Source organism: Thioclava sediminum, assembly GCF_002020355.1.
In the GTDB taxonomy this organism is placed as follows: Bacteria; Pseudomonadota; Alphaproteobacteria; order Rhodobacterales; family Rhodobacteraceae; genus Thioclava; species Thioclava sediminum.
In genome coordinates, this window is sequence record NZ_MPZV01000003.1 from 168,198 (window position 1) to 395,573 (window position 227,376).

The 227,376-nt window shown below is 64.1% G+C and carries 210 protein-coding genes and 1 tRNA gene (1 of these 211 cut by a window edge); 113 read left to right on the plus strand and 98 right to left on the minus strand.

Annotated elements, in window-relative coordinates; translation table 11 throughout:
• Positions 1 to 83 precede the first annotated feature (83 nt).
• The 6 genes from BMI91_RS13125 to BMI91_RS13150 form a co-directional block, all read right to left on the minus strand.
• On the minus strand, positions 84 to 329 hold the full coding sequence (locus BMI91_RS13125; RefSeq protein WP_078523353.1) for a hypothetical protein: 246 nt from the start codon (positions 327 to 329) through the stop codon (positions 84 to 86).
• Positions 326 to 562 (minus strand): hypothetical protein, encoded by a 237-nt coding sequence (locus BMI91_RS13130; protein ID WP_078605297.1) that lies wholly within the window; start codon positions 560 to 562, stop codon positions 326 to 328. Before BMI91_RS13130 ends, BMI91_RS13125 begins: the two co-directional genes overlap by 4 nt.
• Positions 562 to 1,023, minus strand: a complete 462-nt coding sequence (locus tag BMI91_RS13135; protein WP_078605299.1) for a hypothetical protein — start codon at positions 1,021 to 1,023, stop codon at positions 562 to 564. Before BMI91_RS13135 ends, BMI91_RS13130 begins: the two co-directional genes overlap by 1 nt.
• Before the next feature lie 8 nt (positions 1,024 to 1,031).
• Complete coding sequence (locus BMI91_RS13140; protein ID WP_078605301.1) at positions 1,032 to 1,277, minus strand: hypothetical protein; 246 nt, start codon at positions 1,275 to 1,277, stop codon at positions 1,032 to 1,034.
• On the minus strand, positions 1,274 to 1,747 hold the full coding sequence (locus BMI91_RS13145; RefSeq protein ID WP_146684096.1) for a hypothetical protein: 474 nt from the start codon (positions 1,745 to 1,747) through the stop codon (positions 1,274 to 1,276). The genes BMI91_RS13140 and BMI91_RS13145 overlap by 4 nt, the downstream gene beginning before the upstream one ends.
• Before the next feature lie 353 nt (positions 1,748 to 2,100).
• Positions 2,101 to 3,189, minus strand: coding sequence for a tyrosine-type recombinase/integrase (locus tag BMI91_RS13150; protein WP_078605305.1), 1,089 nt, complete (start codon positions 3,187 to 3,189; stop codon positions 2,101 to 2,103).
• Between the two features lie 108 nt (positions 3,190 to 3,297).
• On the opposite strand from BMI91_RS13150, the gene dusA reads away from it, so the two are divergent.
• Together dusA and BMI91_RS13160 are read left to right on the plus strand one after the other, a co-directional pair.
• On the plus strand, positions 3,298 to 4,305 hold the full coding sequence (gene dusA, locus BMI91_RS13155) for a tRNA dihydrouridine(20/20a) synthase DusA (RefSeq protein WP_093477126.1): 1,008 nt from the start codon (positions 3,298 to 3,300) through the stop codon (positions 4,303 to 4,305).
• A gap of 25 nt (positions 4,306 to 4,330) precedes the next feature.
• On the plus strand, positions 4,331 to 5,146 hold the full coding sequence (locus tag BMI91_RS13160) for a sulfite exporter TauE/SafE family protein (protein ID WP_078605307.1): 816 nt from the start codon (positions 4,331 to 4,333) through the stop codon (positions 5,144 to 5,146).
• A gap of 106 nt (positions 5,147 to 5,252) precedes the next feature.
• On the opposite strand, the gene mazG is transcribed toward BMI91_RS13160, so the two are convergent.
• Positions 5,253 to 6,095, minus strand: coding sequence for a nucleoside triphosphate pyrophosphohydrolase (mazG, locus tag BMI91_RS13165; RefSeq protein ID WP_078605310.1), 843 nt, complete (start codon positions 6,093 to 6,095; stop codon positions 5,253 to 5,255).
• A 63-nt stretch (positions 6,096 to 6,158) separates the two neighbouring features.
• Between mazG and BMI91_RS13170 the strand changes: the two genes are divergently transcribed.
• The 10 genes from BMI91_RS13170 (at position 6,159) to BMI91_RS13215 (ending at position 13,984) form a co-directional block, all read left to right on the plus strand.
• Positions 6,159 to 7,322, plus strand: a complete 1,164-nt coding sequence (locus BMI91_RS13170) for a M20 aminoacylase family protein (RefSeq protein ID WP_078605312.1) — start codon at positions 6,159 to 6,161, stop codon at positions 7,320 to 7,322.
• A 256-nt stretch (positions 7,323 to 7,578) separates the two neighbouring features.
• Entirely contained in the window at positions 7,579 to 7,917 is a 339-nt protein-coding gene (gene yajC, locus BMI91_RS13175; RefSeq protein WP_078520633.1) for a preprotein translocase subunit YajC, read from the plus strand.
• Between the two features lie 21 nt (positions 7,918 to 7,938).
• A complete protein-coding gene (secD, locus tag BMI91_RS13180) occupies positions 7,939 to 9,609 on the plus strand; it encodes a protein translocase subunit SecD (protein ID WP_078605315.1) in 1,671 nt (556 codons plus the stop codon).
• A 13-nt stretch (positions 9,610 to 9,622) separates the two neighbouring features.
• Positions 9,623 to 10,609, plus strand: a complete 987-nt coding sequence (secF, locus tag BMI91_RS13185; RefSeq protein WP_078541011.1) for a protein translocase subunit SecF — start codon at positions 9,623 to 9,625, stop codon at positions 10,607 to 10,609.
• Positions 10,593 to 10,982, plus strand: a complete 390-nt coding sequence (locus BMI91_RS13190) for an Mth938-like domain-containing protein (RefSeq protein ID WP_078605317.1) — start codon at positions 10,593 to 10,595, stop codon at positions 10,980 to 10,982. The genes secF and BMI91_RS13190 overlap by 17 nt, the downstream gene beginning before the upstream one ends.
• Positions 10,979 to 11,611, plus strand: coding sequence for a heme ABC exporter ATP-binding protein CcmA (gene ccmA / locus BMI91_RS13195; RefSeq protein WP_078605318.1), 633 nt, complete (start codon positions 10,979 to 10,981; stop codon positions 11,609 to 11,611). The genes BMI91_RS13190 and ccmA overlap by 4 nt, the downstream gene beginning before the upstream one ends.
• 163 nt (positions 11,612 to 11,774) lie before the next feature.
• Complete coding sequence (gene ccmB / locus BMI91_RS13200; RefSeq protein ID WP_078550436.1) at positions 11,775 to 12,431, plus strand: heme exporter protein CcmB; 657 nt, start codon at positions 11,775 to 11,777, stop codon at positions 12,429 to 12,431.
• An 80-nt stretch (positions 12,432 to 12,511) separates the two neighbouring features.
• Positions 12,512 to 13,240, plus strand: coding sequence for a heme ABC transporter permease (locus tag BMI91_RS13205; RefSeq protein WP_078605320.1), 729 nt, complete (start codon positions 12,512 to 12,514; stop codon positions 13,238 to 13,240).
• Positions 13,237 to 13,455 (plus strand): heme exporter protein CcmD, encoded by a 219-nt coding sequence (gene ccmD / locus BMI91_RS13210; protein WP_078520640.1) that lies wholly within the window; start codon positions 13,237 to 13,239, stop codon positions 13,453 to 13,455. The genes BMI91_RS13205 and ccmD overlap by 4 nt, the downstream gene beginning before the upstream one ends.
• The gene (locus BMI91_RS13215; RefSeq protein WP_093477128.1) at positions 13,448 to 13,984 is read left to right on the plus strand and encodes a DsbE family thiol:disulfide interchange protein; all 537 of its coding nucleotides are present in this window, start codon (positions 13,448 to 13,450) and stop codon (positions 13,982 to 13,984) included. The genes ccmD and BMI91_RS13215 overlap by 8 nt, the downstream gene beginning before the upstream one ends.
• An 88-nt stretch (positions 13,985 to 14,072) precedes the next feature.
• Here the strand turns inward: BMI91_RS13215 and ssb are convergent, their stop codons facing one another.
• The gene (gene ssb / locus BMI91_RS13220) at positions 14,073 to 14,576 is read right to left on the minus strand and encodes a single-stranded DNA-binding protein (protein ID WP_078605322.1); all 504 of its coding nucleotides are present in this window, start codon (positions 14,574 to 14,576) and stop codon (positions 14,073 to 14,075) included.
• 275 nt (positions 14,577 to 14,851) lie between these two features.
• Between ssb and BMI91_RS13225 the strand changes: the two genes are divergently transcribed.
• The 4 genes from BMI91_RS13225 (at position 14,852) to BMI91_RS13240 (ending at position 17,086) form a co-directional block, all read left to right on the plus strand.
• The gene (locus tag BMI91_RS13225; RefSeq protein ID WP_158522159.1) at positions 14,852 to 15,115 is read left to right on the plus strand and encodes a PepSY domain-containing protein; all 264 of its coding nucleotides are present in this window, start codon (positions 14,852 to 14,854) and stop codon (positions 15,113 to 15,115) included.
• 85 nt (positions 15,116 to 15,200) lie between these two features.
• Positions 15,201 to 15,800: a cytochrome b/b6 domain-containing protein gene (locus BMI91_RS13230; RefSeq protein ID WP_078605325.1), complete on the plus strand. Its 600-nt coding sequence runs from the start codon at positions 15,201 to 15,203 to the stop codon at positions 15,798 to 15,800.
• Positions 15,801 to 15,854: 54 nt separating this feature from the next.
• A complete protein-coding gene (locus BMI91_RS13235; protein ID WP_244176634.1) occupies positions 15,855 to 16,346 on the plus strand; it encodes a helix-turn-helix transcriptional regulator in 492 nt (163 codons plus the stop codon).
• Positions 16,347 to 16,462: 116 nt separating this feature from the next.
• Positions 16,463 to 17,086, plus strand: coding sequence for a lytic transglycosylase domain-containing protein (locus BMI91_RS13240; RefSeq protein ID WP_078540994.1), 624 nt, complete (start codon positions 16,463 to 16,465; stop codon positions 17,084 to 17,086).
• Between the two features lie 99 nt (positions 17,087 to 17,185).
• On the opposite strand, the gene BMI91_RS13245 is transcribed toward BMI91_RS13240, so the two are convergent.
• Together BMI91_RS13245 and hemB are read right to left on the minus strand one after the other, a co-directional pair.
• Positions 17,186 to 17,743 carry a lipid-binding SYLF domain-containing protein gene (locus tag BMI91_RS13245; protein WP_078520647.1) on the minus strand — a complete coding sequence of 186 codons (558 nt, stop codon included), beginning with the start codon at positions 17,741 to 17,743 and terminating at the stop codon, positions 17,186 to 17,188.
• Positions 17,744 to 17,884: 141 nt separating this feature from the next.
• Positions 17,885 to 18,886, minus strand: a complete 1,002-nt coding sequence (gene hemB, locus BMI91_RS13250; protein ID WP_078540992.1) for a porphobilinogen synthase — start codon at positions 18,884 to 18,886, stop codon at positions 17,885 to 17,887.
• Positions 18,887 to 19,042: 156 nt separating this feature from the next.
• Between hemB and BMI91_RS13255 the strand changes: the two genes are divergently transcribed.
• Together BMI91_RS13255 and mfd are read left to right on the plus strand one after the other, a co-directional pair.
• Positions 19,043 to 19,576, plus strand: a complete 534-nt coding sequence (locus BMI91_RS13255) for a hypothetical protein (RefSeq protein WP_078605329.1) — start codon at positions 19,043 to 19,045, stop codon at positions 19,574 to 19,576.
• A 49-nt stretch (positions 19,577 to 19,625) separates the two neighbouring features.
• Positions 19,626 to 23,069: a transcription-repair coupling factor gene (gene mfd, locus BMI91_RS13260; RefSeq protein ID WP_078605330.1), complete on the plus strand. Its 3,444-nt coding sequence runs from the start codon at positions 19,626 to 19,628 to the stop codon at positions 23,067 to 23,069.
• Here the strand turns inward: mfd and BMI91_RS13265 are convergent.
• The 7 genes from BMI91_RS13265 to BMI91_RS13290 form a co-directional block, all read right to left on the minus strand.
• Positions 23,041 to 23,715, minus strand: a complete 675-nt coding sequence (locus tag BMI91_RS13265; RefSeq protein WP_078605332.1) for a class I SAM-dependent methyltransferase — start codon at positions 23,713 to 23,715, stop codon at positions 23,041 to 23,043. The two genes, mfd and BMI91_RS13265, sit on opposite strands and share 29 nt — an antisense overlap.
• 68 nt (positions 23,716 to 23,783) lie before the next feature.
• Positions 23,784 to 25,004: a multidrug effflux MFS transporter gene (locus BMI91_RS13270; protein WP_232621594.1), complete on the minus strand. Its 1,221-nt coding sequence runs from the start codon at positions 25,002 to 25,004 to the stop codon at positions 23,784 to 23,786.
• 138 nt (positions 25,005 to 25,142) lie between these two features.
• Positions 25,143 to 25,790: a DsbA family oxidoreductase gene (locus tag BMI91_RS13275; RefSeq protein ID WP_078605337.1), complete on the minus strand. Its 648-nt coding sequence runs from the start codon at positions 25,788 to 25,790 to the stop codon at positions 25,143 to 25,145.
• A complete protein-coding gene (locus BMI91_RS13280) occupies positions 25,787 to 27,307 on the minus strand; it encodes a class I adenylate-forming enzyme family protein (RefSeq protein ID WP_078605339.1) in 1,521 nt (506 codons plus the stop codon). The genes BMI91_RS13275 and BMI91_RS13280 overlap by 4 nt, the downstream gene beginning before the upstream one ends.
• A gap of 144 nt (positions 27,308 to 27,451) precedes the next feature.
• Positions 27,452 to 27,775, minus strand: a complete 324-nt coding sequence (locus BMI91_RS13285; protein WP_078520654.1) for a hypothetical protein — start codon at positions 27,773 to 27,775, stop codon at positions 27,452 to 27,454.
• Between the two features lie 133 nt (positions 27,776 to 27,908).
• Complete coding sequence (locus BMI91_RS20315; protein WP_338113616.1) at positions 27,909 to 28,028, minus strand: lipoprotein; 120 nt, start codon at positions 28,026 to 28,028, stop codon at positions 27,909 to 27,911.
• On the minus strand, positions 28,025 to 29,851 hold the full coding sequence (locus BMI91_RS13290; protein ID WP_078605341.1) for an extracellular solute-binding protein: 1,827 nt from the start codon (positions 29,849 to 29,851) through the stop codon (positions 28,025 to 28,027). The genes BMI91_RS20315 and BMI91_RS13290 overlap by 4 nt, the downstream gene beginning before the upstream one ends.
• 318 nt (positions 29,852 to 30,169) lie before the next feature.
• Here BMI91_RS13290 and BMI91_RS13295 point away from each other — a divergent pair, with 318 nt between their 5' ends.
• Positions 30,170 to 30,943 carry a 3-hydroxybutyrate dehydrogenase gene (locus BMI91_RS13295; RefSeq protein ID WP_078520656.1) on the plus strand — a complete coding sequence of 258 codons (774 nt, stop codon included), beginning with the start codon at positions 30,170 to 30,172 and terminating at the stop codon, positions 30,941 to 30,943.
• A gap of 39 nt (positions 30,944 to 30,982) precedes the next feature.
• On the opposite strand, the gene BMI91_RS13300 is transcribed toward BMI91_RS13295, so the two are convergent.
• Positions 30,983 to 31,645: a response regulator transcription factor gene (locus tag BMI91_RS13300; protein WP_158522160.1), complete on the minus strand. Its 663-nt coding sequence runs from the start codon at positions 31,643 to 31,645 to the stop codon at positions 30,983 to 30,985.
• A 197-nt stretch (positions 31,646 to 31,842) separates the two neighbouring features.
• Positions 31,843 to 33,246 (minus strand): sensor histidine kinase, encoded by a 1,404-nt coding sequence (locus tag BMI91_RS13305; RefSeq protein WP_158522161.1) that lies wholly within the window; start codon positions 33,244 to 33,246, stop codon positions 31,843 to 31,845.
• A 335-nt stretch (positions 33,247 to 33,581) separates the two neighbouring features.
• Between BMI91_RS13305 and BMI91_RS13310 the strand changes: the two genes are divergently transcribed.
• The 4 genes from BMI91_RS13310 to BMI91_RS13325 all read left to right on the plus strand — a co-directional run bounded on the left by BMI91_RS13310 (position 33,582) and on the right by BMI91_RS13325 (position 45,435).
• On the plus strand, positions 33,582 to 40,358 hold the full coding sequence (locus BMI91_RS13310) for a peroxidase family protein (RefSeq protein ID WP_078605345.1): 6,777 nt from the start codon (positions 33,582 to 33,584) through the stop codon (positions 40,356 to 40,358).
• Positions 40,359 to 40,430: 72 nt separating this feature from the next.
• The gene (locus tag BMI91_RS13315) at positions 40,431 to 42,203 is read left to right on the plus strand and encodes a type I secretion system permease/ATPase (protein WP_078572321.1); all 1,773 of its coding nucleotides are present in this window, start codon (positions 40,431 to 40,433) and stop codon (positions 42,201 to 42,203) included.
• Between the two features lie 3 nt (positions 42,204 to 42,206).
• Positions 42,207 to 44,105 (plus strand): cadherin-like domain-containing protein, encoded by a 1,899-nt coding sequence (locus tag BMI91_RS13320; RefSeq protein ID WP_078605347.1) that lies wholly within the window; start codon positions 42,207 to 42,209, stop codon positions 44,103 to 44,105.
• 37 nt (positions 44,106 to 44,142) lie between these two features.
• On the plus strand, positions 44,143 to 45,435 hold the full coding sequence (locus BMI91_RS13325; RefSeq protein WP_078605349.1) for an HlyD family type I secretion periplasmic adaptor subunit: 1,293 nt from the start codon (positions 44,143 to 44,145) through the stop codon (positions 45,433 to 45,435).
• Positions 45,436 to 45,481: 46 nt separating this feature from the next.
• Here BMI91_RS13325 and BMI91_RS13330 read toward each other — a convergent pair whose 3' ends face one another.
• Complete coding sequence (locus tag BMI91_RS13330; RefSeq protein WP_078605355.1) at positions 45,482 to 47,965, minus strand: penicillin acylase family protein; 2,484 nt, start codon at positions 47,963 to 47,965, stop codon at positions 45,482 to 45,484.
• A 48-nt stretch (positions 47,966 to 48,013) separates the two neighbouring features.
• Between BMI91_RS13330 and BMI91_RS13335 the strand changes: the two genes are divergently transcribed.
• Together BMI91_RS13335 and BMI91_RS13340 are read left to right on the plus strand one after the other, a co-directional pair.
• Positions 48,014 to 48,988, plus strand: a complete 975-nt coding sequence (locus BMI91_RS13335; protein ID WP_279627337.1) for an NAD(P)-dependent oxidoreductase — start codon at positions 48,014 to 48,016, stop codon at positions 48,986 to 48,988.
• A 74-nt stretch (positions 48,989 to 49,062) separates the two neighbouring features.
• Entirely contained in the window at positions 49,063 to 49,419 is a 357-nt protein-coding gene (locus tag BMI91_RS13340; protein ID WP_078605364.1) for a YigZ family protein, read from the plus strand.
• Positions 49,420 to 49,428: 9 nt separating this feature from the next.
• On the opposite strand, the gene BMI91_RS13345 is transcribed toward BMI91_RS13340, so the two are convergent.
• The 3 genes from BMI91_RS13345 to BMI91_RS13355 all read right to left on the minus strand — a co-directional run bounded on the left by BMI91_RS13345 (position 49,429) and on the right by BMI91_RS13355 (position 55,899).
• Positions 49,429 to 51,465 (minus strand): bifunctional DedA family/phosphatase PAP2 family protein, encoded by a 2,037-nt coding sequence (locus BMI91_RS13345; RefSeq protein WP_078605367.1) that lies wholly within the window; start codon positions 51,463 to 51,465, stop codon positions 49,429 to 49,431.
• 1 nt (position 51,466) lies between these two features.
• Positions 51,467 to 54,028, minus strand: a complete 2,562-nt coding sequence (gene mprF / locus BMI91_RS13350; RefSeq protein ID WP_244176635.1) for a bifunctional lysylphosphatidylglycerol flippase/synthetase MprF — start codon at positions 54,026 to 54,028, stop codon at positions 51,467 to 51,469.
• Between the two features lie 284 nt (positions 54,029 to 54,312).
• Positions 54,313 to 55,899: an alpha-amylase family glycosyl hydrolase gene (locus tag BMI91_RS13355; protein WP_078605373.1), complete on the minus strand. Its 1,587-nt coding sequence runs from the start codon at positions 55,897 to 55,899 to the stop codon at positions 54,313 to 54,315.
• Positions 55,900 to 56,065: 166 nt separating this feature from the next.
• Here BMI91_RS13355 and BMI91_RS13360 point away from each other — a divergent pair, with 166 nt between their 5' ends.
• From BMI91_RS13360 to BMI91_RS13385, 6 genes are read left to right on the plus strand one after another with little or no spacing between them, the layout of a single operon-like run.
• Entirely contained in the window at positions 56,066 to 58,462 is a 2,397-nt protein-coding gene (locus tag BMI91_RS13360; RefSeq protein ID WP_078605376.1) for a glycogen/starch/alpha-glucan phosphorylase, read from the plus strand.
• Between the two features lie 13 nt (positions 58,463 to 58,475).
• The gene (gene glgB, locus BMI91_RS13365; protein ID WP_078605379.1) at positions 58,476 to 60,620 is read left to right on the plus strand and encodes a 1,4-alpha-glucan branching protein GlgB; all 2,145 of its coding nucleotides are present in this window, start codon (positions 58,476 to 58,478) and stop codon (positions 60,618 to 60,620) included.
• A gap of 26 nt (positions 60,621 to 60,646) precedes the next feature.
• Positions 60,647 to 61,918 carry a glucose-1-phosphate adenylyltransferase gene (gene glgC, locus BMI91_RS13370; RefSeq protein ID WP_078572331.1) on the plus strand — a complete coding sequence of 424 codons (1,272 nt, stop codon included), beginning with the start codon at positions 60,647 to 60,649 and terminating at the stop codon, positions 61,916 to 61,918.
• A gap of 58 nt (positions 61,919 to 61,976) precedes the next feature.
• Positions 61,977 to 63,398, plus strand: a complete 1,422-nt coding sequence (glgA, locus tag BMI91_RS13375; RefSeq protein ID WP_078605382.1) for a glycogen synthase GlgA — start codon at positions 61,977 to 61,979, stop codon at positions 63,396 to 63,398.
• Complete coding sequence (gene glgX, locus BMI91_RS13380) at positions 63,395 to 65,413, plus strand: glycogen debranching protein GlgX (RefSeq protein ID WP_078605385.1); 2,019 nt, start codon at positions 63,395 to 63,397, stop codon at positions 65,411 to 65,413. Before glgA ends, glgX begins: the two co-directional genes overlap by 4 nt.
• On the plus strand, positions 65,410 to 67,035 hold the full coding sequence (locus tag BMI91_RS13385) for an alpha-D-glucose phosphate-specific phosphoglucomutase (RefSeq protein WP_078605388.1): 1,626 nt from the start codon (positions 65,410 to 65,412) through the stop codon (positions 67,033 to 67,035). The genes glgX and BMI91_RS13385 overlap by 4 nt, the downstream gene beginning before the upstream one ends.
• Before the next feature lie 123 nt (positions 67,036 to 67,158).
• Here the strand turns inward: BMI91_RS13385 and BMI91_RS13390 are convergent, their stop codons facing one another.
• Together BMI91_RS13390 and cbbR are read right to left on the minus strand one after the other, a co-directional pair.
• Positions 67,159 to 68,130 (minus strand): quinone oxidoreductase family protein, encoded by a 972-nt coding sequence (locus BMI91_RS13390; RefSeq protein WP_078601429.1) that lies wholly within the window; start codon positions 68,128 to 68,130, stop codon positions 67,159 to 67,161.
• A 47-nt stretch (positions 68,131 to 68,177) separates the two neighbouring features.
• Positions 68,178 to 69,107, minus strand: coding sequence for a LysR family regulator CbbR (cbbR, locus tag BMI91_RS13395; RefSeq protein WP_078605390.1), 930 nt, complete (start codon positions 69,105 to 69,107; stop codon positions 68,178 to 68,180).
• Between the two features lie 107 nt (positions 69,108 to 69,214).
• Here cbbR and BMI91_RS13400 point away from each other — a divergent pair, with 107 nt between their 5' ends.
• The 19 genes from BMI91_RS13400 to BMI91_RS13490 all read left to right on the plus strand — a co-directional run bounded on the left by BMI91_RS13400 (position 69,215) and on the right by BMI91_RS13490 (position 89,117).
• Entirely contained in the window at positions 69,215 to 70,210 is a 996-nt protein-coding gene (locus tag BMI91_RS13400) for a class 1 fructose-bisphosphatase (RefSeq protein WP_078605393.1), read from the plus strand.
• Positions 70,211 to 70,213: 3 nt separating this feature from the next.
• Complete coding sequence (locus tag BMI91_RS13405; RefSeq protein ID WP_078520678.1) at positions 70,214 to 71,086, plus strand: phosphoribulokinase; 873 nt, start codon at positions 70,214 to 70,216, stop codon at positions 71,084 to 71,086.
• 17 nt (positions 71,087 to 71,103) lie between these two features.
• Positions 71,104 to 73,077, plus strand: coding sequence for a transketolase (gene tkt / locus BMI91_RS13410; RefSeq protein WP_078605769.1), 1,974 nt, complete (start codon positions 71,104 to 71,106; stop codon positions 73,075 to 73,077).
• A 13-nt stretch (positions 73,078 to 73,090) separates the two neighbouring features.
• On the plus strand, positions 73,091 to 74,092 hold the full coding sequence (gap, locus tag BMI91_RS13415; RefSeq protein WP_078605396.1) for a type I glyceraldehyde-3-phosphate dehydrogenase: 1,002 nt from the start codon (positions 73,091 to 73,093) through the stop codon (positions 74,090 to 74,092).
• Positions 74,093 to 74,136: 44 nt separating this feature from the next.
• The gene (gene fba, locus BMI91_RS13420) at positions 74,137 to 75,216 is read left to right on the plus strand and encodes a class II fructose-bisphosphate aldolase (protein WP_078540936.1); all 1,080 of its coding nucleotides are present in this window, start codon (positions 74,137 to 74,139) and stop codon (positions 75,214 to 75,216) included.
• A 71-nt stretch (positions 75,217 to 75,287) separates the two neighbouring features.
• Positions 75,288 to 76,721 carry a form I ribulose bisphosphate carboxylase large subunit gene (locus BMI91_RS13425; RefSeq protein ID WP_078540934.1) on the plus strand — a complete coding sequence of 478 codons (1,434 nt, stop codon included), beginning with the start codon at positions 75,288 to 75,290 and terminating at the stop codon, positions 76,719 to 76,721.
• Positions 76,722 to 76,762: 41 nt separating this feature from the next.
• Complete coding sequence (locus BMI91_RS13430; protein WP_078520682.1) at positions 76,763 to 77,128, plus strand: ribulose bisphosphate carboxylase small subunit; 366 nt, start codon at positions 76,763 to 76,765, stop codon at positions 77,126 to 77,128.
• An 84-nt stretch (positions 77,129 to 77,212) separates the two neighbouring features.
• Positions 77,213 to 78,049, plus strand: a complete 837-nt coding sequence (locus BMI91_RS13435) for a CbbQ/NirQ/NorQ/GpvN family protein (RefSeq protein ID WP_078605399.1) — start codon at positions 77,213 to 77,215, stop codon at positions 78,047 to 78,049.
• A gap of 12 nt (positions 78,050 to 78,061) precedes the next feature.
• The gene (locus BMI91_RS13440) at positions 78,062 to 80,389 is read left to right on the plus strand and encodes a nitric oxide reductase activation protein NorD (RefSeq protein ID WP_078605402.1); all 2,328 of its coding nucleotides are present in this window, start codon (positions 78,062 to 78,064) and stop codon (positions 80,387 to 80,389) included.
• Between the two features lie 15 nt (positions 80,390 to 80,404).
• Positions 80,405 to 81,106 (plus strand): ribulose-phosphate 3-epimerase, encoded by a 702-nt coding sequence (gene rpe, locus BMI91_RS13445; RefSeq protein WP_078540930.1) that lies wholly within the window; start codon positions 80,405 to 80,407, stop codon positions 81,104 to 81,106.
• A 112-nt stretch (positions 81,107 to 81,218) separates the two neighbouring features.
• Positions 81,219 to 82,127, plus strand: a complete 909-nt coding sequence (locus BMI91_RS13450) for an MBL fold metallo-hydrolase (RefSeq protein ID WP_078605405.1) — start codon at positions 81,219 to 81,221, stop codon at positions 82,125 to 82,127.
• Between the two features lie 2 nt (positions 82,128 to 82,129).
• Positions 82,130 to 83,086: an MBL fold metallo-hydrolase gene (locus BMI91_RS13455; protein WP_244176637.1), complete on the plus strand. Its 957-nt coding sequence runs from the start codon at positions 82,130 to 82,132 to the stop codon at positions 83,084 to 83,086.
• 8 nt (positions 83,087 to 83,094) lie between these two features.
• The gene (locus tag BMI91_RS13460) at positions 83,095 to 83,649 is read left to right on the plus strand and encodes a thioredoxin family protein (RefSeq protein ID WP_078605407.1); all 555 of its coding nucleotides are present in this window, start codon (positions 83,095 to 83,097) and stop codon (positions 83,647 to 83,649) included.
• A complete protein-coding gene (locus tag BMI91_RS13465) occupies positions 83,646 to 84,308 on the plus strand; it encodes a phosphoglycolate phosphatase (protein ID WP_078605410.1) in 663 nt (220 codons plus the stop codon). The genes BMI91_RS13460 and BMI91_RS13465 overlap by 4 nt, the downstream gene beginning before the upstream one ends.
• A complete protein-coding gene (locus BMI91_RS13470) occupies positions 84,302 to 85,003 on the plus strand; it encodes an HAD family hydrolase (RefSeq protein ID WP_078605413.1) in 702 nt (233 codons plus the stop codon). The genes BMI91_RS13465 and BMI91_RS13470 overlap by 7 nt, the downstream gene beginning before the upstream one ends.
• Positions 85,004 to 85,051: 48 nt before the next feature.
• Entirely contained in the window at positions 85,052 to 85,915 is an 864-nt protein-coding gene (locus tag BMI91_RS13475) for an MBL fold metallo-hydrolase (protein ID WP_167376022.1), read from the plus strand.
• 67 nt (positions 85,916 to 85,982) lie between these two features.
• On the plus strand, positions 85,983 to 86,423 hold the full coding sequence (locus BMI91_RS13480; protein ID WP_083076851.1) for a protein tyrosine phosphatase family protein: 441 nt from the start codon (positions 85,983 to 85,985) through the stop codon (positions 86,421 to 86,423).
• Positions 86,424 to 86,447: 24 nt separating this feature from the next.
• Entirely contained in the window at positions 86,448 to 88,199 is a 1,752-nt protein-coding gene (locus BMI91_RS13485) for a SulP family inorganic anion transporter (RefSeq protein WP_078550334.1), read from the plus strand.
• Between the two features lie 150 nt (positions 88,200 to 88,349).
• A complete protein-coding gene (locus tag BMI91_RS13490) occupies positions 88,350 to 89,117 on the plus strand; it encodes a helix-turn-helix transcriptional regulator (protein ID WP_078605417.1) in 768 nt (255 codons plus the stop codon).
• 86 nt (positions 89,118 to 89,203) lie between these two features.
• Here the strand turns inward: BMI91_RS13490 and tsf are convergent, their stop codons facing one another.
• The 10 genes from tsf to BMI91_RS13540 form a co-directional block, all read right to left on the minus strand.
• The gene (tsf, locus tag BMI91_RS13495; protein ID WP_078520695.1) at positions 89,204 to 90,085 is read right to left on the minus strand and encodes a translation elongation factor Ts; all 882 of its coding nucleotides are present in this window, start codon (positions 90,083 to 90,085) and stop codon (positions 89,204 to 89,206) included.
• A gap of 73 nt (positions 90,086 to 90,158) precedes the next feature.
• Entirely contained in the window at positions 90,159 to 90,926 is a 768-nt protein-coding gene (rpsB, locus tag BMI91_RS13500) for a 30S ribosomal protein S2 (protein ID WP_078540912.1), read from the minus strand.
• 335 nt (positions 90,927 to 91,261) lie between these two features.
• The gene (gene hflX / locus BMI91_RS13505) at positions 91,262 to 92,548 is read right to left on the minus strand and encodes a GTPase HflX (RefSeq protein ID WP_078605419.1); all 1,287 of its coding nucleotides are present in this window, start codon (positions 92,546 to 92,548) and stop codon (positions 91,262 to 91,264) included.
• Between the two features lie 33 nt (positions 92,549 to 92,581).
• Positions 92,582 to 92,815, minus strand: a complete 234-nt coding sequence (gene hfq, locus BMI91_RS13510; RefSeq protein ID WP_078521029.1) for an RNA chaperone Hfq — start codon at positions 92,813 to 92,815, stop codon at positions 92,582 to 92,584.
• A 149-nt stretch (positions 92,816 to 92,964) separates the two neighbouring features.
• Positions 92,965 to 94,488: a TrkH family potassium uptake protein gene (locus BMI91_RS13515; protein ID WP_078605420.1), complete on the minus strand. Its 1,524-nt coding sequence runs from the start codon at positions 94,486 to 94,488 to the stop codon at positions 92,965 to 92,967.
• Between the two features lie 13 nt (positions 94,489 to 94,501).
• Positions 94,502 to 95,878, minus strand: coding sequence for a Trk system potassium transporter TrkA (gene trkA / locus BMI91_RS13520; RefSeq protein WP_078520699.1), 1,377 nt, complete (start codon positions 95,876 to 95,878; stop codon positions 94,502 to 94,504).
• A gap of 217 nt (positions 95,879 to 96,095) precedes the next feature.
• Complete coding sequence (locus BMI91_RS13525; protein ID WP_078550711.1) at positions 96,096 to 97,172, minus strand: ABC transporter ATP-binding protein; 1,077 nt, start codon at positions 97,170 to 97,172, stop codon at positions 96,096 to 96,098.
• Between the two features lie 11 nt (positions 97,173 to 97,183).
• Complete coding sequence (locus tag BMI91_RS13530) at positions 97,184 to 97,993, minus strand: ABC transporter permease (protein ID WP_078540909.1); 810 nt, start codon at positions 97,991 to 97,993, stop codon at positions 97,184 to 97,186.
• A 7-nt stretch (positions 97,994 to 98,000) separates the two neighbouring features.
• Complete coding sequence (locus tag BMI91_RS13535) at positions 98,001 to 98,897, minus strand: ABC transporter permease (protein ID WP_078520701.1); 897 nt, start codon at positions 98,895 to 98,897, stop codon at positions 98,001 to 98,003.
• A gap of 163 nt (positions 98,898 to 99,060) precedes the next feature.
• Positions 99,061 to 100,479, minus strand: coding sequence for an aminotransferase-like domain-containing protein (locus tag BMI91_RS13540; protein ID WP_078605421.1), 1,419 nt, complete (start codon positions 100,477 to 100,479; stop codon positions 99,061 to 99,063).
• A 30-nt stretch (positions 100,480 to 100,509) separates the two neighbouring features.
• Between BMI91_RS13540 and BMI91_RS13545 the strand changes: the two genes are divergently transcribed.
• Positions 100,510 to 100,755 carry a DUF1127 domain-containing protein gene (locus BMI91_RS13545; RefSeq protein WP_244176639.1) on the plus strand — a complete coding sequence of 82 codons (246 nt, stop codon included), beginning with the start codon at positions 100,510 to 100,512 and terminating at the stop codon, positions 100,753 to 100,755.
• 87 nt (positions 100,756 to 100,842) lie between these two features.
• On the opposite strand, the gene BMI91_RS13550 is transcribed toward BMI91_RS13545, so the two are convergent.
• The 4 genes from BMI91_RS13550 to ypfJ all read right to left on the minus strand — a co-directional run bounded on the left by BMI91_RS13550 (position 100,843) and on the right by ypfJ (position 105,933).
• Entirely contained in the window at positions 100,843 to 101,580 is a 738-nt protein-coding gene (locus BMI91_RS13550) for a Hint domain-containing protein (protein WP_078605422.1), read from the minus strand.
• Between the two features lie 210 nt (positions 101,581 to 101,790).
• Positions 101,791 to 104,067 (minus strand): Hint domain-containing protein, encoded by a 2,277-nt coding sequence (locus tag BMI91_RS13555; protein WP_158522162.1) that lies wholly within the window; start codon positions 104,065 to 104,067, stop codon positions 101,791 to 101,793.
• A gap of 869 nt (positions 104,068 to 104,936) precedes the next feature.
• Positions 104,937 to 105,020 (minus strand) — tRNA-Leu (locus tag BMI91_RS13560).
• A gap of 46 nt (positions 105,021 to 105,066) precedes the next feature.
• The gene (gene ypfJ, locus BMI91_RS13565; RefSeq protein WP_078605423.1) at positions 105,067 to 105,933 is read right to left on the minus strand and encodes a KPN_02809 family neutral zinc metallopeptidase; all 867 of its coding nucleotides are present in this window, start codon (positions 105,931 to 105,933) and stop codon (positions 105,067 to 105,069) included.
• A 135-nt stretch (positions 105,934 to 106,068) separates the two neighbouring features.
• Here ypfJ and BMI91_RS13570 point away from each other — a divergent pair, with 135 nt between their 5' ends.
• The 5 genes from BMI91_RS13570 (at position 106,069) to BMI91_RS13590 (ending at position 109,801) form a co-directional block, all read left to right on the plus strand.
• Entirely contained in the window at positions 106,069 to 106,647 is a 579-nt protein-coding gene (locus tag BMI91_RS13570) for a YqaA family protein (RefSeq protein ID WP_078605424.1), read from the plus strand.
• Positions 106,648 to 106,655: 8 nt separating this feature from the next.
• Positions 106,656 to 107,150, plus strand: coding sequence for a disulfide bond formation protein B (locus BMI91_RS13575; protein WP_244176640.1), 495 nt, complete (start codon positions 106,656 to 106,658; stop codon positions 107,148 to 107,150).
• A gap of 51 nt (positions 107,151 to 107,201) precedes the next feature.
• Positions 107,202 to 108,104: a PfkB family carbohydrate kinase gene (locus tag BMI91_RS13580; protein WP_078605425.1), complete on the plus strand. Its 903-nt coding sequence runs from the start codon at positions 107,202 to 107,204 to the stop codon at positions 108,102 to 108,104.
• The gene (locus tag BMI91_RS13585; protein ID WP_078605426.1) at positions 108,101 to 109,021 is read left to right on the plus strand and encodes a pseudouridine-5'-phosphate glycosidase; all 921 of its coding nucleotides are present in this window, start codon (positions 108,101 to 108,103) and stop codon (positions 109,019 to 109,021) included. Before BMI91_RS13580 ends, BMI91_RS13585 begins: the two co-directional genes overlap by 4 nt.
• Before the next feature lie 78 nt (positions 109,022 to 109,099).
• Entirely contained in the window at positions 109,100 to 109,801 is a 702-nt protein-coding gene (locus tag BMI91_RS13590; protein ID WP_078540889.1) for a DUF502 domain-containing protein, read from the plus strand.
• Here BMI91_RS13590 and BMI91_RS13595 read toward each other — a convergent pair.
• The 11 genes from BMI91_RS13595 to iscR all read right to left on the minus strand — a co-directional run bounded on the left by BMI91_RS13595 (position 109,783) and on the right by iscR (position 119,486).
• Positions 109,783 to 110,820 (minus strand): patatin-like phospholipase family protein, encoded by a 1,038-nt coding sequence (locus BMI91_RS13595; protein ID WP_078605427.1) that lies wholly within the window; start codon positions 110,818 to 110,820, stop codon positions 109,783 to 109,785. The genes BMI91_RS13590 and BMI91_RS13595 overlap by 19 nt on opposite strands.
• 86 nt (positions 110,821 to 110,906) lie before the next feature.
• Complete coding sequence (locus tag BMI91_RS13600; protein ID WP_078605429.1) at positions 110,907 to 112,127, minus strand: cysteine desulfurase; 1,221 nt, start codon at positions 112,125 to 112,127, stop codon at positions 110,907 to 110,909.
• Positions 112,128 to 112,135: 8 nt separating this feature from the next.
• Positions 112,136 to 112,729, minus strand: a complete 594-nt coding sequence (locus tag BMI91_RS13605) for a YIP1 family protein (protein ID WP_158522163.1) — start codon at positions 112,727 to 112,729, stop codon at positions 112,136 to 112,138.
• On the minus strand, positions 112,729 to 113,220 hold the full coding sequence (locus BMI91_RS13610; protein ID WP_078571056.1) for a Yip1 family protein: 492 nt from the start codon (positions 113,218 to 113,220) through the stop codon (positions 112,729 to 112,731). The genes BMI91_RS13605 and BMI91_RS13610 overlap by 1 nt, the downstream gene beginning before the upstream one ends.
• 9 nt (positions 113,221 to 113,229) lie before the next feature.
• Positions 113,230 to 114,507: a Fe-S cluster assembly protein SufD gene (gene sufD / locus BMI91_RS13615; protein WP_078605431.1), complete on the minus strand. Its 1,278-nt coding sequence runs from the start codon at positions 114,505 to 114,507 to the stop codon at positions 113,230 to 113,232.
• Positions 114,507 to 115,280 (minus strand): Fe-S cluster assembly ATPase SufC, encoded by a 774-nt coding sequence (gene sufC, locus BMI91_RS13620; RefSeq protein ID WP_075774850.1) that lies wholly within the window; start codon positions 115,278 to 115,280, stop codon positions 114,507 to 114,509. The genes sufD and sufC overlap by 1 nt, the downstream gene beginning before the upstream one ends.
• Positions 115,281 to 115,289: 9 nt before the next feature.
• Positions 115,290 to 115,604: a heavy metal-binding domain-containing protein gene (locus BMI91_RS13625; RefSeq protein ID WP_078520716.1), complete on the minus strand. Its 315-nt coding sequence runs from the start codon at positions 115,602 to 115,604 to the stop codon at positions 115,290 to 115,292.
• A gap of 64 nt (positions 115,605 to 115,668) precedes the next feature.
• The gene (locus BMI91_RS13630) at positions 115,669 to 116,202 is read right to left on the minus strand and encodes a hypothetical protein (RefSeq protein ID WP_078540878.1); all 534 of its coding nucleotides are present in this window, start codon (positions 116,200 to 116,202) and stop codon (positions 115,669 to 115,671) included.
• 99 nt (positions 116,203 to 116,301) lie between these two features.
• Positions 116,302 to 117,822, minus strand: a complete 1,521-nt coding sequence (gene sufB / locus BMI91_RS13635; protein WP_078605433.1) for a Fe-S cluster assembly protein SufB — start codon at positions 117,820 to 117,822, stop codon at positions 116,302 to 116,304.
• A gap of 18 nt (positions 117,823 to 117,840) precedes the next feature.
• Positions 117,841 to 118,884, minus strand: a complete 1,044-nt coding sequence (locus BMI91_RS13640; protein WP_078605435.1) for a cysteine desulfurase family protein — start codon at positions 118,882 to 118,884, stop codon at positions 117,841 to 117,843.
• 143 nt (positions 118,885 to 119,027) lie between these two features.
• Positions 119,028 to 119,486: a Fe-S cluster assembly transcriptional regulator IscR gene (gene iscR / locus BMI91_RS13645; protein WP_078520720.1), complete on the minus strand. Its 459-nt coding sequence runs from the start codon at positions 119,484 to 119,486 to the stop codon at positions 119,028 to 119,030.
• 255 nt (positions 119,487 to 119,741) lie between these two features.
• Here iscR and BMI91_RS13650 point away from each other — a divergent pair, with 255 nt between their 5' ends.
• The 6 genes from BMI91_RS13650 to BMI91_RS13675 all read left to right on the plus strand — a co-directional run bounded on the left by BMI91_RS13650 (position 119,742) and on the right by BMI91_RS13675 (position 125,360).
• Positions 119,742 to 120,419, plus strand: a complete 678-nt coding sequence (locus tag BMI91_RS13650) for an alpha/beta hydrolase (RefSeq protein WP_078540872.1) — start codon at positions 119,742 to 119,744, stop codon at positions 120,417 to 120,419.
• Positions 120,419 to 120,682: a hypothetical protein gene (locus BMI91_RS13655; protein ID WP_198453180.1), complete on the plus strand. Its 264-nt coding sequence runs from the start codon at positions 120,419 to 120,421 to the stop codon at positions 120,680 to 120,682. Before BMI91_RS13650 ends, BMI91_RS13655 begins: the two co-directional genes overlap by 1 nt.
• Positions 120,679 to 121,116: a hypothetical protein gene (locus BMI91_RS13660; protein WP_078605437.1), complete on the plus strand. Its 438-nt coding sequence runs from the start codon at positions 120,679 to 120,681 to the stop codon at positions 121,114 to 121,116. The genes BMI91_RS13655 and BMI91_RS13660 overlap by 4 nt, the downstream gene beginning before the upstream one ends.
• Positions 121,113 to 121,703 (plus strand): HD domain-containing protein, encoded by a 591-nt coding sequence (locus BMI91_RS13665; protein WP_078550295.1) that lies wholly within the window; start codon positions 121,113 to 121,115, stop codon positions 121,701 to 121,703. The genes BMI91_RS13660 and BMI91_RS13665 overlap by 4 nt, the downstream gene beginning before the upstream one ends.
• A 146-nt stretch (positions 121,704 to 121,849) precedes the next feature.
• Positions 121,850 to 124,054: an NADP-dependent isocitrate dehydrogenase gene (locus BMI91_RS13670; protein WP_078605439.1), complete on the plus strand. Its 2,205-nt coding sequence runs from the start codon at positions 121,850 to 121,852 to the stop codon at positions 124,052 to 124,054.
• Between the two features lie 91 nt (positions 124,055 to 124,145).
• Positions 124,146 to 125,360: an NADP-dependent isocitrate dehydrogenase gene (locus tag BMI91_RS13675; protein WP_078605441.1), complete on the plus strand. Its 1,215-nt coding sequence runs from the start codon at positions 124,146 to 124,148 to the stop codon at positions 125,358 to 125,360.
• 275 nt (positions 125,361 to 125,635) lie between these two features.
• On the opposite strand, the gene BMI91_RS13680 is transcribed toward BMI91_RS13675, so the two are convergent.
• Complete coding sequence (locus BMI91_RS13680; RefSeq protein ID WP_078540864.1) at positions 125,636 to 125,857, minus strand: hypothetical protein; 222 nt, start codon at positions 125,855 to 125,857, stop codon at positions 125,636 to 125,638.
• Between the two features lie 425 nt (positions 125,858 to 126,282).
• Here BMI91_RS13680 and BMI91_RS13685 point away from each other — a divergent pair, with 425 nt between their 5' ends.
• The 5 genes from BMI91_RS13685 (at position 126,283) to gyrA (ending at position 132,902) form a co-directional block, all read left to right on the plus strand.
• A complete protein-coding gene (locus BMI91_RS13685; RefSeq protein ID WP_078601380.1) occupies positions 126,283 to 126,900 on the plus strand; it encodes a YitT family protein in 618 nt (205 codons plus the stop codon).
• Between the two features lie 119 nt (positions 126,901 to 127,019).
• Positions 127,020 to 127,667, plus strand: a complete 648-nt coding sequence (locus tag BMI91_RS13690) for a YitT family protein (RefSeq protein WP_078521032.1) — start codon at positions 127,020 to 127,022, stop codon at positions 127,665 to 127,667.
• Between the two features lie 18 nt (positions 127,668 to 127,685).
• On the plus strand, positions 127,686 to 128,021 hold the full coding sequence (locus tag BMI91_RS13695) for a DMT family transporter (RefSeq protein WP_078520728.1): 336 nt from the start codon (positions 127,686 to 127,688) through the stop codon (positions 128,019 to 128,021).
• 98 nt (positions 128,022 to 128,119) lie between these two features.
• Entirely contained in the window at positions 128,120 to 129,937 is a 1,818-nt protein-coding gene (typA, locus tag BMI91_RS13700; RefSeq protein WP_078605442.1) for a translational GTPase TypA, read from the plus strand.
• Between the two features lie 148 nt (positions 129,938 to 130,085).
• Entirely contained in the window at positions 130,086 to 132,902 is a 2,817-nt protein-coding gene (gene gyrA, locus BMI91_RS13705; protein ID WP_078605443.1) for a DNA gyrase subunit A, read from the plus strand.
• Between the two features lie 89 nt (positions 132,903 to 132,991).
• Here gyrA and BMI91_RS19865 read toward each other — a convergent pair whose 3' ends face one another.
• Positions 132,992 to 133,228, minus strand: a complete 237-nt coding sequence (locus tag BMI91_RS19865; protein WP_146684098.1) for a hypothetical protein — start codon at positions 133,226 to 133,228, stop codon at positions 132,992 to 132,994.
• Between BMI91_RS19865 and BMI91_RS13715 the strand changes: the two genes are divergently transcribed.
• From BMI91_RS13715 to gluQRS, 5 genes are all read left to right on the plus strand, one after another.
• The gene (locus BMI91_RS13715; protein WP_078601376.1) at positions 133,227 to 134,837 is read left to right on the plus strand and encodes a BCCT family transporter; all 1,611 of its coding nucleotides are present in this window, start codon (positions 133,227 to 133,229) and stop codon (positions 134,835 to 134,837) included. The genes BMI91_RS19865 and BMI91_RS13715 overlap by 2 nt on opposite strands.
• 197 nt (positions 134,838 to 135,034) lie before the next feature.
• On the plus strand, positions 135,035 to 135,811 hold the full coding sequence (locus tag BMI91_RS13720) for a hypothetical protein (protein ID WP_078605445.1): 777 nt from the start codon (positions 135,035 to 135,037) through the stop codon (positions 135,809 to 135,811).
• 52 nt (positions 135,812 to 135,863) lie between these two features.
• Positions 135,864 to 137,213, plus strand: coding sequence for a methylenetetrahydrofolate--tRNA-(uracil(54)-C(5))-methyltransferase (FADH(2)-oxidizing) TrmFO (gene trmFO, locus BMI91_RS13725; RefSeq protein WP_078550279.1), 1,350 nt, complete (start codon positions 135,864 to 135,866; stop codon positions 137,211 to 137,213).
• Positions 137,210 to 137,404: a hypothetical protein gene (locus BMI91_RS13730; RefSeq protein WP_078520734.1), complete on the plus strand. Its 195-nt coding sequence runs from the start codon at positions 137,210 to 137,212 to the stop codon at positions 137,402 to 137,404. The genes trmFO and BMI91_RS13730 overlap by 4 nt, the downstream gene beginning before the upstream one ends.
• Before the next feature lie 21 nt (positions 137,405 to 137,425).
• Positions 137,426 to 138,274 carry a tRNA glutamyl-Q(34) synthetase GluQRS gene (gluQRS, locus tag BMI91_RS13735; RefSeq protein ID WP_078605446.1) on the plus strand — a complete coding sequence of 283 codons (849 nt, stop codon included), beginning with the start codon at positions 137,426 to 137,428 and terminating at the stop codon, positions 138,272 to 138,274.
• Between the two features lie 28 nt (positions 138,275 to 138,302).
• Here gluQRS and hisI read toward each other — a convergent pair whose 3' ends face one another.
• Complete coding sequence (gene hisI / locus BMI91_RS13740; protein WP_078540842.1) at positions 138,303 to 138,665, minus strand: phosphoribosyl-AMP cyclohydrolase; 363 nt, start codon at positions 138,663 to 138,665, stop codon at positions 138,303 to 138,305.
• Positions 138,666 to 138,726: 61 nt separating this feature from the next.
• On the opposite strand from hisI, the gene BMI91_RS13745 reads away from it, so the two are divergent.
• A complete protein-coding gene (locus tag BMI91_RS13745; RefSeq protein ID WP_078605447.1) occupies positions 138,727 to 139,155 on the plus strand; it encodes an iron-sulfur cluster assembly scaffold protein in 429 nt (142 codons plus the stop codon).
• A 168-nt stretch (positions 139,156 to 139,323) separates the two neighbouring features.
• Here BMI91_RS13745 and BMI91_RS20295 read toward each other — a convergent pair whose 3' ends face one another.
• The 5 genes from BMI91_RS20295 to sciP form a co-directional block, all read right to left on the minus strand.
• Positions 139,324 to 139,446, minus strand: coding sequence for a hypothetical protein (locus BMI91_RS20295; RefSeq protein ID WP_255266459.1), 123 nt, complete (start codon positions 139,444 to 139,446; stop codon positions 139,324 to 139,326).
• A 112-nt stretch (positions 139,447 to 139,558) separates the two neighbouring features.
• Complete coding sequence (gene recG / locus BMI91_RS13750) at positions 139,559 to 141,649, minus strand: ATP-dependent DNA helicase RecG (RefSeq protein WP_078605773.1); 2,091 nt, start codon at positions 141,647 to 141,649, stop codon at positions 139,559 to 139,561.
• Positions 141,646 to 143,772 (minus strand): NAD-dependent DNA ligase LigA, encoded by a 2,127-nt coding sequence (ligA, locus tag BMI91_RS13755; protein ID WP_078605449.1) that lies wholly within the window; start codon positions 143,770 to 143,772, stop codon positions 141,646 to 141,648. The genes recG and ligA overlap by 4 nt, the downstream gene beginning before the upstream one ends.
• Positions 143,773 to 143,862: 90 nt before the next feature.
• On the minus strand, positions 143,863 to 144,576 hold the full coding sequence (ctrA, locus tag BMI91_RS13760; protein ID WP_078520739.1) for a response regulator transcription factor CtrA: 714 nt from the start codon (positions 144,574 to 144,576) through the stop codon (positions 143,863 to 143,865).
• 95 nt (positions 144,577 to 144,671) lie between these two features.
• Positions 144,672 to 144,950 (minus strand): CtrA inhibitor SciP, encoded by a 279-nt coding sequence (sciP, locus tag BMI91_RS13765; protein ID WP_078520740.1) that lies wholly within the window; start codon positions 144,948 to 144,950, stop codon positions 144,672 to 144,674.
• A gap of 131 nt (positions 144,951 to 145,081) precedes the next feature.
• Here sciP and mnmA point away from each other — a divergent pair, with 131 nt between their 5' ends.
• Positions 145,082 to 146,218, plus strand: a complete 1,137-nt coding sequence (mnmA, locus tag BMI91_RS13770; RefSeq protein WP_078550271.1) for a tRNA 2-thiouridine(34) synthase MnmA — start codon at positions 145,082 to 145,084, stop codon at positions 146,216 to 146,218.
• A 128-nt stretch (positions 146,219 to 146,346) separates the two neighbouring features.
• On the opposite strand, the gene BMI91_RS13775 is transcribed toward mnmA, so the two are convergent.
• Positions 146,347 to 146,718, minus strand: coding sequence for a phasin family protein (locus BMI91_RS13775; protein ID WP_078605452.1), 372 nt, complete (start codon positions 146,716 to 146,718; stop codon positions 146,347 to 146,349).
• A 171-nt stretch (positions 146,719 to 146,889) separates the two neighbouring features.
• On the opposite strand from BMI91_RS13775, the gene BMI91_RS13780 reads away from it, so the two are divergent.
• Both BMI91_RS13780 and BMI91_RS13785 read left to right on the plus strand, forming a co-directional pair.
• Positions 146,890 to 147,891 (plus strand): ligase-associated DNA damage response exonuclease, encoded by a 1,002-nt coding sequence (locus BMI91_RS13780; RefSeq protein ID WP_078605454.1) that lies wholly within the window; start codon positions 146,890 to 146,892, stop codon positions 147,889 to 147,891.
• Complete coding sequence (locus BMI91_RS13785) at positions 147,888 to 149,456, plus strand: cisplatin damage response ATP-dependent DNA ligase (protein WP_078605456.1); 1,569 nt, start codon at positions 147,888 to 147,890, stop codon at positions 149,454 to 149,456. Before BMI91_RS13780 ends, BMI91_RS13785 begins: the two co-directional genes overlap by 4 nt.
• Before the next feature lie 2 nt (positions 149,457 to 149,458).
• Here BMI91_RS13785 and BMI91_RS13790 read toward each other — a convergent pair whose 3' ends face one another.
• Positions 149,459 to 151,297 carry a PHA/PHB synthase family protein gene (locus BMI91_RS13790; RefSeq protein WP_078605774.1) on the minus strand — a complete coding sequence of 613 codons (1,839 nt, stop codon included), beginning with the start codon at positions 151,295 to 151,297 and terminating at the stop codon, positions 149,459 to 149,461.
• Between the two features lie 524 nt (positions 151,298 to 151,821).
• Between BMI91_RS13790 and BMI91_RS13795 the strand changes: the two genes are divergently transcribed.
• The 4 genes from BMI91_RS13795 (at position 151,822) to BMI91_RS13810 (ending at position 156,845) form a co-directional block, all read left to right on the plus strand.
• Positions 151,822 to 153,297 (plus strand): MFS transporter, encoded by a 1,476-nt coding sequence (locus BMI91_RS13795; protein ID WP_078605458.1) that lies wholly within the window; start codon positions 151,822 to 151,824, stop codon positions 153,295 to 153,297.
• Positions 153,298 to 153,363: 66 nt separating this feature from the next.
• A complete protein-coding gene (locus BMI91_RS13800) occupies positions 153,364 to 153,849 on the plus strand; it encodes an Lrp/AsnC family transcriptional regulator (RefSeq protein WP_152844310.1) in 486 nt (161 codons plus the stop codon).
• Positions 153,850 to 153,951: 102 nt separating this feature from the next.
• Positions 153,952 to 155,427, plus strand: a complete 1,476-nt coding sequence (locus BMI91_RS13805) for an NAD-dependent succinate-semialdehyde dehydrogenase (protein ID WP_078605460.1) — start codon at positions 153,952 to 153,954, stop codon at positions 155,425 to 155,427.
• Positions 155,428 to 155,474: 47 nt separating this feature from the next.
• The gene (locus tag BMI91_RS13810) at positions 155,475 to 156,845 is read left to right on the plus strand and encodes an aspartate aminotransferase family protein (protein WP_078605462.1); all 1,371 of its coding nucleotides are present in this window, start codon (positions 155,475 to 155,477) and stop codon (positions 156,843 to 156,845) included.
• Between the two features lie 21 nt (positions 156,846 to 156,866).
• On the opposite strand, the gene BMI91_RS13815 is transcribed toward BMI91_RS13810, so the two are convergent.
• From BMI91_RS13815 to pyrH, 14 genes are all read right to left on the minus strand, one after another.
• A complete protein-coding gene (locus tag BMI91_RS13815; RefSeq protein WP_078605463.1) occupies positions 156,867 to 157,130 on the minus strand; it encodes a hypothetical protein in 264 nt (87 codons plus the stop codon).
• Positions 157,130 to 158,281 (minus strand): lipid-A-disaccharide synthase, encoded by a 1,152-nt coding sequence (lpxB, locus tag BMI91_RS13820; RefSeq protein ID WP_078605464.1) that lies wholly within the window; start codon positions 158,279 to 158,281, stop codon positions 157,130 to 157,132. Before lpxB ends, BMI91_RS13815 begins: the two co-directional genes overlap by 1 nt.
• Positions 158,278 to 159,093, minus strand: a complete 816-nt coding sequence (locus BMI91_RS13825) for an LpxI family protein (RefSeq protein WP_078605465.1) — start codon at positions 159,091 to 159,093, stop codon at positions 158,278 to 158,280. Before BMI91_RS13825 ends, lpxB begins: the two co-directional genes overlap by 4 nt.
• Positions 159,090 to 159,887 (minus strand): acyl-ACP--UDP-N-acetylglucosamine O-acyltransferase, encoded by a 798-nt coding sequence (gene lpxA / locus BMI91_RS13830; protein WP_078605466.1) that lies wholly within the window; start codon positions 159,885 to 159,887, stop codon positions 159,090 to 159,092. The genes BMI91_RS13825 and lpxA overlap by 4 nt, the downstream gene beginning before the upstream one ends.
• 4 nt (positions 159,888 to 159,891) lie before the next feature.
• Entirely contained in the window at positions 159,892 to 160,353 is a 462-nt protein-coding gene (gene fabZ, locus BMI91_RS13835) for a 3-hydroxyacyl-ACP dehydratase FabZ (protein ID WP_078520753.1), read from the minus strand.
• 122 nt (positions 160,354 to 160,475) lie between these two features.
• Positions 160,476 to 161,363 carry an OmpH/Skp family outer membrane protein gene (locus tag BMI91_RS13840; RefSeq protein WP_078605467.1) on the minus strand — a complete coding sequence of 296 codons (888 nt, stop codon included), beginning with the start codon at positions 161,361 to 161,363 and terminating at the stop codon, positions 160,476 to 160,478.
• Positions 161,364 to 161,372: 9 nt separating this feature from the next.
• The gene (bamA, locus tag BMI91_RS13845) at positions 161,373 to 163,625 is read right to left on the minus strand and encodes an outer membrane protein assembly factor BamA (RefSeq protein WP_093477134.1); all 2,253 of its coding nucleotides are present in this window, start codon (positions 163,623 to 163,625) and stop codon (positions 161,373 to 161,375) included.
• A 289-nt stretch (positions 163,626 to 163,914) separates the two neighbouring features.
• Positions 163,915 to 164,088: a hypothetical protein gene (locus BMI91_RS20060; protein ID WP_158522164.1), complete on the minus strand. Its 174-nt coding sequence runs from the start codon at positions 164,086 to 164,088 to the stop codon at positions 163,915 to 163,917.
• Between the two features lie 102 nt (positions 164,089 to 164,190).
• Complete coding sequence (gene rseP, locus BMI91_RS13850) at positions 164,191 to 165,531, minus strand: RIP metalloprotease RseP (protein WP_244176641.1); 1,341 nt, start codon at positions 165,529 to 165,531, stop codon at positions 164,191 to 164,193.
• A gap of 3 nt (positions 165,532 to 165,534) precedes the next feature.
• On the minus strand, positions 165,535 to 166,713 hold the full coding sequence (gene dxr, locus BMI91_RS13855) for a 1-deoxy-D-xylulose-5-phosphate reductoisomerase (protein WP_244176642.1): 1,179 nt from the start codon (positions 166,711 to 166,713) through the stop codon (positions 165,535 to 165,537).
• 3 nt (positions 166,714 to 166,716) lie between these two features.
• Positions 166,717 to 167,514: a phosphatidate cytidylyltransferase gene (locus BMI91_RS13860; RefSeq protein ID WP_279627338.1), complete on the minus strand. Its 798-nt coding sequence runs from the start codon at positions 167,512 to 167,514 to the stop codon at positions 166,717 to 166,719.
• The gene (gene uppS / locus BMI91_RS13865; protein WP_093477136.1) at positions 167,511 to 168,269 is read right to left on the minus strand and encodes a polyprenyl diphosphate synthase; all 759 of its coding nucleotides are present in this window, start codon (positions 168,267 to 168,269) and stop codon (positions 167,511 to 167,513) included. Before uppS ends, BMI91_RS13860 begins: the two co-directional genes overlap by 4 nt.
• A 50-nt stretch (positions 168,270 to 168,319) precedes the next feature.
• Positions 168,320 to 168,883, minus strand: coding sequence for a ribosome recycling factor (gene frr, locus BMI91_RS13870; protein ID WP_078550245.1), 564 nt, complete (start codon positions 168,881 to 168,883; stop codon positions 168,320 to 168,322).
• Between the two features lie 89 nt (positions 168,884 to 168,972).
• Positions 168,973 to 169,704, minus strand: a complete 732-nt coding sequence (gene pyrH, locus BMI91_RS13875; RefSeq protein WP_078550242.1) for a UMP kinase — start codon at positions 169,702 to 169,704, stop codon at positions 168,973 to 168,975.
• A 118-nt stretch (positions 169,705 to 169,822) separates the two neighbouring features.
• Between pyrH and miaA the strand changes: the two genes are divergently transcribed.
• Positions 169,823 to 170,707, plus strand: a complete 885-nt coding sequence (gene miaA / locus BMI91_RS13880) for a tRNA (adenosine(37)-N6)-dimethylallyltransferase MiaA (protein ID WP_244176643.1) — start codon at positions 169,823 to 169,825, stop codon at positions 170,705 to 170,707.
• 108 nt (positions 170,708 to 170,815) lie between these two features.
• On the plus strand, positions 170,816 to 171,709 hold the full coding sequence (locus tag BMI91_RS13885; RefSeq protein ID WP_078571025.1) for an AraC family transcriptional regulator: 894 nt from the start codon (positions 170,816 to 170,818) through the stop codon (positions 171,707 to 171,709).
• A gap of 104 nt (positions 171,710 to 171,813) precedes the next feature.
• On the opposite strand, the gene adh is transcribed toward BMI91_RS13885, so the two are convergent.
• From adh to BMI91_RS13905, 4 genes are all read right to left on the minus strand, one after another.
• Positions 171,814 to 173,340 carry an aldehyde dehydrogenase gene (gene adh / locus BMI91_RS13890; protein ID WP_078605471.1) on the minus strand — a complete coding sequence of 509 codons (1,527 nt, stop codon included), beginning with the start codon at positions 173,338 to 173,340 and terminating at the stop codon, positions 171,814 to 171,816.
• A 268-nt stretch (positions 173,341 to 173,608) separates the two neighbouring features.
• On the minus strand, positions 173,609 to 175,987 hold the full coding sequence (locus BMI91_RS13895) for a S8 family peptidase (protein ID WP_158522165.1): 2,379 nt from the start codon (positions 175,985 to 175,987) through the stop codon (positions 173,609 to 173,611).
• A 482-nt stretch (positions 175,988 to 176,469) separates the two neighbouring features.
• A complete protein-coding gene (locus BMI91_RS13900; protein ID WP_078605475.1) occupies positions 176,470 to 177,288 on the minus strand; it encodes a GNAT family N-acetyltransferase in 819 nt (272 codons plus the stop codon).
• Positions 177,285 to 177,971: a GntR family transcriptional regulator gene (locus BMI91_RS13905; RefSeq protein ID WP_078605477.1), complete on the minus strand. Its 687-nt coding sequence runs from the start codon at positions 177,969 to 177,971 to the stop codon at positions 177,285 to 177,287. The genes BMI91_RS13900 and BMI91_RS13905 overlap by 4 nt, the downstream gene beginning before the upstream one ends.
• A 228-nt stretch (positions 177,972 to 178,199) precedes the next feature.
• Between BMI91_RS13905 and BMI91_RS13910 the strand changes: the two genes are divergently transcribed.
• The 5 genes from BMI91_RS13910 to BMI91_RS13930 all read left to right on the plus strand — a co-directional run bounded on the left by BMI91_RS13910 (position 178,200) and on the right by BMI91_RS13930 (position 182,901).
• Positions 178,200 to 179,174, plus strand: a complete 975-nt coding sequence (locus BMI91_RS13910; protein WP_078571021.1) for an ABC transporter ATP-binding protein — start codon at positions 178,200 to 178,202, stop codon at positions 179,172 to 179,174.
• A gap of 31 nt (positions 179,175 to 179,205) precedes the next feature.
• A complete protein-coding gene (locus tag BMI91_RS13915; RefSeq protein ID WP_078605479.1) occupies positions 179,206 to 180,471 on the plus strand; it encodes an ABC transporter substrate-binding protein in 1,266 nt (421 codons plus the stop codon).
• A gap of 75 nt (positions 180,472 to 180,546) precedes the next feature.
• Positions 180,547 to 181,404, plus strand: coding sequence for an ABC transporter permease (locus BMI91_RS13920; protein WP_078601352.1), 858 nt, complete (start codon positions 180,547 to 180,549; stop codon positions 181,402 to 181,404).
• A gap of 3 nt (positions 181,405 to 181,407) precedes the next feature.
• Positions 181,408 to 182,244 carry an ABC transporter permease gene (locus BMI91_RS13925; RefSeq protein WP_078520767.1) on the plus strand — a complete coding sequence of 279 codons (837 nt, stop codon included), beginning with the start codon at positions 181,408 to 181,410 and terminating at the stop codon, positions 182,242 to 182,244.
• A gap of 6 nt (positions 182,245 to 182,250) precedes the next feature.
• A complete protein-coding gene (locus BMI91_RS13930) occupies positions 182,251 to 182,901 on the plus strand; it encodes an aspartate/glutamate racemase family protein (RefSeq protein ID WP_078605481.1) in 651 nt (216 codons plus the stop codon).
• A gap of 49 nt (positions 182,902 to 182,950) precedes the next feature.
• On the opposite strand, the gene BMI91_RS13935 is transcribed toward BMI91_RS13930, so the two are convergent.
• The 4 genes from BMI91_RS13935 to BMI91_RS13950 all read right to left on the minus strand — a co-directional run bounded on the left by BMI91_RS13935 (position 182,951) and on the right by BMI91_RS13950 (position 187,117).
• Positions 182,951 to 183,922 (minus strand): GAF domain-containing protein, encoded by a 972-nt coding sequence (locus tag BMI91_RS13935; protein ID WP_078520769.1) that lies wholly within the window; start codon positions 183,920 to 183,922, stop codon positions 182,951 to 182,953.
• A gap of 125 nt (positions 183,923 to 184,047) precedes the next feature.
• A complete protein-coding gene (locus BMI91_RS13940) occupies positions 184,048 to 184,782 on the minus strand; it encodes an RlmE family RNA methyltransferase (RefSeq protein ID WP_078520770.1) in 735 nt (244 codons plus the stop codon).
• The gene (locus tag BMI91_RS13945; RefSeq protein ID WP_078520771.1) at positions 184,782 to 185,927 is read right to left on the minus strand and encodes a Ppx/GppA phosphatase family protein; all 1,146 of its coding nucleotides are present in this window, start codon (positions 185,925 to 185,927) and stop codon (positions 184,782 to 184,784) included. Before BMI91_RS13945 ends, BMI91_RS13940 begins: the two co-directional genes overlap by 1 nt.
• 131 nt (positions 185,928 to 186,058) lie before the next feature.
• Positions 186,059 to 187,117, minus strand: a complete 1,059-nt coding sequence (locus BMI91_RS13950; RefSeq protein ID WP_078605483.1) for a sensor histidine kinase — start codon at positions 187,115 to 187,117, stop codon at positions 186,059 to 186,061.
• 297 nt (positions 187,118 to 187,414) lie between these two features.
• Between BMI91_RS13950 and BMI91_RS13955 the strand changes: the two genes are divergently transcribed.
• Entirely contained in the window at positions 187,415 to 187,768 is a 354-nt protein-coding gene (locus BMI91_RS13955) for a hypothetical protein (RefSeq protein ID WP_078520773.1), read from the plus strand.
• Here BMI91_RS13955 and BMI91_RS13960 read toward each other — a convergent pair.
• From BMI91_RS13960 to BMI91_RS13970, 3 genes are read right to left on the minus strand one after another with little or no spacing between them, the layout of a single operon-like run.
• Positions 187,765 to 188,286: a gamma carbonic anhydrase family protein gene (locus BMI91_RS13960; RefSeq protein ID WP_078605485.1), complete on the minus strand. Its 522-nt coding sequence runs from the start codon at positions 188,284 to 188,286 to the stop codon at positions 187,765 to 187,767. The genes BMI91_RS13955 and BMI91_RS13960 overlap by 4 nt on opposite strands.
• Positions 188,283 to 188,927 carry a guanylate kinase gene (gmk, locus tag BMI91_RS13965; RefSeq protein ID WP_078605487.1) on the minus strand — a complete coding sequence of 215 codons (645 nt, stop codon included), beginning with the start codon at positions 188,925 to 188,927 and terminating at the stop codon, positions 188,283 to 188,285. Before gmk ends, BMI91_RS13960 begins: the two co-directional genes overlap by 4 nt.
• Before the next feature lie 5 nt (positions 188,928 to 188,932).
• The gene (locus tag BMI91_RS13970) at positions 188,933 to 189,868 is read right to left on the minus strand and encodes a YicC/YloC family endoribonuclease (protein ID WP_244176644.1); all 936 of its coding nucleotides are present in this window, start codon (positions 189,866 to 189,868) and stop codon (positions 188,933 to 188,935) included.
• Between the two features lie 174 nt (positions 189,869 to 190,042).
• Here BMI91_RS13970 and BMI91_RS13975 point away from each other — a divergent pair, with 174 nt between their 5' ends.
• Positions 190,043 to 190,807, plus strand: coding sequence for a PAS domain-containing protein (locus tag BMI91_RS13975; RefSeq protein ID WP_078605488.1), 765 nt, complete (start codon positions 190,043 to 190,045; stop codon positions 190,805 to 190,807).
• Positions 190,808 to 190,953: 146 nt separating this feature from the next.
• On the opposite strand, the gene BMI91_RS13980 is transcribed toward BMI91_RS13975, so the two are convergent.
• The gene (locus BMI91_RS13980) at positions 190,954 to 192,324 is read right to left on the minus strand and encodes a class II 3-deoxy-7-phosphoheptulonate synthase (protein ID WP_078540799.1); all 1,371 of its coding nucleotides are present in this window, start codon (positions 192,322 to 192,324) and stop codon (positions 190,954 to 190,956) included.
• 222 nt (positions 192,325 to 192,546) lie between these two features.
• Between BMI91_RS13980 and BMI91_RS13985 the strand changes: the two genes are divergently transcribed.
• The 6 genes from BMI91_RS13985 to BMI91_RS14010 all read left to right on the plus strand — a co-directional run bounded on the left by BMI91_RS13985 (position 192,547) and on the right by BMI91_RS14010 (position 198,953).
• On the plus strand, positions 192,547 to 193,575 hold the full coding sequence (locus BMI91_RS13985; RefSeq protein ID WP_093477140.1) for a GlxA family transcriptional regulator: 1,029 nt from the start codon (positions 192,547 to 192,549) through the stop codon (positions 193,573 to 193,575).
• 191 nt (positions 193,576 to 193,766) lie between these two features.
• Entirely contained in the window at positions 193,767 to 194,951 is a 1,185-nt protein-coding gene (locus BMI91_RS13990; protein ID WP_078550210.1) for an ABC transporter substrate-binding protein, read from the plus strand.
• A gap of 104 nt (positions 194,952 to 195,055) precedes the next feature.
• Complete coding sequence (locus tag BMI91_RS13995) at positions 195,056 to 195,916, plus strand: ABC transporter ATP-binding protein (protein WP_078605489.1); 861 nt, start codon at positions 195,056 to 195,058, stop codon at positions 195,914 to 195,916.
• The gene (locus BMI91_RS14000) at positions 195,913 to 196,617 is read left to right on the plus strand and encodes an ABC transporter ATP-binding protein (protein ID WP_078540796.1); all 705 of its coding nucleotides are present in this window, start codon (positions 195,913 to 195,915) and stop codon (positions 196,615 to 196,617) included. The genes BMI91_RS13995 and BMI91_RS14000 overlap by 4 nt, the downstream gene beginning before the upstream one ends.
• 3 nt (positions 196,618 to 196,620) lie before the next feature.
• Entirely contained in the window at positions 196,621 to 197,628 is a 1,008-nt protein-coding gene (locus BMI91_RS14005) for a branched-chain amino acid ABC transporter permease (RefSeq protein ID WP_078550208.1), read from the plus strand.
• Positions 197,625 to 198,953, plus strand: coding sequence for a branched-chain amino acid ABC transporter permease (locus BMI91_RS14010; RefSeq protein WP_078605491.1), 1,329 nt, complete (start codon positions 197,625 to 197,627; stop codon positions 198,951 to 198,953). Before BMI91_RS14005 ends, BMI91_RS14010 begins: the two co-directional genes overlap by 4 nt.
• 101 nt (positions 198,954 to 199,054) lie before the next feature.
• Here BMI91_RS14010 and ntrX read toward each other — a convergent pair whose 3' ends face one another.
• From ntrX to dusB, 5 genes are all read right to left on the minus strand, one after another.
• The gene (gene ntrX / locus BMI91_RS14015) at positions 199,055 to 200,455 is read right to left on the minus strand and encodes a nitrogen assimilation response regulator NtrX (RefSeq protein ID WP_078520784.1); all 1,401 of its coding nucleotides are present in this window, start codon (positions 200,453 to 200,455) and stop codon (positions 199,055 to 199,057) included.
• Positions 200,452 to 202,668 carry a sensor histidine kinase NtrY-like gene (locus BMI91_RS14020; protein ID WP_244176645.1) on the minus strand — a complete coding sequence of 739 codons (2,217 nt, stop codon included), beginning with the start codon at positions 202,666 to 202,668 and terminating at the stop codon, positions 200,452 to 200,454. The genes ntrX and BMI91_RS14020 overlap by 4 nt, the downstream gene beginning before the upstream one ends.
• Positions 202,669 to 202,807: 139 nt before the next feature.
• Positions 202,808 to 204,178, minus strand: a complete 1,371-nt coding sequence (locus tag BMI91_RS14025; protein WP_078605493.1) for a response regulator — start codon at positions 204,176 to 204,178, stop codon at positions 202,808 to 202,810.
• Between the two features lie 3 nt (positions 204,179 to 204,181).
• The gene (locus tag BMI91_RS14030) at positions 204,182 to 205,249 is read right to left on the minus strand and encodes a two-component system sensor histidine kinase NtrB (RefSeq protein ID WP_078605495.1); all 1,068 of its coding nucleotides are present in this window, start codon (positions 205,247 to 205,249) and stop codon (positions 204,182 to 204,184) included.
• Positions 205,246 to 206,226: a tRNA dihydrouridine synthase DusB gene (dusB, locus tag BMI91_RS14035; RefSeq protein ID WP_279627339.1), complete on the minus strand. Its 981-nt coding sequence runs from the start codon at positions 206,224 to 206,226 to the stop codon at positions 205,246 to 205,248. Before dusB ends, BMI91_RS14030 begins: the two co-directional genes overlap by 4 nt.
• A gap of 216 nt (positions 206,227 to 206,442) precedes the next feature.
• Here dusB and BMI91_RS14040 point away from each other — a divergent pair, with 216 nt between their 5' ends.
• The 4 genes from BMI91_RS14040 to BMI91_RS14055 all read left to right on the plus strand — a co-directional run bounded on the left by BMI91_RS14040 (position 206,443) and on the right by BMI91_RS14055 (position 209,912).
• Positions 206,443 to 207,570, plus strand: coding sequence for a bifunctional 2-C-methyl-D-erythritol 4-phosphate cytidylyltransferase/2-C-methyl-D-erythritol 2,4-cyclodiphosphate synthase (locus tag BMI91_RS14040; protein WP_078605496.1), 1,128 nt, complete (start codon positions 206,443 to 206,445; stop codon positions 207,568 to 207,570).
• A 4-nt stretch (positions 207,571 to 207,574) separates the two neighbouring features.
• Positions 207,575 to 208,084, plus strand: a complete 510-nt coding sequence (locus BMI91_RS14045) for a phosphatidylglycerophosphatase A family protein (protein WP_078605498.1) — start codon at positions 207,575 to 207,577, stop codon at positions 208,082 to 208,084.
• Positions 208,081 to 208,554, plus strand: coding sequence for a CinA family protein (locus BMI91_RS14050; RefSeq protein ID WP_078605499.1), 474 nt, complete (start codon positions 208,081 to 208,083; stop codon positions 208,552 to 208,554). Before BMI91_RS14045 ends, BMI91_RS14050 begins: the two co-directional genes overlap by 4 nt.
• Positions 208,555 to 208,733: 179 nt before the next feature.
• On the plus strand, positions 208,734 to 209,912 hold the full coding sequence (locus BMI91_RS14055; RefSeq protein ID WP_078605777.1) for an ammonium transporter: 1,179 nt from the start codon (positions 208,734 to 208,736) through the stop codon (positions 209,910 to 209,912).
• A 77-nt stretch (positions 209,913 to 209,989) separates the two neighbouring features.
• On the opposite strand, the gene BMI91_RS14060 is transcribed toward BMI91_RS14055, so the two are convergent.
• Complete coding sequence (locus BMI91_RS14060) at positions 209,990 to 210,448, minus strand: type II toxin-antitoxin system RatA family toxin (protein WP_078550191.1); 459 nt, start codon at positions 210,446 to 210,448, stop codon at positions 209,990 to 209,992.
• An 84-nt stretch (positions 210,449 to 210,532) separates the two neighbouring features.
• On the opposite strand from BMI91_RS14060, the gene hpt reads away from it, so the two are divergent.
• Together hpt and BMI91_RS14070 are read left to right on the plus strand one after the other, a co-directional pair.
• Entirely contained in the window at positions 210,533 to 211,081 is a 549-nt protein-coding gene (hpt, locus tag BMI91_RS14065; protein WP_078520791.1) for a hypoxanthine phosphoribosyltransferase, read from the plus strand.
• On the plus strand, positions 211,078 to 211,260 hold the full coding sequence (locus BMI91_RS14070; protein ID WP_078605501.1) for a hypothetical protein: 183 nt from the start codon (positions 211,078 to 211,080) through the stop codon (positions 211,258 to 211,260). Before hpt ends, BMI91_RS14070 begins: the two co-directional genes overlap by 4 nt.
• A 141-nt stretch (positions 211,261 to 211,401) precedes the next feature.
• Here BMI91_RS14070 and BMI91_RS14075 read toward each other — a convergent pair whose 3' ends face one another.
• The 5 genes from BMI91_RS14075 to BMI91_RS14095 all read right to left on the minus strand — a co-directional run bounded on the left by BMI91_RS14075 (position 211,402) and on the right by BMI91_RS14095 (position 216,159).
• On the minus strand, positions 211,402 to 212,322 hold the full coding sequence (locus tag BMI91_RS14075; protein ID WP_078521040.1) for a branched-chain amino acid ABC transporter permease: 921 nt from the start codon (positions 212,320 to 212,322) through the stop codon (positions 211,402 to 211,404).
• 94 nt (positions 212,323 to 212,416) lie between these two features.
• Complete coding sequence (locus BMI91_RS14080; protein ID WP_078520793.1) at positions 212,417 to 213,322, minus strand: branched-chain amino acid ABC transporter permease; 906 nt, start codon at positions 213,320 to 213,322, stop codon at positions 212,417 to 212,419.
• Positions 213,323 to 213,376: 54 nt separating this feature from the next.
• Entirely contained in the window at positions 213,377 to 214,084 is a 708-nt protein-coding gene (locus BMI91_RS14085) for an ABC transporter ATP-binding protein (RefSeq protein WP_198453301.1), read from the minus strand.
• 11 nt (positions 214,085 to 214,095) lie between these two features.
• The gene (locus tag BMI91_RS14090; RefSeq protein ID WP_078540781.1) at positions 214,096 to 214,869 is read right to left on the minus strand and encodes an ABC transporter ATP-binding protein; all 774 of its coding nucleotides are present in this window, start codon (positions 214,867 to 214,869) and stop codon (positions 214,096 to 214,098) included.
• 72 nt (positions 214,870 to 214,941) lie between these two features.
• Positions 214,942 to 216,159 carry an ABC transporter substrate-binding protein gene (locus tag BMI91_RS14095; RefSeq protein WP_078605503.1) on the minus strand — a complete coding sequence of 406 codons (1,218 nt, stop codon included), beginning with the start codon at positions 216,157 to 216,159 and terminating at the stop codon, positions 214,942 to 214,944.
• A 373-nt stretch (positions 216,160 to 216,532) separates the two neighbouring features.
• Between BMI91_RS14095 and BMI91_RS14100 the strand changes: the two genes are divergently transcribed.
• Entirely contained in the window at positions 216,533 to 217,447 is a 915-nt protein-coding gene (locus BMI91_RS14100) for a LysR family transcriptional regulator (protein ID WP_078520797.1), read from the plus strand.
• A gap of 54 nt (positions 217,448 to 217,501) precedes the next feature.
• Here the strand turns inward: BMI91_RS14100 and BMI91_RS14105 are convergent, their stop codons facing one another.
• Positions 217,502 to 217,942 carry an EF-hand domain-containing protein gene (locus tag BMI91_RS14105; protein WP_078605505.1) on the minus strand — a complete coding sequence of 147 codons (441 nt, stop codon included), beginning with the start codon at positions 217,940 to 217,942 and terminating at the stop codon, positions 217,502 to 217,504.
• A gap of 315 nt (positions 217,943 to 218,257) precedes the next feature.
• Between BMI91_RS14105 and BMI91_RS14110 the strand changes: the two genes are divergently transcribed.
• From BMI91_RS14110 to BMI91_RS14150, 11 genes are all read left to right on the plus strand, one after another.
• Complete coding sequence (locus BMI91_RS14110; protein ID WP_078520799.1) at positions 218,258 to 218,569, plus strand: virulence factor; 312 nt, start codon at positions 218,258 to 218,260, stop codon at positions 218,567 to 218,569.
• Between the two features lie 14 nt (positions 218,570 to 218,583).
• Positions 218,584 to 219,477: a methylenetetrahydrofolate reductase gene (locus BMI91_RS14115; protein WP_078605507.1), complete on the plus strand. Its 894-nt coding sequence runs from the start codon at positions 218,584 to 218,586 to the stop codon at positions 219,475 to 219,477.
• Positions 219,474 to 220,460: a methyltetrahydrofolate cobalamin methyltransferase gene (locus tag BMI91_RS14120; protein WP_078520801.1), complete on the plus strand. Its 987-nt coding sequence runs from the start codon at positions 219,474 to 219,476 to the stop codon at positions 220,458 to 220,460. Before BMI91_RS14115 ends, BMI91_RS14120 begins: the two co-directional genes overlap by 4 nt.
• 374 nt (positions 220,461 to 220,834) lie before the next feature.
• Positions 220,835 to 222,325, plus strand: coding sequence for a DUF2927 domain-containing protein (locus BMI91_RS14125; RefSeq protein WP_078605509.1), 1,491 nt, complete (start codon positions 220,835 to 220,837; stop codon positions 222,323 to 222,325).
• Positions 222,326 to 222,377: 52 nt separating this feature from the next.
• Positions 222,378 to 222,545, plus strand: coding sequence for a hypothetical protein (locus tag BMI91_RS20150; protein WP_165756950.1), 168 nt, complete (start codon positions 222,378 to 222,380; stop codon positions 222,543 to 222,545).
• Positions 222,546 to 222,558: 13 nt separating this feature from the next.
• The gene (locus BMI91_RS14130; protein ID WP_078605511.1) at positions 222,559 to 223,740 is read left to right on the plus strand and encodes a vWA domain-containing protein; all 1,182 of its coding nucleotides are present in this window, start codon (positions 222,559 to 222,561) and stop codon (positions 223,738 to 223,740) included.
• Positions 223,737 to 224,111 carry a hypothetical protein gene (locus BMI91_RS20065; protein ID WP_078601337.1) on the plus strand — a complete coding sequence of 125 codons (375 nt, stop codon included), beginning with the start codon at positions 223,737 to 223,739 and terminating at the stop codon, positions 224,109 to 224,111. Before BMI91_RS14130 ends, BMI91_RS20065 begins: the two co-directional genes overlap by 4 nt.
• Positions 224,108 to 224,740, plus strand: a complete 633-nt coding sequence (locus BMI91_RS14135; RefSeq protein ID WP_158522166.1) for a DedA family protein — start codon at positions 224,108 to 224,110, stop codon at positions 224,738 to 224,740. Before BMI91_RS20065 ends, BMI91_RS14135 begins: the two co-directional genes overlap by 4 nt.
• A gap of 34 nt (positions 224,741 to 224,774) precedes the next feature.
• Entirely contained in the window at positions 224,775 to 225,467 is a 693-nt protein-coding gene (locus BMI91_RS14140; protein WP_078605778.1) for a M48 family metallopeptidase, read from the plus strand.
• A gap of 56 nt (positions 225,468 to 225,523) precedes the next feature.
• A complete protein-coding gene (locus BMI91_RS14145; RefSeq protein ID WP_078605515.1) occupies positions 225,524 to 226,798 on the plus strand; it encodes a hypothetical protein in 1,275 nt (424 codons plus the stop codon).
• Positions 226,795 to 227,376 carry the 5' end (the start) of a cytochrome P450 gene (locus BMI91_RS14150; RefSeq protein ID WP_078605516.1) on the plus strand. 792 nt of this gene lie beyond the right edge of the window, so 582 of the gene's 1,374 nt are visible here — the first part of the coding sequence; its start codon is at positions 226,795 to 226,797; its stop codon lies off the right edge, out of view. Before BMI91_RS14145 ends, BMI91_RS14150 begins: the two co-directional genes overlap by 4 nt.

Genomic DNA, 227,376 nt, shown 5'->3' on the forward strand with positions numbered 1-227,376 from the left:
AGTCGCCCCGCCGCGACCCGGCGAGGAATGGCAAAACTCACCGGGAGTGCCGCGCGCGCAAGCACTGGCGCGCGGTTGTTCTGTCAGGTCCGAAGCGCGCGAGCCCGGACGCTATTCTTGCGGCGCGTCTCGCCGTCGAGGGTGTCGACGATGCCGCCCATCTCGCGGATGCGCCGCGACAGGAGAGAAAAGTGATACCCATTGACCATCGCGCCGGTGGGCAAATATTCGCGCGCTCCATCGCCGCGCACTGGGCCAAACAGCGCTTCCAGAGGAACCTGATCTTTCAGCACCCGCTGGGCGATTTTCTCGATCTCGGAGTCGGTCATGGCAGGGCCACCTCGTGGAGCCGAGCCACGCCGTTCTGATCGGCCCCGGCGGGGCTCTCGCGCCATCCGAGCGCGCGTCCGAGTGCGCGGACCTGCTCGCCCTTGAGGTGAATCCCCTTGCCGTTGCCCTCAGGCGCGAAGAAGGCCCCGCTCAACCCCGCGAAACGGATATGGCGGAGCCAATCCCCGCCTGCGCGGCGACAGTATGTGATAAGTTCTTCGACGGTGACCATTACGCAAGCCCGACTTTGCGCGCGTAGCTGAGACGTGCGCCTGCGGGAAGCGCTTGAATCGCGCGCATTGCGGCAGCCGTCTCTTCTGGACTGAGAGTGGCGCGCTCTTCGCGGGGGCGTGCGGCTTCGATCTCGCGTCCAAGAGACATCTTCTGCGACGGATTCAAGCGCGAGATTTCAGCGTGAGCGGCGCTCTCGGAGTCGCTGAGTTGTCGCGCCAGCTCGGCTTTTTGGGCCGCAAGCGCCACCTGCGGCAGGCGCTTCGCCTCTTCCAGCGCGGAGTCGGTCAGTCCCATATCTGTAAGACACGCGAGCCGCACACTTGCCACCTGTTTGCAGTCATCGGGTGTCAGCTCGATCCCGATTTGGGCGGCGTCGGCGATCAGCTTCGCGCTGGCGGCTTCAAACCGCGCCTGCGCAAGTTGGTCGCTCGCGAGGATGTTATCGAATGTTTCCGTCATGGTGATCCTTAAAAGTTTGCCTGCATGAGGACCGTTTGAACGGCCCCGGCGAGGTCTATTTCTTGAGGCGGCGTCTGGCTCGCCAACGTGTCAATCTCGACGTTTGAGAGACGACAGGTGGAGCGGAGCGCTCCCCGAAGGGCGTCTTCCATTTCCAGCGCCTGCGCGATGCCATCTTCGTCGCCGCCGATCCGGGCAATGAGGCGGCATGCTTTCGGCGAGGCCAGCAGGTGGGGGAGGAGCGGCGACGTCATGCCGCAAGCTCCAGATCGGTCGGGCTCGGCGCAGTCGAATGCACCAGCGCGAGCGAGCGGCTGTATTCATGCCAGTTGGGCAGCCCGCTGCGGTCACCAGTGATGATGTATGGAAGCGTGGTGGGCGCGGCGATTGCGATATGCCATAGCCGGGGGACGTCGCCGAGATAGGCCGTCACGCCCCGAGCGGAGCCCGCGAGGGAAGCGAAGAAATTTCGGCGAACCGCCGAAGCTCGCGCCGCCATCTCCGGGTCGCAGTCGATCCAGTCGCTGAGAGCTTCGAGAAACGGCATCTGATCGAGCGTGGCGACAAAGATGGAGCCGTCATCGCGCGCGCCGCGAACAAGCTCGGAGGCAGCTCCGCGATACTTCTTTTTTAGGCGGCTCAGGGCGAACGGCAGCGGATGCCGCCGGGGGTGGCCTTCGAACGGCAGCCCGGCAAGGTGCACCGAGGCGGTATCGCGCCCCACGCCGCAGCATGCGGCCCAGTCTTCAAGTGTAGTTGTCAGCATTTTGTCGAATGATTTCCTTAGCTTACAATCGAACTATACATTTTACTTGACTTTTTGTCAATGCGTTCGCCAAAACGGGTCAAAATGGGGCTCGGAAGAGCTGAATGATTCGGAAAATGCCGATTTTGTTGCGTAAAAACAGGTGTTTGGCGGATGGAATCACTGATTCGCTTTTGTGCCGCTAACGCGGCCCATCCCCAAATCCCCGAGTCCGGCCCCAGCGGCTCGCCGTCTGTCCCTCGTCGGCGCGGCAAAGAAAAACCCGCGCCGAGGTGGCGCGGGTGTGTTCCGGTGTTGGGTGGCGGTCGGCGTCAGCCGACGAAGCGGTCAATCCAGCTCCAGCCGTTGAACTTGTCGCCAATCTTCCGAACGTGCGTGTAGCGCTCCAAGCTCTTCCAGCTCCTGTGGCCTGTGACCGCCGAGAGCTGCGGGACCGTTAGCCCCTTCTCCGCCAAGCGAGATGCGCCCTCGTGGCGGAGGTCGTGGAAGTGCAGGTCGTCGATTTCGCAGACCTTGCAGGCATCCGTAAAGCGTCGTGAAATGGTGTCGCTGTTATAGGGAAAAATGCGATCTTTGGTGCGCGGCATCGTCGCGATGATTGCAGGGCAGGGCTCCGGTAGGTCGACCCAGACGTCATTGCCCCTCTTTTGGCCGGGGTGCTTCATGTCACGCACCATCACGCGGCGCTCGTCTTCTTCATAGTCCGCCCACGTGATGCGGCAGATTTCATCCTGCCTCCGCGTCGAGAAGATCGCAAAGAGCACCACCTTCGCCATCGGGATGCAGCGCGGGTCTGCCGCTGACGCGGCCTCAAAGTGCGTCAGGAGCTTGTCCAGCTCGTCGAGCGTCGGGCGTCTCGTGCGCTCGGCAGATCGTGCGGTGAGGCCGAGCCGTTTGCAGACACGCGCGGCTTTCTTCATCTCTACATCATCCAGCCGGAGTCCCCACGTCGAGTCGGCAATATCGAAGACTGCGCCGAGGTGAGAGAGGTAGTTCCCAGCGGTGCCGGGTGAATTCAGGTCGGGGCGCTCGTGCAGCTCCTTAACGAAAGCCACGATATCAGGGGAGGTGATCGAGCCGCAGGGCATGTCCGAGATTTTGTATTCGGTGCGGATGGTCCGCAGAACTTGCGCCTTTGTCTTCCCGATCTCCACCATGCTGTCGGCAAGGTAGCGGTCAATAGCATCGCCTAAGGTGATCTTCTTGGCCTTGCTCTTGATGGGCTTCTTGCCGTTCGCGATCTCGTTGTCGATCTCCTTCTCGCGCCGCTCCGCCCACGTCTTGGCGGTCTTCTCTTTGTCAAATGTCCGGGATTCCTGCACGCCATGGGCGCGGCGGGTAATTTGCGCTACATAGGCGGTCGAACCGTCCTTTCTGGTGCGCTCTACAATAGTGGCCATCGTATGATTCCGTCTGACTTCGTATGACTCGGAATCATACTATGGGCTAGAACGGGCGTAAATGAGGCGAAATGAGCACAAAATCTGCTAAGTGCGTATGACTCGAAAATGACGAAAAACGACAATATATCAACGCTTTCCGTGGCTTCTAGGCTATCAGTCGCCCCGATGATGGACTGGACCGACCGCCATTGCCGCTATTTCCACCGTCAGATCAGCCGCAACGCGTTGCTGTATACCGAGATGGTTACCGCGCCTGCGGTGATTCATGGCGATCGCGAGCGGCTTCTCGGGTTTGACGCCGCCGAACATCCGGTGGCGCTGCAGCTCGGCGGTTCGGACGCGAAGGAACTGGCCGAGGCGGCGAAGGTCGGCGCGGATTTCGGCTATGACGAGATCAACCTCAACTGCGGCTGCCCGTCCGATCGCGTGCAATCCGGGGCCTTCGGCGCGGTTTTGATGAAAACGCCCGATCTGGTGGCCGAGTGCTGTGCCGCGATGATCGCCGCGCAACCGGTAGAGGTTACTGTGAAATGCCGCATCGGTGTCGACGATCAGGACCCGCAAGAGGTGCTGCCCGAGTTCATCGAGAAGGTCGCCGCCGCCGGCGTGACTCGCATCACGATCCATGCCCGCAAAGCTTGGCTGCAAGGCCTCTCGCCCAAGGATAACCGCGAAATCCCGCCGCTCGATTACCCGCTCGTCCACGCGATGAAGGCGGCCTATCCGCAGCTCCATCTGTCGATCAATGGCGGTATCAAAGATCTCGCCGCGGCCGAGGTGGAACTCGCCCAAGGGCTCGACGGGGTGATGGTGGGCCGCGCCGCCTATCATCAGCCGATGGAGGTGCTGGGCGCCGCCGATCAGCGCATCTGGGGGCAGGGCGAGGCCCGCGATCCCTTCGACGTGGCGCAGGCGATGATCCCCTATATCGCGCGCCATCTCGAGCGCGGCGGTAGGCTGCACCAGATCACCCGCCACATGCTCGGCCTGTTCCACGGCAAGCCCGGCGCGCGCCGCTTCCGGCAGATCCTGTCGGAAGGCGCGACCCGCGACGGTGCCGGGGTTGAACTTTTCGAGAGTGCGTTGTCAGCCGTGCGTGAACGGGTTAACTGAGCGGAACCCAAGGAGACTTCCCGACATGCCCGATTTCGCCACGCTCGCGCCGCTCGTCTTGATCCTGATGGCAGTGGGGGCGTTCGCAGGCGTTCTGGCGGGGCTTCTGGGGGTCGGCGGCGGGATCGTCCTCGTACCCGCCTTCTTCTATCTTTTCAACGGCTTGGGATACGGATCAAACGATCTGATGCAGGTCTGTGTCGCGACCTCGCTGGCCACGATCATCGTGACCTCGATCCGCTCGGTCATGGCGCATAACCGCAAGGGCGCGGTCGATTGGGACATCCTCAAGCAATGGATCGCCCCCATCGCCATCGGCGCGATCATCGGGGTGCTGGTGGTGCATCAGCTGCGCTCTTCGACCATGCAGATCATCTTCGCGGTGATGGTGCTGGTGATCGCCTGCTACATGATGTTCGGCAAATCGAGCTGGCGGATTTCGGATGGGCTGCCGGGCGGGATCTTCCGCGCGTGGTTCGGCCCGCTGATGGGGTTCCTGTCGGTGCTTCTGGGGATCGGCGGCGGCTCGATCGGCACGCCGATGCAGACGATCCACGGTATCCCGATCCACCGTGCGGTTGCGACCTCGGCAGGCTTCGGCGTGACCATCGCGCTGCCCTCGGCGATCGGCTTCCTGCTGACGCCGGTGGCCGACGCGCCGCCTTACTCTATCGGCGCGGTCAACATCCCCGCCTTCCTGATCGTCATCGCGATGACGACTATCACCGCCCCCTTAGGCGCGGCACTGGCCCACAAGCTCGACCCGAAGAAGCTTAAGCGCGTCTTCGCGGGCTTCCTGATGCTCGTCGCGCTGAACATGCTGCGCAAAGCGTTTCTCTGAAATTCCTCTTAGCAAAAATATCCCGGGGGGCGCGCGAGCGCGGGGGCAGCGCCCCCTCAACCTCTGAGTTTTGCGCGCAGCCGCGCGCGGGGCAGAGCCCCCTCTGTCACTTGATCTTGCGCGCCTTCGCCTCGTTCCAAAGCGCATCCATTTCGGCCAGATCGCTGTCCTTCGGCGCCTTGCCGCGCGCTTCAAGTTCGCGCTCTATATGATTGAACCGGTTGGTGAATTTCAGATTGGCCGCGCGCAGGGACGCTTCGGGGTCCAACCCCAGATGCCGCCCGAGATTGACCATCACGAAGAGCAGATCGCCATATTCCTCGGCCAGCTCCTCCGGGCCCAATTCGTCGCGCGCCTCTTCCAGCTCGCGCGCTTCCTCGACGATCTTGTCGAGCACCTCATCGGTCGAGGGCCAGTCGAACCCCACCCGCGCCGCGCGGTTCTGCAGCTTGATCGCACGGGTCAACGCGGGCAGACCCAGAGCCACCCCGTCCAACACGCCGACACGCTCGGATTTGCCCGCAGCCTTGCGCTCGGCCGCCTTGATTGCCTCCCAATCGGCGGTCTGCTGTTCCGCGGATTTCTCGCGGCTCTCGTCGCCGAAGACATGCGGATGGCGCGCCACCATCTTCGCGTTGATCGCACGCAGCACATCGGAGATATCGAAGCGCCCGTCCTCGGACGCCATCTGCGCGTGATAGACCACCTGCAGGGCCAGATCGCCCAGCTCGCCCGGCAATTCCGACCAAGCCTCGCGCGCGATCGCATCGGCCACCTCATGGGCTTCCTCGATCGTGTAGGGCGCGATGGAGGCGAAATCCTGCTCCAGATCCCACGGGCAACCGCTCTCCGGATCACGCAAGCATTCCATGATCGCGGTCAGCCGAGTGAACTGATGGGCCGCATCGCCCGTATCGTCGAAGATGAGTGCGTCGTCGGGTTTGGCCATTGCAGCTTGCCTCCTGCCATGCGAATGCCTCTGGCCTAACCAGCCCGCAAGGGGAAGTCCACTATGCCCGTTCTCAACCGTATCGCCGATCTCGGCCCGCAAATGACCGAATGGCGGCACTGGCTGCATCGCCATCCCGAACTGCGTTTCGATCTGCACCAGACCTCGGGTTTCGTCGCCGCGAAACTGCGCGAAATCGGGGTGGATGAGATCCATGAAGGGATTGCCCAGACCGGGATCGTGGCGCTGATCAAAGGGCAGGGCGAGGGACCGACCGTGGGCCTGCGCGCCGATATGGATGCGCTGCCGATCACGGAAGAGACCCATGCGGAGTACGCCTCCGAGACGCCCGGCAAGATGCATGCATGCGGCCATGACGGGCATACGGCGATGCTTCTGGGCGCCGCGGCCTATCTAGCCGAGACCCGGAAATTCGCAGGCACCGTAGCGCTGATCTTCCAGCCCGCCGAGGAAGACGGCGGCGGAGCCGAGGTGATGGTCGATGCGGGCGTGATGGAGCGCTTTGGCATCTCGCGCGTCTTCGCGATCCATAACGCGCCGGGGCTGCCGTTCGGACATTTCTACACCACGCCCGGCCCCTATCTCGCCTCGGTAGACGAGGCGCGTGTGACGGTGACGGGGCGCGGCGGCCATGCGGCGACCCCGCAGGGCTGCATCGATCCGATCCCGGCGCTCTCGGCCATGGTGACCTCGCTGCAAACGGTTGTGTCGCGCAATGTCGGCGCGGGCGATGCGCTCGTGGTCTCGGTCACCCAAATCCACGCGGGCACTGCGCTCAACATCATCCCCGAAAGCGGCTTCCTCACCGCGACGATTCGTTGCTTCGAGCCGGACGTCCGTGATCTGGCGGAAAAACGGCTGCGGGAGATCTGCGAAGGGATCGCCGCGGCGCATGGCGTCAGCGTCGAGATCGAATACGAACGCGGCTACCCGCCCACCGTGAACGACCCCGACGAAACCGGCTTCGCCGCCGAAGTTGCAAGCGAAATCGCAGGCCCCGAGCGTGTCGTGACTGACGCTCCGCGCGAAATGGGGGCCGAGGATTTCGCATATATGCTGGCGGCCCGGCCCGGCGCCTATCTCTTTATGGGCACCGGGGAGGGCGCGGGGCTCCACCATCCGCGCTTCGATTTCAACGACGAGGCCGCGCCCGTGGGCGCATCCTACCTCGCCCGTCTGGCCGAGCGCGCCTTGCCCCTAGGCTGAACCGCCTCTCTTCCCCTTGGGGAAAATATCCCGGGGACGCTCCGCAGGAGCGGGGGCAGAGCCCCTTTTTCCTTGCCGATCACAGCCCTCTGGCGACAGGGGGCCTGCGCCCCGTTTCCTTTCGCCCCGTCACCGCGACGTGAGGACGCGTTCACAGGGGCCGCTTCGCCTTGCCAAGCCTCAGGGCCACGGCTAGGGTGCGCGCCGACAACCGGGGCTTGCTGCCCCCAAGGCCCATGACAAAGGACCATAGATCATGTTCGTGACCCCCGCTTTCGCGCAGGCCGCCGGTGGCGCCAGTAACCCCGCCGCCGCGTTCGGCCAGTTCCTTCCCCTGATCCTGATCTTCGTGATCATGTATTTCCTGCTGATCCGTCCGCAGCAGAAAAAAGCCAAGGAGCACAAGGCGATGCTCGAGGCTCTGCGCCGCGGTGATCAGGTCGTGACCCAGGGCGGTATTCTCGGCAAAGTCACCCATATCAAGGAAGACGGCGAGGTCGAGGTCGAGATCGCGCAGGGCGTCAAAGTCCGCGTTGTGAAATCGACCATCGTGCAGGTTGTTTCGCGCACCGAACCCGCCAAGACCTCTGAATAAGCCATAAAAGGCCCGTCCCCCATGTTGCACATCTCGCTGTGGAAGCGCGTGCTGATCCTGATCATCATTTTGATCGGGGTCGTCTTTGCCGCGCCGAACATCTTTTACAACCGGGTGGAGGGGCATAACGATGCCGTTGCCGCCGCCGCGAAGGGCGAGTCTCTGACGCCCGAGCAGCAGGCCGCGCAGGCTGGCTGGCCCGATTGGCTGCCATCCGACATCGTCAATCTCGGCCTCGATCTGCGCGGTGGCGCGCAGCTTCTGGCCGAGGTCAATGTCGATGAGGTCTACAAGGCGCGCGTCGATGCGCTCTGGCCCGAGTTCCGCAAGGCGCTGGCCGCCGAACGCGGTACGCTCGGCTCGATCCGTCGTCTGAACGCCGATCCGGGCGTCCTGCGGATCCAGATCGGCAATGCCGACCAGATCGCGGAAGCCCAGAAGATCGCCGAGACGCTGAACAACCCGGTCTCGTCGCTGACCGGTGTGGGGCAGAAAACCCTCGCGATCACGACCCAAGACAACCAGCTGATCATCCAGCTCTCGGATGCCGAGAAGGCCGCGACCGACGACCGCACGATGCAGCAATCGCTGGAGATCGTGCGCCGCCGGATCGACGCCGCGGGCACCCGTGAACCCACGATCGTGCGCGAAGGCTCCGACCGCATCCTGATCCAGGTGCCGGGCGCAAGCTCCGCACAAGAGATCAAGCAGCTGATCGGCACCACGGCGAAACTGACCTTCAACTCGGTGATCGGCACCAGCTCGAACCCGAACGAGGCGGTGGGCTCCGATCAGGAAATCCTCCCTTCTGCCGATCAGAAGGGGCTCTATTACATCCTCGACAGCCTTCCGGTCGTGACCGGCGAAGACCTGACGGATGCGCGCCCCGATACCGACCAGAACGGCTATCCGGCGGTGGCCTTCCGCTTCAACGCGAGCGCGGCCCGCACCTTCGGCGACTACACGCAGAACAATATCGGCAAGCCCTTCGCCATCGTGCTCGACAACAAGGTGATCTCGGCTCCCACGATCCAATCGCATATCGCGGGCGGTTCGGGCATCATCACCGGCCGGTTCACGGTGAAAGAGGCGACCGATCTGGCGCTGCTGCTGCGCGCCGGTGCGCTGCCCGCCTCGATGACCTTCCTCGAAGAACGGACCATCGGCCCGGAACTGGGTGCGGATTCGATCGCGGCCGGCAAGATGGCCGCAGCCGTGGGCGCGGTGCTCGTGGTGGTCTTCATGATCGCGTCTTACGGCACATTCGGCGTCTTCGCCTCGCTGGCACTGGGGATCAACATCGCGCTGATCTTCGCGATCCTCTCGGTGATCGGCGGCACGCTGACGCTGCCGGGCATCGCAGGGATCGTGCTGACGATGGGCACGGCGGTCGACGCAAACGTGCTCGTGTTCGAGCGTATTCGCGAGGAGCTGCGCAACCAGCAGAAGGCGAAAGCCGCCCGCGCGATCGAGCTCGGCTATGAGCGCGCGATGTCCGCTATCGTCGACGCCAACGTAACCACCTTCCTCACGGCGGTGATCCTCTTCGTACTGGGCGCAGGCCCGGTGCGCGGGTTCGCCGTCACCTTCCTGATCGGGATCATCACCTCGGTCTTCACCGCGATCTGGGTGACGCGGCTGTTCGTGAGCATCTGGTTCGCGCGCCGTCGTCCCCGCGAACTGGTACTGTAAGGGAGATCGAGACATGGCATTCCGTCTGAAACTGGTCCCCGAGAAGACCAACTTCGACTTCTTCAAACATCAGGTCGCGACCTTCGGTTTCTCCGTCTTCATGGTGCTGGCCTCGATCGTGCTGGTGCTCGTGATGGGGCTGAACCTCGGCATCGACTTCCGCGGCGGCACCACGATCCGCACCGAGGCCGATCAGACCGAGCCGGTCGACATCGGCGCCTACCGCTCGGCCATCGCGCCGCTCGATCTGGGCGACGTGCTGATCACGCAGGTCTATGACCCGAACTTCCGCGCCGATCAGAAGGTCGTCACGATCCGCATTCAGGCGCAGGACGGGCAGGAGGCGATCAGCCCCGACACCCAGGCCAAAGTGCTGGAATCGCTGAAGTCGGTGAACAAGGACATCAAGATCGTCGCGACCGAGTCGATTGGACCCAAGGTCTCGGGCGAGCTGATCTGGACCGCGATCTGGTCCGTTCTGGCCGCCGTGGCCGCGATCCTGGTCTATATCTGGCTGCGTTTTGAGTGGCAGTTCTCGGTGGGCGCGGTCGCCGCGCTGATCCATGACGTGACCGTTACGGTCGGGATCTTTGCGCTGTTCCAGATTAAGTTCGACTTGTCGATCATCGCGGCGCTGCTGACGATCCTCGGCTATTCGATCAACGATACCGTCGTCGTCTTCGACCGTCTTCGCGAGAACCTCGTGAAATACAAGAAGATGCCGCTGCGCGAAGTGATGAACCTCTCGGTCAACGAGACGCTGTCGCGTACCGTGATGACCTCGGGCACCACGCTGCTGGCGCTGATTTCGCTGCTCGTTCTGGGCGGCGACGTGATCCGCAACTTCGTCTTCGCGATGACCTGGGGCGTGATCGTGGGTACCTATTCCTCGGTCTATGTCGCAAAGAACATCGTCCTGTTCATCGGGCTCGACCGCAACAAGGAGAAGAAGGACCCCTCGGAGAAGTTCTTCGACAAAACGGATGTCGCTACTGACTGAAGCCAATTTCGGAGCCTCGCTGCCGATCGACGGCTACGGGCCGGGTTTCTTCCGCGTGGCCGGAGAGGTCACGCGAGGCTCGATCTGGGTCGCGGGCGAGGAGATGGGCAGCTGGGGCGGTCTGGACGACCGCGCTGCGCTGCGCGCGCTGGCAGACAAGCTCGACGTGTTGTTCATCGGCACGGGCGAAGAGATCGCACATCTGCCGAAGGGTCTCGTGGCCGAGCTGGAGGCCGAGGGCCTGATGTGCGAGGGCATGGCCACGCCCTCGGCGGCCCGCACCTATAACGTGCTGTTGTCCGAAGGCCGCCGGGTCGGCTGCGCTCTGATCGCGATGCCGGAAAACCCTGCCGCGCCCGAGACGCCTGAATGAGCATGCTGTCGGTCGAAGGGCTCGCGGTGTCGCGCGGTGGTCTTCCGGTGCTGGAAGGCCTGAGCTTTTCGCTCGACGCAGGCCATGCGCTGGTGCTGCGCGGCCCCAACGGGGTCGGCAAGACGACGCTTCTGCGCACCTTGGCCGGGCTGCAACCGGCGCTGGCCGGGACGGTCTCGATGCCGCCCGAGAGCATGGCCTACGCCGCCCATTCCGACGGGCTGAAATCCACGCTGACGGTGCGCGAGAATCTCGGCTTCTGGGCCTCGGTCTATGCGACGAACGATATCGAACCGGCGCTGAAACGCATGAACCTTCAAAGCCTCGAGACGCGGCCCGCCCATAGCCTGTCGGCCGGGCAGAAACGCCGCCTCGGCCTCGCGCGGCTTCTGGTGACCGGCCGCCCGATCTGGGTGCTGGACGAGCCGACGGTGTCGCTCGACACCGCCTCCGTCGCGCTCTTCGCCGAGGCCGTGCGCGGCCATCTGGCGAACGGCGGGGCCGCGCTGATCGCGACCCATATCGATCTCGGGCTGAACGAGGCCAAGGTTCTCGACCTGACGCCCTTCAAGGCCAAGACGCCGGAAGAGGGCGGGATGCAGGGCGCTTTCGACGAGGCTTTCCTATGATCGCGCGGCGCGCAATCGGCGCGGTCGGGAGCCTCCGGCGGGGATATTTGGACCAAGCCGAAAGCAGCTACGCGCTGTTTCGGATTGGCGGAAATATCCCGGGGGATGAGCGGCGCAGCCGCGAAGGGGGCAGCGCCCCCTTGGCGTCAGAAGGAGGCCGGGCATGATCGCACTTCTCATGCGAGACCTGCGCCTCGCCGTGCGCGCCGGCGGTGGCTTCGGCCTCGGGCTGGCCTTCTTCCTGATCGTGGTGACGCTGGTCCCGTTCGGCGTCGGTCCCGAGGGGAAAATCCTCGCGCGGATCGCGCCGGGCATCCTGTGGGTCGGCGCGCTTCTGGCCTGCCTGCTCTCGCTCGACCGGATTTTCGCGCTCGATTACGAGGATGGCTCGCTCGATCTGCTGGTCACCGCGCCGGTGCCGCTCGAAGGGGTCGTGTCGATCAAGGCGCTCGCGCATTGGATCACCACGGGGCTGCCGCTCGTGGTCGCAGCGCCCGTGTTCGGGATCTTGCTGCATCTGCCGCAGGGCGCACATGTCTGGATGGTGATCTCGCTTCTTCTGGGCACGCCTGCGCTCTCGGTTCTGGGCACATTCGGGGCCGCGCTGACGGTCGGGCTGAAGCGCGGCGGTCTTTTGTTGTCGCTGCTGGTCTTGCCATTCTATGTGCCGACCCTCATCTTCGGGGCGGAGCTCGTGCGCCGTGGCGCCGAGGGGATGAACACTGAGACACCGCTTCTGATGCTGGCCGGGATCACGGCGGCGACGGTCGCGCTGGTGCCCTTCGCCTCGGCCGCCGCGATCCGCGTCAATCTGCGCTAGCGCAACCCATGCGCGCGCCGTGATAGGAAGAGCCGTGATACACAGAGCCAACCTGGCCAGAAGGTGAGCAGAACAACAAGATGTCGATCTGGGAATACGCCAACCCCGTCAAATTCATGAAGACCACGGACAAGATCCTGCCCTGGACGGTGGGAGTTGCCGCGATCACGCTGATCGTCGGGCTGGTCTGGGGCTATTTCTTCGTCCCGGCTGCCGAGAATTTCGGCGGCTCGGTGAAGGTGATCTATGTCCATGTCCCCGCCGCGATGATGGCGATTAACATCTGGGTGATGATGGTCGTGACCTCGCTGATCTGGCTGATCCGTCGCCACCATGTCTCGGCGCTGGCCGCGAAGGCCGCGGCGCCCATCGGCGCGGTGATGACGCTGATCGCGCTGATCACCGGCGCGGTCTGGGGCCAGCCGATGTGGGGCACCTGGTGGGAATGGGATCCGCGACTGACCTCGTTCCTGATCCTGTTCCTGTTCTACCTCGGCTATATCGCGCTCTGGGCTGCGGTCGAGAACCCCGACACGGCCGCCGATCTGACCGGCGTGCTCAGCCTCGTCGGCGGGGTGTTTGCGGTGCTCTCGCGCTATGCGGCGAATTTCTGGAACCAGGGGCTGCATCAGGGCGCGACGCTCTCGATGGATTCCGAGCAGCACATCGCCGATGTCTACTGGTTCCCGCTGCTTCTGTGCATGGCCGGGTTCATCTTCTTCTTCCTCGCGCTGGTGCTGATCCGCACCCGCACCGAGGTCCGCGCGCGCCGTCTGGGCGCCATCCAGCAACGTGAGCGCATGGCATGAGTGATACGACCGAGCAAGGCGGCACCGTCACCGAGGGCGGCGTCGTCCTCGTGGACCCGTCCACCAAATCCTACACCGAAACCGTCAACATCGCCTGGGCCTCGACGGTCGTGCTGCTGGTGCTGATCATCGTCGTCTCGTTGATGCGTGGCGCGAAGGTGAAACGTCAATTGGCCGAGGCCGAGGCCCGCCGGAAAGGGGGCGCACATGGTTAAGCCGCTGATGCTGTTGCCGCCGCTGATCTTCGCGGGGCTTGCGGGCGTGTTCATCTGGGGGATGACGCGCGAGGACCCGACGCAGCTGCCGACCGCTTTCGCAGGCAAGCCCGCGCCGCCGGTACAGCTTGAACCGCTGGGCGATTTCCAACCCTTCACCGATGCCGACCTGAAGGACGGTAAGGTCAAGCTGGTGAATTTCTGGGCCTCGTGGTGCGCGCCGTGCCGGGTGGAGCATCCCAATCTCGAAGCGCTTGCCGATGAGGGGATTCCGATCTACGGGGTCAATTACAAGGACAAGCCCGTCAAAGCGCAGGGCTTCCTGAGCGAGATGGGCAACCCGTTCGCCGAACTCGGCGCCGATCCGAACGGCAAGATGGCGCTGAACTGGGGCGTCTACGGCGTGCCCGAGACCTTCGTGATCGATGGCACGGGCAAGGTGCTCTATCGCTTCGCCGGTCCGCTGACCGAGCGCGTGATCGCCTCGGATCTGCGCCCTCTGCTGAGCGGCGAGACGGCCCAGAAGTAAAGGGCAGGGCGCAAGCGCGCCACTAGCCCCGACCCAGATCGCTACAAAAGCAAAGGCCCCCGAACCGGGGGCCTTTCTTGTTTCGAACTCAGAACGGGATTTCGTCGTCGAAATCCGAGCGGCCACCGGAGCCGCCCGAGGACGGGCCGCCATAGCCGCCGCCATCATCGTAGCCGCCGCCACCCGAGGACGGGCCGCCGTAGCCACCGCCACCGCCGCCTTGACCGCCGCCCGAGCCGCCAGGCCCGTCGAGCATGGTCAGTTCGCTGCGATAGGGGCGCAGCACGACTTCGGTCGAGTAGCGGTCCTGACCGTTCTGGTCCTGCCATTTGCGGGTTTCGAGCTGGCCCTCGATATAGACCTTCGAACCTTTGCGCAGATATTGCTCTGCGACTTTCGCCAGCGGCTCCGAGAAGATCGCGACCGAATGCCATTCGGTGCGCTCCTTGCGCTCGCCGGTATTGCGGTCGCGCCACGTCTCGGAGGTGGCGATGCGCAGGTTGCACACCTTGCCGCCGTTCGAGAAGGTCCGCACCTCCGGGTCTCGGCCCAGATTGCCGATCAGAATGACCTTGTTGACGCTGCCTGCCATATTGCCTCCGCCTCGCGATTCTAGAATTGGTCCCAAAGGGTATAGAGCAGAGCCCCGCTGGAGCCTAGGGGCGAAGCTTCGCTCAACCGTGACGGAAAGCGGCGAAATCCCGCGTGCATCTTTGGTTTGAGAGCGATTTCGGCCCCGGATTTCCAACCTTGTGCCGATAGATGGCGCCGTGGGTTTGCCACAGGTCTGGACGAGCCGGACGGCACACGGGGACGAACCCCACCCGATCCGGTCGAGCAACCCCACATCCCATGAGGAGATACCCCATGAAATACCTGATGCTGATCGCCGCGAGCGCCACGATTGCCGCAGCCTCCACTCTCCCCGCTCTCGCAGAAGGTGGCGAAGGTGCCGTAGCCCCGGCGAAAGAGCAGAAGCTTTCCGCCGAGCTGAAAAATCAGGGCTACGACGTGCGCCGGATGGAAATGGAAGACGGCTATATCGAAGTCTACGCGATGAAGGACGGCAAGCGCGCCCAACTCTACTTCGATTCCAACCTCAAGCAGGTGAAGCGCTCGGGCGACAACTAATCGTCAGCGCCTTTTCGACGGGCCGGTATGATCCGGCCCGTCTTCCTCACGCCAGTCTTTCCAGAAGCAGCAGGAGGGCCCGATCATGGCCATCGAAGACGCGAGCTTTACCGATCTTCCGTCGCAGGAGACGTCTCACGCAGAACCGCCGCCCGTCGGTGCGCATAGCGTATGGGACCCGTTCATCCGGGTGTTCCACTGGTCCATTGCGGGCCTCTTCACCGCCAATGCGTTCTTCACCTCGCCGAAGCACGATCTGCACCACTGGATCGGCTACACGGTCGCGGGGCTCGTGACCGCGCGGATCCTCTGGGGTCTGTTCGGCACCCGTCACGCGAAGTTCAAGGACTTCCCGCCATCGCCCACCGGCGCGCTGACGCAGCTGCGCGATATGGCGACGGGAAGGCGGCACGCACATCTGGGCCATTCGCCGCTCGGGGCGCTGATGATTTACAACCTTTTGATCACGCTTCTCGTCATTGCGGGATCGGGCTGGTTGATGACCACTGATGCCTATTGGGGCGTGAAATGGCCTCAGGAAGTGCATGAACTCGCCGTCAACTGGGCCGAAGTCTCGATCGCCGCCCATATCGCTGCCGTCGTCTTCGAAAGCCGCCGGTTGCGCGTGAACCTTGCGCGCGCGATGATCACCGGTAAGAAGGTGTTCCGCGGCAACAGAGGGTAAGCGCCGATGGCGGTTTCGCGAGAGCGAGTCTCAATCTGGACGAAAGAGGGCGCATTGGTCGCCCTCATCATTTTCCAAGCCGCCTGCACATCGCTCTTCGTAGCCGACGTGTTCGACGACTTCCGCGAGGCCGGGCGCCTCTCCCTGCATCTCAACATGGAGCTTTTCGCCAATCTCGGCCTGATCGCGGGGATCGTTGTCGAGGCCGCCGTGCTTTGGGCGCTGTTGCGACGTCAGGCGCATGCCGACCGCACGATCGGGGCTGCACAAGGCGCAATGGCCGAGATGATGAGCGCGCAGTTCGACCAATGGGGGCTGACCCCCGCAGAGGCCGATGTCGCCGCCTTCACCATCAAGGGCTTCTCGGTTTCGGAGACCGCCTCTTTCCGCGGCTCCAGCGAGGCCACGGTGAAATCCCATCTAAATTCGGTCTATCGCAAGGCGGGCGTGTCCGGCCGCTCTCAGCTCGTTTCGATCTTCGTGGAGGAGCTGTTTCACGGCCCCATCAAGGCCGATGCGAAAAAGCAACAGGCGCACGTAATCTGACGCAACGGCAGCTTATCGGCGGGAGGTTGCCGAGGCGATTGGCGTTTTGCTTTAACTTTTCGCTGATTTCTCTATAGTTTGCCCCAGAATACGTGGACAGTGAGTGGTGGGGGCCGATGCGTAGAACGATCGGAATTCTCGGGCTGGCGGCGCTTGCCGCGGCAACGGTGATGGTGGGCCCAATGAGCGCCCAGGCAGAGGGGCTGCGGCTTCAGGGGAGTTCTTCGAAATCCCGCGCGATGCTTTTCCGAAACCAGACCAACATTCTCGATACCCGTGCCGCGCAGCAATATGAACATTCCTCGCGGCTGACGCCCAAGGGCAAGCTGACTCAGACCGCCAGTGTAGAGAACGTGCCGCGCTACAACGGCAAGTATCGCGGCCAATATATGAGCACCGCGAAATCGGTGGCCTCGCGTCACGGTATCCCGACCGATCTGTTCCTGCGTCTTGTGCAGCAGGAGAGCGGTTGGAACCCGCAGGCGCGCTCGCACAAGGGCGCGATGGGGCTGGCGCAGCTGATGCCCGCTACCGCACGCAAACTCGGCGTGAACCCGCGCGATCCGGCGCAGAACCTCGAAGGCGGGGCGCGCTACCTGAAGATGATGTATAACCGGTTCGGAAGCTGGCGGCTGGCGCTCGCTGCTTACAATGCCGGACCGGAGGCCGTCGCGAAACATAACGGCATTCCTCCCTATCGCGAGACCCGGAATTATGTGCGGATCATCCTCGGCGGTTGATCCTTTTTAGAGCCAGAAAAGAAGAAAGCCCCGCAAGATCAGAGATCTGCGGGGCTTTCTTTATGTCTTGGGTGAAGAGAGCCGCCGAAGCGGCTGATCTTACGGAATAATCCGGGTGTATTTCGTGCCCGCAAGAGTCGCACCCGCCATCAGACCGGCCTGGCCGAAGACCAGCGCGATGATCGGCGCGGTCGAGGTCAGGGTGGAGGCCGAAATCGCGCCGCCCTGATCAGGCACCGCATAGCGCGCATCCGCGCCCAGCTGCCAGCCATCGCCGCGGCGGAAGCCCGCCAGCGCCTCGGGCGTCATGAAGAACAGGGCATGGGCATATTGCTGCGCCCCGATCTGCAGACCGAAGCTCGCCGCCGCTGCCGAGTAGTAATCCACGGTCACGTTGTTGATCCGCAGTGCGCCGCGCCCGAACGCGCCACCGATGCCGAAACCCGCTTCGGTCATCAAAGGCATCCAAAGCACGCCGACCGACTTGTTCTCGAGATCGCGGGTGCCGGGATATTTCGTCAGAAGGTAGTTCCGGGTCGCATCGACCCGCGCGTCCAGCTTGGCACTGCCCGCACTGCCCACGCCGTTGCCGCAGGCTGCAAGGCCGAGCCCCGCACCGCCCATCGCCAGAAGGGTCCGTCTGGAAAGTTTCGTCATGTCTGTCGCTCCGCTCGATATGCCCGATCTCGCGCCGGGCTGAATGGTCTTATTACGACCGCTTGGCACAATTAATAGACGAGGGAACCCGCTTTGTCACTTATTCTTGAGCCCATTCACGCTGAAGTGGCAAGACCCTGCTTAGCCGTTACCGAGCAGTTTCGCGGCCTCCGGCGCGAAGTAGGTAAGCACACCATCGCAGCCCGCGCGGCGGAAGCTCATCAGGCTTTCGAGCATGACCTTTTCATGGTCGAGCCAGCCGTTCTTCACCGCCGCCATGATCATCGCGTATTCACCCGACACCTGATAGGCGTAGGTTGGCACGCCGAACTGCTCTTTCACGCGGTGGCAGATGTCGAGATAGGGCATCCCGGGCTTCACCATCACCATATCCGCGCCCTCGGAGAGATCGCGCGCAACCAGCCGGATCGCCTCGTCGGAGTTGCCCGGGTTCATCTGGTAGGTCTTCTTGTCGCCCTTGAGCGCACCCGTCGCACCCACCGCATCGCGGAACGGCCCGTAGAAGCCGGAGGCATATTTCGCGGCATAGCTGAGGATCGTCACATCGGCATGGCCCGCAGCTTCGAGCGCCGAGCGCAGCGCCGTGATCCGCCCGTCCATCATGTCCGAGGGCCCGAGGATATCCGCCCCGGCCTCGGCCTGCGCGATCCCCATTTTGACAAGACATTCAACGGTTTCGTCGTTGAGAATGATCCCGTCGCGCACCAGCCCGTCATGGCCGTTGGCGTTGTAGGGATCGAGCGCGATATCGGTCATGATCGCGATCTCGGGCACCTCGGCCTTGATCGCACGGATCACCCGGTTGGTGATGTTCTCGGGGTTCCAGGCCTCTTCGCAGGCCTCGGTCTTCACCGCCGGATCGGTATAGGGAAAGAGGCAGATCGCCGGGATGCCGAGCTTCGCGGCCTCTTCAGCGGCGCGCACCGCGCCCTCGAGCGTGCGGCGCACGACGCCCGGCATCGAAGGCACCTCGACATCCGCGCCCGGCACGTCGGTGATGAAGATCGGCCAGATCATGTCCTTCACGCTCAACCGGTGTTCCTGCGCGAGATCACGAAGCGCTGCAGTGCGGCGCATCCGGCGCAGACGGGTATGCGGGAAGGGCGGAAGGATCGGGTTCATCGGCAGGCTCCTCTGGCTCGGCCAAAGGGGTGCCACGGATCGCCGCCACAGGCAAGCGCGGCCGATCCGCGCGGGGTTCCGCTCGGGCCGAGGCTGGTCTATGTCTCGACGAGAGGGGCCGCGACACGACGACCCGGAAGAACGAGGGCGAGGGGCTTGGAAGTTTTCGACACGATCGCGCGGCTGATCGACCTGCGCAGCTTTTCCAACTTGTGGTATTGGATCGCGCTGGCCGCAGTCTGGTCCTCCGCCTCGCATTGGGTGCTGGGCGTGCCGTGGGACATGGTGATCCGCGCGCGCCGCAAGGGCGGCGAGGCGGCCGAGGATCTCGCCGCGATGACGGCGCTGAACGCGCGCAGGCTTAACCGGATCCGGCGCGATGCGGGATTCTCGATGTCGATCACCATCCCGTTCATGCTGAGCTTTCTGCTGATCACCGGTTTCATCTATGGCTCGGAGACGGCGCAGGCATTCGCGCTGCTGCTGGTGCCGATGATGGGGGTGTTCGGCCTGAGCTTGCGTCTGGCGCATAAACTCGACGCGGACCCAGCGCTCGCGCATGATCCGACGCTTGCAATCAAGGCGCTCTCGCGCCACCGGGTGAACGTGCAGGCGATCGGCGTGGTGGCGATCATCGTGAGCGCGCTTTGGGGAATGTATCAGAACCTTCTCGCTTCGATGCTGGTTTGACGCGCGAAGCAACTTGACACCGGCGGCAGGGCCGATACCTCGCTTGGCTATGGAGCATTTTCTTCTCTCGGGCGCCCCGGAAGGGTTCGACGCCGCCTTGCTGGCCAAAGAGCTCGCGAAGGGCAAATCGGTCATCCATGTCGCGCGCGACGATCGCCGTCTGGCGGCCATGCGCGGGGCACTTGCGTTCTTTGCGCCCGAGGCGACGGTGCTGGACTTCCCGGCTTGGGATTGTCTGCCCTATGACCGGGTCTCGCCCAATGCCGATATCTCGGCCACGCGCATGGCGACGTTGGCCGCGCTGGCCTCGGGCATGCCCGGGCCGTTCGTTCTGCTGACGACGCTCTCAGCTGCCATGCAGCGCGTGCCCGCGCGCGAGGTGCTGGCCGGTGCGAGCTTCACCGCGCAGGTTGGCAAGCGGATCAACGAGCAGGCGTTGCGCGAATTCCTCGTGCGAATGGGCTTCTCACAGGCCTCGACCGTCTCCGAGCCCGGCGATTACGCGATCCGCGGCGGCATCATAGACATCTTCCCGCCCGGCGAGGGCGGCCCGGTGCGGCTCGACCTGTTCGGCGATGTGCTCGACGACGCGCGCGGCTTCGACCCGGTGACCCAGCGCACGACCGAGAAGCTGAAAGGCGTGGAGCTTGCGCCGGTCTCAGAGGTCATCCTCGACGAGGCCGCGATCACGCGCTTCCGGCAGAATTACCGGATCGAATTCGGCTCGGGCGGCGCGGAAGACCCGCTGTACGAGGCCGTCTCGGCAGGGCGCAAACAGGCGGGGATGGAGCATTGGCTGGGCTTCTTTCATGAAAAGCTCGAGACGGTATTCGACTATCTGCCCGACGCGTCGGTGATGCTCGACGACCAGATCGCTGCGCAGCAGGAAAGCCGGTGGGACGGGATCGCGGATCAGTACGACACGCGGCGCGAGGCGATGACCCGGCGCGACCGGCTGGACTCGGTCTACAAACCCGCTCCGCCGCAGCTTTTGTATTTGAACCCAGAGGGTTGGGAGGCGGTGTTGAAACCGCTTCGCGTGCTGCGCCTGCAGGTGATCCCGGCACCGCCCGGACCCGGAATCCTGAACGCGGGCGGGCGTGTGGGGCGAAATTTCGCGCCCGAGCGTAAGGTCGAAAACGTTAGCCTGTTCAGTGCCTTGAAGGATCATGTTCAAGCGCGTTTGGCCGATGGGCCCGTGGTGATCGCCTCGTGGTCCGAGGGGGCACGTGAGCGCCTCAAAGGCCTTATGGAAGACGAAGGGCTGATGGGCGCTAAGCTGATCGGCTCTGCGCGCGAGATCGGGCCGGGAGTGAACCTCACCGTCTGGCCGCTCGACGAGGGGTTCGAAGCCCCGCGCGATGGCGGCGGGATGACCGTGATCTCCGAGCAGGACGTGCTGGGCGAACGGCTCGTCTCGAAGCCGCGGCGCAAGCGCAAGGCCGAGAATTTCCTGACCGAACACACGACGCTGTCGCCCGGCGATCTTGTCGTCCATGTCGATCACGGGGTGGGCCGCTACAAGGGGCTGGAGACGGTCACGGCGCTTGGCGCGCCGCATGAATGCGTTCTCTTGGAATATGCGGGCGGGGATCGTCTCTATCTTCCGGTCGAGAATATCGAACTGCTCAGCCGTTACGGCCATGAGGAGGGCTTGCTCGACAAGCTCGGCGGGGGCGCGTGGCAGGCCAAGAAGGCCAAGCTGAAGGAACGCATCCGCCAGATCGCCGACAAGCTGATGCGGATCGCGGCCGAGCGCCACCTGCGCAACGCGCCCATTCTGGAAGCGCCGCATCACGAGTGGGAAAGCTTCGCCGCGCGCTTCCCCTATACCGAGACCGACGATCAGATGAGCGCGATCGAGGATGTCGTGGACGATCTGAAATCGGGCACGCCGATGGACCGTCTCGTCGTGGGCGATGTGGGCTTCGGCAAGACCGAAGTCGCGATGCGCGCGGCCTTCGTCGCCGCGCAATCGGGCATGCAGGTCGCAGTGATCGCGCCGACGACCCTGCTCGCGCGCCAGCATTACAAGACCTTCGCCGAACGCTTCCGGGGTACCGCGCTGAACGTGAAGCCGCTCAGCCGTTTCGTGTCCGCCAAGGAGGCCACGAAGACCCGCGAGGGGCTGCGCGATGGCACGGTCGATATCGTGATCGGCACCCATGCGGTCTTGGCGAAATCGGTGAAATTCGCCAATCTCGGCCTGCTGGTCATCGACGAGGAGCAGCATTTCGGCGTGCAGCACAAAGAGCGCCTGAAAGAGATGCGCTCGGAAATCCATGTGCTCACGCTGACCGCGACGCCGATCCCGCGCACGCTGCAACTCTCGCTGACCGGGGTGCGCGACTTGTCGATCATCGGCACGCCACCCGTCGACCGGCTCGCGATCCGCACCTATGTCAGCGAATTTGACACCGTCACCGTGCGCGAGGCGCTGCTGCGCGAGCATTACCGGGGCGGGCAGAGCTTCTATGTCGTGCCGCGGATTTCCGATCTTCCCGAAATTGAGGAATTCCTGCAAACCCACGTGCCCGAGGTGAAATATCTCGTGGCGCATGGGCAGATGGCGGCGGGCGAGTTGGACGACCGGATGAACGCGTTTTACGATGGTAAATACGACGTGTTGCTGGCGACCACGATTGTCGAAAGCGGCCTCGACATTCCGACCGCGAACACAATGGTGATCCACCGCGCCGATATGTTCGGCCTGAGCCAGCTTTACCAGATCCGGGGCCGGGTGGGCCGCGCCAAGACTCGCGCCTATTGCTACCTGACGACGAAGCCGCGGATGCCGCTGACGCCGCAGGCCTCGAAGCGGCTGCGTCTGCTGGGCTCGCTCGACAGCCTTGGGGCGGGGTTCAACCTCGCCAGTCAGGATCTGGACCTGCGCGGCGCGGGCAACCTTCTGGGCGAGGAACAGTCCGGCCATATCCGCGAGGTGGGCTACGAGCTGTATCAGTCGATGCTGGAAGAGACGATCTCGAAGCTGAAATCGGGCGAGCTGACCGAGACGGCGGATGGCGACTGGTCGCCGCAGATCAATCTCGGCGTGCCCGTGATGATCCCCGACAGCTACATCCCCGATCTCGACGTGCGCCTCGGCCTCTATCGTCGCCTGTCAAGCCTGACCACCAAGGTCGAGTTGGAAGGCTTCGCCGCCGAGCTGATCGACCGCTTCGGCGAACTGCCGAAAGAGGTCAACACGCTGCTGCTGGTCGTGCGGATCAAGGCGATGTGCAAACGCGCGATGATCGCCAAACTCGATGCCGGTCCGAAAGGCGCGACCGTCCAGTTCCACAACGACAAATTCCCGAACCCGCAGGGTCTCGTGGAATTCCTCACCGCGCAGCGCGATCTGGCCAAGGTGAAGGACAACAAGCTGGTCATTCGCCGCGACTGGAAGAACGACAAGGACAAGATCAAGGGCGCCTTCGCGATTGCCCGCGATCTCGCCGAGAAGGTTATCGAGGCGAAGAAGGCGAAGGCCTGAGGGGCTCCGCGCGGAACATCACCTGTCCGCGCGGCAGCATCCGGTCGTCGCGGTTGAGGCTCCAGCCTGATGCGTCCGCCATTGCGTAGAGCGCCGCTTCCGAGAGGTGATAGGGCGCGCGACCTGCGTGGGTGACGACACCGTCCTTCTGGCGGTGGCTGGTCGCCTCGTCGGGGGCGAGGAACACCGTAAGCAGCACGCATTCCAGCTGAGGAAAGCGCCGCAACCCATTGAGACAGAGTGCAATTGCGTCGCTCTCAAGATGCGGGAATACGCCGAAGGCGATGGCATGGGTGATCGTGTCGGACACACCCGCGAAGGTGAAATCCGCATCCTCCACCAGCTGCACAGGATCGAGACGCTCGCGGGCATCCAGCTCCGCCGCATAGCCCGCCAGCATCAGAGCGCGCGAGGCATCCGTACCCCAGTAATGGCCCGGCTCCAGATAGGGCACCGCCTTGCAGCCAAGCCGCAACGCGCCCGCGCCGATATCGAGAAGCACATGATCGGGCCGCAACCCGTGATCCATGAGCGCCGCCATCTGCGCGCGGCCCGTCTCGTCCCAGCGGCCGCCCACGATGTCGCGGTGGCGGCCCTTGGCGAGCGCCTCATCGTAGAACCCGGGACGGGCATAGGGTGAGGACATCGGGAGCGACTCGGGATCGGGGAAAGATGCGCGGGTATGCGCCCTTTGCCCCGGTGCGTAAAGCCCCGTCAGTCGGTCTCCTGCGTCTTGCGGATCAGCCACCAGGCGAGGCTCGAACAGATCAACGTCGCGACCACCATTGGCAGCGCCGTGCCGTTGAAGGACAGACCCACGGGGGCTGCGATCACCACCGCGCCCACCGTCGATATCGCGGCCACGATAGAGGCCGCCATGCCGGCGATATGGCCCATATGCTCCAGCGCCAGCGCGTTCAGGTTCCCGAAAGTCAGGCCCGCCATTGCGAAGACCGAGACCGAATAGACGAAGATGAACGGGAAGCCCGACGCGCCGTCGGTCAGTCCGCTAAGCACCAACACCAGCATCACCGCCGAGATCGCCACCTGAGAGATATAGGTCCCTTTGACGATCTTGCGCATTCCCAGCCGCATCACGTAGCGCGCGTTGAAGATCGTGGCCGTGCCCGCCATCAGCGCGCCGATCGCGAACCACATCGGGAAGGTGTCGGTCACGCCATGCGCCGCGTAAAGCTGTTGCGCGGTCGACAGCAGCGCGAACATCTGCCCGAAACCCAGCGTCATCGTCACGATATAGAGCCGCACATCGGAATGGGTGATCACTTCCAGAGCCGCAGCGCGCAGCTTCGACACGTTCAACGGGCGGCGATCCTCGGGGGCGAGCGTTTCCGGTTGCCGGATCATCAGCCAACTCACGCCGACGCAGCCAAAGACCATGAAAGCCCAGAACACGCCGCGCCAGCCCGCAAACGCGATCACGAGTTGGCCGATCGACGGCGCCACCGCGGGGACGAGGATGAAGATCATCATGATGAAGGAGGTGATCTTCGCCATTTCGCGCCCGGCAAACAGGTCGCGCACCAGCGCCATCACGGTGATCCGTGGGCCCGAAGCGCCGATCCCTTGCAGCACCCGCGCGGCCAGCAGCGCCTCGAGGCTCTGCGCATGGGCTGCGACGAACGCCCCGACCATGTAAATCGCGATCCCGCCCGCGATGGTCTTGCGCCGCCCCAGCGCATCCGAGATCGGCCCGGCGAACAGCGTGCCCACGCCCATGCCCAGCACGAAGGAGGTCAGCACCAGCTGCGCGCGGTTGACCGCATCGGGGCTCAGTTCCTCCGCGATCTGCGGCAGGGCCGGCAGCATCCCGTCGATCGAGAAGGCGACCGTCGCGATCAGCGAGGCGAGCATGACCGTCAGTTCGGGCAGCGAAAGAGGCGTGCGCGCCCGAGGCGCGTCAGAGATCTGGGACATTCTGGGGGACTTTCCGAAAGTCGGATTTATTCGAAGCGCGAGCATAGGGAGCTGCGCCAATTTGGCCAGAGGGCCGGGCGCGCAGCCCCCTGTGCCCTCACGCGATAGTGACGGCGGTTGCGACGCCGGACAAAGCGGTCAGTGCTGGGTCGCGTCGGAGGGGGCGCCGGACAGCTCGTCGATCACCTGCAGCCACAAATCGGTCGGTTGCGCGCCGCTCACCAGATGGGCGTTCGCGACGACGACCGAGGGCACCGCGTTGATCCCACGCTCGCGCGCATGCGCTTCCTTGGCGACGATCGTGTCGATATCGGCATCCGAGGCCAGAAGGCGCTCCACCAGTCGCGGATCCATCTTCGCGGCCTCGGCCACCTCGCACAGCACGGTCGCGTCGCCGATATTGCGCCCGTCGCGCCAATGCGCGGCCAGCAGCCCTTCCATCGCATCCTCTTGGCGCTCTTCGAGACCCGCCCAATGGAGGAGGCGGTGCGCGTTGCGCGTGTTGGGCTGGTGGGTGACGCGCTCGGGGTGGAAATCGTAGCCCTCTGCCTCCGCGATCTCCAGCAGTTGCACATGCATCTTCGCCGCCCCGTCCTGACCGAATTTCGCCTGCAGGTAATCCGCGCGCGCCATCCCGTCGGGCGGCATCGTCGGGTTGAGCTCGAACGGTTGCCAGGCGCGCTGGAACGGGTGGTTCGGGCGTTGCGCCAAGGCTCGGTCCAGCCGTGCCTTGCCGATGAAGCACCACGGGCAAACGGGATCGGCGAAAATATCGAGCGTGATCATGAGGTGACCTCCTGTTGCAGCATGGCGCGGATCTCGGAGCGCAGCACCTTGCCGTTACGGTTGCGGGGCAGGGCGGCGATATGGGCGTAAAGGCGGGGTTGCTTGTAACGTGCAAGCCGTGCCTCGGCATGGGCGCGCAAACTGCCTTCTTCCGCCTCGCCAGTATAGGCCAGCGCGACGACGCTGGCATCGGCCTTCACCGCGATCTCGACGGCGGCCACGTCGCCTGCGCCGGGGCAGTCATGCATGACCTCTTCGACCTCGATCGGCGAGACCCGGAAGCCGCCCGCATTCATCATATCATAGCCGCGCCCGAGATAGGTGATCGCACCGTCTTCGCCCATTGCGACCGTGTCGCCGGTCACGAACCACGGGCCGACCCGGCGCGCCGCCGTCTCCTCGGGGGCGTTCCAATAGCCCAGATAAAGCCCCGGATCGCTCTCATGGATCGCAAGCTGACCCGGCTCGCCACGGGGCACCGGTTGCCCATTCTCGCCCAGCACCGCGACATGGCGGCCCGCCTGCGGATAGCCGCAGGTGCCGGGCGGCGTGGGATGATCGGGACTACCCGAAATGAAGGTCGAGCATTCCGACATGCCGAGCGCCTCATAGACCTTGGTACCCGTCGCCGCGTTCCAGGCCGCGCGCGTGGGGTCTGGTAGCGCCTCGCCCGCGCTCAACCCATGGCGCAGCTTCGGCAGCGACAGCGTCTCGTGATGTTTCAGGATCTGGCGATAGACCCCGGGGGCGGCGGCGAAGATCGTCGCGTCGAACCGCTTGAGCAGCAGGGGCAGGCTGCGGGGCTCCACCCCGTCCGCCGGGATCAGCGCGGTCGCGCCCAGCGTCCACGGATCCATCAACCCGGTCCCGAGCGTGTATGTCCAGTTGAAGGCGCCGGCATGCATCAGACGGTCGTCCGGCCCCATGCCATACCAGCCGCGATACATCATCTGCCGCGCCCAGATCGCACGATGCGCATGCATCACCGCGCGCGCCGAACCGCCCGTGCCGGAAGTAAAGATCATATAGGCGAGGCGGTTCGGATCGCCCATCGCGTAGTCGCAGGGCGCGGCGTCCTCGGCCTTGCGCAGACTATCGGCAGGGATCACGCGCGCCGGATGATCGGGCAGGGCGATCCCGTCGCCCGCCACGACCGCCGCCGGGTCGAGATCGGCTGCGAGCTTGGTGATTTCGGCCCCGGTCAGCTGCGCCGAGGTCGGCACCGGAACCAGCCCCGCGGCGATGGCGCCAAGGAAAGCGATTGGAAATTCCGGTCCGTTGCCCAGCCGCAGCATCACGCGATCTCCGGGTGTCAGCCCCGCGTCGCGCAAAAGCGTCCCCGCACCGCGCACCGCCGCGATCAGCCGCCCATAGGACCAGCGCTGCGCGCCCGAGGGCTTCACGATCTGCATCGCCAGCTTGTCGGGCGTCGCGGACCCCGCCGCTAAAACATGTGCGGCCATGTTGAAGGCGCTTGGCGGGGCGGCGATCGGGTCTGTGTGGTAAACGGATTCCATGAAGCCTAGCTAGGACGCAGCGCGCGCCCGAGCAAGCCCGAACGCGCCGCCATCACTCTGGCTTCGCCTTGGCAAAAATATCCCGGGGAGCGGCGGAGCCGCGGGGGGCAGAGCCCCCGGCAACCGATCAACGGCGCGCGACGCTCACTCTTCGTCGTCGTCGCCGAAGCGGGCGTCGTCGTCATATTCGTCTTCGCCCTCGCCGACATATTTCGCCGACAGCGCAATCGAATGACCGTCATGGGTCGGGTCCATGACCACGTCGGAGGGCAATTCGCCCCGCATCCAGTCGCGGATTTCGTCGCGCGCGTCGGCCGGCTCCTGTTCGGTCAGCTCGGCGATATACCGGATGAAGGCCTTCTGATCGCCGTCGATCTCGTCAAGTTCGGCCTCGTCGGCTTCGGGCCATTTGTCCACGATCGCCTCGTAAAATGCCGCCCAGTTTTCCTCGATATGGTGCCATTTCATCGCTTTTGATCCTTTTCTTCGCGGCTCGTCTCACGGGCGACCCTATGTCTGAGAAAGGGACGCCCGGGGGGCTTTGCAAGGCACAAGGCAAAGATACCTCGCACGGTTCCATATCGTGATCAGATCCGCGAGGTTACCTGAACCAGCCCTGCACCGAGCGCGCACCGCCAGAGATGTCGTCGCCCACACCGGCCACCGTGTTGCAGCCTGCCAATGCCGCAGCGACTGCTGCCAGAAGGATGAGTTTTTTCATTGTCCTGCCTCTTGATACCACCAGACATCGGGTTGGAAACCCGGCCATGCCCCGTATAGCGGGGTCTTCTCAGGGTAGTGAAGCTGCTTGATATGGGCGATGCGGTCAACCGGGGCATACCAGATCGGGATGACATAGCGACCTGCAGTCAACACTCGGTCGAGCGCATGGGTCGCGGCGACGAAATCCTCGTGGCTTTTCGCATCGAGCATGGCCTTGACCATCGCCTCGGCAGCGGGGGAGTTCATGCCCATCCAATTGCGCGAGCCGGGCTGTTTCACGCCTTTCGAGCCCCAATAGAGGTTCTGCTCGTTGCCGGGCGACAGCGACAGCGCGCGCCAGTACCATGCCATGTCGAAATCATAGGCGTTGGTGCGCTGCGTATATTGCGCGTCGTCGATCACGGTCACTTTCGGGAAGATGCCCAGCTTTTTGAGCGCCTCGGTGTAGATATCGACGATGCTCTGCGTTTCGGCAGCGCCTTGCTGCAGCACGATCTCGAAGGTGAAGGGCTTGCCGTCCTTCTTGAGCACACCATCGCTATCGACCTGCCAGCCCGCGTCTTCCAGCAGCTTCGCCGCGGCGCGCATGTTCTTGCGATTGCGCACGCCACCATCCGAGGTCGGCAGCGTATAGCCGTCAATCGTGCCGGGCGGGAGCTGATCGGCGAAAGGCTCCAGCAGGGCTTTGACCTTGTCCGCTGCGGGGCCGTGCTCCATCCCAAGCTCGGAATTCGAGAAATAGGAGGAAATCCGCGGCTCCGCGCCGCCATTGATGGTCTTGTTGATGAACTCGAAATTGAACGCGTCGATCATCGCCTGACGCACCCGCCAGTCGGCGAAGACCGGGTTGCGGGTGTTCATCACCAGCCCCTTGATCCCCGAAGGACGCCCGTTCGGGATCTCCGATTTGATCACGTCGCCCGATTGCACGGCCGGGAAGTTGTAATTGCGGCCCCAGTCGGCGGCGTTCCATTCGGTATAGCTGTCGGTCTCGCCGCCCTTGAAGGCCTCGAACACGACCCCGCCATCGCCGAAGTAGTCGTAGCGGATCGTGTCGAAATTGTTCCGGCCCTTGTTGAAGCCCAGATCCTTGCCCCAGTAATCGGGGTTGCGCTTGAGCTCGATGAATTTGCCGGGATCGACGCGGCCCACGACATAAGGCCCGGACCCGATCGGGGCCATGTTGGTGGTCGAGGCGAAGTTATGCCCCTCCCATTGCGCTTTCTCCAGCACCGGGCGCATCCCCATGATCAGCGCCATTTCGCGGTCCTTCACCTCGGGTTTGAAGGTGATGCGGACCTTGCGCTCGCCGGTCTTCTCGATCTTCTCGACCTTCGACCAGGCATTCTGGTAGCGCGGATGACCTTCGGTCCCGAGCGTCTCGTAGGACCAGATCACATCCGCGACCGTCACCGGATTGCCGTCGGAGAACTTGGCCTCGGGGCGCAGGGTGAACTCCACCCAGGTGCGGTCGGGATCGGTCTCGACCGATTCGGCGAGAAGCCCGTAAAGCGTGAAAGGCTCGTCCATCGAGCGGCCCATCAGCGATTCGGCGACATAGCGGCTGATTCCCTCTGCGGGACGCCCGTTCAGAATCCACGGGTTAAGCGAATCGAACATGCCGGCCACGCCAAATCTGATCTCGCCGCCCTTGGGCGCGTCGGGATTGGCATAGGGCAGGTGGGTAAAGCCGGCCGGAAGTGCAGGCTCTCCATACATTGCAATCGCAGGTTGTGGCTCCGCGGCAGCGATCCCTGTAAATACAGGGGCGAGCCCGAAAAGCGCCCCGCCGAGTAAATGGAAAAACACCGATCTCGTCATGTTAACAATCCCTGCCTTGCCTGCATTTATTGGCGCCAAGCTAGCGAGAGGTTTGAAACTGCGCAAACTTTTCCCTTGGAGAGCGGCGCAGGATTGCTTATAAGGGATGCACTGCTCGATAGGTTTCTTGCCTGTATGAAACCTGCCTCATGACTTGACGCCCGCCCTAGCGCGGGCGTCTTTTTTTACGTCATTCCCCATGAAAACAAGGTCCTCACCGCGATATCACGCGGTATTGCGCTTGCAGCATGGCGTTCGCAGGCGCGGCACGGCATGATCCCGGCGAATCCGTAACTTATCGCCACCGAAGGAGAGAACATGTCGCTTCAGGGAAAAACCGCCGTCATTACCGGGTCGAATTCCGGGATCGGTCTCGGGGTCGCGCGCGAACTGGCGCGGGCCGGTGCCGATGTCGTCATCAACTCCTTCACCGATCGCGATGAGGACCACCAGCTCGCCGCCGATATCGCAAAGGAATTCGGCGTCACCGCACGCTACATCAAGGCCGATCTGTCGAAAGGCGCCGAGGCGCGCGCGCTGATCGAGCAGGCGGGCAAATGCGATATCCTCGTGAACAACGCAGGTATCCAGCACGTCTCGCCGATCGAGGACTTCCCGGTCGAGAAGTGGGACGCGATCATCGCGATCATGCTGACCTCGGCTTTCCACACCACGGCTGTCGCGCTGCCGATGATGCGCAAGGCGGGCTGGGGCCGGGTGGTCAACATCGCCTCCGCGCATGGTCTGACCGCGTCGCCCTATAAATCGGCCTATGTCTCGGCGAAGCACGGCGTTGTGGGCCTGACCAAGGTCACCGCGCTCGAGACCGCGAAGGAAGACATCACCGTCAACGCGATCTGCCCGGGTTATGTGAAGACCCCGCTGGTCGAGGCGCAAATCCCCGACACGGCGAAGGAATACAACATGACCGAGGAAGAAGTGATCGAGAAGGTCATCCTCGCGCGTCAGCCCTCGAAGGAATTCGCGACGGTGGAGCAGATCGGCGGCACCGCCGTGTTCCTGTGCTCGGATGCGGCTGCGCAGATCACCGGGACGACGATCTCGGTCGATGGCGGCTGGACTGCGCTGTAATCGGAAAACCCTCTGGCGGAGCGGGAACGCTCCGCCGGATCAATAGGGGCGTGACGAGAGCGCGCGCTCATGCGCCTGTCGATGGGCGATCACGGCCTCCAGGCGGTTCTTCACCCCGTATTTCTGCATGATATTCGTCATGTAGAACTTCACCGTCTTCTCGCTGATCGCGAGGCGCGTGGCGATTTCGCGGTTGGTCTTGCCGCGTTCCAGCTCCCGCAGAACCTGCATTTCGCGATGGGTGAGGTTCTCGCTCTCGGATTTCTCCTGACCCGAGAGCGCCGCCTGCAGCAGCGCCGCCGCGAAGCTGGGCGAGACGAAGGTGCCGCCATGCAGGATCGCGTCGATTGCGGCCTGCAGTTCTGAGACGCCCACGCCCTTGAGAATATAGCCCTTCGCGCCCGCGCTCATCGCTTCGATCGCGGTTGCAGGCTCGTCGCAGGCGGTCAGCAGGATGCATTGCATGGACGGGTCATGGTCGATGATCTTGCGCAGCGCGTTCAGCCCGCCGCCGGGCATGCTGAGATCGAGGATCATCACGTCCGGCCTGCGCGTTCGGGCAAGCTCGATCGCGTCGATGGCGGAACTGCCCTGATCGATCACGTCGATCCCGAGCGCGTCTTGCAGGACGGCACACAGCCCCTGCCGGAAAATTGGATGGTCATCGACAATACAAGCCGTCGTCGGCACGAAATCAGACATGGAAATACCCCTTAAACGATCCCGCGACCGCGTTCCCCAACGCGCGACGGCCATGCCGTCCGGAATGCCGCGAAATCCGTCTTCCCCCGGACCATTAGAATGAAGGTGTCCTGAATAAACACAATAAAGAAAGACGCTTACAGAATAGTCCGATCTGGCTATCGCTATAGACCGATAGGATTACGTTCGCGTCACCTTTAGGGCGCGTCTGGATCGAGTGGGATGCGGCAAACCACCTCCGCGCCTTGCGGCTCGAGACGCCGGAATTCGAGCGTTCCGCCAAGCGATTGCGCCCGGAATTGCATCCCCGGCAGACCAAGCCCACCCTCGCGGTATTCGCGCTCTTGCTCGATGGTGTGGCCGGGGGCCGGGCCACTGTCGGAGATGCGCAGGACGAATGAGCCATCTTCTTGATAGGTTTCAATTTTCTGGCTTGAGCCGGGCGCGTGACGCGCGGCGTTTGCGAGGGCTTCCTGCACGATCCGCCCCAAGGTGCGCCGCGTCGTCTCGGTCAGCTCCGGCGCGTTCGGCGCAAGCGCGAGTGTGACCTGCGCTCCGCTGCGTCGGCCATGGTCCGTGGCGAGCGTTTCGATCAGCGCGGCAAGCGTCGGCGCGGCGTCGAATTGCGGCGCGACCAATCCGCCCGAGATGGCACGGATTTCCTCCATCGTCTTGCGCGCGACTTTCTTGATTTCCGAGACAATCCCGGCTGCTTTCGGCTCATCGGTCGCACCGGGGGAACGAATCATATGCTCCAGCCGGTCGATCTCCAGCACCAGATAGGACAGTAGCTGGCACGCCCCGTCATGCAGGTCCGCCCCGATGCGTCGTTTCGCGCGCTCGTCGATATTGGCGGCGTTCTGGGCTGCCTCGGCAATCGAGCGGTGCAATTGCGAATTGCCCAGCAGCAGCCGCTCGCGCTCGGCGAACTGACGGCGCAGCTCGACGGTCTGGCGCTCGATCGTCAGGCTGCCGCGCCGCACGATCAGGAACAGCATGGTGAAGACGATCATCGCGAGCGGGCCGACGAAGAGCCAGGTCGTCTTGGCGGAGGTCAGCAGCGCACCCCGGACCACGTCGGCATTCTGGTAGAACTCTCCCACGGCGAGGACCGTGCCCGTCTCCAGATCGCGCAACGGCGCGTAAATCTCGTAGAGCTGCACGCCCAGCGCGCGTTCGGCATCATGGGCGGCGTCCTCCAGATCGGGAAAGCGCCCGAAGACCTTCCCCTCGAGCGCCTCGAAAATCTCGTCGTCGGGCAGGACGTGGCCATGCCCGGTCTCGGGCGCGAAGACCAGCTTGCCTTCGCGGCTCCAGATCTTGATGGCGAGGAAATTGCCCTGTTTGCGAAACCCCTCCGCGAGCGCATCCAGGGCTGCGAAATCCTCCGGGAGCAGGGCCTCCGATCGGCCCAGCGCCTGCACGTGGGGCTGCAAGAGGTTCTGCATGTAGAAGGCGGCGGTGTCGGCAGAGGCATCGAGCAGCCGCGTCGTCGCACGGTTGTTGATCCAGTACGCGAGGGAGGCGAGCAGGAGGCTCAGCACCAGCCCAAGCCCCACGAGAAACTGCAGCGACAGCGAAAACCCCAGAAACCAGCGCAACGGGTTTCGCACCGTCTGCACCGCGTCCGGGGCCCCCAACCCCCCGACCTTGGTCGCATCGCTCTTAGACCTTTGTCCCATAGTCCCTTGCGTCCTTTGGCGAGGAGCGTCCCCGACCATAGGGGAAAATCTCGTTCGACCTAAGACAATTTTCGCCCCCTCGATTTGCTGGCCTGATGGAAGGCAGGAAAAAGCGCCGTGCTTGTGGGGGGTGACGGCGCGAGACGTGACACAGGGGTAAGTGCCGTCTCGTACAGCCTCCTGATGAGCCAAGCACCGGCGATGGGTGTGACACGGGACCGCGATGCGGCCCGATTTGGTCTTAGGGGGCTGACATGACGATCAAACTGGCCGGAGCCGATCTCGACTATCTGCTGCAACAAGCAAATATCCTGAACGATTATTCGCGACTGACGAGCGCGCTCGACCCGAACGGGGTGCGCGAAGTGTCGGGCTATAACAACAACCTCGCGGGCGGCTATACCGTCGGCGCGGATGGCACGATCGTCTGGACCGGCGGCAATGTGCATCCCGATTGGGGGCAGGCCGATACCGAGTTCCTGCGCATGTTCACCACCAATCACCCGACCGAGCCGGAATACGGCACCTCTTACGCCACCGTGCAGAAGATGTGGGTGACGCTGGTGCTGCCCGACAGCGAGGGCCGTCTTCCCGACGATCCCGATTATGTCGCAACCTCCAAGCAGGTGCTGGTCGACAACCCGATGTCGATGTCGCCTTCGATGTTCGTGGCCGACGCAAATGGCGTGGCTCCCGGCGCGGAGGGTTACATTCCGACCGTCGACGCGATGTCGATGATGGTGGCAATGTCGGATGCGCAGGCCGAATACCAGTTCGGCACGGACGGTTCGACGCTCGACATTCTCAACAGCTCGGTCGTGGTGGATTCCACCCCGCGCCTGATCTCGCAGCTGATCACCAGCTCGAATGTCGACATGACCGATCCGAACTACAACCCGGCAGCCGTGGCCGCGATGAACAATCTGGGCGGCTCGGCCGTGGACGTGTCGAACTCCGTCGTGGGCGACATCACCACCGCCTTCATGCCGAACCCCGGCATCCTCGGCGGTGTCACCTATAACGAATGGTTCGTGGCCTTCGGTCAGTTCTTCGATCACGGTCTGGACTTCATCCAGAAGACCGGCGGCGTGGTGATGATCCCGCTGAGCCCGAACGATCCGCTATGGATTGACCCCGCCGATCCGGCCTATATCCCGGGCGTCTCGAACATGATGATGCTGAGCCGGGCGAAACTGTCGAACCCCGATACGGATTTCGACGATCAGGGCAACCTGCTGCCGGGTGTCACGCCGCTCTACAACAACAATACCGGCCTGATGATCGACCAGAGCCAGACCTACGGCTCGCATGAGGCGGTCAACGTGCTGCTGCGCCAATACGATGCCAATGGCGTCCTCACCGGCAAGCTGATCACCGGGGCCGAGGACGGGATCGTCCACCGCCCCGATGCGAATGGCAATCTGGTGGAACTCGACGTCTCGATGGGGGCAGCAGTCGCACCCGATGGCACGGAGGTCACGGGCAAGGACGAGCTGGCGACCTGGGCCGACATGAAGGTCAATGCGGCTCGGATCGGGATCGAACTGGTCGACACGGATGTGCTCGATTGCCCGTGGATCAACGCAGATGCGATCGGCCGGATGAACTTCACCCCGCAGAGCGATTTCCTCTTCCGCTCGGATCAGAGCATCGCCGATCTCGAAGCGATCGCTTCCACGACCGGGATCGAGATCGGGGGCATGACCTACACCTCCTTTGCCGATGTGGCAGCTGCGGGCTATGACCCCTTCGTGCGCTGGACACTGCAGGACGCGATGGAGGGCAAATGCGCCGCGGCCGATATCGGCGAGGTGCGCACGACCAATCAGGCGATCCTTCTGGATATCGCGCATGGCGCTTCGCCGGGCGCCGATTTCCAGGGCAACGAGCTCGACCCGGCGTCGGACCCGAATGCGGGCGCCTTCACCTACGATGACTCGCTTCTGGCCCGTCACAAGGTCTCGGGCGATGGCCGCGTGAACGAGAACATCACGCTGACCTCGGTGCACCACGTCTTCCACGAAGAGCACAACATTCAGGCGCAAAACGTCATGATGTCGGCGGTCCGCGATGCGATCGAAAGCGGCGATATCGACGGGCTGAACGGCACGGATGCGGCGAATGAAGGCTGGCTGGCGGTGGATATCGACCAGATCACCTTCGACAGCTGGGCTGGCACCGATCTGACCGACGACGCGGCTGTGCAGGCCATCGTCGACAGCCTCACCTGGGATGGCGAGCGCGTCTATCAGGCCGCGCGCATCATCACCGAGAGCGAATACAACCATATCGCGGTCGACCAATACATGGGCACGCTCTACCCGGCGCTGCCGGAATTCGTGTCCTATTCCGCCGATATCAACCTCAACATCAGCCTCGAATTCGCGCAGGCCGTGTTCCGTCTGGGCCATTCGCAGCTGCGCGAGACCGTCCAGATCGCGGTGACCGACGAGGCGGGCGTCAATCCGGGCGAGCCGGGCTACGTGCCGACCTATGTCGAGAAGGGCCTCTTCGACGTCTTCCTCAATCCCGATCAGTTCGACGTCTATGGCGCGTCCGGGATCGCGGCAGGTCTGCTGACCCAGCAGGGCAACGAGATGGACGAATTCGTCACCGCCGCGCTGCAACAGTCGTTGGTGGGTGTGCCGCTCGATCTGCCCGCGCTGAATATCGCGCGCGGTCGCGATGTCGGCCTGCCGACGTTGAACGAGCTGCGCATGGAAGTCTTCGACGGGCTGACCCAGAACACCTCGAACAACACCAACGGCTCCGGCATCGCGCCCTATCACAGCTGGGAAGATTTCGGGGCGCATCTGCGCACGCCGGAATCGCTGGTGAACTTCATCGCCGCCTATGGGAGGGACGAGGATGGCACGTTCGGGCTGCAAGCCGCGCGCGACGCCTATCAGGCGGGCACGGGCGAGCTTTACGAAATCCGCGCTGCGGCGCAGGCGATCCTCGATGCCGCAGCCGATGCCTCCGATCCGCTGCATGACGAAGCGCTGATGTTCATGCGCGGTTCGGGAGAGCCGACCTATACGCCGGGTGTGGGCTGGTCGCTCTCGGGCGGGCAGGGCGATCAGGGCTTCTGGGATATCGACCTCTGGGTCGGCGGTCTGGCCGAACAGGCGATGTTCGACGGCCCGCTGGGCACCACCTTCAGCTTCATCATGCTGGACTTCACCCAGCGCCTGCAGGATGGCGACCGCTTCTACTACCTTTACCGGATGCCGGTCGGCCACCATCTGGGCGATCAGATCATCGGCGAGCAATTCGCCCATCTGATCATGCGCACCACCGGGCTGGAGCATATCCCGGACGCCTTCGCCACGCCCTCGGCAACCTATGTGCTCGACGGGACGACCTCGAGCGGCGACTACCACGACAATGCGCGCGACGGTCTGCTGGGTGTCGATGACGCCTATGGCGATAACGACTACTTCAACGCGACGCTGGAGCGGCTGCCCGACGAGGTGCGCGACGTGGCCCTCGCAAATGGTGGCTTCGAGGCGCAGGATCTCGTCGCGGCAGGAGCCCCGACCAATGCGCGCGGCACCTATCTCAACGGGGCGATCGAGGGCTGGACCCTCAACGGCACCGGCGGCACCTGGGCGCCCACCGAAGCTGCGGTGCCCTTCCTGCCCGAAGGCACGCAGGTCGCCCAGCTTGGTCGCAATGCATCGATGAAGGCAGACACCGGCACGGACCTCGTCGAGGGAAATGTCTACACCCTGACGCTCAAGGTGGGCGACAAGATCGGCTATGTCGCGACCGGCGGCACGGTCAAACTGGTGGCCGCGGACGGCACCGTGTTGGCCAGTGCCGTATTCGCGCCGCCGCTCGATGACGACGACGTCACGACGGACGACGCCTGGGACATGGTGACGCTGAGCACCGGTGCTGTGCCCGCGGATCTCGCAGGCCTGGGCCTGAGCATCGTGGTCGAGACCGACGGGACCGGACAATACACGCTCTTCGACAATGTCCAACTGACCGAAACCGTCCCCGGCGGTCCGGCCAATGACGGCCATATCACGGTGATCGGCCTCTCGGGCGACGACTTCATCGTCGGGGCCTTGGGTGATGACGTGCTCTATGGCGATGAGGGCAATGACCGCATCGAGGGTGCGCAGGGCAACGACCATATCTATGGCGGCGACGGCGACGACTACATCACCGATTACGAGAATGACGACTTCATCCTCGGCGGTGCGGGCAACGACACGATCTTTGCCGGGCCCGGTGTGCTCGATACCTCGCATGGCAATGAGGGCGATGACGAGGTACATGGCGGCGACGGCATCGACGAGGTCTTCGGCGACGACGGCAATGACCGTCTCTATGGCGAGGGCGACACCGACCTGATGATGGGCGGTGACGGCAACGATTACATGGATGGCGGCGACAGCGTCGACGAGATGTTCGGCGGCAACGGCTCCGACTGGATGGTCGGCGGCGTGGGTGACGACAACATCAACGGCGGCTCGGGCAACGACCTGCTCGAAGGGGGCCTCGGTCCGACCGCGAACGATGGCGACCGTCTCAACGGCGACAGCCCCGCGCAGCTCAACCCGGTGATCGAGTTCAACGGCGATGGCACCGAGGGCGACATGGATATCGGCTCCTACGAGGACGCCTATATCAACGTCGTCGCGAACCTGCAGACCTCGAACAACGCAGGCACCGGCTCGGTCCTGATGGACCAATATGCCTTCCTCGAAGGGCTCGTCGGCTCGCAATATAACGACGACCTGACCGGCGCGGACGAGAACGGCATCGGCTCGAACGGGATGAACAACTATCTCGTAGGCGGCGGCGGGGACGACCGGCTGACCGGCTTGGGCGATGGCGGCGACGAGACCACGGGGCAGGCCGATTTCATCTTCGGCGACAGCGTGATCGTGGACTCGAACCTCTACTGGATCGGCGACAACCGCCACGACCAGAGCGTGACCGTGACCGGCTTCATCGAGGATTGGTACGGCACGGGCGACACCCGCGTTCAGTTCTCGGACGGCTCGCTGGGCCACATCCTCGGCGATACCGGGACGGAGGGCACCGATACCGCGCTCTATACCGGCAATCGCGACGACTACCGGATTGAGCTGATCTCGATGAACGGCCAGCAGGCGGTGAAGATCACCGATCTGCGCAATGGCACCGACAATCAGGGCAACCCGGTCGCGACCGATGGGGTGGATATCCTCGTCGGCGTCGAATGGGCCGAGTTCGCGAATGGCGAGACGATTTCGCTCAATCCCGATCCGATGTCGGACATCATGTGGAACGCGACCGGCAGCAGTGGCGGCGGCACCATCGCCCGGCTGAGCGCGGATGTGCCCTTCGGTGGTCAGGCGACCTACGAGTTGCTTTCCGGCTCGCCGGGTGTGTTGCTCACCGGGACCAACGACGATCAGATCCGCATTCAGGGCGGGCTTGGCGACAACGAGGCACTCACCGCCACGATCCGCGCGACCGACGCGTCGGGTACGCAGGTCACCGAGACCTTCGATATCGTCACCGGCGATGCGACGGACGAGGTGATCGACCTGACCGGCGCGACCAATGACACCACGATCTACGGTCGCGAAGGCAATGACACGATTACCGGCGGGGATGGCAACGACACCATCGTCTGGAACGTGACCAATCCGCGTCGCAACCAGCCGGAACGGCCCGACGGGCGCGATTTCGTGGATGGTGGAGCCAATGGCACCGCGGGGGACCGCTTCGTTGTCACCGGCAACAACACCCGCGAGAACTTCGTGATCTACACTGTCGCGGCTGCGATGGCGGCCAACATCACGGTGCAGAACGCGGCCGCAGAAATCGTCATCACCCGCGATGGCGAGGTGATCGCAGAGCTCGCCAACATCGAGGAGATCACGATCAACACGCTCGACGTGACCGCCGATAACGGCAACGGCGGGCTTGACGGCGGCAATACCGGCGGGCGGCGCGGCGACAATGTCGAAATCGTAGGCGACTTCACCGGCACCAGCCTGAACTACTCGACGATTACGGTGAACGGCGATGATGGCGACGATGTCGTGGACATCTCGCAACTCGAATCTGATCACCGCATCGTCTTCCACGGTGGCGGCGGCGATAACGTTCTGGTCGGCGGGACGCGGTCGCAGGACGTGCTTGTCGATGCACGCCACGGCGCGCGTCCGGACAATACGAACCCGGACGGCTCGGATAGCGGCAGCGGCAGCGATGACGGCTCCGACAGCGCGATGCCCGACGGGCTGGTGCTGGTCGGCGACGACACCGCCGAGACCTTCATCGGCATGGTGGGCAATGACGTCATCTTCGCAGGCGGCGGCGCGGATAATGCGCTCGGCAACGAAGGCGACGACATGATCTTCGGCGACGGGGGCGCGGATCGTCTCTTCGGCGGCGAGGGCGACGACGTGATCGAGGCTGGCAAGGGCCGCGACATGGTCTTTGCCGATGACGGCGACGACACGGTGATCGCGACCGAGAACGACGGGGCCGACAGCTACTGGGGCGGGGAGGGCTCGGATACGCTCGACTACGCCGCGATCCAGGCCTCGGTCGAGGTCGATCTTGGCCACGGCACGAACGGCCACGGTCAGGTGATGATCGGCGAGACCGCGGATCAGATCTACAGCTTCGAGAATGTCATCACCGGCAGCGGCGACGACACGATCATCGCCAACAGCGCGGTCAACGTGATGGATGGCGGCGGCGGCCACGACACTTTCGTCTTCAACTCCGCGGCCGATGCCGATGGCGACCGGATCAACGGTTTCGCACCGGGCGACAAGATCGACCTGAGCGGGATCGACGCCGATCAGGGCACGGCGGGGGCGCAATCCTTCGTCCTGTTCGCGGCGGGCGATTTCAGCGCCGCGGGCGAGCTGCGGGTCTCCTACGAGATGCGTGACGACGGCGAGCACACGATTGTCGCGGGCAATGTCGACGACGATCTGGATGCCGATTTCGAGATCGACATCGCGGGCCGTCACATGCTCGACGCCTCTGATTTCAACGGGGTGAACTAAGGAGTAGCGCCCGGCGGAGGGGTCCGCCGGGCGTGATTTTTCAAAGTCTCAAGATCTTGGTGGGAGGATCACATGAGCAATGCACGTCGCCGTTTCCAAGCCAGCGAAGAGCTCGTCTCCGAACGTCTCGGCCGCTATCGCGGGCTGATCGTCTTTCTTCTCGGCCTGTCCTTCGTGATCAGCCTTCTGGCGCTGACAGGCTCGTTCTACATGCTGCAGATCTACGACCGGGCGCTGACCAGCGGCTCTGTGCCGACGCTGCTGGCGCTCTCGGTTCTGGCCATCGCGCTCTACCTGTTTCAGGGCCTGTTCGATGTGCTGCGCAACCAGATCCTCGTGCGCGTCGGCGCACGGATCGACAACCGCCTCGCGCCGCTCACGCATCGCGTCGCGATCGAGATGCCGCGTTTCGGCTATTCCACCTCCGAGGCGCTGGAGCGGGGCCGCGACGTCGACACGATCCGCAGCTTCATCTCGGGGGCCGGGGCCATTGCGCTGCTCGATCTGCCATGGATGCCGCTGTTTCTCGGCTTCGTCTATCTGCTGCACCCGCTGCTGGGGCTGATGACCATCGGCGGGGCCTGCGTTCTGATCACGCTGACCGTCATCACCGAGATGATGTCGCGCCGCTCGGGCCGGGAGCTGCAGAAGGCCTCCATCGCCCGCGCGATGATCGCCGACACCAACACGCGCAACGCCGATGTGCTGCACGCGATGGGCTTCGGGCGCCGCGCGGTCGAGCGGTTTGACACCGCCAATGCCGAGCATCTGCGCCTACATGCGCGCACCAGCGACATCACCGGCACGCTCAGCGGGCTGTCGAAAGTCACCCGGATGATGCTGCAATCGGCGCTTCTGGGGCTTGGCGCTTACCTGACCATCGTGGGCGAGTTGTCGCCCGGCGCGATTATCGCCTGTTCGGTGGCCGCGTCGCGCGCGCTCGCCCCGGTGGAAATGGCGATCGGCAACTGGAAGGGCTTCGTGGCGGCGCGGCGCAGCCATGCGCGGCTGCGCGACACGCTCGCGACGCTCGAGGATGACGACACGATGGTCGCCTTGCCCGCGCCGACCGAGAGCTTCACCGTCGAGGGGATGACGGTCGTCGCGCCGGGCTCCGGTGCGGTGCTGCTGGGCGATGTCAGCTTCGATCTGAAATCGGGCGATGCGCTCGGCCTGATCGGGCCTTCGGGCTCGGGCAAGACCACCCTCGCCAAGGGGATCGTCGGCATCTGGCCGCTGCTGCGAGGTCATGTGCGGTTCGACGGGGCTGCGCTCGATCAATGGCGGGTGGACCTTCTGGGCGATCATATCGGCTACCTGCCGCAGGAGGTTTCGCTGATGGAGGGCACGGTCGCCGAGAATATCGCGCGCTTTGCCCCCGATGCGACGGATGCGGATGTCGTGGCGGCGGCGAAGGCTGCGGGCGCGCATCAGACGATCATCCATCTGCCCGATGGCTACCAGACGCAGCTCGGACCCTTCGGCACGTCGTTGTCGGCGGGCCAGCGTCAGCGCGTCGGTCTGGCGCGCGCGCTCTATGGCGCGCCGTTCCTCGTGGTGCTGGACGAACCGAACTCGAACCTCGACGCCGATGGCGAAGCGGCGCTCAGCGCGGCTATCGCTTCGGTCCGGGCGCGCGGCGGCATCGTCGTGGTGATCGCGCATCGCCCCAAGGCGCTGGAATCCGTCAATCTTGTGGGCTTCGTCCAGGGTGGCAAGCTGGTGGCCTTCGGCCCGAAAGACGAGATCGTCAATCGATCCGTCGGGCTCAAACCGCTGCCCAAGGGCAAACGCACCGCTCCGGCGGCGGAGCTCGGGGACAGCATCGAACAGGCGGTGGGCTGAGCCATGGAACAGGACAAGCTCAAGCTCGGTATCCCGGATGACGAAGCGGCCCTTGCGCCGATACAGAAATACCGTGCGCCCGAGGGGCGCTCGGTCTGGCCCGGCCGCGCGGCGGTGGGGCTGGTAGCTCTTGCCTGGGCGGCGCTCGCGCGCAAGCTCTTCGGCACGGATGCGGCGCAGGCGGAAGGTGTTCAGGACGGCCCGGCCCACCCCCCGGCAGATCCCGACGCCCCCGCCGGCCCGCAGACGCCAAACGCGCATCACATCCCCGAAATGGGGTCGAGCGCGGCACTGGCGCAAGAGGAGGAGCAGCCCGACCCGTTGCCCGAGAACGTGATCCTGTTCCCGGGCGCAAATCCGGCCCCTTTCGCGCTCTCTCCGCAACGCTGGCACGCCAAGCACAAGGCGACGGTGGATGCGCAGGACGATACGCTGTTCTTCCCGGAGGCGATCGAGGTGAAGGAGTTCGATTTCCCGAAAGTTCCGGTCTTCTCCTCGACCCGTGCCGCGGCGCGCAAGGCGCGCGAAAGCGGGGACGGCGCGCCTAATGAGCCCCGTCCGCCGGGTCAACCGCCCGAAGCCCCGCGCAACCGCGCGCCCGAGACGAATGGCCCGGTGCGCCTCTCACCCGGTCGACGCGACGAGAGCTTTTTCATCGTCGCGGCGGTGCTGCTAAGCGGGGCGAGCGATCCCGACGGCGATCCGCTCTCGATCCTGTCGATGCAAGCCCAAGGGGGCGAGGTGATCGCCCATGGCGAGGGCGAATGGCTCATCAAACCCGATCAGGGGTTCGAGGGCGAGTTGGTCATCACCTACGACCTCAGCGATGGCGAGCTGGCAATCGGCCAGACCGCGACGGCACTGATCCTGCCGCCGGACTATCATGACGTGATCGGCACCACCGAGGACGATTTGCTGACCGGCACGCCCGACCGCGACGCGATCCGAGGCGAGGGGGGCGACGATATCCTCTATGGCCGCGAAGGCGACGACATGCTCGACGGCGGCGATGGCTGCGACGTGCTGATCGGCGGCGCGGGCGCGGATGTCATCTATGGCGGTGCCGGCAATGACACGGTCTTCGCAGGCGCGGGCGACGATATCGTCTTCGGCGAGGCGGGCGCGGATGCGCTGCATGGCGAAGACGGCAACGACTATCTCGACGGCGGCATGGGCGCGGACAGTCTCGATGGCGGCGCGGGCAACGATACGCTGATGGGCGGCGAAGGCTGCGATCTGCTAGATGGCGGCGCAGGCGAAGACCTCGTCTCCGGTGGCGCGGGCGAGGACCGCATCGTCGTCGCGGAGATCTCGCAGGCTTCGGGCGACAGCTACGATGGCGGAGAAGGCTCCGACACGCTCGATCTCAACCGCATCGCGGAGTCGGTCACCGTCGACCTGTCTACCGGGACGATGACGAGCGCTGCGGGCGAGGCATCTCTCGTCAGCATCGAGAACGTCACCTCCGGCGCAGGCGACGACCAGTTGGTTGCAAGCGATGCCTGCAACCTCTTCTCTGGTGGCGCGGGAGAGGACGTCTTCGTCTTCACCTCGCTCGCATCTATCCAGAACGCGGGCCAAGGCCATGACCGCATTACCGATTTCGAACCCGGCGACCGGATCGACCTCTCGCAGATCGACCCGATGGGCGAAGGCTATGGCGAAATGCGCCTGTTCTTTGCAGGCGCCACCGGCGAGGTCCCCGAGGCGCGCGGCGGCGTTTTCGTGGCCTACGAGATCGAAGACGGAGACGACGCGCATGAATTCACCGTCGTGAAAGCCAAGCTGAGCGCGCAACACGAGGATGGCAGCATCGAGGATTACGATTTCGAGATCGAACTCGACGGCCATCTCACACTCGAAGAAACCAATTTCCTGTTTGATTGCGACGTGCCCGCCTGACGGGCTGCGCGCGAATTTTTGGTGGGGGGAACCGAAAATGACCAAGACTCACAACGATCCGGCCCTGTTCTCGATCCGTGCGCGCATCCTGTTCGCGACGGCGTTTCTGGGCGCGCTGATCCTCGTCTTCGGGGGCTGGGCGGCGCAGGCGAAACTCTCCGGCGCGGTTATCGCGCAGGGGCAGGTTGCGGTGAAATCGCAACTGAAGGTGGTGCAGCACCCGGATGGCGGCGTGATCCGCGATATCCGCGTGGAGAACGGCGATCTGGTGCAGGCTGGCGACGTGGTGGTGCTGCTGGACGATACGCAGCTGCGCTCCGAATTGGGGATCGTCGAGACCCAGATCCGCGAATTCACCGGCCGGCGCGCGCGGTTGATCGCGGTGCGTGACAGCGCCGCCGAGATCGTGTTCCCGGACGGATTTGAGACCGCCGAGGAGACGGCTGCGATTGCCGATGGCGAACGCCAGCTTCTGGGGCATGACCGCGCGATGCAGGATTTGCGCCGCGACCAGCTTCTGTCCCAGGTCGACCAGTTCGACGAGGAGATCCGTGCCCTCCAAGCGCAGCGCCAGTCGAACGAGATCGAACGCCGTCTGCGCGGCGAAGATCATGACCGGCTGCAAAAGCTGCTGAAGAAGGGCCTGACCGAGAAAGGCGCGATCACCGAGGTCGAGCGCGACATGGCGCGGCTCGACGGGGTCTCGGGCGAGATCGAGGCCAATATCGCGCGGGTGAAGGGTCAGATCAGCGAGTCGAACCTGCGCATTCTCGAGCTGGACCACCAGGCCCGCACCGCTGCGCAAAAGGAGCTGCGTGACATCGACGCGCAAATGGCCGAGCTGCACGAACGCGCCGTGGCCGCGCGCGACCGGCTCTCGCGCACCGAAATCCGTGCGCCGATCGCGGGCGTGGTGAACGAGCTGGGCGTGCATACGGTGAACGGTGTGATCGCACCCGGCGAGCGGGTGATGGCGATCGTGCCCGATGGCGAGCTGATCGTGGAGGCGCGGCTGCGCACCACTGATATCGATCAGGTCATGCCGGGCCAATCGGTGCGGCTGCGCTTCACTGCCTTCAACCAGCGCACGACGCCGGAAGTGGCGGGAGAGGTGCGCGTGGTCGCAGCCTCGGCGACGAAGGACGAGAGCGGCGGGAGCTATTATCTCTGTGCCGTTGCGCTGACCGAGGCGCCGGTGCTGCCCGACGGGCGGGGCCTGCGCCCGGGGATGCCGGTTGAGGTTTTCTTCCAGACCGGAGAGCGCACCGCGATCTCCTATCTGCTCAAGCCGGTCGCCGATCAGGTGCAGCGCACGATGCGCGAGGACTGAGGGGCAGACGGGGCGGGCTCGTGTCCGCCCCGCGTTTCAAATCAGTTCAATTGCCCGGCTTCGCCGCACCTTTCGGCACCAGATGGGTGATCCCCGCCGCGGCCGCACGCGCCAGCGCCGGATCGAGCGACATCGGGATATATTCGCCCGAACGCCACAACTCCGACAGGTCGTCGTAGTGGCGGCTCAGCGGATGGCCCGATTGCCCGGTCGAGATGATGAAGACCGAGCTGTCGGGATCCGCGAAATCGAGCACTTCGCGATAGCCCGCCGCATGGACGTTGGCGAAGCGATCAGAGCCGTCGCCGCCCTTGGTGCGCCCGCGCATCAGGGTGAAGTCGCCGCCCGAGGTCGACTGGCGGATATTCACGAACCATTTCAGCCCCGGCACCTTGCCCAGCACCTGATTGTCCTGCTCGGCGATATGCGCATCGCCCCAGCGCCAGCTCTCGATATTCGGCCCGTATTTCTTCGACAGATCCAACAGCGCCGCGTCGAGCGACTGCCGCGCGATATCGCTGCAGGTCTCTTTCGGCGCGGACTGGATGATGTCGCACCAATGGCTCGCGCCTTGGGTGTCGCGGAAGACCCGCTCGATGAACAGGGGCTCCAGATGGTCGAATTTCTTCGCCAGCGGGCCCAGTTCGTCGCGGATCAGCCGGTTTTGCAATTCGCGCATCCAGGCGGCGTAAATCAGCGGCTCGGGCAAATGCTCGGACATCTCGCCATCCCAGCTCGCCAACATCTCCAGCGCGCGCTGGCGCATCCGCTCGGGCGTGCCGGCGGGCGCGGGATCGCCGGTATACCACAGGTTCGCACCGACCAGCGGCAGCAGACCGCGCGCGGCAGGCGACACGGTATCGAGCTGCGCCGAGATGAAGCTGTCGCGCGAATGCACCTCGCGCTCGCCCATCAGCTTCGACAGGCGCTGAATGCGCTGCGTGTCGCCCCAGTGGAACGAGACGTTATAGGGGAAGGGCCGGTCGACCGTCTTGTTATTGGTGTTCACGACGATGCCGCTTTTCGGCTCGACGAATTGCGGGTTGTCCTTGAAGGGCAGGAAGCCTTTCCAGCGGTTCTCGGGCTTCCAGCCCGCGTTCGGCATCCGGCCTTGCGTGTCATTCGCCCGGTCACGCAGCGGGATTTTCCCGGCGGTGACCAGCGCCACCCCGTCCTTGTCGGCCAGCGTGATGTTCTGCGCGGGTGCGACGATCTTCTTCGCCGCATCCATTGCCTGCGGTATCGAATGCGCCCGCATCAGGTCCATCGCGCCGGTCATCGTCGTGTCCTGCGGATCGAAGGCGGTCCAGCTGAGCGACATCACCGAATGCGGCGGCGTGACGGTCGCCAGATCGAAATGACTGCCGGGTAGCACCGGGCCGTTATCGGTCCAGCGTAGGGTCAGCGTGACCGGCTTGGCGTCCTTCACCTCGACGATCACGCGCTTGGTCTTGAAACGCTTCCAGCCGTCGGGCGTGCGGTATTTCGTCGGATCGTCGGGATCGATTTCCTCGATATGCAGGTCCTGATCGTCGACATAGGCCGTGGTTAGCCCCCAGCCCAGATCCTTGTTGCGGCCCGACAGCACCAGCGGCATCCCCGGGATCGTGCCGCCGATCACGCCGCCCGATTGCAGCTGCAGCCGCGCCAGATACCAGATCGAGGGCGCCGTCAGACCCAGATGCGGATCGTTGGCCAGAAGCGCGCCGCCCGCGGCCGAGCGGTCAGGCCCCGCAGCCCATGCGTTCGACGCCCCGGCAGAGCCGCGTGCGGGGAAGGGAGAGAACGCCCCCGGCGCCCCGTTCTCGGCCGTCTGAATGCCCTTTTGCATGGTCGGGAACAGGCTCGCGTAATCGGGCAGGGCCGCGGTCGCCTGTTGCGGATCGTCGGGCATGATGTCGCGCACGAGGTCTTTGCCGACGAGCGACACACGGGCGCGCAGCACCTCGTCTTGCAGCTGGTTCGACAGCTGCACCGCCATCAGCTTCATGATCGCGAGCGAATCCGCGGGCGTCCAATAGGAGATCTTGCTGTCGAAGAGGAAAAATTCCGGCGCGCCGCGCCCCATTGCGCCCTCGTTGACGATCTCGATCCACTGGTTGACGCCCCGCGCATAGGCCTTGAGCGCGGCCTTGGTGTAATCGTCCTGCGAGGACACCGAGTCGACCGCCGCCTGATACAGGCCCATCCGTCGCATCAGCTCGTCGGTTTTCAGCGTCTCCTGCCCGAACACTTCCGACAGCCGCCCCTGCACCGTGCGGCGCATCAGCGTCATCTGCCACAGCCGGTCCTGCGCATGGGCGAGCCCCAGTGCGAAGAACGCATCCGGGTCGTCCTTGCCGAAGATATGCGGCACGTCCTCGGTGGAGCGCACGATCTCCACCGGAGCGGTGAGCCCGGTGACCTTATAGGTCGCGTCGTAATCGGGAAGCGAGCGCGAGGCGAAGAAATAGATCAGCCCCCCGACGAGCACCACACCCACGATCGCGGCCATGATCAGCCGAACGCCCCATCGAAATGCCTTATACATCGAGCCCTCTGCGCGCCTCACCCGAAATCCCGCCTCCCGGCGCATGAGTTGACGCGCCCGGTTGGCGCGTTAGTAGTTGAGCCCGACGCTACAATCAACGCGCTCGCGCTTCACGGGGCGCGGTTTCGTATTCACGCAAGGGAGAGGTCGATGGCGAAAGTTGCATTTCTGGGGCTTGGGGTGATGGGCTATCCGATGGCGGGGCATCTCGCATCGGCAGGCCATGAGGTCACGGTCTATAACCGCACGGCCGCCAAGGCCGAGAAATGGGTCTCAGAGCATGGCGGGTCGGCCGAAGCGACCCCGCGCGAAGCCGCGAAAGGCGCGGATTTCGTGATGTCCTGTGTCGGCAATGACGACGACCTGCGCGAGGTCTGCCTCGGCAAGGATGGCGCGTTCAAGGGCATGAAAACCGGCGCGGTCTTCGTCGATCACACCACGGTTTCGGCAGCCGTCACGCGCGAATTGGCGGGCGAAGCGGCGGGCCATGGCGTGGCCTTCATCGACGCGCCGATCTCGGGCGGGCAGGCCGGGGCCGAGAACGGCCAGCTGTCGGTCATGTGCGGCGGCGACGCGGCGGCTTATGACAAGGCCGACCCGGTGATCGACGCCTATGCCAAGATCTGCCGCCGTCTGGGCGAAAGCGGCGCGGGGCAGGTGACCAAGATGTGCAACCAGATCGCGATTGCGGGTCTGGTGCAGGGCCTCGCCGAGAGCCTGAACTTCGCCGAGAAGGCTGATCTCGATATCGCCGCCGTGGTCGAGGTGATCTCGCAAGGCGCCGCCGGCTCGTGGCAGATGGCCAACCGCTACGAGACCATGGCGAAGGACGAATTCGAGTTCGGCTTCGCGGTGGACTGGATGCGCAAGGATCTGGGGATCTGCCTGAAAACCGGCGATGAGATCGGGGCTTCGTTGCCCGTGACCGCGCTGGTCGATCAGTTCTACAAGGACGTGCAGGCGATGGGCGGTAATCGCTGGGATACGTCCTCGCTGATCGCGCGCCTGCGCAAACTGGGCTGAGCGGGCAGGGCGGCGGGCCATTGGGTCCGCTGCCCGCCCTTGCCGCTTCGGCGCTTGGCCCCTAAACCAGCGCCATGCGCATCCTCGAGAACATCATCAGCGACCGCGGCTCGAAATACGCGGTCTCGGGCGGACCTTGCGCCTCGGAAGAGGAGGCCAAGGCCTTCGTCAAGGAACTCTGCCGGAAGAAGAAATACGCCAAGGCCACGCATAACACCTGGGCGCTTCTGACGGCGGAGGCCCCGGTGAAGAACGACGATGGTGAGGCAGGCGCGGGCATGGTGATCCTACGGATGCTCGAGCGCGAAGAGCTCTACGACCATATCATCGTCGTCACCCGCTGGTTCGGCGGCAAGCATCTGGGCGGCGACCGCTTCCGCCATGTGCAGGAAGCGGTTCGCATTTACCTCGAAGATTTGCGCGCGGACTGAGGCGCGCCGCTACCGCAGCGCCAGAACCGGGATGTCCGACGCAGCCGTACCGGAGATCTGGCCCACCGGTTTGGCCCCGCCGTTCTGGCTCAACGCCTTCGCAAGATCGGATGCCAGCGGCCCCGCCGTCGACCCGTCGCTCGGCACCAGCCCGTCATCGCGAGTAATCACCCCCATCCAGAGCCGCGCACCGGATGCATCGGCATAGCGCGTCTGCCACAGCCGAAGCCGCGGCATCTTGTCGGTCGCGTCGCCATCCGGCAGGCGGGTGAAGCCAAGCCCGCTCGGCTCGTTCTTCCAGAACAGCGGCGCAAGCGCGGCGCCGGGGCGCATCGTATCGCGCACAGCCCCGAAGGCCGCGCCCGCGAGCGTCTTGAGGGTCACCGAGTCGGCGCGTTGCCAGCCAATCGCGCTCAGCGCCGTCGTGATCTGATCGGGGTTCGTCGCCCAGAGCCCGATCGAGAGCGGGAACTGTTGATCCGCGTCGAGTGTCTGCGCCATCAGCGGCGCGTCACGCAGCGCCTGCGGCTCGGCCCCTTCCGAGATCACGATCAGCGGCTGCGCCACGGGGGGCGGGTTCAGCGCCTTGGAATAATCGCGCACGCGAACCATCGTGAAGCCCAGCAGCGCCAGTGTCACGACGCCGATCACGCCCATCTGCCAGCGCGGCCGAGCGCGCGGCGCCCCAGCCCATCGCGGATACAACCACTCGGCCACCGCGATACCCACCAGCAGGCACATCGCGCCGAGAAGCCAGCCGCCCAGCACATCGCTCAGGTAATGCTCGACGAGATAGAGGCGGCTCAACCCGATCAGACCGGCGACCAAGGCCGCCAGAAAGCTCGCGCTCAGCGCCCCGAGCCGCGTCAGCCGCCAGAGGAGGAAGACGAGCATCCCGTAAAAGGCGACCGAGAGCGTCGCGTGGCCCGAGGGGAAACTGCCCGAGGTTTCATGGAAATAACCGAGGATCGAGCGCGGCCGCCCGAAGCCCGCTTTCAGGATGATCACCGAGATCAGGTCCAGCCCGAGCGAGACCACGAGCCCCGCAGCCAGATCGAACCGACGCAGCCACGCGAGCCAGACGAGCGCGAGCACGAGCAGCGCCGCCACAAGCTGGGTATCACCAAGCGCGGTGATCCATGTGAAGATCTGAATGAGGCCCGGCGTCCAAAACAGCCGCATCAGCGCCGCCAGACGCGCGTCGATCTGCACGATCGGGTCGCTTTGCAGGAAGTCGAGCGACAGCCCGACCAGCACCGAGGCGAGGTAGAGGAAGGCGAGTGCCAGAAGGCTCAGCGGGAGGCCGGAGAACTTGCTGCGGTCAAGCCTGCGCGCGATCCATGCCGCCGTTTTCGGGTGGCGCCCGCCCCAGCTATCGACGCGGGGGTGGCGGGCGATCTCGTCCATCAGCCCGCCTGCCATTGCGAGGAGATAGGGCACCGCCCGGTCGAGCCGCCTCAGGATCCAGAAAATCAGCGCGGCGATCACCACGAGACCCAACAGGAACAATGTATTGCGCGTCATCATCGGGCCGAGCTTGGTGAACCCCGCACCAAGCGCATAGCCGAAGCCGACATGGAAAATCGCGTAAGGAAAGCCGCTCAGCAGGTTCCAGATGCGGAAGCGCCGGGTCTCCATCCCGGCGAGGGCGGCAGCGAAGGGCACGAAGCCCGCCACGGGGCCGAGAAACCGCCCCATGACGATCGCGAAGCCGCCATGGCGCGCAAATAGCTTCTCCGCGCGGCGATAGGCGGCCATGCCTTCGACATTCCAGCGCCCGAGCATGCCGCGTCGCGCGTGGCGACCAAGCCAGAACGTGGCCTCTCCGCCGAGGACCGAGCCGATCGCCACGAACCACAGAAGGTCGAGCGGGTCGAGCATCCCCTGCTGCACCATCACCCCGCCGGCATCGACAAGCAGGGTGCCGGGCAGGAAAATCCCGGTCGGCAGGAAGGCCTCCAGCCCCGCTGCCGCCCCGATCACCCAGTAGCCGAAGATCCCCAGGGCGGCGAGATTCGGGAGCACTTGGTGGATGGCGTCAAGCATTTCAGTCCTTTGTCAGCAGATTGCGCGCGCCGCCGGAGATCAGCAGGGTTATTTCGGTGAGCGCGAGATAGGGGGAGGTGCCGGGCGGAAGTGCGACATAATGGGGCCGCCATTCGGGCCGGAATTTCTGTTTGAACCGGCGTAACCCTTCGAAGTTATAGAAACTTCCGCCATGACGATAGATCAGATTGCCAAGGCGGCTGGTCAGCCGCGCAGAGGCACGGTCGGGCAGGCCTGCCAGCGGCGCGAGGCCGAGGCTGAGCTCCGTCGCACCGCGGTCGCGCAGCGCCTCGATCAGGCCGATGAACAGGAATTGCATGACGCCGTCGGCCGCCTCCGGGCGGTACCGCATCAGATCTATCGCGAAACGCCGCGCCTCCAACCCGCCGAGAAGGTTCGCGAAGCCGAGAATTTCGCCGTCGCGCCGGATCAGCGCAATCTCGCAATGGTTGAGGTAGCGCGGATCGAAGCGGCCGATGGAGAAGCCTTTCTCGCGGCCTTTCTGGCCTGCGAGCCACGCGTCGGACACGTCACGGAGCGTCGCGATCAGCTCCGGCGCGTGCGGCGGGGAGGCGATCTCAAGCGTGAAACCCTCGCGCAAAGCACGGTTCTGTTCGGCCCGCATCGTCTTGAATTTCGATCCCGTGAGCGAGAATTTCTGAAGGTCGACCACGGCCTCTTCGCCGATCTTGTGCAGCGCGTAGCCCATCTCGATCCAGAGCGGCAGGTTCTTCGTCGAGACCTCGTAGAAGACGGGGGTGAGCCCTTCGCTCACCGCGCGTTCGTGAAACTCCCACGCGAGTTGCCGCGCGGTCTCGGGCGGGCCGACGGGATCGCCGAGCACGACCCGCATCCCGCCGCGCTGCGCATACATCAGGAAGGCCGAACGGTCAGGCGAGAACATCACGCATTTGTCGCCCGTCAGCGCGAACCAGCCCTGCGGTACATCTTGGGCGGCGAGGATTTCGGCAACCGACGCGTCCTGCTCGGGATCGGGGGAGAGCGCGAAGCGGCGCATCGGGCGCAGCGTCAGCCACAGGAGGAACCCGAGCAGCAGCGCGCTGATCAGGAGCCCGGCCCTGAGCGCCCGTGGTGTGGGTGAACTCGCCGTGAAATCGAGCCAGAGCGCGTTGGAATAGGGATGCGCCGCATAGGCGAGGAAGAAAAACACCGCCGCCGAGGCCACCATCCCTAGGATCACAGCGAACCACAGCGGCCCGTAGCCGCCCTCGGTCAGCGCGACCCGACGGTGAAAGGCCCCGCGAAACGGCAGCAACACCACCGCGGCGAGCGACAGGACGACCGCGTTGTCGATGTCGAGATCGGCCGCCAAAACCGAGATCACGCCAAGCACCAGCCCCGCAAGTACCAGCCAATAGGCAAGTCTCACCCGGCGCACCAAGCCATGCGACAGCACGATCAACAGCACACCCGCGAGGGCACCAAGCTGCGTGCCGCCTTCTGCGAGAACCGCCGTGATCAGCCCCGGCTCGCCGCCTTGCCGTCCAAGCACCGGCATCAGCGCGACGATCACCATCCAGAAACCGAGACCCAGCACCGCCACCCCGGCGATCCGGGGGGCGATACCCTCGATACCGCTGATCACCGGGCGCATCGGTTCGGAGATTTCGCCAAAGACGCGCGTGGCCCAGCCACCTGCGAGCCGCGCCTCGTTCAGCGAGACCACGACGAAAGCGATCACGAAGGGCAGCAGGAAATAGATCATGCGGAAGGCCAGAAGACCCGCAGCCGCCTCGCCCAGAGGCACGCCCGCGGGCAGGGCAGCGATCACCACCGTCTCGAACACGCCGACGCCGCCGGGGACGTGGCTCAGGATGCCGACCATGCTGGCTGCGGCGTAGATGGCGACAAAGCTCGCAAACGGCGGGGTGCCTGCGGGCATCAGGATCCAGAGCGCGCCAGCCGCCATGGTCGAATCGAACAGCGCCACGGCGAGTTGCCCCACAAGGATGCGCGGCGCGGGCATCGCGATCTCGCGGTTCCGAATACGCAGGGCGCGCCCGGTATAAGACAGGTAGAACGCCCCGCCCAGAATAAGAGCCGTCGCGGCCAAGGCCCCGATACGGATCACGGGCTCGGGCGCCGAAATGACGCCTGCAAGGGCTGCCGGATGCACGGAAAGCGCCAGAACGCCCACCATCGTAAGCCCGAGGCCCATGGCGAGCGCGATATAGGACGACAGCGCCGCGACCTCGAAGGCGTTCAGGCCGGCGGCGGAATAGATGCGGTAGCGCACGGCCCCGCCCGAGATCACGCTGATCCCGACCGTGTTGCCGAAGGCGTAGCCCAGAAACCCGCCAAGCGCGACGGTGCGCAGCGGCAGCTGTTTTCCAAGGTAGTGGAGCGCCCAGAAATCGTAGCCCACCAGCGCCAGATAGCCCAGCGACGTCGCCCCCAAAGCCGCGCCGAGCGTGGGCCACGGCGTCGCCTTGATCTGCGCGATCACCTGATGCACGTCGATGCTGGCGAGCAGATGATGCAGCGCCCAAAGCCCCATCAGGAACAGCAAAAGTCCAAGCCCGATCGGCCAGAGAATTTTCACGCGCGACTGGGGAGGGGCAGTTTGCGCCGGATCAGCGAGAGCCATCTTATATTTCCACGTTTTTTCCAATCTCTGGCGGGACAATCGCAGAAGGAATTTATGGCCTTCTTAAAATTCCGTAAGAAATCGTCCCGAACGCATCTTATCGACCGAGACCGCGCGACTGGCTAGAGAAAGAACGCAGGATCGCACGCGACGTCGAGAGCAAACGCTCCCGACGTCGTCGTGGGTCCGTTACGCGGCGGCAGGTTTGAATCCGGCCCCGGCCGCCGCGTCATGGGCTCTTAGAGCTTCACCCAGGCTGCACCGTTCGGGCCGAGCGACAGCGTGCCGCCCTCCAGCGTTGCGGCAAGGCAGGGGCCGATAAGCTCGCCATCCGCCTCGAGCGTCACCGGATCGGGGCCGAGGTTAAAGTAGCAGGAGAATTTCATCGCGCCATCGTCGCGGATGAAGCCGAGCACCGGATCGGGCAGGTCGAGGAATTTCGACGTGCCCTCGCGCAGCACCGGGTTTTCCTTACGGAAAGCCAGAACGTTGCGGTAATAGGCGAGCACCGAGCCCTCATCGGCCTCTTCCAGTGCCACGGCGCGGGCCGCTTGCGGCGGCTTTACCGGCAGCCACGGCTTGGCCTTGGAGAAGCCCGCATTCGTGCTCTCGTCCCAGACCATCGGCGTGCGGCAACCGTCGCGGCCCTTGTTCTCGGGCCAGAAGCGCAGGCCGGGCGGGTCGGTCAGCTCGTGATATTCCATCTCGGTCTCGGTCTGGCCGAGCTCCTCGCCCTGATAGATGCCGATCGTGCCCTGGAAGGACGCGAGCATCGCAATCGCCAGCCGCGCGATGCTGTCCTCGGTGCCGTATTTCGCCCAGCGGGTCACATGGCGCTGCACATCGTGGTTCGAGAAGGACCAGCTCGGCCAGCCGTCGGGCGCGCCCTTGAAGAAGCCCTCGATCTTGCCGCGGAAATGCGCGGGCGTGAATTTCGGGCCCAGCATGTCGAAGCTGTAGGCCATGTGCAGACGGTCATCGCCGCGGGTGTATTCTTCCATGATGCCGAGCGCGCGATGGGGCGCTTCGCCGACTTCACCGATCAGCGTGCGCGCCTCGTAGTCGTCCATCACCGCGCGCATCTTCTTGAGGAAGGGGACGTTTTCGGGACGGTTCTTGTCGAACTCGTGATCCTGCATGTCGTAGGTCGAGACCGGCGGCCAGCGTTCGGGATCGGGGTCCATCGCCGGATTGTCGCGCAGTTTCGGGTCGTGGAAGTAGTAGTTCACCGTATCGAGGCGGAAGCCATCGACACCGCGATCCAGCCAGAAGCGGAACACGTCGAGCAATTCGTCCTGAACCTCGGGATTGTGCAGGTTCAGGTCAGGCTGCTCGATCAGGAAGTTGTGCAGGTAATACTGGCCGCGCTCGGGGGCGTATTCCCAGGACGAGCCGCCGAACACCGCCTGCCAGTTGTTGGGCGGGCTGCCATCGGGCTTGGGATCGGCCCAGACATACCAATCCTTCTTGGCTCCGCCTTTCTTGGCGTCCTTGAACCACGGATGCTGATCGGAGCTGTGCGAGATCACCTGATCGATCACGACTTTCAGACCCAGCTCATGGGCGCGCGCCACCAGCGCGTCGAAATCCTCCAGCGTGCCGAATTGCGGATCGATGCCGCGATAATCGGAGACGTCATAGCCCATATCCGCCATCGGTGAGGTGAAGATCGGCGACAGCCAGATCGCATCAACGCCCAGCGAGGCGACATGATCGAGCCTGCGCGTGATCCCCTTAAGATCGCCGATCCCGTCGCCCGAGTCGTCTTGAAAGCTGCGCGGATAAATCTGGTAGATAACCGCCCCGCGCCACCAATCCTTCGCCATGAATCGCTCCTCTTTCAGTTTCCTGTTGCCCGTTATCGCGGCAAGGATAGAATTGTTAGCGCAAACGGCAACCGCCGCTCGGGCCGTTTCTGCGCCTTCGCTTGACCTTGAGCAGGGGGCGGCTCATCAATCAATTGCTATCTGACGCGTTCCGGAGACCTCCCCCTTGAAAGACACCCAATTGCCCAGTGCCGAGACAGTTCGCGAAGAAATTCTGCACCACATCACTTTTTCGATGGGCAAGGATCCCGATCACGCCTCGGTCTATGACTGGCGCATGGCGCTGTCTCTGGCGATCCGCGATCGGGTCGTGGCGCCGTGGTTCGCAGCTACCCGGAGGACATGGGAAGAGGGGCGCAAGCGGGTCTATTATCTCTCAATGGAATTCCTGATCGGGCGGATGCTCGAGGATGCCGCGATCAACCTCGGTCTGCGCGCCACCTGCCGCGAGGCGATGGAGGCGCTTGGACAGGACTGGGAGGCCGTGGTCGAGAACGAACCCGATGCGGCGCTCGGCAATGGCGGGCTAGGGCGGTTGGCCGCGTGCTACATGGAGAGCATGGCGACCTTGGGCTGTCCCGGCTACGGCTACGGCATTCGGTATGAACACGGTCTTTTCAAGCAGCGCTTCGAGGGCGGGCGTCAGGTCGAGACGCCGGAGGATTGGCTCAAGCAGCGCCACCCGTGGGAATTCGAACGGCCCGAGGCGGCCTATGAGATCGGCTTCAAGGGCCATGTCGAAACGCTGGACGGCAAGCCGCATTGGGTGCCAGGCGAGACGGTGCTGGCCGAAGCCTATGACATGCCGATCATCGGCTGGGAGGGCAAATGGGCGAACACGCTGCGTCTGTGGTCGGCCAAGCCCACCGAGCAGTTCGACCTCGCACGCTTCAATCACGGCGATTACGCCGCCGCAGCCGAACCCGAGGCGCTGGCGCGCACGCTATCCCGCGTGCTCTATCCCGATGACACGACCTATGCGGGCAAGGAATTGCGCCTCAAACAGGAGTATTTCCTGACCTCCGCCGCGCTGCAGGACATCATGCGCCGCCATCTGGCCGCCGGGCACACGATCGAGGAGCTGCCGGAGTTCGTCGCGATCCAGATGAACGACACGCATCCGGCGATCGCGGGGCCGGAGTTGATCCGCATCCTCACCGACCTGCATGACATGGAGTTCGACGCCGCGCTCGAGATCACGATGCAATGTCTGGGCTACACCAATCACACGCTGTTGCCCGAGGCGCTGGAGCGTTGGGCGACCTATCTGATGGGCACCGTGCTGCCGCGCCATATGCAGATCATCGAGAAGATCGACAGCTGGCACCGGCGCAAATTCCCCAAACGCGCGCATTACGTCGGCATCGTGAAGCATCAGGAGGTGCGGATGGGAGAGCTGGCCTTCATCACCTCGCATAAGGTGAACGGGGTCTCGGCGCTCCATACCGAGCTGATCAAGCGCAACCTGTTTCCCGAATTGGACCGGCTGCATCCGGGGCGCATCATCAACCAGACCAACGGGATCACGCCGCGCCGCTGGCTGCGCATGGCCAATGGAGAGCTGTCGCATCTGATCATCGATACGATCGGCGATGGCTGGGAGGCCGATCTCGACAAGCTGCGCGCACTGGAGCCCTATGCCGAGGATGCGAGCTTCCGCGACGCTTTCATGGCCGCGAAACGGCGCAACAAGGTGCATCTGGCGGATTGGGTGCGTGACACCCAAGGGATCACCCTCGACCCCGATGCGATCTTCGACATTCAGGTCAAGCGCATCCACGAATACAAGCGCCAGCTCCTCAACATCCTGCAGACCATCGCCGAATGGCACGCGATCCGCGAGAACCCGCAGGCCGAGTTCCAGCCGCGCGTGAAGATCTTCGGCGGCAAGGCGGCGCCGGGCTATCACACCGCGAAACAGATCATCCGGCTGATCAATGACGTGGCCGAGGTGGTCAATAACGACCCTTACGTCGATGGGCGTCTCAAGATCGTCTATCCGCCGAACTACAACGTCTCCATGGCCGAGCGGCTGATCCCGGCGGCGGACCTGTCAGAACAGATCTCCACCGCGGGCAAGGAAGCCTCCGGCACCGGCAATATGAAATTCGCATTGAACGGCGCGCTGACCATCGGCACGCTCGATGGCGCGAATGTGGAAATTCGTGAACAGGTTGGCGGGGAGAACTTCTTCCTCTTCGGCATGACCGCCGACGAGGTGATGGAGCGCCGCCGTGATCCCGAACATGCGCGCCACGCGATCCTTGCAAGCCAGCCTTTGCAGGATGTGCTGCAGATGATCGCCGAGGGACGGTTCTCGCCCGAGGAACCGGAACGCTATCACGATCTTGTTCATAATATGTGGCATAGCGATTATTTCCTCGTGGCTTCCGATTTCGACGCCTACGCGGCGGCCCAGAAAGAGGTGGACACGGCCTTCGCCGATCGCGCAGGCTGGGCGAAGATGGCTGTTTTGAACACCGCGCGGATGGGGTTCTTCTCCTCCGACCGGGCGATCAAGGGCTACATGGACGAGATCTGGACCACGCAATCGGCCCTGTGAACCAAGGAGCGCTATGACACTTTCCCGCGACGAGGCCGAAGCGCTTATCCACGCGCAACATCCCGATCCGTTTTCCGTGTTGGGGCTGCATGACTGGGAAATCGTGGCGCTGGTGCCCGGCGCAGAAGAGGTCTGGGCGCTTGGCAAGACAGAGGTCGCGCTGGAGCCCGTCGTCCCGGGGATCTTCGCCGGCAAATGGACCGAGGAAACCTACCGTCTGCGCGCGCGGCACGATCAGACGACATGGGATTTCGACGACCCTTACGGCTTCGCGCCGGTGCTCGGCGCGATCGACGAATACCTGATCGGGGAGGGGACGCATACGCGGCTCTGGGAGAAGCTCGGCGCCCATGTGATCACCCATCAGGACGTCGAAGGCGTGCATTTCGCGGTCTGGGCACCCAATGCGCGCCGCGTCTCGGTCGTGGGCGATTTCAATTTCTGGGACGGCCGCCGCCACCAGATGCGCCGGATCGGCGCGTCCGGCGTGTGGGAGATTTTCGTCCCTGGCATCCATGCAGGCGCGCTCTACAAATACGAGCTGCTCGACGCGGAGGGGACGGTGCTGCCGCTGAAGGCCGACCCGGTCGGCTTCGGTGCAGAGCATCCGCCCGCGCAGGCCTCGGTCGTGCGCAAACTCGGGCGGCATCGCTTTGGCGACAGTGCGTGGTGTCAGACGCGCGCCGAGGCGCAGGAACGCCACGCGCCGATCTCGGTCTACGAGGTGCATCTCGGGAGTTGGATGCGGATCTGGGACGAGGGGGGCAGACCGCTCTCCTATCACGAACTGGCCGAGAAACTGGTCGATTACGTCTGCGACATGGGCTTCACCCATATCGAGCTGCTTCCCATTACCGAACATCCGTTCGATGGCTCCTGGGGCTATCAGCCGATCGGGCTTTACGCGCCGACGATCCGCCACGGCCGTCCCGAGGAATTCGCGGAATTCGTGGATGCGGCGCATCGGCGGGGCCTCGGCGTGATCCTCGACTGGGTGCCGGGGCATTTCCCGACCGACGATCACGGGCTGAGACATTTCGACGGCACGGCGCTTTATGAGCATGCCGACCCGAAAGAGGGCTTCCATCAGGACTGGAACACGCTGATCTACAATTACGGGCGGCGGGAAGTGTCCAACTACCTGCTCGCCAATGCGCTGTTCTGGCTGGAGGAATATCACCTCGACGGGCTGCGCGTGGATGCCGTGGCCTCGATGCTCTACCGCGACTATTCGCGGGCCGCGGGCGAATGGGTGCCCAACAAATATGGCGGGCGCGAGAACTTGGAGGCGATCGAGTTCCTGCAGAACATGAACGCGGCCTCTTATGGCGGCGCGGAAGGCATCATGACGGTGGCGGAAGAGAGCACCGCCTATCCCGGTGTCACGCGCCCCGTGCATGAGGACGGGTTGGGCTTCGGCTACAAGTGGAACATGGGCTGGATGAACGACTCCTTGCGCTATTTCGCGCGCGATCCGCTCTATCGCAAGTTCCACCATAACGAGCTAACCTTCGCGAGTTCCTACATTTACAGCGAGAATTTCATCCTGCCGATCAGCCATGACGAGGTGGTGCACGGCAAGGGCTCGATGCTGGGCAAGATGCCCGGAACCGACCCCGAGAAATACGCCAATCTGCGCGCTTTCTACGCGTTCCAATGGGCGCATCCGGGCAAGAAGCTTTTGTTCATGGGGCAGGAATTCGGCCAATGGTCGGAATGGAGCCACGAGCGCGAGCTGGACTGGTATCTGCTCGACGATCCGCGCCACAACGGGCTGCGCGCGCTGGTGCGCGACCTCAACCGCCTCTATCGCGAGACGCCCGCGCTGCATTGGGGCGATTGCGAGCCGGACGGGTTCGAATGGATCGCCGCCGACGATTCCGAGGCCTCGGTCTTCATCTTCGAGCGCCGCGCGCCCGGGTCCGATCCGGTCGTGGTGGTCGCGAACCTGACCCCGGTCGAGCACAGCTACCGCATCGGCCTGCCGCTGGACGGCGAATGGTGCGAGATACTCAACACGGATTCCGGTTTCTACGGCGGCGAGAACCGCGGCAATCTCGGTGCGATCCGCGCCGAAGATCACGCGCAGGGCCGCTGCGCCCATAGCGCGGAGGTGTATTTGCCGCCGCTGTCAGTCGTGATGTTCACGCCCGCGTAAGCGGTGCCCAGAGGAGGGGGAGGAATATGAAACCACAGCCCAACACGCGCCTGAGCGCGCAGGCCATGGCCTTCGTGCTGGCGGGCGGCCGCGGCAGCCGCCTGAAGGAACTGACCGACCGGCGCGCGAAACCCGCCGTCTATTTCGGCGGCAAGACCCGGATCATCGACTTCGCCCTGTCGAACGCGCTCAATTCCGGCATCCGCAAGATGGCGATCGCCACGCAATACAAGGCGCATTCGCTGATCCGCCACATCCAGCGCGGCTGGGACTTCTTCCGCGCTGAGCGGAACGAATATCTCGACATCCTGCCCGCGAGCCAACGCGTGGCCGATAGCCGCTGGTATGCAGGCACTGCCGACGCAGTGGCGCAGAACATTGATATCATTGAAGATTACGGCGTAAAATACGTCATCATCCTTGCCGGCGACCACATCTACAAGATGGATTACGAGGTGATGCTGCGCCAGCATGTCGACACCAAGGCCGATGTCACGATCGGCTGTCTGACCGTGCCGCGGATGGAGGCGACCGCCTTTGGCGTGATGGCCATCGACAAGACCGGACAGATCACCGATTTCCTCGAAAAGCCCGCCGATCCGCCCGGGATGCCCAGCGACCCCGAGCACGCGCTGGCCTCGATGGGGATCTATGTCTTCGACTGGCAATTCCTGCGCGAGCTTCTGATCCGCGACATGGAAGACCCGAATTCGAGCCATGATTTCGGCCATGACCTGATCCCGCAGATCGTCAAACACGGCAAGGCGATGGCGCATAAGTTCTCGGATAGCTGCGTGACGACGGGGCTCGAGACCGAGCCGTACTGGCGCGACGTGGGCACGGTGGACGCGTTCTGGCAGGCCAATATCGACCTGACCGATTTCACCCCGAAGCTGGACCTCTACGACACCGAATGGCCGATCTGGACCTATGCCGAGATCGTGCCGCCCGCGAAATTCATCCATGACGAGGATGGCAGACGTGGTTCGGCAATTTCCTCGCTGGTCTCGGGCGACTGCATCGTCTCGGGCGCGGAGGTGCGCAATTCGCTGCTCTATACCGGCGTGCGCGCGCATAGTTTCGCGAGCCTGGAAGAGGCCGTCGTGCTGCCTTACGTCGATATCGGGCGGCATGCGCGGCTGAGCCAATGCGTGATCGACCGAGGCGTGCATATTCCCGAAGGGCTCGTCGTGGGCGAAGACCCGGAGGAGGACGAGAAGTGGTTCCGCCGGTCGGAAGGCGGTGTCGTGCTGATCACGCAGACGATGCTCGACAAACGCGCGGCGGCATTGGACTAACGGGATTAGAGAGCGGGGCGCTGCCCCGCGCCCCGGGATATTTGGAAAGAGCGAAGATATGAAACGCGTGCTCTCGGTTGCGTCAGAAGCGGTTCCGCTGATCAAGACGGGCGGTCTGGCCGATGTGGCTGGAGCATTGCCCGCCGCCCTCAAAGGGCAGGGCTGGGAGATGCGGGTGATGATCCCGGCCTATCGCGGGATTCTGAAAAAGCTGAAATCACCGAAACCGGTATGGGAAAGCGAGAGCCTCTATGGCGGCCCGGCGCGGCTGGTGCTGGGCAAGGCGGGCGGCATCGAGGTTCTGGCGCTGCAGGCCGACCATCTGTTCGACCGGGACGGGGGCCCGTATTCGCAAGACGGGCGCGACTATCCCGACAACGCGGAACGCTTCGCAGCGCTCAGCTTCGTCGCCGCCGAGATCGCGCGCGAGGGCGCCGGCAAATGGCAGCCCGATCTGGTGCATTGCCACGATTGGCAGACCGGGCTCGTGCCGTGGTATCTGCGCGGCACCGGCATCCCGACCGTGATGACCATCCACAACATCGCGTTTCAGGGCCGGTTCGGTCGCGACAAGCTGGCGGCGCTCGGCCTGCAGAGCTGGGATTTTTCCCGTGAGGGTGTGGAATTCTGGGGCGATATCTCGACGCTGAAAGCCGGGCTGGTCGCGGCGAGCGCGATCACCACGGTCAGCCCGCGCTATGCAGACGAGTTGATGCGGGGCGAGTTCGGCATGGGGCTGGAAGGTGTCATTCAGGCGCGCGCGGGCGATCTGCACGGTATTCTCAACGGCATCGATCTGGATGTCTGGAACCCCGAGACCGATCCGGAAGTAACGTCTTTCTCTGCGGCGAAACCTGGCGGAAAATCGAAGAACCGCAAAGCCTTGGAGGCCGAATTTGATCTCGATGTGCCGGGCCCGCTGGCGATCCTGATCTCGCGCCTGACGCCGCAGAAGGGGATCGATTTGCTCGCTCCGGCGCTTGGGCCCTATCTCGAGTCGGGCGGCGGTCTTGCGGTGCTGGGATCGGGCGACGGCTGGGCGGAAGATGCGATGCGGGACCTTGCCGCGCGTCACCCCGGCCGGGTCGGCGTGAAGATCGGCTATGACGAGGCGCTGAGCCATCGGATGTATGCGGGCGGCGACGCGGTGCTGGTGCCGTCGCGCTTCGAGCCTTGCGGGCTGACCCAGCTCTACGGACTGCGCTATGGGTGCCTGCCGGTGGTCTCCGCTGTCGGTGGTCTCGCCGATACGGTGGTGGGCGCGACGCCCGCAACCGAGGCCGCAGGCGCATCGACCGGGATCGTCTTCCATCCCGTCGACGATCTCGCGTTGCGGCAGGCGCTGATGAAGCTGATTGCGCTCTATGCCGATCGCAAGGGCTGGGCCGCGATGCAGCGCCGGGCAATGAAGACCGATTGGGGCTGGGACGGATCGGCCGCACGCTACGCCGCGCTTTATGATGCGCTTCTCGCGCGATGAAGATGAGCCCCGGCAGAGCGGACCCGCTGGGCGCCACGCCCTGCGAGGGCGGCGTGAACTTCGCGCTGGCCTCGGCCCATGCCGAGCGGGTTGAATTGTGCCTGTTCACCAAGTCTGGCGAACAACGGATCGACCTGCCCGGGCGCACCGGACCGACCTGGCACGGCTTCGTTGCGGGTCTTAAGCCGGGCGCGCGTTATGGCTACCGGGTGCATGGGCCCTGGGCGCCCGAGGCGGGGCATCGGTTCAACCCGGCGAAGCTGCTGATCGACCCGTATGCGCGCGAGATCGGCTCGAAGATCAGCTGGCAAGCCCCTATGCAATATGGGAAATCCAAGCCCGACCGGCGCAACAGCGCGAGCGTCACGCCGAAATCTGTCGTGGCCGAGATCGCGCGGCCCGAATGGGATCGCCCGCAACATAGCTGGTCCGAGACGGTGATCTACGAGGCCCATCCCAAGGGGCTGACGATGACCCACCCGGAGGTGCCCGAGGCCTTGCGCGGCACTTGGGCGGGGCTCGCCTCCGATCCGATCCTGTCGCATCTCACCGATCTCGGGATCACCGCGATCGAACTGCTGCCGAGCTGTGCCTATCTCGACGATCGTTTCCTCGTCGAGAAGGGCCTGAGCAACTACTGGGGCTATCAGCCCATCGCCAATTTCGCGCCTGAGCCGCGTTATTCCGGTGCCGATCCGCGCGGCGAATTTCGCGAGATGGTGCGGCGCTTCCATGGCGCCGGGATCGAGGTGATCCTCGACGTCGTCTACAACCACACGGGCGAGGGCAATGCGATCGGGCCGATGCTCAGCCTTCGCGGGATCGACAATGCGAGCTATTACCGCCTGACGCCCGAGGGCGCCTATATCGACGAAACCGGGACCGGCAACACGCTGGACCTGTCGAACCCGCTCTGTCTGCGGCTGGTGATGGATTGCCTGCGCCATTGGGTCGAGGAGATGGGCGTCGATGGCTTCCGCTTCGATCTGGCCGCGACACTGGCGCGCGGCACCTCGGGCGCGGTCGAGGCACATGCGCAGTTCCTCGCCGCAATTGAGCAAGATCCGGTGCTGCGACGGGTGAAGCTGATCGCGGAGCCCTGGGATATCGGGCCGGGCGGCTATTACCTCGGCGGCTTCCCGCATCCGTTCACCGAATGGAACGACCGCTTCCGCGACGATGCGCGCCGGTTCTGGCGCGGCGACCGGGGCATGGCGGGCGATCTCGCGCGGCGCGTCGCGGGCTCGGCGGAGATCTTCGACCAGATGGGGCGGCCCGCGACGGCCTCGGTGAATTTCATCACCGCCCATGACGGCTTCACGCTGCAAGACCTTGTTTCCTATGGCGAAAAGCAGAACCTCGCGAATGGCGAGGAAAACCGCGACGGCCATGACGCGAATTTCTCGGAAGCGCTGGAGAGCGTCGAGGCACAGGCCCTGCGCAAACGCGCGCTGCTTGCGACTATGCTGATGAGCCAGGGCGTGCCAATGCTGCTGGCGGGCGACGAGATTGGCAATTCGCAGGGCGGCAACAACAACGCCTATGCGCAGGATAACGAGATCGGCTGGGTCGACTGGAGCACGCCCGACGCCACTTTAAAGACCTTCGTCAAGCATCTGATCCAGATACGAAAAGATCACCGCGTCCTGCGCCAAAACCGCTATCTGCACTCGCTGATCCGCAAGCAGGACGGGATGCGCGATCTGATCTGGCGGCTTGCCTCTGGCGAGGAACCCGAGCCGCATGATTGGAACGATCCCGAACTGCGCTGCATCGGCGTCGAAATCCGCGGCGCTGCCGAAGGTCCGGCCGGCGAGGCCGGCAGCGAGGCGGTCTACGTGATCCTCAACGCAGGCTCCGCGCGCGAAGTAAAATTGCCGCCGGGACGTTGGACTCGCGCGCTCGATACCGCCTTACCCGGACGGGAAGCGGAACAAATCGACGGCGCCGAGGCTTGCCTTGCCGCACAATCCGTTCAAGTCTTTACCCGCGCCACAGTGCAGGAGAAATCATGACCCGCCACGCGACCCAGCCCATCGACGGCCAGAAACCCGGCACCTCGGGGCTGCGCAAGAAAACCCGCGTTTTCATGCAGCCGAACTACCTCGAGAACTTCGTGCAATCGACCTTCGACGCGATCGGCGGTGTGCGCGGCAAGACCTTGGTTCTTGGCGGGGACGGACGGTATTTCGGACGGGAAGCGGCAAGCACGATCCTGAAAATGGCAGCCGCCAATGGGGCGGCGCGGGTGATCGTGGGGCAGGGTGCGTGGTTGTCCACGCCCGCCGCCTCGAACCTGATCCGGCAGCGACAGGCAGATGGCGGGATCATCCTCTCGGCCAGCCACAATCCGGGCGGTCCGGACGAGGATTTCGGCGTCAAATACAACTCTGCAAATGGTGGCCCTGCGCCGGAATCGATCACCTCGGCGATCCACAAGCGCACGCAGGAGATCAGCGAATATCACGTGCTCGATGCGGCGGATCCCGATCTGGACAGCCTTGGCGAAACGCCGCTGGGAGAGATGACCGTCGAAGTCGTCGACCCGGTGAGCGCCTATGCCGACCTGATGGAAACGATATTCGATTTCAATGCCTTGCAGGACGTCTTTAAAGCGGGCTTCCGGATGCGGATGGACTCGATGTGCGCCATCACCGGACCTTACGCGGTGGAGATTTTCGAAAACCGCCTCGGCGCACCGGCAGGGACCGTCACGCATGGGACGCCGCTGCCGGATTTCGGCGGCATGCATCCCGATCCGAACCCGACCTGGGCGCATGAACTGATGGACGAGATGATGGGCGAAAATTCCCCGGATTTCGGCGCGGCCTCGGATGGCGATGGCGACCGGAACATGATCCTGGGCGCGGGCACCTATGTCTCGCCGTCGGATAGTCTCGCGGTGCTGGCCGCGAACGCGCATCTCGTGCCGGGCTACAAGGACGGGCTGAAGGGCGTCGCGCGCTCGATGCCGACCTCTGCGGCGGCGGATCGGGTGGCCGAGGCGCTTGGCCTCGATTGCTACGAGACGCCAACGGGCTGGAAGTTCTTCGGCAACCTGATGGATGCGGGGCGCGTGTCGCTCTGTGGCGAAGAAAGCTTCGGCACTGGCTCCGACCACGTGCGCGAGAAAGACGGACTCTGGGCGGTGCTGATGTGGCTCAACATCCTTGCCGCGCGCAAGATGTCGGTGGCGGAGATCATGGCCGATCATTTCGCGCGCTATGGCCGAAACTACTATTCGCGCCACGATTACGAGGCGCTGCCGACCGAGCAGGCAGAGGCGATGCTGGACGTTCTCCGTGCACGCCTCGGAGAGCTAAAAGGGACGCAGGTAGAAGGGCTTACGGTCGAAAGCTCAGACGAGTTTTCCTATACCGATCCGGTCGATGGCTCCATCGCGGAAGGTCAGGGTTTCCGTATTCTGTTCGAAGGCGGCTCGCGCGTCGTGCTGCGTCTGTCGGGCACGGGCACCGAGGGCGCGACGCTGCGTGTGTATCTCGAGCGCTATGCGCCGGGACCGGATGGGCTGGACCATGATCCGCAAGAGGCGCTTTCGCCGATCATCCGGGCGACAGAGGCGCTGGTGGGCATCCGCGAACGCACGGGGCGCGAGAAACCCGACGTCATCACTTGATCCCATCTGGCGGCAAATCCAGCCGAAAAACAAAGTCGGGGGGCTGAAATCGCCCCCCGTTTTCATACCACATTAATACCGATAATCTGTATTATGTAAATTATAAGTGCGATTTGACGCCCATTATGGTGTCAAAACCGTGCTCCCGACCGTTTTCCGGCCCTCCAGCGCCTCATGGGCTGCAGCGACATCCTCCAGAGAAAAGCTCTGCGGCACGTCGATCTTGATCTCGCCTTTCCCAATCATCTCAAAGAGTTCTGCGGCGGAGTTACGCAGCCAGCCCGGCTGATCCGTGTGCTGGAACAAGGTCGGACGCGTCAGGAACAGCGAGTTGCGCGCCAGATCACCGATCTTGAACTGATCCGCCGGTCCGGAGCTCTGTCCGAAGCACACCAGCGTGCCGAACCGCTTGAGCACATCGAGCGACGTCATCACCGTATCCGCGCCGACCGAGTCATAAACCGCGGCGACGCCCGCGCCATCGGTGAGCCGTTTGACCTCCGCGCCGAAATCCTCGGACCGGTAATCGATCACCGCGTCATAGCCGTGCTCGAGCGCCCGCGCGCATTTCTCAGGCCCGCCAGCCGTGCCGATCGCGCGCACGCCCTTGGCCTTCAGCCATTGTCCCGCGATCGAGCCGACGCCACCGGCCGCCGCATGGAAAAGCACGGTGTCGCCAGACTTTACGGGATATGAGTGATGGATCAGGTAATGCACGGTCAGACCTTTGAGCATCACCGCCGCCGCGACCTCATCGGAAATATCGTCCGGGATCGGCACAACGTTTTTCGCGGCCATCACCCGGTGGCTGGCATAAGCGCCGTTGGGCTGCGTATAGGCCACGCGCTGTCCGACCTGCAGATCGACGCCATCGCCGACCGCCTCGATTACACCCGCCGCTTCGCCACCGGTGATCAGATCGCTCTCGACGGGCCACGGATAGAGCCCCGTTCGGAAGTAAACATCGATGAAATTCAATCCGATAGCGGTATGTCTTAAAGTGACTTCGCCCGGACCCGGCTTGGGGACCTCGATTTCGATCTTGTGGAACTGGTCGCGCCCGCCGGGGCGCGAGATTGCCATCGCATAAGCCATGTTATCCTCCCTGTTGCCGCGCAAAGGTACTGCGCGCGGCCCCGGCGTCAATCCGGGATCGGATGCGGCAGGAAAGCGCCGTTCATCTCGACGATCTCATCCCAGACGCGCAGCGCCAGTTCGCGCGGGCGTTCGCTCTCGCGGCGCACGAGGAACCAGTGGCGCATCAGCGGCAACCCCGGCGCCGGGATCAGCGCCAGGCGTCCTGTCTCCAGCTCGTCCGTCACCGTGTGCAGGCTGAGAAACGCGATGCCGAGACCCGCCATCACCGCCTGCTTGATCGTCTCGTTGCTGTCCATCTCCAGCGTGTCGTAGAGCCGCCCGTCGCCGACCCGGTCGAGCCAGCGCGACATCAGGATGCGCGTCCCCGACCCTTCCTCGCGCGAGATGAAGGTCTCGCCGAAAAGCTGCTCCAGATCGTCGGCCTTGGAAATCAGCGGATGGTCCAGCGGCGCGACCAGCGCGTGCGGATGCTGGCCGATCGGTTCGGCCACGACGGGCGGATGGCGCGGCGGACGACCCATCACGGCGATGTCGAAACTGCCGCGCTCGATTCCCTCGATAATGGCCGAACGGTTGCCCACGCGCAGCGCGACCTCGATCTCGGGATGGGCGTCTTGCAGCATCTTCACCAGCCGCGGCGCGAAATATTTCCCGGTCGAGACGACGCCCAGCGTAATCCGACCCACCTGCCCGCGCGCGATGGCGCTCAGCGTCGCCTCGGCCTGCGACAAGTTGTCCTCGATCCGCAGCGCGGTTTCGCGCAACGCCTTGCCGGCCTCGGTCAGCTCGGATCCCGCACCGTCGACGGCGCGCTGGATCAACTTCATCCCGACCGCATCTTCCAAACCCCGAATTTGCGTATGAATTGCGGGAGTTGTGAGGTTCAGGCTTTCCCCGGCTGCCGTCAGAGACCCACCCCGCGCCACCGCATCAAGCGCACGCAATTGCTTCAGCGTTACAGCGTTCATCCGCATCGAGTTTCAAATTCCATTAACGCATATTCCCTTTATTTAAATTTCATAAAAATTCGATCCGGGCAATGGTCTGGCTCACAAGAACATCGACTTTGGAGGAGAAGAAGATGTCCGTGAGTTTCGACGGCCTCGGTATTTCTGCCGATCTTGCCGACACCATGACCCGCCTGACCAGCGTCGGCGCCCAGCTTGCCCGCATGATTGCGCGCAACGGGCTTGAGGGAAATCTGGCTGAGGCCGCAGGCACCAACGCCGGTGGCGACGGTCAGAAAGCGCTCGACGTGATCGCGGATGAGGCCTTCATGGATGCGCTGCGTGGTGGTGCGGTCCGCCATTACGCCTCGGAAGAACAAGACGAGGTGGTCGATTTCGGCGAGGGCACGCTCGCGCTTGCCATCGATCCGCTCGACGGATCTTCCAATATCGACGTGAATGTCTCGATCGGCACGATCTTCTCGATCTTTGAGGCCGCCGACGACATGGATGCCAGCTTCCTGCGCCCGGCCAATGAGCAGATCGCAGGCGGCTACATCATCTTCGGGCCGCAGACCGCGCTGGTCGTGACCTTCGGCAAGGGTGTGCAGCAATGGGTTCTCGAGCCCGGCAGCGATATTTGGCGCCGCGTGGCCGATCCGAAGCCCCTGCCCTCCGAGACCTCGGAATACGCGATCAACGCGTCAAACTATCGCCACTGGCCGCAGCCGATCCGCGCCTTCATCGACGATCTCGTCGCCGGTGCCGAAGGTCCGCGCGGGCGCAATTTCAACATGCGCTGGATCGCCTCGCTGGTGGCCGAAACCCATCGCATCATCTCGCGCGGCGGCGTGTTCCTCTATCCGGGCGACGACCGCGACGGCTACGAGCGCGGCCGTCTGCGCCACGTCTATGAATGCGCACCGATCGCGATGCTGATCGAGCAGCTCGGCGGCGAGGCCACCGACGGCGCCGATCCCATCATGTCTGCGACGCCCGACCGGCTGCATGCCCGCACGCCCTTCGTCTTCGGCTCGGCCAGCAAGGTCGCCCGCGTCGCCGCCTATCACGACTTGCCGCAGGATGAAGCCCACGCGCTCTTCAACACCCGCGGCCTCTTCCGGAGCTGATACATGTCCAAGAAACACCCCATCATTTCCGTCGTCGGTTCTTCCGGTGCAGGCACCTCGACGGTGAAATCGACCTTCGATCAGATCTTCCGGCGCGAAGGGATTTCCGCGGTCTCGATCGAGGGGGACGCCTTCCACCGCTACAACCGCGCTGACATGAAGGAAGAGCTGCAAAAGCGCTATGACGCGGGCGATCAAGGCTTTTCCCACTTCTCCTATGAAGCCAATGAACTCAAGGAGTTGGAGCGCGTCTTTCGCGAATATGGCGAGACCGGCAAGGGCAAGACCCGCCATTACGTCCATGACGACGCCGAGGCCGAGAAATGGGGCACGCCGCCCGGCCACTTCACCGAGTGGAGCGATTTCGAGGACGAGTCCGACCTGCTTTTCTACGAAGGCCTGCACGGCTGCGTGGTCAATGACGAGGTGAACCTCTCGGCGCTGGCCGACCTGAAGATCGGCGTCGTGCCGGTGATCAACCTTGAATGGATTCAGAAAATCCATCGCGACCGCGCCTCGCGGGGCTACACGACGGAAGCGGTCACCGACGTGATCCTGCGCCGCATGCATTCCTATGTGAACTGCATCACCCCGCAATTCACCGAGACGGATATCAACTTCCAGCGCGTGCCGGTCGTCGACACCTCGAACCCGTTCGTGGCCCGCTGGATCCCGACGGCGGATGAGAGCCTCGTTGTGATCCGCTTCAAGAACCCGCGCGGCATCGATTTCCCCTATCTCACCTCGATGATCAACGGCTCCTGGATGAGCCGCGCCAACTCGATCGTCATTCCCGGCAACCGTCAGGATCTGGCCATGCAGCTGATCCTCACCCCCCTCATCGAGCGCATCGTGCGTGAATCGAAGCGGGCTTGAGAAGGATGAACAAGGTGATGAAAGACATTCAAATCACTCAAGAAACGCGCATGGCGAATGCGATCCGTGCGCTTGCGATGGATGCGGTGCAAAAGGCCAATTCGGGCCATCCCGGGATGCCCATGGGCATGGCCGATGTGGCGACCGTTCTGTTCAACCGCTTCATCAATATCGATCCCACCGCGCCGAAATGGCCCGACCGCGATCGCTTTGTTCTGTCGGCGGGCCATGGCTCGATGCTGATCTACGCGATCAACCATCTGCTGGGCTATGAAGACATGGGCATGGACCAAATCAAGGCGTTCCGCCAGCTAGGTTCGCGCACCGCAGGCCACCCGGAATACGGCCATGCCGAGGGGATCGAAGTGACCACCGGGCCGCTCGGTCAGGGCATCGCCACCGCCGTGGGCATGGCGATTGCCGAGAAGATGAAGAACGCGCGCTATGGCGCTGATCTGGTAGATCATTTCACCTATGTCATCGCGGGCGACGGCTGCCTGATGGAAGGGATCAGCCACGAGGCGATCGACCTCGCGGGGCATCTTGGGCTCGGCAAGCTGATCGTGATGTGGGACGACAATTCGATCACCATCGACGGCGACACGGATCTGTCCACCTCGATGGACCAGAAGGCGCGTTTCGCGGCGGCTGGCTGGCATGTCCTCGAATGCGACGGCCATACGCCGACCGAGATCGCCGATGCGATCGAGGCCGCGCGTCAGGATCCGCGCCCCTCGATGATCGCCTGCCGCACCATCATCGGCTTCGGCGCACCGAACAAGCAAGGCGGTCACGATGTCCACGGCGCACCGCTGGGCGACGCGGAAATCGCCGCCGCGCGCAAGCAGCTGCATTGGGATCACCCGCCCTTCGAAATCCCTGCGGCGATCTACGACGAATGGGGCCGGATCGCGTCGCGAGGCGCGCGGGCGCGGGCGGAGTGGGAACAGCGGTTGAACACCGCAACCGCCCGCGCCGAATTCCTCGCTGCCGAAGAGGCCGACACCAGCCCTCTGACCGCCGCGATCGCCGCCTACAAACGCAAGCTGTCGGAGGACAAGCCCAAGGTCGCGACCCGCAAGGCGAGCCAGATGGCGCTGGAAGTGGTCAACGCCACCCTGCCCTTCACCGTTGGCGGCTCGGCCGATCTGACCGGCTCGAACCTGACGAAATCCTCGGGCATGAAATCGATCACGCCGACGGATTTCACCGGCGATTACATCCATTACGGCATTCGCGAGCACGGCATGGCCGCCGCGATGAACGGGATCGTGCTGCATGGCGGGCTGCGGCCCTATGGCGGCACCTTCATGGCCTTCGCCGATTACTGCCGCCCCGCAATTCGTTTGTCGGCGCTGATGGGCGTGCCGACCTGCTATGTCATGACCCATGACTCGATCGGCCTCGGCGAGGACGGTCCCACCCATCAGCCGGTAGAGCATTTGGCCTCGCTCCGAGCCATTCCAAACTTGCTCATCCTCCGGCCGGCTGATGCGGTGGAGACCGCCGAGGCCTGGGAAATCGCCATGACCTCGACGGCCACGCCGACGATGATCGTGGCCTCGCGTCAGGGTCTGCCGACGGTTCGCACCGAACACACGGACGAGAACCTCACCGCCCGCGGCGCTTATCTGCTCCGGGCACCGGAAGCCCGCGACGTGACGCTGATCGCCACCGGGTCCGAGGTCGAGATCGCGATGGCGGCGGCCGACCAGTTGGCCGAGCAAGGGATCAAGGCGGCGGTCGTCTCCGCGCCGTGTTTCGAACTCTTCGAAAAACAGAATGCGGCGTATCGCGCCGAGGTTCTGGGCGATGCCCCGCGCGTCGGCTGCGAAGCGGCGATCCGTCAGGGCTGGGATCTCTTCCTGCGCCCCGAGGACCGCTTCGTGGGCATGACCGGTTTCGGGGCCTCGGCCCCTGCCCCGGCGCTCTACAAACACTTCAACATCACGTCCGAAGCGATTGTTTCGGATGCAAAAGAACTGATCTGAGGGACTAACGAGAATGACGGTTAAAGTTGCCATCAACGGGTTTGGACGTATCGGCCGCAACGTGCTGCGCGGGATCATTGAATCGAGTCGCACCGATATCGAGGTGATCGCGATCAACGATCTGGGCCCGGTCGAAACCAACGCCCATCTGCTGCAATTCGACAGCGTCCACGGCCGCTTCCCGCAGGAGGTCACCACCGGCGAGGACTGGATCGACGCAGGCCGCGGCAAGATCAAGGTCACCGCGATCCGCGATCCCAAGGACCTTCCCTGGGGCGATGTCGATATCGCGATGGAATGCACGGGCATCTTCACCGCGCGCGAGAAAGCGGCCTTCCACCTCGAGAACGGCTCGAAGCGCGTTCTGGTCTCGGCCCCCGCGGCGGGCGCCGACAAGACCATCGTCTTCGGTGTGAACGACGGTGCGCTGACCAAGGACGATCTGGTCGTCTCGAACGCGTCCTGCACCACGAACTGCCTCTCGCCGGTCGCCAAGGCGCTCAATGACGCGATCGGCATCTCGAAAGGCTTCATGACGACGATCCACAGCTATACCGGCGACCAGCCGACGCTCGATACGATGCATTCCGACATGTATCGCGCCCGCGCCGCCGCGCTGTCGATGATCCCGACCTCGACCGGCGCTGCGAAAGCCGTGGGTCTCGTGCTGCCGGAGCTCAATGGCAAGCTGGACGGTGTCGCGATCCGCGTGCCGACGCCGAATGTCTCAGTCGTCGATCTGGTCTTCGAGGCCGCGAAAGATACCACCGTCGAGGAAGTGAATGCAGCTATCCGCGCGGCCGCTGACGGCCCGATGAAGGGCATACTTGGCTATACCGACAAACCCAATGTTTCCAGTGACTTCAACCACGATCCTCACTCCTCGGTCTTCCACATGGACCAGACCAAGGTGATGGACGGGCGGATGGTGCGCATCCTCAGCTGGTACGACAACGAATGGGGCTTCTCCAACCGCATGGCCGACACCGCCGTCGCGATGGGAAAGCTCCTCTAACCGCGGTTCGAACCGTTTGGCCCACAACGTAAGGAACACCTGATATGGCATTGATTACGCTCAGACAACTGCTCGATCACGCCGCGGAATACGGCTACGGCGTGCCGGCGTTCAACATCAACAACATGGAACAGGGTATCGCCATCATGAAGGCGGCGGCGAAATGCGACGCCCCCGTCATCATGCAGGCCTCGCGCGGCGCGCGGAGTTATGCCGGCGACATCATGCTGCGCCACATGATCCAGGCGCTGTCGGAGATGTATCCCGATATCCCGCTGTGCATGCATCAGGACCACGGCAATAACGAGGCCACCTGCCTCACCGCGATCCGCCACGGCTTCACCTCCGTCATGATGGACGGTTCGCTGAAGGAAGACATGAAGACCCCCGCCGATTGGGACTACAATGTCGCGATCACCAAGCGCGTGGCCGACATGGCCCATTGGGTCGGCGCTTCGGTCGAGGGCGAGCTGGGCGTGCTCGGCAATCTCGAGACCGGCGAAGCGGCGGAGGAAGACGGCTCGGGCGCGGTTGGCAAGCTCAGCCATGACCAGCTGCTGACCGATCCCGACGAGGCGCTCGATTTCGTCAAGCTGACCAAGGTCGACGCGCTGGCGATCGCCTGCGGCACCAGCCACGGCGCCTACAAGTTCTCGCGCAAGCCCACGGGCGACATCCTCGCGATCAGCCAGATCGAGAAGATCCACGCAAAGATCCCGAATGTGCATCTCGTGATGCACGGCTCGTCGAGCGTGCCGCAATATCTGCAGGATCTGATCAACGAGTCCGGCGGCGAGATGCCCCAGACCTACGGCGTCCCGGTCGAAGAGATCGAGCGCGGCATCAAGTCGGGCGTGCGCAAGGTGAATATCGACACCGACAACCGCATGGCGCTGACGGCTCAGTTCCGCAAGGTCGCCCAAGACAAGCCGACCGAATTCGACCCGCGCAAATTCATGATCCCCGCGATGGAAGAGATGGAGAAGCTCTGCCTCGACCGCTTCCAGCGCTTCGGCACCGCCGGGAATGCCAGCAAGATCAAGGTGATCGACCTCGACGACATGGCCAAGCGCTATGCCGACGGATCGCTCGATCCGGTGATTTCGGCTGCAAAAGCCGCCTGACACACCCGCGATCCCGGCAGTCGAGCGCCCGGGGCCGCAGATATCGGATTTAGGGAGACAAGGAGACCCCGATGAACCAGCATGCAAATCCCGGTAAATACAGCGCCGGCGTCAAAGAGTACCGTGAAACCTACTGGGAGCCGAACTACACCCCCAAAGACAGCGACGTGCTCGCCGTCTTCAAGATCACGCCGCAGGCGGGTGTTCCGCGTGAGGAAGCCGCAGCCGCCGTCGCCGCGGAATCCTCGACCGGCACCTGGACCACCGTCTGGACCGATCTGCTGACCGATCTCGACTACTACAAGGGTCGCGCCTATGCGATCGAGGACGTGCCGGGCGACGACGAGAGCTACTACGCTTTCATCGCCTACCCGATGGGCCTGTTCGAAGAGGGCTCGGTCGTCAACGTCTTCACCTCGCTCGTGGGCAACGTGTTCGGCTTCAAGGCCGTCCGTGCGCTCCGTCTGGAAGATGTGCGCTTCCCGCTGTGGTTCGTGACCACCTGCGACGGCCCGCCCCACGGCATTCAGGTCGAGCGCGACAAGCTCGACAAATACGGTCGCCCCTTCCTCGGCTGCACGATCAAGCCGAAGCTGGGTCTGTCCGCGAAGAACTACGGCCGCGCGGTCTATGAGGCGCTGCGGGGCGGTCTCGACTTCACCAAGGATGACGAGAACATCAACTCGCAGCCCTTCATGCGCTGGCGCGACCGTTTCGAGTTCTGTCAGGAAGCGATCGAGAAAGCCGAGCGCGAGACGGGCGAGCGCAAGGGCCACTACCTGAACGTCACCGCGCCGAACATCGAAGAGATGTACAAGCGCGCCGAGTTCGCCAAGGAGATCGGCTCGCCGATCATCATGTCGGACTACCTGACGATGGGCTGGGCCGCGCAAGCCTCGCTGAGCCGCTGGTGCCGCGACAACGGCATGCTGCTGCACGTGCACCGCGCGATGCATGGCGTGATCGACCGTCACCCCAAGCACGGCATCAACTTCCGCGTTCTCGCGAAGATGCTGCGCCTTCTGGGCGGCGACCACCTGCACTCGGGCACCGTTGTCGGCAAGCTCGAAGGCGACCGCGAGGCGACGCTGGGCTGGATCGACCTGATGCGCGACAAATACGTCAAGGAAGATCGCTCGCGCGGCATCTTCTTCGATCAGGACTGGGGTCAGATGCCGGGCGTGCTCCCGGTGGCTTCGGGCGGCATCCACGTCTGGCACATGCCCGCGCTGGTCAACATCTTCGGCGATGACAGCTGCCTTCAGTTCGGCGGCGGCACGCTGGGCCACCCCTGGGGCAACGCAGCCGGTGCGGCCGCGAACCGCGTCGCGGTCGAGGCCTGCGTCAAGGCACGCAACGAGGGCCGCGATCTCGAGAAGGAGTCGAAAGACATCATGACCTCGGCCGCCAAGCACTCGCCCGAACTCAAGATCGCCATGGAGACGTGGAAAGAGATCAAGTTCGAGTTCGACACCGTGGACAAGCTGGACGTGGCGCACCGCTAAGGCGCGCCCCTCCCACCAACGCCTGAGAAAGGACTGACACCATGAGTGAAATGCAAGATTACGGCTCGCGTATTTCGGACCCGAACAGCCGCAAGATGGGCACCTTCTCCTATCTGCCCCAGCTCAACGACGACGAGCTGCGCAAGCAGGTGGAATACATCGTCTCGAAGGGCTGGAACCCGGCCATCGAGCATACCGAGCCCGAGAATATGCGCTCGAACTTCTGGTATATGTGGAAGCTGCCGATGTTCGGGGAAACCGATGTCGATGCGATCTTCCGCGAGATCGAGATGTGCAAGAAGGCGAACCCGGGCAACCATGTCCGCCTCGTGGGCTACGACAACTTCAAGCAGACGCAGGGCACCTCGATGGTCGTGCACCGCGCCGATATGTCGGCCTCTGCCTGATCTGACACGAGGGGCGGGCTGCCGATCGCGGCCGCCCGCCCTGCCCCATTTTTCCGGATTTTCCAGCGCGACGGAGAGCCATCCATGAGCGATATCGACCCAGACCAGTTCCGCGTGAAGGCCGAGCCCTATTACCGGCCCGTCGGCAACGAGATCGAGCAATACGCCGCCGCCTATGACGTGCGCATGCCGGTGATGCTCAAGGGCCCCACGGGCTGCGGCAAGTCGCGTTTCGTCGAATATATGGCGTGGAAGCTGCAGCGTCCGCTGATCACCGTCGCCTGTAACGAAGACATGACCGCGTCCGACCTGATCGGGCGGTTCCTCCTCGATATCAACGGCACGAAATGGCAGGACGGTCCGCTGACAGTCGCCGCGCGGATCGGCGCGATCTGCTATCTCGACGAGGTCGTGGAGGCCCGTCAGGACACCACTGTCGTGATCCACCCGCTGACCGATCACCGCCGCCAGCTGCCGCTGGAAAAGAAGGGCGAGCTGGTCGACGCGCATCCCGATTTTCAGGTCGTGATCTCGTACAACCCCGGCTACCAGTCGATGATGAAGGACCTCAAGCAATCGACCAAGCAGCGCTTCGGCGCGATGAGTTTCGACTACCCGCAGGCCGCGACCGAGGCCGAGATTGTCAGCCACGAGGCCGGGATCGACCTGAAGACTGCCGAACGGCTCGTGCAGGTGGCCGAACGCTCGCGCAACCTCAAGGGCCACGGGCTCGATGAGGGCATGTCGACGCGCCTTCTGGTCTATGCGGGCCAGTTGATCTCGCAGGACATTCCCGCGCCCGCCGCCTGCCAGATGGCGCTGGTGGAGCCGCTGACCGATGACGCGGATATGCGCGACACGTTGCAGGCGGCCGTCCAGACCTTCTTCCCAGAGATCACCGACAGTTCGAAGGTGGCCTAAGGAGCGCGTCCGATGAAGGTCGATCTCGACGATTACGCCGCCGATCTGATCAAATCCGCGCCGGAGCTGGTGGAGACCCTCGACGGGCTCTTCCACGAGGCGGCGCGGATGATGTCGCCCGCCGGTCTGAAGGATTACATGGACGGCGCGAAGGCGATGACCTCGCTCGGCAAGGGGCCGCGCCTGCTGATCTCCTATCTCGACGAGATGCCGCAGGTCGCCAAGGAATGCGGCGAGGACGTGATCCGCGACGTGGTGGGCGCGGTGCTGAAGCTGGCCTCGATGGTTTCGGGCGAAATTCTGGTGCTGATGCTCGACACGCTGCCCGGCGCCGCCAACCGTTTCGGTGACCCGGAGCTGCTGCGCGGCTATCTCGCGCTGCTGCACCGGCTGGCGGCCCGTGCGCCGCGGGGCCTGCGTCCGATGTTCGGCGTGCTCGAAGAACTGCTGAGCAAACTCACCCTCTCCGGCCTGCGCCGTTGGGTAGATTTCGGTGCCGAGGCCTATCGCCGCGACCTGCCGAAACAGGCGGATTATTTCGGGCTCGTCTCGGAAGACAGCCGCGCGGTCCTGAAACAGGAACGCCGCGGCACGCTCTTCATCGACAGCCAGCGTCGGCTGAACTTCTACCTCCGCGCCTTCTGGGCCCGCGATTTCTTCCTGCGCCCCTCTGCCGCAGACTTCGAGGGCTTCCGCCCCTTCATCGAGGACGGCGCGCTGCATCTGCCCGATGCGGTGGACGGGATCAACGGCGCCTCCGGTCTCGATCTCTACCGCGCGATGTGCGCCCATATGGCGGCCCATATCGTCTATTCCGATCACGGGCTGGGGCAGGAAGCGCTGAACCCCGCGCAGATTTTCCTGATCGGCATGATCGAGGATGCACGGGTCGAATATTGCGCGACGCAGGCCTTTCCGGGGCTGCGCGCGATGTTCGACCGGCTGATGCCAGACACGCCGCAGGGGCAATACGAACACGAGACGATGTATCTGCTGGAAAAAGTCGCCCGCGCGCTCAACACGCCCGGCACCCGCACCGGCGATCTGGAAATCGACAATCTCGTCGAGACCTTCCACGGCGAGATCGCGGGCAACGCACGCGAGACGATGTTCTCCTGGTCGCTGGGGGTCGAGCTGTTCAACCTACTCGCGCAGCGCCGCGCGGTGCCGTCCCTGCGCATTCTCGAATCTCTGAAAATTCCGTATCGCGACGACAACCGCTTCATCTGGTCGCTCTCGGATTACGACTGGTCGAACCAGAACGCCTACCAGCCCGCGCAGGGTCAGGTGCGCAAGCGCGTGAGTCTGATGGAATTCGTCAACGAGGTCGATGTCGAGACCGCAGGCGACGATGCGCAGGAGGTCTGGGTTCTGTCGTCAGAGCTGTTCCCCTACGAGGATGAAGGCGTCAGCTACAACGAGATGGAGGGCAAGGCCCCGATCTCGGACCCGTTCCATTACGGCGAGTGGGATTACAAGGTGCAGCTGATGCGCCCGTCGTGGTCCACCGTGTATGAACACCGCCCGCCAATGGGCGACCCGGACGAGATCGACACAATCCTGACTGCGCATCGCGGCATCCGGCATCGCATCAAACAGATCGTCGACCGGCTGCGCCCGCAGGGTATCTCGCGCCAGCGGCGGCTGGAGGATGGCGACGAGTTGGATATCAACGCCGCCGTCGATGCGATGGTGATGCAGCGGATCGGGATGCAGCCCGACATGCGGATCACCATGCGCAACGTCATCAACCGGCGCGATCTGGCGGTCTGCATCCTGCTCGACCTGTCGGAGAGCACGAACGAAACCGTGCGCGGCTCGGACAAGACCGTGCTGGAGCTGACGCGCGAAGCCTCGGCGCTGGTGGCCTCGGCAATCTCGGGCATTGGCGACCCGTTCGCGATCCACGGCTTTTCCTCGGACGGTCGCCACGACGTGCAGTATCAGCGCTTCAAGGATTTCGAGCAGAAGCTCGATTCCGAGGTCAAAGGCCGCCTCGCGGGCATGAAAGGCGGGCTCTCGACCCGGATGGGGGCCGCGATGCGCCATGCCGCCCATCACCTGAGCCTGCGTCCCGAGGCGCATAAGCTGCTTCTGATCGTCACCGATGGAGAACCCGCCGATATCGACGAGCGCGACCCGCAATATCTGCGCATGGATGCCAAGAAGGCGGTTGCGGAACTCCAGCAGATCGGCATTAACAGCTATTGTCTGACGCTGGACCCCGAGGCCGATGCCTATGTGTCGCGCATCTTCGGGGCCAACAACTTCACCGTGATCGATCAGGTCGAGCGCCTGCCCGAGAAACTGCCGACCCTGTTCGCGCAACTGACGAAATGATCCCCGGAGGACCCCATGAGCTTTGACCGTTCCATCAAGATCGCGCCCTCGATCCTGTCGGCCGATTTCGCCAATTTCGGCGCCGAGATCCGCGCCATCGAAGATCAGGGGGCCGATTGGGTCCATGTCGACGTGATGGACGGGCATTTCGTACCGAACCTCACCTTCGGCCCGCCCGCCGTGAAAGCGTTCCGCCCGCATGTGAAGACCTTCATGGACGTCCACCTGATGATTGCGCCGGTCGACCCTTATATCGAGGCCTATGCCGAAGCTGGCGCCGACATGATCGTCGCGCATTGGGAGGCCGGTCCGCACCCGCATCGCACGCTGCAGGCGATCAAGGCGCAGGGCGTGAAATGCGGCATCTCGCTGAACCCTGGCACGCCCGCGAACGTGATCTCGGAACTGCTCGACCTCGTCGATATGGTTCTGGTGATGAGCGTGAACCCCGGCTTTGGTGGCCAAAAATTCATCCCCTCCAGCATCAACAAGGTGCGCCAAGTGCGCGAAATGATTGGCGATCGGGACATCCACATTCAGGTGGATGGCGGCGTCGATCCGACCACGGTCGGCCCGCTGGTCGAGGCCGGTGCGGATTGCTTCGTGGCGGGCTCGGCCGTCTTCAAGGGCGGTTCGGTCGACAAACCCGAGGTCTATGGCGCGAATATGCGCGCGATCCGCGAAGCGGCACAGGGGGCCCTCAAAGCGGCGCAATGACGAGCAGAACGACGCAGGGCGGCGCGGTCGCAAAACCGTGATCTGACCGCTTGCCCTGCCGCCGCCTCTCGTTCATATTCGTGGAATTGAATACCAGTAAGGGAGGACTGGCATGACTTTCACGCGACGCACCATTCTGCGCGGAGGGCTGGCGATGGGCGCCATGACCGCCCTTCCCCGGCTGAGCTTCGCCGCCCAGACCCTCGAAATGGGGTCGGCCCGGCTCGACACGCTGTCCGATGGCAATCTCGTCCTGCCGCTCAGCTTCGTGAGCGACAATCCCGACGCCAAGCCGATCCTCGAGAGCTACGGCATCACCGGTGACTCGGTCGAGCCGCCCTGCAACGTCACGCTCTATCGCGACGGGACCAACACGGTGCTGTTCGACGTGGGCTCGGGCAATGATTTCATGCCCTCGGCCGGCAAGCTGATGGAGGCGATGGATGCGCTCGAAGTCGCGCCCGACGACGTGACCCATGTCGTCTTCACCCATGGCCACCCGGATCACCTCTGGGGTGTGCTCGACGATTTCGACGAGCCGTTCTTCGCCAACGCCCAGCACATGATGGGCAAGGACGAGTTCGAATATTGGCTGAATCCCGAGACGCTCGACACGATCGACGACGGTCGCAAGACCTTCGCGGCCGGCGCGCTGCGCCGCCTCGAAATCCTTGAAGATCAGATCGCAACCTTCGGCGATGGCGAGGAAATCCTGCCCGGCATCATGGCGCAGATGACCCCCGGCCATACGCCCGGTCACATGTCTTTCCACGTCAAGAACGGCAACACACAGGCCTTCATCATCGGCGATGCGATCGTGAACCACTACCTCGCCTTCGCGGCACCGGGCATGGAGGCGGGCTCGGATCAGAACCCGGAGCTGGGCGCGAAGACACGCGTGGCGCTGCTGGATCAGCTTGCGACCGACAACCTGCCGATCATCGGCTACCACCTGCCCGAAGGCGGTCTGGGTCGGGTCGAGCGCGACGGCGACGCCTATCGTTACGTCGCGGAGGTCTGAACGTGAAAAAAATCATCCTGACCAGCGTCTTGGCGGGACTTCTTCATGTAAGCCCTGCGCTCGCCTCGGAGGACGTGCCGGACATGTATCCCGGCTCCGTGCTCTATTCGAAGCCTTATGAGGTGATCCCCGGCGTCTGGACCTCGATCGGCGCGACCGCACCGCCGACCTATGAGAATTCGGGCCATAACAACAATCTCAGCTTCATCGTCACCGGCGATGGCGTGGTCGTGGTCAATTCCGGCGCGTCCTATCAACTCGCCAAGGCACTGCATGACGAGATCAAGGCGGTGACCGATCAGCCGGTGAAACTGGTGATCAACGAGAACGGTCAGGGCCATGCGATGCTCGGCAATAATTACTGGATCGAACAGGGCGTGCCGGTGCTCGCCCATGTCGATGCGGCGGCCGAGTTCGAGCATGACGCGGGCGGCGCCTTCGAGGCGCTGAAAAACTACGGCAAGGAGACCGCCGAGGGCACCGATCCGAAACTGCCCACCGAGACCTTCGAGGACAAACGTGTCATCGAGATGGGCGACATGACCATCGAAGTGATGCATCTCGGCCCCGCGCATAGCCCCGGCGATACGCAGGTCTGGCTGCCGGAACAGAAGTTCATGATCGCGGGCGATATCGCCTTTTCGGAACGGATGCCGCCGATCTTCTCGGGCACCTGCACGAGCTGCTGGATCGAGACCTTCGAGACCAAGTTCGCGCCGCTGGAGCCCGCCTTCATCATCCCCGGTCACGGCCATCCGACCAATCTCGACAAGGTCACGCGCGGCACGACGGGTTATCTGAAATACCTGCGCGGCAAGATCGGTGAGCATATCGACAATGGTGGCGATCTGGCCGAGGCCTACTACGTGGATCAAAGCCCCTACAAAAACCTCGACACGTTCGAGGAACTGGCGACGAAGAACGCGGGCGTCGTCTACGAAGAAATGGAATTCGAATAGGAGGTCTCATGGCCGTCACACCCCCCGTCTGCGATTTCGGCTGGAAGGCTCCGGGCTTCACCCTGCCCGGCACCGATGGCAAGCAATACAGCTTCGATGACATCCGTGGCCCCAAGGGCACGCTCGTGATGTTCATCTGCAACCATTGCCCCTATGTCCAGTCGATCCTCGACCGCATCCTGCGCGATGCGGCGGAACTGCAGAAGGCGGGGATCGGGGTCGTGGCGATCTCGGCCAACGATGCCGACGACTACCCCGAAGACGGCTTCGAGAACATGGCCAAGCTGGCCGAGGAGAAGGGCTTCCCCTTCCCCTATCTCTATGACGAAAGTCAGGCGGTCGCGAAGGCCTACGGCGCCGCCTGCACCCCCGATTTCTTCGGCTTCAACGCCGAGGACGGGCTGCAATATCGCGGGCGTCTCGATGCGTCGACCAAGCAGGCCGCTTCGGCAGATGCCAAGCGCGAGCTCTACGAGGGCATGATGATGGTCGTCGAAACCGGCGAAGGCCCGCGCGATCAGATCCCGTCGATGGGCTGCTCGATCAAGTGGAAAGCCGCATGAGCGACGCCCCTTCCGTCATCTTCGATCTCGACGGGACGCTGATCGACTCCGTGCCCGCGATCCATGCCGTCTCGAATGCCGTGCTGACCGAGATGGGCTTCGAGCAGCTCTCGCTGCCGATGATCCGCAGCTTCGTCGGCAAGGGCGTGCCCAACCTCGTGCGCCAGCTTCTCATCACCTCGGGCGAAGACCCAGACGGGCCGCTTTTCGCCCGCGTGGAGCACGCCCTGATCGCGCGCTACGAGACGGACGTCGAGGGCAACGTGCCCTATCCGAACGTGATCGCCGCGCTCGACACGCTCACGGAGATGGGCTGCCGGATGGCCGTGTGCACCAACAAGCCCTTCGCGCCCGCCGAGGCCGCTTTGCGCCATGTCGGCCTCTGGGAGTATTTCGAGCTGACGCTGGGCGGGGATTCCATGCCCACCCGCAAGCCCGAGCCGCAGATGCTGCACCATTGCCATCAGGCGCTTGGCGGCGGCGCGATGATCTATGTCGGCGACTCGGAGGTCGATGCGGAGACGGCGGTGAACGCGCAGGCGCCCTTCGCCATCTATTCCGAGGGCTATCGCAAGACGCCGCTGACCGAAGTGCCCCATGACGTGGCCTTCTCGGATTGGGCGATGCTGCCCGGTCTGGTGGAGGGCTGGAAATGGTAAGCGCGCTGATCTTCGACGTCGACGGCACGCTGGCCGAGACCGAAGAAGCGCATCGCCGCGCCTTCAACGAGACCTTCGCGGCGCGCGGCGTCGACTGGAACTGGTCGCAGGAGACCTATCGCGAGCTCCTGAAGACCACCGGCGGCAAGGAGCGCATGGCGCGCCACCGCGAGGTCATGGGTTTCGGCCCCTCTGACGACGAAATCGCCGATCTGCACAAGATCAAGACCCGGCGTTATGTCGAGATCATCACCGGCGGCGAGGTGCCGCTGCGCCCCGGCGTGGCGCGGCTGATCGCCAATGCTCGCGACGCGGGATTGAAGCTTGCCATCGCCACGACCACGAACCGGCCCAATGTCGATGCGCTGATCCGCGCGACGCTGGGCGCCGATCCCGATCACCTGTTCGACGCGATCGCAGCCGGAGACGAGGTGGAGACCAAGAAGCCCGCGCCCGACGTGTTCGAACTGGCGCTGAACCGGTTGCATCTGTCGCCCGAGGCCTGCATCGCTTTTGAGGATAGCGAAATGGGTCTACAATCGGCGCAAGGGGCTGGGCTGCGCGTGCTGATAACCCCTTCGGCCTATACCGACGGGGGCGATTTTTCGACCGCGGAGTGGGTTCTTCCCGACCTCTCGCATCCCTTACCGCCCGAGATCACGGAAGGGCTGGGACAGAGTGCCGCAATTTCATAAGATTATCCCCGGCACTATCTGCTGGGCAGGTTAACGGAGGCCGCCATGATCAAACCTGACGTCAAAGCGTTTTTCGACACCGCGACTTTCACCGTCTCTTACGTGGTGAAAGATCCGGGCAGCAAATCCTGCGCCGTCGTCGATAGCGTGCTCGATTTCGACTATTCCTCGGGTCGCACGGATACCAAATCCGCCGACGAGGTCATCGCCTATGTGCAAGAGCACGGTCTTGAGGTGGAGTGGATCCTCGAGAGCCATGTCCATGCCGACCACCTCTCCGCCGCGCCCTATATTCAGGAACGCGTCGGCGGCAAGATCGGTATCGGCGACCGTATTCAGGTCGTGCAGGACACGTTCGGCAAGATCTTCAACGAGGGCACCGAATTCCAGCGCGACGGCTCGCAGTTCGACAAGCTCTTCAAGGAAGGCGACACGTTCTCCGTGGGCGCACTTGAAGGCAAGGTCCTGCACACGCCGGGCCACACGCCCGCTTGCCTCACCTACGTGATCGGCGATGCGGCTTTCGTGGGCGATACGCTCTTCATGCCCGATTTCGGCACCGCGCGCTGCGACTTCCCCGGGGGGTCGGCGGAAACGCTCTATTCCTCGATCCAGAAGATCCTCACGCTGCCCGACGAGACCCGCATCTTCGTGGGCCATGACTACAAGGCACCCGGCCGCGACGAATATGCGTGGGAAACCAGCGTCGCCGAGGAAAAGGCCCGCAATATCCATATCGGCGGCGGCAAGTCCGAGGCCGAATTCGTCAAGATGCGCACCGAGCGCGACGCGACGCTGGCGATGCCCAAGCTGATCATCCCCTCGCTGCAGGTGAACATGCGCGCGGGCCAGATGCCGCCCGCCGATGACGAGGGCAAGACCTATCTCAAGGTTCCGGTGAACGGCCTCTGAGACCATAAGCGAGCGGGCGGGCATGACCCGCCCGTCTCCATCTAAAGGCAGGATAACAGGACAGATTATGGAACTGCGCAAACTTACCGACGAGTTTTCCGTCGCCCCGCAGATCGAGCCCGAGGACGTGCCGAAGCTCGCGGAAATGGGCTTTCGCACGCTGATCATCAATCGCCCCGACGAAGAGATCGAGGACGCGGATCAACGCTCGGACGCAATCGCGGCGCTGTGCCAGTCGCATGGCCTCACCCCCTATTACCTTCCCTATTATCCCGGCGAACTGAGCCTGGAACTGGTCGACGATTTCGCGACGATCATGGATGCCGCGGAGAAGCCCGCCTTGGGCTATTGCCGCTCGGGCACCCGCTCGTCGCATCTGTGGGGGGTCAGCCAAGCGGGCGAGATGGAGATCGACAAGATCGTCGCCACGGCGGCCGAGGCGGGCTATGACCATTCCTCGCTGGTGCCGGTGATGCAGTATTACGCCAGCCGCCGCGATCAGGCCTGATCCGCGCCTAATCCGAAGACCGAGATGCTCAAACGCTACCTGCCGATCCTCAGCTGGGGGCGCGACTACGATCGCCCGACCTTCGAGGCCGACCTGATCGCGGCTGTGATTGTGACGATCATGCTGATCCCGCAATCGCTGGCTTATTCGCTGCTGGCTGGCATGCCGCCGGAATACGGGCTTTACGCCTCGGTGCTGCCGCTCTTGATCTACGCGGTCTTCGGCACCTCGCGGCCTCTGGCCGTGGGGCCGGTCGCTGTGATCTCGTTGATGACGGCGGCCGCGGTGGGCAAGGTTGCGGCACAGGGCACGCCTGAATATATCGCCGCCGCCGTGGCGCTGGCCTTCCTGTCGGGCGTGATGCTTGTGATCATGGGTTTCCTGCGGATGGGCTTCATCACGGCCTTCCTCAGCCACCCGGTTCTGTCGGGCTTCACCTCCGCCGTCGGCATCCTGATCGCCGCCGGCCAGATGAAGCATTTCTTCGGCATTCAGGGCGAAAGCGGCGGGATATTCGACATTCTCGGCGGGCTCTGGGCGCATCTCGGCCAGACCAACGGCTACACGGTCGTCATCTCGATCCTGTCGCTGGTCTTCCTGTTCTGGGCGCGGCGCGGGTTGAAACCGCGCCTGCTGAAGGCGGGGCTGTCCGAGCGGCTCGCGGCGATCCTGACCCGCGCGGCCCCCGTCTATGCCGTGGCGGCGACCATCCTGATCACCTGGCTCTTCGGTCTGGAGGGGCGCGGCGTCCGCGTGGTGGGCACCGTGCCGCTGGGCTTCCCGACGCCGAGCCTTCCGCCCGCCGATCTCGCGCTCTGGAAGGAGCTCTTCGTCCCGGCGCTGCTGATCGCGATCATCGGCTATGTCGAGACAATCTCCGTCGCCCAGACACTGGCCGCGAAGAAACGTCAGCGCATCGACCCCGATCAGGAATTCATCGCATTGGGCGGCGCCTCCATCGGCTCCGCGATCTCAGGGTCCTTCCCGATCACGGGCGGCTTCGCGCGCTCCGTCGTCAGTTTCGAGGCTGGCGCCACAACGCCCGCCGCCGGAGCCTTCACCGCGATCGGTGTGGCGCTCGCGACCTTCACCCTGACCCCTGCCCTCTATTACCTGCCGCAAGCGACGCTCGCGGCCACGATCTTCGTCTCGGTGCTGACGCTGGTCGATACCAAAGCTCTCAAGCGCACGTTCAAATACGCACCGCGCGAAGGCATCGGCATGGCGCTGACCGTGCTGGTCACGCTGATCTGGGGCGTCGAGGACGGCATCGCCTTCGGCGTCATCCTCTCGATCGCGCTGCGGCTGTGGGCCAGTTCGCGCCCGCATGTGGCAGAACTGGGTCAGGTTCCCGGCACCGAGCATTTCCGCAATGTCCAACGCCACCGCGTCAGCTGCGCGCCGGGCATCCTCAGCCTGCGCATCGATGAGAGCCTGTGGTTCCCGAATGCCCGCTTCGTCGAGGAGATGATCTACGACCGCATCGCCAGCGACGAGTCGATCAAGCATGTCGTGCTGAACTGCCCCGCGATCAACCATATCGACATGTCCGCGCTCGAGGCGCTGGAAGAGGTGAACGACCAGCTCAACGATGCGGGCGTGCGGCTGCACCTGTCCGAAGTGAAGGGCCCGGTGATGGACCGGCTCACGCGCTCGGACCTGATCACGCATCTGACCGGGCAGATCTACCTCACCCATTACGACGCGCTCGCGACCCTTGCCCCCGAGACCACCCAAGGTTGCGCGCACGAGAGCCGCATCGAGACCCATCGCTAAAGCGTTTCACCACCTAGATCGGCGCCCATGCGGGTTGCCATAACGCCCGAAAAATAAGACATTCGGATAGATCATCCGGAGCGGAGAAAATCGCGCGCCGGAATAGTAGTAACGATCTACGCGACCTACCGAAATGTGAGGTGAAACGCGATGTTATCCTTTTGCGAGGCAGTCTTACGCGCGAAATCCGTGCAAGAGATCTGGACGCGTCACTGCCAAGAAATGGAACGCTACGGGTTCCATCGTTTGATCTATGGCTTCACAAGTTTCCGAAAGGGCAACAATTTCGGCCACGAAGACGATTTGTTGATCCTATCGAACCACCCGAAGGAATATCTCGATATTTTTGTCGGGGAGGGAAAATACCGCAACGCCCCGATGGTTCAGTGGGCGGCGCAGAACGACGGCCCCTGTTCGTGGCGCGTGGTGGCAGACCGTGCGATGCGGGGCGAGCTCACTCCGGGCGAAATCGAAGTCATCGAAATCAACCACCGCTTCGGAATCCGTACGGGCTACTCGATCGGCTTTTCCGATCCGCTCTCCTATGCGCGCGGTGCGATCGGCCTCGTGGGGCGGCCGGGGTTGAGCCAGGACGAGATCGACCGGATCTGGCGCGACAACGAGCGCGAATTGATGGTGATGAACAGCCTCGTACATCTGCGCATCTCCACCATGCCCTATTCCACGGGCCGCCGCCCGCTGACGGATCGGCAACGTGAAGTGCTCGAATGGGTGGCCGAGGGGAAAACGACCGCCGATATCGCGATCATCATGGGGCTGACGCCGTCTACGGTGGAAAAGCATCTGCGGCTTGCGCGAGAAGCGCTCGATGTCGACACCACTGCGCAGGCGGTGATGAAAGCGTCGGTGCAAAAACAGATCTTCCTCAACACTTCGCATACGGCGGCCGCACGTTAAGATCGCCGCGCAACAGTCTGCCGAATAACGAAAAACGCCGCCCCGATCAGGGCGGCGTTTTCCGATTTCAAAGAAGAGGCGCGGGCTTAGTTGCCAGCTGCGGTCTTCGCCACTTCGGCAGCGAAATCTTCTTCTTTCTTCTCGATGCCTTCGCCGACTTCCATCCGGACGAAGCCGGTGATTTCGACGCCAGCTTCTTTCGCAGCCTGACCGACGGTGAGGTCGGGGTTGACGACGAATTGCTGGTTCAGCAGCGTGACTTCCGCGGTGAATTTCTTCATGCGGCCTTCGATCATCTTCTCGATCACCTGCTCGGGCTTGCCCGATTCACGCGCGATGTCGATCTGAACCTGCTTTTCCTTCTCGAGGACCGCGGGGTCGAGATCGGCTTCGGACAGCGCGGCCGGGTTGGTCGCGGCGATGTGCATCGCGATCTGCTTGCCGATGCCGTTGTCGGCGCCGTTCAGCGCGACGAGCACACCGATCTTGCCCATACCGTCGGCGGCGGCGTTGTGCACGTAATGCACCAGCGTGTCGCCTTCGAGGATGTGCATGCGGCGCAGGTTCATGTTCTCGCCGATACGCGCGATGGCGTCGGTGATCACGTCTTCGACCTTCTTGCCGTTGAGATGGGCGGCTTTGACGACTTCGACATCTTCACCGGTTTCCAGCGCGACTTCCGCGATGTCCGAGACCAGCTTCTGGAAATCAGCGTTCTTCGCGACGAAATCGGTTTCCGAGTTCATCTCGATCGCGACGCCCTTGCCGTTGTTCACGGCGACAGCGACGAGACCTTCAGCCGCGACGCGGCCGGATTTCTTCGCGGCTTTCGCGAGGCCCTTGGTGCGCAGCCAGTCAACGGCGGCGTCCATGTCGCCATCGGTCTCGGTCAGCGCTTTTTTCGCGTCCATCATGCCTGCGCCGGTAGCTTCGCGCAGTTCCTTCACCTGAGCGGCGGTAATCGCCATGGTCGGATCTCCTTCAAGAACTCTGCGAGGGCGGGATAACCCGCCCTCATGTCATCTGGGTGACGGTCGTGGCTTACTGAGCCTCAGCCTCGGTCAGCGCCTCTTCGACCGGGGTCTCGGTCAGGGCACCGACGTCCACGCCTGCGGCGCCCATCTGGGCCGACATGCCGTCGAGAGCCGCGCGCGAAGCGAGGTCGCAATAGAGGGCGATGGCGCGCGCCGCGTCATCGTTGCCCGGGATCACGTAATCCACGCCGTTCGGCGGGCAGTTGGTGTCGACCACGGCCACGACCGGGATGCCGAGCTTCTTGGCTTCCGCGATGGCGAGGTCTTCCTTGTTCACGTCGATCACGAACAGGAGGTCCGGCAGACCGCCCATTTCGCGGATACCGCCGAGCGACGCCTGAAGCTTCGCCTGGTCACGCTCCATGCCGAGACGCTCTTTCTTGGTCAGGCCTTCAGCGCCTTCCGCGAGCTTCTCGTCGATCTCGTTGAGACGCTTGATCGACTGGGAGACGGTCTTCCAGTTGGTCAGCGTGCCGCCGAGCCAGCGGTGGTTCATGTAATACTGTGCGCATTTCTCAGCGGCTTCAGCGATCGGGCGAGCAGCCTGACGCTTGGTGCCGACGAAGAGAACGCGGCCGTTTTTCGCAACGGTGTCGCGGATGACCTGCAGAGCCTGGTCGAGCATCGGAACGGTCTGCGTCAGATCGATGATGTGGATGCCGTTACGCTCGCCATAGATGTACTGACCCATACGGGGGTTCCAACGCTGCGTCTGGTGGCCAAAGTGAACGCCAGCTTCCAAGAGCTGACGCAGGGAGAATTCAGGAAGCGCCATGTCCAATTCCTTTTCCGGTTTGCGCCTGAGCGGAGGGTCTCAGGGCAGATGCCCCAACCGGTGGACCTTTGAGGATGTCTCCCCCATCGGCCCGCCTCCGCCTGTGAAGTGCGCGCGATATAGACCCATCGCGCAGGCTTGGCAACCCCTACCGATCACGGGCGTCCCCGGGAAAACCAAGGCGCGACTGCTTCGGCTTGGTGAAAATATCCCGGGGGTGAGGCGGGTTCAGCGGCCTTCCTGTGGAAGGACGCCCGCCGAACGCCCGACGCGTAAGCGGAGGGCCGGCGAAGTCAGCGAAGAGGGGCAGCGCCCCTGCCCCGGTCGACCTGCCCTTACAGCGCCCGGAACCGGTTGCGCTGGCTGCCGGTCCATTCGACCTCGAAGGTCCAGCCCTCTTCGGTCTGGGTCTCGCCGCGGATCACGTTCTGCTCGTGCAGCCAGGCGCGCTTGCGTCCATCCGCGAAACGCAGCGTGATTTCTTCGTGGTAGCGTTCTTCCGAGAGCTTCTCGTCGATCGCCGTCAGAAGCGCGTCGAGCCCGTCGCCGGTCAGCGCCGAGATCGCCTGCAGATCGGGCTCGCGGGCCTCCTGCACCATCAGCGCGCGGCGCTGATCGGGCGGGACGGCGTCCATCTTGTTCCAGACCTCGATCAGCGGCACTTCCTTGGCGACGCCCAGCTTGGCGAGAATGTCGTTCACATCCTCCGCCTGTTCTTCGGTCTCGGGATGCGAGATGTCGCGGACATGCAAGATCAGATCGGCTTCCAGCACCTCTTCCAGCGTCGCACGGAAGGCCGCGACAAGCTGCGTCGGCAGGTCCGAGATGAAGCCCACCGTGTCGGACAGGATCACCTTGCGCCCGGTCGGCAGTTCCAACCCGCGCATCGTCGGGTCGAGCGTGGCGAAGAGCATATCCTTCGCCAGCACTTCCGCCCCGGTCACGCGGTTGAACAGCGTGGATTTCCCGGCATTGGTGTAGCCCACCAGCGCCACGATCGGGAACGGCACCTTGCGGCGCGCGGCGCGATGCAGCTCGCGGGTCTTCACGACCTTCGCAAGCTGACGGCGCAGGCGCACGATCTGCTCGTCGATGGCGCGGCGGTCGGCCTCGATCTGGGTCTCGCCGGGGCCGCCGACGAAGCCAAGCCCGCCGCGCTGACGTTCGAGGTGGGTCCAAGCCCGCACCAGCCGCGTGCGCTGATAGCTGAGCGCGGCCAGCTCCACCTGCAGCACACCTTCACGGGTGCGCGCACGGTCGGCGAAAATCTCGAGGATCAGCCCGGTCCGGTCGAGGAGCTTCACCCCCCATTCCTTCTCGAGGTTGCGCTGCTGCACGGGCGTCACCGGCCCGTCGATGAACACGAGGTCGATCTCGTTCGCTTCCAGCCGCGCCTTGATCTCGGCGAGCTTCCCCTGACCGAACAGCTTGCCCGGCTCGGGCTTGCGCAGCTTCACGATCTCCTCGCCGATGACCTGCAGATGCGGCAGGGCCGCGGCCAGCGAGACCGCTTCGGACAGCGCGAATTGGGGCAAGTGCCGTTGGCCCTCTCGCGACGGAATGTCGGGATGGATCACGTAGGCCCGCGTGTCGGGCGTCTCGGTAGAGGTCGTTTCGCTCAAGATATGTATCGCTAAAGCCGCGTGCCGCGACGCTTAGTCGTCGCCTTCGTAAAGCGAAATAGGCTGTCCCGGCATGATCGTCGAGATCGCGTGCTTGTAGACAAGCTGAGACTGCCCATCGCGGCGCAGAAGCACGCAGAAATTGTCAAACCAGGTGATGACACCTTGCAGCTTCACCCCGTTGATCAGGAATATCGTGACCGGAACCTTCGTTTTGCGAACGTGATTGAGGAATGCGTCCTGCAGGTTCTGTCTATCGCCAGCCATATTGTTCTTGCCCTTGTTCGTGTCTCGCGTCCGGGCGCCTGCGTCAAAGACACCCATTTGATTCAAGTATGCAGTGCAGAGCGGGAGATTCCAGCCCAAAAAACAGTTTGTTAGGCCCTGAGCCAGAATTTGCGTATCGAATCCGGGATTCAGGAGCGCCAAAACTCGGGGTTGAAGAGCGCGATGATGGCCAGCGTCTCAAGCCGCCCAAGCACCATGGCGAAGGCGAATATGGCCTTGATGGGCTCGCTCAGATGGGCCCAGCTCAGCGGCACATCCGCCGCGATCCCCGCCAGCGGACCGGTATTCGACAGCGCCGCGATCGTCAGAATCGTCGCCGGTTCGAAAGACAGGCCGAACAGCGAGACCGCCATCATCACCCCGCCGATCGAGATCGCGAACAGCATGAACACGATCCAGCTGATATAAGCGCCCTCCCGGCGCAACCGGCGCGCCATCATGCCGCCGCCCGCGATGGAGTTCGGGTAGATCAGCTTGTCGAGTTCGCGCTCGCCGTGGCGCAGCAGGGCATAAACCCGCAGCAGCCGCACGCCGCCCGCCGTCGTCGCGACCCCGCCGCCGATGATCGCAAGCCCCGCGAGGATCAGGCCCGGCGTGCCCAGGCCCGACCAGTCGCGCGCGTCATGCCACGCCGACGATTCGAAGCCGGTGGTGGTCAGGAAGGACAGCGAGGTGAAGAGCGAGCCCCAGATCGATTTGAAGATCGCGCCGAAATCGCCCGGCGTGCGCACTTCCAGCGCCGCGACCCAGTGACGGATGAACAGAAACAGCGGCACGAGGATGACCAACGCCGCAGCCAGACGCAGTTCGGGATCGTCGATCAGCTTCGGCGAGGCGCGCAGCTCGCCCCCGCCCGGCCAGAGCCTGCGCGACAGCGCGGGAAGGAAGAACACGAAGATCACCATCTCGCCCGCCATGCCGGAGCGCGCATTGGCCATCCCGCCCACCGGTGAGATCCCCGAGGTAGACAGCGTGGACATCGCATGGATCAGCGCCGTCAGCGACCGATCCCCCGCCATCAGCAGACAGACCCACAAGAGCACCGTCAGCCCGGTATAGATCGGCGCGAGCGACACCGCGTAATGGGCGATGCGCTCTGACATCTCCGCCCCGCCATCGGCTGCCGGGGCCGCGGCGGCCGGCGCGCCCGAGGGACCGCCCGAGAAGAACACCTCGAACCCACCCAGCCGCATCGGTGCGAGCACCGCGATCGCCATCACGAGGATGAAGAAACCGCCCATCCACGCGACCAACCCGCGCCACAGATGGACCGACCCGACCAGCCGGGTGGGCTCGTAGAGCGTGCCGCCCGTGGTCGTGAAGGCCGAAACCATCTCCCACCAGCTGTTGAAGAATGAGGTGTCGCGCACCGCGACATAGAAGGGCACCGCCAGCATCAGCGGCAGCACGGTGAAGGCGGCGAGCATGATCAAAAGGCTCGCCCGCCCCGCGCGCGCAGGCCGCGGGTTCGACCCGTTGGCCAGACCGATCAGGGCCGTCGCGAAGATGAACAGCGTGGCGGAATAGAAAAACGCCCGCGCCGTGTGGTGATGGTGGGTCAAAAGCGCATGGATCGCGGGCACATACATCGCCAGCGCGGAGACTCCCATCAGGAGGATCGGCAGCGGCAAGGCCTTGATCATGCGTTCCATCGGGGACCCGCCCTTAGAAGAAGTCGATGGAGACCTGCAACAGGCGCTCCACTTCGGGCACATCGGAGGTCAGCGCGAACAGGACCACGATATCGCCTTCTTCGATGCGGGTATTGCCGGTGGGTTTGACGATCTTGTCGCCCTTGCGGATCGCACCGATCAGCACGCCTTCGGGGAAATCGACATCGCGCACCGCCTTGCCCGACATCGGCGACGTGCCCATCACCTGAGCCTCGATCGCCTCGCCCTCGGCATCCCCGATCGAGTAGATCGCGCGCACCCGGCCGTGCCGGATATGGCGCAGGATCGACGATACGGTCGTCGCGCGCGGGTTGATATAGGCGTCGATATCGAGCGCCGACAGCAACGGCGCCAGCGTCGGATCGTTGATCAGACAGATCGCCATCCGGCAGCCCGCCTGCTTGGCGCGCACCGAGACGAGGATGTTGGTCTTGTCGTCATCGGTGATCGCCAGGACCGCATCGGCGGTGGCGATATTCGCCTCCTCCAGCAGCTCCGAGCTCATCCCGTCGCCATTGAGCACGATGGTCCGGTCCAGTGCATCGGCGGCCTTCTCGGCCTGCGCGCGCGAGCGTTCGATGATCTTGGCGCGCACCCGCTCGGTCCGCGCTTCGAGCGCCTTGGCCACGCTGAGACCCACATTCCCGCCGCCGATGATGACGATGCGTTCCTGCTTCTGCGTCGACTTGCCGAAGATATCGAGCGTCCGGTTCACGTCCTCGACATGGGCAAAGACATAGATCTGATCGCCCGCGAAAAGCTGATCGCCCGGCTCGGGCGCAAACAGCCGCCCCTCACGGCGAATGCCGACCACGACCGCGCGCAGCGTCGAGAACAGATCGGTCAGCTGCCGCAGCGGCGTGTCGAGCACCGGGCAATCCGCATCGAGCTCGATCCCCAGCAGCTGCAACTGCTCGTCGAGGAAGCTCTCCGTGTCGAAGGTCGAGGGCGCCGCCAGGCGGCGCAGCGCCGCCTCGGCCACCTCGCGCTCAGGCGAGATGATTACATCGATCGGCAGGTGATCGCGGCGGTAGAGATCGGAATATTGCGGTTGCAGATAGCTTTGCGCCCGGATGCGGGCGATCTTGCGCGTGATCCCGAAGACCGACATCGCGACCTGACAGGTCACCATATTGACCTCGTCGGAATGGGTCGCGGCGATCATCAGATCGCAGTCGCGCGCCCCGGCCTGCTCGAGAATATCCGGATGCGAGGCGAACCCCACCACACCCTGAACGTCGAGCGTATCGGCCGCGCGCCGCACGAGTTCCGGATTGGAATCGACCACCGTGACGTCGTTGCGCTCGCCCGCCAGATGGCGCGCGATCTGCCAACCGACCTGACCCGCACCGCAGATGATGACCTTCATGGCAAGTGCCTCCGCGCCTCACTTGGCCCCTATCTAGGCCGCGTTGCCGGGGGTGGTCAAATGGCAAACGTGCAAGGCGCACGTCGCGGCGAAAACCTAAGCCCCTTCCTCTTGGGTAAAATATCCCGGGGGGCTCCCGAAGGGAGCGGGGGCAGCGCCCCCTCTTTCTCTATTTACTGTCGCCCTACGGCAACGGGGGCAGCGCCCCCTGTCCGGTTCACCGGAACAGCACCAGCGCCCCGGGCGACCATGCGACGCGGGTGCGTGTGCCGACCTCCAGCACGGGCCGTCCGAAGACGTTGCGCATCGAAATGCGGACCGGCTTTTCGGTACCGTCGAGCCGCACATCGTAATAGGTCATGTCGCCGTAATAGACGACCTCGTCGATCGTGCCGGGTGCTTCGCGATCCGAGGCCTGTTGACCTTCGTAAAGAAGCGTTAGGGTTTCCGGCCGGAAGCCCACCGCCGCACCATCACCAGCAGGCGCGCTCGAAATCTGGCCCGGCGCGACTTCGAGCCGACCGAGTCCTGCGACCTCGGCCGTGACCGCGTCGCCCGGCCCGTCCGTCACCGAGGCGGGCAGGAAGTTCATCACCCCGATGAAATCGGCCACGCGGCGCGAATTCGGGCGACCATAGAGCACTTCGGGATCGGCGAGCTGGGCGATCTCGCCCTCGAACATCACCGCGATCCGGTCCGACATGACCAGCGCCTCTTCCTGATCGTGGGTCACCAGAACGAAGGTGATGCCGACCTCGCGCTGCAGCTTGATCAGCTCGACCTGCATCTGCTCGCGGATCTTGCGGTCGAGCGCGGAAAGCGGCTCATCGAGCAGCAAAACCTTAGGCTTAAGGATCAGCGCACGGGCCAGTGCCACACGCTGCCGCTGCCCGCCCGAGAGCGCATGAGCCGCGCGGGCGCCATAGCCGGAAAGCCCCACCATCTCGAGCGATTCCTCGACCAGCTTGGCTTTCTCCGATTTCGAGCGCGGATCGCGGCGCAGGCCGAAGCCTACATTCTCTGCCACGCTTAGGTGCGGGAAGATCGCGTAGGACTGGAACACCATGTTGGTGGGCCGCTTGTTCGGCGGCACGCCCACCATCGTCTTGCCGTCGATCAGCACCGCGCCTGAGGAAATCTCCTCGAACCCCGCGATGGTGCGCAGAAGCGTGGTCTTGCCACAGCCCGACGGACCGAGGAGCGAGAAGAACTCACCCGCGCGGATCTCGGCGGTGATGCCGCGCAGCGCGTGATAATCGCCGTAATATTTATGAACGTCCTGAAAGGCGATCATCGGTTTATCGGTCACAGGAAACCTCCGGTATCCTTGGCGCCGGTCCGTTTGACCCCGCGCCGACGGAAGAATTCGGCCACGCTCAGAAGCAGGATCGAGGCCGCGACGAGGCAGGTGCCAAGCGCCATGATGACCGGGATCGCCGACGGGAAACGCAGCTGGGAAAAGATATAGGTGGGCAGCGTGGGCTGGTTGCCCGCGAGGAAGAAGGCCACGATGAACTCGTCGAGCGAGATCGTGAAGGAAATCAGGAAGGCCGAGATGATACCGGGCATCACCAGCGGCAGAACGATCAGCCGGAAGGTCGACATCCGCGTCTCGCCAAGATCGACCGCCGCCTCTTCCAGCGACTGATCGAGCGTCGCGAAGGCCGTTTGCAGCACCGCGATCGCATAGGGCAGCGAGATGATCACATGGCCCAAAATCACCGTCGCGATCGACAGGTTCACCTTCAACACTTCGAGCATCACCAGAAGCAGCGACATCCCCATCAGAATATCGGGCAGCACCATCGGCAGCAGGATCAGCCCCATGATCCCACCCTTGCCCTTGAAGCGATAGCGCGTCGAGGCGCGGGCGGCGAAAATCGCAAGGATCGTGGCGCCGGCGGACGAAGTCAGCGCGATGATCAGCGAATTCGACAGCGCGTGGCGCAGCGTGTCGTTCTCGGCCATCTTCGCGAACCAGTCGGTCGTGAAGCCCTTCAGCGGAAAGGCGATGATCGTGCCGTCATTGAAGGCGAATAGCGGCAGCAGGAAAATCGGCGCGTAGAGGAAGATCAGGTAGGCGATCGCATAGATCTTGAGGGACGGGATTTTCATGCGCGGCTCACTTTCCAACCTTGAGGAAGCGGCGGTTGAGCCACAGGAACACCAGCGACAGCGCAGCGACCACCAGAAGCGAGCTGACCGCGATGGCCGAGCCCATCGGACGGTTGTCCAGAGGCAGCATCTGCGCCTGAATGAGGTTCGCCACCATCGGCATCTTGCCGCCCCCGATCAGCTCGGGCGTGACGTAATCACCCACCGTCGGGATGAAGACGATCAGGGTCGCGGCCACCACGCCCGGCATCGCCAAGGGCAGCGTCACACGCAGGAAGGTGCGCCAGCGGCTCTCGCCCAGATCCTGCCCCGCCTCCAGCAGCGAGCGGTCGATCTTCTCGAGGCTCACGAAGATCGGCAGGATCGCAAACGGCGCATAGGCATGGGCCAGCGTCAGCGCGATCGCCCCCACCGAATTGAGCATCTGCAGCGGGTCCGCGATCAGCCCGTTCGGCCCGATGATCCCGATACTTTCCAGCGCCGAGTTGATCACGCCGTTATAGCCAAGGATCACCTTCCACAGGAACACGCGGATCAGATAGGAGGTCCAGAACGGAATCGTGATCAGGAAGATCCACCGGGCCTTCTGGTTCGGTGCCAGACCGAAGCTCAGATAATAGGCAATCGGGAAGGCCAGCGCGACCGTGATCAGTGTCACCAGCCCCGCCACGAAAAGCGAGCGGACCAGAATCACGCGAAAGATCGGATCGGTCCATGTGGCGATGTAATTCTGCAGGGTGAATTCATGCACCACCGTCAGATAGCCGTCCTGGAAGAAGGAATAGGCAAGGATCGTGACCAGCGGCGCGGCCAGCAAAAGAACGGCATAGAGGAAGGGCGGCGAGATCAACGCATAGCCCTGCGCGGACTCGCTGCGCAGCCAGCTCTCCCCTTTACCCGCCATCCATCTCTCCCGATTTGCACCCGTCTTGGGCGTCGTTGGATGTCACGAAAGCACAAGGGCGCGGGCGTGAAAAGAGGGCAACCGCCCCTACTCGCGTAAGGGCAAGGCAGATGCCGTAAATTTGTGCAGCACGCTTCGGCGGCGCTGCGTGAGGCTTCGGCTCTCAGACCGGCAGATCGTCGGGCATCCGCTCCAGCAGCCCCGTCAGCGTGCGCAGCGCCGTGCGGAAACGCTCCTCCGGCACCGAGCCCGCCATCGCGATGCGCACCGCGTTGGGCGCCTGCCCGTCCTGCACCACATATTCGTCGGCCGAGCGTAGCAGCACGCCTTCCATCTCCGCCATGCGCGCGAAGGTCGATCCGCGCCAGCCCATCGGCAGTTTCAGCCAGAGGAAGCTCAGCCCGGGCAGCCAGTTGAAATCCTGACCCTCCAGCGATTGCACCGTCATCTGCAGCCGCCGCCCCATCTCCTCCTGCGCGGCGTAACGCAGACGCATCGCCTCGCCGCTCTCGAACAGCAGCGCCACCATGTCGGTGATCGGACGCGCGAGACCGAAGAAACTGTGCTGAGCGGCCAGCCGCCCCACCTCACCCATGCCCTCGGGGGCTGCGACAATGCCGAAACGCATGCCCGCCGAGATCGTTTTCGACAGCGAGGTGACATGCCAGCTGCGCTCCGGCGCGATGACGCGGAAGCTCGGCAGGCCGGTGACCGGCGCGGTGTAGCAATCGTCCTCGATGATCTGCAGATCGTGGCGGCGCGCGACCTCGGCCAGCGCTTCACGGCGCGCGGCATCCATCCGCCCCGCCGTGGGGTTCTGCGCATCGGGCGTGATGCAGACGATCTGGCCGCCATGTTTGCGACAGGCCGCGTCGAGCGCATCGGGGACCATCCCTTGCGCGTCGATCGCGACCGGATGCACCTCGGCGCGGTTCAGACGCGCCGCGTGACGGAAACCGGGATAGGCCAGCTCCTCGATATAGACGCCGGGGCGGTCGCCGCGCAGGCAGGTCTGCATCACGAGGTTGATCCCGTTCTGCCCGCCATGGGTCAGCACGAGATCGTCGGCATTGAGCTCCGACGCGAGCGAGCAATCCTTCGGAAACCAGTCCATCACCGCCTCGCGGCAATAGGCGTCGCGGCGCAGGCCCGGATATTGCAGATAGGTCTTGCCGATGTCGCGGGCGGCTTCGGTCATCGCCCATTGTAGCGCTTTTGTCTGGCCGACATCGGGCAATTGTGGCGATCTGAGATTGACCAGATCGTCCGGGGTGGCGTCGATATCCTCTCCGGTATGGCGATAAAGGGGCTCGCGTGGGCCGAGTCGCTGCGTTTGTGTCGATACAAAGGTGCCGCGCCCCACCTTGGCCTCCAGCAACCCCTCCTGCGTGGCGATCTGATACCCGCGCGCCACGGTGCCGGGCGTGACCCCCAAAGACCATGCCAAGTCCCTGACAGTAGGGAGTTTCGTGCCCGGCTTGAGATCACCTCGGCGGATGCCTTCGCGCAGTGCACGGACAAGCGCGAGATATTTCGGGCCGGAGATATGGGCGAGTTCGGGAGACCAGCTTGTATCAGTCACAATATTTCTCTGGTTGCCTAAAAGGAGTCATTGTATCCCTCCTATAGCAACAAAGACCACATTGTATCAATACAGAAAGGCATCGCAATGTTTACCCTGTCGCGGACCCGTCCCGTTCCCGCCCGTCATGGCCGTCTGAGCCTGATCGCGCGCGTTGCGCGCGTCCTCGAAGCGCGCCGTTCGCGGATGGCGCTGGGGAAACTCGATGACCATCTGCTCGAAGATATCGGAATCAGCCGGGAGATTGCCCGGCAAGAAGGGCGCCGCTTCCTGTGACGCGAACGATCCGGACAATTCCCCTGACCGGAATCGTATTTTAGCCGGGCCTCAGCGCCCGGCTCTTTTTTGCGGTTTAATGGAAGTTCACTCGCTGGACTGCATCTCGGCGGGTGCGGCCCCCGCATCGCGCCGTGACAGATCGGGGCGCAGCGACAGCAACTCCGCCCGCTGCGCCGCATCGAAACCTGCCAGCATGGCGGTTTCGGGGCGGAAACTCTCGACCCACAGCCCTTCGCAAAGCAGCATCTCCGGCGCGTCGAGCAGCAGCTGCAGATAGCGCACGCCGTCCTCCGCGTGATCGACCTCGACCCCGTCCAACCCGACAAGCTCTTGTGCCATCACGACATTTCCGCGCAGTGGCGCGAGCAAGCGGTGATTGGGCGAGACGCGCAGATCCTGCGCCGGATGCCCCTCGCCAAGCGCGCCCGCGCGAATGCACACCGGGCGCAGCAGCGGATTGAGCGCGAGATCGGAGGCGGTGAAGATCCGCGACCCGACCCAGCGCAGCACCTGAACGCCGGAGTCCCGGGTCACGAGCCGGGCGCCGGGGCGCAGATCGCCCGCCGCGACGCCACCGGCCTCGGTCGCTACGCTCGTCTCAGGTGTGACGCAGGGAATGGACGCGCGGAACGCCGCGATCGAGCCGGAAAACACCGTCTCGCCCGCCGCGTCATAGCCGCTGATATGGCCGTCGGTCTCGTCATGGCTGTCGAATTCCAGACGCAGCGCCTCGGTGCGCGCCATCGCGGTGCAGCGCAGGCCCTGAGCCGGCAATTGCGCCAAAATCTCCGCGATATCCGTTGCGCGCATGCTCCGCGTCATCCGATCCTCCTGCCTCCCAACAGTCGAGATCCAGAATGACACGATAGCGACAAAACTCTAAGGCGAAAACGTGTTTTACTACTTCTACGTGTGGAGTAGCGGAAACGAAGTGTTCAAGTCGCGGAAACAACACAAAAAGCGCCGCGCCCGGGGAAACCCCGGACGCGGTCGCTATTTTCGCTTTGGCACGGCCCCGATAGGGCGCGCGGGTCAGCTCATCAGCAGCACGTTCGCTTCGTGCTTCTTCAGCGTCTTGCGCGCCGCGTGATAGGCATCGCGGCCCTTTGCGGTCTGCAAGTCGGGGAAGATCTCGAAGATTTCCTGACGCTGCGAGTTGCCCATGCCACCCAGAGTCTGATCGCCGGGCTGGAAGCTTTCGGTCCAGGAACCGTTGGCGAGCAGCACTTCGTGACGGTCGAACATGAAGTGCAGGTAGCTGGTGCCCAGCGTCTCCACCGTATCCACGCCCTGATTGGCGACGAGATGCTTGGCCGCGACGAGAACCTCATGCTCTTCGAAATAAAGCGCGGTCTTGTCATTGGCGACGAGCATCCGGTGGTTCGGCGAGACCATCATGTCGCGCTCGGGCAGATCGTTGCCCAGCGAGCCTTTGCGGATCAGCACTGGCTTGAGATGCGGCGCGTGCATCAGACGCTCGCGGCTCATCTCGGCGCGGCCCGCCCAGCGAACGACCTGAATGCCGTTGTCGCGGGTCAGAACCTTGTCGCCTTCGCGCAGCGTCTCGGCCGGAACCTCGCCACGCGGCGTCGCGATCAGCGTACCCGGCGTGAAGCAGGGAATGACATCCTCCATGTTGGAGAATTCGAGCGTGCCGGTGACATTGCCGCTGCCATCGAGGAAATCGACCGTCCCGGCATAGGTGCTGACACCCGAGACCGGGTCGTAATCTGTGACCGTCGAATGGACGCGCAGCGGGCCCGCGCCCTGCAGGTCGAGCGTGTCGTAATCGTCGCCGCCCTCGCCGCCGTCCAGCGTGTCGCCGATCCCGTCGGTCGACGAGCCGACGATGAACAGGTCGCGATCGTCGCCGCCATAGACGGTGTCGGCATCCGCGCCGCCATCGAGCGTATCGTTGCCTTCGCCGCCGTCGAGGCTGTCCGACCCTTCGCCGCCTTCCAGCGTATCCTCGCCCTGCTGACCGTAGAGCACGTCATCGCCCAGACCGCCCATGATACTGTCATCGCCGGGCTCGCCCGGATCGTCTTCCACCGGGCAGGTGTCATAGGTCATGTCGGTGATCGAGATCGCCTGATCCGTATCGCCACCGTTCGAGTAGGCGATGGTCAGCTTCGCGGTCGGATCGTTGATCGTGACCTTGACCGAACCGATCTTGTCGTCCTGATTCAGATAGCCGGTATCCTGATCGCCACCGGTGATCGTATAGGTGCCGTCTCCATTGTCGGTGACGGTCTGGCTGCCCTCGGGATCGATCGTGATGTCGACCGGGTTGCCATCGGCATCGACCGCGGAAAGCGTCACGATATCAACGTGATCGTCATAGCTGTCGGAGCGGTCGAGATCGTTAATCCGGAAGCTCAGCCCCTGAACTTCGCCGGTGTAATCGCTATTGTCCGACGAGAAGGTCAGAACGGTCGTCGAAGTCGGCGAGACGCCATCCCCGCAATCGCCGCCCGCACCATAGAGTTGCAGCGCCGAGCAGCTGTCGAAGTTCTCACCCGCTTCGGTATATTGCGCGGCGGTGGTCAGCGTCGCCTTCGCACCGTAATCCTGCGACTGGAAGTCGAAATGGACCTTGGTCTCGCCCAGATCGACGGTCTGGTCCTTCACCTCGCCACAATCGGTCTGGAAATGGCTCCAGTCCACGGTCTCCGAGACCGGATCGCAGGCCGGACCACCCGCGGGATCGTTGTCGCCATAGATCGTGTCGTTGCCAGCATCGCCTTCGAGCGTGTCGTTACCGCCCTCGCCAAAGATCAGGTCGTTGCCATTGCCGCCCTCGACGGAGTCGTCGCCCTGACCGGCATAGACCGTGTCGTTGCCGTCGCCCGCGATGATGTAGTCGTCATTCGGCGCGGCCCCCGGCAGGATCGCGTCGTTATTGTCGACCATGTCGCCTTCGGGATCGCCGGTATATTCGTCATCGATCAGATCGCCGCCGGAGGTGCCTTCGACGATGCCGTCGGGCGCGCTCACGTCGATAGTGACGGTCGCGGTGTCGTAGCCGCCCTGCCCGTCATAGATCTGGTAGGTGAAGCTGTCGGTGCCGGAATAGTTGGGATCGGGCGTGTAGGTGATCGTGCCATCGGCATTCACCGTGACCGAGCCATGCGCCGGATCGCTCGCCCAGGTCACCTTGAGCGGGTCGCTGTCGGGATCGCTGTCATTCGAGAGTACGGCGATCGTCTGCGCGGTGTTGTACTTCACGTTCGCGCTGTCATTGACAGCGTTCGGATCGGAGTTCTTGTCGCAATCATCGTCGTCGTGATGATAGTAATAATAAGTCATCCCCAACTCTCCTTTACCGTCCGCTTGGCTCCGTGGCCCCGCGCCGTGTCTTCCCTTTGGCGCAAAGCGGCAGCGCCATGACGTGGCCGGACCCGAAGTCCGAACGTGAATGTCGAGAAGAATTGGCCAGCGTCAGCGCGCGCGGGCGCTGCCAGCAAAGTCGCCGCAGATCGCTCCGCGTCTCCTTTGCCCTAAAGGTCGAGGCCGTTATGGATCGGTCCCCTTGGCAGCGCCGGGCGAGCTCTCTTTCGACAACTCTTCTCTTCGGCCACCCCCATGGCCAAAAGCCCCCCAGCAGGGCTTGGCCTCAATTTGCCCTTCTGATCGCCACAAAGAAAAGGGGAATTTGCCGCTTTCTTGCCTCATTTCGGGGGATTGCTTGAAAAACGAGCACCAATAATCCGAATCGCGAAGTGCCTGTTTTCAAACGACGTTTCTATTTTGCAAAAGATCGACCTATCTTTTTGTCGGAAAACTTGCCAAAGTTTTGCCACATTTAAACTAAGGGTTGTGTGGCGATTGTATGGCCTGCCTTAAAAGGCGAAAAACTGTCTTCAATTTAGCGACAATACCTTGATCGATTTGTTTCCCGGAGCGGCCTAAATCGCGACCATATTTCTGCCGCGAAGATGTCCCAATTGTCCTCATTTGCGCGGCAATCCGGCATCCGATGCCCGTTTGTTCTGGGAACGAAACGAGATTTCTCCGAATCATCTTTTGATAACCACGTTTCACGATGCCGGGGTCTGCCCCAATTTCGCCCGATTTGGACAGAGCCCCCCGGGCACGGAAAACACCCGCGCAGGACATGCACAAAACGCGCCGGTCGGATCACCGACGGCGCGCGGATCTGTCATTTTCGGAAGGTCTGGTGCCCGAGGTCGGATTCGAACCGACACGCATTGCTGCGGCGGATTTTGAATCCGCTGCGTCTACCATTCCGCCACTCGGGCCCAGTTCGAACCCTCTAGCGCGCAGCCGCGCCCGAGGCAAGTACGCTTAGAGGTTACGCGTTGAAAACGTGTCGCATTGCTTGAGATCGCCGCTCTGATAGCCCCGCTCGAACCAGCGCTGCCGCTGGGCGGAACTGCCATGGGTGAAGCTGTCGGGCATCGGCACCCGACCCGCCTCGCGCTGCAGCGTATCGTCGCCGATCTGCGCGGCGGCGTTCATCGCCTCCGAGATGTCACCCGGTTCTATCGCGCCAATCTGATCCTCGGCCCGGCGCGCCCAGATCCCCGAGAAGCAATCGGCCTGCAACTCGATCCGAACCGAGAGCGCGTTGGACTGAGCCTCGGAGCTTTGCGCGCGCACTTCATTAACCTTACCGAGAATCCCCAGCTCATCCTGCACATGATGGGCCACCTCATGCGCGACCACATAAGCGGCGGCGAAATCGCCCCGCGCGCCGAGCTGCTGGCTCAGCGTGTCGAAAAACGCGGTGTCGAGGTAGACCTTCTGATCGCCCGGGCAGTAGAACGGCCCCGTCGCGCCGCTCGCGTTGCCGCAGGGCGATTGCGTGATGCCACTATAGAGGACCAGCACCGCCGGATCGTATTGCCGCCCCAACTCGGATTCGAACACGCCCTGCCAAACCTCCTCGGTATCGGCCAGCGTCACCGAGACGAAATCGCCCATCGCCTTCTCGCGATCGCTCAGCTCACCCGATTGCGTGACCACCTGCCCCGAGCCACCCGATCCGCCGTCAAGCAGCGGCGTCAGATCGATCCCGAGAAAATAGGCCACGACGACGATCGCGACGACGCCCAGGCCGCCGCCACCCAGACGGATCGCGCCGCCCCCTGCCCTGCGCTGGGCGCGCCGGTCCTCGATATTGCGGCTGCCGCGCCGTCCTCGCCATTGCATTCGCGAATGCCTCCCTCGCTTTTATGTGAAGTCTAGCGTGAGGTCGGGAAAAGCAAAGGTGCGACGCGCGTGACTTGACCTTGCGCCCCGCGCGGGAGATGAAGCGAACCGAGCAGCAAGGAAAAGGATGCCGCCATGATCCGCCGCATCTACGACTGGACGATGGCCCGCGCGAGCCACCCGCATGCGATGTGGTATCTCGCCGCTGTCGCCTTCATCGAAGCTTCGGTCTTTCCGATCCCGCCTGACGTGCTGATGATCCCGATGATCCTCGCGCGGCCCTGGGCGGCATGGCGCATCGCGCTGGTGGCGACCCTGTCGTCGGTCGCGGGCGGCTGTCTGGGCTATCTGATCGGCTATGGTTTCATGGATGCGATCGGCAAGCCGGTGCTGGATTTCTACGGCAAAGCCGACGACTTCAACTCGCTCGCCGCCCGGTTCAACGAGATGGGCGGATGGGCTGTGCTGATCGCGGGCGTCACGCCCTTCCCCTATAAGGTGATCACGATCTTCGCCGGCGCCACGAACCTGAGCCCGGTGCTCTTCCTCGGCGTCTCCTTTGTCGCCCGGGCGCTGCGCTTCTTCGTGGTGGCGGGGCTCTTGTGGAAATTCGGCGAACCGATCAAAATCTTCATCGAGCGCTGGCTTGGCCCGCTCTTCACCATCTTCGTCATCCTGCTGATCGGCGGGTTCTATCTTCTGAAATATCTCTGAGGCCCCCGATGCAAGATCGCATGCAAACCCTGACCTCCTTCCGCAGCCTCGTTGGCTTCGCCGCCGCGGGCTCCGCCTTCGTGCTGGCCGGGGCCTTCGTCTTTCAGGCGTTCGGCTACGCGCCCTGCCACCTGTGCCTGCTGCAACGCTGGCCGCATCTGGCCGCCGCAATCATCGGGATCTTGATCCTCACCTTCCGCCTGCCCGGATGGACTGCCCTTCTGGGGATGTTGGCCGCGCTGACCACGTCGGTCATCGGCTTCTATCACTCGGGCGTCGAGCGGAAGATCTTCGAAGGCCCCACCGATTGCACCTCGAGCGCCGTGGACACGACCGTCTCCGCCGCCGACCTGCTCAAGCAGATCAACGAGGCCCCGCTGGTGCGCTGCGACGAGATCCCGTGGGACATCTTCGGCATCACCATGGCGAACCTCAACGCGGTCGGCTCGCTCGTGCTGGCAGGCATCTGGCTCTGGGCCTTCCTGAAATCGCGCCGCGCCTGAGCGGGGGCAAAGCCCCTTGCTCCGCCCGGGAAACCGCGCCAAGAACCGCGCATGAGCGAATCCAGACCTGATATTCTGTGCATCGGTTCGGTCCTGTGGGACATCATCGGCCGCGCCTCGGTGCATATGCATGAAGGCTCCGACGTGCCGGGGCGGATCGAACGGCTGCCCGGTGGGGTCGCGATGAATATCGCGATGACGTTGCGCCGCTACGGGCTGAAGCCTGCGGTTCTGACCGCGCTGGGGCGCGACAGTCAGGGCAACGACCTGATCCAGTCCGCCGAAGTGCTGGGCGTCGATTGCAACTATCTGTATCGCTCCGACGATCTGCCGACCGACCGCTATATGGCGATCGAGGGCGCGAACGGGCTGATTGCGGCGATCGCGGATGCGCATTCGCTCGAGGCTGCGGGCGAGAAAATCCTCGCGCCGCTCGCGGATGGGCGGCTCGGCACGGAAAACGATCCGTGGACCGGCGCCATCGCGCTCGACGGCAATCTCACCGAGGCGCTGCTCAGCCAGATCGCGCATTCGCCGCTTTTCGCCAAGGCCGATCTGCGCGTGGCCCCCGCGAGCCCCGGCAAGGCGGAACGGCTGACGCCGCTGCTGGCCCATCCCGCGGCGACGCTTTACGTCAATCTCGAAGAGGCGGGCATTCTGTGCCAAGGCCGCTTCGACAGCGCTGAACATGCCGCCGAGACCCTGCTGGAGCGCGGCGCGCAACGCGTGCTGGTGACCGATGGCGGCAAGGCGGCCGCCGACGGCAGCGCTGCGGCGGGCAACGTGATTTCCTCCGCCCCGCCCCCTGTCCTCGTGACCCGCGTGACCGGCGCGGGCGATACTTTCATGGCCGCGCATCTCGTGGCCGAACAGCGCGGCGCGGACCGCATGGAGGCGCTCGAGAGCGCCCTGACCGCCGCCGCGCGCTATGTTTCCGGAGAACTCGCCACATGACCGCTCCCCTCACCTTCGCCGCCGAAGTCGCTGACGCGAAAGCCCAAAACCGCCCCATCGTCGCGCTGGAATCGACGATCATCACCCATGGGATGCCCTATCCGCAGAACCTCGAGACCGCGCAGGCAGTCGAGGCCGAGATCCGCAAGGCGGGCGCAGTGCCGGCCACGATCGCGGTGATGGGCGGCAAGATCCATATCGGGCTGGAGCCGGAAGAACTGGAGGCGCTCGCTCAAACCAGGGACGCAATGAAAGTCAGCCGGGCCGATCTGGCGGTGTGCCTCGCGAAAGGCGCGACCGGCGCGACGACCGTCGCCGCGACCATGATCTGCGCGCACCTCGCGGGCATCGACGTCTTCGCCACCGGCGGGATCGGCGGCGTGCATCGCGGCGCGGAAGACAGTTTCGACATCTCCGCCGATCTTCTGGAACTGGCGCAGACCCCGGTCAGCGTGGTTGCGGCGGGCGCCAAGGCGATCCTCGACCTGCCGAAGACGCTCGAAGTGCTGGAGACCCACGGCGTGCCGGTCATCGCCTATGGGCAAGACGCCTTCCCCGCCTTCTGGTCGCGCAATTCCGGCCTACCCGCGCCGTTGCGCGCAGACAGGGCCGCCGAGATCGCGAAGTCGCAATTGGCGCGCGCAGCCCTCGGTCTGCCGGGCGGCCAGCTGATCGCGAACCCGATCCCCGAAGAGGCCGAGATCGCCCGCGAGGAAATCGTGCCGGTGATCGAGCAGGCCCTGCAAGAGGCCGAGGCGCAGGGCATCGCGGCCAAGGCGGTCACGCCCTTCCTGCTCTCGCGCATCTTCGAGTTGACCGAAGGCCGTTCGCTCGAGGCCAATATCGCCCTCGTTCTGAACAACGCGCGTCTGGCTGCCGCAATCGCGGGCGAAATCATCACAGCGCGGGCCAGCTGATACGCGGCCCATTGCCCATCGTGGCGGCGCTGCCTAGATAGCAGGCAACGCATCGCCACGAGAGGGCGCATCCAGATCATGACAAAAGACGACCCCCATCCGCGCCGCCGCTCGCGTTTTGCCGCGCTGCGTGCCTCCTTCTTCACCGGGTTGATCGTCGTCGCGCCGATCGGTCTGACGATATGGCTCATGTGGACGATGGCCGGCTGGGTCGATGGCTGGGTGCTGCCGCTTGTCCCGCCCGAACTGCGCCCCGAGCGCTATATCGGCATCAATGTGCGCGGGCTCGGCGTCATCATCTTCCTTGTCTTCACCGTGATCGTCGGCTGGCTCGCCAAGGGCTTCTTCGGGCGCACGATGCTGCGCTTCGGCGAGAGCATCGTCGACCGCCTGCCCTTCGTGCGCACGGTCTATAGCGGGCTCAAGCAGATCGCGGAAACGGTGCTCAGCCAGTCCGAAGGCAAGTTCGACCGCGCCTGCATGATCGAATATCCGCGCGAGGGGCTAAAAGCGGTCGCCTTCGTCTCCTCGACCGCGAAAGGCGAGATCGCGGCGAAGGCCGAAGACGACGACCCGCTGATCTCGGTCTTCCTGCCGACGACGCCGAACCCGACCTCGGGCTTCCTGCTGTTTGTCCCGCAATCGCAGGTGACCTATCTCGACATGTCGGTCGAGGATGCGGCGAAGCTGATCATCTCGGCGGGGCTCGTCTATCCGCAGCCGAAAGAGGCGAAGCCCGCGAAGAAAACCAAGGTGAAACTTCAGTCGAACAAGGCCTGAAGATCGGTCGACGCCTCCTTGCCGATCTTGTCGGCATGGGCGTCGAGCCAACGATCCGCCGCCGCCCGGCCCGCCAGTTTCAGCTTCGCGAGCATCCCCCATTCGGGCAGGATCTTCGACTTTGCGCTCAGCTCGCCCATGACGTCGTCATCGGCGATCATATGGATCAGCACATCCTTCATCGCCCCTTCGGGGAGCCGGTCCTCCCGGATCAGCCGATGTACGAAATTGATCGCTCGCAATTCGCGCAACAGCGAGGAGTTGAAGCTGATCTCGTTGACCCGCTCGTCGATCTGCGCGGGCGTTTTCGGGATCTCGTCGCGCCAGAGCGGGTTGATCGAAATCACCACCACGTCGCGCGGATAGGCCGGTTCGAACAGCGGGAAAAGCGGCGGATTACCGGTATAGCCGCCATCCCAATAGGCCTCTGTGCGGCCAGTTTTCGGGTCCTCGATCTCGACCGCCTGGAAAATCTCCGGCAGACAGGCCGAGGCGAGGATCGCATCCGCCGTAATCTCTTCACCGGTGAAGACCCGAATCTTGCCGGTGCGCACATTGGTGGCCGAGACATGCAGCCGTGGACCCTCGCTCGCACAGACGTCACGATAGCGAAACCGCTCGACCACCGAACTCAGCGGATTGACGTAGAACGGCCCCGCGTCATAGGGCGAGAAGACCCGCGACATGCCGTCGATGAAAGCCGCGGGCGTGAAGGCGTCGAACCAGCGCGTCAGCGCCTCGGTGCCGGGCAGTTGCGCGGGCATCAGCCGCTCGAGCCGCAGATCGACGCTTTCGGCGACCTGGCTCCAAAGCTCATCCAGAGACGCGCGTGCGCCCTGACGACCGGCACGGGCATAGCCTGCCTTGAACGCAGCCCCGTTCAGCGCCCCGGCAGAGGTGCCCGAGATCGCTGCGTAGTCCAGCCACTCTTCATCCAGAAAACGGTCGAGTACGCCCCAGGTGAACGCGCCATGCGCGCCCCCACCTTGCAATGCGAGGTTAATGCTCTTGCGGTTCATCGGCTCGGCCCTTTCGCTGCCTGCCTCCCTGCCGCAGAGTTATGCTGCATCGCAGCAAAAGCAAGTCCCCTCGCCGAGCGGCGCCCTTAGCCTAGCAGATCGTGGCACAATTCGAGCGCGGAAATCAGCGCATCGGCCTCTTCGCGGGTGTTGTACATCCCGAAAGACGCGCGCGCCGTGGCCGTAACGCCAAGCCATTCCATCAGCGGACCGGTGCAATGCTGCCCCGCACGCACCGCCACGCCCCGCTTGTCGAGGATGGTCGAGATGTCATGCGGATGGGCCGGACCGTTCAGCGTGAGCGAGAAGATCGCGCCCTTATCCGCCGCGGTGCCCTGCTGGTTGAGCCAGTTCAGCCCGTTCAGTTTCTCGGTGGTGTAGTCGCGCAGATCGCGCTCGTGCTCGGCGATATTCTCCATCCCGATCCCCATCAGGTAATCGAGCGCGACCCCCATGCCGATCTGCTGCACGATGCCGGGCGTGCCCGCCTCGAACTTCATCGGCGGCGTGTTGTAGATCACCGTATTGCGGGTGACGGTGTCGATCATATCGCCACCGCCAAGGAAGGGACGCATCTCGAGCATCCGATCGCGACGGATGAAGAGTGCCCCGGAACCGCTTGGCCCGTATAGCTTATGTCCGGTGATGACGTAGAAATCGCAGCCCAGATCGTCGACATCGACGGGGCCATGCACCGCCGCCTGCGAGCCGTCGACCAGCGTCGCGATCCCGCGCGTCCGCGCAGCCTGCGCGATCGGTTTCACATCGACCCGGGTGCCCAGCACGTTCGACATATGGGTGATCGCGATCAGCTTGGTGCGCGGCGTGATCGCCTCCAGCACCTTCTCGGGCGGCAGCGAACCGTCCGCCTCGGGCTCCACCCAGACCAGCTTCACGCCCTGCCGTTCGCGCAGGAAATGCCACGGCACGATATTGGCGTGGTGCTCCATCACCGACAGGATGATCTCGTCGCCCGGCTCGAGGTTCGGCGCGCCCCAAGCGTAGCTCACGAGGTTGATCCCCTCGGTCGAGCCGGTGGTGAACACGATCTGCTCTTCGTCGGCGACATGCAGGAAGCGCGCGACGATCCCGCGCACGCTCTCGTATTTCTCGGTCGCGATATTGGAAAGCGTATGCAACCCGCGATGCACGTTGGAATAGTCGTGCTCATACATCTGTGTCATCGCGTCGATCACGACGCGCGGCTTCTGCGCCGAGGCCCCGTTATCGAGGTAAACCAAGGGCTTGCCGTTCACTTCTCGCGTCAGGATCGGGAAATCCGCGCGGATTTTTTCGATATCATACATGGAGCACCTCAGAGTGACGCGGGGTCTGCGGGCATTTGCACGAGGCCGGTCGACACCAGCACGATCCCCGCGATCATCGCCGAGCCCAGAAAGGTCAGGATAACCCCGAAGCCGGTCGCCACGGGGTTTTCGAACCCGTGCAGAACCATCGTGAACTGCACCAGCAAGTAGAACATCAGCGCCACCAGCAGCACCGACATCAGCGTGGCCGAGATCGGGAAGAAGACCATCAGCACGACCTGGATCATCTGACCGATCATCAGAACGAATTCGATCCAGGTCAGAAGCAGCAGCGCATCCGGGAATTTCCCATGCCCGCCAAAGCGTTGGCCGACGAACGACATGGCGAAAGCGCCATAGACCAGAAGCGCGCCCTGCAGCCCCACCACGGTCAGCGGCGGCGTCACCGTGCCGATATCGACCTTGGTGATGAAGCTGAAGACCAGCTGCGCGAGCGTGCCGAGGATTGCGGTCATCACGACCACCAGCACCATCGCCATGAACCGCGCATTGGCGTTCAGATTCAGCCCGATCAAATCACGCGCAACCGATTTCGGATCGGTGAAGCTACGGATAAGCCATTCTTTAAGATCGGGCTGCATCAGTTTGTTTTTCCTTCGAATTCTACCACGCGCAACGCTGCGCCCCATAGCAGGACGAAGGCTACCGTCACAAGCGCGGAGACCAGCGAAAGTTCCCCGCCGCGCCCGATGAACCCCGCCACGAGCCCTTGCAGCAGCATCAGCGGCGAGACCGCCAGAAGCGACCAGAACAGCGCGACCCGCGCACCATACCAGCTTCCCTGCCCGCCGAGGAGCCTCAGCACAAGGTGGCTCAGTGCCGCAATCGCGTAGAAGACGGGCACGGTCGCGAGCAGCGCCAGCACCGTGCCCATCATCAACCCGACCATCGGCTGGTCGGGCATCTCATGGGCGATCCGCGACAGTCGCGGCCATTGCGCGATGAAGATCACGGTCAGCGCCGCAAGCAGGAAGACCAGCGCGCGCGGCTCGGAGGCCGGGCGCGCGAGATGCTCGCGCATCACCACGCGCGGACGCCGATAGCTGCGCCGGATATCGTCTGTCGCGGACATCGCAGCGCCTCAGCCGCGATGGCGTGCAAGCCACCCTTCCAACCGGGTCAGGATCGCATCGCGGAACCGCTCTTCCTCAATCTCTTCAATGGCATCGGCCACGAAGCTCAGAACCAGAAGCGCGGTGGCTTCCTCTTCCGGCACGCCGCGCGAACGCAGGTAGAAGAGCGCGGTCTCGTCGATCGCGCCGGTGGTCGAGCCATGCGAGCACTGCACGTCATCGGCATAGATCTCGAGCTCCGGCTTGGCGAGGAACTGGCTGTTCTCGTCGAGCAGCAGCGACTGGCTGATCTGGTAGCCATCGGTCTTCTGCGCGCCCGGCTTCACGAGGATCTTGCCCTGGAAGATGCCCTCGGCGCCGTTCTTCAGCACTTTCTTGAAGACCTGACGGCTCTCGCCGCGCTCGGCCCCGTGGGTGATGAAGACGGTGTCGTCGTGGTGGAACTTGCCGGTTTTGCCATCGCCAAGAGCTGCACCCGCAACGTGGGCATTCGCGTCGTCGCCCACGATGTCGATCACGCATTCATTGCGCGTCAGCACCCCGTTCGAGGTCAGCGTGAAGCTCTTAAACAGGCCTTCTTCCGCCACGCGGGTGAAGATCGAGGTCACGGCGCGACGCTCGTGATCTCGGCCCTGCACCCGGATGTGGTGGAATTTCGCGCCCTTCGCGACGTCCACTTCCATCAGCTTATTGAAGCGCGCGCCCGCCGGGCCGTTCTCCAGAACCGTGATCTCCGCGCCCTCTTCCAGCTTCACGAGGTGATGCAGGATCGGGTCGGAAGTCTCTGATTCATGGGTGTAAATCAGGCTCACGGGCTTCTCGGCGGCACCGGTCACGCGGATCAGCACACCGTCGGTGGCCGACGCTGTGTTGAGCGCCGCGAAGGGACGCTTCACCGGGTCCTGACCGTTGGCTTCCAGCGTGCCATAGAGGCTGCTGGCCCAGTTCACGTCGGGCGCATCAGCGAGGCGCAGGATCTCGACGCCGGACATCGCCAGTTCGTCGGAGGCCTCGGCATCGAACACGCCGTCGCGGAACACGATCTTCAGACGATCGATCTCGCCGAAGATCTCCGGCTCGTCATCGCTGAACGGCGCTGCGGGCACCGGATCGGGCGCGATGAAATCGGTCGGGTTGGTCCAGCGCCAGTATTCATCGCGACGGCCCGGCAGGCCCATCGCGTTCAGACGTTCCAGGGCGGCGCGGCGTTGCGGCCCGAACCCGTCGGGCAGAGAAACGCGCGCCAGCCGCGTCTCGGCGGGGGTCATTTTCTCGACTGCCGACATTACGCCATCACCTCCGAGATCCCGTGTTTCGCGAGCAGGTCGGCATAGCCGTTCTTCTCGACTTCGAGGGCCAGTTCCGGCCCGCCGGTCTCGATGATGCGGCCATCCGCCATGATGTGGACGACATCGGGTTTGATGTGGTCGAGCAGGCGCTGGTAGTGGGTGATCACGAGGAAGGAGCGGCCCTCGTCGCGCAGCGCGTTCACGCCTTCGGCCACCAGACGCATCGCGTCGACATCGAGGCCGGAGTCGGTCTCGTCGAGGATGCACATCTTCGGCTCGAGGATCGCCATCTGCAGGATTTCATTCCGCTTTTTCTCACCGCCCGAGAAGCCGACATTGACCGGGCGCTTGAGCATATCCGCGTCAATCTTGAGCGATTTCGCCTTGCCGCGCACCAGTTTCAGGAAGTCGCCAGCCGAGATTTCCTCCTCGCCGCGCGCCTTGCGCTGAGCGTTGAGCGCGGTGCGCAGGAAGGTCATATTGCCAACGCCGGGGATTTCCACCGGGTATTGGAACGCGAGGAACAGGCCTGCGGCCGCGCGCTCTTCGGGCTCGGAATCCAGCAGGTCGGTGTCGTTGAGATGCGCCTCGCCTTCGGTGACCTCGTAGCCATCGCGGCCCGAGAGCACATAGGACAACGTCGACTTGCCCGAGCCGTTCGGCCCCATGATCGCATGGACCTTCCCGGACTCGACGCTCAGGTTGACGCCCTTGAGGATCTGCTTGTCCTCTTCTTCCAGTTTGACGTGCAGGTTCTTGATATCAAGCATGGTTCTTCCTCAGGATACGGTTACAGCGGTGCCGGAGGCCGACACCATAAGCATGGATTGGCCGACGACCTCGTAGTCGAGATCGACGCCGACAACGGCATTCGCGCCCAGCTCGCGGGCGCGGTCTTCAAGCTCGCCGAGCGCCGTGGCGCGCGCGTCTTGCAATTTGGATTCGTACGCGCCGGAGCGGCCACCGATGATGTCGGTGACTTGCGCGAAGATATCGCGGACGACATTGGCGCCCATGATGGCTTCGCCCACGACGATGCCATGATAGGTCGCGATCGGGCGACCCTCGATGCTGGGGGTGGTGGTGACGATCATGCGCGCCCTCCCGTTTGGCGACCCATGCGGGCCGCGGCGGGCGCGGGCGCGGGCGCGCGAAGGGTCAGAAGCGGATAGTGGTCTCGGCGTAGCGCAGGGTGCGCGGCTCGAATTGCGCGGTCTGCTGCTCCACCCAGTCGGGCGTGAAGGCGAGCGCCGCCATGTCCGGTTGCCAGAAGGCGATATTGTGCAGCCCCACGAAGGCCAGCGCGACGCCCAGCAGCTGCACCGCCATCAGTTTCACCGAGGCGAGCCGCAGCATCATACCCAGCCCGAAGGCCGTCAGCACTGCCGCAACGACGAGGACCAGATCCGGGTTGGAACCGACTTTCTCGGCCAGTTCCGGCGTCAGAAAACGCATTTTCAGCGCGGTGACGACCATCATTCCGATCGCGCCGACCATCAGCGCCGGCAGGACCTTGAACACGGCCAGCCGCGAGTGACGCGGCTTGGCGATGACCTGACGCAGCATCGCGGAATCGTTGGCCACCCAGGCTTCCTGATCCCCGATATGCAGCTGAATCCGGCCCTTCGCCGATTTCCGCGTTTTCTCGATCCGCGCGAGGCGATCGTTGAAGCTGGCGCTCGATACCGTCATGGCCCTCACCTATCCATTTGGACAGGTTAAGACATGCATAAGAATTATGCCCGAAATGCGGCAGATCCTCGGCAATTTCGATATTTGAGCGCGTGAAGATCACCCGACGCTCCCCTCCAGCGAGATCGCCACAAGGCTTTGAGCTTCCATCGCGAATTCCATCGGCAGCGCCTGAAGGACTTCGCGGCAGAACCCGTTCACGACAAGCGCCACGGCCTCTTCCTCGTCCATCCCGCGGGCGCGGCAATAGAACAGCTGGTCGTCATCGACCTTCGAGGTGGTGGCCTCGTGCTCGACCCGGCTCGAGTTGTTCTTCACCTCGATATAGGGAACCGTGTGCGCGCCGCATTTGTCGCCGATCAGCAGCGAGTCGCATTGCGTGTAGTTGCGCGAGTCGGTCGCTTTCGGGTGCATCGAGACGAGACCGCGATAGGTGTTCTGCGCCTGACCGGCCGAGATCCCCTTGGACACGATCCGCGAACGGGTGTCCTTGCCCAGATGGATCATCTTGGTGCCGGTATCGGCCTGCTGCCAGTTGTTCGCGATGGCGATCGAGTAGAACTCGCCCTGGCTCTCGTTGCCGCGCAGGATGCAGGACGGGTATTTCCACGTGATCGCGGAGCCGGTCTCGACCTGCGTCCACATCACCTTGGCGCGGTCGCCGCGGCAATCGGCGCGCTTGGTGACGAAGTTGTAGATGCCGCCCTTGCCGTCTTCATCGCCCGGGAACCAGTTCTGCACCGTGGAATATTTCACCTCGGCATCTTCCTCGACGATGATCTCGACCACGGCCGCGTGCAGCTGCGCGGTGTCGCGCTTGGGCGCGGTGCAGCCTTCGAGATAGGACACGTAAGAGCCCTTGTCGGCGATGATCAGGGTGCGCTCGAACTGCCCGGTATTCTCCGCGTTGATGCGGAAATAGGTCGACAGTTCCATCGGGCAGCGCACGCCCGGCGGCACGTAGACGAAGGAGCCGTCCGAGAACACGGCCGAGTTCAGCGCTGCGTAGAAGTTATCCGCCTGCGGCACGACCGAGCCGAGATATTTCTTAACCAGCTCCGGGTGTTCCTGGATCGCTTCCGAGATCGAGCAGAAGATCACGCCCGCCTCGGCCAGCTTGTCCTTGAAGGTGGTGCCGACGGAAACGGAGTCGAACACCGCGTCGACCGCGATCTGGCGATCGTCGAGGTTGATGTCTTCCGCACCTTCGACGCCCGCGAGGATCATCTGTTCCTTCAGCGGAATGCCGAGCTTTTCATAGGTCGCGAGCAGCTTGGGATCGACCTCGTCGAGCGACTTGGGCTTCTCGACCATGCTTTTCGGGCGCGCGTAGTAATACTGGTCCTGAAAATCGATTTCCGGAACCTTCAGCAGCGCCCAGTTCGGCTTGGGCATATCTTCCCAGCGCGAGAACGCCTGCAGACGCCATTCCGTCATCCACTCGGGCTCTTTGTTCTTATCCGAGATGAGGCGGACGATATCCGTGTTCACGCCTTTGGGCGCGTATTCCATCTCGATATCGGTGTCCCAGCCGTATTTGTAGGTGCCCATATTCTGGACGGTCTCGACCGTCTCGCGATCGACGCCTTCACGTACTTCCACCTGATCAACGCCCGCCATATCCGGCTCTCCCATCTCTTACCCGCGCCGTGCGCGGTGTTTCGCTTCGCATTTCAGCCAGTGTTCGGCGAAACGCATGACATCTTCTTCGCGGCTCTGCGGCCCCAGCGAGACCCGCAAGGCCGATCCCGCCTCGGTTTCCGAAAAGCCCATCGCGACCAGCGCAGCAGAGCTTTTGACCTTCCCGCTCGAACAGGCGGAGCCTGCGGAAACCGCGAACCCGCCCAGGTCCATCTGCATCACCTGCGTCTCGCCCTTCCAACCGGGCGTGATAAAGCAGGAGGTGTTCGGAAGCCTGTGCGATTCATTCCCGACAAAAATAGTCTCGCTTGCCCGATCCGCAATGGCGTTTTCTAGAATGTTTCTAAGTTTTTCGATCTCGCGCCAGATTCCGCCCTCAAGATCACGCGAGGCGGCTTCGGCTGCCGCACCGAAGCCCGCAATGCCGATCAGGTTCTCCGTGCCGGCCCGCCGACCCATCTCCTGACCGCCACCTTTGAGCTGCGCCGCGATATCCGTTCCGCGCTTGACGATCAGCGCGCCCACGCCCTTCGGCCCGCCCAGCTTATGCGCCGAGACGATGCCGCAGGTGGTGCCGAGCCAGTTGAACGCAAACGGGATCTTGCCGAAGCCTTGGGTGAGATCGCTCAGATACAGCCCCTCGGGCAGTTCCTGCACCACGCCGGTCTCGGAATTGGCCAGCTGCAGGGCCGAGTTTGCCGGATCGGTGACGGTGATCCGCCCTGCCCGATCCACAGGCAGATCCTCGATGCACCAGCTGCGGATCGCATCATGCTCGACGCCCGCGCAATGCACCTCGCGCCCCGCCAGCGCCAGCGCCGCCGCCTCGGTCGCGCCGGAGGTGAAGATCACATCCTGCCCCTCGGCCCCCAAAGCCGCCGCGATCTGAGCGCGCGCGCGCTCCATAAGCGCTTTCGCCGCGCGCCCTTCGGAATGGACCGAGGACGGGTTGCCCACCACATCCATCGCTTCGATCATCGCCTGACGGGCTTCTGCCCTCAGCGGCGTTGTCGCGTTCCAATCGAGATAGCTGCGCGCCATGATACGCTCCGCTTGGTTAAATGTCGGATACCTGCGGCGGGGATAGGGCAGCCGCGCCCCAGAAGAAAGGGCGTGCCTTCGACTTGGCAAAAATATCCCCCGCGGAGCGTCCGCGAGAAGCCATCACGCCCCGGCGGTCGGAGTTACTCGTCGACGACCGAAAACAGGCTCGGCACCGCCGGACAGGGTTTCATGCGGTTCTTCACCACATCATCCAGCGTCGTCTGGTGCAGGAAGACGAAGACCTGCGCCGACAGGCTCTCCCACAACCGGTTCGCCATCGACTGCGCCCGCGAGCCCGAAATCGCCCCTGACGCGCCAGCGCCGACATGCATCGCCGAGACGGTCTCATCCACGGCCTCGAAAATCTCCGAGATGCGAATTTCCGACGGGCAGCGCGCGAGACGGTAACCGCCACCCGGGCCGCGCACCGAATTCACCAGCCCCGCCCGGCGCAGCCGCACGAAGAGCTGTTCCAGATAGGGCAGCGAGATATCCTGACGCTCGGACAGCGCCGCCAGAGAGGTCCGGCTGCCTTCGCCCGCCAGCGCCAGATCGACCAGCGCGACCATCGCGTAACGGCCTTTCGTCGACAGTTTCATGCACCCTCCTCGGCCCGAGACCCATCCGAACCCGTATTTAGCCGAAAATCGGCCCGAAAACACCGCCCGCGCAGGAGTGAATCATTGCTAAAGCATTGACGCAAGCGCGAGGGCCGATTACCTCCACCAATGCCCGATCTCCCGGCATGGCGCCGGGGGAGGCTTTCTCCTAGGCCAGCCGCGCCGACCCGTCAAGAAAGGCAGGAGCGCAGGCGCCCAAGGAACCCAGAGCTGGCGCAATAAAAACGAGAGACGATGCCCGAAGTCATTTTTCCCGGTCCCGAAGGTCGCCTCGAGGGGCGCTACCACCCGCAGCCCGCACCCGACGCGCCGATCGCGATCATTCTGCACCCCGACCCGCAATTCGGCGGCACGATGAACAACCGCGTCGTCTACAACCTGCATTACGCCTTCTTCAAAATGGGCTTCACCGTTCTGCGCTTCAACTTCCGGGGCGTGGGCCGCAGCCAAGGCGAATACGATCAGGGCGTGGGCGAATTGTCCGATGCCGCCTCGGCGCTGGACTACCTGCAGACGATGAACCCCAACTCGAAGCATTGCTGGGTCGCGGGCCATTCCTTCGGCGCGTGGATCGGCATGCAGCTTCTGATGCGCCGTCCCGAGATCACCGGCTTCATCTCCGTTGCCCCGCCCGGCCCCTCGTCGCCCGGCCCTGGCAATTACGACTATTCCTTCCTCGCGCCCTGCCCGTCCTCGGGTCTGATCATCAACGGCACGAACGACCGGATTGCGCAGCCCAAGGAAACCGAGCAACTGGTCTCCAAGCTGCAGGAGCAAAAGGGCATCACGATCACCCATGAGGTCATCGAAGGCGCGGACCACTTCTTCAAGAACGAAGAAGCCCATATGCAACCGATGATCGACACGGTTCAGACCTATGTCCGCCGCCGCCTGACGGAGGGCACGCGCTAATGGCGCTGATCGACGAACTTGCTGAAAAGCTCGCCACCGACACGATGGAGGCGATGCGCAAATACGACGACGAACGCCTCTTCATGGAGGTGAGCAACTATATCGGCACGTCGTCGCCCTCGCTGCAGGAGGCCTATATCACGGCCTGTCGCCTGCATATGGCCGAGCAACGTGGCCGCGAATTCTTCGAGCGCAAGCTGGTGGAATTGGAAAAGCGGGCGCAGGCTGCGGCGAAGACACCGGATTCCGGGACCGGGTCATGAGCCTGGGGGCCGCGCGCGTCGTTTTCGCGGCAGCCCTCTCCCTCGCCCTGTCGCTGATCATCGCGACAGCCTTTCATGCAAGCCACATGATTTGCGACGGAGAGTGGGACGGCGCGTCGTCGCGCGGCGCGGCGCTGGTCATGGGCCTCGGCGAACTCCTCGCGAACCCGATGCATCTGATCCTCGTTGTGGCTCCGCTCTGGCTGGGCTGGACCGGGTTGTTGCTCGCGGCCGCGAACCGCGCGATCCCGCCGGTTCTGGGGATGGGCATCGTCGTCTTCTCGATCCTCGCCACGGTTCTGTTCTACGCCTTCGCGGCGCCGAACCTCGACTGTTCCGGCTATACCGACCGCGCGATGAGCTGGCGCGCTGGCGGTCTTTTCGCCTTCGTGGCGCTGCTTTTGCTTCTGCCCCGGCTCTGGAGACGTACATGACCCGGCTCGATCAGCAATTCACCTTCCTGGCCGAAGCCGAGAAACTGAAATCGGTGACCCGTGCGACGCCGATCCACGACGCCTCGCGCCCCGAAAACTCGGGCGAGCATAGCTGGTCTCTCGCGCTCTATGCGCTGACACTGGCCGAGCAGGCGCCCGAAGGCGTCTCGATCGACCGGGTGATCCGCATGCTTCTGCTGCACGATCTGGTCGAGATCGACGTGGGCGATGTGCCGATCCATTCCAAGGGCGGCACGGCTCATGGCGCGGAAGACATCCTGAAAGCAGAAGCCGCCGCCGCCGAACGTATCTTCGGGTTGTTGCCCGGGGATCAGGGAGCGCAGATGCTGGCGCTCTGGCAGGAATTCGAGGCCAACGAGACCCCCGACGCGATCTTCGCGAAATCGCTCGACCGGGTGCAGCCTGTGCTGCTCAACCACCAGTCGGGCGGTGGCTCGTGGATCGATTACGATGTCAGCTTCACCCAACTCGAAGAGCGCATCGGCACCAAGATCGCCCGCGGCGCGCCTGCGGTGTGGGACTGGGTACGGGATCGGGTCGAAGGCTGGTTCGCCGCGCGCAGCTAAGCCACACTCGGCCCTCGCCCCCTATTCCGAGGCGTTCCTCCGGGATTTCGTGGAACCTTCGTATACAATCGCATACCGTCTAGCCAAGCGCATCTGAATCGGGTAAGAGGCAGCAAACCGAGGCTTCAACCGAAGAGGGCTGTGCCATGAGCGACAAGAACACTCCTGACATCATTTACACCAAGGTCGACGAGGCCCCGGAACTGGCGAGCGCATCGCTGCTGCCGATCGTGCGCAAATTCGCGCAAGCGGCCGGGATTTCGGTGGGTACGAAAGATATCTCGCTCGCGGGCCGTATCCTCGCCACCTTCCCCGAAGCGCTCACCGAAGAGCAGCGCCAGTCGGACGATCTGGCCTGGCTCGGCGATTACGTGAAAACGCCGCAGGCGAACGTCATCAAGCTGCCGAACATCTCGGCCTCGGTGCCGCAGCTGGTCGCCGCAGTGCGCGAGCTGCAAGGCCAGGGCTACGCCCTGCCCGACTACCCCGAAGAGCCTAAGACGGATGAGGAAAAAGCCGTCCGCGCGAAATACGACTCGATCAAGGGCTCGGCCGTGAACCCGGTGCTGCGCGAGGGCAACTCCGACCGCCGCGCTGCCGCCGCCGTGAAGAAATTCGCGCAGAACAACCCGCACCGCATGGGAGAATGGACCGCCGACAGCAAGACCCGCGTGGCCACCATGTCGGAAGGCGATTTCTTCTCGAACGAACTCTCGGCCACCCTGCCGAAAGCATCCACCGCAAAGATCGTTCTGGAAGGCGCCGATGGCGAGACCGTTCTGAAGGACGGCGTGAGCTATCCCGAAGGCACCGTGGTCGATGCGACCTACATGTCGGCTGACAAGCTCGACGCCTTCCTCGCCGAGGAAATCAAGAAAACCAAGGACGAAGGCGTCCTGTTCTCGCTGCACATGAAAGCGACGATGATGAAGGTCTCCGACCCGATCATCTTCGGTCATGCGGTGAAGGAATGGCTCAAGCCGGTCTTCGAGAAATACGGCGACAAGATGAAGTCGCTCGGCGTCGATCCGGCCTCGGGCATGGGCGACCTGCTGGAGCGCGTCAAAGGCGAGCCGGAAATCCTCGCTGCGATCGAAGAGGTCCGCGACCAGCGCCCGCCGATGTATATGGTGAACTCGGACAAGGGCATCACCAACCTGCACGTGCCCTCCGATGTCATCATCGACGCCTCGATGCCCGCGCTGATCCGCGCCGGCGGCAAAGGCTGGGGCCCGGACAACAAGGAGCACGACTGCGTCTGCGTGATCCCGGACAGCTCCTACGCACCGGTCTACGATGCGACGATCGAGTATTTCAAAGCCAACGGCAAACTGAACCCCGCCACCGCAGGCACCGTTCAGAACATCGGCCTGATGGCGCAGAAAGCCGAGGAATACGGCTCGCACCCGACCACCTTCGAGATCCCGACCGACGGCACCGTGAAGATGGTGCTCGACGACGGCACGGTCCTGCATTCGCATGACGTGAAGAAGGGCGACATCTGGCGTTCGGCCTCGGCCCGCAAGGCGCCGATCGAAGACTGGGTGAACCTCGCCATCGACCGTCAGAAAGCGACCGGCTACCGCGCAATCTTCTGGCTCGACGAGACCCGCGCCCACGATGCGGAACTGATCTCCTTCGTGAAGCCGATCCTCGAAGCCAAAGGCGTGGCCGACAAGTTCGAGATCATGGCCCCGCGTGAGGCGACCATCGCCTCGCTCGAGACCATCACCAAAGGCGAGAACACGATCGCGATCACCGGCAACGTGCTGCGCGACTACCTGACCGACCTGTTCCCGATCCTCGAACTCGCCACCTCGGCCAAGATGCTCTCGATCGTGAAGCTGATGCAGGGCGGCGGTCTGTTCGAGACGGGCGCTGGCGGCTCGGCACCCAAGCACGTCCAGCAGCTGGTGGAAGAAAATCACCTGCGTTGGGACTCGCTGGGCGAATTCTGCGCCCTCGGCGAGAGCTTCAAGTTCTTCGCCGACCAGACCGACAACGCGAAAGCGCGCGTGCTGGGCGAAACCGTGGAGACCGCGACGCAGGGCATTCTCGACAATGACCGCTCGCCCTCGCGCAAGGTCGGCGAGCCCGACAACCGCGCCAGCCACTACTGGTTCGCCCGCTACTGGGCCGACGCGCTGGCGGCGCAATCGAGCGATGCCGAGCTGGCCGCCGAATTCGCCCCCATCGCCAAGGCGCTGGCCGATGGCGAAGCGAAGATCGTAGCCGAACTGGCAGAGGTTCAGGGCAAGCCCGCCGATATCGGCGGCTACTACCACGCCGATCCGAAAAAGCTCTCGGCGGTGATGCGCCCGAGCGAAACGCTCAACGCCATCATCGGCTGAGAGCACTGAGACAGAAGGGGCGGCGCGGGCCGCCCCTTTCGATTCCCGGCCTCCCCGGAACACAAACCCGTGAATTTTGGAAGGAACGCGCATGACCAAGATCAAGGTAGACAACCCCGTCGTCGAACTCGACGGCGACGAGATGACCCGCATCATCTGGGACTTCATCAAGCAGAAGCTGATCCTGCCCTATCTCGATATCGACCTGAAATATTACGACCTCGGCATCGAGAGCCGCGACGCGACCGACGACCAGATCACCGTCGACGCGGCCGAGGCGATCAAGCAATACGGCGTCGGCGTCAAATGCGCGACGATCACCCCCGACGAGGCGCGGATGGAGGAATTCAACCTCAAGCGCATGTATCGCTCGCCCAACGGCACGATCCGCAACATCCTCGGCGGCGTCATCTTCCGCGAGCCGATCATCTGCAAGAACGTCCCGCGCCTCGTTCCGGGCTGGACCAAGCCGATCGTCGTGGGCCGTCACGCCTATGGCGACCAGTACAAGGCCACCGATTTCCGCTTCCCCGGCAAGGGCACGATCACGCTGAAATTCGTGGGCGACGACGGTGAGGTGATCGAGAAGGAAGTGTTCAAGGCCCCCGACGCAGGCGTCGTGATGGGCATGTACAACCTCGACAAGTCGATCATCGACTTCGCGCGGGCCTCGCTGAACTACGGCCTGCTGAAGGGCTGGCCGGTGTATCTCTCGACCAAGAACACGATCCTCAAAGCCTATGACGGGCGCTTCAAGGATCTGTTCCAGCAGGTCTTCGAGGAAGAATTCGCCGAGAAGTTCAAGGACGCGGGCATCTGGTACGAGCACCGCCTGATCGACGACATGGTGGCGAGCTCGCTGAAATGGTCGGGCGGCTATGTCTGGGCCTGCAAGAACTACGACGGCGACGTGCAGTCGGATACGGTCGCGCAGGGCTTCGGCTCGCTGGGCCTGATGACCTCGATCCTGATGACGCCCGATGGCCAGACGGTGGAAGCCGAGGCCGCCCACGGCACGGTGACGCGTCACTACCGCCAGCATCAGCAGGGCAAGGAAACCTCGACGAACTCCATCGCCTCGATCTTCGCCTGGACCGGTGGCCTGAAGCACCGCGCCAAGCTCGATGGTAACGCGCAGCTCCAGACTTTCGCGGAAACGCTCGAGAAGGTCTGCGTGCAGGCGGTCGAAGACGGTCACATGACCAAGGACCTCGCGCTACTCGTCGGCCCCGATCAGAAATGGCTGACCACGATGGGCTTCCTCGAGAAGATCGACGAATACCTGAACAAGTCGCTGTCGCTGTAAAGCGCGCGAAACGGGTTGAGGAAGGCGGGGATCTCCCCGCCTTTTTCATTTGGCGAGGCGGTTGGCTCCTGACTGGTACGGGGCGACCAGCCCCGGGCCGCGCCCGACCTCCCCCTAGGGAGGGCGCATTTGGACCGTCATCGCAGGCACAACCGGCATTCGAGCTTGCGAGATAAAACGCCAAACCACGAACGAGGCACAGCGCCCACCCGAGGTTGGGCGCGTCCCTCATCTCCTTGGATGGGCCGGGCGCATCAAACGCCCGGCCCTTTCGCTTACCGCATCATGCTCCACGGCTCTGGCGGAGGTTCGGCGGGCCCGAGCCCGATATCTCTGCGCAAGTGGTCGCTGAGTTGCCCCGCATCGAGCGGGCGTGGCTTGCCGCCACGCGCGATCAGCGCAAACAGCGCCGCGCGGAGAACTTTGCCTGCGCCGAACTTGGCGATGGCGGCTTCGATGGTGAACGCGTCGCTCGGACGCTCGAGAGTCTGGATCATGTCATGTCCCGGCGCGGGACTCCGCCCGCAACCGGCCTTTCTTCTACTGATGTGAAAGAAGACCCGACGGGGACCGCGAGAATGCAGCCAGGATGCGTCGCGAAAGGATCGGGACGCGGAAATCGGGTCAGTTTGCGGGAGTGGAGCCTAGGCTCCGGGGCGTATCGGGAAGGTCAGTCCTGGCGTCGTGCGACGCGAGTGGTGACCGAAAAGCCGATACGGGTTTCGCACTGCGATGCGAGGGCTTGGCGATATGACATCATGGCGGCCCTCCTCTTGTCTTGGGCATTGCGAATGGCGCCAATTGGCCCGATCCAGCAAGCGGCGGCAACTCACGCGACTGTGATCCGCAGGTATTCGAGCACCTCTGTTGCCGATGCGCCTCAGTTCTTGCGCTTGGCGTTGCCTCGTGGCATCTGAGCGCCATGAGCGACACCCGTATCCAAGACCCGCACCGCCACACCCTGCCCGAGGACACCCAAGGGCTTCTCACCGGCACTTTGTTGGTGGCGCTGTCGGTGTCGCTGCTGCATGGCGCGGGGCTGTTCACCGGTCAGATCGCGGGCCTGTCGCTGGTGCTGTCTTACGTCACCGGCTGGAGCTTCGGCGCGATCTTCTTCACGCTCAACCTGCCCTTCTACTGGCTGGCCTTCCGCCGGATGGGCGCGCGGTTCACGGTGAAGACGGTGCTCTCGGTCGCACTCCTATCCGGATTTACCGAAATATTCCCGCATCTTCTGAGCTTCGCCATCCTCCACCCCGGTGCTGCCGCCGTGCTGGCAGGCGTGACCGCAGGCGCGGGCCTTCTGGCGCTGTTCCGCCACGGCGCGAGCCTTGGCGGCGTGGGGATCGTGGCGCTTTACCTGCAGGACAAGACTGGCTTCAAAGCGGGCCGCACGCAGATCCTGTTCGATTGCGGCGTGTTCCTCTTCGCGCTCTTCGTGCTGCCGCTCGACAAGGTGCTGTGGTCGCTGCTGGGCGCGATGGTTCTGAACGTGATCATCCTGATCAACCACCGCCGCGACCGCTATATCGCCACCTGATCCGGGCGTGATCTGCGGGCAACGGGTCCGCGCACCCTGCCCCGACCCTTTCGCGCGATGCAAAGCCGACCTGCGCCCAGCGATTTGGTAGGTCAGCTATTATGCCCTATTATTGGGTCATGACCACTGACGCACATATCACCGCCGACCAGATCGCAGCCAAAGAGGCAACCCGTCCGCATTACTCGAAGCTCGAGGATCTGCAGGGCCTTGTCGTGGCCGCCGCACAGGCCGCGCTGGGGATTCACCTGCTGCGCGCCGCAGGCCTCGTGACCGGGGGCACCGCAGGAGCCGCGCTGATCCTGTCCTATATCACCGGGTTCAGCTTCGGGGTCGTGTTCTTCGTGATCAACATCCCCTTCTACGCCTTCGCCTATTTCGCGCGCGGCGCAGGCTTCGCGCTGAAAAGCCTCGTGACCGTGACGCTCGTGTCGCTGATGGCCGAGGCGCTCAAACCCGTCCTGCATGTTGCCGAAATCCACCCCGCCGTGGCCGCCGTTCTGTTCGGCATCTCGGCAGGCGTAGGCCTTCTTGGCCTCTTCCGCCACAAGGGCAGCCTCGGCGGCGTCTCCATCGTCGCCGTGATCCTGCAAGACAAGTTCGGCTTCCGCGCTGGCTGGACGCAGCTGATCCACGACCTGTGCCTGTTTGTCATCGCGAGCTTCATCCTTGCGCCACCGCTGGTGCTCTACTCGCTTCTGGGCGCGCTGGTGCTGAACTTTATCGTCGCGATGAACCACCGTCGCGACTGGTATATCGCCGAGTGATCCGGCAGACTGCCGGACATGTTCAACACCTATCTCTTCCTGCTCATAGCGGTCGCCTTCGAGACCTTCGGCTCGGCCTGTCTGCAGGCGAGCCAGCAATTCTCGCGGTTCTGGCCGACGGTGGGCGTCGCGGTGGGCTTCATCGGCGGGCTCTATTTCTTCACGCTGGTGCTGAAAGTGCTGCCGCTCGGGATCACCTATGCGCTGTGGTCCGGGATCGGCATGGTGCTGATCGCGGGCGTGGGCTGGCTGATGTTCAATCAGCGGCTGGATTTGCCCGCTCTGATCGGGATCGCGCTGATTCTGACGGGGATCATCGTGATCAACCTGTTCTCGAAATCGCATTTCCACTGACGTGATGCCGCATCGCGGCGCGATTGCCGCGCTGGGGGCTAGCCGAGAGGCGATCTTTCCTTTATGGGCGGGGCAACTCAAGAACAGGACGACCTCCCATGGACCTTCGCAACATTGCGATCATCGCTCACGTGGACCACGGCAAGACGACGCTCGTGGACCAGCTTCTGCGCCAATCGGGCGCTTTCCGTGAAAACCAAGCCGTCGCCGAACGCGCGATGGACAGCAACGACATCGAACGCGAACGCGGCATCACCATTCTCGCCAAGGCCACCTCGGTCGAGTGGAAAGGCACCCGCATCAACATCGTCGACACTCCCGGCCACGCCGATTTCGGCGGCGAGGTTGAGCGTATCCTGTCGATGGTAGACGGTGTAGTGCTGCTGGTGGACGCAGCCGAAGGCCCGATGCCGCAGACCAAGTTCGTGACCTCGAAGGCGCTCGCGCTCGGCCTCAAGCCGATCGTCGTGCTCAACAAGGTCGACAAGCCCGCCGCCGAGCCCGATCGCGCGCTCGACGAGGTGTTCGACCTCTTCGCGAACCTCGACGCCGATGAAGAGCAGCTTGACTTCCCGCATCTCTACGCTTCCGGCATCGGCGGCTGGTGCGACGAAGAGCTCGACGGCCCGCGCGAGAACCTCGACGCGCTGTTCGATCTGATCCTCAAGCATGTCGAGCCGCCGAAGCAGGAATTCCGCGCCGACGAGCCCTTCCAGATGCTGGCCACCACGCTCTCGGCCGACCCGTTCATCGGGCGCATCCTCACGGGCCGCATCGAGGCGGGCACGCTGAAGGTCGGCGATCAGCTCAAGGCGCTCTCGCGCAAGGGCGACCGCATCGAAGCCTTCCGCTGCACCAAGATCCTCGCCTTCCGTGGCCTGTCGCAGCAGCCGATCGACGAAGCCGTCGCAGGCGACATCGTCACCGTCGCGGGCATGACCAAGGCGACCGTGGCCGACACGCTCTGTGCGCCCGAAGTCGACACCCCGATCGACGCGCAGCCGATCGATCCGCCGACGATCTCGGTGACCTTCGGCATCAACGACTCGCCGCTCGCCGGTAAGGACGGCTCGAAGGTCCAGTCGCGCATCATTCGCGACCGCCTGATGAAAGAGGCCGAAACCAACGTCGCGATCCGCGTCGAGGACACCCCCGGCGGCGACGCCTTCGTGGTCTCGGGCCGCGGCGAACTTCAGATGGGCGTTCTTATCGAGAACATGCGCCGCGAAGGGTTCGAGCTGTCGATCTCGCGCCCGAAGGTGATCTTCCGCGAGGAAGACGGCCAGCGCATGGAGCCGATCGAGGAAGTCATCATCGACGTGGATGAGGAATATTCCGGCGTCGTGATCGAGAAACTGACCGGCTACCGCAAGGGCGAGCTGGCCGAGATGCGCCCGGCCGAGGGTGGCAAGACCCGCATCGTGGCCCATGTCCCCTCGCGCGGCATGATCGGCTATCAGGGCGAGTTCCTGACCGACACGCGCGGCTCGGGCGTGCTCAACCGCCTGTTCCATGGCTGGACCCCTTACAAGGGCCCGATCGACGGCCGCCGTCAGGGCGTGCTGATCTCGATGGAGAATGGCGTATCGGTCGCCTACGCGCTGTGGAACCTCGAAGAACGCGGCAAGCTGTTCATCGGCGCGCAGGAGCAGGTCTACACCGGCATGATCATCGGCGAGCATTCGCGCGAGAACGATCTCGAAGTGAACCCGCTCAAAGGCAAGAAGCTGACCAACGTCCGCGCCTCGGGCACGGATGAAGCGGTTCGCCTGACCCCGCCGACGCGGATGTCGCTCGAGGAAGCCATCGCCTATATCAACGATGACGAACTCGTCGAGGTCACGCCGAAATCGATCCGCCTGCGCAAACTGCACCTCGATCCGCACGAGCGTAAGCGCGCCGCGCGCGCAGCGTGATCGGTTGCGGCCCGCGCCGCACCGGAACACCGCAAGCTGACGTCACGAAGAAGGCCCCGCGCACCCGCCGGGGCCTTCTCCATGATTGCACCCGCCGCTTGCGGCCTTTATAAGGTTCCACAACAATATCTAGAATATCGAGGCGCGCGTGACCGACACTCCTGAACCGCCGGAAACCGAAGAAGAAGGCCCCGGGCGGCCCGCTTATCTCGGCCCCACTGTGTCCATCGCGGACGAGATGAAAACCGCCTATCTCGATTACGCGATGAGCGTGATCGTGAGCCGCGCGATCCCCGATCTGCGCGATGGTCTGAAGCCCGTTCACCGGCGCATTCTCTTCGCGATGCACGAGACCGGGAACACGTTCGACAAGCCCTATCGCAAATCGGCACGTCCGGTCGGCGACGTGATGGGTCAGTATCACCCTCACGGCGACGCCGCGATCTACGACGCGTTGGTGCGCATGGCGCAGCCCTTCTCGATGTCGCTGCCGCTGCTCGACGGTCAGGGCAACTTCGGCTCGATGGATGGCGATAACGCGGCAGCGATGCGCTACACCGAAGTGCGCATGGCAAAACCGGCCAATTACATTCTCGCCGATATCGAGAAAGACACGGTCGATTTCCAGGACAACTACGACGGCAAGCAGGAAGAGCCGACGGTGCTTCCGGCGCGCTTCCCGAACATGCTGGTCAACGGCGCGGGCGGTATCGCGGTCGGCATGGCGACGAACATCCCGCCGCATAACCTCGGCGAGGTCTGCGACGCGACTCTGGCGCTGATCGACAACCCCGACATGTCGGACGAGGCGATCATGGAGATCGTCCCCGCCCCCGACTTCCCCACCGGCGGCCTGATCATGGGCCGTGGTGGCGCGCGCAAGGCTTACCTTGAAGGTCGTGGCTCGGTCATCATCCGGGCGAAGACCCGCGTGGAAGAAATCCGCAAGGACCGCTTCGCGATCGTGTTGGACGAGATTCCCTATCAGGTGAACAAGGCGGCGATGATCGAAAAGATCGCCGATCTCGTGCGCGAGAAGAAGCTCGAAGGCATCTCCAACATCGCCGATGAATCCGACCGCGTCGGTGTACGCGTCGTGATCGAGCTGAAGCGCGACGCGACCCCGGATGTGGTGCTCAACCAGCTTTTCCGCTTCACGCAGATGCAGACCTCGTTTGGCTGCAACATGCTGGCGCTGAACGGCGGCCGCCCCGAGCAGCTGACACTTCGCCAATTCCTCAGCTATTTCATCAGCTTCCGCGAGGAAGTTGTCGCGCGCCGCACCGCGTTCGAACTGCGCAAGGCGCGCGAGCGCAGCCACGTCCTGTGCGGTCTGGCCGTGGCAGTGTCGAACGTGGACGAGGTCGTGGCCACCATCCGCTCCTCGGCCGATGCGGCAGAGGCCCGCGCCCGCCTGATGGAGCGCCGCTGGCCCGCGCATGACATCGTCGAATATCTCAAGCTGATCGACGATCCGCTGCATCCGGTCAACGACGACGGCACCTACAACCTGTCGGAAACGCAGGCCCGCGCGATCCTCGATCTGCGCCTGCAGCGTCTGACCCAGATCGGGGTGAAGGAAGTCACGGACGAACTCGCGCAACTGGCCGAGAAAATCCGCGAATACCTCGCCATCCTCGCCTCGCGCGAGCGGATCATGGCGATCATCGCCGACGAGCTGCGCGAAGTGCGCGAGCTGTTTGCCGTGCCGCGCCGCACCGAGATCATCGACTGGGCCGGCGACATGGCCGACGAAGACCTGATCGAGCGCGAAGACATGGTCGTGACCGTCACGCAGGGCGGCTACATCAAGCGCACGCCGCTCGCCGATTTCCGTTCGCAGAAGCGCGGCGGCAAGGGGCTGTCGGGCGGCGCGCTGAAGGATGACGACACGGTCACCACGCTGTTTGTCGCCAACACCCACACGCAGCTTCTGTTCTTCACGACCGAAGGCATGGTCTACAAGATGAAGTGCTGGCAGCTGCCGCTCGGCTCGCGCCAGTCCAAGGGCAAGGCGATCGTCAACATCCTGCCGATCCCCACCGGCGTTTCGATCGCGGCGATCACGCCGGTCGATCGCGACGAGGCGGAATGGGACGACTTGCAGATGGTCTTCGCGACCTCCAAGGGCACCGTGCGCCGCAACCGCCTGTCGGATTTCACCAACGTCATGCGCAACGGCAAGATCGCGATGAAATTCGAGGACGAGAACGAAGGGATGCGCCTGATCAACGCGCGCATCTGCTCCGAGGACGACGACGTGATGCTGGTCACCGCCAGCGGTCGCGCGATCCGCTTCCCGGTGCCGGAAGTGCGCGTGTTCAACTCGCGCAACTCGGTCGGTGTCCGCGGCATCAAGCTGAAGGGAGATGACGAGGTCGTCTCGATGTCGGTCATCCGCCACTTCGAGGCCACTTCGGAAGAGCGCGTGGCCTACCTCAAGCAGCGTCGCCTGATGGCGGGCGTGACCGAGGAAGAGATCGAGCCCGACGAGGACGAGGAAGCCGTGGCCGAAGGTCAGCTTTCGACCGAACGCTACGCCGAGATGTCCGCCGCCGAGGATCTGATCCTGACGATCACCTCGAAAGGCTCGGGCAAGATCTCGTCGAGCCATGACTACCCGACCCGCGGTCGTGGCGGTCAGGGCGTGACGGCGATCGACAAGGCGATGCGGGGCGGCCCGCTTGTGGCCTCCTTCCCGGTCGAAATGAGCGATCAGATCATGCTCGCCACCTCGACGGGTCAGTCGATCCGCTGCCCGGTGGAAGACATCTCCTTCCGCTCGCGCTCTGCCGGTGGCGTGCGTGTGTTCAACACCGCCAAGGGCGAGGTCGTGGTCTCGGTCGCGCGGATCGCCGATCAGGGCGATGACGACGATCTGGACGCCGACGCCGAAGGGTCGACCGATGCGCCGGACGCGCCCGACACCTCCGAGGGTGGCGGCACGCCGGATAGCGAAAGCTGATCGCGCACGGGCTGCTCCCAATTCGGAACAGCTTCACAACAAGCACTAAAATCATGCCCCCGTCTGACAAGGACGGGGGCTTTTTCTTGTTACAGGACGGGGTCGACGTCTGGAACTTCGGCGGGCGCGTGGCGCTCTGCAAAGGCTCGAACAAGAAGCTGTTCCGCTACCCACCCACCTTCAAATTGCAGACGCGATCCGATGTTGCGGCCCAGCCACGCGCCGGGCCGTTTCCATTTTTTCTTTTCTTCAATGTCCCTTCTGCGCGGAACCACCCCTGAAGCCACCCGTTGCGGTTGCACTATTAGAAACAGGGAGAGTTTCATGAAAGCCTTTGCAGACAGGCTCGGCCTACGAACCGACCCCACCATTTTTTTCGTATCAGCAGGCTTCACGATCCTCTTCGTGCTCGCGCTTGTCATCTTCCCCGGCCCGATTGGCGATGCGTTCGCCACGGGCCGTTCTTGGATTGTCACCAATCTCGGCTGGTTCTTCATCCTCGGCGTCAACATCTGGCTCGGGTTTCTGATCTGGGCCGCATTGTCGCGCCACGGGCATATCCGGCTGGGTCCCAAGGACAGCCGCCCCGAATACGGCAACCTGTCGTGGTTCACGATGCTCTTCGCGGGCGGCATCGGCACGGTGCTGATGTTCTGGGGCGTGGCCGAGCCGATCAGCCATTTCTCCAAGCCACCGCTGCCGGGCGTCGAGCCCTATTCCGACGAGGCCGCGAAAGACGCGATCTCTATCGCGGTCTATCACCTCGGCCTGCATACCTGGACGATCTTCACGCTGCCGGGGCTTGGCTTCGCCTATTTCATCAACCGCTACGACCTGCCGGTGCGGGTCTCTTCGGTGTTCTATCCGCTGCTGAAGGAAGGCATCAACGGGCCGATCGGCAAGGCCATCGACATCGCCTCGATCCTCGGCACGCTGTTCGGCGTCGCCGTCTCGCTCGGTCTCGGCTCCAGCCAGATCGCCGCCGGTCTGGATGCGCTTCTGGGCACCGGCGACGGCACCTTCGTCAAGATCGCGATCCTGACCGCGCTCACCGCTGTTGCGATCACCTCCATCGTGGCGGGGCTCGACAAGGGCGTGAAGCTCTTGTCGAACATCAATATCGGCATGGCCGTGGGCCTAATGGTCTTCGTGCTGATCTTCGGCTCGACCCTGTTCCTGCTGCGCGGGATCGTGCAGACCGTCGGCCTCTATCTCACCAACCTGCCGCATCTGGCCTTCTGGAACGACATGCTGGCCAACGAGAACCCCGACACGCCCGGCTGGGGCTGGCAGGGCTCGTGGACGGTGTTCTACTGGGCCTGGACGGTGACTTGGTCGCCCTTCATCGGGTTGTTCGTGGCCCGCATCTCGCGCGGCCGCACGGTGCGCGAATTCGTCTTTGGCGTGCTGCTGGCGCCCTCGCTCTTCACTCTGATCTGGTTCGCGATCTTCGGCTGGCAGGCGATGGAGTTCGACGGGATCGGCCAAGCCGCCCGCGATGCGATGGGCGATCAGGCGGGGCAATTGTCTCAGGCTGTCTCGGACAGCGTGCCGCTCGCGATGTTCGCCTTCTTTGAGCATTTCCCCTTCGTCCATATCGTTCAGGGCATCGCAGTGATCGTGGTGGCGATCTTCTTCGCGACCTCGTCCGACTCGGCCTCGCTGGTGGTCGACATGCTCTGCACCGGCACGCCGACCCCGGGCCCGGTCCATCAGCGCGTCTTCTGGGGCGCGGCTGAGGGGCTGGTCGCGGCGATGCTGATCGTGCTGGCGGGCGATGCGGGGCTGACCGCGCTGCAGCAGGTCATCACGGTCGTGGGGCTGCCGATCTTCATACTGGTATCGATGATGATCCCCTCGATCATAAAGGGCTTCGCGCTGGAAGATATCGACCACGTCTCGATCGGCAAGCGGCCCAAGCTGGACGATTTCTGATTGCGCGATCCCGAGGGCAGACCCTATCGAACGGCCCGGAGTGGAAACGCTCCGGGCCGTTAACCCATTAGAAAGTTTAACCCTTCCTTAAGACCCACCCGCCTGCCAAAAGAGATCAAAGCCGCAGCGGAGCATGGGCCCGAAGCGCAGCCGGCGAAGTTCGGCCTTGTTCAGTTACCGCGTCACGAGGTCCGATCATGCGCCACGCTCCTGTCTCTGCCCTGCGGGGCGTCGTTTTCTGTCTCGCCGCAGCCGTCAGCGCTGGCCCCGCGCTCGCCCAAAGCGCGCTCGGCTTCACCGGGGCCGAACTGACGATCGAGAACAGCACCGGCGACTTCGGAGCCGCCCGCGCCGATCTGAGTGCCGATTTCGCCCTGACCCCGGCACATGGGCTGCAACTCGACCTCGGCGCAAACGATGCCGGGCCGCGCTGGCGCGGCGATCTGGCGGCGCATCTCTACATGGCGCCCACGGAGCGCGCCAAATACGGGCTCTTCGCCGCCGTCTCCGACACCAGCCACGCGAGCCAGACGGCCTATGCGGCAGGCGCAGAAGCGATCTGGGCTGTTGGCGCACGCGGCAGCGTCTCGGCGCGCGCCGTGCTCGGCACCGTCAAACCCGGTAGCAACGATTACGTCTTCGCGGGCCTCGCCGGACGGTGGGATATCAGCCCGCGCACGACGCTGACCGCAGACCTTTCCGTCGTGGACATCTCCGAACTCGCCTTCAGCGCCCGCGAGACCACCGCCGCGCTCGGCATAGGCCACCGGCTGGGCGACGGCCCCGCGACGCTCTTCACCCGCATCGAGCGCGCCCATTTCACCGGTCGCCCCGACAGCCGCGACGAGACCCGTCTCGCCCTCGGCCTCACAGTGCGCTTCGGCCCGCGCGGCCACGGCGTGCGCAACCAGAGCTTCGCGCCGATCCGCCCGCTCGACGGGCTATTTGCGCGCGGCACCTTCGCCCTGAACTGAGCAGCTGCGATCGGCCTTCCCTTTTGCCGCTTTGACCACTACATGAGCGGCCATGACAGAAGAACTACATATCGTCGGCGGTGGCATGGCGGGCTCGGAAGCGGCCTGGCAAGCGGCGAATGCCGGAATCCGCGTGGTGCTGCACGAAATGAGGCCCAAGGTCGAAACCTTTGCGCACCAGACCGGCAACTATGCCGAGATGGTCTGCTCGAACTCGTTCCGCTCGGACGATCACGAGCGCAACGCCGTGGGGCAGCTCCATTGGGAGATGGGCGCCGCGAACGGGCTGATCATGGACACGGCGCGCAAGCATCGTCTGCCCGCAGGCGGCGCGCTGGCCGTGGACCGCGAGGCGTTTTCGCAATCCGTGACCGAGGCGCTGCGCGCCCATGAGAATATTTCCTTTACCGAGGAAGAAGTTACGGAGCTTCCTTCAAGCGGAAAATGGATCTTCGCGACCGGTCCGCTGACTTCGGAATCCCTGGGCAAAGCGATCCTGCAAGCCACCGGCGAAGAGCGTCTGGCCTTCTTCGACGCCATCGCCCCCATCGTCTATGCCGACACGATCGACATGTCCGTCGCGTGGCGTCAGTCGCGCTACGACAAGGGCGAGACCGAGGAAGAGCGCACGGCCTATATCAACTGCCCGATGACGAAGGACGAATACGAAGCCTTCATCGACGCACTTCTCGCGGCCGACAAGACCGAGTTCCACGAGGGTGAAACCGCAGGCTATTTCGACGGCTGCCTGCCGATCGAAGTGATGGCAGAACGCGGCCGCGAAACCCTGCGCCACGGGCCGATGAAGCCCGTCGGTCTGACCAACGAACACGATCCGCAGACCAAAGCCTGGGCCGTGGTGCAGCTGCGTCGCGACAATGCACTCGGCACGCTCTACAATATCGTGGGCTTCCAGACCAAGATGAAGTACGGTGCGCAAGCCGATGTTTTCCGTATGATTCCGGGACTTCAGGATGCCAAATTCGCGCGTCTCGGCGGCATCCACCGCAACACGTTCATCAACTCGCCGACGCTGCTCGATGCGCAGATGCGGCTGAAATCGCACCCGAACCTGCGCTTCGCCGGACAGATCACCGGCGTCGAAGGCTATGTCGAGAGCGCCGCGATGGGGCTGCTGGCCGGCCGTATGGCCGCTGCCGAGCTTCAAGGCCGCGAACTGCCGCCGCCGGGACCCGAAACCGCGATGGGGGCGTTGATCACCCACATCACCGGCGGGGCCGAGGCGAAGACATTCCAACCGATGAACGTCAATTTCGGGCTCTTCCCGCCGATCGACGCCAAGGGCGGGCGGCGTGGCCGCAAAGACCGCTACAAGGCCTATACCGATCGCGCCAAGACGGTCTTCGGCGACTGGCTTGCGCAGCAAGGAGAGACTGTATGAATTACGTTCTGGCCCTGTTTCTGCCGCCGCTTTCTATCGTTCTGATCGGACGCATCTTCCTCGCGATCCTCGTCTTCGTGATCTGGATTCCGGCGATCATCTTCTCGGGCGGGCTGACGCATCCGATGTTCATCCTGCTCGCCTGGATCCTGATCTATCAGGCGCATGCGGATCGCCGCGCGGGCGGCTGATTTGGCGGGGTGCGCGCGCCGATGATCACACGCTTCGCCCCCTCGCCAACGGGCCCGCTGCATCTGGGCCATGCCTATAGCGCGATCCTCGCGCATGACATGGCGCGCAAGGCGGGCGGCCAGTTCCTGCTGCGCATCGAAGACATCGACCAAAGCCGCGCGCGACCGCATTGGGAAGAGCAGATCTACGACGATATGCGCTGGCTTGGACTAAACTGGGACGGGCCGGTTCTGCGTCAGTCTGACCGCTTGAACGTCTATCGCGAAGCCCTTGAAAGTCTTTGGGAAAGCGACCTTCTCTTTGCCTGCACCTGCACGCGACGCGACATCGAGGCGGCAGCCTCCGCACCACAGGAAGGCGTGCAATACGGGCCCGACGGGCTGATCTATCCGGGCACCTGCCGCGAACGCGGCGCGCGAAAACCCGGGACGGCACTACCGGAAAGCGCACTACGCCTGAACATGACCCGCGCCGCCCGCGATATCCGTTTCGAGGAAATCTGCGCGCTGCACAAAGGCACGCATGAGGTCTCCCGCGCCGATCTGATCGACAAGGTGGGCGATGTCGTGCTCGCGCGGCGCGAGATGGGCACGTCCTATCATCTCGCAGTCGTGCTCGACGACGCCGCGCAAGGCATCACCCATGTCACCCGCGGCGCGGACCTGTTCGACGCCACGCAGATCCATGTTTTGCTTCAAGTGATACTTGAACTTCCGACGCCAACCTATTGCCATCACGAGCTAATCCGTGACGAGAACGGCAAACGCCTCGCCAAGCGCGACGACGCCCGCGCCATCGCGAAATACCGCGAGGACGGCGCGAGCCCCGACGACATTCGCCGCATGGTCGGGCTGCCCGCTTCCTCTTGACGGAAATATCCTCCCCGAAGGGCCGCTCTCAATCTTCCATCGGCGTGAGGATTTCAACCTCCTCGCCATCGCGGATCGCGGTGTAGAAGCACGACCTGCGATTGGTGTGGCAGGCCGGGCCTTCCTGTTCGACCAGCACCAGCAGCGCGTCGCGGTCGCAATCGACCCGCATCTCGCGCAGGCGCTGCACATGACCCGAGGTCTCGCCCTTCACCCAGAACGATTTCCGCGAGCGCGACCAATAGGTTACGCGCCCTGTTTCAAGTGTCTTCGCGACGCTTTCCGCGTTCATCCATGCCATCATCAGGATATCGCCCGAGAGCGCATCCTGCGCGATCGCGGGGATCAAACCGTTGGCGTCATAGGTCAAGCTGGCGGGATCGAATGGCATCGGCTCTTTCCTTCCTGTGGCTTAGGTCCTATCTACGCCGGACGGGCCGAAGGGGAAAGAGATGAGCGACACCGATCTGATCAAGCTCTATTCGCAGCGTATTCTGGCGCTCGCCGCCGATATGCCGGGCACCGATCCGCTCCCCGCGCCCGATGTGACCGTGCGCAAGCGCGCGCCGCTGTGCGGCTCCACGGTCGAGGTCTCGCTGACCTGCGCGGAGGGCCGCGTGACCGGCTATAGCCAGACCGTGCATGCCTGCGCGCTGGGTCAGGCTTCGGCTGCGATCTTCGGGGCGCAGGTCGTGGGTCGCACGCGCGACGAGGTAGCAAAACTGCGCGATCAGCTGGCCGAGATGCTCAAGGGCGGCCCCGTCCCCGATGCGCCTTTCGGCGATTACGAGGTCCTGCAAGCCGCGCGCGACTACCCCAATCGGCATGGCTCGATCCTGCTCGCCCCCGAGGCGACGCTCGAAGCGCTCGAGCAGTGCTGAACCGCTACCCCCCCTCTCCCTCGCGATGAAAAAAGCCGCCACTCGAAAGAGCGGCGGCTGAAGTTGCGCTTTACGGACAGGCGGGCCTGGGGAACAGGCGAAGCCGCAGGTTTGGGACAGGTGCGGCAGCCAAAAAGCGCGAGGCAGTAACGATGAGACAGGTCGGGCTTAGAGGAGCCCCGGCAGCCAAAGCGCCATGATGAAGCTTGCGCAAAGCGCGATGCCCCCCACGGCGTCGGCCAGCAGTGTGCTGTGATTGCGGTCGAGAAGTTCCTTGATTTCCTTGGCCATCTGGCACCTCCATTCCCTCTGTTGCTTCTTTGTTCTCATAATTGACGTCGCGTGTAAAGAACTTTTTAGGAACATTTGAGAACACTGGGTGAGAACGTGAGTCGAACGGGGCTCAGCCGATGCCGATCAGACGGATCGCGCGGTCCTGTTCCATCAGCCACAGCAGCACCCGCGCCGCCTGTCCGCGCGGGCCGCTCAACTCGGGATCGTCGGACAGGAGCTTGCGCGCATCCGACTGCGCCACCGCCATCAGACCGGCCTGGCGTTCGAGGTCAGCCACGCGAAAGCGCGGCAGGCCCGATTGCGCCGTGCCGATCACATCGCCCGCCCCGCGCATGGCGAGGTCTTCCTCAGCGATGCGGAACCCGTCCTCGCTTTCGCGCAGGATCGACAGGCGGCGTTCGGCCGTCTCGCTCAGGGGCGTCTGGTAGATCATCAGGCAGGTCGAGGCCGCGGCCCCACGCCCGACCCGCCCGCGCAGCTGATGGAGCTGCGCGAGACCGAAGCTCTCGGCCCGCTCGATCACCATGATCGAGGCGTTGGGCACGTTTACGCCCACCTCGATCACCGTCGTCGCGACGAGCACCCGGGTCTGCCCCTTCACGAAGGCCGCCATGGCAGCGTCTTTCTCGGCCGACGGCATCTGGCCATGAACAAGCCCCACGACATCGTCGCCAAGCGCCGCGCGCAGCGCCAGAAAACGGTCGGTCGCAGAGCTCAGATCGACGCGCTCGCTCTCTTCGACCAGCGGGCAGACCCAATAGGCCTGCCGCCCCTCGGCGACCGCCTTGCGCAGATGCTCGACCACCTCGCCCATCCGCTCCATCGCGACAAGCGCAGTCTTGACCGGCGTCCGGCCCGGCGGCTTCTCGTCCAAGAGGCTCACATCCATATCGCCATATTGCGCAAGCGCGAGTGAGCGCGGGATCGGCGTCGCGGTCATCACCAGCACGTCGACCGCCTGCCCCTTGGCGCCCAGCTCCATCCGCTGCGCGACACCGAAGCGATGCTGTTCGTCGATCACGGAAAGCCGCAAATCCTGAAATTCCACGTCTTTCTGAAAAACCGCATGGGTCCCGACAAGGATCCCGATCGCGCCCGAGACCAGATCGGCGAGCTTGCGCGCCCGCTCCGCCCCCTTGTCGCGCCCGGTCAGGATCTCCAGCCGGACGCCTGCCGCCTCGGCCAGCGGCGCCAAACCTTCGAGATGCTGACGCGCGAGGATCTCCGTGGGCGCCATCATCACGCCCTGCCCGCCAGCCTCGACAGCGGTCAGCAGCGCCATGAAGGCGACCAGCGTCTTGCCCGCGCCGACATCGCCCTGAAGCAGCCGGTTCATCCGCCGCTCGGAGCCCAGATCGCCCGCGATCTCGGCGATCGCGCGGGTCTGTGCGCCGGTCGGCTTGTAAGGCAGGCTCGCCAGAACCTGCGCCGAGAGCCTGCCCGTGCCGCGCGTCACCCGGCCCTTCTTGCGCCGCGACTGGCGCCGCGCGAGCGCGAGCGTCATCTGGTGGGCGAAAAGCTCGTCATAGGCGAGACGCGCGCGCGCCGGCGCGGTGGACGACAGATCGTCAATCTTTTCAGGGTGATGCGCCGTTTTCACCGCATCCTGCCAGTCGGGCCAGCCCTCGCGGCGCTTGAGCGCATCGTCGATCCATTCCGGCAGGTCGGGCGCGCGCGCCAAGGCCCCCTCCGCCGCCTTCGCCATCAGCTTTTGCGTAACGCCCGCGGTGAGCGGATAGACCGGCTCGAACCGGGGCATCTCGTCCGCATTTTCGGGCGGAAGTATGTAGTCGGGATGCACGATCTGCGCCTGCCCGTCGTAAATCTCGAGCTTGCCCGAAATGATCCGCCGCGCCCCGTTGGGCATCTGCTTCGCGAGCCAGTCGCCGCGCGCGCGGAAGAAAACCAGCGTGATATCGCCCTGCGCGTCATGGCACAGAACCCGATCCGGCGCGCCTTGTTTGCGCGCGGGGCTATGAGCGCCGATGGTCACTTCGACGGTGACGGTGGTGCCTGCAGGCACGCCCTGCACGGTCGCGACGGGGCGGCGATCGATCACCGAATAGGGCAAGGTAAACAGCACATCGCGCGGGCGGGTGATCCCCAACCCTTCGAAATGCTTGGCCGTTTTCGGACCGACGCCCGCAAGGCTGTCGAGCTCGGCGAAGAGCTCGAAAAGCTCTGCGGGCCGCGTGCTCATGCGCCCCCCGCGAGCGCAATCCATTCATCCTCGTCGATGACGCGGATGTTCAATTCGGCCGCTTTCTTGGCTTTCGAGCCCGCGCCGGGGCCTGCGACGAGCAGGTCGGTCTTCGCGCTGACCGAGCCCGAGACCTTGGCGCCAAGTGCCTCGGCCCGCGCCTTCGCCTCGGCCCGGGTCATCTTCTCCAGCGTGCCGGTGAAAACGACGGTGAGGCCCGAAACCGGACTGTCGGATTTCGGCTTCTCGGCCTCCTCGACACTCAGATGCGCGGTGAGACGGTCGATCGAGGCGCGCTCGGCCTCTTGCTGGAAGGTCGTCACGACCGAGGTCGCGAGCGTCTCGCCGACCCCGTCGATCGAGATCAGGTCGTCCCATTCCGGCCCCTGCCCGCAGTCTGCCTGCGTCATCGCGGTCTCGAACGCCTCCCATGTGCCGTAATGCGTGGCGAGCATCCCGGCGCTGGTCTCGCCGACATGGCGAATGCCGAGCGCGAAGATCAGGCGTTGCAGCGGAATCCTGCGTTTCTCGGCGATGGCGGCAAAGAGATTGCGCGCGGATTTCTCCCCCCAACCCTCGCGGTTCTTGAGTTGCTGGAGGCCCTGCCCGTAGCGCTCTTCCAGCGTGAAGATGTCGGCGGGCTCCTTGATCCAGCCGTCCTCGTAGAATTGCTCGACCTGTTTCGCGCCGAGCCCTTCAATGTCGAAAGCCGCGCGGGAAACGAAATGTTTCAGCTTTTCCATGGCTTGCGCGGGGCAGATCAGCCCGCCCGTGCAGCGGCGCACCGCGTCGCCTTCTTCGCGGATCGCCTCGGATCCGCAGCGGGGGCAATGGGTCGGGAAGTCGTAGGGCACGGCATCGTCGGGACGGCGCGTGAGGTCGACATCGGCGATCTTCGGGATCACGTCGCCCGCGCGATAGACCTGCACCCAGTCGCCGACGCGGATATCCTTGCCGCCGCGGATCTCGGCGCCCTTGGAATCGCGCCCGGCGATGTAGTCCTCGTTATGCAGCGTCGCGTTCGAGACGACGACGCCGCCCACGGTCACCGGCGTCAGCCGCGCGACCGGCGAGAGCGCCCCGGTGCGACCGACCTGAATGTCGATCCCTTCGAGCTGCGTCCAGGCAAGTTCGGCGGGGAATTTATGCGCGATCGCCCAACGCGGCGTGGTCGAGCGGAAGCCCAGACGCCGCTGCAGCGCGAGGTCGTTCACCTTGTAGACGACGCCGTCGATATCGTAGCCGAGCGCGGCCCGCTTGGCCTCGATCTCGCGGTAATGGGCGAGCATGTCGGCGGGGCCGTCGCATAGCTCGGTCAGCGGATTGGTCTGGAAGCCGAGTGAGCGCAGCCGCGCGATGGCGTCGATCTGGGTGTCGGCCAGCGGCGCGGACAGCTCGCCCCAAGCATAGGCGAAGAATTTCAGCGGGCGCGACGCGGTGACTTTCGGGTCGAGTTGGCGGAGCGATCCGGCGGCGGCGTTGCGCGGATTGGCGAAACGCTTTTCGCCCGCGGCCTCGTTGCGGGTGTTGAGCGCCTCGAAATCGGCATGGCTCATATAAACCTCGCCGCGGACTTCCAGCACGTCGGGCGCATCCGCGATCGACGTCGGAATGTCGTCGATGGTGCGGGCATTTTCGGTGACGTTTTCACCGACCTGACCATCGCCGCGCGTTGCGGCATGGATCAGTTTCCCCTTCTCGTAGCGGATCGACAGCGAGAGACCGTCGATCTTCGGCTCGGCCGTGTAATTGAGCGGCGCGTCGGATTTCAGACCGAGGAAGCTGCGGATGCTCTCGTCGAACTCGGTCACGTCCTCATCGGAGAACGCGTTGGCGAGGCTCATCATGCGGATCGCATGGGTGATCTTGCCGAAGCCTTCTAGTGGCGAAGCACCGACGCGTTGCGTAGGGCTATCCTTGAACGCAAGGCTTTGAAAATTAGCCTCTATCTCTAGAAGACGTCGTTTAAGAGCATCGAATTCGGCGTCGGAAATGCTTGGGTCATCAAAAACGTGATATTCTTCGTTTGCACGCGTAATCGCTTCTCGAAGCTCAACTGCCTCATGCGAAGCCTGCTCATGGCTTAATTCCGAGACTTTTTTGCCCCACTGAACCTGTGTCATAAAAAGACCCCCTCGTGCTGACCTTGGTTTAGGCAAGCGCCGAGGGGGCGTAAAGAGCCGTGACGACGGAGATCATCGGCTTGAGGGAAGTCAGGCACCCATAGCGATGCGACGTTCCAACTCGGACGGGTCGGGATCGCGCAGCACATAGCCGCGGCCCCAGACGGTTTCGATGTAATTTTCGCCCTCGGTGGCATCGGCCAGCTTCTTGCGCAGTTTGCAGATGAAGACGTCGATGATCTTCAATTCGGGCTCATCCATGCCGCCATAGAGGTGGTTGAGGAACATCTCCTTCGTCAGGGTCGTGCCCTTCCGGAGGCTGAGCAGTTCGAGCATCTGGTATTCCTTGCCAGTCAGATGCACCGGCTTGCCGTCGACCTCGACCGTCTTCGCATCGAGATTGACCGAGATCTTGCCGGTGCGGATGATCGATTGGGCATGACCTTTGGACCGGCGGATGATCGCGTGAATGCGCGCCACCAATTCCTCGCGATGAAACGGCTTGGTCATGTAGTCATCGGCGCCGAAGCCGAATCCCTTGATCTTGTTCTCGGTGTCGTCCGCGCCGGTGAGAATCAGGATCGGCGTGTCGATCCTGGCCAGACGCAATTGCCGTAGCACCTCGTGCCCGTTCATGTCGGGAAGATTGAGGTCGAGCAGGATCAGATCGTAATCGTAGAGCTTCGCGAGATCGATTCCCTCCTCCCCCAGATCGGTGCAGTAGACGTTGAGATTCGCGTGCGTCAGCATCAATTCGATGCTGCGCGACGTCGTCGGGTCGTCTTCCACCAATAAAATCCGCATCCTGGGTTCTCCGCATTAATCCCTCGATCGGGGTCGAGACTTACACCAAATGGTTAACACCGGGTTACCTTGTCACGATTCCGTTACATCGCAATCTAAAGTTGTTTCAACTTCTGGATCGCGGTGACTTTAAGACCTTGAATCCCGTGCCTTTCGACACCCTCGATCCAAAGATCCAATTCCTCGTCAGAGAGCGCGTAACGCTCCAGAACCTCGTCGCGGGCGATCAACCCATGCGCGACCGCCTGCACGATCACCGCCTTCCGGCTCGCCACCCATCGTCGGGTTTTCGGCGAGGGCAGATCCGCGCGCGTCAGGATCGTGCCGTCGGCGAGGGTCACCGCGCGCGGACCATCGACTTTCTTGAGATACATGGGCTCACCCCTTCAAGCTCTTCACGCCGGCCACACTGGCGCGCGGGCCCTTAACACTGCGTGAAACGCGGGGTTGAGAGTGGGTCGCATTTTCCTATATTGCTGCACGTCTCGTTAAAGGACGCTTCATCATGCCCAAGGATCTGCCGCTCAATTCGCTCGGTTTCGCCAAACCGCCCGCGGACACCCGCGTCGTCGTCGCCATGTCGGGCGGCGTCGATAGTTCGGTCGTAGCCGCCAAACTGGCCGAGGAAGGCTATGACGTCGTGGGCGTGACGCTGCAGCTTTACGACCACGGTGCGGCGCTGGCCAAGAAAGGCGCGTGCTGTGCGGGTCAAGACATCCACGACGCGCGCCGCGTGGCCGAGGAGATGGGCTTCCCGCATTACGTGCTCGATTACGAGAACACCTTCCGCGAGGCGGTGATCGACGAATTCGCCGACGCCTATCTTGGCGGCGCGACGCCGGTGCCCTGCATCCGCTGCAACGAGCGCGTGAAGTTCAAGGACCTGCTGGAGACGGCGAAGGACCTCGATGCCGATTGCATGGCGACGGGCCATTACATCCAGCGCAAGGACGGCGCGGCCGGGCCGGAGCTGCATTGCGCAGCCGACGCGAACCGCGATCAGAGCTATTTCCTGTTCTCGACCACGCCCGAGCAGCTCGATTACCTGCGCTTCCCGCTGGGCCACCTGCCCTCGAAGGATGCGACGCGGGAGCTGGCGGCGAAATACGGGCTGGCGGTGGCCGACAAGCCCGACAGTCAGGATATCTGCTTCGTGCCGAACGGGAATTACGCGAGCGTCATCGAGAAGCTGCGGCCTGGTGCGGCCGATCCCGGCGATATCGTGGATATGGAGGGCAACGTCCTCGGCCAGCATCGCGGCGTGATCCATTACACGATTGGCCAGCGGCGCGGGCTTGGCATCGGCGGGCTCGAAGACCCGCTCTATGTGGTGAAGCTCGATCCGGACACCCGCCATGTGGTCGTCGGCCCGAAAGAGGCGCTCTCCACCCGCACCATCCCGGTGCGCGAGATCAACTGGCTCGGCGACGAGCCCTTCACCTCGCGCAAGGAATGGCACCTGAAGGTCAAGGTCCGTTCGACCCGTCCGCCGCGCGAAGCGATCATCCGGCCCATCTCGGAGACCGAGGCGGAAGTCGAACTGGTCGTGCCAGAGGAAGGCGTCAGCCCCGGTCAGGCCTGCGTGTTCTACGCGCCCGAGGACAGCCGCATCTTCGGCGGTGGCTGGATCTACAAGAAGTAAGCGCCGAATAGGCCCGCAAACAGCACTGCGCGCGGCGAGCCCGTCTAGCTTGCCGCGCCTAACTATCTGTCGGATCACTCAGACCGGCACGTCTCCGAGGCTCACCCCGTGCTTGCCGACCCGAGTCGTCACTTTTTTCCGACCGCCTTGGCGAGCGCTTCGCCCTCTTCGGTGGCCGAGCGCACTGCGCGCTCCGCAATCCCCGTCATCGAGGTCGCGAGCTTCGTTATCTCGGCGGTGTAATCGCTCGCCGTGCGCTGCCAGAATTCGCCCCAGAGGCTCATCGCGCGCATCGGATCGGGCGTTTCCGCCAACTGGGTGACCATCTCTTGATCGCGCTCGAAGCGGGTCTTCAGAAACTCGAGCAGCTCGATATTCTGCGCGATCATCGATTCCATCATCTTGAGCTGCGGTGCCATCACCGAGCTTACCGACCCCATATCGGGCACTGGCATGCAGCCAGCCATGTTCATCCCGGGTGCGGATTTCTTCTGTGCCATGTCAGCCTCCCTTGTGACTGGATGGCGCGAGCGTAGCATGGGTCCGGCGCACAGCGTTTGATTTGGAACAATCGTAGCGCGAAAAGCTTGGCTCAAGGCAAATGCCGAAAATTTGGGCCGAGATCGCGCGCCCGCGTATGCATTTCGAGCGTTAGCGTAAGTGAAGGACCGATGGCCGAGCCGCTTCTGATCCCGCGCCCCGAGGGGCTCTACTGCCCTAGCGGCAATTTCTACATCGACCCGAGTCGCCCCGTGGCGCGCGCGCTGATCACGCACGGCCACGCCGATCACGCGCGCGCAGGCCACGGGCATGTGCTTGCCACGCGCCAGACGCTGGAGATCATGGCGATCCGCTATGGCAAGGATTTCGCGGGCCAGCGGCAAGCCTATGAGGGGCCGCTCTCCGTAGGCGGCGTGGATGTCAGCTTTCACCCGGCGGGACATGTGCTGGGCTCGGCGCAGATCGCGATCACGCATCGCGGGCAGCGGATCGTGGCGTCGGGCGATTACGCGCGCGTCTCGAACCCCTCCTGCGCGCCCTTCGAGCCGGTGCCCTGCGATACGTTCATTACCGAGGCGACCTTCGCGCTCCCGGTGTTCAAACATCCCGACCCGGCTGACGAGATGGCCAAGCTGATGGCTTCGATGCGCGCAGCCCCCGAGCGCCCGCATCTGGTGGGTGCCTATGCACTGGGCAAGGCGCAGCGGGTCATCATGCTGGCGCGCGAGGCGGGCTATGACGCGCCGATCTACATCCACGGAGCGCTGCAAAAACTCTGCGACTATCACATCGAGCAGGGCATCCCCTTGGGCGATCTGCGCCCCGCCACGATGAACAAGGCCGAGGCGCGGGCGCTGCGCGAGGCGCTGGTGATCGCGCCGCCCTCCGCCTTTTCCTCGCCTTGGGTGCAGCGCTTTGCCGATCCGGTGATCTCTTTTGCCTCGGGCTGGATGCAGATCCGCGCCCGTGCCCGCCAGCGCGGCGTCGAACTACCGCTGGTGATCTCGGACCATATCGACTGGGTGGACCTGACGCGCACGGTGCGCGAGGTCGCCCCCTCCGAGTTGTGGATCACACATGGCCGCGAGGAGGCGCTGATGCGCTGGGCCGAACTGGAGGGGCGCGTGGCTCGTCCGCTGCACCTCGTGGGCTATGAGGAGGAGCCGGAATGAAAGCCTTCGCGGTCCTTCTCGAACGGCTCGCCTTCACGCCGGGGCGCAATGCCAAGCTCGACGTGCTGGGTGATTACCTGCGCCATGCGCCCGACCCCGAGCGCGGCTATGCGCTGGCGGCGCTGACCGGAGAGCTGGAACTGGGCCGCGCGCAGCCTGCGGTCCTGCGCGCCATGGTGGGCGAGCGCGTCGATCCCGAGCTCTTCGCGCTGTCCTATGACTACGTGGGCGATCTGGCCGAGACGATCGCGCTGATCTGGCCGCAGGAGAACACCGCCCAGGACGTCGATCTGGTCGAGATCGTCGAGACCTTGCAGGACACGCCCAAAACCCGCGTCGGGCCGCTGATCGCCGGGTGGCTGGACCGGCTGGAGCCCTCGGAACGCTATGCGCTGCTGAAGCTTGCGACCGGCGGGCTGCGGGTCGGTGTCTCTGCCCGGCTCGCGCGGGTGGCGCTGGCCTCGGTCGGCACGCCAAAGCTGGAGGAGATCGAGGAAATCTGGCACGGGCTCTCGCCGCCCTATCAGCCGCTTTTCGACTGGATCGCGGGCGGCGAGAAGCCCGAGCGTGCGGGCTTTGCGCCCTTCCGGCCGGTTATGCTCTCGACGCCGACCGATCTCGAGGCGCTCAACGACCTGCCACCCGGCGACTTCGCCGCCGAGTGGAAATGGGACGGCATCCGGGTGCAGGCCGTGGCGGAGGGCGGCGAGCGGCGGCTCTATTCGCGCACCGGCGAGGATATCTCCGGCGCCTTTCCCGATGTCGTCGCGCATATGGGCTTCGAGGGCGCGCTCGATGGCGAGTTGATCGTGCGGCGCGGCGATCAGGTCGCGCCCTTTGGCGATCTGCAAAAGCGGCTGGGGCGGAAGTCTCCGGGCAAGGCGATGCTGGCCTCGCATCCGGCGGCGCTGCGCCTCTACGACATCCTGACCGAAGGCGAGGAGGACCTGCGCCCCCTGCCCTTCGAAACCCGCCGCACGCGGCTGGAGGCCTTCGTTGCCGATCTCAATCCCGAACGGTTCGACGTCTCGGAGTTGCTACCCTTCGAGACGTGGGATGACCTTGCGAGCCTACGCGAAGCGCCGCCCGAAGTGGTCATCGAGGGCGTAATGCTCAAACGCCGCGACACGCCCTATATGGCGGGCCGCCCCAAGGGGCCGTGGTTCAAGTGGAAACGCGATCCGCGCATCATCGACGCGGTGATCCTTTATGCCCAACGCGGGCATGGCAAACGCTCGGGCTTTTATTCCGACTTCACCTTCGGCGTCTGGGACGGTGACCGCCTCGTGCCCGTCGGCAAGGCCTATTCCGGCTTCACCGACGAGGAACTGCGCAAGCTCGACCGCTTCGTGCGCAATCACACCGTGGAGCGCTTCGGCCCGGTCCGGTCCCTGTCGCCCGAGCTGGTGGTGGAAGTGGCCTTCGAAGGGCTCAACCGCTCCACCCGGCACAAATCCGGCGTCGCGATGCGCTTCCCGCGCATCTCGCGCATCCGCTGGGACAAGCCCGCAGGCGAGGCCGACCGGATCGACACGCTGCGCGCGATGCTGCCCGAGGTGGACTAGCCCTAGCGGGTCAGCACATAAGCCCCCGGCGCATCGCAGAGCGGGCGATACTTGCGCCCCTTGCCTATGGGCGGCGGCTCGATCTCCTGCCCGTCGCCCGTCTTGCGCAGCCATTTCGCCCAAGGCTCCCACCACGACCCTTCGCGCGGCGCACATTCCGCAGCCCAGTCCGACGCGGAGGGGTGCAGCATGCCGGGGCGGTGCTCCATCAAACGGTAGCTCGCGCGCGGTGCACCCGGCGGGCGCACGATCCCGGTATTGTGCCCGCCCGAGACCAGCGCGAAGGTGACCGCACCCGGCAGCGACCATGTTAGCTTGAAGACCGAATGCCACGGCGCGATGTGATCGGTCTGGGTCGCGACGGCGAAGACCGGCGTCTCGATATCCTGCAGGAAGACCGGCGCGCCGCGCGTGTCCATCCGCCCCTCGGCCAGATCGTTGTCGAGAAACAGTCGGCGCAGATATTGCGAATGCATCTTGTAGGGCATCCGCGTCGCGTCATGGCTCCACGAGGCCATCGCGCCATCCGTCTCGCGCTCGCCCATCAGATAGGTATGGACCGCCTGCGACCAGATCAGGTCCTTCGATTTGAGCATGGTGAAAGTGCCCGCCATCGCGGTCTTGTCGAGATAGCCCTCCTCCCACATCATGTCTTCGATCAGGCTGAGCTGGTCTTCATTGGTGAACAGGCTCAGTTCCCCGGCCTCGGTGAAATCGACCTGCGCCGCCAGCATCGTGAGCGAGGCCAGCCGATCATCGCCATCGCGCGCCATCGCCGCCGCAGCGACCGACAGAAGCGTGCCGCCGAGACAATAGCCCAGCCCGTGTACCTTTTCCGCCCCGGTGATCTCGCAGACCGCATCGAGCGCCGTCATCACGCCCTCTTCGCGGTAATCGTCGAAGCCCAGATCGCGGTCGCCCTCGTCGGGGTTCTTCCACGAGATCGCGAAGACAGTGAAGCCTTGCCCCACGAGCCAGCGGATCAGCGAATTCGTCTCCTCCAGATCGAGGATGTAATATTTCATGATCCATGCCGGGACGATCAGCAGGGGCACCGAATGCACCTTCGGCGTGCTGGGCTCGTATTGCAGCAACTCGATCAGATCGTTGCGCAGCACCACCTTGCCCGGCGTCAGCGCCACGTCGGTTCCCGGGATCAGCGTGGGCTCCGGCTTGGTGTCGCCGGTCATCACCTTGAACGCATCCTCGCCCCAATAGCGCGCCCCGCGCATGAGGTTCACCCCGCCCTCTTTCAGCGTCTGGGCAAGCACCAGCGGATTGGTCGCGATGAAATTCGTGGGCGACGCCATGTCGAGCCATTGCCGGGCGTAGAACTGCATCATCTGCTCGTGGCGTGCCTCGACCCCGCGCACATCGGTCGTGGCGTTGTGCCACCATTGCTGGGCATGGAGGAAACTCTGCGCATAGAGGGAATACGGGAACTTCTGCCAATCGGGCGCAGAGAAGCGGCGGTCCTGCGGCAGCGGCTCGAGCGGCTGCGCGCCCTCGTCGTCGCTCCGGTGCGGCGCCATCTCGCGTAGCAGGTGCATCCATTTGCGACCCGCCTTCCAGCCCAACTCGGCCTGCTTGCCGGGGCTGAGCGCAAGATGGGTCGCCCAATCGGAAAACGCGAGCCCGAGCGAAATCGGAGACAGCCCGCCTTCGGCCCGGCCCATCAGCGCGTGAGTCAACCGATCGAGCCGCTCGAACGAGGCCAGCGCGGCGCTGTGCTCCTCGGCCAGAGGCGTGTCGGCCTTGGCAGATTTGCCCGCAGCTTTCCCGGCAGCCTTGCCCTCGCCCTTGCGGGCGCCCTTGCGCGGTGGCGTTTTGTCTCCGGCCATATCCTTCATCCCGCAGCCTCCTAGCGTTGCGATTCCGCGCAGAACTTACCGCAAAACCGATGACAGTGGTTTGACCTGACGCAAGAGAACGCGCCACCGCAACGCCTCACGCAAATAAGAGCCGATCTCACATGGGCGGGAGGCGGATGAAATATCGGAACTGAGGCATTGCTGCATCGGTTCACCCTGCACATCTCGAGACGCAAGGGCAAAGGCGAGATGGCAAACCGGGACACGCCACCCCCGGGGAGCGCTGTCCGCTGCCGATGCCCCGCGACATACGGATACGACATACGGAAAGGCCGGGTTTCTCTCTCCACCCTTCCCTCTGCCCGGGTTTCCGGCACGACCTGCTTCCGGGTTCTCCTGTCTCTCTTGCCCGGAAGCAGGCCCCTTCACTCCCAACTCCCCGCCCCTCTCGGGCGGGGCTTTTCTTTGCCCGCCTCACCTGCGCGATAGAGCACGCAAGCCTGCGCGCGGCCGCGGGGTGACACCGTGCGCCTGCGTGCTAGCTATGCCCGGTCATGTTGAGCAGGCTTCGAGACAATATCATTCCGCTGACGGTCGCGCTGTCGCTCCTGATGGAGCTGATCGACGCGACCGTTCTGGCGACCGCGATCCCGGTGATCGCGCGGGACCTTTCGGTGCCGGTGCTGTCGCTCAAGATGGCGATGGCGACCTATCTGATCGCGCTCGCGGCTTTCGTGCCGATCTCGGGCTGGATCGCGGATCGCATCGGGGCGCGGCGGACCTTCCTCGCGGCGATGGGCGTTTTCCTTGTGGCCTCGCTTCTCTGCGCCATTCAGACGAGCCTGACCGGGCTGGTGCTGGCCCGCGCGCTGCAGGGCATCGGGGCTGCGATGATGAGCCCCGTCGGCCGGTTGATCGTGCTGCGCCACACCTCCAAGGAGGAGATGACCCGCGCGATGGTCTATGTCACCCTGCCCGCGCTGATCGGCCCGGCGCTGGGCCCCTTCGTGGGCGCGACGGTGACGACCTTCCTCGGCTGGCGCTCGATCTTCCTGATGAACCTGCCGCTGGGGGCGCTCGCGATCTGGCTGACGCTGCGCCACATGCCCGCCGACGGCCCGCCCGAGCCGAAGCCGTTCGATTTTCCGGGCTTCCTGCTCTCGGCCGTGGGGCTGGCAGCCGTGATGACCGGGTTTTCCGCGCTGGGCGAGCATATCCTGCCATGGCAGGCCGCCGCGGGCCTCAGCGTTGCGGGTGTGGCGCTGCTCGTCCTCTACTGGCTGCGGGCGCGCAACACAGAGGAGCCGCTTCTCGATCTGCGGCTGTTCCGGCACCGCACCTTCGATGTCTCGATCACCGGCGGGTTGATATTCCGACTGTCGAACGGGGCGATCTCGCTTCTGCTGCCGCTGTTCTTCCAACTGGGCCTCGGTGCCTCGGTGATGGTCTCGGGCGCGCTGACGGGTCTGAACGCGGTGGGCGCGGTAAGCCTGCGGACCTTCGTGCCGCGCATCCTCGACCGGTTCGGCTTCAAATGGGTGATGATCTGGGCGGCGGTGATCCGCGGCGCGACGATCTTCGGCTTCCTCACCGTGACGAGCATCCATGACTGGCAACTGATCCCGCTTCTGCTGATCGGCGGCGCCGCGCAATCGGTCGTCTTCACCGCGATCAACTCCATCGGGTTCGCCGATCTCGATACGCGCGAGATGAGCCCCGCCACCGCCTTCACCGCGATGAGCCGTCAGGTCTCGCTCGCGCTCGGCATCGCGCTGGCGGGCGTGGTGCTGGAACTGACCGCAGGGTCGGCGGCGACCACGACAGGGGCCGAGATGATCCCGATCCACGCCTTCCTCTGGGGCTTTGCGATTGCGGGCGCGACGGGGCCGCTCTCGGCGCTCTATTTCCTGCGCCTGCGCCGGGGCGATGCCGACGGGCTGCGCCGCAAGCGCCGGACGGTGGAGCCCTATGGTTCGGCCAAGGAGCGCTTCCGCGCCCCGCAATCCAAGCAACGCGAACCAGCCGAATGAGCAGTGCTGCACCGGACCCGAAAAATCGGGGATGCGCAGGGCGTTAACCCGGTGTAGCGTGGCGCCATGATCAAGCTCGACCCCCGCGATATCGAAATTCTGCGCGTGCTGGCGCGCGAGGGCCGCATCACCAAGGCGGCGCTGGCCGAGAAGATCAACCTCTCGCCCACGCCCGCCTGGGACCGGCTGAAAAAGCTGGAGAAAGCGGGCCTGATCGCGGGCTATCGCGCGACCTTCAACCTCAAGAAGCTCGGGCCGCATGTGACGCTGTTCGTGGCCGCAGAACTGGCCGATCACACCGCCGCCAGTTTCCAGACCTTCGAGCGCTCGCTCGATCAGCACCCCGAGGTCGTGGGCTGCTGGGCTTTGGGCGGCGGATTCGACTATCTGATGCAGATCGTGACCCGCGACATCGACGCCTATCAGCGGCTCATCGACTCGATGCTGGACGCGCGGATCGGCATCGCGCGCTATTTCACCTATATCGTTACGAAAGAGGTGAAGAACGCCGCCATGCCGCCCTTCGATCTCTTCGCAGACCAAATGGACTGACGGACGGCTCTATTTCAGCCCAAATCCGGGGCCCGCGCAGTCCATTCGGACTATTACCCTGTGAAATCGGGCGCAGAGTGATCTCAACCAAGGAGGTCTCTCATGCTCGATACCGCCATTTCCGCCCGCCCCGATATTGCCGACAAGCGCTTGCTGCGCAGCTTTTCCTATGTGAATGGCCGCTGGATCGCGGGTGAGACGGGCGAGGTGATCCCCGTCACCAACCCCGCCAATGCCGAACGTCTGGGCGATATCACCGCGCTCAACCGCAGCCAGTCGCGCGCGGCGGTCGATGCCGCCCAAGCCGCCTTTCTCGACTGGTCGATGACGCTGCCGCAGGAACGCTCCGCCATTCTGCGCCGCTGGTTCGACCTGATCATTGAAGCGAAGGACGATCTGGCGCGGATCATGGTGCTCGAACAGGGCAAGCCGCTCAGCGAAGCCATGGGCGAGATCGACTATGCGGCGAGCTTCATCGAGTACTACGCCGAAGAGGCCAAGCGCCCGAATATCGAGGGCGTCACCTCGCATCTGCATGACGCAGAGGTGGAGCTGTGGCTCGAACCCGTGGGCGTCGTGGGTCTCGTCACGCCGTGGAACTTCCCCGCCGCGATGCTGACGCGCAAGGCCGCCGCCGCGATTGCCGCGGGCTGCACCGTGGTCGCGCACCCCTCGCATGAGACGCCCTATTCGGCGCTGGCGCTGGCGGAACTGGCCGAACGCGCGGGCCTTCCCGCGGGCGTGTTCAACGTGTTGACCGGCCACGCCCCGGAAATCGTCGAGCCCTGGTGCGACGACACCCGCGTCCGCGCGCTCTCCTTCACAGGCTCCACCGAAGTGGGCCGCCTGCTCTATCGCCAATCGGCTCAGACGGTGAAACGGCTGGTCCTCGAACTGGGCGGCCATGCCCCGGTCATCGTCTTCAAGGGGGCCGATCTCGATCAAGCCGTCGAGGAAGTCATCAAGGCGAAATTCGCAACCTCGGGCCAAGACTGCCTCGGCGCGAACCGGATCTATGTCGAGCGCCAAGTCTATGACGAGTTCTGCCGCCGCTTCACCGAGGCCACGCAGGCGCTCAGCGTGGGCATCGGCATGGAGGACCCCGATATCGGCCCGCTGATGAACGAAAAGGCGGTGGCCAAGCAGGAGGAACATGTCGCCGACGCGCTGGCCAAGGGGGCGAAACTGGCCTGCGGCGGCAAGCGGCTCGATCGTGGCCCGCTGTTCTTCGCGCCGACCGTGCTGACCGACGTGCCTGATAACGCCAAGATCATGCAGGAGGAGACCTTCGGCCCGGTCGCTCCGATCACCGTCTTCGACACGGAAGAAGAAGTCTTCGCCAAAGCCAACGCAACCGAATACGGCCTCGTCGCCTACGTCCACAGCCAGAACCCGAAACGCATCTACCGCGCCACCCGCGCGCTGCAATTCGGCATGGTCGCGGTCAACCGCACCAAGGTCACCGGCGCGCCGATCCCGTTCGGCGGCATGAAGCAATCCGGCCTCGGCCGCGAAGGCTCGCGTCGCGGAATGGAAGAGTTCATGGAAATCAAATACGTCTGTCGGGATTGGGGTTAACTCCCCCGCCAGCCCGGACGGCCCAAGACAAGAAGAAGGAGAGAAAATTGCTGACCAATGACCAACTCGACAAGTGGGATCGCGAAAGCTTCTTCCACCCCTCGACGCATCTCGCCCAGCACGCGCGCGGCGAGTCCCCCAACCGCATCGTCACCGGCGGCAAGGGCGTGTTCATCGAGGATCGCGACGGTAACAAGCTGCTCGACGCCTTCGCAGGCCTCTACTGCGTGAACGTGGGCTACGGGCGCACCGAGATCTCCGAGGCCATCGCCGAGCAGGCGAAGGAACTGGCCTATTACCACGCCTATGTCGGCCACGGCACCGAGGCCTCGATCACCCTGGCGCATATGGTCCTCGACCGTGCGCCCGATCACATGTCCAAGGTCTATTTCGGCCTGTCGGGCTCGGATGCGAACGAGACCAACATCAAGCTGGTCTGGTATTACAACAACATCCTGAACCGCCCAGAGAAGAAGAAGATCATCTCGCGCTGGCGCGGCTATCACGGCTCGGGCCTGATGACCGGTTCGCTGACGGGTTTGGAGCTGTTCCACAAGAAGTTCGACCTGCCGCTGAGCCAGGTGGTCCACACCGAGGCGCCCTATTACTACCGCCGCCCTGATGAGGCGATGTCGGAAGAGGCCTTCACCGCCTATTGCGCGTCCGAGCTGGAGCAGCTGATCGAACGCGAAGGCCCCGACACCATCGCCGCCTTCATCGGCGAGCCGGTTCTGGGCACCGGCGGCATCGTGCCCCCGCCCGCGGGCTATTGGGAAGCGATCCAGAAGGTGCTGAACAAATACGACATCCTGCTGATCGCCGATGAGGTCGTGACCGGCTTCGGGCGTCTGGGGAGCATGTTCGGCTCGGATCACTACGGCATGAAGCCTGACCTGATCACCATCGCGAAAGGCCTGACCTCGGCCTATGCGCCGCTCTCGGGCACCATCGTGAGCGACAAGATGTGGAAAGTGCTTGAGCAAGGCACCGACGAGAACGGCCCGATCGGCCACGGCTGGACCTACTCGGCGCACCCGATCGGGGCTGCGGCCGGTGTCGCGAACCTCGAGCTGATCGACAAGCTCGGCCTCGTCGAGAATGCGGGCAAAGTCGGCAAATACCTCAATGACCAGATGCGCGCCGCCATCGGCGAGCACGCGAATGTCGGCGATATCCGCGGCGAAGGGATGCTCTGCGCGGTGGAATTCATGGCCGATCGCGACAATCGCAGCTTCTTCGACGCCTCCGACAAGATCGGCGCGAAGATCGCAGGCGCGATGGTCGAGCGTGGCGTGATCGGGCGCGCGATGCCGCAGGGCGACATCCTCGGCCTCGCACCGCCGCTGTGCCTCACCGAGGCGGAGGCCGACAAGATCGTCGAAGTCACCGCCGATGCCGTGAAATCGGTTCTGGGCTAAGGCCCCTCGGCAGGGGTCGTCTTACGAGGCGAGCCCTGCCAGCCATTCGGCGATCGCCGCGCGGCTGTCTGGATCGGGCGAATGGTGACGCACCATGAAATCGTCGAACCAGTCGCGCCGCGCCTCGGGCGTCTGATTGTCCGCAGCCCAATCGATCTTTGCGACCATTCTGACCGCGTCGCGATGACAGCGCCCGCAGGATTGCGCGAAAAGCTGCGCGGGATCGGTCTCGGCCAAGGCGGCCCCGGCCCAGATTGTCAGAAAAACAGCCAAAAAGACGCGCATCACGCCCTCCCGAGAAACTCCAGAACCGAACGCGCCGCGCGCAGGCCGGGCGGCTCGCCGCCCTCGCCCAAACGGCGCATCACCTCTTCCATCGCGGCCATCTGCTCTTCGCGCGCCGCGTCTTCTTCCAGCAATTCCAGCATCTTCGCCGAAATGTCACGCGGCTTGCAGTCGGGGCCGAGGAATTCCGGGATTACCCGGGTATCGGAGACCAGATTAACCAGCGTCACCGTATCGATCTTGAGCATCCGCGAGATCACGTGCCATGTCAGGAAATTCGCGTCATAGGCGATCACCATCGGCACCCGGTTCGCAGCCAGCTCCAGACTGACCGTGCCCGAGGCCGCCAGCGCGATATCGGCGGCGGCAAAAGCCGCGCGCTTGTCATCGGCATTCTCGACGACGATCGGCGCGACCGGCCAGCGGGCCGTCATCTCGCGCACCATCGGCGCCACGCCCCGCACCGTCGGCAGCACGACGCGCAGCCCCGGCTCGCGGTCGCGCAGCTGCATCAGCGCCTCGTCGAAGCGCGCCCCGAGCCGCTTGACCTCGCCGCGCCGCGAGCCCGGCAGACACAGCGCGAGCGGTTGTTCCTCGCCGATCATATGGGTCTCGCGGAAGGCCGCCGCGTCCGCCCCGGTCGCGCGCGGCTCGGCCACGACGGGATGGCCCACGAAATCGCAGCTCATCCCGGCGGCTTCCATATAGGGCGGCTCGAAAGGCAGCAGCGCGAGCACATGATCGACCACCTGCGCCATTTTCGCCGCGCGCCCCGGACGCCATGCCCAGACCGAGGGCGCCACATAGTGGATCACCTTGAGATCAGGGCGCTTTTCCTTCACCAGTCGCGCCACGCGCAGGCAGAAATCGGGGCTGTCGATGGTGACCAGAGCCTCGGCGCCGCTTTCGACCACGTGATCCGCAGTCTCGGCGATGCGCCGTTTCAGATGGCGGTATTTCGGCAGGACCTCCATCAGCCCCATGACCGAAAGCTCTTCCATCGGGAAAAGACTGGTGAGCCCCTGCGCGCCCATCTCCTCGCCGCCGATACCGGACCACTCGACGTCCGGCGAAAGCCCGTTGATCCCCGCCATCAGGGCGCCGCCGAGCTTGTCGCCCGATGCCTCGCCCGCGATGACGTAGAGCCTCATGGCTCCCGCGCCCAGAGAAAGAGGCCCGCGGCCTCGGCGGCCTCGATGACCGCATCGCGATCGAGAAGCATAACACCGCCCGCCTCGAAAGCGATGCCGGACAGGCCAGCGGCGGCGGCGTTCTTAACCGTCTCGACCCCAATGGCAGGCAGATCGGCACGACGGTCCTGATCGGGTTTCGGCGCCTTGTAGAAGACGCCCTTCACCGCTTTAAGATCGCCGCGCAAGCCTTTGTGGTGACGCACGAAATCCAGCATCGCATCGGTACCCGGCAGGGTCTCGACCGCAAGGCAAAGCCCGCGCCCGACCACTGCGCCCTGACCGATATCCGACGCCCCAAGCGCGGTGACAATCTCGGCCCCACGCTCGGCATCCTCTTCGTCCACGACCGACGGTTTGCCGCACAGCACGCCCGCCTCGGGCAGCAGCGCGGGCGCGATCTCATGCGCGCCGACGACCTCCAGATCGAACTCCTCGAACACCTCGATCACCGCGCGCAGCGTCGCATCGTCGCCCGCCTGCATCGCCATCGCGAGCCGCGGCACCAGCTGCGCCGAGCGGGGATCGAACTGCTCGGGATCGATCGCCGGACGCTGCATCGCGCCCGCGAACACCACCCGCTCGATCCCGCGATCGGCCAATTCGTCGAGAAACGGCACCAGCCGCTCGATCCGGAAGCGCAGATGATCGCCGTCCAGATCGCAAGGCGCCCCGATCATCTCGCAGACGAGAAGATCCGGAACGGCCTCGGTCAGAATCGCAGGCAAACGGCCAGCCCCGGCGATCAGCGCGGTATGCGTGCCCCCGCTCATTTGCCGGGCGTCAGGAAGCTGCGCTCGGACGGGCCGAGGATGAAATCAAGCACTTCGCGCGCCAATTCGCCTTCGACGCCCTCTTCCGAGAGGGTCCGCGCGCTTTCGCGGAAGCTGCCCTGACCGAGCGCCTCGACGGTTTTGCGCAGCGACGTGATTTCCTCGCGCGGCGTGCCACGGCGCTTCAACCCCACGAGGTTCAACCCTTCGAGCCCCGCGCGCGGTCCCGCCACCAAGGCATGCGGTATCACATCCGCCGTCACCATCGACAGCGCGCCGATGATCGCGCCGCGCCCGATGCGGACGAATTGGTGCACGCCCGACAGACCGCCGACGATGACGTCATCCTCGAGCTGACAATGGCCGGCGAGCGCCACGGAATTCACAAGGATCACACGGTCGCCGATCTTGCAGTCATGCCCGACATGGCAGGACGACATGAACAGCCCGTCATCACCCACCTGAGTGAGCCCACCGCCGCCATCCGTCCCGGTGTTCATCGTGACATATTCGCGGATGCGGTTGCGCTTGCCGATCTTGAGCCGCGTCTTCTCGCCCTTGAATTTGAGATCCTGCGGGATCTGCCCCAGTGAGGCGAAGGGAAAGATCTGCGTCTCCTCGCCGATTTCTGTCGCACCCTGCAGCACGACATGGCTTTGCAGCGAGACGCCCCGGCCCAGCACGACCTCGGGGCCGACCACGCAGAACGGGCCGATCCGGCAGTCCGGACCGATCACCGCGCCGGGTTCGATCACCGCGGACGCGTGGATCTGCGCGCTTGGGTCAATGCTCATGCATTCAGCCCTGAAGGTCCATCATGGCGGTGAACTCGGCTTCGGCCGCCAGTTCACCATTCACCGTGCCCCGGCCTTCGAATTTCCAGATCTTGCCGCCGCCGCGCTTCACGGTGACATGCAGTTCGAGCACGTCGCCCGGCACCACCTTGCGGCGGAACTTGCACTTGTCGATGCCCATGAAATAGGTCAGCAGCGGCTTGTCGATCACGTCGAGCGAAATCCCCACCACCACGGCAGAGGTCTGCGCCATCGCCTCGACGATGGTGACGCCGGGCATGATCGGCTCTTCCGGGAAGTGGCCCTGGAAATGCGGCTCGTTCGCGGTGACGTTTTTGATGCCGACGGCGCCCTTGTTCGGAACGATGTCGCGCACCTTGTCGATCAGCAGGAACGGATACCGATGCGGAATGATGCGCTTGATGAGCGACAGATCGGCTTCGGTATAGGGGGCGGGTTCGGTCATGAGCTGTCCTCGTTCTTGGGCGCACTGCGCCTGCGGCGGTATCAATTTGCCGCATCACGCGATCATCGCTTTTGGATTGTTGCTAGCAATCGCGGCCCCGCTTGGCAAGCAGCGCGCGTCTGCTATTGCGCTGGTGCGGTGTCGGTCGGCGCAACCTGATTGTTATCTTCGACCGGCAGACCAAGCGGCAGCCCCGGCGCATCTCGTGTCGCGCCGTCGAGCGTGGAATTGCCGCCCGATTTGCCTGCGGAGTTGGGGCTGCTGTCGACAAAGACACCCGCCTCGCCGCTTTGATCCGGGTCTGCGCCGCTTGACGATTGGCCCGAAGCGGGCTGGTTCGAACCAGGCTGGTCCGGTGTCGCGGGCGCACCTTGAGCCGCATCCGCCGAGCCCCCGTTCGACGTCGGCGGAACCAAGGGCGTCACGCGCCCGGCCCCGTCACCGATTTCCTTGTCGACCCGCGCGCCCAGTTCGGACGTTACGTCGGCCTGCGCGAGCCCGCGAATGATCGCGCGGGAATCGAGCACCACGACTGCGCCGCGCGCCTTCAGCACCTCGTCGAGCAGCGGCACCACGGTTTGCACGAAGGTCTGGTGTTCCTGATTCAACTGGCGCTGGATCGCATCGGCCTTGGCCTTCTGGGCCTTGCGGATATCGGTCGCCCGCGTGTCGAAGGCATCGGCGGCTTGCTGGAACTGATCCGAGGGCATCGTCAGCCGCTCCTCGGTGAGCTTGCGCTCTTCCGCCTCGAGCTGACTGGCGATCCGGTCGTTTTCCTTGCGCAGCGCGCTCGACGCGGACTCGATCTCGGATTGCACCCGCTTGCCCCACAGAGAGTTGTCGTAAAGCCGCTCCCAATCGAGGGTGAGGACCGCGCTCTGCTGCACGCGCGGCCCGGCTGCGGGCGCCTGCGTGTGGGGTGTCTGCACCGCCGATTGCGCGACAGCCGCGCCGGGCCCGAAGGCCAGCGCGGCCGCAATGAAGGAAACGGTGACGCTGCTCAGACGCATCGCGCGCCCTTAGAACTGCGTGGAAAGCGACAGATCGAAGTTCTGCGTCTTGTCGTAGCTTTCTTTCTTGATCGCCCGCGAGAAGTTCAGACGCAGCGGACCGATCGCGGATTTCCAGAAGATCGAGACGCCGACCGCAGAGCGGACATGCATCGAGTCGTCGACCTCGTTGCCGCCGGTCCCGGTCGTGTCGTCCAGACCCCAGACCGAGCCGACATCCCAGAACACGCCGCCGGTGATGCCGTACTCTTCGGGCAGACCGATCGGGAATTCGGCTTCGACTTTGCCGACCCAATAGTAGTTACCGCCAAGCGCGTCGGTATTGCCCGCATTGAGGTCACGCGGACCGATACCGTAGCTCTCGAAGCCGCGGATCTGGCTGCCCGAGAAGCGTTGCAGGATCGTCGAACCATCCGTGGCATCGACCGCGCCGCCTTCGAGCGAGGCGCGCAACGTCGCTTCCTCGTTGAAGATCTTGCGCTCGCCGACGATCTTCGCAGTGGTCTGGCCGCCTTTCACGTCACCGCCGACGCCCCAGAACTGCTGATCGACGTTGAACCGCCAGGTGAAGCGCGGGTCGATCTGTTCGCGCGCGGTATCATAGCTGTAGCGCAGACCCGGGCCGCTGTAACGCTGCGTGCCCTTGTCGGCTTCTTCGTTCAGCAGGATGTCCGAGGAGTCACTCGGCACGTTGTTCAACGTGTCTTCGCCGATCTTGTAGCTCACCTGCAGACGGCCGCGCTCGGAGACCGGGAATTCCAGTGCCGGCTCGACGCTGATGCGGCGCGTGTCGTAAGCGGTGTTCGACGCCGAGCTCGAGGTCGCATAGGCGGCCGAGAACTTCAGCGCCACGTCACGTCCGAGGAACGCCGGCTCGATAAACCGGAAGCTGGAGCTGTTATTGTCCTTGGTCGTGCCGATCGACACGCCGAGATACTGCCCGCGACCGAGGAAGTTCTTCTCTTCCAACGAGGCGTTGAAACCGATCCCGTCCGAATTCGAATAGGAGGCGCCGAAACCAAGCGAGCCGGTGGGCTGCTCTTCGACATTCACGTCCACCACGACCTGATCGGAGCTCGAGCCCGGCTTCGTGTTCACGTCGACCGACTTGAAGTAGCCGGTGCCGCGGATGCGGTCGGCGGCGTTCGAGATCTCACGCGGGTTGTAGGGGTCGCCTTCAACCGTCCGGAACTCGCGCCGGACCACCCGGTCGAGCGTCGCGGTGTTGCCCTCGATGTCGATGCGCTGCACGAAGACACGCGGGCCACGGACCAGCACGAAATCGACATTGACCGACTGCGTGCGCGGGTCTTGGGTGATGCGCGGCTCGACGCGGGCGAATTGGATGCCCTTCTTGATCGCAAGCTGCTCCATCCGGGTCACGGCCAGTTCGATCGCTTTCGGCGAGAAGGTCTGCCCTTGGCGGATCTTGGTAAGCGGCGCGAAATCGTCAGGCGCGACGCCGTCGATCTCGGAAGTCGTGTTGATCGAGTTGAAGTGGTATTTCTGCCCTTCGATGATGTTGAAGGTCATGAAGAACGCATCGCGCTGGCGCGACATCTGCGAGGACACGCCGGTGACCTGCACGTTCTTGTAGCCGCGCGCTTGGTAGAAATCGATCAGCTTCTGACGGTCGACCGGGATCCGGTTCGCGTTGAACGTGTCGTTCTTGACGAAGGTGCGGAAGATCCCCGCCTGCTTCGTCTCGAGCACCTGACGCAGACGACGGTCCGAATAGGAGCGGTTGCCGGTGAAGGTCACGCGCTCGATCGAGGTGACCTTGCCTTCCTTGATCTCGAAGGCGACGTCGACGCGGTTATTGTCGCGGCGGATGACCTTCGGCACCACACGGGCGGCCATGCGGCCATCCTCGGAATAGGCGCGCGCCAGACGCTGGGCGTCGGCCTCGATCTGGGCGGGATTGTAGACGCGGTTCGGCTTCGCCTGAATGATCGTGGCGAGCTGCTCGTCCTTGATGATCTTGTTGCCTTCGAAATTGATCACGCTGATCGTCGGGTACTCGGTCACGGCGATCTTGAGCGTGTTGCCCTGCGGCGTGATTGCAACGTTCTCGAACAGGCCGGAATTCGTCAGACGCTGGTAAGCGGCGTTGAGATCGGCTGCGGTGACGGCTTGATTGCGGGCGATTCTGGCGAAGGACAGAATCGTCGCCGCGTCGACGCGCTCGTTACCGGTGATCACCACCTGCGAGAAACTGTATTGCTGCGCTTGAGCGATCACGGGAACCGCAAGGCAACTCATTGCAACTGCTGGAAATACTACGCTGGCCCGCAGTGCCTTTCGCGTCGCACAGAGTCTCAGCATAGTTTGCACGCTCATAGACATCGCCCTCTCCCGCCGGAAGTTCACTTTTTCCCTTTGATAAGGGTCGTACCGAAGGGCGTAAGCGATGTCAAAGCTGGGATGGGGGCTCAGACCCGAGATTTTGTGGAGCGCGATCATCTTGCCACGAAAGAAAGGGCCGCGAAGGCGGCCCCGGGATCGACGACGAAGGGATTTTGCGGGCGTTTCGTGCCCTTTTCGGTCCGGCTCAGATGCGCCGGAAGCTGGAAGCGTCGCCGCCGAGAATGTCGATCAATTGAATACCGATCAGCGCCGCGCCGAACAGCGCGACCAGAACCGCTGCGATGAACAGCAGCCGGTCCCCGACGATTTCCACCAACGGGCGAAGTTCGCGATAGTGATGCGCGATGATCTCGGACATGAGTGGCCTCCTTCGCGCGATTTGCGCTAAGAGTTCCCTACCCTGTCTTCATGACCGCATTGCGAGGCAATTGTGGCGAAATCTGGGCCGTCACGTCCCCGCTCAGCAGGTCAGATCGTTCCAGAGCCCGAAGACCATCAGCGTCAGCACCAGCGCCAGCCCGATCGACATGAAGACGTTCATCAGCTGATCGGAGGGCGGCTTGCCCGTGATTGCCTCATAGAGGTGGAACATCAGATGCCCGCCATCGAGCACCGGGATCGGGAAGAGGTTCAGGAAGCCCACCGCCGTCGACAGAACCGCGATGAACCAGATGAAATCGAGCACACCCGATTTCGCAGCCGCCGCCGAGGTCTCGGCAATGCGCAGCGCGCCGGTCAGGTTACAGCTGGAAATCCGCTGCGCGATCATCGCCTGAATGCCCGAGACCGATTGCGTGATGATGCCCCAGGTCTGTCTTGCACCGCCCAGCAGCGCATCGACCGGACCGACCGATTGCGTCACCGGCTCGAACATGAACGAACCCGTCGCCCCGATCAGGAAGCGCGTCTCGAACTGCCCGTCGCCCACCGGCAGATCGGTGCGGCGCGGCGCCAGCGTCACGGAGAAGGTCTCGCCGCCATCGCCCGCAGGCCGCCAGATATCGAGCGAGACCGCCTTACCCTCACCCGCCTTCACCGCGTCCTGCAGATCGACGAAGCGATAGACCGGCTTGCCGTCGATCGCGGTGATCACATCGCCCGCGCGCAGCCCGGCATCATAGGCGGCAGAGCCCGGCTGAACGCCTGCAAACCGCGCCGGGAAGAGCTGCGGCCCCGTCGCGTCGGTTTTGCTGCCATCGCGGGTCACGGTGTAATCGAGCGTCGGCCCTGCGGGCAGTTGATCGACCACATCAGAGAGCGCCTGATAATCCGGCGTAGGCTTGCCCGCCACCGCATCGATCACATCGCCCTGCTGCAGATCGCCCGACCCGCCGGGCAGCGCCACGACGGTCTGGATCGCGGGCGTCTCGGTGGCCTGCCCCGTCCAGAGGCTCAGCCCCGCGATCACGCAGATCGACAGGATGAAGTTGAAGACCGGCCCGGCCGCCACGGTCGCCGCGCGTGCCCAAAGCGGCGCGCCATGCATCGTGTGGCGGCGTTCCTCGGGGCTCAGATGGGCCATCTCCTCGGAATCGACCCCGGCAGAGGCCGCATTCGCATCGCCCAGAAACTTGACGTAGCCGCCAAGCGGAACGGCGGCGATCTGCCAGCGCGTGCCATGCTTGTCGACGCGGCTGATCAGCTTCGGCCCGAAGCCGAGCGAGAAGACCTCCGCCTTGATCCCGGAAATCCGCCCGATGATGTAATGGCCGTATTCATGCACCGCGACGATGATCGAGAGCGCGACGACGAAGGCCACAACCGTATAGAGCAGATTGCCGAATTGGGGCAGCAGGTCCAAAACTCAGATCCTTCCGTGTTCACAAATCGCCATCGCGCGCGCCCGCGCTTCGGCGTCGCAGCTCAGAACCATATCGAGGTCTTTTGCGGCGATTCCAAGACCCTGGTCCCGCGACATCTCGCCCAGAACCTTCTCGACCAGCGTGGCCATGTCGAGAAATCCGATCCGGCCCGCGATGAACAGATCGAGCGCGACTTCCTTGGCGGCGTTGAACACGGTGCCCGCCAGACCGCCCGTTTCCATCACCTCGTGCGCCAGCCGCAGCGCGGGGAACCGCTCCAGATCCGGGGTGCGGAAATCGAGCTGTCCGATCTTCGCCAAGTCGAGCTTCTCGACCGGCAGAGGTTTTCGCGCGGGCCAGTTGAGCGCATAGCCGATCGCGTGGCGCATGTCAGGCACGCCCATATGCGCCATCAGCCCGCCATCGTGGAACCCGACCAGCGAATGGACGATGCTCTGCGGATGGACGAGGACTTCGATCTGCTCCGGCGCGAAGCCGAAGAACTCTTTTGCCTCAATGACTTCCAGAGCTTTGTTAAACATCGACGCGGAGTCGATCGTGATCCGCTGCCCCATGTCCCAGTTCGGATGCGCCGAGGCCTCGGCCACCGTGGCATGGGCGAGTTTCTCCATCGGCCAGTCGCGAAACGCGCCGCCCGAGGCGGTGATGATCACCCGCTCGACCGCGGCGATGTCTTCGCCTACGAGCCCTTGGAAAATCGCCGAATGCTCGCTGTCGACCGGCAGGATCGTCGCGCCATGCGCGCGCGCCTCGGCCATCAGCAAGGGGCCCGCGGTCACCAGAGATTCCTTGTTTGCCAGCGCCAGCGTCGCGCCTTGCGAGAGCGCCGCGAAGCCGGGCGCGAGCCCCGCCGCGCCGACGATACCCGACAGAACCCAATCCGCCGGACGATACGCCGCCTCGATCAGAGCCTGCGGCCCGGCAGCGACTTCGATCCCGGTCCCGGCCAGCGCATCGCGTAGCGCGGGCAGACACTCGTCGAAGGCCGTCACGGCCAGATCGGCCTCCAGCGCCACGGCCTGCTCGGCCAGCCGGGCAACATTGCGGCCTGCGCTCAGCGCGACCACGTCGTAAGCCTCAGCCCCGCCCTGTGCCATCAGCAGATCAAAGCAGCTTTCGCCGATCGAGCCGGTCGCCCCGAAGACCGAAACCTTCCGCATCGTTCAGCCTTCCGTCAGCGGCAGGGTCATCACCTGCGAGATCAGCATCAGGAAGACGACCGCGCCGGTCAGCGCATCGAAGCGGTCCAGCACGCCGCCATGACCCGGGATCAGCGAGGAGCTGTCCTTCACGCCGGTCGCGCGCTTGATCGCGCTTTCGGCGATGTCGCCCAGCTGGCCAGCAAAGGCCAGAAGCGGGGAAATCCAGATCATCGCGAGCCCGCCGCCCATCTGGGCGAAGAGAAAGCCCACGAGCGCCGCACCGACCCAGCCGCCGACCGTGCCCGACCATGTCTTCTTCGGGCTGACCTTGGGCCAGAATTTCGGCCCGCCGACCGTGCGGCCCACGAAATATCCCATGATATCAGAGACAACGACCACCGCGACGATCCATGTGATCGCACCAAGCCCCGCGCCTTCACGCAACGCGACAAGCCCATAGCCCGTCAGCATGATCGCCAGCGCATAGCCCGCGCCAAGCCAGCGCCGCCCGGTGCAGATCACCGCCGCCATGATCGGCACGATCAGCAGATAAAGCAGGCCGTAAGGCTCATGGATCGCCAAGACGAAGGTCAGCGCAGCCGCCGCCACAAGCCCCAGACCGACCGCCTTGCCGGGACGTTCGGGGCGCAGCATCGCGGTGAGTTCCCAGATCATCAGACCCGTCACGAGCACCGAGAGCGCCGCGAAGACCGGACCGCCCCACCAGATCGCGGCGAGGCCGATCGCGACCATCGCAAGCCCGGAGGCGAGCCGCGGGACGAGATCGCCCCATTTGCCGGTCCGCGGCGTCTCCGTCACGAGGCAACCCCGCCGAAGCGCCGCTCGCGCCCGGCAAACCGATCGAGAATGTCGGACAGCTCGTCCGGCGTGAAATCGGGCCAGAGCGTCGGCGTGAATTCATATTCCGAGTAGGCCGCCTGCCACGGCAGGAAATTCGAGGTCCGCGTCTCGCCCGAGCTGCGGATCACCAGATCGGGATCGGGCATGCCCGCGCTGTCGAGCCGCGACGAGATCATCGCTTCGTCCACCTCGTCGGCCGTGATCTTGCCCTCGGCGACGTCGCGCGCAATCGACTGGGCTGCGCGTTTCAGCTCGTCGCGCCCGCCGTAATTGATCGCAACCGCCAGCGTCAGCTTGGAGTTGCCCTTGGTGCGCGTCTCGATCGCGTCCATCGTCTCGCGCAGCAGCGGGTCGAGCGGCGTGCGGTCGCCGATAAAGCGCAGCTCGACGCCCTGACGCGACAGCTCCGCCGCCTCGCGTTTGATCATCAGCCGGAACATCTTCATCAACCCGAGAACTTCCTGCGTCGAGCGCTTCCAGTTCTCCGTCGAGAAGGCGTAGATCGTCATGTAGCGGATGCCCAGATCGGGCGCGGCCTGCACGACCTTCTTGATCTGCTCGGCCCCCTTGCGGTGACCGGCCAGACGCGGCCAGCCCCGCTGGGTGGCCCACCGCCCGTTGCCATCCATGATGATCGCGACATGCAGCGGCGCCGGGGCGCCCCCCTCATGCCCCTGCGGGGTCTGGGCGATGTCGGGAATGCTAGGGGCCATCGGCAATGTGATCCTTTTCGCTCAAGACGCAGGGGGCTGAGGCAAACGCCTCAGACCTGCATGATCTCGGCTTGCTTGTCTTCGAGCGCCTTGTCGACCTTGGCGATATGCGCGTCGGTCATGTCCTGAACCTCGCTCTCCCAGATCTTCACGTCGTCTTCGGACATGCCATCGGCCTTGGCCTTCTTGATCTGGTCCATGCCGTCGCGGCGTACGTTGCGGATCGCGACGCGGGCGTGCTCGGCATATTGGGCGGCGACCTTGGTCAGCTCGCGGCGGCGTTCCTCGTTCAGCTCCGGGATCGGCAGCATGATGATCGTGCCATTGGTCTGCGGGTTGATGCCCAGACCGGATTCGCGGATCGCTTTCTCGACCTTGCCGACCATCGACTTGTCCCAGACGTTGATCGTGACCATCCGCGGCTCGGGCACGTTCACGGTGCCGACCTGGTTGATCGGGGTCATCTGGCCATAAGCTTCGACCTGAACCGGCTCCACCATCGAGGCCGAGGCGCGGCCCGTGCGCAGCGACGCGAATTCATGCTTGAGCGAGCTCATTGCGCCATCCATGCGGCGGGCAAGGTCATCGGTGTCGATCTCGATATCGTCGGACATTGGGTATTTCCCCGTTCTTGTTGAGCCTCGGGCCGAGCTTTAGCGCAGCTCGCAGGCGAAAACTAGCATTTGTGACCGTCGCGCGGCGCTCAGCCCTGCACTTTGGTGTAGGTGCCTTCGCCTGCCAGAATGCCGCGGAAGCCACCCGGCTCGTCAAGCGAGAAGACGATGATCGGCTTGTTGTTATCGCGTGCGAGCGCGATCGCCGAGGCATCCATCACGCCGAGGTTCTTCTGCAGAACTTCATCGTAGCTGACGGTGTCGTAGCGCTTGGCGTCGTCGAATTTCACCGGGTCCTTGTCATAGACCCCGTCAACCTTGGTGCCCTTGAAGATCGCCTCGCAGGACATCTCGTTGGCGCGCAGCGTCGCGGCGGTGTCGGTCGTGAAATAGGGGTTGCCGGTGCCGGCAGCGAAAATGCAGACCCGCTTCTTCTCGAGGTGGCGCACCGCGCGACGGCGGATATAGGGCTCGCAGACCTGATCCATCGGAATAGCCGAGATCACGCGGGTGAAGACGCCGAGGCCTTCCAGCGCGGACTGCATCGCCAGCGCGTTCATCACCGTCGCGAGCATCCCCATGTAGTCGGCCGTCGTGCGCTCCATCCCCTGAGCCGAGCCCGCAAGCCCGCGGAAGATGTTGCCGCCGCCGATCACCATGCAGATCTCGACGCCCAGATCGCGCACCGATTTCACTTCATGCGCTATACGCGAGACGGTCGGCGGATGCAGGCCGTAGCCCTGATCGCCCATCAGCGCCTCACCCGAGATCTTCAGTAGCACGCGATTGTATTTGGCCGCGGGATGCGTCTCGGTGCTCATCTGATCCTCCGATGGGCTGTTGTCATTGGCGCGCAAAATGATCCAAATAGAGCCGGGGTTCAACCTCTTGCGAAAGCGTAGAGCCCCGAGCCCACCAGAAAGCCTGCAAGAGCCGCCGATGCCGCCTGCCCTGCCCGAAATATCGCCGCGAACGCCCGTGCTGATCGCGGGAGCGACGGCGAGCGGAAAATCGGCGCTGGCGCTGTCGATCGCCGAGGCCGAGGGCGGCGTGGTGATCAATGCCGACGCGCTGCAGGTCTGGTCTTGCTGGCGAGTGCTGAGCGCGCGCCCCTCGCCCGAGGAAGAAGCCCGCGCGCCGCATGCGCTCTACGGTCATCTCGATCCCGGCGCCGATTATTCCGTCGGCCATTGGCTGCGCGACGTCACCCCGTATCTGGAGGCCTTTCACGCAGGCGGGCCGCGCCCGATCATCGTGGGCGGCACCGGGCTCTATTTCACCGCCCTGACGCAAGGCCTGGCGGAAATCCCTGAAACGCCACCGGAAATCCGCGCCGAGGCCGATCAGCGACGCCTCTCGGAAGGCCATGTCGGGATGCTGGACGAGCTGGACGACGCGACCCGCGCGAAGATCGACGCGCAGAACCCGATGCGGGTGCAGCGCGCGTGGGAGGTGCTGCGCGCTACCGGTGAGGGGCTCGCCGCGTGGCAGGCCCGCACCCCGCCGCCGCTTCTGCCGCTCGACACCGTGGCGCCGCTTCACCTCGATCCGGATCGCGACTGGCTGGCGGACCGCATCGACCGTCGCTTCGATCTGATGCTCGAACAGGGCGCACTCGACGAGGTCCGCGCGGTGGAGCCGATCTGGGACCCGAACGCGCTCTGGGCGAAGGCGATCGGGGCACCGGAACTGATCGCGCATCTGCATGGCGAACTCGATCTGAGCGAGGCGCGAGAGCGCGCACAAGCGGCAAGTCGCCAATATGCCAAGCGGCAACGCACCTGGTTTCGTGGCCGCATGAAGGCGTGGCACAAGATCACGTAGACTGTGACCCTGCGGCAACTGGGCGCCGGGGCTTCTGTGGAAAATTCCTTGGTTCACGCGAGAGTTGCGGGCTATCCTCCCGCCGAAATCGCGTAGGATCAAAGCATCGTGAAGCTCTTTTCGACACCGCCCCTCTCCCAGCTCTCGCAGGCCAAAACCGTGAAGCCCGGCGCGAGTGGCTCGCCCGGCCCGGCGCAGACCGCGACCGACCTGCCGAGCCCTCCGAGTGAGCCGCGGCTGGTGCAGATTGCCCATCTCGCCAAGGGCGGGCGCTGGCGGGTCGAGGCGATGCGCGCCCATTCCGAGCCCTGCCTGCTGTGGTTCTCGCGCGGGCAAGGCCGGATCACGCTGGGCGGTGTGACCCGCGGCTACGGCCCCAATAACGCGATCTTCATCCCGCCGGGCGTGATGCACGGCTTCGAGATTTCCAACCAGACACACGGTCAGGCCCTGTTCTTCGGCCGCGACACCGACATCACTCTGCCGCCTGCCGCCCATCACCTGCGCATCCGCGAAGCGATCGCGCAGGGCGAGATCGGCTCGATCTTGGAGGCGATCCAGCGCGAAAGCGAAAGCACGCGCCCTGCTGCCGACCGCGCGCTGCGCAGCCATCTGGGCCTCTTGAGCGTCTGGCTCGAGCGACAGATCGCGAGCAACGCGAACGAGGCGATCCGCCCGAGTGCTGCGCGCCGTCTGGTCACGCGCTACGCCGTTCTGGTCGAGCGCGAGTATCGCGCGGGAACGCCAGTCGCGGATATCGCGCGCGAACTGGGCGTCACACCCACGCATCTGTCGCGCGCCTGCCGCGATGCCTGCGGGAAATCCGCGCTGGAGCTGATGCAGGAACGGCGTCTGTATGAAGCGCGTCGCCTGCTGCGCGACACACCCGTCCCGATCAAGGATATCGCGCAGCTCTTGGGCTATCGCAGCCCGGGCTATTTCTCCCGCGCCTTCCAGGCCGGCACCGGCAGCACTCCGAACGCCTTCCGCCGCGCGAGCTGACCCGCGCCGGGACAGGCCACCTGCCCGATCTTTTCCGACCCAGCGACACGAAAAAGGGCCGCGCCTTTGCAGACGCGGCCCGGGGTTTGGGGAGGTAAACCCTATCAGAAGAACCCGAGCTTGTTCGGGTTGTAGCTGACCAGCATGTTCTTGGTCTGCTGGTAGTGATCGAGCATCATCTTGTGGGTCTCGCGACCGATGCCCGATTGCTTGTACCCGCCAAAGGCCGCATGGGCCGGATAGGCGTGGTAGTTGTTGACCCAGACGCGACCTGCCTCGATCCCGCGCCCGAAGCGATAGGCACGCGAGCCGTCACGGGTCCAGACACCGGCGCCAAGGCCGTACATCGTGTCATTGGCGATCTCGAGCGCCTCGGCCTCGTCCTTGAAGGTCGTGACCGACACCACCGGGCCGAAGATTTCCTCCTGGAAGACACGCATCTTGTTGTGGCCCTTCAGGATCGTCGGCTGGATGTAGAAGCCGTTCGCCAGATCGCCGTTGAAGCGCGCGGCGTCACCGCCGGTCAGCACCTCGGCCCCTTCTTCGCGACCGATGCTCAGGTAGGACATGATCTTGTCATGCTGCTCCTGGCTGGCCTGCGCACCGACCATCGTCTCCATCGCGCGGGGATCGCCCTGCTTGATGGCTTCGACGCGGGCGATGCAGCGCTCCATGAACTTCTCGTAGATGTCTTCCTGAATGAGCGCACGGCTCGGGCAGGTGCAGACCTCGCCCTGATTGAAGGCGAAGAGCACGAAGCCCTCGATCGCCTTGTCGAGGAAGGCGTCATCCTCGGCCATCACGTCCGAGAAGAAGATGTTGGGCGATTTGCCACCCAGCTCGAGCGTGACCGGGATCAGGTTCTCGGTCGCGGCCTGCATGATCTTGCGGCCCGTCGCGGTGGAGCCGGTGAAGGCGATCTTGGCGATACGCGAGGAGCTCGCGAGCGCCGCGCCGACTTCCGCGCCATAGCCGTTGACGATGTTCAGGACACCATCGGGCAGCAGGTCGGCGATGACTTCCATCACGACGAGGATCGCCGCCGGGGTCTGCTCGGCCGGTTTCAGCACAATGCAGTTGCCCGCCGCCAGAGCCGGCGCCAGTTTCCATGCCGCCATCAGCACCGAGAAGTTCCACGGGATGATCTGACCCACGACGCCCAGCGGCTCGTGGAAGTGATAGGCGACGGTGTCGTTGTCGATCTCCGACATCGTGCCTTCCTGGCTGCGCAGAACGCCCGCGAAATAGCGGAAATGGTCGACGGCGAGCGGAATGTCGGCCGCCGTGGTCTCACGGATCGGCTTGCCGTTGTCCCAGGTCTCGGCGGCGGCGATCAGGTCGAGATTTTCCTCGATCCGGTCGGCGATCTTGAGAAGCACGTTCGAGCGCTCGGCAGCCGAGGTCTTGCCCCATGCGTCTTTCGCAGCATGGGCTGCATCGAGCGCGGCTTCGATATCCTCTGCGGAGGAATGCGCGACTTCACAGACCTTGCCGCCGGTGATCGGCGTGATGTTGTCGAAATACTTGCCGTTTTTCGGGGGCACGAACTTGCCGCCGATGAAATTGTCATAACGGTCGCGGAACGGCGACACCGAAACGCCTTTGAACTCGGGCGTCATGTCGTTGGCCATTGGTCTTCCTCCCAGATTTGAGCGCAACCGACAGGGCTGCGCGCCATGGAGATCAGACTGCCCAACCGCGCGCCCTGCGCATAGCCGCTCTGCGCTGGTGGAATGCATCATCTGTCTCGCGCCTGAGACAGGTGCAGCCGCAGCATTGAGAATTTGCCGGGGCGCTGAGACTATCGAAGACGGCGTGTGTCGCGCGCGCGTCAGGAAGCGAAGTCCTGAGACACGTGGATATCACGACGGCAAGTCGTTCAGGACAGCCCAAGCCGGATCAGAAACGCGCCGTCCATCCCAGCGAAACCCCCATCGCCGAACTCTGTCCCGGCTCGTAGACGAGCCCCGCACCGAGCCGCCCGATCCCGGCCTTGCGCGAATAGCCGATCTGCAGGTCGGGCTGAGGCGCCACGCTTTCGATATTCACCGAGGCTGTCGTCATCACGACCTTTTCGGAGCGCGTATTTCCGATGGCTGCGCCGACAGCGGTCGGAACGCTCATCGTCAATTTCCCCGAGGCGAGCGCGATCGGCGTCGAAACCCCGACAGAGAGGCGGTCGTCCCCGGTCAGAAACCCGGTCTTGCTCAGGCCAATGGCATAGGCATTCGACCGCAGCCCGCTCCCGGATTGGAGCAAGCCGTTCCCGGAGAAGCTCGAACTGCCATTCGCGGCCGTAAGCTCGAGAGTTGCCCCGTCTCCGAGAGCGACATTCATCCCGAGCTGTACGAAATGGGTATTGCTCGAAAGGCCGCCGCCGAACGCGCCCCCCACCGAGGTGCCCAGGAAACCGCCGTCTTCGTGCAGATTGCCGACGGTCATGGAAAGCGTGCTGGCGCCGAACCGGGCGTTGAGCGAGCCGGCGATATATTGAGAGCTAACATCGCCCGCGCCGCCGCCTGCCTGCGAAATCGAGGCCGATATGCCATCGCCGAGACCGATTTCGTAGTGAAGCGCGGAGTCGGTGTCGAAAGATTTCAAATAAGGCGCGGCCATCGCGGCACTGTCGACCCATTTCGTTCCGGCAATCGCGGAGCTGTCGCCATGCGACAGCGACAGGGTACCGGTGCCCGCGCTGAAATTGACCGGAGCGGTCGGCCCCATCGCGAAAATCTCGGTGGAGGCCTGCGCGGCGCGGGCATCGGCATAGTCGGCCACGAAGCTGCTCGCCGCCACGTGATAGCCGCGATCATAGGCATCCGTGACGATCATCCGCTGACTGGAGAGTGTCGCGCGCAGGGCGCCTGCGACGCCGCGGGTTGCGCTGATCGTGCTCTGGGTGGCCGGCACGGACGGGCCGTCGAGCGAGCTTGTCGTCTCGACTTTCAGCGTTCCGGCCGGTGCCTGAGCCTGTCGCAGATTGAGCGCGCCCCAGCCATAGATCGGGTCGATCCCCACCGCACCGAGATCGGTTGCGCTGTTTTCGAGGATCTGCACGATCTGCTGACCGGTGAGCTCGGGGAACTCGCTCTTGAGCACCGCAACCGCGCCGGTGACATAAGGCGTCGCCATCGAGGTCCCGCTCATATAGGCGTAATCGCTTCCAAGATCGCTCGGGTAGGTCGAGAGGATATCCACGCCCGGCGCGGCGAGGCAGTAATTCATCGCCTCGCCACAGCGGTTGGAAAAACTGGCGATCTGGTGGTTGCTGTCGACAGCGACGACGCCAAGGATCGAGCCTTCCATTTCCGGAAAATACTCCGGCAGACCCGCCATCAGGCTCGGATTGGCTCCACCGTCATTGCCCGCGGCGAACACGCTGACCATGCCCGCCTTTGCCGCCGCGTCGAGCGAGTCGATGGTGGCCGACCCAAGCTGTTGGCGGATCTGGTCGGCGCTCGAAAACTGGTCGATCGTGAGTGTCTTGTTATTGCCGTCGACATAGGCCCAGCTGTTGTTCATCGAGACCGCACCGGCATTGACCGAGCGCGTGACCGCATCGGCGTAGCTGCCCGCAGGCACCGAGCCTCCGACGCCTTGCAGGATCATCAGCTTGGACCCCCAGGCGATCCCCTCGATCCCCTGCCCGTTCTGCACACCGGCAACGATCCCGGCCACATGCGTGCCGTGCCCGTCGGTGTCGGTGACGTCAGAGGTGTTGTCGAAATAGCTGTAGGAGAGCGCGCCATCGATGTTGCCAGCGAGATCGGGATGGGTCACATCCGCGCCGGAATCGTAGATCGACACGAGCGTTCCCAGCCCATAGGCCCCCTCGGCGTAGCGATAGGCTGCCTCGGTCTGCGCAAGGCCGCCGCTTGCATAATACTCGTCAGTCTCAAAACTGCTGACGCTGCCGCCAGTGCCGGTATACGGCGCGTTGCCCGAGGGCGGCGGCTGGGTGTTGCTCGAGGAGCCGGATGAGCTCGAGGACCCGCCTCCTCCTCCTCCCCCCGCAGCGGCGGCCAGCCCCACCACACCGAGGCCAAGGAGCAAGAGCATGCTGTTGGAGCCAGTCACGGATGTCGTGCTTGCCGCGGTATTTGCCGCAGTATTTCCCGAAGTGGTATCAGGCGAACCGGGCGCAGCGGCGGGAGCCTGCGCGAGACCGTAGGAGACCGTCGTGCGACCCGCGAGCGCGATCCGCTGAGTGAGATCCTGTGCATGCACCTGTGTGACGGCAAGCGAGGTCAAAGCCGTCGCCGCCAGAATACGTCCCATCGTCATCAAGATCCCTTTCGCGGAAAAATGCCTGCTTCGCGGAAGTCCGGTCTTCTTTTTCTCTGGATAGCCTCAGCGATACTGTGCTTCTCCCCTTGCTTCAACGACACTTGAGTTAAGCATCGGTTAAACGCGCTGGCATGTGTTGATCGCGACGCAGGGAGCCCTCGGAAAATTCATCAGGGCGCGCTTGGAAACGCAGGAGACAGGGTGCGAAATCTCAATGTTTCTTGGCCCGACTTCGCGACGTCGCGGATGGCGGAAGGTCGGATGCGCTGCGCCTCGCAAGCATGCCGGTCGCTTCGGATACACGAACAATTGAAACGTCATCGCGGCGCTCGGTCGGGTTGCATTGGCCCCTTTCGGCACAATCTGCAGCGTAGCGGGTCGCGTACCGCGGCGCGCGACGTTAAGCGAACCGCGCGCATCTATGACAGAACAGGCGGCCAAACGCCCCGCGTCTGACTTACGTCGATGCGCGCTCAACCAAGCTCCATCGTTGCGATGGCCTGCAAGGATGCCGTCGTCTTCGGAGCGGTGCCGCGATACATGCGCGCCGTCTCGAAAGCCGGGGTGAAGCCGCAGTCCGACAGACGGGCCCTGAGTGCCGCGTTGTTCTCAGGCAGATCGATTGAGACGGGCGCTACTGGAAAACGGTGCGCCGCGGCGCGTGCCAGCCGCATTGCATCGTCACTCCGCACGGCAATGATCGGCCCGATCTTGAGCCCCTCGCGACATTGCCGCACGGTCGCGAAGCCTGTGCCATCGCTGAGCCAGACCGTCTGGCGAGATGGGCCGGGGGCGAGCCAGCAGCTCAGGAAAGCGTCTCGCCGCACGCCAGATGCCTGCGCATCAAGCGCAATGAGGTGCTCCAGGTCAGAGGGCTCGGCCAGCACGACGCCTGTGTCGTCTTCGCGCGAAAGCATGCCCGTGAGCCGCAAGCTCGCGCCCTGACGTCGGAACCCGGAACGCGCGTAATTGTCCTGCTGCGCGGCCACGCCATCGAGGCCGACGCTGCGATCTCCCGCATGGCGCAGCGCATGTTGCCACAGGGCGAACCCGATGCCCTGCCCCCGGACCTCGGGTTTGCAGATATAGAGACCCAGAAACGCATTATTCGCATCATGAATGACCACAGAAATCGCGGCCACAGGCGCACCATCCACCTCCGCGACGAAGACCCCTTGGGGATCGGCTGCGTAGAAAGCCTCGGCATCCGCGAGGCCGGGGTTCCAGCCCTCGGCGGCGGCCCAGTCGAGAACCGTCTCCAACTCTGACAGATCGGCATGACGCAGGATCATGCCCCCAAGGCCTCGCGCAGGCTGGCAGGAGCGGAGGTGCGGTTTCGCAAGTCGAGAGAGCTGAGGAGGTCGAGAAGGTGATTTTTCATCAGCTCCTCCGCCAAATCGGAATCGCGTTCCGCGAAGGCGCGCATCAAGGCATGGTGGGCATGGCTTTCGCACAGGGCCCCGCGCCGGTGCCAATAAAGCGCGATGATCAGCGAAGACCGCGCGACCAGCTGGGTGATGAAATCGGTGATCGTGGCCTGATCGGCAATCCGTGCGATCTCGAGGTGGAACTGCCCCGAGAGAAAGAGCGCCCGGCCCGCCTCGCCATCGTCGATCGCCGCGTGCTCTTCGTCGATGTGACGTTGAAGCGCCGCGAGGTCGTCCTCGGTGATCCGCTCGGCCGCCGAGCGCGCGGTGCGCGGCTCGAGCAGAGCGCGCGCCTCGAACACCTCGCGCGCCTCGCGCACCGTGGGCTGCGCGACATAGGCCCCGCGGTTGCGCTTGAGTTCCACCAGCCGGTCATGGGCCAGCCGCTGCAGCGCGGCGCGGATGATGGTCCGCGAGACACCGTATATCTCCCCCAGCTCCTCTTCCGACAGCTTTGTGCCCGGCATCAGCCGATGCTCGTGAATCGCGAGCGCCAGATCATTGGCGATCGTATCGGGCATCGGGGCGGCGGGGAGCGGGTCGTTCATCTTGAGTTCCTTTCGTTCACACGATGCCCCGGGCGATCCGCGGAGGACAAGCTGGATCACTTCGATTCGGATTGTATACAATGTTGTGTCGTAATTTTGCGCATGCAGAAAATTTTTCTGCTCAAATTCGAGGCAAGGTCGGATTCACGGCACCGTGAGTTCGGAAAATGATGGCGAGCTGTCCGGTTCGCACCGAAGGCTGAACCCAGATCAAAGGGAAGCGATGCGATGCGAACGGCACATGATCTCGAGCTGGTGAACCTGACGAAGCGCTACGGCGACACGGTCGCGGTGGACGCGATCAATCATGTCTTCGCGCCGGGCAGCTATGTCTGCCTGCTCGGCCCCTCGGGCTGCGGCAAAAGCTCGACCCTGCGGATGATCGCGGGCCATGAAAGCGTGAGCGAAGGCGCGATCCGCCTGAACGGCGTTGATATCTCCGCCCTGCCCCCGGCCAAGCGCGGCACTGCGATGATGTTCCAGAACTACGCGCTCTTTCCGCACCTTTCGGTCAAGGACAATGTCGCGTTCTCGCTGCGGATGAAGGGCGTCGACAAGACCGCGCGCCATGCCAAGGCGATGGAGCTTCTCGAACTCGTCGATATGGCGCATCTCTCCGAGCGTCTTCCCACGCAGCTTTCCGGCGGGCAGCAGCAACGCGTCGCGCTGGCGCGTGCGCTGGTCACCGAACCGGAAGTTCTGCTTCTCGACGAACCCCTTTCCGCGCTCGACCCCTTCCTGCGGGTGCGGATGCGTGCCGAGCTCAAGCGGCTGCAGCGCGAGCTCGGCATCACTTTCCTTCATGTCACCCACGGGCAGGATGAGGCGCTCGCGCTCGCCGACGAGGTCGTGGTCATGAACAATGCCGTCATCGAACAGGCCGGACCCGCGCGCGAGGTGTTCAACACGCCCCGGACCGAATTCGTGGCGCGCTTCATGGGCGGCCACAACGTGGTCACGCTCGACGGGAAGCTCCATGCGATCCGCTCGGATGCGGTGCGCCTTGGCGCCGAGGGGATGCCCGCGACGGTCAGCGCGATCGAATATCAGGGCGACCGCGTCGCGGTGACGGCCCAGGCCGAGGGCCAGGAGCCGATCATCGCACTGATGAGCGACGAGGCCTTCTATTCAAACGACATAAACCCGGGCGAGCAAGTGCGTCTTGCTTGGGATGAGGGGCGGCTGCACCGCCTCCGTGCCTGAAATCGACACTCCAACAGAGGGATAAGTGACAATGTCGAAAACCGGTTATACCCGCCGCTCGATTCTCAAAACCGGGGCGGCCGCGCTTGGCGCCTCCGCCTTCCCGGCGCCGATGATCTGGGCGCAGGAAATCAAGAACATCACGCTGCGCCAGTTCGGCACGGGCGTGTCGAACCTCAATGACGTGGCCAACAAGGTGAAGGAAGACCTTGGCTTCACGCTCGAGATGACCGCGCTCGATTCCGACGCGGTGACCCAGCGCGCGGCAACCCAGCCCGACAGCTTCGACATCGCCGATATCGAATACTGGATCTGCAAGAAGGTCTGGCCGACCGGCAACCTGCAGGCGATGGATACCTCGAAGATCAAGAATTACGACAAGATCGTCGGCATCTTCAAATCCGGCAAGCTGACGCCCGAGAGCGTGATCGCCCAAGGCACCGCGCCCTCGACCGTGGGCTTCGTCGAGGGCCCCGGCGGCACCACCTTCGCCGATCAGGAAACCGGTTGGATGACGCTGATCCCGACCATCTACAACGCCGACACGCTGGGCATCCGTCCCGACCTGATCGGCCGCCCGATCGAGAGCTGGACCGAACTCCTGAACCCCGAGTTCAAGGGCAAGGCTTCGATCCTCGACATCTCCTCGATCGGCATCATGGACATGGCCATGGTCTGCGAGGCGATGGGCGAAATCCAGTATGGCGACAAGGGCAACATGACCCGCGAAGAGATCGACAAGACCATGGCGATCTTCACCGAAGCGAAGAAGAACGGCCAGTTCCGCGCCTTCTGGAAGACCTTCGACGAGAGCGTGAACCTGATGGCCTCGGGCGAGGTGGTGATCCAGTCGATGTGGTCGCCCGCGATCACCGCGGTGAAATCGCGCGGAATCGACTGCGTCTACCAGCCTCTGAAAGAGGGCTATCGCAGCTGGGGTGGCGGTCTCGGCCTGTCGAAGTCGCTCTCGGGCATGGAGCTCGATGCGGCCTATGAATACATCAACTGGTATCTCTCGGGCTGGGTCGGCGGCTACCTGATGCGTCAGGGCTATTACTCGGCCGTGCCGGAAACCTCGAAGGACTTCATGTCGGACAACGAATGGGGCTACTGGTTCGAAGGCAAGCCCGCGACCGATGTCATCACCAGCCCGACCGGCGACAAGCTGGCCGAAGCCGGCGAGACCCGCGACGGCGGCTCCTTCTACGACCGAATGGGCCATGTCGCGTGCTGGAACGCCGTGATGGACGAGAACCAGTACATGGTTCGCAAGTGGAACGAGTTCATCGCCTCGTGATGACCGATGGTGGGGGGCTATCCGCCCCCCATACCCCCCGAGGATATTTGAGCCAAGTCGAAGGGCAGGATCGCGATGAAAGTGACCCGCGAGACAGTGACGGGATGGTTGCAGGCGGCGCCCCTGACGGTGGTGCTGCTGGGCTTTCTGGTCGCGCCGATCATTACCATCGTGATCGTCAGCTTCTGGCAGGCGACCGAGTTCTCGATCATCCCCGCCTTCAGTCTTGAGAATTACGAGTTCCTGTTCGGCTCGCCGGTGACCTACAAAGTCTTCGCCGCGACCTTCAAATACGCCTTCCTGACATGGGCGATGACACTCGCGATCGGCTTCACCGTCGCCTATTACCTCGCCTTTCACATCCGCAGCCAGACGATGCAGATCGCGCTGTTCCTGCTTTGCACGATCCCGTTCTGGACCTCGAACATCATCCGCATGATCTCGTGGATCCCGTTCCTCGGGCGCAACGGCATCGCGAACCAGACGCTGATCTCCTGGGGCGTGATCGACCAGCCGCTGGAGTGGCTGCTCTATTCCGATTTCTCGGTGATCCTCGCCTTCGTGCATCTCTACACGCTGTTCATGGTGGTGCCGATCTTCAACACGATGATGCGGATCGACCGCAACCTGATCGAGGCGGCGCGCGACAACGGTGCGAGCGGGTTTCAGACGCTGGTTCATGTGATCATCCCGCTGACCAAACCCGGCATCATGATCGGCACGATCTTCGTGCTGACGCTGGTGATGGGTGATTTCATCACCGTGCGGTTCATGTCCGGCTCCCAGCGGGCCAATGTCGGGCGCCTGATCTCCAACGATATCGCGCTGCTGCAATACCCGTCTGCGGCCGCCACGGCGGTGGTGCTGCTGTGTACCGTGCTGATCGTGATCGGGATCCTGCTGCGCTTCGTCAACATCCGCAAGGAGCTCTGAGCCATGGAGAAACGTCCGCGCAGCTTCTATGTCCTGACCGTCATCTTCGCGCTTTTCGTGCTGTTCCTTTACGGGCCGACGATCACCATCGGCATCCTGAGCTTTCAGGGCCCCGAGGGCGGGCTGACCTTCCCGATGCGGGGCGTCTCGCTCAACTGGTTCCACGAGCTGTTCCAGCAGCAGGCCGTGGGCGATATCTGGGGCGCGTTCCGGCGGTCCTTCATGCTCGGCCTGTTGGTCATGGTGACGACGGTTGTCGTCTCGGTCATGGCGGGCCTCGCATTTCGCAAGAAATTCCCCGGCTCCGGCATTCTGTTCTACCTGACGATCGCCTCGCTGGTGATCCCCTCGATCCTCATCTCGCTGGGCGTGGGGCTGATCTTCAACCAGCTCGGTCTGAAGGTGCATTGGGCGACCTCGGGCTTCGGCTCTCAGCTGACCTGGACGCTGCCCTTCGGCCTTCTGATCATGTTCGCAGTCTTCAACCGGTTCGACAAAAGCTTCGAGGAGGCCGCGCGCGATCAGGGCGCGAGCGCATGGCAGACGATCCGCTTCGTGGTCCTGCCGATCATCGCGCCGTCGCTGATCGGGGTGGCGCTGTTTGGCTTCACGCTGAGCTATGACGAATTCGCGCGCACGCTGTTGACGGCGGGCAGCTACAACACGCTTCCGCTCGAGATCTTCGGGATGACGACGAATGTGACGACGCCCGTGGTCTATGCCCTGGGCACGCTCACCACGGCGTTTTCGCTGCTGATCATCGGGGCGTTCCTGATCGCCGCCTGGATCATGGCACGGCGGCGCGCCAGGCTTGGCTCGGATGCCGGGAAAGGCGTTTGATCCCAGATGCGCATTCTCTACATCAACCCGAATTCGACGGCGTCGATGACCGATCAGATCGTGGGCATCGCGCGGGCAGCACTACCTGACGCCGAGATCGTCGGCTGGACGAATGCGGAGGGGCCACCGGCCATCGAGGGGCCCGAGGATGGCGCGCATGCCGTGATCGGGCTGAAGAAACTGCTGCCCGAGGCGAAGGGGATTGGCGCCGATCTGATCGTGATCGCCTGTTTCGACGATACCGGGCTCGACGAGCTGCGCGCCGCCGCCCATTGCCCGGTGATCGGGATCGGTCAGGCCGCCTACGTGATCGGCGCGCTGGCGTTCGGGGCGTTCTCGGTGGTGACCACTTTGCAGGTGTCGGTGCCGGTCCTTGAGGAGAACATCGCGCAGTACGGGCTTGCGGGCGCGTGCATCGCGGTGCGCGCGAGTGGCGTCCCGGTGCTGGCCGTCGAAGAGGGATCAGAGCCGGTCCGCGTGCGCCTCTCCGAGGAGATCGCCGCAGCCGGGAAGGAAGGCGCGCGCGCTGTTGCGATGGGATGCGCAGGCATGTCGCATCTGCGCGCCGATCTCTTCGAGCGAACCCGCGTTCCGCTGATCGACGGGGTCATCGCCTCGGCGCATCTGGCGCGCGCGATCCGGGCGACCCTGAATTGAGAGCAAACGCGTCCCTGAGGGCGAAGCACCCTGCCCGTCGACCTGCCACTCAGACGCCGAGATTGAGCGCCTTGGCCTTGCGGTAGAACGTCGCCCGCCCGATGCCGAGATCGCGCGCGGCCGCCGACACATTGCCGCCGTTGCGGGCCAGTGCGCGGGCCATTTCGGAGCGTTGCGCCTCTTCCAGCCCGTTGCGGATGCCGTGTTCCAGCAGGTCCGACGCCGGAAGCTGGCCGATCTGCCCCGCCTCGATCCCGAGATGCCGCCGCGCGGCGCGGGTGGCGCCGACGACCAGATCGTCGCGGTCGAGCGCCAGCAGCATCACGCCCTGCGCCCCGGTCTCGCCCGAGCCGGTCGAGAGAATGCGCGCGCCGTCATAGGAGGCGCGGAACAGGTCCGCCTCGATCCGGTGCGCCGCGTCCTGCACGGTCAGCGCGACGAGCCGGGCATAGCCCTCGGTCATGTCCGAGCGCGCGGAGCTGACATCGATCACCCCCGCCAGATCGCCCTGCGCACCGAAGATGGGCGAGCCCATGCAGGTCAGGACGGTGTTGCGGGTGCGGAAATGCTGATCTCGCCAGACGGTGACGGGGCGCGCCTCGGCCACGCAGGTGCCGATGCCGTTCGTGCCCTCGACCCCTTCGGACCAGTCCGAGCCGGGCGCGAGATTCGAGGAATGGAAGTCATCGACATCGGCGTCGCGCAGCCGCTCGTCCAGCACCAGCCCGCCCGCATCCGACAGCAGAACCGTGCAGCCCGCATCGCCTGCCGCCCGCGACAGACGGTCGAGCACCGGCGAGGCGATCCGCATCATCAGCCCCGCCCGCTCGCGCCTCTCGCGCATCTCGGCCTGGGTCAGACGCTCGTTGCGCCCGCCGGTTTCGGGGTCGATACGGTGATGGATCATCGAGCGGCGCCAGCTCGCAGCGAACCCCGCCCGCGTGGCGGATTTCGGCGAAGAGACGACCTCGCGCACGATATCGGCATGTTGGCGCGGAACGCCCGTATGCAGTGACGGCATGCGAAAGCCTCCCTCTCTTGCGCAGCCTATGAAAGCTCAAGCAGGTTAGGCCGATTCGGACCTTACACAACGTAAATTCCCGCTGAGCGGCCCGGCACCTGTCTCAGCCGTGAGACAGTCGCGGCTCAGTCCTCCTCGTGCCGCCGCCCGCGAAATCCTTGGGCGACCACGAATTTCTCCGAGCTGTCCGAGCGCGAAGCCGGTGGTTTCACATTGGCGACCTTGGTGAAGTTTTTCTTCAGGATCGTCATCAGCCCCTGCTCCGCACCGCCTGCGAGGACCTTGGCGACGAAAGTGCCGCCCTCTTCGAGCACGTCGAAGGCGAACTCCGCCGCCGCTTCGCACAGCGTGATGATGCGCAGGTGATCGGTGTTCTGGTGCCCCGAGGACGAGGCCGCCATATCCGACATCACCACATCCGCAGACCCGCCGAGCCATTCCTTGACCTTGTCGTCGGCGCCTTCCTCGAGGAAATCGAGCACATGGATCTCGGCCCCCGGGATCGGATCGACCTCCTGCAGGTCGACGCCCAGAACGGTGCCGACCTTCTTGCCCGATTTCTCGCCCAAGGCGTTCACGCGCTTGACGGCCACCTGACACCAGCCGCCGGGCGCGCAGCCCAGATCGACCACCCGCGCGCCGGGCACGAGAAAGCGATACTTGTCGTCCAGTTCGAGGATCTTGTAGGCCGCGCGTCCGCGATAGCCCTCTTTCTTCGCGCGCTGCACGTAAGGGTCGTTGAGCTGCCGCTCGAGCCAGAGGGTCGAGGACAGCCTGCGCCCCTTCGCCGTCTTCACGCGCACGCGCAGGTCGCGCTGCCCGCGTCCGGAAGTGTTCTTGCCGCTGGGTGTCTTCGCCATCATTTCATCTCTTCTAACACGCCGTCTCCGGCCATTTGCGCATAGAGGAGCCCCTCGCGCAGGCCACGGTCGGCAATGGACATCTGGTCGGTGGGCCAGACCCGCATCAGGGCCTGCAGGATTGCAGCCCCCGACATAATCAAAGTGTGCCGGTCGCGCCCGATCCGCGGATCCGAGCGCCGCCCGGCGGGGCCGAGTTGCAGGAAGGAGCGGATCACCGCGTCGATCTCTCCCGAGGTCATCGTCAGCCCGTCGACCCGGTTGCGGTCGTAACGCTTCAGGTTGAGGTGGCAGGCCGCAACGGTGGTGACGGTGCCCGAGGTGCCGATGATCTGGAACCCGTCCTGCGGGCTGCCCGCCGCATAGGGCGTGAAGTCCGCGAGCTTCTCCTCGAAGAACCAGCTCATCAGCGCAAAGCGCGCGGCATCGTCCTCGACATCGGCGAATTGATCCTTGAGCGTCGCGACCCCCAGCGGCACCGAAATCCAGTCCACCACCCGCGCCGCCGGGTCCGGCCCGTCGGGCTGGTTGAACCCTTGCGAGAGCCGCATGATCGCGCGGGCGCGGTCGCCGGGCGGCACGTCCTCGAGGTCGATCCAGACCAGCTCGGTCGAGCCGCCGCCGATATCGACCACCAGCACTTGCTCGGAATTGGGTGACACCAGCGAGGCGCAGGAGATCACGGCCAGCCGGGCCTCTTCCTCGGGCGGGATGATCTCCAGCGGCAGGCCGGTCTCGCGGCGCACATAGCGGATGAAATCGCGCGCGTTCTTGGCCCGGCGGCAGGCCTCGGTCGCCACAAGACGCATCCGGGTGACCCCGTGGGTTTCGATCTTGCGTCGGCAGATTTGCAATGCCTGAACGGTCCGCGACATCGAGCTGCGCGACAACCGGCCATAGGTTTCAAGACCTTGGCCCAGCTGGACGGCTTTTGAGAAGCTATCCACCACCTGAAACTGAGAACCCCGTGGACGGGCAATCAGCATCCGGCAACTGTTGGTGCCAAGGTCGAGAGCGGCATATAGCCCCTCGCCGGACTTGGCGGATTTGGTCGCGGGGGACTCGACCTGAGCCGGTTTCACCGCCCGCGCGGGCGATGCAGCTGTCGGGAGCGCGCCCGCCGACCGGGGACGCTTGGGCGCCATGATTACGCCCTCCGATTTGAAGTTGCTCTAAAGCTATCGGTTTGCGCCTCCCGGTTCAAGGGAGCGCGACGCGGAAGTGATAGAAGGTCGGCGCTTTTCGCGGGGCGCAACCGGGTCGCCCCGGCGCGCCCTCAGACCGCGGGCAGGATCACCGTGAAGCAGCTGCCCTCGCCCTTCTTGCTATCGACGCGGAACCGGCCACGGTGGCGCGCCACGATATGCTTGACGATGGCGAGCCCCAGCCCGGTGCCGCCCTTCTCGCGCGAGCGGTGGGTGTCGACGCGGTAGAAGCGCTCGGTGATGCGCGGCAGATGCTGCTCGTCGATCCCCTCGCCGCGGTCGATCACATCGACGCGATAGGCTTTGCCGCGCAACACCGGTTCATGCGCGATCGCGGAGACGCGCAGCCGCACCTCGCCGCCCTGCCCGCCATATTTGATCGCGTTCTCCACGAGGTTCGAGAAGACCTGCGTCAGCTGATCGGGGTCGCCCTGCACCGGCAAGGCCCCGGTCTCGCCCTCGGAGATCAGCTTCACCTGTGCCGCCTCGGCGACGGGTTCAAGCGTCTGCGTGACGCCCTTGAGCACCAGCGCCAGATCGACCTTGGTTGTCGGGCGCATCCGTTCTTCGCCCTCGACGCGGCTCAGCGACAGAAGATCGCCCACCAGACGGTTCATCCGCGCGGCTTCGCGCTCCATGATAGACAGGAACCGATCGCGCGCCGCCGCATCGTCGCGTGCGCTCGAGCGCAGCGTCTCGATGAAGCCCATCAGCGCGGTCAGCGGCGTGCGCAACTCATGGCTGACATTGGCCACGAAATCGCGCCGCATCGCCTCGGCGGTCTCCAGCGCGGTGATGTCCTCGAAACTCGCCAGAACCGAATTCGTGGAAAGCGGGCCTTCCGGCGCGGGCGGCAGCGGAGAGAAATGCACCAGCGTGATCGTCTCGGCCTGACCGGTGGGATGCAGCCGCAGGCGCACCGGATCGGGCCGCGCGCCGCGAAGCGCCGCGCTGACTGCCGCGCCGAAACCGGGCTGGCGCAGCACCGTCACATAGGGACGCCCGAGAAACTGCGTACCGAACAGACGGTTGGCCGCGACATTGCCCTGCGCGATCCGCTCGTCGCGCCCGATCAGCAAAACCGCGCTCGGCAGCGCGTCGAGAACCTGTCCGATCGCCCCTTGGCTCATTGCCATGCCTCCCCGCCTGCCATCGCTGTCGCGGCAAGGTTTGAGCGATGCGGCGCGAGCTGTAAAGCCTTGCCATGCCCGAAAAACCGACCCCTGCTTCGGTTTTGCAACTCACGCTTCGCAGTCAACAATCAGTGCCTTGTGAAATAAGTGAAAAAACGCTAAACCTAGGCGTGTATTTCATGGGATCTTTCCGGATCCCGTCACTTACACCGCGGGGGCGATGAGGTTTGCACTATTACTATGTCAAGAACCCCCCGTTCCCGTCTCGCCTTACAAGCCGTTCTCTTTCAATGTGTGAAGGCGTCTGAGACCAGCAACCTGCTGCTGGTCGACCCTGCGCGTGAGCTGCCGTCTTCGCTCAAAGAGATCTCCGGCCAGGCGATTCAGGTGCTTCAATACGACCAGATCACCGCGCAAAAGATGGTGAAGCTGCGCCCCGAACTGGTGCTGGCTCCGCTTCTGTCGGAGAGGTTCGACATTCTCGACCTCGCGAAGCGGCTCGAGGAATTCGGGTTCACCGGCAAGCTGCGAGCCTATTCCCGCCCGCTGCCCAATATCTCAGCCATCCGGCAGGAGGTGCGCGCCGCGCATCCCCAGCTCGACTTCGACATCTTCACCCTGCCGGTAGATGAGTTTCGCGACAATTAACCGATCGCTTTGAGCCCCTTCGAGAAGCGCGCGGCATTCTCGCGATAATGTGCGGCGGAGCCCAGCAGCGCCTGCAGTGCCTTCTCGTCAAGCTGGCGGACCACCTTGCCCGGCGCGCCCATCACGAGGCTGCCATCGGGGATTTCCTTGCCTTCGGTGATCAGCGCGCCCGCGCCGATCAGGCAGCCCTTGCCGATCTTCGCGCCGTTGAGCACCGTCGCCCCCATGCCGATCAGCGAGCCGTCCCCGATCGTGCAGCCATGCAGCATCGCCTTGTGGCCGATCGTGCAATTCGCGCCGATCACCAGGGGAAAGCCCATATCGGTGTGGCAGACGACGTTCTCCTGCAGGTTCGAGCCCGCACCCACGCGGATTTCCTCGTTATCGCCGCGCAGAGTGGCGCCGAACCAGACCGAGGCCTCGGTCTCCAGCACCACCTTGCCGATCAGATTGGCGTCGGGCGCGACCCATGCGTCTTCGGCGATTTCGGGGGCGATCCCGTCCAGTTCGTAAATCATCTTGCCTCGAACTCCCTGTTCAGTTTTCGCACGAATTCACTCAACCCGGTCTGACGGTCGCGGCGGCTGCGCTCGGCGGTCAGGATGGTGCGCAACTGCTCTTCGGCGCGGTCGAGATCGTCATTGACCAGAACATAGTCATATTCAGACCAATGGCTGATTTCGGCGAGCGATTTTTCCATCCGGCCGTTGATCACTGCATCGCTGTCTTGCGCGCGGCTGCGCAGCCGCTCTTCCAGCGCCGCAATCGAGGGCGGCAGGATGAAAATCGAGACCACATCCTTGCCCAGCGAGGAATTGCGGATCTGCTGCCCGCCCTGCCAATCGACGTCGAACAGCGTATCGCGCCCCTCGCCCATCGCGGCCTCCACCGGGCCTTTCGGCGTGCCGTAGAAATTGCCGAACACCTCGGCATGTTCCAGCATGTCGCCCTGATCGACCATCTTTTCGAACTCGGCGCGGGATTTGAAGAAATACTCCACCCCGTCGCTCTCGCCCGGACGCGGATCGCGCGTCGTGGCCGAGACCGAGAAGCGCAGCGTCGAGTCCCAGTTCATCAGCCGCTTGGCCAGCGTGGATTTGCCTGCGCCCGAGGGCGACGAAAGGATAATGAGAAGGCCGCGGCGGTTGGTATCGGGCATCAGTATTACTCTACGTTCTGGATCTGCTCGCGCAGCTGGTCGATCGCGTATTTCAACGCCAGACCGATCCGCGTCAACTCCGCATCGCCCGATTTCGAGCACAGCGTATTGGCCTCGCGGACGAATTCCTGCGCCAGAAATTCGAATTTGCGGCCCACGGGTCCGGTCTCGGCGAGCAGCGCACGGGCGGCTTCGACATGGACGCGGAGGCGCTCGATCTCTTCGGTGACATCGGCCTTGATCGCGATCAGGGCCAGTTCCTGCGCGACCCGGTCGGGATCGGCCTCGGTGGCCTCCATCACCCGCGCAAGGGCGGCCTTCAGCGTCTCTGCAGCCTTCGGGGCACGCGCGGCGGCGGCGTCAGCGGCCTCATCGGTCAGCGCGGCGATCTCGTCGATGCGCGCGGCCAGCAAGGCGCCGGTCCGGGCGCCCTCTTCGCGGCGCATCGCGACGAAACTCTCCAGAACGGGCTCGAAACTCTCAAGCAGTGCGGCCAGCAGTGCCGCGGGATCCTCGATCGTGCCGCCCGAGTGATCGACCACTCCGCGCATCGCCATCAGATCGCTCGGCTTGAGCGGCGCCAGCGCCACGCCCTTGCGCTCGGCGGCGCGCTCGACCCTGTCGACGGCAGCAAGGGCGGCATTGAGCACGTCGGGCTCGATCCGCATCGCGGCACTGCCTGCGGCCTGCGTGAGCTTGAGGTTCAGCGTGACATTGCCCCGCGCGACGCGTTCGCCCACCGCCTTGCGCAGAGCCGGCTCCAGCCCCTCGATATCGGGCAGCCGCAGCCGCAGGTCGAACCCTTTGCCGTTGACCGAGCGCAGATCCCAGCTCCAGTCATGCCCCGCGCCGCTCCCCTGCCCGGCGGCAAATCCGGTCATCGAGACCGTGGCGGCGGCGGGCGCCCCCTCCGGGCGCGGCTCTGGAGCGGGTTTAACCATTTAAGAGTTTCTTTCCCCATGTGACGAAAAAATGGCCTAACTTGGCCTTGGTAAGAGTTCAGTAACGATTTCGCCCTGACGGTCAACCGCAAGGCGGCACATGCCGCCCGATCGCCGGGCGCGAGACAGCCACCCCGCGCCAGCGCCGCGCGGGACGAAGTAAGGGTGATTGAAATGGATCGCGAGACCGACAGCAACGCCGCATCCCCCGCCTCGGCCAAAGGTCGCCGGATCGGCAACGAGCTGCGCGCCTATTGGGAGGCGCTGCTGGCCGGCCGCCCGATACCCGCCCGCGCCGATATCGATCCGCGCGGCATCGACCGCGCGCTGGAATTTGCCTTCATCCTCGAACGGGTCGCGCCGGGCATGGGGCGGTTTCGTCTCGCAGGGCAGCATATCTGCGACCTGATGGGAATGGAGGTGCGCGGAATGCCCCTGACCTCGCTTTTCGCACCCGAGGGCCGCAAGCAGATCGCCGATCTGACCGAGGCCGTCTTCGCGCGCCCCGCCATCGCCGAGGCGCAGCTGGTCTCGGAGGCCGGGATCGGCAAGCCGGGGCTCGCGGGCCATCTGGTGATGCTGCCGCTGACGGATGATTTCGGGGCGGTTACGCGGGTGCTGGGATGTTTCGTGGCAGAGCCGCTGCGCAATACGGGCGAGGCGGAAGACATCCACGATGCAGGCCGCGCTCCGCGCCGCTTCACGGTCACGGGCGCCCGGATCAAGCCGCTGGAGATGCCGCCCCAGCCCAAACCTGCCGGACGCGATTTCCGCGCCGCGCCCCAATTCGAGCAGCCCGCACCGATGCCCGCCAGCTCGGGCTTTGCGGAGAGCCAAACGCCCTACACGCCACGCCCGAAAACCCGCGCCGAGCATCTGGCCGAGATGACGCCGGACGAGCGCCGCGCGATGTTCCGGGTGGTGCGTCAGGAGGGGTAAAGAAGCCCTCGCCAAGCCGCTCAGCTACAGCCCGCAACTCCCTGTCACGCTTTGATTATTCTCTGCAGCGCCACGCATGAAAAAGGCCCGGACACCAAGGTCCGGGCCAATCAATCCGTTGAAACCTGCCGCAGCGCGGCGCGCGCTTATTGCGACGCCGCTTTCGCGAACTTGCGGCGGTCCTGCAGTTCCTCGGCGACGAGGAAGGCCAGTTCCAGCGACTGGCTCGCATTCAGACGCGGGTCGCAGGCGGTGTGGTAGCGCGAGGACAGATCGCCATCGGTCACGGCGCGCACGCCGCCGGTGCATTCGGTCACGTCCTTGCCGGTCATCTCGAAATGCACGCCGCCGGGGATCGTGCCCTCGGCTTTGTGGATCGCGAAGAATTCCTTCACCTCGCGCAGCACGGACTCGAACGGGCGGGTCTTGAAGCCCGAGGCCGATTTGATCGTGTTGCCGTGCATCGGGTCGCAGGACCAGACGACATTCGCGCCCTCGGCCTCGACCGTGCGGATCAGGCGCGGCAGGTGATCGCCGACATTGCCCGCGCCGAAACGCGCGATCAGGGTCAGACGGCCCGCCTCGTTTTCCGGGTTCAGCTTCTCCATCAGCACCTTGAGGTCGTCCTCGGTGGTGGTGGGGCCGCATTTCAGGCCGATCGGGTTCTGCACGCCGCGTGCGAATTCGACATGCGCGCCGTCGGGCTGACGGGTGCGGTCGCCGATCCAGAGCATGTGGCCGGTGCCCGCGATCGGCAGGCCGGAGGTGGAATCGATGCGGCAGAGCGCCTCTTCATATTCCAGCAGCAGCGCCTCGTGCGAGGTGTAGAAATCGACCGAAGCCAGCTCATGCGCGGTTTCCGAGGTCACGCCCGCGGCCCGCATAAAGTCCATCGCCTCCGAGATCTGATCGGCGACCTGACGGTATTTCTCGGCGTCGTCGGCATCGGTGAAGCCCGCGATCCAGCTTTGGACGCGGTGGATATCGGCGAAACCACCGGTCGAGAAAGCGCGCAGCAGGTTCAGCGACGCGGCCGCCTGCGTGTAGGCCTGCAGCATCCGGTTCGGATCGGGCAGACGCGCCTCCGAGGTGAATTCGAAGCCGTTGATGATGTCGCCGCGGTAGCTCGGCAGCTCGGTGCCGTCGATGGTCTCGGTCGGTGCCGAACGCGGCTTGGCGAACTGCCCCGCCATGCGGCCGACCTTGATGACCGGAACCTTCGCGCCCCAGGTCAGCACGACCGCCATCTGCAGCATCACCTTGAAGGTGTCGCGAATGTTATCGGCCGAGAATTCCCCGAAGGACTCGGCGCAATCGCCACCCTGCAGCAGGAATGCTTCGCCGCGCGCGGCTTTCGCCAGCTCCGACTTCAGCGTGCGTGCCTCGCCCGCGAAGACCAGCGGCGGCATCCGCGACAGCTGTGCCTCGACAGCGTTCAGCGCCCCCTGATCGGGATAGTCGGGCATCTGAACCCGCGGTTTCGCGCGCCAGTCCGATTTGCTCCAACCCTTGCCCATCTGATCCTCCAAAAGCGTGGTCGTTTCATTCGGCGCCGCTTATAGACGGCGCGGGTCAGGGAAACAAACCCGAAATTGCATTTCCGCACGCCTGCGGGCCCCTCCGTAAGTTCCCCCTCTTGCGGCGGGCACCAATTTCCTGTTTCGGTGATTCACCACAGATGACGGATTGACGACATGCCTGATCCCCGCCCCACCCGTCGCCCAGCCCCTTCGCAGGGGATGATCCGGATCGCCCCGGACGCGCGCCAGCGCTCGGTCGTCTTCATGCTTCTCGACCGGTTCACGATGATGGCCTTCGCCAGCGCGATCGAGCCGCTGCGCCTCGCCAATCAGGTTTCGGGCCGCACGCTTTATACGTGGAAACTGGCCTCGGAAACCGGCGAGGATGTCACCTGTTCGAACGGCACGACCTTCCGCACCGATATCGGGCTGGAGGAACTGGGCCGCGATACGATGGTGCTGGTCTGCGGCGGCATCGACGTGGCCGAGGCGGTCACCAAGCCGCTTCTGAACTGGCTCCGGCGCGAGGCACGGCGCGGCGCGGTGATCGGGGGCCTGTGCACCGGCTCTTATGCGCTGGCCCGCGCAGGCCTGCTCGACGGCAAACGCGCGACGATCCATTGGGAGAATGTCGACGCTTTCGCCGAGGATTTCCCCGATATCGAGCTGACCAAGGGCGTCTTCGTGATCGACGGCAACCGGGTGACGACGGCGGGCGGCACCGCCTCGATCGACCTGATGCTGCGGCTGATTGCCCGCGATCACGGCGAGGAACTGGCCAATACCGTCGCCGATCAGCTGATCCATTCTTCGATCCGCTCGGATCGCGACACGCAGCGGCTGTCGATTCCCACCCGGATCGGCGTGCGCCACCCCAAGCTCGCGCAGGTTATCGGCCGGATGGAGCGCAATATCGAAGACCCGATCAGCCCCGCGACGCTCGCGACCGAAGTGGGCATGTCCGCGCGCCAACTGGAGCGGCTGTTCCGTCGCTACCTCAACCGCTCGCCGAAGCGCTATTACATGGAATTGCGGCTGCAAAAGGCGCGTAACCTGTTGATGCAAACGGAAATGAGCGTGATCAACGTCGCCATGGCCTGCGGCTTTGCGAGCCCGTCGCATTTCTCGAAATGCTACCGCGCGCATTACCAGACCACACCCTACCGTGAACGCGGCGCGAGCGCTGCGGGCGAAAAGGAAAGCTTGGACTCCACCGTCGATTTAGGGCCGGAAGACTCGCTCGACTGAAAATTGCGCAATCGCCCCCCGCGGCTTTCACGAATTTGCACATAACCCCAAATTGCCGTTACGTCGCATTGCGCGCGCCTTGACCTTCGGGTCCGTTTTTCGCGTCATCGCGCCACTCGCGGTTCTTCACATTTGACGAACCGCGCACTAACCTCGCGCAAGAACGCGAGTTCCAACACGGGAGTGAACACATGAAAAAACTGCTTCTGGCTTCGGCTGCGATCGCGCTTGGCGCGACTGGCGCATATGCCGATGACGTGAAGATGGGCGTCCTGCTGGGCTTTACCGGCCCGCTTGAATCGCTCGCCCCGCCGATGGCGCAGGGTGCCGAGATGGCGATCAAGGAAGTCTCCGATTCCGGCAAGCTGCTGGGTGGCGACACCGTGACCGCAGTCCGCGGCGACTCGACCTGCGTCGACGCAGCAGCCGCGACCGCGGCAGGCGAAACGCTGGTCACCACCGACAAGGTCGCTGGCATCATGGGTGCAATGTGCTCGGGCGCGACCACCGCTGTCCTGCAAAACGTCGCCATGCCGAACGGCGTCGTGATGATCTCGCCCTCGGCGACCTCGCCGGCACTCTCGACGCTCGAAGATGACGGTCTGTTCTTCCGCACCGCTCCGTCGGATGCGCGTCAGGGCGAAGTCATGGCCGACGAAATCCTCGAGAAGGGCATCAAGAACGTCGCCGTGACCTACACCAACAACGACTACGGCAAGGGTCTCGCCGACAGCTTCGAGAAGGCCTACAAGGCCAAGGGCGGCAGCGTCACGATCTCGGCCGCGCACGAAGACGGCAAGGGCGACTACTCCGCTGAAGTCGCATCGCTCGCTTCCGCAGGTGGCGACGCGCTCGTCATCGTCGGCTATATCGACCAGGGCGGCTCGGGCATCCTGCGCGGCGCGCTCGACACCGGCGCCTTCGAGACCTTCGTCTTCCCGGACGGCATGGTCAGCCAGACGCTTGAGGACAATTTCGGCTCGGAAATCAACGGCTCCTTCGGCCAGCTTCCCGACTCGGCAGGCGACGGCATGAAGACCTATCTCGGCATGGCCGAGAAAGCCGGGTTCGACGGCTCGTCGGCTTATTCGGGCGGCGCCTATGACGCGGCGGCTCTGATGCTGCTCGCGATGCAGGCGGCGGATTCCACCGACCCGAAAGTCTACAAGGACAAGGTCATGGAAGTCGCGAACGGCCCCGGCGAGAAGATCTATCCCGGCGAGCTGGGCAAGGCGCTCGACCTGATCAAGGAAGGCAAGCCGGTCGACTATGAAGGCGCGACCGCCGTCAACCTGATCGGCAATGGCGAAGCCGCGGGCACTTTCCGCGAAATCGCGATCAAGGACGACAAGATCGAGACGGTGAAATACCGCTAAGCGGTCATCAGAGCTGAAGCAGCCCGGAGCGATCCGGGCTGTTTTCAATTATAAAACAACAAGATGCGGCGTGAAGCTAACACGCCTACAACTCAGGGGACCCTATGATCCGGGTTGAAAACCTAGTCAAATCCTTCGGCGGATTCCGCGCGGTCGATGGCGCGAGCCTCGAAATCGCGACCGGCTCGATCACCGGGCTGATCGGCCCGAACGGCGCCGGCAAATCAACGCTCTTCAACGTCATCGCAGGCGTGCACGAACCCACCGCGGGCCGTGTCACGATGGATGGCGAGGACATCACCGGGCTTGCCCCGCACGAGCTGTTCCGCAAGGGGCTGCTGCGCACCTTCCAGATCGCGCATGAATTCCCCTCGCTCACCGTGCGCGAGAACCTGATGATGGTGCCCACCGGTCAGGCGGGCGAGACGCTCTGGAACACATGGTTCGGGCGAAAACACATCCGCGACGAGGAAGCGGCGCTTCTGAAGAAAGCCGATGAAGTCCTTGATTTCCTGACGATTTCGCATCTCAAGGACGAGAAGGCAGGAAACCTCTCGGGCGGCCAGAAGAAGCTTCTGGAGCTGGGCCGCACGATGATGGTCGAAGCCAAGATCGTCTTCCTCGACGAGGTCGGCGCGGGCGTGAACCGGACGCTTCTCAACACGATCGGCGATGCCATCGTGCGCCTCAACAAGGAACGCGGCTACACCTTCTGCGTGATCGAACACGACATGGATTTCATCGGCCGCCTCTGCGACCCGGTCATCGTGATGGCCGAGGGCAAGGTGCTGGCCCAAGGGTCTGCCGATCACATCATGGAAAACGAGGCCGTCATCGAGGCCTATCTGGGCACCGGGTTGAAGAACAAGGTCAAGGCCGAGGAAACCGCCGAGACCGCCGCCCACGAAGATCACGGCGCGCAGCCCGGTCTGGGCGATGAAGCCGGCCATGGAGGCGACCAATGAGCTATCTCAACGCTTCCAACATGACCGGCGGCTACGGCAAGGCCGATATCCTGCACGATTGCACGCTGACCGTCGAAAAGGGTGAGATCGCCGTAATCGTCGGCCCCAACGGCGCGGGCAAATCCACCGCGATGAAGGCGGTCTTCGGCATGCTCGGCCTGCGCGAAGGCAAGGTCACCCTCGACGGGCAGGACATCACCGGCCTTTCGCCGCAGGACCGCGTTAAGAAAGGTATGGGCTTCGTTCCGCAGGTGAACAACGTCTTCCCGACCATGACGGTCGAGGAAAACCTCGAGATGGGCGCCTTCATCCGCGACGACGATTTCCGGGGCACGATGGATCAGGTCTTCGATCTGTTCCCGATCCTGAAGGAAAAGCGCCGCCAGAACGCGGGCGAGCTGTCCGGCGGGCAGCGTCAGCAGGTGGCCGTAGGCCGCGCGCTGATGACCCAGCCGAAACTGCTGATGCTCGACGAGCCGACCGCAGGCGTCTCGCCCATCGTCATGGACGAGCTGTTCGATCGCATCATCGAGGTCGCCCGCAGCGGCATCTCGATCCTGATGGTCGAACAGAACGCCCGACAAGCCCTTGAGATCGCGGATAAAGGCTATGTCCTCGTGCAAGGCGCGAACAAATACACCGACACTGGCGAGGCCCTTCTGGCCGACCCGGAAGTCCGCCGCACCTTCCTGGGGGGCTGAGGAATGGAACTCATCAACGCGCTTGTCGCGGTTACCAATTACGTCATCATCCCCGCCACCGCCTATGGCGCGCAGCTCGCGCTCGGGGCGCTCGGGGTCACGCTGATCTACTCGATCCTGCGGTTTTCCAACTTCGCCCATGGCGACACGATGGCCTTCGGCACCGGGGTCGTGATCCTGATCACCTGGGGTTTCCAGGCGATGGGGATCAGCTTCGGCCCGCTGCCGACCGCCCTTCTCGCCCTACCCTTCGGCATCGCAGTCACCGCGGCGCTGATGCTCGGGACGGACAAGGTCGTTTACCAATATTACCGAAAAGTCAGGGCCGCGCCCGTGGTCATGGTCATGGTCTCGGTCGGCGTGATGTTCGTGATGAACGCGCTCACGCGCTTCCTGATCGGCGTCGACCAGATCAACTTCGACGACGGCACGCGCTTCGTCATCAACGCCCGGCAATGGCGCGACATGACGGGACTGCACGAGCCGCTGACGCTGCGCTCGACCCAGGTGATCACCGTCGTCACCGCGATCATCACCGTGGCCGCGCTGTTCTGGTTCTTGGGCAAGACACGCACCGGCAAATCCATGCGCGCGTTTTCCGATAACGAGGATCTGGCGCTGCTGTCGGGCATCGACCCGAACAAGGTCGTGGCCGTGACCTGGATCATCACCGGCGCGCTCGCGACCATCGCAGGCACGCTCTACGGGCTCGACAAATCGTTCAAAGCCTTCACCTATTTCCAGCTTCTGCTACCGATCTTCGCCTCGGCCATCGTCGGCGGCATCGGCAACCCGGTGGGCGCGATCGCAGGCGGCTTCGTGATCTCCTTCTCGGAAGTGGGCCTCACCTACGCATGGAAGAAGGTTGCGACCTATCTGGTCCCGAGCTGGGAGCCGGACGGCCTCGTCCAGCTTCTCTCCACCGACTACAAATACGCAGTCAGCTTCACGATCCTGATCCTCGTCCTGATCTTCAAGCCGACCGGCCTCTTCAAGGGGAAAATCGTATGAGCAGCAATCGTCAGGCTGGCGAGACCAGCAGCATCCGTGCGCCCCTCTTCTTCGCCATCATGGCCGCGCTCATCCTGCTCGAGGGCTTCACCTCGGGCTGGAACTCGGCGCTCGGCATTCTCAACATGGGGCTTCTGTCGGCGATCATGGCGCTCGGCGTGAACATGCAATGGGGCTATGCGGGCCTGTTCAACGCGGGCGCGATGGGCTTCCTCGCGCTTGGCGGCCTCGCCCCGGTGCTGATCTCCATGCCGCCCACCTCCGGCGCCTTCTCGGGTGGCGGTCCGGGCATCATGGCGGCCTTCTTCGTGGCCATCGTCGCGGTGCTGGCGGCGGTCTGGATCTGGCGCAATCTGCGCGGCAAGACGCGCGGCCTCGCCGTGACCGCCGTGCTAATCGTCGGCTTCTTCACCTATCGCTGGCTGTTCGATCCGGCGGTCGAGGTGATCGAGGCGATCAACCCCTCGGCGCAGGGCAACCTCGGCGGGTTGGGCCTGCCGACGCTGATCTCCTGGCCCGTGGGCGCGGTTCTGGCCGCAGGCGCGGCCTGGCTGGTCGGCAAGACCGCGCTCGGCCTGCGCTCGGATTACCTCGCGATCGCCACGCTCGGCATTGCAGAGATCATCGTCGCGATCCTGAAGAACGAGCAATGGCTCGACCGCGGCGTTCTGAACGTCAACGGCATCCCGCGCCCTTGGCCGGTGCCCTACGAGATCGACCTGCAGAACTCGCCCGACTTCGTCGCGCAGATGCAGGCTTGGGGTCTCGATCCGCAGCTGGGCTCGACGATCGCGGTGAAGCTGGCCTTCCTCGTGCTGTTCGTGATCGTCATCCTCGCGCTGATCTGGCTGACCGAGATGTCGCTGAAATCGCCTTGGGGCCGGATGATGCGCGCGATCCGCGACAACGAGATCTCGGCGGCGGCAATGGGCAAGAACGTCACCCGCCGCCACCTGCAGATATTCGTGCTGGGCTCGGCGGTGATCGGGCTTGCGGGCGCGATGATGATCTCGCTCGACGGGCAGATGACGCCGACCTCCTACAACCCGCTGCGCTACACGTTCCTGATCCTCGTGATGGTGATCGTGGGCGGCTCTGGCAACAACTGGGGCTCGATCCTCGGCGGTGTGCTGATCTGGTACGTCTGGGTCAAGGCAGGCGACTGGGGCCCGGATATCATGGGCGCGCTGGCGGCACCCTTCCCCGATGGCGGGCTCAAGGATCACCTGATCCAGTCGGCCCCGCATATGCGGATGCTGGTAATGGGGATCATCCTGCTGATGGTGCTGCGCTTCAGCCCGCGCGGGCTCTTGCCGGAGAAATAAAAACGAGGGGCTCTGCCCCTCGCCCGTTCCGGGCTCACCCCGGGATATTTCTTCCAAGCCGAAAACAGACGCGCGCCCCGCAAGGAGGCGCGCGTTTTTCGTTACTCCTCGCCGCCGTCGAATTGGGCGACGCGGGCGCCGGCCTTGTTCGTGGTGACGACGCCGAGCGATTTCAGTTTGCGGTGCAGCGCCGAGCGTTCCATGCCGACGAAATTCGCGGTCCGCGAGATGTTGCCGCCGAAGCGGTTGATCTGGGTGAGGAGGTATTCGCGCTCGAACAGCTCGCGCGCTTCACGCAAGGGCAGCGTGGCGAGCGCGCCGCCCAGAACGATGCGCCCCTCGTCCGCCGGGCCTTCCTGACCGGGCAGCTCGCGCGCCTCGATCGCGCCCGTGCCTTCACCGAGGATCAGCACCCGCTCGATCACGTTGCGCAACTGGCGGACATTGCCGGGCCAGTCCATCGTCTGCATCAGCGCCGCGGCCTCTTCCGAGATCTCGCGCAGCGGCAGGCCCTGGGTCTCGTTGAAGCCGCGCAAAAAATGGTCTGCCAGAAGCGGCACGTCCTCGCGCCGCTCCGAGAGCGGCGGCACCTCGATCGGCACCACGTTCAGCCGGTCGTAGAGCTCCTGCCGGAAAAGACCCTCGCGGATCTGCGTCATCAGATCGCGGGTCGTCGACGAGATCACCCGCAGATCGACGCGGACCTTGTCGGCCCCGCCGACGCGCAAGAATTGCTGCTCGGTCAGAACGCGCAGGATTTTCGACTGCGTGCCGAGCGGCATCTCCGCCACCTCATCGAAATAAATCACGCCGCCATGTGCCTGCTCCAACAGGCCCTTCTCGACGCCGCGCTCGGGCGTCTCGCGCCCGAACAGCACCTCTTCCATCCGGTCGGGCTCGATCGAAGCGGAATTGACCGTGATGAACGGCCCCGCCGCACGGGTCGAGAACTGGTGGATATAGCGCGCGGCCATCTCCTTGCCCGAACCCGGCTCGCCCGTCAGCATCACCCGGCCGTTGGACTTGGTCACCTTGTCGAGCTGATCCTTCAGCCGCCGGAACGCGGCCGAGTCGCCGATCATCTCGCCCGAGGACATGTCGCGGCGCTTCAGCGTCGAGTTCTCACGCCGCAGCCGCGCTGTCTCCATCGCGCGGGAGATCACCACCATCAGCTGGTCGATGTTGAAGGGCTTCTCGATGAAGTCGTAGGCGCCCTGCTTGATCGCCGCCACCGCGATCTCGATATTGCCGTGGCCCGAGATGATGATGACCGGCACATCCGGGTTGTCGCGCTTGACCGTCTTGAGGATGTCGATCCCGTCCATCTTGCTGTCCTTCAGCCAGATATCGAGGATCATCAGCGCCGGTTCCTGGGCGTTGATCTCGTCCATGCACTCGTTGGAATTCGCCGCGAGGCGTGTCTTGAAGCCTTCGTCGCGCAGGATGTCGGCGATCAGCTCGCGGATGTCTTTCTCGTCGTCGACGATCAGAATGTCGCTCATGTCACTTCCCCTGGGGCTTCGCCCCTCTCCTTGATGGCTCTGAGCGCTGCTCGGGCGCGTGGGAGCCTGATTTCGGCGAGCGCCCCGCGATGGGCACCCTCTGCAAAGGCGGGCGCATCGCTCAGGGTCAGCGTTCCACCATGTTCCTCAATGATCTTCTTGACGATGGGAAGGCCCAGCCCGGTGCCTTTCTCGCGCGTCGTAACGTAAGGCTCGAACAGCCGCGAGCGGTCCGGCGGCAAGCCGATCCCGTTATCCGCGATGTGGATCGTAACATGCTCAGGCGCGACCTGCATATCGAGGCGAACCTCGGGCGCGAAGCCTTCTTCCACATTGCCTTTTTCCGTATAGGATTCAATCGCTTCGCCTGCGTTCTTCACAAGATTCGTCACCGCTTGCGAGATCATCGTCGCGTCCAGTTCGACGATAACCGGCTCGCTCGGGACATCCGTCACCAGCTTCGCGCCATGCAGGCTGTCTTGCTGCAGGGTCGCGGCGTCGCGCACCAGTTGAGCCAGATCGTGATCCGCGCGGTCGGGTTCCGGCATCCGCGCGAAGCGCGAAAACTCGTCCACGATGCGCCGCAAGTCATTGGTTTGCCGCACAATCACGCCGGTGAGCTGATTGAGCGTTTCAAGATCTTCGCCCTCGGTCATCTTGCCGAATTTGCGCTTGATCCGCTCGGCCGAGAGCTGGATCGGCGTGAGCGGGTTCTTGATCTCATGCGCGATGCGCCGGGCCACGTCGCCCCACGCCGCCATCCGCTGCGCCGAGACCAGATCGGTCACATCCTCGAAGGCCACCACATAGCCCTCGGGCGTGCCCAGATCGTTGCGCCGCACCGCCATGCGCACCAGCAGGCTTTCCAGCCGCCCGCCGCGGGAGACCCGGATTTCCTCCTGCGCGACCTCGTTAAGACCGTCCTGCAAACGATTGTAAAGCCCGACGAATTCTGGAACGGCGGTCGAGAGCTCGCGGGCATTGTCACGCGCACTATCGAGCGCCAGCAAGGTCATCGCCGCCCGGTTCACGAAGTCTATCCGCCCATCAGCATCCAGCCCGATCACCCCCGAGGTTACCGAAGACAGCACGGAATCAAACATCCGCCGCCGTTCCTCGGTTTCGCGGTGGTTCTCGATCAGGGCCATGCGCTGGCCCTTCAGCTGCCCGGTCATCCGGTTAAACGCCTCGCCGAGGGTCGCGATTTCGTCGTCGCCCTCGGCCTCGATGACCCGCGCATCCAGATCGCCCGAGCCGACACGCTCTGCCGCGGCAGCAAGACGACCGATGGGGCGCGACAGGCGCTCTGCGAACCACAGCCCCATCCAGAGGGCGGCGAGGATCAGGATCAGCGCGAAGCCGAAATAGAGCAGCCCGAACTCAAAAATCACCCGGCCGCGCGCGCTCTCCAATTGCTGATAGAGCGTCACCGTCTCGCGCGTTTTATCGAGCAGCGCGAGGATCTGCCCGTCCACCTTGCGCGAGATATAGAGATACCGGTCCACGAAGGCGTCGAGCCGGATCAGCGCGCGCAGTTCCGAGTTCGGCCAATCTTCGATCAGCACCGTCTCGCCCTTCTGCGCCTCGACGATGTCGCGCGGGGAAGGTTCTTCGTAATCAAAGAGATAGGAGCGATCGCCGCGGGCGACGATCCGGCCCGTGCCGTCGATCACATAGGCCTCTTTCACGCCGCGCTGGATGCCCGCCTGCCCGGTGATGAGCAATTCGCGCAGCTCGCCATCCGACATGAAGGTCGAGGCCTGCCGCCGCAAATTGAGGAAATTCGCGAGCGCCCGGCTATCCTGCACCAGATCACGCTTATGCTCGGACTGATAGGCCTCGGCGGCCTGTAGCGACGTGCCCACGACCGAGCGCACGCGATCCGAGAACCAGCCCTCGAGACCGATATTCACCGTGAGGAACGCGAAGACCGCAACAAGGATCGTCGGCACCAGCGCGATGCCCGCAAAAACACCGGTGAGGCGCAGGGTCAGCCGCGATCCGGCGGAATGCGCGCGGCGCGCGGCGATGATCTGCACCAGCCGCATCAGGATCAGCCCGGCGAGCAGCAGGAAATAGACGAAATCGGCGAGCAGGATCAGGCGCAGCGCGGTGCTGTCCGCCCCCTGTCCCAAGGGCCCGAGGACTATGAAGGTCGCAATCGCGAGCGCCGGGCCCAGAACGACCAGACCGAAGGTAAACAGGTTGCGCACCCGCTTTTGGCGGCGAAAGCGCGCCAAACGGTCCCAGCCTGAGCGATATGCCGTGCTGCCCTGCACTAATGCCCCCTCATTCCAGACCGTGGCTCGCGAATCCGTGTGAACGGAAAAGCCACAGCCCCCTGTTGCGGGTTTACATCAGTTTGCGGCGGCGTGTCACCTGAATATCCAGATCGGTGATCTTTTTACGCAACGTATTGCGGTTGATGCCGAGCAGATCGGCACATCTGGCTTGGTTGCCACCGGTCGCATCGAGCGCGATTTCGATCAGCGGCGCCTCCATTTCCTTCAAAATCCGGTCGTAAAGGCCCGGAGGCGGCAGCGTGCCGCCGTGAAGGTCGAAATAGCGCCGCAGGTGGCGCGCGATGGAGGCCGAGAGCTTCTCGCCCTCGCCGCCTTGGCGCAGCGGTTCGATCGCGGGCTGGTTGCCCAGCACGAATTCGGCCTCGGCGCGGGTAATTTCTTCCTCGGGCGAGGTCACCGCAAGACGGCGGATCGTGTTCTCCAGCTGGCGCACGTTGCCAGGCCAGGAATAGGCGCGCACGAGTTGCAGCGCCTCGGGCGTGAAGCGGCGCAGACCTAGCCCGTCGCGCTCGGCGCGGGCAAGGAAATGCTCGGCCAGAAGCGGGATATCCTCGACCCGCTCGCGCAAGGACGGCACGTTCAGCGTCACGCCGCCCAGCCGGTAGAACAGGTCCTGACGGAACTTGCCCGCCTCCATCAGCCCCGCAAGGTCGATCTGCGTCGTGGCCATGATCCGCGGCGCCGGATCGGGCAGCGCGTCGAGCATCCGCACGATCCGCGCCTGCGTGTCGTCGTCGTAATCGCCAACCTCGTCGAAGACGAGCGAGCCACCCTTGGCCTTCGCCACCAGCGCCGCCGGGCCGTCCGCACCCTGCAGATCGCCCGCCTGCGCAACCACGAAGGGCAGTGTGCGACGGTCGGAAAAGTCGTGAATAGCCTTCGCGATCAAGGACTTGCCTGTGCCGCTCTCACCCGCGATCAGAACCGCGAGATCGGCATTCATCACCCGTGCGACAAGCCGGTAAAGCTCCTGCATCGCCGGCGTGCGACCCACCAGCGGCAGATCGCCCGCATCGCCGCTGCCTTCGATCTCGCGCGGGGCGATCGGGCTACGGCGCTTCTGCTCCAGCGCCTTTTGCGCGCGCTTCATCAGGTCAGGCAGATCGAACGGTTTCGGCAAATAGTCGTAAGCCTCAGCCTCGGCCGCTTGGATCGCGGTCATGATCGTGTTCTGCGCGGAGATCACGATGACCGGCAGGCCCGGACGCTCCTCGGAGATCTTCGGCAGCGCCTCGAGCCCGTTTCCGTCAGGCATGATCACGTCCGAGATCACCAGATCGCCTTTGCCCTCTTCGACCCAACGCATCAGCGTCACGAGCGACGCAGTGGCATGAACCTTGCAGCCCGCCCGGGTCAGGGCCTGGGTCAGAACGGTGCGGATTGTGCGATCGTCATCCGCGACAAGTACGGTGCCGTCCATGGATCAGGCCTCCTTTGGCGCAACGGGAAGTGAAATGCGAAACCGGGTCTTGCCCGGGACCGAGTCGAGCGTGACCCAGCCGTTGTGATCGTTGATGATCTTCGAGACAAGCGCGAGACCAAGCCCCGTGCCGTTCTCACGGCCCGAAACGAAGGGCTCGAAGATCTCGTTGGAGATTTCCGGCGGGATGCCGGGGCCGTCGTCGATGATCTCGATCTGGAGCGGCAGAGGCTGCCCCGATCCATCGGCACGACGCAGACGCAGGCTGTGTTCATAGAAGGTACGGATCTTGATTTCTCCATTCCCTTCCGAGGCTTCTGCAGCGTTCTTCAACAGGTTCAGGAAGACTTGAGTCAATTGATCCGCATCGCCCAGTGTCGGCGGCAGCGAGGGATCGTAATCCTCCTTGATCGTCATATGCGCGCCGAAGCCGACGCCTGCGGATTTGCGCGCGCGATCGAGTACGTCATGGATATTGACCGCTTTCTTCTCGGGCGCGCGGACATTGCCGAACTGTTCGACCTGTTCGAGCAGCTTCACGATGCGGCGCGTCTCGTCGACGATTAAGTCCGTCAATTCAAGGTCTTCTCCGGACAAGTTCATGCTCAGAAGCTGGGCCGCCCCGGCGATCCCGGCGAGCGGGTTCTTGATCTCATGGGCCAGCATCTCCGCCATGCCGATGGCCGAGCGCGCGGCCGATTTCACGAGGCTCGCGCGGCCCAGCCGATCAGCCAGCTCGCGCGGCTCGATCAGCAGCAGCACCCGGTCGGGGTCTTCGCCCACGGGGGCGGCTTGCAGATTGCATTGCACCGGGGCTTTCTCGCCCGTCGTCAACTCGACATCGTTAACGAAGAGCGAGGCGCGGTTCTTCCGGACCCGGTAGAAGATTTCCTCCAAAGGTGCGGAAATCGCGAGCCTTTCGCCGATCGCCTTACCTCTCAGCGCCTTGGCGGAAAGGTTAAGGAACAGCTCGGCGGCGGGGTTCACCTCGTCGACAAGATCGTCGCCATCGATCAGCAAAGCCGGGGTCGGAAGCGAGGTCCAGATAATGCCGGGGGCCGGAAGGTTCATGCGGCGCACCTTTCCCCGAAAGCGCGCTCGATCAGCGACAAGGTCGCCTCCGGCGTCTGGCTGACCATCATCTCGGCGCGCAGCGGCGCATTCGCCGCCTCGCAATACCAGCCCAGATGCTTGCGCGCGAGACGCAGCCCGAGATCACGTCCGTAGAAACTCAAGATTGCCTCGTAATGCTCTGAAATGTAATCGCAAAGCGTATTCCCATAAGGAACCTGCGGCTTCAACGATCCGAAGATTTCATGACCGATTTCAGCCAGCCGCCACGGCGCGCCCTGCGCCCCGCGACCGACCATCACACCCGCCGCGCCCGATTGCGCCAGCGCTGCGCGCGCGGAGCTCGCATCGACCACGTCTCCATTGGCGATTACCGGGATCGAGACCGCGTCGACGGTCTCGGCAATCGCTTCCCAATCGGCGCTGCCCTTGTAGAACTGCATCCGCGTGCGGCCATGCACGACGATCATTTTCACGCCCGCAGCCTCGGCCCGGCGCGCGATCTCGGCTGCGTTATGCGTGTCGTCACACCAGCCCAGCCGCATCTTCAGCGTCACCGGCAGGTCGACCGCGCCCACCGTCGCCTCGATCAGCCGCAGCGCATGATCGGGATCGCGCATCAGCGCCGAGCCCGACGCCCCGCCCGTCACCTTCTTGGCCGGACAGCCCATATTGATGTCGATGATCCGCGCGCCCATGTCGGCGACCATCTTCGCGGCCTCCGCCATCGGCTCGGGCTCGCGCCCGGCGAGCTGCACCGAGGTCGGCAGTTCCAGCCCCATCTCGACCCGTGCTTTCGCGCGCACCGAGGGTTTCGCAGTCAGCATCTCTCCCGACGCCACCATCTCGGACACGACGAGACCCGCGCCGAAACGCGCCACCATCCGCCGGAACGGAAGGTCGGTGATCCCGGCCATGGGCGCGAGAAAGACCGGCGGGGTCAGTGTGATGTCGTCGAGAACCAAAATCTTCGGCACGGAGGTGTCCTGTCACTCGTCTTCCTTCGAATTAGGCGTTTGACCAAAGAATCACAATTGCGTCCACCCCTTTTTAGGTGGGAAAATCAGCATCCGCCTATTTTTTAATCACCTAACTGTGGCCAGTTGTCACATCGCGCGACGTATCGCGTCCAGCGGCACCGATTGCGCAGAGCCGCGTCTTCGCCTAAGCCCTTGGGCGATCAGGGAGCCGCCATGAGCAACGCCATCATCATCGTCGCCGCCGGGCGTGGCACCCGCGCTGGCGGAGAAACCCCGAAGCAATGGCAGAGCCTCGCGGGGCAGCCGGTGCTGGCCCATACCGTTGCCGCTTTCAAAGGCATCGGGCGGATCGTGGTCGTTCTGCACCCCGAAGACATGACGCGCGGCATCGCGCAATTTCAGGGCGAGGTCGCGCTGTGTGCGGGCGGTTCGAGCCGCGATGCCTCGGTGCGCAATGCGCTGGAGATGCTGGAAGGCTCGGGCGTCGAGAAGGTGCTGATCCATGATGGCGCGCGCCCGCTGGTGAGCCGCGCGGTGATCGACGGCGTACTCGACGCGCTCGAAAGCGCACAGGCCGCAGCGCCCGCCTTGCCCGTTTCGGACGCGCTCTGGACCGGCGAGAACGGTCAGGTCACCGGCACGCAGGATCGCGGCGGCCTCTACCGCGCGCAGACCCCGCAGGGTTTCGATTTCGACGCGATCCTCAGCGCCCACCGCGCCCATCCGGGCGGATCTGCCGATGACGTGGAAGTGGCCCGCGCGGCCGGTCTTTCGGTTGCGATCACGCGCGGCTCGGAAGACAATCTGAAGATCACCTACCCGGAGGATTTCGCCCGGGCCGAGAGACTGTTGGGAGACAAGATGGATATCCGTTTGGGCCATGGCTACGACGTGCACGCGTTCGAGCCGGGCGATCATGTGACGCTCTGCGGGGTCGCGGTGCCGCATGACAAAAAGCTCAAGGGTCATTCCGATGCCGATGTGGGCATGCACGCGCTGACCGATGCGATCTATGGCGCGCTGGCCGAGGGCGATATCGGGCGGCATTTCCCGCCGTCGGACCCGCAATGGAAAGGCGCCGCGTCGGAGATTTTCCTCGACCACGCCGTGAAACTGGCCGAAGCGCGGGGCTTTCGTCTGGGAAATGCCGATGTCACGCTGATCTGCGAGCAGCCCAAGATCGGCCCTCATGCCGTTGAAATGGCGCAGGTTCTGGCCCGCATCATCGGGATCGAGCCTGGCCGGATCTCGGTCAAGGCCACCACCTCCGAGCGTCTGGGCTTCACCGGGCGCGAGGAAGGCATTGCCGCCATCGCCACCGCCACATTGATCAAGGAGTAACCCCATGCTGCGCGCCATCAACACGGTCGGATTTGTCGGCTTACTGAAACCCGCGCCGGGCACCTGGGGCTCGCTGGTCGCCGTTCTGGTCGGCTGGGCGATCGAGCACTGGCTGGGCTTCATCCCGCTAGTGATCGCCACCATCGCCGTCACCGCGCTTGGCTTCTGGTCGGTGCGCGCGCAGCTGGGCGACAGCAAAGACGACCCCTCCGAGATCGTGATCGACGAGGTGGCGGGCCAATGGGTGGCGCTCCTGTTCCCCGCCTTCGGCTTCTGGCAGCGCGGCCTCTCCACGGGCGTCGATCTACACATGGTCTGGCCCGGGCCGGTCGCAGCGTTCCTGCTGTTTCGGCTGTTCGACATCTGGAAGCCGTGGCTCGTGGGCCGCGCCGATCGCCGCCATGACGCGACGGGCGTAATGCTCGACGATATCTGGGCCGGGGTCTTCGCCGGGATCGTGTCGATCATCCTCGCAGGCCTCTACCACATCGTCTTTCTGGGCATGATGGGATGAGCCGCGCGTCCGACGTTCTCGACGCCTGCAAGGCGCGCGGCCTGATGGTCGCGACCGCCGAGAGCTGCACCGGCGGGATGGTCGCCGCAGCCCTCACCGATATTCCGGGATCGTCAGCGGTCGTGGAACGCGGCTTCGTCACCTACACCAATGACGCCAAACGCGAGATGCTGGGCGTCAGCGCGGAAAGCCTCGACGCCCATGGCGCGGTCTCCGAGCCGGTCGCGCGCGAGATGGCCGAGGGCGCGCTGAGCCACTCCCACGCCCAGATCGCCGTCGCGATCACCGGCATCGCGGGACCGGGTGGATCCGAGTTCAAACCCGAGGGCCGCGTCTGCTTCGGCCTCGCGCGCGAGGGCGCCGAGACGCTGGTCGAGACGGTCGAATTCGGCGCACTCGGGCGCGACAAGGTGCGCGAAGCAGCCTGCGATCACGCGCTCGCCCTGCTGCTGTCCGCGGCACAGGCCTGACTCCAAACCGCCCACGTCATAAGCATACGCACCCCGCATCGCCCATTTTTCGCGCAGTTACAAAAGTGACGCGCGAATAGGCGGGTTTTGCGCAAAATGTCTCTTTATTGCGCGCGGCGCTTATGGCCCCTGCCCTCCAGAGGGAATTTCGAGGAGGATTTGTCGAGATGGAAGCGGGGATGAACGCGGCCGATACCGCGTGGATCATGGTGGCGACGGCGCTGGTTTTGCTGATGACGCTGCCGGGGCTGGCGCTGTTTTACGGCGGGCTCGTGCGGGCGCGCAACGTGCTGTCGATCTTCATGCAGTGTTTCTCGATCGCGGCGCTGATGAGCGTGCTGTGGCTGCTGTTCGGCTATTCGATCGCCTTCGGGGACGCCAATGGCTATTGGGGCGGCCTGGGTAAATTCGCGCTGCTGGGCATCACGCCGGACACGCTGTCGGGCTCGATCCCCGAGATCGTCTTCTTCGCCTTCCAGATGACCTTCGCGATCATCACGCCCGCGCTGATCGTCGGCGCCTTCGTGGAGCGGATCAACTATGGCTTCGTGATGGTCTTCACCGGCCTTTGGATGCTGCTGATCTATGCGCCGGTCGCGCATTGGATCTGGGGCGGTGGCATCATGTCCGATGGCGGTATCTGGGGCGCGGTCGGCACCAAGGATTTCGCGGGCGGCATCGTGGTGCACGAAACCGCAGGCCTCGCAGCCCTCGTGCTGGCGCTGATGATCGGCCCGCGGGTGAAGCGCACCACGCCGCCGCATAACCCCGGCATGGTCGCGATGGGCGCAGGCTTGCTGTGGGTCGGCTGGTTCGGCTTCAACGGCGGCTCTGAACTGGCCGCCGATGGCGTGGCCGGCATGGCGATCACCGTCACCCATATCTCCGCCGCCGCCGCCTCGCTCAGCTGGGCGCTGTGGGAGCGCATCAAGTTCGGCCGCGCCTCGATGGTGGGCCTCGTGACCGGCACGATCGCAGGCCTCGCCTCGATCACCCCGGCCTCGGGCTTCGTGGGTCCGATCGAAGCGCTGGTGATCGGCTTCGCCGCCGGGATCATCTGTCAGGAATTCGTCGTGCTGATCCGCGAGAAGCTGCATGTCGATGACAGCCTCGACGTCTTCGCGGTCCACGGCGTGGGCGGCATCTTCGGCACGATCATGATCGCGGTGTTCGGGCATGGCAGCTTTGTCGCCCAACTCGGCGCGCTGGCCGTCGTCGGTATCTTCACCATCGCGGGCAGCTGGGTTCTGGCGATGCTGGTGCGGTTGGTCTTCCCGCTGCGCGTCAGCGACGAGCACGAGACCAACGGGCTGGACCTGTCGACCCATGGCGAGCGTGCTTATGACATGAACTCCTGATCGCAGGGGTTTGACCCGAAATGGAAATGGCCGCCCCGACGGGCGGCCTTTTTCGTGGCACTTGAGCTGAGATGCCCTCAGCCCTTCGGCCCGTACAGCTCCTCGGCGCGCTTCTCGAAAGCGCGCACGATCCGCTGCATCGCCTCGTTGAAGACGACCCCGATCACGCCCTGCAGGATCGCGTTCTTGAACTCGAAATCGACGTGGAAATCGACCTCGCAGGAGCCGTCGTCGCGATCGGACATGCGCCAATGGCTGTGCATGTATTTGAACGGCCCGTCGAGATATTCGGTCTCGATATGGTGCTCCTCGGGATGCAGCACCACGCGCGAGCCGAACTTCTCGCGGAACACTTTGAACGAGATCACCAGATCGGCCAGCATCAGGATCGAGCCGTCCGGGCGCTCCTCGCGCGAGCGCACGCGGGCTGCCGAATTCCACGGCAGGAATTTCGGATAGCTCCCCACATCGGCCACCAGATCGTAGATCTGTTGCGCGCTATAGGGCATGACCCGGTTCTCGTGATGCTTAGGCATGTCTCTCCCGTTTTCTTGCGCCTCTTGATGCGCTAAAGCTAAGCCCGAGTTCAAGCCCTACAACCCGTTTCGAGGCCCGACATCATGACGCAGCGCCCCTATGTGATCGACCAGATGATTTCGGCCAAGCAGATCGCGGCCCGGGTCGAGGAATTGGCCGCCGAGATCACCCGGACATTCAAGGGCACCGACAAGCTGGTGGTGGTGGGGCTCTTGCGCGGCTCCTTCGTGTTCATCGCCGATCTGGTGCGCGAGATCGACCTGCCGGTAGAGGTCGATTTTCTCGAGGCGTCGAGCTACGGCGACGCGATGACCAGCTCGCGCGAGGTGCGCATCCTCAAGGACCTGCGCGCAGGGATCGAAGGCCGCGACGTGCTGGTGGTCGAGGACATCGTCGATACCGGCTTCACCCTGCACCACGTCATGGGCATGCTGCGCGCCCGCAAACCGGGCCGGATCGAATGCTGTGCGCTGCTCGACAAACCCTCGCGGCGCGAGGTCGATGTGCGCGCCACCTGGACCGGCTTCGAGATCCCCGACGAATTCGTCGTGGGCTACGGCATCGACTTCGCACAGCGCAATCGCAACCTGCCCTTCATCGGCAAGGTGCGCTTCACCGAGGATGCTTCGTGAATTACACGTGGCTGCTGCGCATGGCGCGGTGGGCACGTCGCCCGCCGTCTATGACGCAGGTGAAGATCGTCGCCGTCGTGGCGCTTACCGTGATCGCGATCGTTGTCATTGAAAAGCTGGGATATTGGCCGGACTGGGCGACGGTGAACCCGCACGCCCTGCGCGCGCCCAGACCCTGAGCGCCCTCTTCCTCTTGGCGTAAATATCCCGGGGGGGTGAGGCGGAAAGGCGGCCTTCCAGTGGAAGGACGCCCCGCCGAACGCCCGACGCGCAAGCGGCGGGCCGTGACGCGCGGGGGCAGAGCCCCCGCCACGCCGGTTTTACAGCGACGAAATGCGCAGCAGACGCGCGATCTCGCCGACGATGCCGCGGCGGAACAGCAGCACGCAGGCGATGAAGGTGCCGCCGATCACGACCTGCACCCACGAGCCGATGCCCGACAGGAAGTGCTGCAGCGTGACCACGATGAACGCGCCCACGACCGGGCCGAAGATCGTGCCCATGCCGCCCAAGAGCGTCATCAGGATCACCTCGCCCGACATCTGCCAATGCGCATCCGTCAGCGAGGCGAACTGGAACACCAGCGCCTTGGTCGAGCCCGCAAGGCCCGCCAGACCCGCCGAGAGCACGAAGGCCAGCAGCTTGAAGCGGTCCACGTTGTAGCCCAGCGACAGCGCGCGCGGCTCGTTCTCGCGGATCGCCTGCAGAACCTGACCGAAGGGCGAATGCACGATGCGGTAGATCGCGAGGAAGCCGACGATGAAGACGGCCGCCACGAAATAATACATCGTGATCGGATCGCTGAGGTTGAAGATGCCCAGCAGGTTGCCGCGCGGGATGCCCTGCAGGCCGTCCTCGCCCCCGGTGAAGGGCATTTGCAGCGCGAAGAAATACACGATCTGCGCGAGCGCCAGCGTGATCATCGCGAAATAGATACCCTGCCTCCGGATCGCGAGCGAGCCCACGACCCAGCCCATCGCAGCGGCCGCGAGCGTGCCCGCGATGATGCCGAGGATCGGCGGAAAGCCCCAGACCTTCAGCACATGGCCCGCCACATAGGCCGCGCCGCCGAAGAAGGCGGCATGACCGAAGCTGAGAAGGCCGGTGAAGCCGATCAGCAGGTTGAAGGCGGCCGCGAACAGCGCGAAGCACAGCAGCTGCATCACGAAGACCGGGTAGAGGAAGAAGGGGGCGACTGCGAGGAAGCCCAGCAGCACCACCCAGAACACCGCCTGCACCATGCGGCCGCGCTTATGGGTCTCGGGGCTGACGTCGTCCTGTTCGAATTCGCCGATTTCGCTCGTCGTACTTGTCGTATTGCTCATGTCTTCACCCTCACCCTTGACGTCCGAAGAGGCCCGACGGGCGCACCAGAAGCACGATCACCATCAGCAGGAAGATCACCGTGTTTGCAGCGGGCGCATAGAAGACCTTGGTCACGCCCTCGATCAGCCCCAGAGAGAAGCCGGTAATCACTGCCCCCGCAATCGAGCCCATGCCGCCGATCACGACGACCGCGAAGATCACGATGATCAGGTTCGCGCCCATCAGCGGGCTGACCGAGTAGATCGGTGCCGCCAGCACGCCGGCGAGACCCGCAAGGCCGGTGCCGAAGCCGAAGGTCAGCATCACCATCAGCGGCACGTTGATCCCGAAGGCTTTCACCAGCTCGGGGTTCTCGGTGCCCGCGCGCAGCCGTGCGCCGATCCGGGTCCGCTCGATCACGAACCAGGTCACGAAACAGACCACGATCGAGAAGACGATCACGAAGAGGCGGTATTTCGGGAACATCATGAAGCCGAGATTGGTCACGCCCTTCATGCTCTCCGGCATCCCCGGATAGGGCGTGCCCGACGCGTTGAAGAAGTTGATGAACAGGCCCTGCAGCACCAGCGTGATCCCGAAGGTCAGCAGCAGCGAGTAGATCGGGTCGAGTTTATAGAGCCTGCGCAGCAAGAAGCGCTCGATCAGCATCCCGAAGCACGCCACCAGGATCGGCGCGAGGATCAGCGCCGGCCAGAAGCCGATATGCAGGTCCGCCATGCCGATCCACTGACCGACATAGGAATACATGATCAGCGCAAGGAACGCGCCGAGCATATAGAGCGCGCCATGCGCGAAGTTGACCACGTTCAAGAGGCCGAAGATAACCGCGAGCCCGAGGCTCAGCATCGCGTAGAACACGCCGTTGTTTAGGCCCAGCATCCCCTGGGCAAGAATAAGTCGGATCATCGGATCCATCGGGGTTGTCCTCCCTGTCGGGTCTCGGGCGCCTGAGCCCGGCCCGGTTTCTCGTTACACGCTCAGGTAATGGTTCAGCCGGTCCATCGAGGCTTCGACCTGATCGGCTTCGATCACGTCGATCACCTCGCCATGTTCGATGACGTAATGGCGGTCGGCGAGCGGGGCGGCAAAGCGGAAGTTCTGCTCCACCAGAACGATCGTATAGCCGCGCGATTTCAGGTCGCGGATCACGCGGCCCAGCGTTTTCACGATCACGGGCGCAAGACCCTCGGTGATCTCGTCAAGGAGCAGCAGTCGCGAGCCGGTGCGCAGGATGCGCGCGATGGCCAGCATCTGCTGTTCGCCGCCCGAAAGCCGCGTGCCCATCCGCTTGCGGACATTGGCGAGGTTCGGGAACATCTCGAAGAGTTCCTCCACCGACATGCCGCCCTCGCCCACGCTCGGCGGAAGCATCAGGTTTTCCTCGACATTGAGCGAGGCGAAAATGCCGCGCTCCTCGGGGCAATAGCCGATCCGCGCATCGGGCGAGATCTTGTGCGTGGGTTTCGTCAGGAACTCCTCGCCATTGATCTTGATCGAGCCTTCGCGGCGATCGACCATGCCCATGATCGAGCGCAGCGTGGTCGAACGACCCGCGCCGTTGCGGCCCAGAAGGGTAATCAGCTGCCCCTCGCCCAGTTCAAGATTGATCCCGTGCAGGACGTGGCTCTCGCCATACCATGCATGCAGGTTCTCGATCTTGAGCATCGGTTTGATCATCGTTTCGGTGCTCATGCGACCTCCTCCTGCTCGTCGGCGGAGACGCCCATATAGGCCTCCATGACAGCCGGATTCTTCGACACTTCGGAATAGGGCCCTTCGGCCAGAACTTCGCCGCGCGCGAGCACGGTGATCGTGTCGGCTAGTTCGGCCACGACGCCGAGGTTATGCTCCACCATGACGATGGTGCGCCCCTCGCGGACACGGCCGATCAGCTCGGTCACGGCGCCCACGTCCTCGGTGCCCATGCCCTGGGTCGGCTCGTCGAGCAGCATGAGTTCCGGCTCCAGCCCCAGCGTCGTCGCAATCTCCAGCGCGCGTTTGCGCCCGTAGGGCAGTTCCACCGCCTTGAGATGGGCGAACTCCTTCAGACCCACCTGATCGAGCGCCGCCACCGCTTTCGCGTCGAGATCGTGCAGCACCGATTTGGAGCGCCAGAACTGGTAGCTCACGCCCAGCGAGCGCTGCAGCGCGAGGCGCACGTTCTCCAGCGCCGTCAGGTGCGGGAACACGGCGGAAATCTGGAACGACCGCACGATGCCCATATTGGCGATCTCCGCGGGTTTGCGATTGGTGATATCGCGGTCGTTGAAGAGGATCTTGCCCGATGTGGGCGTGATGAATTTCGTCAGCAGGTTGAACATCGTCGTCTTACCCGCGCCGTTCGGGCCGATGATCGCGTGGATCGCGCCGCGCTTGATGCGCAGGTTCACGTCATTGACGGCCACGAAGCCGCCGAAACTCTTGGTCAGGTTCTTGGCCTCGAGAATGATATCGTCGCTCATGGTCTCGCTTTCGGACTGATACGCAGGCGCAGGGCGGTCGCAATGCCGCCCTGCGCCAAGGATTTGTTCAGATCACTTGTTGACCAGCTTGCAGCCGCCCGCTTCGAGCGAGGCATAGGCCTCGTTGCCCGGAATCGTGCGTGCCACGTCGGCCACATCCCACGGATCTTCGCCGCCGTCTTTCACCTTGAGCAGGTACATGTCGTGCTCAAGCAGGCCGTCGGAACGGATGGTGCCGCCCTTGGCGAAGAAGTCGTCGATCTTCATCTTGCCAAGCTGCTCACGCACCTTGTCGGCGTCGTCGGTGCCAGCCGCCTTGATCGCCTCGAGATAGGCCATGGTCAGCGAGTAGTCGGCTGCGTGCACGAAGGTCGGCGCTTCGCCGCCCGAGAACTTCTCGTACTCCGCTTTCCACTTCCGGCTCTCGTCATCCATGTTCCAGTACCAACCGCTGGTGAACTGGAGGCCCTTGGCGACGTCGGTGCCGAGCGACTTCACGTCCGAGATCAGCACGAGCATACCAGCGAGCTGCTGGCCGCCTGCGACGATGCCGAATTCATGCGCCTGCTTGATGGCGTTGACGGTGTCCTGACCCGCATTCGCGAGACCGATCACCTTCGCGCCCGAGCTTTGCGCCTGCAGCAGGTAGGAGGAGAAGTCCGTGGTTGCCAGTGGCACGTCCGAGCTGCCCACGACCGAACCGCCCAGATCTTCCACGACCGAGGACGTGTTGTCCTGCAGCGCGTGACCGAAGGCGTAGTCGGCGGTGATGAAGTACCAGCTGTCGCCGCCATTCTTCACAACGGCCGTCGCGGTGCCGACCGGCAGCGCGTGGGTGTCGTAGCCGTAGTGGATACCGTATTTCGAGCAGTTCTCGCCGGTCAGGGCCGCGGTGGCAGCACCGGTGGCGAAGGTGATGGTCTTCTTCTCGGAGGCGAGCTGCTGAACGGCAAGCGCCACGGCCGAGTTGGTCAGGTCGGCGATCATGTCGACATGCTCTTGGTCGATCCACTCGCGTGCGGTGGCCGAACCGACATCCGCCTTGTTCTGGTGGTCGGCCGAGATCACTTCGATCGGCTTGCCGAGAACTTCGCCGCCGAAGTCGCGCACGGCCATCTTGACCGCGTCGACCGCGCCCTTACCCGAGAAACCGGTCGAATAGACGCCGGACATATCGCCCAGCACACCGATTTTCACGGAGCCGTTCGAGATCGCGTCCTGCGCCATCGCGCCGCCTGCGGCGATGCTCAGCGCTGCGGCACTCACACCTGCGTAAATAGCTGATTTCATCAACATTCCTCCCATTGGTTGATATATTTGGCTCCCCGGCGCGCGGCGCCATGAGAGCACACCGACGGGACGCATTTTCGGTCCCCACCGGATTACGATCTTGTTTTTCTCCTCATGCGGCCGACCCTGCTCCTCAACGCGGCCGCCAGTGAATTCAGCGTGGAAACGGACGAACATTCAAGTGCTTGCGCCGTCGCGGTTCCCGATGACCCGATAAATTTCCCGTCAGTGCATGCACCTTAGGCAGAAACCGGCCATGTGCAAAAGGCTAGGTGGGAAAATACACGCGACCATGCCACGTATTGCCAAACGCATGTGCGAAAATGCCCATATTACCCGCTTTTGCGACGCGGGGCCGCAAAAAGGACCGTCAATGAGCTTCGATTGGGACGATCTCCGATTCTTTCTCTCGGTGGCCCGGGCCGGTCGCCTGACCGTCGCAGCCCGTGCGATGGGCACCGATCATGCCACTGTATCACGTCGGGTCAAATCTCTGGAGACCCAGCTTGGCGCACAATTGTTCGAGCGCAGCCCGCGCGGCTATGCGCTCTCGGAACATGGCGAGCGGCTTCTGGCGAAGGCCGAGCAGATCGAGAATGTCGCGGCGCGCGTGCAGGATGAACTCTCGGGCACGCTCTATGCGCTATCCGGCACGGTGCGGATCGGCGCGCCCGATGCCTTCGGCGCGTTCTTCCTCGCGCCGCGTCTGGCGGAATTCATCAAGGCCAATCCCGAACTGGAGGCGCAGCTGGTCGCCACACCGCGCCTCTTCTCGCTATCAAAGCGCGAGGCGGATATCGCGATCACCCTGTCGCGGCCCGAAAAGGGGCGGCTCGTGTCACGCAAGCTCACCGAATACACGCTGCATTTCTATGCGTCCCCCGATTACCTCGCCCGCAATCCGGGGATCAACCGCAAGGAGGATCTGCTGAAGCACCCGCTGGTCGGCTATATCCCCGAGCTGATCTACACGCCGGAGCTGGATTACCTGTCGGTCACGCTGGGCGATCACACGCCGCGCCTGTCCTCGACCAACCTCTTCGCGCATAAGCATGTCGCGGAGGCCGGACGCGGGATCGCGGTGCTGCCCGACTTCCTCGCCCGCCATTCGACGAAGCTGGTGCCGATCCTGCCCGACGAGATCGAGATCCGCCGCACCTTCTGGCTGGTGACCCATGAAGACCTGCACGAGATCGCCCGCGTCCGTGCCGCGATGCGCTTCATCGCCGAGGAGGTCTCCAAGAACCGTGCAGAGTTCCTGCCCCGGATCACCGCCACCAGCACCTGATCGCCCGACCGCAGGGCGACCGGGCGTCGTGGCGCTGTGATTACTCTACGGGCATTACTGTGCGGGCTTGCGCGCGAAATCGTCGATGGTGATCCCACCATCGGCATTCTTGTCGAGCTGGGCGAACCACTTGGCCGTGCTGGTCTGGAACTCGTCCAGCGTCACCAGCTTGTCGCCATCGGCATCGGTCGCGGCCATCGTCATGCCATCTGCCATCTTCTGCATCTGCGCGCGCTGCTGGCCCTCGTAGCCCGCCACGTCATTGGCGCGCGCCTCGTCGAAGACCGCGTGTTCCTCGGCGTCGAGCTTGCCGTCTTCATTGGCATCGAAAGACGCGAAGACATCCGAGCGCATCTGCTCCAGCTCGGCCAGCGTCGCGGTGCCATCGCCATCGAGATCCCAAGTGGACATGAACTGCTCGCCGGGGGTCTCTGCCTGAGCGGCGAAGGGGAGCGCGGTGAACAGCGCCGCGATCAGAATGGAGGTCTTGGTCATCTCGGATCATCTCTCTGACTTGGCCGCGCCGCAGAGGGGCGGCCTGTTTTCGGGTTGCCCGGAGGATGTAGACAGTGCGGCGCGTCACAGAATGTGCCAGATCGCCGCGCGGCGTTTGTGCCGCAGGCAGCTTGAGCGGCGCTCATGATCTTGGCACGGATTATTCCGATGCACAGAGGTGGCCCAGCCCCCTGCCCGGCTGCTATCACCTGCCCCACAGTCACTGGCACGTCGCTCAGCCGCGACGGAATGTCGAAAATCCACCCTGTCCCGCTTCGGTTTCGGGCAATTCTGCGCATACGAGGAGAGATTCGCATGGCACAGATCACCTTGGTCTATTGGCGCGACATCCCGGCCCAGATCATTGCGGGCAAGGGACGGCGTGGCGTCAAGAAACCGCTGCCCGAACGGTTCGAGCAGGCGATCGACCGCGCGGCCATGAAGATCGGCGCCCGCGACAGCGACGCCTATCTGGCCGAGTGGCGCAAGGTGGCTTCGGGTGAAGAGCCCGGCGACGATGCCGAGGCGGCCGAGGCCGTGCTGGCGCGTATTCTCTCTGACTATGACGACGCGCGGTTGCGTGCGTTGATTGCCAATGACGGCTGGAATACCCAGCCCGACGCGTAAGGGAGAATAGGCGCATGGCTCTTGTGAATTTCCGCCGCGAGGCTGCGAAACCGGCCCGCCCGCCGGTCAACGGCAAGATGGTGGCTCTGCTGGAAGGCGCCTCGGTCGAGGTCATGCCGCGCACCGCCGCCAAGGTGGAAAGCTTCGCGCCTTTGTTCGCGAAGGGCTCCCGCGTTTATATCGCCCATATCGACGGCACCCCGATCGAGGAGATGCTCGCCACCGCCAAGCGTCTGCGCGAAGAGGGATTCGAGCCGATGCCGCATTTCCCCGCGCGCATCATCCGCGACGAGGCGCAGCTCAACGACTGGGTCGCGCGCTATCGCGGCGAGGCAGGCGTCGAGCAGGCGCTGCTGCTGGGCGGCGGCGTGGCCGAGCCGAAGGGCGAGTTCCACTGCGCGATGCAGATGATCGAAACCGGCGCGTTCGACGGCTTCGCCCGTCTGCACGTCGCCGGCCACCCCGAGGGCAACCGCGACATCGACCCCAAAGGCGGCGAGGCCGAGGTGATGGCCGCGCTGAAGCTGAAGCAGGATTTCGCGAACCGCACCGATGCGGATATGGCGATCGCCACGCAATTCGCCTTCGAGGCCGGTCCGATCCGCGACTGGGCCAAGCGTCTGGAGGCCAACGGCATCGAAATGCCGGTCCATCTCGGCATCGCGGGCCCCGCGAAGCTGCAGACGCTCCTGAAATTCGCCATCGCCTGCGGCGTCGGCCCCTCGCTGAAAGTGCTGCAAAAGCGCGCCCGCGACGTGACCAAGCTGCTCATGCCCTTCGAGCCGACCGAATTGCTGGCCGATCTGGCCGCCGATTGCCCGTCGAATATCGAAGCCGTGCATTTCTTCCCGCTGGGCGGTATCACCGCGACAGCCAATTGGATCGCCGAACAGAGAGGCCATGAATGACCCGCACCGTCCTTGAGTCCAAAACCAAAACCGTCGTGATCGGCTTTGACGAGCCCTTCTGCGTCATCGGTGAGCGGATCAACCCCACCGGCCGCAAGAAGTTGGCAGCCGAGCTCGAGCAGGGCGATTTCTCGACCGTCGAGAAAGACGCGCTCGAGCAGGTCGCCTGCGGCGCCACGGTTCTGGACATCAATTCGGGTGCGGTGTTCTCGAACAAGATGGCCGAAGACCCGCGCTATGCGGATAACAACTTCGTCGAACCCTCGCTGATGCGCGACCTGATCAACTGCGTGCAGGGCGTGATCGATGTGCCGCTGTGCATCGACAGCTCGGTCCCGGCCGCGCTCGAGGCGGGTCTGGAAGCCGCCGAAGGCCGTCCGCTGCTGAACTCGGTCACCGGCGAGGAAGAGCGTCTGGAACTGGTTCTGCCGCTGGTCAAGAAATACAACGTGCCGGTCGTCGCGATCTCGAACGACGACACCGGGATTTCCGAAGATCCCGACGTGCGCTTCGCCGTGGCCAAGAAGATCGTCGAGCGCGCCGCCGATTTCGGCATCCCCGCGCATGACATCGTCGTCGATCCGCTGGTGATGCCGGTGGGCGCGATGGCCTCCGCGGGCCGTCAGGTCTTCACGCTGGTCAACCGCCTGCGCGACGAGCTGGGCGTGAACACCACCTGCGGCGCGTCGAACATCTCCTTCGGCCTGCCGAACCGCCACGGGATCAACGGGGCCTATCTGCCGATGGCGATCGGCGCTGGCATGACCTCGGCCATCATGAACCCGGTGCGCAATCAGGAGATGGAGGCGATCCGCGCCGCCAACCTGCTGATGAACCACGACCCGAACGGGATGGAGTGGATCCGCCTGTCGAAGACGCTCGACGCGATGAAAGAAGGCGGTCTCAGCTTCGCCGAAGCCTCTGCCGCCGCTGCGACCTCCTCCGCCGGTGGGCGTCGTGGCGGGCGCCGTCGCCGCGCCTGATCCGACCCACGAAGACAGTCGAACGCCCGGGGCTCGCTCCGGGCGTTTCGCATTTTGCGCATCGCGTTTCTTCCAGCCCGGAGTTGCGGCCTTTCCAGCGGCAATTGTTGCGAAACCGGCCACAAATCGTCCGCGGCTCCGCGACAATGGCGATCATCACGGCGCGATTCGCGAATCCGTGATCAATCCGAGCGCCCACGCACAGAAACCGTCTCGTTCAGCGCTTTGCAGCCTTGGCTGTGCAACAAACCGGCGGGATGTCGCCGCTTCAGGGCGCGCAGGCTCAAAATTCCAATTATAAGGCAAAGATTTACTGGTCGGGCTTAAACCCGTATGTGTACCTTTGCGGCAACGAACAGGGATCACACGCTGCCATGCGCTTAGCATTCAAACCGCTCAGCGCGGCCTCCCCGGCGCCGACGCGCCTCGGGACGGCACCGCGCACAGGCCTGCTGAAAGGCGCGTCCCCCGGACGTGCTGCGGCGCGGGCGGGCACGCTTGCTGCGCTGATCATCGCGGGCGCCCTCGCCGCCTGTTCGACCAACAGCCCCGAAGTGACGACCGCCCGCGGCACGGCCCAACTGCTCGATCTGTCCGCGCCCGATCTGGCCCCGGGGCTGAAGAACGGTCCCCCGTCTGAGCGGCTCCCCGATAACAGCCATCTGGGCGCCGACTTCATGGAGCTCAGCTTCTTCCTCGAATCCGGGCGCGCCCTGCCGCGCTTCACCCGGTTCGAAGGCCCGGTCTCGATCACGCTCGCAGGCAACGCGCCGCCCGTGGCGCAGACCGAGCTTGGCCATCTGGTCCACCGACTGCAGAGCGAGGCGGGGCTGAACGTCTCGACCGAGCCGGGCAATGCCAACACGATCTCTGTGCAATTCGTACCCAAACGACAGATGCGCCAAGAGGTTCCCAACGTCGCCTGTTTCGTGGTGCCGAACGTCGAGAGCTGGACGGATTACCGCAATTCGCATGGCGACGAGGCCAGCGATTGGGCCAAGCTGACGCAGCGCCAATCCGCCACCGTGTTCATCCCCGCCGACTCCACCCCGCAGGAAATCCGCGACTGCCTGCACGAAGAGCTCAGCCAAGCGCTGGGGCCGGTGAACGATCTCTACCGCCTGCCCGACACGGTCTGGAACGACGACAATTTCCACACCGTGCTGACCAAGTTCGACATGACGATCCTGCGCGCCTACTACGATCCGGCGCTGCATACCGGCATGAGCTCCGACGAAGTGCGTGCGGCCCTGCCCGCGATCCTGTCGAAGATCCACCCGTCGGGCGGTTCGATGCGCGCCCTGCCCGCCGATCCGACGCCGCGCGCCTATGTGAAAGCGATCACCACCGCGCTCGGCCAAGGGGCGAGCGACAAGCGCCGCCGCGCCGCCGCCGAACGCGCCACGAAGATCGCCACCAGCCGGGGCTGGCATGACAGCCGCGCCGCCTTCGCGTGGTTCGCGGTCGGACGCCTGACCATGAAGACCGACCCCGAGAAAGCGGTCGAGGCCTATACGAAAGCGGGCCGGATCTATCGCGCGACACCGGGCGCGGAAATTCAGGCCGCACATATCGACATGCAGCTTGCGGCCTACGCGCTTGGCACGGGTCGCGCGCAGGAGGCAGTGTCGCTGGTGAACCGCGCGCTGGCCTCGGATGTGTCGAGCGAGAACGCCTCGCTGATGGCCACGCTCTACATGATCCGCGCCGAAGCCTATGGCCAACTGGGTGACGCGACGAAGGAACATCAGGCCCGTCTCGACATGCAGCAATGGGCGCGCTATGGCTTTGGCTCTGACGCGGCGGTGAAACGCCGCGCGGATGAGGTGGCGGCCCTCGCCAATGCGGGCGCTCGCGTGAACTGACCGCAAAAGGCGGACCGGGCGCGCCCGGACCAAGACCGTAAGGGGGCGCAGCATGTATGTTCTGGCAGGTGTCGTGATCGGGCTGATCTGGGGCGACTGGAAGGCCCGCAAACGCGGCGGCAACAAGCTCGACCGGGCGCAATATGCCGCCGTCCATGCGATCGGGCTGGCGCTGGTGGGCCTCTTCGTCACCGTGATCATCAACCGCATCTGGGCATAATCGGAGGGCGGCGATGTTCCTGCCATTCTTCGATGCTCTTCGGCGCGGCGGTGTCCCCGTCTCTCTGCGCGAATATCTGAGCTTCCTCGAAGGGCTGGCCGCTGGCCTGTGCACCTACGACATCGACGGTTTCTACTATTTCGCCCGCGCCGCGATGGTGAAGGACGAGCGCTTCCTCGACCGCTTCGACCGGGCGTTCTCCGAGGCCTTTTCGGGGCTGGAGGCGATCACGCCGGACGATGTGCTCGAAGCCGTCGATCTGCCCGAGGAATGGCTGCGCAAACAGCTGGAGAAACACCTCACCGACGAGGAAAAAGAGCAGATCGAGGCGCTTGGCGGGTTCGACAACCTGATGGAGACGCTGAAAAAGCGGCTCGAGGAGCAGAAAGGCCGCCATCAGGGCGGCAATAAATGGATCGGAACGGGAGGCACCTCGCCCTTCGGCGCTTACGGCTACAACCCCGAAGGCGTCCGCATCGGCCAGAAGGAAAGCCGCCACCAGCGCGCCGTGAAGGTCTGGGACAAGCGCGAGTTCCGCGATTTCGACGACACGGTGGAACTGGGCACGCGCAACATCAAGGTGGCGCTGAAACGCCTGCGCCAATGGGCGCGGCACGGCGCGAACGAGGAACTCGACCTGCCCGGCACGATCCGCGCCTCGGCCGAAGCCGGCTATATCGACGTCAAAACCCGCCCCGAGCGACATAACGCGGTGAAGGTGGTTCTTTTCCTCGATGTCGGCGGTTCGATGGACGCCCATGTGCAACTGGTCGAAGAGCTGTTCTCGGCGGCCAAGTCCGAGTTCAAACATCTCGAGCACTGGTATTTCCACAATTGCCTCTATGAGGGCGTCTGGAAATCGAACAAGCGTCGCTGGAACGAGGCGACGCCGACCTGGGACGTGCTCCACCGCTATGGCCCCGATTACAAATGCATTTTCGTGGGCGATGCCTCGATGTCCCCCTATGAGATCACCCATCGCGGCGGCGCGAACGAGCATTGGAACGACGAGGCGGGCCATGTCTGGCTGACCCGCGCGCGCGAGCAATGGCCCGATCACACCTGGCTCAACCCGATCCCGGAACGCGGCTGGAGTTACACGCAGTCGATCCAGATCATCCGCGAGATCTTCGAGAACCGGATGCATCCGCTGACGCTTGAGGGGATCACCGCCGCGATGAAGGAGCTCGGATGAACCGGCTGCGCTACCTCTGGGGGCATCACAAGATCGCCTCGCTGGGCTTCATCCTCGCGGTCGCGCTGTCGTTGTTCTTCGGCGCAAGGTTCGTCTCGCGCGCGATCTACTGGTCCGACCCCGCCCATCTGCATCAAAGCCCCGAGGAATGGATGACGCCGGGCTATATCGCGCGCAGCTGGCATCTGGAGATCGAGGAGGTCGACGCGATCCTCGGCATCAAGGATGGGCGTGCGCTGGTCGGCGCGGGCCGCCCGACCCTGGAACGTATCGCAAAGGCCAAGGGCGAGCCGCTGCAGGACCTGATCCGCAAACTCTCGCTCGGCCTGCCCAAGACCATCGCCGACAAAGAGGCGCAGCCGCAGCAATGAGCTTCTCCGACCTCTCAGATTGGCTGCTCGCACAGGTGCCGCTCTACGGGCCGTGGCTTCTCGGTCTCACGACCTTCCTGAGCTGCCTCGCGATTCCGGCCCCCTCCTCGCTGATGATGATCGCAAGCGGCGCCTTCGTGGCCTCGGGCGATCTCGACCTCGCGACCGTCGGCGGCGCGGCCTTCACCGGCGCGGTGATCGGCGATCAGGTGGGCTTCCAACTGGGCCGCCGGGCCGAGCGCTTCCTGCCCCATCCCGACACGAAACGCGGTGCACTGGTCGCGAAAGCGATGGCCGCCCTGCGCAAGCGCGGCGCGGTCACAGTGTTCTTCACCCGCTGGATGTTCTCCGCGCTCGGGCCTTGGGTGAACCTCGCCGCCGGCGCGTCCGGCTTCGCGCATCGCCGCTTCACCCTGGCCGATCTCGCGGGCGAAGCGGTCTGGGTCACGACCTATGTGGGCCTCGGCATCACCTTCGGGGCCAATCTGGACGCCGCCGCCGAGCTTGCGGGCAACGCGCTGGGGCTGCTGGGCGCGGGTGCTGCCGCCTTCGCCTTCGGCTGGTGGCTGTGGCATGCGGCCAAGCGCGCCCCGAAAGCCCCCAATCCGACGCTTGATCACGACGCTTGATCACGGGCCTGCGAGCCGCCATATCCATCCCATGTTGTTGCGCCTTCTCCCCATCCTGCTGCTGGTCTTCTACGGCTTCGCCATGTGGCATTTCTCGACCTGGCAACTCAAACGCCAGCTGAACGGGAATTCGCGCCGGTTGCGCGACAGCAAGCTGGAGCCCTATCTCGACCGGCTCGCCGCCGCGCTCGAGGTCTCGGAAATCCCGGTCCATGTCTACCAGATCGAGCCGGTGAACGGCCTCGCCGCCCCCGATGGCCGCGTCTTCATCACCGAAGGTTTCATGCGCAAATATCGCGCCGGCGAAGTGTCCCCGGAGGAACTGACTTCGGTGATCGCGCATGAGCTGGGCCATGTCGCCTTGGGCCATTCGCGCCGCCGCATGATCGACTTCTCAGGCCAGAACGCCCTGCGCGCCGTGCTGATGACGGTGCTTGGCCGCTTCATCCCCTTCATCGGCCCGTGGATCGCCAATCTGATCACCGCAGCACTCGCCGCTCGCCTCAGCCAGCGCGACGAGTTCGAGGCCGATGAATTCGCCTCCGCGCTGATGATCAAGGCGGGCTTCGGCACCGAGCCGCAGGTCACGCTGTTCCACAAGCTCGACGCGCTGACGAAAAACGCGGGCCAGACCACGCCCGCATGGTTGCTGACCCACCCCAAGACCGAAAAGCGCATCGCTGCGATCGAGGCGAACCAGCTGCGCTGGTCGCGCGCAGAGCACTGATTTTCCTTACTTTCGCCGCGCAGGGCCGCTAATCTGCCCTCGAGGAAGGGCAGTGAATGACAAGCGGGTCTCTAGCGCGGGTGCACAGGCGCCGGGTGTTCTACATCCCCGGCTACGACCCGATTCATCCCCGCCGCTACCGCGAGCTCTACCGCAAGGAAGGTGCAGAGCAGGCCCGCATCTCCGGCTACGAGATCGCGCTGGCCCCAAAACGCGCAGGCGGCCCCTATGGCTGGCACGTCACCTCCACCCAGGACGGCACCGACGTCGAAGCCGATGTCGAGGTGCTGGTCTGGTCCGATATTGTGCGCTCATCCATGGGCAAATCGATCCCCGCCACCTACGCGCAACTGGTCCGCACGGCCTGGGCCTATATCACCTCCGGCGCGCTCTTCCGGCTGATGCGCCTGCGCAAAGGCCCGGTGATCGCCGCACTCTACCCGATCGTGGCGCTGATCGTGCAGGCGCTGGTCGGGATCGGTATCGGTTGGGCTGCGGCCGCACTCGCCTTGGCCCTGCTGCCCGGCTTCCCGCTCGATTGGCTCGCGGGCCTCATCCTCGGCGCCGCGATCCTCACCCTGACCCTGCGCTGGTTCCGGACGAAGGACGGCAAGCTCTTCGCCTATTACCTGATGCATGACTATGCCTTCACGGCCCGCTGGGGCGGCGCGAACCCGCCGGAACTCGAAGCGCGCATGGCCGAGTTCGCCGCCCGCATCGAAGAGGCGATGCGCGAGGACTGGGACGAGGTGCTGATCGTCGGCCATTCCTCGGGCGCCCATCTCGCCGTCTCGATCCTCGCCGACCTGATCCGCGAGAACCGCCTCCCCCCTTCCTCTTGGCAAAAATATCCCGGGGGGAGGCCGTCAGGCCGGGGGGCAGCGCCCCCAGCGCTCGCCTTCCTCTCGCTCGGTCAGGTCGTCCCGATGGTGAGCTACCTGCCCAAAGCCACACGGCTGCGCGCCGATCTCGCCTACCTCTCCACGCGGTCCGAGCTGTTCTGGCTCGACGTCACCGCGCCGGGCGATGGCTGTGCCTTCGCGCTCTGCGATCCGGTTGCGGTCTCGGGCGTGGCACCAGAGGGCCAGATCCACCCGCTGGTGATCTCCGCCGCCTTCACCCAGACGCTGAGCCCCGAGCGCTGGCGCACCCTCCGCTGGCGCTTCTTCCGGCTGCATTTCCAGTATCTGTGCGCCTTCGACCGGCCCGGAGATTACGACTATTTCCGCCTCACCGCCGGGCCGCTGACACAGGCCGAACGCTTCCACGGCCGCGCCCCGTCGAAAAGCCGGATCACGACGCCCGCGAACCGGTTCACGAGCGTCACATGAGCCAGCCGTCCCGCCTGCCCCCGAAACCGACCCCGCGCCCGGATCGCGTCTCGCTCTGGCGCTATTTCCGGCTGTTCAAATCCGACATCCTCTCGGCTCAGCCCGCGCGGCTTTATCGCGCGTGGATGGCCGAGTTCCGCACGCCTTTCTTCCGCTCCTATATGTGCAACGACCCCGATCTGGTCGATCTCGTGCTCAACAAATGCCCGATGGATTTCCCGAAATCCGACCGCGTCCGCGAGGGGCTGAAACCGCTTCTGCGCGAGAGTGTCTTCATCACCAATGGTGCTCAGTGGCAGCGCCAGCGCCGGATCATCGACCCGGCCTTCGAGGGCGGCAAACTGCGCGAGACTTTCCCGGCAATGTGGGCGGCGGGCGAGGCTTGCGTCGAACGAATGAATGTAAAGACCGACGCAGAACCGATTGATATTGAAACGGAAACCTCTCACGTCGCCGCCGATATCATCTTTCGCACCCTGTTCTCGATCCCGATCGAGAATGCGACCGCCAGCGCCGTGTTCGCCGCTTTCAAGCGTCATCAGCGCGCCTCTCCAGTGGTCAATCTCGGTGCGCTGCTG

What these genes read in the sequence shown, in the direction of transcription:
- BMI91_RS13125 (WP_078523353.1), bottom strand. Translation starts at nt 329, where the DNA reads ATGACCGACTCCGAGATCGAGAAAATCGCCCAGCGGGTGCTGAAAGAT.
- BMI91_RS13130 (WP_078605297.1), bottom strand. Translation starts at nt 562, where the DNA reads ATGGTCACCGTCGAAGAACTTATCACATACTGTCGCCGCGCAGGCGGG.
- BMI91_RS13135 (WP_078605299.1), bottom strand. Translation starts at nt 1,023, where the DNA reads ATGACGGAAACATTCGATAACATCCTCGCGAGCGACCAACTTGCGCAG.
- BMI91_RS13140 (WP_078605301.1), bottom strand. Translation starts at nt 1,277, where the DNA reads ATGACGTCGCCGCTCCTCCCCCACCTGCTGGCCTCGCCGAAAGCATGC.
- BMI91_RS13150 (WP_078605305.1), bottom strand. Translation starts at nt 3,189, where the DNA reads ATGGCCACTATTGTAGAGCGCACCAGAAAGGACGGTTCGACCGCCTAT.
- dusA (WP_093477126.1), top strand. Translation starts at nt 3,298, where the DNA reads ATGACGAAAAACGACAATATATCAACGCTTTCCGTGGCTTCTAGGCTA.
- BMI91_RS13160 (WP_078605307.1), top strand. Translation starts at nt 4,331, where the DNA reads ATGCCCGATTTCGCCACGCTCGCGCCGCTCGTCTTGATCCTGATGGCA.
- mazG (WP_078605310.1), bottom strand. Translation starts at nt 6,095, where the DNA reads ATGGCCAAACCCGACGACGCACTCATCTTCGACGATACGGGCGATGCG.
- BMI91_RS13170 (WP_078605312.1), top strand. Translation starts at nt 6,159, where the DNA reads ATGCCCGTTCTCAACCGTATCGCCGATCTCGGCCCGCAAATGACCGAA.
- yajC (WP_078520633.1), top strand. Translation starts at nt 7,579, where the DNA reads ATGTTCGTGACCCCCGCTTTCGCGCAGGCCGCCGGTGGCGCCAGTAAC.
- secD (WP_078605315.1), top strand. Translation starts at nt 7,939, where the DNA reads ATGTTGCACATCTCGCTGTGGAAGCGCGTGCTGATCCTGATCATCATT.
- secF (WP_078541011.1), top strand. Translation starts at nt 9,623, where the DNA reads ATGGCATTCCGTCTGAAACTGGTCCCCGAGAAGACCAACTTCGACTTC.
- BMI91_RS13190 (WP_078605317.1), top strand. Translation starts at nt 10,593, where the DNA reads ATGTCGCTACTGACTGAAGCCAATTTCGGAGCCTCGCTGCCGATCGAC.
- ccmA (WP_078605318.1), top strand. Translation starts at nt 10,979, where the DNA reads ATGAGCATGCTGTCGGTCGAAGGGCTCGCGGTGTCGCGCGGTGGTCTT.
- ccmB (WP_078550436.1), top strand. Translation starts at nt 11,775, where the DNA reads ATGATCGCACTTCTCATGCGAGACCTGCGCCTCGCCGTGCGCGCCGGC.
- BMI91_RS13205 (WP_078605320.1), top strand. Translation starts at nt 12,512, where the DNA reads ATGTCGATCTGGGAATACGCCAACCCCGTCAAATTCATGAAGACCACG.
- ccmD (WP_078520640.1), top strand. Translation starts at nt 13,237, where the DNA reads ATGAGTGATACGACCGAGCAAGGCGGCACCGTCACCGAGGGCGGCGTC.
- BMI91_RS13215 (WP_093477128.1), top strand. Translation starts at nt 13,448, where the DNA reads ATGGTTAAGCCGCTGATGCTGTTGCCGCCGCTGATCTTCGCGGGGCTT.
- ssb (WP_078605322.1), bottom strand. Translation starts at nt 14,576, where the DNA reads ATGGCAGGCAGCGTCAACAAGGTCATTCTGATCGGCAATCTGGGCCGA.
- BMI91_RS13225 (WP_158522159.1), top strand. Translation starts at nt 14,852, where the DNA reads ATGAAATACCTGATGCTGATCGCCGCGAGCGCCACGATTGCCGCAGCC.
- BMI91_RS13230 (WP_078605325.1), top strand. Translation starts at nt 15,201, where the DNA reads ATGGCCATCGAAGACGCGAGCTTTACCGATCTTCCGTCGCAGGAGACG.
- BMI91_RS13240 (WP_078540994.1), top strand. Translation starts at nt 16,463, where the DNA reads ATGCGTAGAACGATCGGAATTCTCGGGCTGGCGGCGCTTGCCGCGGCA.
- BMI91_RS13245 (WP_078520647.1), bottom strand. Translation starts at nt 17,743, where the DNA reads ATGACGAAACTTTCCAGACGGACCCTTCTGGCGATGGGCGGTGCGGGG.
- hemB (WP_078540992.1), bottom strand. Translation starts at nt 18,886, where the DNA reads ATGAACCCGATCCTTCCGCCCTTCCCGCATACCCGTCTGCGCCGGATG.
- mfd (WP_078605330.1), top strand. Translation starts at nt 19,626, where the DNA reads ATGGAGCATTTTCTTCTCTCGGGCGCCCCGGAAGGGTTCGACGCCGCC.
- BMI91_RS13265 (WP_078605332.1), bottom strand. Translation starts at nt 23,715, where the DNA reads ATGTCCTCACCCTATGCCCGTCCCGGGTTCTACGATGAGGCGCTCGCC.
- BMI91_RS13270 (WP_232621594.1), bottom strand. Translation starts at nt 25,004, where the DNA reads ATGTCCCAGATCTCTGACGCGCCTCGGGCGCGCACGCCTCTTTCGCTG.
- BMI91_RS13275 (WP_078605337.1), bottom strand. Translation starts at nt 25,790, where the DNA reads ATGATCACGCTCGATATTTTCGCCGATCCCGTTTGCCCGTGGTGCTTC.
- BMI91_RS13280 (WP_078605339.1), bottom strand. Translation starts at nt 27,307, where the DNA reads ATGGAATCCGTTTACCACACAGACCCGATCGCCGCCCCGCCAAGCGCC.
- BMI91_RS13285 (WP_078520654.1), bottom strand. Translation starts at nt 27,775, where the DNA reads ATGAAATGGCACCATATCGAGGAAAACTGGGCGGCATTTTACGAGGCG.
- BMI91_RS20315 (WP_338113616.1), bottom strand. Translation starts at nt 28,028, where the DNA reads ATGAAAAAACTCATCCTTCTGGCAGCAGTCGCTGCGGCATTGGCAGGC.
- BMI91_RS13290 (WP_078605341.1), bottom strand. Translation starts at nt 29,851, where the DNA reads ATGACGAGATCGGTGTTTTTCCATTTACTCGGCGGGGCGCTTTTCGGG.
- BMI91_RS13295 (WP_078520656.1), top strand. Translation starts at nt 30,170, where the DNA reads ATGTCGCTTCAGGGAAAAACCGCCGTCATTACCGGGTCGAATTCCGGG.
- BMI91_RS13300 (WP_158522160.1), bottom strand. Translation starts at nt 31,645, where the DNA reads ATGTCTGATTTCGTGCCGACGACGGCTTGTATTGTCGATGACCATCCA.
- BMI91_RS13310 (WP_078605345.1), top strand. Translation starts at nt 33,582, where the DNA reads ATGACGATCAAACTGGCCGGAGCCGATCTCGACTATCTGCTGCAACAA.
- BMI91_RS13315 (WP_078572321.1), top strand. Translation starts at nt 40,431, where the DNA reads ATGAGCAATGCACGTCGCCGTTTCCAAGCCAGCGAAGAGCTCGTCTCC.
- BMI91_RS13320 (WP_078605347.1), top strand. Translation starts at nt 42,207, where the DNA reads ATGGAACAGGACAAGCTCAAGCTCGGTATCCCGGATGACGAAGCGGCC.
- BMI91_RS13325 (WP_078605349.1), top strand. Translation starts at nt 44,143, where the DNA reads ATGACCAAGACTCACAACGATCCGGCCCTGTTCTCGATCCGTGCGCGC.
- BMI91_RS13330 (WP_078605355.1), bottom strand. Translation starts at nt 47,965, where the DNA reads ATGTATAAGGCATTTCGATGGGGCGTTCGGCTGATCATGGCCGCGATC.
- BMI91_RS13340 (WP_078605364.1), top strand. Translation starts at nt 49,063, where the DNA reads ATGCGCATCCTCGAGAACATCATCAGCGACCGCGGCTCGAAATACGCG.
- BMI91_RS13345 (WP_078605367.1), bottom strand. Translation starts at nt 51,465, where the DNA reads ATGCTTGACGCCATCCACCAAGTGCTCCCGAATCTCGCCGCCCTGGGG.
- BMI91_RS13355 (WP_078605373.1), bottom strand. Translation starts at nt 55,899, where the DNA reads ATGGCGAAGGATTGGTGGCGCGGGGCGGTTATCTACCAGATTTATCCG.
- glgB (WP_078605379.1), top strand. Translation starts at nt 58,476, where the DNA reads ATGACACTTTCCCGCGACGAGGCCGAAGCGCTTATCCACGCGCAACAT.
- glgC (WP_078572331.1), top strand. Translation starts at nt 60,647, where the DNA reads ATGAAACCACAGCCCAACACGCGCCTGAGCGCGCAGGCCATGGCCTTC.
- glgA (WP_078605382.1), top strand. Translation starts at nt 61,977, where the DNA reads ATGAAACGCGTGCTCTCGGTTGCGTCAGAAGCGGTTCCGCTGATCAAG.
- glgX (WP_078605385.1), top strand. Translation starts at nt 63,395, where the DNA reads ATGAAGATGAGCCCCGGCAGAGCGGACCCGCTGGGCGCCACGCCCTGC.
- BMI91_RS13385 (WP_078605388.1), top strand. Translation starts at nt 65,410, where the DNA reads ATGACCCGCCACGCGACCCAGCCCATCGACGGCCAGAAACCCGGCACC.
- BMI91_RS13390 (WP_078601429.1), bottom strand. Translation starts at nt 68,130, where the DNA reads ATGGCTTATGCGATGGCAATCTCGCGCCCCGGCGGGCGCGACCAGTTC.
- cbbR (WP_078605390.1), bottom strand. Translation starts at nt 69,107, where the DNA reads ATGCGGATGAACGCTGTAACGCTGAAGCAATTGCGTGCGCTTGATGCG.
- BMI91_RS13400 (WP_078605393.1), top strand. Translation starts at nt 69,215, where the DNA reads ATGTCCGTGAGTTTCGACGGCCTCGGTATTTCTGCCGATCTTGCCGAC.
- BMI91_RS13405 (WP_078520678.1), top strand. Translation starts at nt 70,214, where the DNA reads ATGTCCAAGAAACACCCCATCATTTCCGTCGTCGGTTCTTCCGGTGCA.
- tkt (WP_078605769.1), top strand. Translation starts at nt 71,104, where the DNA reads ATGAAAGACATTCAAATCACTCAAGAAACGCGCATGGCGAATGCGATC.
- gap (WP_078605396.1), top strand. Translation starts at nt 73,091, where the DNA reads ATGACGGTTAAAGTTGCCATCAACGGGTTTGGACGTATCGGCCGCAAC.
- fba (WP_078540936.1), top strand. Translation starts at nt 74,137, where the DNA reads ATGGCATTGATTACGCTCAGACAACTGCTCGATCACGCCGCGGAATAC.
- BMI91_RS13425 (WP_078540934.1), top strand. Translation starts at nt 75,288, where the DNA reads ATGAACCAGCATGCAAATCCCGGTAAATACAGCGCCGGCGTCAAAGAG.
- BMI91_RS13430 (WP_078520682.1), top strand. Translation starts at nt 76,763, where the DNA reads ATGAGTGAAATGCAAGATTACGGCTCGCGTATTTCGGACCCGAACAGC.
- BMI91_RS13435 (WP_078605399.1), top strand. Translation starts at nt 77,213, where the DNA reads ATGAGCGATATCGACCCAGACCAGTTCCGCGTGAAGGCCGAGCCCTAT.
- BMI91_RS13440 (WP_078605402.1), top strand. Translation starts at nt 78,062, where the DNA reads ATGAAGGTCGATCTCGACGATTACGCCGCCGATCTGATCAAATCCGCG.
- rpe (WP_078540930.1), top strand. Translation starts at nt 80,405, where the DNA reads ATGAGCTTTGACCGTTCCATCAAGATCGCGCCCTCGATCCTGTCGGCC.
- BMI91_RS13450 (WP_078605405.1), top strand. Translation starts at nt 81,219, where the DNA reads ATGACTTTCACGCGACGCACCATTCTGCGCGGAGGGCTGGCGATGGGC.
- BMI91_RS13460 (WP_078605407.1), top strand. Translation starts at nt 83,095, where the DNA reads ATGGCCGTCACACCCCCCGTCTGCGATTTCGGCTGGAAGGCTCCGGGC.
- BMI91_RS13465 (WP_078605410.1), top strand. Translation starts at nt 83,646, where the DNA reads ATGAGCGACGCCCCTTCCGTCATCTTCGATCTCGACGGGACGCTGATC.
- BMI91_RS13470 (WP_078605413.1), top strand. Translation starts at nt 84,302, where the DNA reads ATGGTAAGCGCGCTGATCTTCGACGTCGACGGCACGCTGGCCGAGACC.
- BMI91_RS13480 (WP_083076851.1), top strand. Translation starts at nt 85,983, where the DNA reads ATGGAACTGCGCAAACTTACCGACGAGTTTTCCGTCGCCCCGCAGATC.
- BMI91_RS13485 (WP_078550334.1), top strand. Translation starts at nt 86,448, where the DNA reads ATGCTCAAACGCTACCTGCCGATCCTCAGCTGGGGGCGCGACTACGAT.
- BMI91_RS13490 (WP_078605417.1), top strand. Translation starts at nt 88,350, where the DNA reads ATGTTATCCTTTTGCGAGGCAGTCTTACGCGCGAAATCCGTGCAAGAG.
- tsf (WP_078520695.1), bottom strand. Translation starts at nt 90,085, where the DNA reads ATGGCGATTACCGCCGCTCAGGTGAAGGAACTGCGCGAAGCTACCGGC.
- rpsB (WP_078540912.1), bottom strand. Translation starts at nt 90,926, where the DNA reads ATGGCGCTTCCTGAATTCTCCCTGCGTCAGCTCTTGGAAGCTGGCGTT.
- hfq (WP_078521029.1), bottom strand. Translation starts at nt 92,815, where the DNA reads ATGGCTGGCGATAGACAGAACCTGCAGGACGCATTCCTCAATCACGTT.
- BMI91_RS13515 (WP_078605420.1), bottom strand. Translation starts at nt 94,488, where the DNA reads ATGGAACGCATGATCAAGGCCTTGCCGCTGCCGATCCTCCTGATGGGA.
- trkA (WP_078520699.1), bottom strand. Translation starts at nt 95,878, where the DNA reads ATGAAGGTCATCATCTGCGGTGCGGGTCAGGTCGGTTGGCAGATCGCG.
- BMI91_RS13525 (WP_078550711.1), bottom strand. Translation starts at nt 97,172, where the DNA reads ATGATCGCCTTTCAGGACGTTCATAAATATTACGGCGATTATCACGCG.
- BMI91_RS13530 (WP_078540909.1), bottom strand. Translation starts at nt 97,993, where the DNA reads ATGAAAATCCCGTCCCTCAAGATCTATGCGATCGCCTACCTGATCTTC.
- BMI91_RS13535 (WP_078520701.1), bottom strand. Translation starts at nt 98,897, where the DNA reads ATGGCGGGTAAAGGGGAGAGCTGGCTGCGCAGCGAGTCCGCGCAGGGC.
- BMI91_RS13550 (WP_078605422.1), bottom strand. Translation starts at nt 101,580, where the DNA reads ATGACGCGGAGCATGCGCGCAACGGATATCGCGGAGATTTTGGCGCAA.
- BMI91_RS13555 (WP_158522162.1), bottom strand. Translation starts at nt 104,067, where the DNA reads ATGACTTATTATTACTATCATCACGACGACGATGATTGCGACAAGAAC.
- ypfJ (WP_078605423.1), bottom strand. Translation starts at nt 105,933, where the DNA reads ATGCAATGGCGAGGACGGCGCGGCAGCCGCAATATCGAGGACCGGCGC.
- BMI91_RS13570 (WP_078605424.1), top strand. Translation starts at nt 106,069, where the DNA reads ATGATCCGCCGCATCTACGACTGGACGATGGCCCGCGCGAGCCACCCG.
- BMI91_RS13575 (WP_244176640.1), top strand. Translation starts at nt 106,656, where the DNA reads ATGCAAGATCGCATGCAAACCCTGACCTCCTTCCGCAGCCTCGTTGGC.
- BMI91_RS13580 (WP_078605425.1), top strand. Translation starts at nt 107,202, where the DNA reads ATGAGCGAATCCAGACCTGATATTCTGTGCATCGGTTCGGTCCTGTGG.
- BMI91_RS13585 (WP_078605426.1), top strand. Translation starts at nt 108,101, where the DNA reads ATGACCGCTCCCCTCACCTTCGCCGCCGAAGTCGCTGACGCGAAAGCC.
- BMI91_RS13590 (WP_078540889.1), top strand. Translation starts at nt 109,100, where the DNA reads ATGACAAAAGACGACCCCCATCCGCGCCGCCGCTCGCGTTTTGCCGCG.
- BMI91_RS13595 (WP_078605427.1), bottom strand. Translation starts at nt 110,820, where the DNA reads ATGAACCGCAAGAGCATTAACCTCGCATTGCAAGGTGGGGGCGCGCAT.
- BMI91_RS13600 (WP_078605429.1), bottom strand. Translation starts at nt 112,127, where the DNA reads ATGTATGATATCGAAAAAATCCGCGCGGATTTCCCGATCCTGACGCGA.
- BMI91_RS13605 (WP_158522163.1), bottom strand. Translation starts at nt 112,729, where the DNA reads ATGCAGCCCGATCTTAAAGAATGGCTTATCCGTAGCTTCACCGATCCG.
- BMI91_RS13610 (WP_078571056.1), bottom strand. Translation starts at nt 113,220, where the DNA reads ATGTCCGCGACAGACGATATCCGGCGCAGCTATCGGCGTCCGCGCGTG.
- sufD (WP_078605431.1), bottom strand. Translation starts at nt 114,507, where the DNA reads ATGTCGGCAGTCGAGAAAATGACCCCCGCCGAGACGCGGCTGGCGCGC.
- sufC (WP_075774850.1), bottom strand. Translation starts at nt 115,280, where the DNA reads ATGCTTGATATCAAGAACCTGCACGTCAAACTGGAAGAAGAGGACAAG.
- BMI91_RS13625 (WP_078520716.1), bottom strand. Translation starts at nt 115,604, where the DNA reads ATGATCGTCACCACCACCCCCAGCATCGAGGGTCGCCCGATCGCGACC.
- BMI91_RS13630 (WP_078540878.1), bottom strand. Translation starts at nt 116,202, where the DNA reads ATGACGGTATCGAGCGCCAGCTTCAACGATCGCCTCGCGCGGATCGAG.
- sufB (WP_078605433.1), bottom strand. Translation starts at nt 117,822, where the DNA reads ATGGCGGGCGTTGATCAGGTGGAAGTACGTGAAGGCGTCGATCGCGAG.
- BMI91_RS13640 (WP_078605435.1), bottom strand. Translation starts at nt 118,884, where the DNA reads ATGGCGCGCAGCTATCTCGATTGGAACGCGACAACGCCGCTGAGGGCA.
- iscR (WP_078520720.1), bottom strand. Translation starts at nt 119,486, where the DNA reads ATGAAACTGTCGACGAAAGGCCGTTACGCGATGGTCGCGCTGGTCGAT.
- BMI91_RS13650 (WP_078540872.1), top strand. Translation starts at nt 119,742, where the DNA reads ATGCCCGAAGTCATTTTTCCCGGTCCCGAAGGTCGCCTCGAGGGGCGC.
- BMI91_RS13655 (WP_198453180.1), top strand. Translation starts at nt 120,419, where the DNA reads ATGGCGCTGATCGACGAACTTGCTGAAAAGCTCGCCACCGACACGATG.
- BMI91_RS13660 (WP_078605437.1), top strand. Translation starts at nt 120,679, where the DNA reads ATGAGCCTGGGGGCCGCGCGCGTCGTTTTCGCGGCAGCCCTCTCCCTC.
- BMI91_RS13665 (WP_078550295.1), top strand. Translation starts at nt 121,113, where the DNA reads ATGACCCGGCTCGATCAGCAATTCACCTTCCTGGCCGAAGCCGAGAAA.
- BMI91_RS13670 (WP_078605439.1), top strand. Translation starts at nt 121,850, where the DNA reads ATGAGCGACAAGAACACTCCTGACATCATTTACACCAAGGTCGACGAG.
- BMI91_RS13675 (WP_078605441.1), top strand. Translation starts at nt 124,146, where the DNA reads ATGACCAAGATCAAGGTAGACAACCCCGTCGTCGAACTCGACGGCGAC.
- BMI91_RS13680 (WP_078540864.1), bottom strand. Translation starts at nt 125,857, where the DNA reads ATGATCCAGACTCTCGAGCGTCCGAGCGACGCGTTCACCATCGAAGCC.
- BMI91_RS13685 (WP_078601380.1), top strand. Translation starts at nt 126,283, where the DNA reads ATGAGCGACACCCGTATCCAAGACCCGCACCGCCACACCCTGCCCGAG.
- BMI91_RS13690 (WP_078521032.1), top strand. Translation starts at nt 127,020, where the DNA reads ATGACCACTGACGCACATATCACCGCCGACCAGATCGCAGCCAAAGAG.
- BMI91_RS13695 (WP_078520728.1), top strand. Translation starts at nt 127,686, where the DNA reads ATGTTCAACACCTATCTCTTCCTGCTCATAGCGGTCGCCTTCGAGACC.
- typA (WP_078605442.1), top strand. Translation starts at nt 128,120, where the DNA reads ATGGACCTTCGCAACATTGCGATCATCGCTCACGTGGACCACGGCAAG.
- BMI91_RS13715 (WP_078601376.1), top strand. Translation starts at nt 133,227, where the DNA reads ATGAAAGCCTTTGCAGACAGGCTCGGCCTACGAACCGACCCCACCATT.
- BMI91_RS19865 (WP_146684098.1), bottom strand. Translation starts at nt 133,228, where the DNA reads ATGAAACTCTCCCTGTTTCTAATAGTGCAACCGCAACGGGTGGCTTCA.
- BMI91_RS13720 (WP_078605445.1), top strand. Translation starts at nt 135,035, where the DNA reads ATGCGCCACGCTCCTGTCTCTGCCCTGCGGGGCGTCGTTTTCTGTCTC.
- trmFO (WP_078550279.1), top strand. Translation starts at nt 135,864, where the DNA reads ATGACAGAAGAACTACATATCGTCGGCGGTGGCATGGCGGGCTCGGAA.
- BMI91_RS13730 (WP_078520734.1), top strand. Translation starts at nt 137,210, where the DNA reads ATGAATTACGTTCTGGCCCTGTTTCTGCCGCCGCTTTCTATCGTTCTG.
- gluQRS (WP_078605446.1), top strand. Translation starts at nt 137,426, where the DNA reads ATGATCACACGCTTCGCCCCCTCGCCAACGGGCCCGCTGCATCTGGGC.
- hisI (WP_078540842.1), bottom strand. Translation starts at nt 138,665, where the DNA reads ATGCCATTCGATCCCGCCAGCTTGACCTATGACGCCAACGGTTTGATC.
- BMI91_RS13745 (WP_078605447.1), top strand. Translation starts at nt 138,727, where the DNA reads ATGAGCGACACCGATCTGATCAAGCTCTATTCGCAGCGTATTCTGGCG.
- BMI91_RS20295 (WP_255266459.1), bottom strand. Translation starts at nt 139,446, where the DNA reads ATGGCCAAGGAAATCAAGGAACTTCTCGACCGCAATCACAGCACACTG.
- recG (WP_078605773.1), bottom strand. Translation starts at nt 141,649, where the DNA reads ATGAGCACGCGGCCCGCAGAGCTTTTCGAGCTCTTCGCCGAGCTCGAC.
- ligA (WP_078605449.1), bottom strand. Translation starts at nt 143,772, where the DNA reads ATGACACAGGTTCAGTGGGGCAAAAAAGTCTCGGAATTAAGCCATGAG.
- ctrA (WP_078520739.1), bottom strand. Translation starts at nt 144,576, where the DNA reads ATGCGGATTTTATTGGTGGAAGACGACCCGACGACGTCGCGCAGCATC.
- sciP (WP_078520740.1), bottom strand. Translation starts at nt 144,950, where the DNA reads ATGTATCTCAAGAAAGTCGATGGTCCGCGCGCGGTGACCCTCGCCGAC.
- mnmA (WP_078550271.1), top strand. Translation starts at nt 145,082, where the DNA reads ATGCCCAAGGATCTGCCGCTCAATTCGCTCGGTTTCGCCAAACCGCCC.
- BMI91_RS13775 (WP_078605452.1), bottom strand. Translation starts at nt 146,718, where the DNA reads ATGGCACAGAAGAAATCCGCACCCGGGATGAACATGGCTGGCTGCATG.
- BMI91_RS13780 (WP_078605454.1), top strand. Translation starts at nt 146,890, where the DNA reads ATGGCCGAGCCGCTTCTGATCCCGCGCCCCGAGGGGCTCTACTGCCCT.
- BMI91_RS13785 (WP_078605456.1), top strand. Translation starts at nt 147,888, where the DNA reads ATGAAAGCCTTCGCGGTCCTTCTCGAACGGCTCGCCTTCACGCCGGGG.
- BMI91_RS13790 (WP_078605774.1), bottom strand. Translation starts at nt 151,297, where the DNA reads ATGGCCGGAGACAAAACGCCACCGCGCAAGGGCGCCCGCAAGGGCGAG.
- BMI91_RS13795 (WP_078605458.1), top strand. Translation starts at nt 151,822, where the DNA reads ATGTTGAGCAGGCTTCGAGACAATATCATTCCGCTGACGGTCGCGCTG.
- BMI91_RS13800 (WP_152844310.1), top strand. Translation starts at nt 153,364, where the DNA reads ATGATCAAGCTCGACCCCCGCGATATCGAAATTCTGCGCGTGCTGGCG.
- BMI91_RS13805 (WP_078605460.1), top strand. Translation starts at nt 153,952, where the DNA reads ATGCTCGATACCGCCATTTCCGCCCGCCCCGATATTGCCGACAAGCGC.
- BMI91_RS13815 (WP_078605463.1), bottom strand. Translation starts at nt 157,130, where the DNA reads ATGCGCGTCTTTTTGGCTGTTTTTCTGACAATCTGGGCCGGGGCCGCC.
- lpxB (WP_078605464.1), bottom strand. Translation starts at nt 158,281, where the DNA reads ATGAGGCTCTACGTCATCGCGGGCGAGGCATCGGGCGACAAGCTCGGC.
- BMI91_RS13825 (WP_078605465.1), bottom strand. Translation starts at nt 159,093, where the DNA reads ATGAGCGGGGGCACGCATACCGCGCTGATCGCCGGGGCTGGCCGTTTG.
- lpxA (WP_078605466.1), bottom strand. Translation starts at nt 159,887, where the DNA reads ATGAGCATTGACCCAAGCGCGCAGATCCACGCGTCCGCGGTGATCGAA.
- fabZ (WP_078520753.1), bottom strand. Translation starts at nt 160,353, where the DNA reads ATGACCGAACCCGCCCCCTATACCGAAGCCGATCTGTCGCTCATCAAG.
- BMI91_RS13840 (WP_078605467.1), bottom strand. Translation starts at nt 161,363, where the DNA reads ATGCGTCTGAGCAGCGTCACCGTTTCCTTCATTGCGGCCGCGCTGGCC.
- bamA (WP_093477134.1), bottom strand. Translation starts at nt 163,625, where the DNA reads ATGAGTTGCCTTGCGGTTCCCGTGATCGCTCAAGCGCAGCAATACAGT.
- BMI91_RS20060 (WP_158522164.1), bottom strand. Translation starts at nt 164,088, where the DNA reads ATGTCCGAGATCATCGCGCATCACTATCGCGAACTTCGCCCGTTGGTG.
- dxr (WP_244176642.1), bottom strand. Translation starts at nt 166,713, where the DNA reads ATGCGGAAGGTTTCGGTCTTCGGGGCGACCGGCTCGATCGGCGAAAGC.
- uppS (WP_093477136.1), bottom strand. Translation starts at nt 168,269, where the DNA reads ATGGCCCCTAGCATTCCCGACATCGCCCAGACCCCGCAGGGGCATGAG.
- frr (WP_078550245.1), bottom strand. Translation starts at nt 168,883, where the DNA reads ATGTCCGACGATATCGAGATCGACACCGATGACCTTGCCCGCCGCATG.
- pyrH (WP_078550242.1), bottom strand. Translation starts at nt 169,704, where the DNA reads ATGAGCACCGAGACGCATCCCGCGGCCAAATACAATCGCGTGCTACTG.
- miaA (WP_244176643.1), top strand. Translation starts at nt 169,823, where the DNA reads ATGCCGCCTGCCCTGCCCGAAATATCGCCGCGAACGCCCGTGCTGATC.
- adh (WP_078605471.1), bottom strand. Translation starts at nt 173,340, where the DNA reads ATGGCCAACGACATGACGCCCGAGTTCAAAGGCGTTTCGGTGTCGCCG.
- BMI91_RS13895 (WP_158522165.1), bottom strand. Translation starts at nt 175,987, where the DNA reads ATGGGACGTATTCTGGCGGCGACGGCTTTGACCTCGCTTGCCGTCACA.
- BMI91_RS13900 (WP_078605475.1), bottom strand. Translation starts at nt 177,288, where the DNA reads ATGATCCTGCGTCATGCCGATCTGTCAGAGTTGGAGACGGTTCTCGAC.
- BMI91_RS13905 (WP_078605477.1), bottom strand. Translation starts at nt 177,971, where the DNA reads ATGAACGACCCGCTCCCCGCCGCCCCGATGCCCGATACGATCGCCAAT.
- BMI91_RS13910 (WP_078571021.1), top strand. Translation starts at nt 178,200, where the DNA reads ATGCGAACGGCACATGATCTCGAGCTGGTGAACCTGACGAAGCGCTAC.
- BMI91_RS13915 (WP_078605479.1), top strand. Translation starts at nt 179,206, where the DNA reads ATGTCGAAAACCGGTTATACCCGCCGCTCGATTCTCAAAACCGGGGCG.
- BMI91_RS13920 (WP_078601352.1), top strand. Translation starts at nt 180,547, where the DNA reads ATGAAAGTGACCCGCGAGACAGTGACGGGATGGTTGCAGGCGGCGCCC.
- BMI91_RS13925 (WP_078520767.1), top strand. Translation starts at nt 181,408, where the DNA reads ATGGAGAAACGTCCGCGCAGCTTCTATGTCCTGACCGTCATCTTCGCG.
- BMI91_RS13930 (WP_078605481.1), top strand. Translation starts at nt 182,251, where the DNA reads ATGCGCATTCTCTACATCAACCCGAATTCGACGGCGTCGATGACCGAT.
- BMI91_RS13935 (WP_078520769.1), bottom strand. Translation starts at nt 183,922, where the DNA reads ATGCCGTCACTGCATACGGGCGTTCCGCGCCAACATGCCGATATCGTG.
- BMI91_RS13940 (WP_078520770.1), bottom strand. Translation starts at nt 184,782, where the DNA reads ATGGCGAAGACACCCAGCGGCAAGAACACTTCCGGACGCGGGCAGCGC.
- BMI91_RS13945 (WP_078520771.1), bottom strand. Translation starts at nt 185,927, where the DNA reads ATGGCGCCCAAGCGTCCCCGGTCGGCGGGCGCGCTCCCGACAGCTGCA.
- BMI91_RS13950 (WP_078605483.1), bottom strand. Translation starts at nt 187,117, where the DNA reads ATGAGCCAAGGGGCGATCGGACAGGTTCTCGACGCGCTGCCGAGCGCG.
- BMI91_RS13960 (WP_078605485.1), bottom strand. Translation starts at nt 188,286, where the DNA reads ATGATTTACGAACTGGACGGGATCGCCCCCGAAATCGCCGAAGACGCA.
- gmk (WP_078605487.1), bottom strand. Translation starts at nt 188,927, where the DNA reads ATGCCCGATACCAACCGCCGCGGCCTTCTCATTATCCTTTCGTCGCCC.
- BMI91_RS13970 (WP_244176644.1), bottom strand. Translation starts at nt 189,868, where the DNA reads ATGGTTAAACCCGCTCCAGAGCCGCGCCCGGAGGGGGCGCCCGCCGCC.
- BMI91_RS13975 (WP_078605488.1), top strand. Translation starts at nt 190,043, where the DNA reads ATGGATCGCGAGACCGACAGCAACGCCGCATCCCCCGCCTCGGCCAAA.
- BMI91_RS13980 (WP_078540799.1), bottom strand. Translation starts at nt 192,324, where the DNA reads ATGGGCAAGGGTTGGAGCAAATCGGACTGGCGCGCGAAACCGCGGGTT.
- BMI91_RS13985 (WP_093477140.1), top strand. Translation starts at nt 192,547, where the DNA reads ATGATCCGGATCGCCCCGGACGCGCGCCAGCGCTCGGTCGTCTTCATG.
- BMI91_RS13990 (WP_078550210.1), top strand. Translation starts at nt 193,767, where the DNA reads ATGAAAAAACTGCTTCTGGCTTCGGCTGCGATCGCGCTTGGCGCGACT.
- BMI91_RS13995 (WP_078605489.1), top strand. Translation starts at nt 195,056, where the DNA reads ATGATCCGGGTTGAAAACCTAGTCAAATCCTTCGGCGGATTCCGCGCG.
- BMI91_RS14000 (WP_078540796.1), top strand. Translation starts at nt 195,913, where the DNA reads ATGAGCTATCTCAACGCTTCCAACATGACCGGCGGCTACGGCAAGGCC.
- BMI91_RS14005 (WP_078550208.1), top strand. Translation starts at nt 196,621, where the DNA reads ATGGAACTCATCAACGCGCTTGTCGCGGTTACCAATTACGTCATCATC.
- BMI91_RS14010 (WP_078605491.1), top strand. Translation starts at nt 197,625, where the DNA reads ATGAGCAGCAATCGTCAGGCTGGCGAGACCAGCAGCATCCGTGCGCCC.
- ntrX (WP_078520784.1), bottom strand. Translation starts at nt 200,455, where the DNA reads ATGAGCGACATTCTGATCGTCGACGACGAGAAAGACATCCGCGAGCTG.
- BMI91_RS14025 (WP_078605493.1), bottom strand. Translation starts at nt 204,178, where the DNA reads ATGGACGGCACCGTACTTGTCGCGGATGACGATCGCACAATCCGCACC.
- BMI91_RS14030 (WP_078605495.1), bottom strand. Translation starts at nt 205,249, where the DNA reads ATGAACCTTCCGGCCCCCGGCATTATCTGGACCTCGCTTCCGACCCCG.
- BMI91_RS14040 (WP_078605496.1), top strand. Translation starts at nt 206,443, where the DNA reads ATGAGCAACGCCATCATCATCGTCGCCGCCGGGCGTGGCACCCGCGCT.
- BMI91_RS14045 (WP_078605498.1), top strand. Translation starts at nt 207,575, where the DNA reads ATGCTGCGCGCCATCAACACGGTCGGATTTGTCGGCTTACTGAAACCC.
- BMI91_RS14050 (WP_078605499.1), top strand. Translation starts at nt 208,081, where the DNA reads ATGAGCCGCGCGTCCGACGTTCTCGACGCCTGCAAGGCGCGCGGCCTG.
- BMI91_RS14055 (WP_078605777.1), top strand. Translation starts at nt 208,734, where the DNA reads ATGAACGCGGCCGATACCGCGTGGATCATGGTGGCGACGGCGCTGGTT.
- BMI91_RS14060 (WP_078550191.1), bottom strand. Translation starts at nt 210,448, where the DNA reads ATGCCTAAGCATCACGAGAACCGGGTCATGCCCTATAGCGCGCAACAG.
- hpt (WP_078520791.1), top strand. Translation starts at nt 210,533, where the DNA reads ATGACGCAGCGCCCCTATGTGATCGACCAGATGATTTCGGCCAAGCAG.
- BMI91_RS14075 (WP_078521040.1), bottom strand. Translation starts at nt 212,322, where the DNA reads ATGGTGCAGGCGGTGTTCTGGGTGGTGCTGCTGGGCTTCCTCGCAGTC.
- BMI91_RS14080 (WP_078520793.1), bottom strand. Translation starts at nt 213,322, where the DNA reads ATGGATCCGATGATCCGACTTATTCTTGCCCAGGGGATGCTGGGCCTA.
- BMI91_RS14085 (WP_198453301.1), bottom strand. Translation starts at nt 214,084, where the DNA reads ATGATCAAACCGATGCTCAAGATCGAGAACCTGCATGCATGGTATGGC.
- BMI91_RS14090 (WP_078540781.1), bottom strand. Translation starts at nt 214,869, where the DNA reads ATGAGCGACGATATCATTCTCGAGGCCAAGAACCTGACCAAGAGTTTC.
- BMI91_RS14095 (WP_078605503.1), bottom strand. Translation starts at nt 216,159, where the DNA reads ATGAAATCAGCTATTTACGCAGGTGTGAGTGCCGCAGCGCTGAGCATC.
- BMI91_RS14100 (WP_078520797.1), top strand. Translation starts at nt 216,533, where the DNA reads ATGAGCTTCGATTGGGACGATCTCCGATTCTTTCTCTCGGTGGCCCGG.
- BMI91_RS14105 (WP_078605505.1), bottom strand. Translation starts at nt 217,942, where the DNA reads ATGACCAAGACCTCCATTCTGATCGCGGCGCTGTTCACCGCGCTCCCC.
- BMI91_RS14110 (WP_078520799.1), top strand. Translation starts at nt 218,258, where the DNA reads ATGGCACAGATCACCTTGGTCTATTGGCGCGACATCCCGGCCCAGATC.
- BMI91_RS14115 (WP_078605507.1), top strand. Translation starts at nt 218,584, where the DNA reads ATGGCTCTTGTGAATTTCCGCCGCGAGGCTGCGAAACCGGCCCGCCCG.
- BMI91_RS14120 (WP_078520801.1), top strand. Translation starts at nt 219,474, where the DNA reads ATGACCCGCACCGTCCTTGAGTCCAAAACCAAAACCGTCGTGATCGGC.
- BMI91_RS14125 (WP_078605509.1), top strand. Translation starts at nt 220,835, where the DNA reads ATGCGCTTAGCATTCAAACCGCTCAGCGCGGCCTCCCCGGCGCCGACG.
- BMI91_RS20150 (WP_165756950.1), top strand. Translation starts at nt 222,378, where the DNA reads ATGTATGTTCTGGCAGGTGTCGTGATCGGGCTGATCTGGGGCGACTGG.
- BMI91_RS14130 (WP_078605511.1), top strand. Translation starts at nt 222,559, where the DNA reads ATGTTCCTGCCATTCTTCGATGCTCTTCGGCGCGGCGGTGTCCCCGTC.
- BMI91_RS20065 (WP_078601337.1), top strand. Translation starts at nt 223,737, where the DNA reads ATGAACCGGCTGCGCTACCTCTGGGGGCATCACAAGATCGCCTCGCTG.
- BMI91_RS14135 (WP_158522166.1), top strand. Translation starts at nt 224,108, where the DNA reads ATGAGCTTCTCCGACCTCTCAGATTGGCTGCTCGCACAGGTGCCGCTC.
- BMI91_RS14145 (WP_078605515.1), top strand. Translation starts at nt 225,524, where the DNA reads ATGACAAGCGGGTCTCTAGCGCGGGTGCACAGGCGCCGGGTGTTCTAC.